The organism is Enterobacter sp. S-33 (assembly GCF_028735835.1).
In the GTDB taxonomy this organism is placed as follows: domain Bacteria; phylum Pseudomonadota; class Gammaproteobacteria; order Enterobacterales; family Enterobacteriaceae; genus Enterobacter; species Enterobacter vonholyi.
The window spans coordinates 2458972-2689657 of the sequence record NZ_CP117838.1; the positions used below are offsets into that span (position 1 = coordinate 2458972).

Consider the following 230686-nt stretch of genomic DNA (forward strand, 5'->3'; position numbering starts at 1 on the left):
GAGGACACCATTCGCATCCCTGATGCTGTCAGTAACGTTCGTGGTCTTTCTTGCGCCCTGCCCATCGCTGCCGTAGTTTTCCCAGGTACCGCCTTTGTCCAGTTTCCACCCGGACTGCCCTGGTACGTAATTGTTGGACTGGATGAAGTTGCCAATTTTAGCATTGGTGATCGTGCCATCCTGAATAAACGCTGAGCTAATAAAGACCTGACCATTAACCACTGCGAACGGTGAATACTGGGTATCACCACTGCCACTCATCAGCACGAACTGATTAGCGTTAAAGCCAACCCTAGTTACTACCGGTTTCCCGGCCTCAGCAAGCACAGCAATCGACATCCCGGCGTTGTAAATCACCCCGTTTATCCTCACACCTGTTTTGAGGGTGTATATTGCCGAAGCACCAGAGGCATCGACAACGGCTGTGAGCTTGTCTTCCAGGGAAGCGGTGACGTTGTCGATCTGCGCCTGCACCTGTGTCGACATTTCGGCCATTGCCCTATCCACCTCAGCAATAGTCGTTTTTACAACCAGGATATCGGCGCGTACCTCTCCGTATTGCGCCCATTGATGTTCAACTGTTCCGTGGTTGGCCAGCGCGTTCTGCATTGCAGCTTCAAGATTGGTATCAATATCGCTGGTCAAGCGGTCGCCGTCGGCCGAGTTAAGGAAATCGTCTGCGATTTCACCCAGATAATCATCAGCATTATCGTTAGACATTCCCCTGATCCAGTCGGTATAGCCGGACTCGTTACCCGTTCTATCAACCAACTGCGCGCGATACCAGAATTCCTGCCCGGCTTTCAGCCCGAGCTGGGTATATTCAGCAGATGGATAAGGTACGTCCGATAGCAGCAACGGATCGGAAAAGTCGCTGTTGGTCGTGTACTGGATTTCTGTTTTGAGGGTATCGCCGGTGTTTCCCGGGAACCCCCAGTTCAGACGAATACCCCAGTTGATGGCCGTAGCCATAAAGCCCACTGGCTTGGGCGGATTGCCCACTTTGCCGGTCAACGTCTTCTCTTCTGAATATCCCCACCCGGAAGAAATTTCCGCTGCGTTGATAGCTCGCACGCGCACCAGGTACCGTCCGGCGTAAATCCCCGGGACGTCGAATGACGTGGTAGAGCTGCGCGGCACGTTAACCCAGTTCCCATCATTGCGGCGCCATTGCGCCTCATAGGCGATGGCATTTTGTGCCTGATCCCAGCTCACTCGCATGGTTTCGACGCTGATATTCTGCTGAACCACCGAAAACGAGCTGATCGCGATGTTGGCTGGCGGCGACTGGTTACCAGGAGGAATGACACTCACCGGCCGCTGATCAATTACAGCACCCGTATCGATTCGGGCATATTTATCCGGATCGTGATTTGCCCCCGTGATGGTATATGTCCCGTCATTGTTATCGGTGACACTAATTACCCTGTACTGCTGCGCATAGAGTTCATCAGATTCAATTACCCATACAGCCTCAGCCTGCGGAAGTTCACTAAAGGAAGTTGTTACGGTGACCATTTCACCGGACAGGGACTGAATCGTCCGGGATTGGGTAATGCCCGACGGCAGGTTTACCATTATCCTGTCACCGGTCTTAGCACTTGGTACCCGGTCAAGTTTGAGTACACGACCATTAACCGCGGATAATCTACCGCCTAAATCTCGACCAGAGAGATTGCGATCAGAAACAGCAATTATGTAGCCCGGCTGAGGAATATTGCCGTCCAGACCAACGTCAAACGTTACAATCCTATCTTTATTGTTGGTCAGGATCCCCCAGCGCCCTTTTCTGTTAGCCTCAGACTGCCTGGTGCAACCGATGGCGGTGATCTCAAGCTGGTTGAAACCATAGCGCGCCACCAAAGCCTGCTCGAAGACGGGCTCCATTGCATCAGCATACCCATTTGCCGGATCAGACCAGGATACAAGAGCGTTTGTGTAGCGACTTTTGGTTGTGCTGCTGGAATATACGAATTTGCCGTCGACAACGTTAGCATGCGTGTAGGTAAAATCGACATCTCTGGGCATGTCCGCAAGGGCAACAATCTGGTCGTCTCCCCAGTAGGTCATGCCTCGAAAAATGGCGGCGAAGTCACGCAGGACGGTGTAAGCGTCATTTCGATCCTGAATGTATACGTTGCAGGTGTAACGAGGTTCAGTTCCGCTACCACCCTTACCATCCGGTACCGGTTGATCACAATATTGAGCGACCTGATAAAGCGTCCATTTGTCGATATTGGCTGCCGTTAGCCGATTACCAAGGCCGAAGCGGTCAGTGACCACCAGATCGTAAAATATCCACGCAGGGTTATCCGTCCATGCCCACTTAAATGCGCCCGTCCAGGTGCCGCTGTACGTTCGTGTTTCGGGGTCATAATTATCGGGCACACGAATAACACGCCCGCGGGGCTCGCAGGAAATTTGCGGAATTGAGCCATTGAACTGGCTCGAGTCAAATTCGATGTACAGAAGCGCGGTATTCGGATAACGCAGTTTCGCGTCAATCACCTCAGTGAAGCTCTGCAGCGTCATCGTGTCGCCGATCTTCGCGCTGTTTGCATCAGAGGTAATCTTACGCAGTCGGATTGTCCAGGTGCTGCCAGCCTGAGATAAATCGATACGGTGGCTGCGCTCGTAACCAGAGGTGGTTTTCCCGGTCACGCTGGTATTGAGTACCGTCTGCCATGTGCCGCCGTCAGTCTGCAGGTCAATCGCATAATTAACCGAGTAACCGACCAGATCGCCGTCGTCCTCCTGTTTGAAAAGCGAGGGCCATTTTAGACGCAGGCGAACAGCTGAAAGCTGCGTGTTGGTGAACGTGCGCGTCCACGCTGTAGAGCTGGAAACTTCGGAACCTACATTGATTTCATTTTCGGTACCCGGGATCCCTTGAATGTATTTTTGCGCCTGAGTTCCAGAACGAAACTCCCACGCCACACCGCTGAAGTTCTGTGAACCATCTGCGTTCTCAAGTGCGGTGCCATCAAGATAAATATCGCGCGCAGTAAGGCCACCAGCAAACTCCCCCTCTCCCAGCGCGAGAAGGATTTTTGCCTTGGCTACTGACTGCAGATCGTCTGGCTGTTCTGTAGGAGTTCTTGAGCTTGAACTGCCGCCCTTGCGGCCTTTAATAGCGGTTACTATAGCCATATTGCGCCCATAAAAAAAGCCACCCGGAGGTGGCTTATTGAAATGTGTTTAATCTAGTAGAATTCAACTTTCGTATTCGCTGTCATTAGTACTGGCTTCGGCACAGGATTCCCTGCGCTCTGCATTGTTACTTTACATATTTCAGGAACAAGCTTTTCGCTATAATGACAAGTATTCGTTGCTGTATAACCGTCCGAGTAAACTGATGTGTTTATAATTTTATAATCAAGAGGTTTCCTGTCTTTATCAACATAAGATATTTCGTTTTTTGAAAGGACCTTTCCAGAACCATAAAACTCAGAACGTATCAAATTAGAATTATCATCATAAAAATGCTCAGATATTTTCTTACCTAAATAATAGGTATCTTTAATTAAGCCATTCGAGTAAAGACTATATCGCAACTCATCACCATTTTCATTTTTACTCAAAATATTACATTTTTCATCGAGCTGTATAGAGAAAGACTTACCATCTCTCTGGCCAACAAGACTTCCATTGCTATTTTTTAGATTTGTTTCATGACCAGACGAAACGTTATCAAGATCTAAGCTTTCGACACAACCATTCTTAGCTAGTCTGATGGCGATTTTATAAGTGACCTTACCATTTTCTTCAACATCAGTATCTAATGATTTGACAGCTCCTTTAACTGGATTGAAATCAAACATAGTAGATAAATTATAGAGGAGAGGTATGTAATGGTTATCAGCTAAAGCCATGCCTGAAAATAAGGAAGTACAAAGGAAAAGAGTAGATATTTTTTTCATTTTTGAATCTAAGCTCAAGTTACCCCATATTAAGTAAACCCATTACAGCATGCTTACTGCTGATCTTCAACATAGATACCGGCGGAGATGATCGCTCCACCGATGCGGCGTTTGCCGTAAAGGAGCGGCACAGGATTACCCTGGGCTGTCGTATTGGTTACTCCACCAAATGCGTAGCTGGCCTTATTGTCTGCCGATTGCTTGCTGGCTAGTCCTGTTGTCTGTGGAGAAAGCATTTGAACGACACCACCAAGGGCCATCGCAGCGCCAAATTGCATTAGAGGAACGCCGACAGCACCACCGCCAAAGTATGACGCCACAGCACCTACTGCGACCAAAGCCACGCCTAAGATAGTCTGGAATACTCCACCACGTTTACTCCCGAGGATAACCGGCGCGATACGGATATCAGCACTACTCTGATCCATAGAGAGCTCATCATCGTTCAGGTTACGCTTTCCACTGAATACAGCGTAAGTAAGCCCACGCTGCTTGCTGGTATTCAAAAAACGCTCGAAGCCTGGCACGATAACGCACAATGCGCGGATGGCTTCTTTTGGTGATGCTACAGAAAGTTGGAATTCGCGGCCAAACGTAGTACCCAAAACACCATATAGGCGAACAGTACGGACGGATTCGTACATTATCCCTCCTGCATGATTAAGCTTTTATGCCTGACAATTTTCATTGTTCTCTCCATCCAGTAACCGCCATAGGGTACTCGCTGGCTAAGATGTCCATATAGATGATGCAGAATCATGTTCCCCTCCAGTAAGATTCCTGAATGGTTCCACTTGTTCGATTCCACCTGCATGATGATCAAATCGCCCGACATCGGTGAACCACTGAATTCGCGGAAACCACATTCGTACCAGCAATCCTGATAGAAATTATCCGGATAGGAGTCCTCCCACCACGGATAATCAACACGGTAATCCTTAAGTTCGACATCAAGCTCCTGCCGGAAATAGCTCATTACCAGCCCCCAACAGTCGTAGTGTCCGAGCACAAACGGGCGCCCGAGCAACGGTAATTCGCCGCGGGGAGTAATGGTCCGAAAGTCTCCTTCCGGCCAACTGACAATATGCCAGGGCAGCAACGTTGCATCGCATTGAGCCTTGTCCAGTTCGCTTGGTTGGGTCGTCGCGTCAGGGTGACTATGTACGATTCCCGTTATCATCCCCCAGTCTTCAGCAGCGGCGTAATCCTCTGGTGAAAGGTGAAACTGTTCCGTTGGTTCAGCAGCCAGATTACGGCAAGGGAAATAGCGTTCCACCCGGCTTTTCTGTGCTATCACGCCGCAGCATTCGTGGGGATATTCTTTCGCTGCATGCGCCAGGATGGCCTGAATTGTTTTCTGACGCATGTTAACTCCTGATCAAAGATGTTCCCGGAAAACCACCGAAAGGAAGTTCATTGTGTTCGCCAAACCGAAGCTTGCAGGCGGTGAGCGTGCCGTTGCATTCATCCAATGAGGGATCGCTTACCGGATTGTTGTTTTTGTCGAAGTAAAGCGTGCCGGCATAATCGCACCCATCGCCGGTGCGGTACTTGTTCCGGATGCACCATGTGCAAAGTGAATGCAGCTGTCTGGTCGGAATCATCAATCCCTGCAGATCCATCGGGCTGGTAAGAACAAACTCGATACTTTCACCTGGAAGCTCGCTATTTTTACCGTCGATATAGAAAACCCGCTTTCTCACCTGCAAAGGATCTGCTGTGGGATTTCCATCCGGGAAATTGCGCGCATCCAGGTAATGCGCAAAAGTGTCATAAATCGTAACTTTGGCCTGCAGCATATCGTCATAAGCCAGACAGAGCGCAGTGATAGAGCTGTCAATGTTGGCAACGGTGAGCGTCGGCTGGGCGCTACTGCCATCGGTTGACGCTTCCAGTCCCTCGAGCTTATATGGCCAGGCACCATACTCTTCGCCCTGCCACCAGATACTCTTCGCCTTTAACTTTGATTCGTCGCCACCAGCAGCCGCAATCTTTTCTGCAGTATGCGGGAGGTTATAAGCGTGAAAGCGCAGAACGTCGTCCAGACCAAACGCAGAACCGTCTACCTCAAGAAGACGTATTTTTTCACCCGGTTCGAGGCGTTGATAATCTTCAGTAATCATGGTGCGTATGCCTGTTTGAAGGTTGCTTTTATGGTCATCACTTTGCTGGATAGCGGCTGGGCTTTAATGGAATCAGCTTCAATCCGGTATAAACCGGTTTCGCCAACAGGAGACGTCCAGATAAAGGATTTTGTGATGTGCTTGCGGCAAAAACTCAGCGCAACGAGCATCTCTGCTTTTTTTCCCGTTAAGGTCATCGGCCATGACTGTTTTTCAGGGTTGATGCCTTCACCGGCGATCTGTTCAAATCCGTCTCCGAAGGATGCAGAGCGTGTTGCGTAAGTGAACTCCCCTTCCATTCCCGCTTGAATCTGGGTTCGCCAGGTAAATGTTTCGATCGCCACTTTTCCTCCGGGCATAAAAAAACCCGCCGAAGCGGGTTAAGTAGATACGTCAGCTCAAAGGTATCTTTTCTTTAAATCTTCAAGCCTGCTGTTTTCTTGCTCTGTAAAGCCAGAAGCATCAAACATCGCTTCTTTATTTGCACCATTTACTCTCGTTACTGTAACTGTGAAGACCGCATCAGCTGGAGCATCAACCTGACCCCATTCAGAAAACTTATTCGGAGCCAATGCCCAAGTAGCTTCTTCACCCGGTTCAAGCCCGCCAGCAATTTCGTAGTTAAAATCTTTTTCCAGCCATGGAACTGAACGTCCATCGCTGGCTATCACTCCATTGAAGTACACACGGGAAATAGCTTTATCAGTATTGTTTTTCACAACAAGGCGAATAATAGGTTGTGGCTTCCCATACTTTTCAGGTTCCAGGCTAAATCGAGATGATAGAACCTGTACTTTTTTGAGTTCTTCTTTGGCCTTCTCAGAGTTAGCTTTTTTCTGTTCAAGCTCTTTAATTTCCTGAATAGCCTGCTCTTTCTGCTTAAGTTCCCTCTCGGCAGTTACTTGCTGAGCATAAGAGATGATTTCCTCGCCAGTTTTGCCAGACAGGGGCTCGCGCATCTTCTTGCTTAGATCTTCTTTGTCACTTTCTGACGATGCTCGCATTAGATCAGCCATATTAATGTTACTGAACGCTACCACCTTTAAAGCATTATCAAATTCCTCCCGTTTATTTTCCGGAAGTGATTCTCTGACCTTGGCTATAGATGATTTCATTGCGTCATCAGTTGATGAGTCAATTTTAGGTTTATCGCACCCGGCTAATAAGAAGGAAAGAAATAACATACCTACAATTTTTTTCATGTCCCTATTCCATCAGTAAAAATTGAGATTAATCCTATCAGGAATTGGCATAACGGCAAAATCTGCGGAGGCACTTTATCTTGATTTCGTTGCATTCCAGATGAGACCTCCAGGCAGGAGCTGTTTGGCTATACCTGCACGTACTGATTGATCAATGGTCTGCTTGTAAGCCCGAGAAATCGCGTCATTGTCACCAGATGCCTGCTGCTGAGTGTTCTGGTTATGAACGGTCACGGACGTTTGAACGGTTACGCCGCCAGTTGCCGAAGATTGCAGCCCATACATCGGGGCGCGCCCAACATAACCTCCGTTTGCATACCCCTGAGCTCCACGCATAAGCGCATACAGATTGCCGACACCCAGTGCACGAGTCGCTTCTTTCGTAAACACAAACTCACCGCCGTGTACAACGCCTTTCGGTTGGTATTTACCGCCATCTCCCGTGTAGCCGCCTCCATCAAAACCGGGGACCAAACCACCACCTGAAAAACCAAAGAACGCACCGATACCGGTTCCACCAAACGCTGACTTCATTCCATTAACCAGAGCCAGTTGGGTCAGCATCTGGGCGATGCCCTTGAGGAAAGTGGAAAGGAAATCTGAGAAGTTAGATTTACCTGTTGTGAAGAAATCAGTCAGGGTGCTGGCCATGCCGGTGAATGCGTTGCTGGTAACCGTCTGCACCTGGGAGTAGACATTGGTCGCGCTGTCTTCGAAATCAGCCCAGCCCTTTTTCGCGCCGGTCAACCAGTCGCCACGCAACCTGTCCTCTGCATCATAGTAATCATTCGCCGCTTTAAGCTGCTTCTTATATCCGCCATCATCCAGCGAACCACCTGAATTTTTCCAGCCGGCGGCGAGCTGGCTCTTTGCCAGCTCTCGCTGCGCCTGGCGGTCACTCATCCCCGCGCCACCCAGTAATGCGGCCTGTTTCTCAGCCATCTGTGTGACGTATTTCTGCGAGGTATCCATGCGCTTGTTCAGCTGTTCCTGCGCGGAAATCTGATCACCCAACAGGGCTTTCTGCCGCGCTAACTGCAGCACCTGGTCTTTACTCGCGAGCAGAGATTGCTCCTGCTTTGTCAGAGAGCGAGATCGGGAGGCCTCTTCCAGCACCTGAAATTTCGCTTCCGTAGTCCAAAGGTCTTTGCGCTGTTGGCTGATAGTGTCGTTCAGCCCTTTATGCTGCTGCAGCGCGCGTAACTGTGCCTGAAGCGCCAGTAGCTCGGCCTGGGGAGCATCCATGCTGCGATCGCCAGCCGATACAGTGCCCTGTTTTCCGGGTTTCGTCTTTTTGCCAAAAGCAGCGACCCCTTCTCGATCTTTCTGAGTGGTCGCGGTTTTTACCTTGCGGGTGGTATCAAGGTATTTACTTGCACTAATGTCTGCGGCATCCCAGTCTTTTTTCAGTTGAGATACGCTGTCTCCATAAGCACCGGCCATTTGTTCGTTATAGTCCTGCCATCCCTGCAAAGTATCCGTTTTCGCCCAGTCAGGAATGAGATTAATCGCAGCCGCGATAGAGGAAGAAATGATCTGGTTCAGTTTCTGGAAAACTATCGCAACGCTGTAATAAATTGCGTTGAATTCCTTCAGTGTGTTTGATGCCAGCTCAGCTACCCACTGACCGATATTCTGCATGGCCTCAGACGCCCAGTCTTTGATATCCAGCCACAGGCGACCAAACGGTGTCAGCGAGTCATAAGCCTGCTCTCCGCGTTCTGCCATCGTATCACCAAACAGGTCCATAGCCTGTGTAACGGCCGCGGTCTGGTCCTTCTGTTTCACCAGCTCATCAATATGCTTAAGCTGCGAAACAGTCAGGAAGTTGTATTGTTCGTTTAGACTCTTAAGGGCTTTAACCGGATCCTTTTCAATATCCTGATATGCCTTGGTGATGTCCTGCGCCGAAACAATACCGGTTTGAACTGCAAGTGCCGTAGAGCCCGCCGCTTTTTCAAGCTGCTGCTGTGTGAGCGAACCCATGCTAATCAGTTCAGTCATCAAACTCTGAATGGTTTCTACAGTAGCGCCAGTAGAGGCAGCAATCGACTGAGAGGAAGCCATAACCTGGAGCGCTGAAGTGCCAGCAATGTTGCCTGTCCTGATAATGGCCTTGTTAATTTCGTCGTAGGCTGTGAAGTAGTCCGCTCCCGCTTTTGCAGCAATCAGAACAGCACCGGCCAGGCCACCAATGGCCACTCGGGCCGGAGTCACCATCGACAACATCGCTTTCAGAGCATTGCCTACACCGCCAAACGAATCGCGCAGCTGGCCGCCCTGCTGAATGGCTACCATATAAACCGGCATACCGGACGCCAATGAAGTTACGATGTCGGTCATTTGCATTGGTAGATAACGCATCGCGTTGCGGTATTGCCCAGCGCTGATCGCTCCTGACTTCCACGCATCCTCCTGCTCTTTCAGTCGGGCGATCATCGGTGCAGCACGATCGGACACGCCAAGTTGGGCTGCTTTTAGCTCTAACAGTTCTGCGCGCGTTTTTCCGATTGCTGTGACCTGCTCTTCCAGCGAATCGATAAAGGTTTTGCCCGCCGCAGCGGCACGCTGCGCTGCCTGAGCCTGCTCAATGCGAGCCCGCCCCTCTGCGGTCTCAGACTCCATGACCTGTGCCAGTTTAGCCCGTGTCGTCTCAAGCACGCTGTTGTAGCGAGTAAAGTCCTCATCTCCCACCAGCCCTTTACCGCGAAACTTCGCCAGGCTCTCCTGGATCGTGTCCAGTTCATCCAGCGCCTTGTTTACCGGGCTAATTTTATTCAGCAGGTTCTGCAGCTCCTGGCGCTGTTGCTTCAGGCTTTCGCTGTTCTTCTTCTGGTTGTCGATACCGGTGCGGAACGTACTGTTCAGGTCATCCGCTTTACCTGCCGCGGCGGACGCGGTCTCCTGAAAGCGATCCAGTGCCTGATTACCGCGCTCCAGCTCACTGGTATTTACACGCAGGGAAATCGTGGCGATATCGTTACTCATTACGCCCTCTCTTTATGCATAATTTTTAGCGCAGCACTTTCCATCACCCGGATGTCCGAAAGCGCGGTTGCCTCGTCGTCGATGTTGTGCAGACGCATTACCCAGGGCAAAACGTTATAGTCGAGCCCGGACGCACCGCCCATTCCCGTTCGCCATTGCGTGCTGACAGCCTGAAATACAAGGAATGAAGGCCAGATATCGGGCCAGACATCTACGAAATTATCGTCATAGTCATCCGGCGTAAGCCCGTAAGGCGCCAGGTCTGCCGCTGTGGGTTCAGGCGTATAGAACGCAGAGGCAACCGCTATCAGTTTTTTTCACGCTGCCCCATGAGCTCGCGGTAGTAGGTTTCCGGGATGGCCTTCATCGCCGCCGGATAGTTTTCCAGCAGCACCGACAGGTTTTCCGCGTTGAATGCATCAGGAAGTGCCCAGCCTGAAATGATTTCCATCAGAAAATCAGTGGCGGTTTTACCTTCGAGTTTTTCGAGGTCAGCCAGTTCTTTAAGTGGCTTGTGGTTGAACGTGAACGTCAGCACGCCATCCTCATCGCCAGCGCGGGGGATCGAGACATTGGCCTTGAATGTAGGTTTGGGCTGAAGGGTGAATTTGGTCGCCATCGATACCTCTTAACGAAAAAAAGCCTCCGTTATGGGAGGCATGGAATAGTGAAAGCTCTGACGGGTCAGGCGGCAGCGTCAGTCACCTTGTAGAACGTCATCGCCGGTGACTGCAGGTTCAGCACCACACTCACTGTCTCTACCTCGTTAACCGCAGTAGTTGGCGTATCGTCAAAGGACGCCGTGGCCGCCCAGTAACGGTTTTCCTTCGCCTTCGGCACGTACATGTAAGCCGCAACCGTCTCTTCGTCTTCATCCAGTTGGCGCAGCAACGGATATACCGGGAGAGTTGAGTCGTGAGCGATCGAGTAGGTCTGAGAGACTGCGGATTTATAGGTATTCAGGTTTCGCTGGCGGTCGTCGCTCAGGAACTGAATCTGTGTGGTGTTCTGATCGCCACCAGATTTCGACACCTCAGTTATTTGCGGCAGCTCGGTCCATTCAAGCACCTTGCGGATCGAACCGGTACCGCCTCCAGCGGCATATTTGTTTTTGTTGGTGGTATTGATGTTGCGAAGAGTTACGGCGCTTTCGGCAATCGCATCAATTTTTGCAATGACGTTATCAACACCGGACCAGTTGCAGTTCACATGAACAATATCACCCACCTTGAGTGCATCAGCTTCACTCACGGTGATCACCATGTTTTCGGCGTTTGTCGCCCCGGTGAAAGGAATGGCTGGGCCATAACCCGATGCCAGATAGACGTGAGCGCCATTAGGCAATGCAAAGCCCATATTGGTTACTCCTTTAGAAACGGGAAAACCGGCAAAGAGCCGGTCAGGTTTAGAAGGTTGTGAGGATTAGCTGGAGATATCAGCTCGGTAATTGAGACTAACGGGAACGGTATAAGAAACAGATCTAGTGATCCCGCGGAAAACACCAGGCGTTTGATCTATCCAGCATGTAAAACCCCTGCCTTCAATCTCCTGCCCCTCGGGGAACAATTCAGCCACGCGATCAGCCAGGGCCACAACATCGGTACGGCCTGTGCCGGCTGGGGCCACAACGTTAATCTGGTATACACCTGAATAAATGCGGCAGCGCAATCCAAGGTCTACCGTACGCGGCGTGGCGGGCATGTCATGGACAGCAAGATAGAGCCCATCAGATGGCGGTGTGAAAGGCACGTTTTCCCAGGCAACTGGGATCCCTTCAGCATCAGCCCACTCGCCGAGCCTGGCGGCCAGCGCCGCCGCGATATCGGGAATCATTTAGTCACCTCCCTTACTGCTTCCTCAAAAAATCGCTGAAACTCAGCAGCAGTAATGCGTACCATCCCTCCCGGAGCCTGGGAAGAGTGCCCCATCTCCAGTCGATACGCGTAAGGGACGTTGTTGCAGAAATAAATAGCCTTCATCCCGACTTTGAACAGCGACAGCGTGTAATTCCCTGCGGCTTTTGTCAGATTTCCGGTTTTATCTACACGACCCGTTTCATCTGTGGTCGGTGTATCAAAAGAAACCTGCCAGTTGCCTCGAAACCGTCCACCGGTATATCCCGGCGGCGCTTTGATATCCATCCCATCCACCAGTCGAGCCTTCTTCTTAAGTCGTCCGGTTTTAGTCAGGTTTGCAGGGTCCGCTTTTTGCGCGTCGTTATGGGCGTATACCGCCTGATTGTAAGAAGCTGCCGTCTGGTTGATGCCCCAGAGTTCGGGGTTGCCGACAGGTGACATCATCACCAGTTGATTAAGGACCCGAATGCCGACAGCTCGTACGACTGCTTCCTGATTCGCTTTGGCTTTGTCCACAAACGCGGTGATGGCAGCCGTGAACCCCTTGTTATCGCTCATGCTATACCCTCAACTGAGATTTGTAGCAGAGCACCAAACCGCCCGGTTTCACCGGATTAGGCTTAACCACGCGATGCCTTACGCCGTCCATGTCTATAAGATCGCCGGTTTTGATTTCCTGCTCGGCAGTGAAGACAATCCGAACATCGCCGTTTTCAATGACGGTTCCATCAATTTCGCCTAGCGCGTAATCCGTCTTCACTCCTGTGGCGGTGAACTGGATATCCTCGGAACGATGCTCCACACCACCAATGACGATTAACGAGCCCTTACGCGTGACGTTGTATGCAATGCCGTTCTGCTTGAGCATACGAGTCGTTGTCGCCTGCATTCGCTGATAGTTGATGGCCATTACGCACGCTCCGCGAAAGAATTGATGGCGTAACCGCGACCACCAGCGAGGTCGCCCAGCAGCGCCATGACAGCAGGATAGGACGGCGTGAAGACTTCTCCATCTGCGACCGCATAGGTCATAGTGACAGCACCTTCCACACGTTCAGTTTTTACAGCGGCTTCACGCACGCTGGAGAGTAAATCGCCGTCTATTGCCTCTACCGCCAGCATGCACTGCGCGGTTATAACCTGCCGTGGTACTTCATCCGGCGGGAAATCATGTTCATCCAGAACGACATTCACGCGTGGCCATGCCAGCGGCTGTCGAGGGTCTGCTTTGGAACCTACCCAATCAAGCCCTTCCAGATAGTCCATCGCCTTAATCAGTAACGGCGCGAGCTTTTCAGGCAGTTCAATCCCTCTCAGCGCGGCAAATGACGCCAGTTCATCTTCGCTGGCGTAACTGTTAACGTCAGCGGCGGTGATATCAGTATTAATCATCTGAGCATCCGTTGAATGGGGCTTACGCCCCATCAGTTAGCCTGCAGCAGGCGCGGTGAAGGTGATTTCCTCACTCGATTTAGCAATACCATCAACAGTACCAGTGACTGTGAAAGTACCAGCTGTATCAGAGGTAAGTTTGACCGTCGCCCCACCAGCAGAACCGGTCTGAGAACTGGCAGTGCTGAGCGTGCCGCCGGTTGAATTCCAGGCAACAGTTTTGCCGGAAACACCTGCGCCGTTTAGCGCGTACTTAAGGGAAATGGTGACCGCATCGGTGCTGTCAGCGGTTGCGGAGGTTTTATCCGCTGACAGCTTTACTCCCCCGCTGCGGATCCCAGTTTGATCAGCACGCCTGCCGTTGATTTGTTGCTGGTGAAGTGCTTCTTCCAGTTACCTGCAGTGCCGATTTTGGTCAGGTCCGGGTTGTCGCCTTTGGAGGTATCCCAGCTGTAACCCAGCAAATCGACATTCACCACGCCTTCAGCACGGTAGCCGATTGCCAGGTTTTCCTGATCGTTGATGTCGTATGAACGGAACCCCGGAGCCTGAGACTCAGTTACAGTCACTGCCCCGGCCACCAGCCCAAGGATCGCATCAGCGTCCATGGTATCGGTAACCAGCACCGGTTTACCCAGGGTGCCCGGCTGTCCGCCGTAAACCACTACGCCCGCTTCTTCGTAGATTTTGTTGGCGATCGCCTCATCCACGATGTCGAAGTAGGTAGCGGAGTGCATAACGAAGAGCACGACACGGTTGAACTTGTCGCCGTACTTACGCAGGCCACGTGTCAGGGTCTTCTTACCGTCGGTCTCAATGTCGGCAGTGACCACCATATCCGCGTTGGCGCCAATTGCTGCCGTCAGGGCCTTCAAGCCGTATTTCACGTAGCCTTCCAGCGTAGCGTCAGCCACATCAGTGCCGATCACTTCTGAGAACTCATCAACCGAGCGGCCGCGGCGTTTGAACGCTTCTTCAGTAGTTTCGTATGGACCGTATTTCCACGGTGCTTTGACGGATACGGCTTCACCGGCGCCAATCTTCTTACCCGTCACTTTATCGGTGGAGTTAACGTCACGCGATTCGATTGAGCCGCCCACTTTGTAGAAGGCTCGCTTGCGGAAATCGCCTTCAATCAGCTCGTTATCCAGCAGGATCGCACCGTTGGAGGACGCGTTGAAAATAGCCAGGTTGTCCTGACGGCGCTCGAGAAAAGCGGTCTGCGCCAGGTCGTCATAAATGATCAGGTCACTATTAACAGTGGTAGACATGGGTTAATCCCTTATTTTGGAAGTTTGAGGAAGGCCTGCTGGCCATGCTTGCGGATGTAGTCCGCTTTGTCGCTGGCGCTCATTTCGGAACGTTTCAGGCTGCCACCACCGTTTGGTTTATGTCCGCCCGCGCCGGTGCCTTCTGCGCGTGGGAACAGATGCGGAGCCGTCTCCTTAAGAGACTCCGCCCACTCAAGCGGGCTTAGTGGAGTTTTGCCGTCTTTACCGAACAGAACGTCGCCATTTGCATCAACTGCTACGGCCTCGCCTTCGTCGTTGAGCTGGAATGTGCCTTTGGCACGCAGAATCAGATCGTCAGATGCTTCCGGCAGCGCACCAGCTTTTGACGCTGCTGCACGGATTGCATCGCCCAGAACTCGATCCCGAAATTTGTTGGAGAACGCTTCGGCTTTGTCGGCGCGTTCATTTGCGGCTTTGATTTGCTTATCGACGTCAGCACGCAGACGCTCGGTGCGCTTATCGAGCACCTCATCGATTTTTCCGGCGGCAATAAGCTTTGCCTCTTCGTCGTCGGAAAAACGCTGGAGGATCCCGCGCACTGCATCAGGATCGATACCATCAAAGCGAGACAGGTGTTCTTTTTGCTGCTTAATAGTACCCAGCAGCTCAGAGTTTTTCGATTTCAGGCCAGTGACTTCGTTGGTCACGCGCTCATCAATCAGCTTCTGGATTTCTGGGGTGATTTCGATGCCACCGCCGCCGCTGCCCTCGCCGCCGCTTTCTGGTGCATAGAATTTCAGAAGCATGTTTCGAATTAACATATTTTCCCCTCGGGATTTTGCCGGGCCTCGCCCATAAAAAAGCCCCGGCGGATGCCAGGGCGTGGAGTAAGGTGTGATTGTTAGTTGTCTGTGCCAGAGAGCTGCTTCAGACGTTCCAAGCTGATCCATTCGCCTCTGTCAGTGAACATATCAGCCAGGTCGATTTCACCCGCGCGGAACAATCGGCCACGCTCGGCACCCAGAACCTGATCCTGCCGTTGAGCTGGCTGACGCGCGAGCCATTCCAGATACGAGGTTTTCCCCGGTACCTGGCCATCCATGCTGGCACGAGTGCCCTCGTCCATCTCGGCAATATCAATGCCGAGTTCGCGCCATGACTTGAGAATCAGGGTTTCGGTAGAACGGCAGCAGAAATGAATCTTCCCGGGTCCCTGCAGGTAAGGCACCTTATGCCCGACCGGTTTGTTCTCCAGGGTGTAACGCAGCAGGTCACGAATAATGCAGTCGTGGCTGGTTTTATTGTCCAGTGTAGACAGCCACTGTTTGCCTTTAACGATATCGCTGTTAGCGCTGGTGAAGCTGTTGCGCGCTGTGGCAGCCAGATGATTCACAGCTGTTTTAGCGATGCTGGCGGCGTTTGCCCTGCTCATCTGCAGCGCCCCGTCGCGATAGCCTTTGTTGGCGTGACCACGAACATTGCGCGCGATAGTTTCTACCGTGTCGCCAGCAAGATAACCCCTGCGGACGGCGTTCACGATACGCGCCAGCCTGTCCGATTCCAGATTCTCCGCCCACTCACTCAGCAGCCGCCCCTGAAAGGGTTGCGCCATCGCCGCGGCATACACCATATCGGCGGTGATGCCCTGCAACGGATAGTGAGACAAGACCTGTGATGACAGAAGGGAATCGAACAGGCTCAGCTGATAACTGGCTTCGTTCTTTGCCAGTGCCACCAGCTCACTCTCGAGCCCTGCCTGCATGGTGGCTACGGCCTGATGGTTAAGCTCACGCACGCTGCCCAGTAAACTCTGCAGACGGCTAACGGTGAAGCTCTCGGGAGGCAATCTGTCCAGCGCATCCAGTAGACGTGCCGACAAGTCAGCATCCGTCTCGTTAAGCAACTTCACCATCCGGTTTGCCACGCCCGTAGCGTAGCGGCTTAAACAGATGGAATGTGCGATCGACTCATCGCGCAGGCGTTCGTTGACGGTTGGCATCTCAACCTCCCATCAACGTGGGTGCCTGATTGCGAATTGCATCAATCACTTCATCCGGGCTGTCCGCCGGGTCAATGAGATCGAGCTTCTGCAGCGCTCGAATCATATCGCTGTCGCGAAGCGCACCGGACTGCCAGGCGTTAACGATCGCCGTCACCATGCCCGACTCAGCAACCTTCGCAATGAATTCCTGATTGATGGTGTAACTCGTCGTTTCGCCCTTGATGCCGAGGTATTTCGCACACCAGCCAAGCGCCAGCGTATAGGCTTCAGAAACGTTTGAAACGCAGATACCGAGCACCGATGTTGAGGATGTTTGCTCACCGCTCGCTTGGGTTGCCGTCTTCGCCGTGGCGTTCTGCTCAATCAGCCTGGCGCCAAGTTGCACCATGTAATCGCGCTTGCTGTCCATGGCCTCTTTAGCAAGCATGTTCGGCTGCGCCTGGGCATAACCAAACGAGCCCTCCTTAGGAAGCAAAAGCGGTGATCGGGAACCAATTTTAACGCCCTTCTTCTCGAGGTGATCGCGCCAGTTGGTATCAAGCCCTGTCATGTACGGCTGCACCTGACCACAGAACCACACGCTGTCCTCATAGTCAGCACTGTTACGGTAATGACCGTGGTTTATCTCCACCAGCGCAGCCAATGGTGAATCATCGATAGTGGGATCGTTGTTCTGGGCGCCGACAAACGTGAACGGGATTTCGTCCCAGAAGTCCTTTCCTTTCGGTTTCGGTTGATATTCGCTGCTGACGGTATAGGCTCCGCTGGTCGTGCCACCTGACCTGCGCCATACCCGGCAGAGGAACCGCCCTTCTTCCATCGCCAGCTCGCGGTACTGTATTTCGTCCTTGTAAGCGTAACCATCCGGTTCTTCTACGCATTCGCGCAGGACCACCAGCACCAGCTGATCGCGTCCGTTAATTCGCTTTGTTCGCCAGTTGATAATGTTCTCTGCCGGATAGCGGAGGATGATCGCCTCATCGGAGGCTTCTGCGTAATCGACATAAAGCCCCTCTCGAGCGACCTCCAGCACATTCTCGGTCACCAGCTGCGACTGCTGGTAAATACTGGTACCGGCCCCGTCAGCATTGTCCAACAGGTATTTCAGCTTTTCAGGACCATTAAACGTGGGGTCCTTGCGATACGCCATCCCAAGCATGCCGATCTTCGTATTACCGGCAATCGCATAGAACACCGCGCGGTTCAGGTAGTCCTCATTGCGCTTGCGATTGCGTGTGGATTTATCGGTTGGGTCGAGATAAGGCAGATACTTATTACCCGCCGCTTTTACGGCCTCAGCTCCTTTGCAGAAGTCCCTGTATTTCCGCCAGGCAGCAGAAGCCGCCCGGTGTTCTGGTCGAACCCAGGTGATGTCGTCATTTGCCATATCAGAAAGTGGTGTCCATGGTGATTGAATATGCCGGTTTCACGATCGGGTAATCCTTCACGATGAAGTACCCACCAGCATCATTGGGGTGATCGTTATCTGCTGATTTATCCGGTTCGCCATTGGCCGCCCAGATTTGCTGCTCGAGGCTTTCGGTATAAACCGGGCAGTTCTGGACGTTCACCAGATAGCGGCGCTCGCCGTTGGCGTTACAGAACATAGCATTCATCGAGTTGATGCGGTCTTTAACCGGCGGGTTGGCATCATCAACGATGACGCTGAAGCCGGCATCGTTAAGCTGGGCAATATCCGTCTTGCTGGCGTTCTGCGATTTGCGGGAGTCGCCTGACGCATCCGGGTAGATGTAAATCTCCCGGCTCTTCACATAACGCCCATCCTCATATCGCCAGAACTCTTCCTGGATGCGCTTAATCATCGCCGGAGTATCATAGACCTTCACGAGTTCACGAACCGCACGCGGCAGGCCATTACGCTTTACGTGAACAATCGCGGCCATTTTCCCTACGTTGAAGTCCATACCGATAAACAGCGGATCCCCATCCTGAACCTCATCAGAACAGTTGTTCAGCTTACGGTTAAAGGTGTGGTAAATGGTCCCGCTGTTGAGGTTCGTGAACTTCCCTCGCAGGTATGCCTGAATCAGTTCGTCTGGGTAAGAACTCAGCAGCGATGGGATGTAATCAGGCGGTAGATTCTTCGCATTGTCGAACGTGCTGGCCTGAATCAGTCCATACAGCGCCGCCAGTTGCGGTTTATCCCGCACAGCCTTAACGAACTGCTGGTAGACAAACTTGAAGCCTTCCGGCGTTGTCGTGACGTCAATTCCATTTCTCAGGCCGGGAATGTTGTAACGCATACGGGCGATGATTTTTCGCCACGCCTGCTGCGCTTTGGCAGCCGCCATGACGTCCAGCTCATCCACCATCGCATTACCGATTTTGAAGCCGACGATCGAGCCGGGCTTCTCCATCGAGCGGCAGATTGTGGTCCCGCGGAACCGTCGCCCCTCGTAGAAATGAACCTCTTTGTTCCCCTCGTTGATTTTGACGCTCAGCCCCCAGTCGAATGCTACCTCTTCAATCGTCGGGTAGAAGATGTCACGGATCTGCGGATATGTTGGCGCGAAATAACCCTGGTTGATTTTAGGGTGCTCCCACATCCCTTTGCAGATGCCGCCACAACCCACCCACGTCTTACCAGAACCGAACCCGGCAACATAGGCTTTGAATTTGTGCTGCATCGCGAGGAAACGCGCCTGAGGAATGTTAAGTGTCGGGCTGATCCCCATCTTCCGCCCTCGCGTCCACTACGTTGATATTGATCTGCACTGGGGTTGGTTCATCGTCCTCACCATCACCGGCCAACTCTTTACGAAGCTTTTCTACCTCCAGCTGCCGGCGCTCGATTTCAATCTGCTGCAGGCGCTGCGCAAACTCGCTATCAGCCAGGCCCAGGCGCTTCATGACAGCTTCGAACATTCGCTCGCGGCTGATTGCTGTGATTTCGACGCCATTTTTGCCGACCTTTACACCGGAGTAAGCGAGCCGAGAAGCTGCCGGGAGTTTGCGCGTATCGGGGAAATAAGGCTGGCCAATGCCGTCGCCATTGCAGCGTGGGCATTCTGGATTGGGCTCTCGGGTGTGGTCGTAACCGTAACCGCCGGAATCTTCAGGTTCACGTCTGTCACGCTCAACAGCCTCGAGTCTTTTCTCTTCAAACTCAACTGCATCCCGCCACTGGTAGTGGTAACCGAAGCCCCAGCAATAACGACACGCACCGCGGCGATACTGCGAAAGCTGGTTTGCGTCGAAGGTGGCGAGTTGCCACATCTGCGCGAGCACTTCATCGGCACTGCCTAGCGTGCGCACAATGGAAGCTCTTTGCTGCCGCGCAATGGCCTGAGCAACGTTAGGATTCGTTATGAGCTGACGACCGTAGTTTGGATCACTATAACCAGCACGTGCCGCGGCAGCGGTGGCGTTATTGTCCTTCAGGTACTCAGCGACAAATAAGCGCTGTTGAGCGGTAAGCCCATCATCATCCACCAGCTCATTAGCGCTTTTATCTTTCTGCGTACTGCGCATTTTTTTCTGCGCAGGTTTTTGCGCAGTTTGCGCATAAGGTCTTTTGATATATCGACGGGCGGTAGCGTAGTTCAGTCCCTGCGCTTCACACCATTCCTTTGGTGATACGCCGGTTGCGGCATGTTCGGACAGGAACCGTTGCTGAAGCACGCCCCAGTCCGGTTTTGCCATTGTTATATTCCTGTTGTTATAGCCATTAAAAAAACCACCCGGAGGTGGCCTTTGTGATGACAATGAAAATTTCAGGTTTATTTTGAAAGCAAGTCTTTAAGGGTCCTCGCTTGCTCATCAGTGAGCTTCAGCAATTTTGCTTCATACTCTTCAAGCCACTTAAAACCAAGTTCTAATGCGGATTGGAAAGCAATGTCCGTGGGGCCTGCCTTAATTGCCTGCACTACTTTATGAAAATTCGAGTCGTCTATTGTATGCATCATGCACTCCTGTTTCGAAAGTCGTAAATTCGCATCATGACACCTTCAGTATCAAATTCTTGTACAGGATAATTATGGTTCTGCTTAAGATGACATCAATTAAAAGCCACAAGCGGATCCCAGTGGCTTGGGTGTGATAATCAGGAATGGATTCGAACCATTGAGCCAGAAGATATAGGTCGTCTGCACCATCCTCCAACTTATAGCAGCGTCACGCTTCGTCCGGATCGGTTTTACCCGACATCTCGCGCATCTCATTAATGTGTTTCGACATTATCGCAGGCACTCAGTGAATGCCTGCTGTAATGCCTATTCCGTAAGGAGATACCGATTAGCTCATGTTAACATTGTCAGATAATGGTGCTTAATAAAACACTAAGCTTAATCGCTCTTACGACGTTTCAGTTTCATCCTACCCTCTCCAACCTCAATCTCTTCATAATCTTTAAAAATTGCGATGATTAAGGTAATCCCAATGGAAGCCGCAGCAATAATAGCGGCTATCTCAAAACCAGACATTGCCGCTATGGGCGCGGCAGCAAGAGCAGACATGCCACCAGTAAAAGGTGTCGCAGCAAGAGCTGTGGTTAATAACGCAAGGCTAACACCGCTGGCTTTAGCAATCGTTTTACCTCGCTTCACCTTCGTGGCAAGTTCGCCTTCTATAGTAATATATTGGACTTTGTTAGCTTTTGCCTTCTCAAGCTCGTCCTTGGTCCGCACAATAACTTCGGCCATTTTCTTCCCCTGATTGTTTTTTGAGGATAATAACCGTGGTAATTATCTTAATAAAGTCCTACCAAGACTTTATTTCATACCAGTCAGTTGGAAGTTAGCCTGCCACGCTTTGTTATGCGCCAGAATGTCTTTCTTCGTTCGGCGGTCCAGAACGTCGATGTCGTGATCAGCCAAGCAGATTGTTTAGCCAGTTGCAGGCGGGATCAACCACCCGGACACTTCAGCGATTCACATAGCACGCGTTCAGCATCGTCATCAGGCATATAGGTACCGTGTCGTGATGCAGTTTTTTATGAGGGACATCACTCCGGCCCGATACCCCGTCTCAATGGCCCCCAAGACGCTTGATTTACTTGGTGATCCTTGGTTAAATTTTGTTCAGGTTATGCCGTTAATAATCTTACAAATGTAAATTTTGAGGACAGTGTTAAATGGAATGGTTACTTACAATGCTAATTATATTACTTGTTATGTTTATTTTATGGGCTTCATTAACCCACGGTATTTCAGGTAGATTTATCTATGTTAATAAAAGAAAAAAAGATGTAACTCTTCATATGGCTATCTTTGGTACACCAAGAAACAAAAAAGGTGTACACAAACTCAAAACTTCATTTGTTAACACATTGAAAAAATTAAAGAAAAATGGTTACTCAAGCGTATCATTGGAGAGTCATCTAATCGATTCAAAGAGACTGGCGATGTTGCATAGGCTGGCTCAACAGAACGGATATTCCATCGTGAATGTGCGTCACTTTCCTACGCCAAGATGGCAGCGTTTTTTTATTCCTGTTTCAATGGCTTTGTTACGGTTAAAGATAGTTAATGTGAATCCACAATCTTGCTCTTTGACCATCATTTTGTAATGTTAACAATCTGCTAATAGTACAGCCACTGAGGTAGCGTTTCATTCGATGAGGTACTCGCGACAGAAAATGACTTTTTGTCGGTTAGTGCAATAAATTAAATTCACCTTAAGGAAATAGGTATGGAGAGAGAGTTAACTGAACAGGAAAAAATCCTTGCGGATATTACTGGTTGTATTGTCGGCGCAATCACTGCTGCTGAACAGTTAGAAGGCAGCAAGAAGCAGGCGGTAATAGCCCAAGGCAACGAGGCAATGGGCATCCTTCATCAAAAAGGATACTCATTCGCACAGGAAGATGTGGACTACAAAAACCCTGATCTTCCTACTTACATCGTTACTAACATTGAAACAGGAGTGGTGTTATTCAGAATGAAGTCAGTGCACGCCCCTGCTCACAGGTGGTACACATACTTCACAATTTAGTTTATGGAGGGCTGATCAAATCAGCCTTTTCCTTTTTGCTGATACCATACTTAACGATGAACTCACCCACCTTTCGGTAATCAGGCTCGCACCGCATCAACACGCAGAACAGTGTCAGCGTCCTGAGGTAGATCGGAAGCTTCCAACTGTTTTTGATTTCAACTGACAGTCTGCAAGTCGCCATTGGTTTCTACCACTGCTGATAAACGTGTGAACTGTATTCGCTTCACAACGACCGGTGCGAAGTCAGCCATTCCCCAGTCTCTGTCGCCAGCGGCACAAAGCCGTTAAGCAGCTCAGACTGACGTTGTGACATTTTGCCCATGAAGGTTTCACCTGTTTGGGTGGTTAACTTGATTTGGTAGATGTAGGTCATATCTCATGTCCACATTATGTGTTTAAATGTTGTTATTTAACGCACTCAGACCAGGAGTAGATATGAACCCTGCAATTTTCATGAAAATCTTCGGCGAAGTGGATATTTCAAAGCTTTTTCTTAATATTGACCAAAATGATGACGAGCTAGGATCGGTTTTAAGAATTCATCTTTTGTGTGAGCGTTTACTTGATGCATGGATAGCGGCTCACCTTGACAAAGAAGATTTGTTTCAAAATTCAGCAGGGGAGAAAATAAAATTCAATCCAAGCTATGGGCTGAAGTTGGGGCTAGCAAAGAAGCTTGGGATGCATCCTGGTCTTTGCACCTGCCTTCAAACTATAAATAAAATCAGAAATAGCTTCGCTCACCGTTATGATTGCGAGCCTCTTTTAGCAAAAGACATGCAAGCCATGGCTAATATACTAATAAGCATACCTCTTCCCGGAAATGTTAAGAGTGTTGATGATGTTGAATTCAAAATCATCGACATCAATGATAACGAAATAAAAAGCTACTATTTCAATGATGAAAAAACCCCAAATCGCATTCGCCTTACTATTGTATTTTCAAACATACTGGCAAGGATAATCTCAGTAGTGGGCGATAATTTTAATAAAATAAGCCCACTAGGTTTTAAATATTAACCTGCTAAATAATCGTTTTACGTCTTCTACAGTCAAATTCTAATGGAGAGTCTATGTGAGAACCTCGAGGATTTGGCTCTATTTCAGGCACTGCTCTCTGATGTAGTCCTGCAGATAGCCGACCTGCTTCGTCACTGTGACGATTCGATCTCTGAGGGTGAAATAATCCCGTTCAGCGGAGTTAGTAAGTCGGGGGCTGGAAGCATCGCCCAGGCCGCCGGTGCCGGCCGTTCCGTTCGCGGGACATCTGGCGTTGAGGTGCAGCCCACACTTACCAGTGCTAACGCAACGCTGCAGATCTTCAAGCTGAGATTTCGCATCGGCTAATTCCTTCGTGTATTTAGCATCCAGTGCCGCTGCGTCACGCTGGCGGGTCTGCAGGTCTTTGATGGTGGCGTTCGCCAGGCTGAGCTTCTCGGTGGCTTTGTCGCGCTGGTCTTTGAAGGTAATGGCGTTACAGCGGTAGTGGTTAATCGCCCAGGCCATTGAAACAAGCAGGCAGATAACGACAGCGCAGATGATTGCGGTTAATCGGCTCATTTCTGTCCCCACTCGCAAACTTCACGCTCAATCTCGCGCCGGGTGATCAATCCTTTCCACTGCTTGCCACCGGCATATGTCCAGCGCTGCAGTTCTTTGCATGCCCCCGGCACATCACCGGAGTTCAGCTTCTTAAGCAGCGTGGAGCTGGCGAAAGCACCAGAGCCAACGTTATAGGTAAAGGAGTAAAGAGCAGCGCGAGTTGGCTCAGGGATGCGAACCTTGATCAGCGGGTCGATGGCGTTTGCCACCTTGTGCAGATCTGACTTCAGTAAGGCATCACATTCTTTATCGGTGTAACGGTGGCCGCGGCGAATATCGGCACCGGTGTGACCATCACAAACAGTCCAGACACCCACTACGTCTTGATAAGCGTAATAGCGACGTCCTTCAAGACCATCCGCATTGCCCAGCATGACAGCTGCAATAGAAATTGCACCGAATCCGCCAACAATGGCACCCACCAGCTTATTTCTGAGTGTCTGGTTCATCTCGGCTCCTGCTGCGGCGGTTGTCTTCGCGGATTTTGAAATAGAGATTTGTCAGATACGTTAGTACGGCGACGATGATGCCCACCAGCACGCCGATAGCATTCCACTGCTCGGGACTGTAGGCATTCAGCATGCCGTTTAGGATGCTACCGGCTGAAGCGCCGTAAGCAGCACCGGTGGTTAGTTTGTCCATACGATACATACTCTCACCTCGCTTTGTGCGGGTGCTGTTACAAGGAATAAAAAAGGCCGCCGAACGGCAGCCTAGTGATGACTGATAGTTTCCTGAGCTTCTTTCTCGCAAGGAAGGCAATAAATTAAACAATCCTTAAGATGAGCCATTTACATAAAAATATAATTAACTGTCCACATAGTTTAAAAGTGTTATTATTTGCACTAAGTCATGACTTTTGCTTTTGTGGATAAAAAAAAGACAATCGGGCAGAAGATGGAATTATTATTGCGGAGAGGAGTGATGTCATTCTCCGCGCTTTTTTGTCTCATACGAGCTTGTAATATTTCAAGGATCGTTTTGCTAGAACACGTACTGAGGTTTAGCACCCCTTCTTAGCCCTGAGGTCCCTTACAAAACACAAGGGAAAAATAAAAAAAGCCTGCTCGGACAAGCAGGCATAAATAGCTAAGTTGGCAATAACTGAGGGAGTGGTGCCGGGTGCCTCCCGGTGGAAATGATCACAGCATTCATTTCCGCGCGCTGGTTGGACACTCTGGAGAAATGTCCTGCTGAACCGCCCCTCCGCTTAGGGGGATCCACCACAAAAACGCTTTCAGAAACATCCATTCCGCAGGATGCTTAAGAAGCATATGTGCAGTATTAAGAATCTGCCACATAATCAGATGAATATATTCATCTAAATGGTACAGGCAGAGGGCCTTCAATCACCTCAGCTTCTCCGTTGTCGCAGATGTCGTCACCCTGTGTAAGATGCCAAATGCCATTAAATGTTAGTCCCGTCTCAAGGTCTTCGGTAACGCCATTGCTGTAGTAAGCAACCTGAATCTTGCCGTTGTGCTGTATCCAGTAGAAACCTTCTTCCATTTTCCCTCCTGCGCGGTTGGGAAAATTATAAATCACCGCGGGGTTGCTTGGATTTAAAAATTCTTAAATCGCTATTAAGCAAAAAGCCCCACGGGGTTAACCGCAGGGCTTTAAACGAAGGCAATAACCCATCGTTAAAGCAAAATTACCACAGTTTCGGGAAAAGTAAATAGCTCACGATAAAATAATGCCCTATTTTGTTATCTGCTTCAGCTGCGCATCAGCCCAAGCCTCTTCGATGTCAAACCTGGTGATGAGCTGATCGTAGAATGGCTTAACAGACTTCTTCCAGGTATCGATGCTGATAACATCCGTTATCTGGCACACCGCGGCGTAAGCCTCAGTTGATGGGATTCGTTCATATCCACGGCCACTGCAGCGCTTGCAATCAGCCAGTACCGGGACGCCCTGCTGTTCAGTAAGAACCTGATTAATAGATTTCCCGCGTCCATGACAGTAATTACAGGCACAGCTAACAACCTTCTTGCCCTTACACTGAGGGCAGAGAACGCGAGCAACCTCCCTGACCTGCCTCCGTACCTCATACTCAGAAGGTCGAATATTTTCGACACCCATACTCAGCGACATCTTCACGAATTTCTTCTCTTTTGCCGGAGTGTGGGACTTCATGCTGAAAACCTCAGCGTCAATAAACCCTTCCCCATTGCAGCCATCGCACTGCTTCACACTGGCGGCGCTGCGGGAATAGTCCTCGAACGCGAAGGTGACCAGTAGGTGCATTACCAGTGGTTTAACCACTGCATCAAGCTTTCGTAATGCCGCAACCCGATCGCACTTAGTCAACGCGTACTGGGCCAGCAACTCAATCGCCCTCTCCCGGTCATTGTTGCTGATACCCATCTTCCCGAGAAAGGCGCTATAACCCAAGGCTGCCCGTTCCTGCGTCATGCCCATAGCGGCCATGATATCCGTTCCGGTTAATGAGTCTGACGCAGTAGCACGCGGAGAGTCGCTAATCATTGTCGATTTGGCGAAGTGATATTTGAGAGTATTTTCAAGATTCATGCGGTCTCCAGCTCGGTAATGGTGAGTTCTAATTTTCCGCCCTTAACGACAGGCATTTTCACAACGCGATAGTCGACAACCTGGCAGTCATCCAGCCAGAATCCCGCCTTGGTTAAAGCGTCAAAAGCTGCCTTCTGCAGGTTATCCAGATCGCGGCGCCGGCGGTCGGGCATGTGACATTCAATTCGGATTTTGAGTGGTGCGGCTGTGCGGATATTAAGCCGGGCGCTTCGAATGACCGTGGCCACCTCATAGCGATATGCTACGCCATCGGCGCTAATATGCGTGCGCCCGCGGTTGTGCCGGTAATAGCAGTTGTTGCTCGGCGGCCAGGGTAAAGTGATTTGATATGTCTTCACGTTCACCCCCACATCCGGTTTCGCCAGCGGCTGTCCGAGCGCGCTGGTGTATTTGAGGTCGGCAAGAATGCACTGACAGTCCAGGTCACGTAATCCTGGTTTAGGCTGCGTTCAACTCGCACGCCGCGCGCTTTGTAACGCTTAACCAGTTCGTCGGCCTGTTCGGTGCTGCAGTCGGTATGATGGAACCAGGTCTTCTTCATCCCCATCACCCCGCAAAGCCAAGCAGCTGCGCGGCGACATTTTCTGCCTCATCACGACTGCGGAATGAACGGGAAAGGACCCAGCGCCAGAGAACATCGAGCGCAGCTTTGTAGAGCTGCTGAAATTCGAGTTCGTCCATGCTGGCAAACGAGATGCTACGAGGATGCTTTTTGAGTGTTCCGTCAGGCAACTGAATGGCATCAAAGTGCCCTGCCTCAACAATCACCCATGAACGGTAAGCATCGAAGGATTTGCACAGGCTAATGCCATTCGTGACGCGCCGGTAAGCAACCTGCTCAAGATACTGCTCAGCAGCATCGATTAGCGCGCCCTCATTCCCGCCATAAGAAGCCAGGAATTTAGCGTAGCCGGTAATCAACTTCTTCTCGTTACTCGAGATAGCCCCGCCGGTTGGTTCCCAGTATTCGAAGCCAAGATTGAGAAGTGCGAAAAAGCGCCGGTGGAATGCCGGGTTACGTACCCGCCTGAACTCGGCAACAAGCACATCGCCGAGCCGAGTTTTGGATTGAAGGATATAGCTGGTCTCGGGCGTAGCCGGGATCAGTATTCCTGAGTGGTGTTTAATAAGTTGTAATTCTAGCGCCATGGTTCTCTCCGTGGCGCATCAGGTATAGGTTGTTCAGGCCTATGAAAGAATAATATCAGACGGTGGTGTAACTCGGTACCCCAACCGTTTTGCAAATTGCATAAATCCGTTGAGAGTGAATATTTCTTCCTCTTCGAGTAACGGTCTTAATGAAACTATTCCATTTACTCGATAAACCAGATATCTCCCTTCCGCTGGGAAGCTATAGATAACTGCTTTATCGGCCCTTCTGACCACGTCGTACCATTGATCATCTGCATTAAAGGCATCTGCACTACACACTATTTCCCCCAGAGCGACTTATTGACGCGGTAAACAGTAATCGGGAACAGCCAGGGGAACGCAAACAGCGATACTCGTTGAAACTGCTCCAGTGAAATTCACGCGATTAATAGAACCACTCGCCCGCGCTTTCCCAGGTCTCCTGCACGATATGTTCGACCTCTTTCTTGTCACCCCCGAAAACAGTCAGCCCATCATGGCTGGCACGCTTGATCGTTAGCTGACAATTATCGAACTGCTTGCTGAGCCTTTTGAGCAATTCTGACTCGAGTGCAGGTATAGCTCCATCAGGAAGTTTCTTCATGCGATCAATGGTTAACTCGATTTTCATTTTTCCCTCCGCAATGAACAACTGTATGTATATACAGTGCATTTATAAACGTATCTCACGGATTTTGCAACGATTAATGAGTGTTAGGACGACGGAGCGCTTGCAGGCTTGTAGGTATCTGTTTTATGGACGATATGGGAGGAATCTCGGATTTGGTCGTCAAAAATCAATAGTTATGTTGAATAGTTTTAAGTGGAGTTTTGTGCAGTTTCGCTACAAGATTTTGGTTTTGAGGTGAAATTAATAAAATGAAAATTCGGAAAGGCTATTATGGAGCTTGCTGTTATTGAGAAAAAAAATTAGTCAGCAAGCTCTGAAACGACATGAAGCATTACCAAAGCGTAATGTGATCCAACCGATTATCGAAATTCACTGAGATGCAGGCACTCTATCATCCTGACGTAAAGCCTCGATCCCGACTTTCTGACCATAAGAAAGTTCAAGTGTATTGCCATCGGGATCAGCGAAGAAGACATAATAACCTACCGGTTCGCCTGCCTGAGCCGGTTCTTTTCGCAAGATGCCTTCCATTCTGGCCATCGCTACCTTATTGTCGATTTCTTCAATGCTTGAACAAGCTACTCCCAAGTGACCAAAATTACCTAAAGGGGTGTCAGTCACAGCATCAACCTGAACAAGGACAAGCGCAAAAGGGCGAGTTCGGTCACTTAACCATGCGACTTTACGTGCCTCCGGAAGGTCAGGCTCTCGCCTGTGTACGACTTCCATGCCAGCATAACGGACGTAAAAATCGATACTTTTTTCCAAATCTCTAACAACAAACGCAACGTGCGTAAAACCGACATCAATCTCTTTCATTAGGCTAATCCTTTGACTATCTCCAGAATCGCCATCTTAAAAGCTCAAGTTAACTTGAGGTCAAGAGCCTTTCAATTAATGATTTTGCTGGATTTCTTGCACGTATTGTTCAATGTCGTTCAGGGTTGCAGCCTATGCTAACTAACTCCAGCAAAATGAAGATAAGGCCCGCTACACACAGAAGAAAAGATAAAGTTAAAGCCGCAATAAAAACCATTCGAAACTCCATGTAATCATTTTCACCACCAAAATCTTAGAATCAATTTTTACTTTGTCACGTGCGCATACCAGGCAATTTTTATGTTGCAGAGCCAAACATATCTCGCGGGCTTTAACCACGATTATTGAATGGTTTTTTGTGAAGCATTTTACTCTTCATGGACAATTTTAATGTTACCGGACTCTTTTTTGTAAATTTTTCAGTTAAATAGCCCTAACTGACCTTTCGCATGCTACTTTAGTAGAAAATCCTTTAAAGTGTGCAACTATGCTTACCACTCTCATCTACCGAAGCCACCTGCGAGCTGATACACCAATTCAATCCATAGTTGACATGGTTAGTGAAGCCAATTCCCGAAATGAACGTGCGGGGGTAACTGGTGTTTTACTTTTTAATGGCGTTCATTTCTTCCAGCTTCTGGAAGGAGATGAAACCGCTGTAAGGCAAATCTATAAAAAAATTTGTATGGATGCACTTCACTTTAACATTGTAGAACTCTTATCCGATTATGCCCCCTATCGACGATTTGGTCGCTCAGGCATGGAATTAATTGATATAAGACTATTTAGTAAAGAAGAGTGTCTGGACAGGGTCCTTCAACGTGGAACAACCAAACATAAATTGCTTTACAACGACAGAGCATTACGGTTTTTCCGTACATTTATAGATTCTGCTGAGACAGACAGCTATTATGAACTTCCTGATAGATACAGTTGGTTTTTTTCATCCGATCAAATAAATGTATCATCGGTTGATCCCGATATTATCGAAGACATGCATGCAGTTATAGACCCTCTGGCTGCTCAAATTCATTCTTTTGTCTTGAGTGCAAAATCAGATAAAGACGATATAAAAGCCAATAGTTTATTTTTTGATTTGGAATCGAAGAGAGACTTGTTAAAAATCGCAGGGAGTTTCATTACCTCTTCACAACGAGTATCACTAACACTCCTGCCTTTAACCTTACTGAGGGTGCCTGATGCGATTGAAATATTGCTCGATTATATCAGAGAAAGTAACTTATACCCAGAACAAGTTATAGTTGAGTTTTCAGAGAGCGAAATAATCCCTGAAATTGATGAGTTCGCGCATTCAGTGCAGATACTCAAAAGTTGCGGATTAAGCGTTGCTATTAATGACTTTGGTATGGGTAATGCAGGTTTATTGTTTCTTTCGAAATTCCAGCCTGAGAAGCTCAAAATACACCCGCAACTGATACACAATATACATAAAGAAGGTTCCAAGCAGGCTATACTCCTAAGCTTAATCCGCTGCTGTGAACTTTTGGAAATAAGAATCTGTGCTACAGGAGTCGAGCAGACAGAAGAATGGATGTGGCTCGAATCCGCTGGGATATTTTGCTTCCAGGGCAATCTTTTTTCAAAATATGATAAAAATGGATATTTGAAGATCTTCTGGCCAGAATCTAATGAATTCAGCGAATGTTAAAAAGAACTTGTAGACTTATTACTTTTTCATAGGATTAACGCAGTCATACTCGGTGGGTGTCAAGCTGGAAGCGGGTGAACTAATACATAGGGAAAAGTCAGCGGGCCCGGCGGGTGCAAAGGCAATGCTTCAGTACTCAGTAAGATGCGGTAAACCGAGCAGGCTTAGATTGTTGGCCTCATTTTCGCTCACAGGAACCAGTTCATCTCTATCCCCTCCCACCAGCATTGATCCAATTAAATTTGGCTCTAAAAGCTCAGCTGGTATCGAACGGTCAGCGATACTTGCGCAGCAAACGTGCCGCGCATATACAGTGCTGGCTTACCTTTTATCAAACGTGCTCACGCCTGCATACCCTTCCCCCTTGCGATGTTAATTCTGTCAATGCATTCCCTTAATGCTTTGACTTGCTCAGGGGTAAGTTCAGATTCATCGATTGTGGCCAGAAGAGCGTTGAGGGAGCGCTCAATATCGTTTTTAGTCAACCGTAAACAGATAACCTTAACCCAACGTGGCGAGAACTTGCTGAGGCCGATTGCTCTTGTGATACGTAGTTTCATGAGATGCCTCTTAACCGCCAGTGGTGGCGATTTCAAACTCGCTTATAACACACGTGGAGAAGACTTATGTGATTATTTCGCCATAGAAATTTCTAAGGGTCGTTTCACTTGAGGACAACCAGGCTTTCAGTAAACGCCTAAATTGGTTTTCCAGCATGTCACACAAGCGCCTCGTCATAACCCGAAGCGGCTTATCAAGTGAAGGTAGTTTTTACGGTCATGCACAGGCTGGGATGTCATTTGTGTGCCAGAAGCAGACTTTAATATAGCTCCAGAGTCCCTTATGGGAGCTATTTACATCTGTCAAGCTTTAGCAAGCGGCTTCATTCGAAAACTAATACCCATACGATTAATGGCATTCATGGTGGCAATAACAATGGTAAGTTCAACCAAATCTTTTTCACCGAATACAGAAAGCGCTGCGGAATATGCTTCATCGGAAGCATGTGTTTCACTAACACGGGTAACTTCTTCCGCCCATGAGAGGGCAGCTTGCTCTATATCCGAGAATAAATAGGTAGCTTCTCGCCAGACAGGCACCAATACAATCTTTTCGACGGACATGCCACTCTTGATAAGATCGCGAGTATGTATATCTATGCAGTGTGCACAACCATTGATCTGGGAAACTCTTAAAAAAATTAAATGGATCAGCTCGGCAGGTAAACCTGTACCAGTAGTGGCGTAATGATGGAGCGCTGCTATAGCCTTGCCACCTTTATCGGAAACTTGAAACCAGTTTGGACGCTTCATCGTTATTTCCACCTTTTTGAGTTGTTTAAAATAAAAAGATGCCTCACAGAATCGCTACGACTGAATGACAGAATTTAAATTAGTACGTCTGCTCAGACGTTGTAATCTTAACCATTGATGTCATAGATAAAAGAGACAAAAAATGAGTAAAACGGTAGGACAATTATGGGATACCTCATGCAGTAAAACTGGATAACAATTTTTAAAAGCAAACGCTGAGTGTTGATAAAATCCACGGTAGAGTCCGCTTCTCGCTCATAACAGACCATTTCCTCACTATGCCCTGCCATCTGCTTTCATCCGTTGATATTTAGCTTTCAAAAGCTCCGCCGGTGTCGGCCCTTTCGGAGCAACTGGAGCAGCCAACGCCCGACGAATAGGCGGAATCGGCTTCCCGGCTAGCACCCGCTTTTCCCACCTATCCAGAATATCACCGGCCTCACGCTCAAGCTCTTTGTGACTGAGTTGGCCATCAGTTCCGCGACGCCGCAGCTCGAGGCAAATGTGATAATAAACCGGCTTAGGCCACGGATACTGCTCACTGCTCGGATACCGGAACACAAGCTTGCGCCACTTCCAGTATTCAGCCATAACGTCAGCGGTGGTGATCCCCAGTACGCTGCGCCCTTCCCTGCACCACCTGATAAACTGGCCTGGCGAAGGCAGGAACGGACGCTCCTGACGGCGTACCAAGCGCATGCCTGCTTCAACCTGTTCCAGGGTGGTGATCCCGTTTTCTTTGAAGGCCAGCACCCACTGTCGGCGGATCTCATTCACATCCTCTTGGCTGCGATTAACCAGGCTTGCAGGGAACGCGGCCGCCAGCTGCACAAACAGGCCGTTGATAATCTGCGCTACCTGCTGTGTGTGCTCACGATCGCTGTACTGTTCGGGCATTCCATGTGCCACGCGGCGAGCCTGTTCCCGGTCAAAATTGCGAATGCTCTCGGCAAGGTTTTTCATTCCAGCACCCCGTCAATCCAGTCGGTGTTATGCAGGTCGATGCTTCCCCGGGATGGCTTTGCCGTTCCGGTTGCACGCAACCGCTTAGTGGTGAGCTGATCCCACTGCTTTCGCAGACTCGAGGGGCTCAGGATGTTGTCTTTCCAGAATTCATCCCGGTTGGCCCACTGGAACAGGTCACAGATTTCGTAATGAGTACGCTTGTCCTGGACACGCATCAACCTGATGGTGTTTGCCCATTCAGCCCAGTTTGGCTCAGATAGCGATGCGTTGACGGTGAGAAGCCTGTCGTAAATCCAGCGGGCGGCTTTGAGGTCGTCAGCGGATCCCCATGATTGACCTGCCGGGGTGTATATCCCGGCGGCAGCTTCTGGATGGCGTGAGAGAAACTTTTGAGTTTTCTGGTTTCGGGATTCGTCAGAATTCCGAGACGAGGATATTTTATTATTGTTCTTGTTATAGTCTTGGGTGTCTACCGTTTCCGGGAAGGTTTTTCCCGTTTTCGGTAACACTTTTCCCGATTTCGGGAAGACTTTTCCCGTTTTCGGTTTGTCTAAAATCCAGGCGGAAAGGTCAGTATTTATACCGACCGTTTTCATCACGCCCTGCTTCTGACTGAAGATAATTTTGCGTTCAGCGAGCGATTTGAGCGCATCAGAAACATGCGAATCACTCAGCCCTGTAAGCTCGGCGATAACCGTATTTGTAACCCGGTCCTGCTTCTTGTTCCAGCCGTAGGTAAGCCAGATCACCGCTTCAAAACACTGCCACTCCCGGCCTGACATTCTCAGACGAGGTTTGAGCTGTTGGATCTCGTTAGCGACCTTGGTATACCCGTTCGACAGGTCGGCCATACGACCTCCCGGTTGTTCGGTTCTGTGGGGGAAATTGATAATTTCAGCTGTGTTTGACATACTTAGCTCCGCAATTACACTCCGTTTTTGCACCTGAAAGTCGGTTCTGTTAGCGCAGACCGGCTTTCGCCTTTTCTGAAGTCTTCACACTGCCCCCAGCATGGTTGTGACCATCGCCAACAGCGGCGCCGTAAGGTCCGGATCGACACGGAACATTTCATAAATCCCCTCGCCTAACTCCTTCAGTTTTTCCTTCTTCGGTGCATCGAGCATCAGAGCTTGCTTCGCCTCACTCACCTCTTTCTCCAGCCTGGCCATTCGGTAGGCAAAGGAGTCGTTTTTAACGACGCGGTCGCGGTACCGAAGCGGTAATACAGACATGATCGCGGGCACCAGCTGTTCGACGTTCTTTCGGTAAGATGCGGAGTCTTCTTTGTTGTCCAGCCAGCGAAACAGCTTCACGTTCCAGACATCGGCCTGGCCTGAGAAGTCCACGCCATTAAGCTGAAGTTCTTCTGCCGCTTCTTGGATCTGAAGAGCGACAGCTATGCGCCCTTCTGCCGCTGCCCAGGCTCGGACCGCTGAGCAGATATCACGATGATTTATATCCTGCGTTGCCGGTTCACTTTGATGACACGTGAATATCAGTGGGTTAGAAGAAGCTCTGCTACTCTGTTGAAATGAAAAAGTTTGCATTGTTAAGGCTCCTGTTTAGGTAAACCATCAGTGGGATTTGGATAGAGATCTGGGCGTAGTTCGTGGGGGGTTACACCTGTCATCTTGAAGATAGGCAGAATGTGAGTGGGCGGGACGACCCCATGATCACGATTTTTCCAATGACTAACAGACATACTCGTCACGCCAAGTGCGAGACTGAGCTTTCTGGCTGATCCAGCTGCTTTAATTGCTTTATCGAGTGCGGACATATGCTTCTCCTGCTAATTGATAGCAGAAGTAAACCATAGATTTACAATCCTTGCAAATTCAAGATTTATTGCGCGTATAAACCAAATATTTACAATGACCCTATGAGAAAAGAAGAACCCAACCAAGTTTTGGTACAACGACTTTCTGAGATCACCGATCGTGGTGTCACCAAAGCAGACATGGCACGTATAGCCGGAGTCACCCCTCAGGCCGTTAACGGCTGGTTCAAAAAAGGTGTTATTAGTAAAAAGTCGGCGCTGGCTATTGCCGACGCTGTTGGCATTTCTGTCGCTTGGCTACTCGGTGAAGACGTTGGAGAGAAAGATGGGCTCAAGCCGGATGAGCAGCGCCTACTGGAGCTTTACCGTCAGTTGCCCGAAGAAGAGCAGAAAAACATGCTCCGCATCTTTGCTATTCGCCTGAAAGAGCTTGATGAGCTTTATGAACGCTACTTGAAGGGGCGGATTCGGTCACAGGATCAGTGAAGAATCTATTCAGCGGGTAATGGGCATCAGCATGTCTTAGCACAGGAAGCTTAGCAAATTATTTGACAGGATTATCAGATGGATCATATTCGAGACAATACGATTACCCTCCGATTTGATGGTAAAGACGCTGAAAATCACGAAGTTGAATTAAATATTCTAGGTGAATCTTTTCAGGGTTTTGCGAAGATTTTATCTACAGCAGGTAATTTTGCCGTAACTCAAAAGTATTACAAAAGATCCGATCTTCAAGAGGTTAAGGTGTATGCCAGAGATCCTCGCTGTAATTGTTTTTCGATAGATGCTGTTACAAGTTTCGTATCTCAACAACAATTGTTCTCTGGGTTAGCCGCCGCTATACTTCCTTTGCTCATACAGTACATTTTTTCTCGTAACGCTCAGAAAAAAGAGGAAATGAAACACTTAAAAGATTCCTTGGACAAGGCAATTGAGGCCTTGGGAAACAAAGACAAAGACACCATTCAAGGATTGCTTAATGTGATCGATAAGATGGCGACTGAGTTGCGTCCATCTGTTCGTCAAGCCGTTAGCCCTATCGGAAATACCTGCTCAACAATCAGCATAAAAGCAGGAGAAGGAATTTCTCCTCTTGTCATAAATGAAGCAGATAAAGAGATAATTGATAGGCTTGAGGATGATGAAGTTATTCCCCTCAGAGAATACCAAGTTTTGATTACCGAATTTGACGGTGTAAAAAAAACAGCGAAAATTGTTTTCCTGGGTGACGAGCAAGCCAGAAGAATTACTGCAGAAATCAGTGACCCGGCAGTGATGAAAAGAGATAATCCATACATCACAGCACTACAGGCATTTATGCATGCACCCAACGATTCTTCAGCCAGTGTTACAGTTACCGCCAAGGCAGTAGCCAGAAAAGGTGCCATAAGTAAACTATACATAATGGATATCAATTAATTGCCCTATCACCCGGCCGTCGCGCCGGGTTTTTTATATCCTCACTAATCAACTCTGTCGTCTAGCTCCATGCCGAACCTATTGTGCCCGTCCATCGAGTCGGTTTTTTTTGCCTGCACTTCGTCAGCTACCTCACAAAAACCCTAAATATAAACCGACGATTTACAATCCTCAAAACCACTGGTTGACACAGCTATAAACCAGTGATTTAATCTCTTTCACCAAGACGCACTACGAACCACCAAGGCAGGACGCCCACGAAGTAGCCGCCGACGGCATACGAATAGTCGGATGAGGTGGAGAGATTAACGCGCATCAGGTGTAAACGTTCCGCTAGCCGGCGATAAGGCAAACGAGGGTGAGAATGATTGATTTCGCACGCAAACCAGGACGGCAGCAGGCCGTAAAGCTGAACTTCTTCGAGGTGATTCTTCGCCGCCTGTGCTATCTGCTGGCGCAAAAGGGGAATCCGAATGTGTAACTCAACGAAATGCGGGTACTGCGGCAAGCCGGTTAAACCGGGGGAAGTAGTCAAAAGTACCCTTCTCTATCGCAACGGCGCACAGCTGGCGCGCAAAGAAAAAGAATACTGCTCTGAACGTTGTGCTTCGTACGACCAGATGGCACACGAGGCATAACGTAAAAGCCGCGCAAGGCGGCCCGTACGTCCGGTGCTCCCGACCAAAGTTACACCGGAAAACTACTTAAAAAACCAAAGTTCACCCAATGGGCGCTATCTCTGGCCCGGGGATCTTACATCCAAAAAAGAGGATCTCACATGGAATTTTTCTATGTAGTTAAGGCTACGCAGAAATCAGGCAAAGATGATGCAGTGATTTGGTTCACTGCTAAATCAGAAGCCCGTGCCAACCTGCAGCTCGATGTTGAGCTGGAAGATGCCGGTATTGAAACCGGCCGCGGTAAGGATTATGCCAAACCAGTTCGCACCGATTTCCCGGTGTATAACGACCTGCCGGAAGAAAGCACCGTGGATTACACCTGGTGCAAACGCTACGAACTCCAGGATGATGGACGCACCTGGCTACCAAAGGCTGGAGCTGAATCTACTGGAGCCGTGGACAACACTGGCGCACCGGAAACGACCGTTAAAGTCGAAACTACCGTTGACAATGTCCCGCTTGAAAACCGCACTCCAGCGGTCCGTTTTGCCGTCCACCTGACCAGCGACAAATACCAGTCACATATCACTAAAGAGCAGCAACTGGCTGCCAGCGAAATGTCACTGGATGAAGGCAACACCTATCTCCATAACCTGCTGCTGGCGAAAAACGGCATTCCAGAAGTTGCCGAACTCAGCCTGAACGCTGAGTGGAAACTGGTTCAGGCGATAAAGCAGGTCTTCGCGCCGGATGAAACGCACGAAGCTGAATTTATCGCTACATTCATGGCTGACTGGGCGAGAGCAGATGCCGGCGATCGCAATCAGTTAGTTGAAGAGTGGAGAAGCGGAAAGCTTGCTCTTCTCAAATCAGAAAGCACCAGCGACGCCGACGTTACAACTGGTCATGATCTCAAACCTGATAACGGTATCCAGATTGACGAGAATGATGACGAAACCACACGTTATCCAGTCGTTCGTATGCCCTTCCGCAAGCAGCTACTCGCCCAGTTCACCGCCGACGAACTGCGCCACCACTTAACCCGCGAAGAATACGAAGGTATCAGCGCGCTGGAGATGGACACTGACAACAGTTATGTCCAGAACCTGCTGCTGGCGGCAGAAAACTGCGAAGAGGTGAAGGGTTACGATACCAAAGACCTGTGGCGCTATACCGACGCCATTCGCAAGGTGTTCAGCCAGGAGAAGCGCCACGAACTCGCTTTGGTTCTCCGTTTTACCCGAATCTGGGCGGCGACTGATTATATTGACCGCGGCATTCTCGTTCGCGAATGGGCAGCCAGTAACCGCATTAGTAATGTTCATCGCACCGATTCTGGTACCAATGCCAACGGTGGCTATGTAACGGATCGCGGCGAAGGCGCGCACCACACTCTGGACACTCTCGATCTTGAAATCGCATGTGCCCTACTGCCTATGGACTTCCACCACTTCGAAATTCCTTCGAGCGTGTTACGACGTGCCAAAGAAATCGTGGCTAAGAAAGAAGAACCATGGAAATCATGGAGCGCCATCCTGCGTAATCAGCCCGGCGTACTGGCGGTGAACCGTGCGGCAATCTTCAATCTGATCCGTATCGCACCAGAGAACATCCACCACACGCCAGCGGCTCATCTTGAGTTTGTGAATAAAACCATGACAGCTGAGTTTAACTCTGCTGTGGAGTTACTGCCGTTACCAGCTCCTGCTGTTGAGACCGAAGCCCAAGTTGAACAACCGGAGGTTGCAAATCTCGGCAGCGGCATGTTCTCCATCGAAGGCCTGATGGGTGGAAATACCGCTCAAGTCATCAATACCACCTCAAATGAAGTCGTAAAAACGGAAAACACAGCGGAGACCACCAGCGATGTGCAGATGGAAGCGGCTAAGCCAGAGAAAGACGAAGATGTTGGTTCGGTACCACCGGGCGAAAGCACTGATGCAGCTAATTCGCAGACAGATTCCGTAGAAGCAGACCAGTTGCAGGAAACAACAATTGACGTTCAGGAATCGAACCCAGAAGTGGAGTTCCCTGCAGACTTCGAACCTGGCCGATACGAAGGCCTACCGAATGACGTTTATCACGCAGCGAACGGCATTAGCTCAACCCAGGTGAAAGATGCCCGCGTCAGCCTGATGTACTTCAACGCGCGCCATGTGGCTAAAACTATCCCGCGCACAGCATCCAAAGTGCTGGACATGGGGAACTTGGTGCATGCCCTTGCATTGCAGCCGGAAAACCTCGAAGAAGAGTTCAGCGTAGAGCCTGAGATCCCAGAGGGTGCTTTCACCACCACCGCAACTCTGCGCGAGTTCATCGACGCGTACAACGCCAGCCTGCCGGCACTGTTGAGCGCTGACGAGATTAAAGCGTTGCTTGAAGAACATAACGCATCCCTTCCCACTCCAGTGCCGCTTGGCGCGAGCCTGGAAGAAACGGGTCAAAGCTATATGGCTCTCCCTGTTGCGTACCAGCGTATTGAAGAAGGCCACAAGCAAACGGCAACGTCGATGAAGGCATGCATCAAAGAGTACAACGCCACCCTGCCCGTACCGGTTAAAACCAGCGGCAGCCGTGATGCGTTACTCGAGCAATTAGCGATTATCAATCCTGATTTGGTCGCACAGGAAGCGCAGAAACCGACGCCGCTGAAAGTGTCTGGCACCAAAACGGACATGATCCAGGCAGTTAAGTCGGTTAAGCCCGATGCCATCTTCGCCGACGAACTGTTGGATGCCTGGCGCAACAACCCTGGCGAAAAGATTCTGGTTACCCGCCAGCAGTTGGCCACAGCGCGGGCAATTCAGTCTGCACTCCTGGGGCACCCGACCGCCGGCATGCTGCTGACACATCCAAGCCGCGCCGTTGAAGTGAGCTACTTCGGTTTTGACGACGAGACCGGATTAGAAGTGCGTGTACGCCCCGATCTCGAGATTGAACTGGACGGCGTGCGCATCGGTGCTGACCTGAAAACCATCAGCATGTGGAATGTGAAGCAAGAAAGCCTGCGCGCCAGGCTGCATCGGGAAATCATTGACCGGGACTACCACCTCAGCGCGGCTATGTATTGCGAGACCGCGGCGCTGGACCAGTTCTTCTGGATTTTCGTCAACAAAGACGAGAACTACCACTGGATCGCCATCATTGAGGCATCCACCGAACTGCTGGAACTGGGCATGCTGGAGTACCGCAAAACGATGCGCGCCATCGCTACGGGTTTCGACACGGGCGAGTGGCCAGCGCCGATCACTACAGATTACACAGATGAACTGAATGATTTCGACCTGCGCCGCCTCGAAGCGCTGCGCGCTCAGGCTTAAGGGGGATTTATGCTTAACACTAACGTTACCGTTGCCGACCAGAACACCGTTATTAACTCCAACGTGGCTTTGTTCGATTCCCAGTATCTGAACGCCATCAGCACGTTCGCACAGATCATGGCGCAAGGAACCGCGACCGTTCCTAAACACCTTCAGGGTAATCAGGCCGACTGCATGGCTGTAGCAATGCAAGCGGCACAGTGGCAGATGAATCCCTTTGCCGTGGCGCAGAAGACGCACCTGATTAATGGTGTACTCGGTTACGAAGCGCAGCTGGTTAATGCCGTGATTTCGCGCAGCGGCGTGCTGGCCAGCCGATTTGAATATGACTGGTTCGGGCCATGGGAAAAGGTCGTTGGAAAATTCCATATCCGTAAAGGCGACAAAGGCGAGTACCGCGTCCCGGGCTGGACCCTGGCTGACGAAGCCGGGATCGGCATTATTATCCGCGCAACCCTGAAAGGTGAAGATCAGCCAAGGGAACTCGATTTGCTGCTGGCTCAGGCCCGAACCCGAAACTCTACCCTTTGGGCTGACGACCCCCGCCAGCAGCTGGCATACCTGGCCGTCAAACGCTGGGCGAGACTGTTCTGTCCGGATGTGATTCTGGGCGTTTACACCCCTGATGAGCTCGATGATCGACGAGAAGAACGAGAGGTAAACCCTGCACCGGCGCAGCACGTTAGCCTTGCAGACATTTCAGGTGACAACGTCACTACCACTCAAACGGCTCAGGAATCAGCTCAAAACATCGATGCACTTGCTGATGATTTTCGTGACCGCATCGAGGCGGCTCAGGATGTGGATAGCGCTAAAGCTCTGCGCGCAGATATTGAAACCGTGAAAGCAACGCTGGGTTCTGCCCTGTTCACTGAGCTGAAAAACAAGGCCGTGAAGCGTTATTACCTGGTTGATGCACGGAACAAAGTCGAAGCAGCCATCAATTCCTTGCCACCTTCAGATGAACCCGATGCAGCTGCGCGGTTCGCAGAGGTAGAGCGCGTTCTTGCATCGTCTAAACGCCATCTGGGCGACGAATTGCATGGTCAGTTCAGCATCACCCTGGCGGATATGAAACCGGAATACGTGGACTAACGAGATCGGGAGGGGAACCCCTCCCTTAAGGAGAAGAAATGCGGCTGATTAATCGAGGCAGTAAGCAATCCCCTTTGGCTCGCCAGGCATGTGAAATCGCACTCGCAGCCCACCAGCAAAGATACGGTGACTATGGGCGCAGCAAGATGAAAGAGACTTATACGGTGAGAGTGGAAGGCGTGAAGGTCTGGGTTGAAGTGGTCAACTGCAAGGCAAGCTACGTGGCCACAGCAATGACCGGCATGCGCCGACTGCGTTCCCTGCCCGGCCAGGCAAACTGAAACTGAAATATCAACGACTACAGACCGGCATATCTATACTCATGCCGGTTACCTGAGGTAAACCATGTCGCAGGTAATTTTTAACGAAGAATGGGTTGTTGGCGCAAGACTCACAGAAAAAACAGGCCTGACCGAACGACAGATTGAGAAGTATCGCCAGGGCTGTTGGGTGGAAGGTGTCCATTTTAAACGGGTTTCTCCTTCCGGAGAAAAAACCTTGCGTGGCACAACCTGGTACAACTATCCGAGAATTAATCAGTTAATAAGGGATGCGTAAGATGGCAGCTTTGCCTACAGGTGTCGAAATCAGAAACAATAAGATTTGTATCTGGTTTATGTACCGGGGAAAGCGTTGCCGCGAAATTCTCAAAGGTTGGATTAACACCCCGGCGAACATCAAAAAAGCCGGGAATCTCCGGGCTGTGATCGTTAGTGAGATCAACCTTGGAGAGTTTGATTACCACCAGCGCTTTCCTTCATCGTCCAGAGCAAAAAAAACCGTAACCACTGTTTCAGTTCAAACCTTTTCAGAGCTGTGTGAACTGTGGACGAGCATTAAAGAAACCGAAATTAGCGCGAATACCATGCGTAAGACGCGCTCACAACTCGGTACGTTAATGCACATCATTAACGGAGATACGCCTGTTTCAACTATACGCCACAGCGACATTCTGAAATACAGAAAGGAGCTGTTGAACGGTGAGACACTTTACTTGGCAAATCCCAGAAGTAACAAACAGGGACGCACTGTGCGTACCGTGAACAATTATATATCGCTTCTGTGCTCCCTTCTTCGGTTTGCACACAAATCTGGCTTTATCAGTGGCAAACCCTTTGAAGGGATCAAGAAACTACACAAAGGGAAAGTAAAACCGGATCCTTTAACGAAGCAGGAGTTTAGTTTGCTTGCGGAATCCGAGCGTGGCCAAAGCCTCAATATGTGGACGTTCGCAGTTTATACCGGTGTCCGTCATGGAGAGCTCGCAGCTCTTGCCTGGGAAGATATCGACTGGGAAAAAGGTACGGCTCATATACAGCGCAATCTTAATGCCTTGGGCATGTTCGGCCCACCAAAAACCGAAGCAGGTAACCGGGTTATCACCCTTTTAGAGCCGGCACTTGAAGCCTTGAAAGCACAACGCAAGCTGACGGCACTGCAGCCTAAAACCGAAATTGTCTTTAATCATCGCGAGTATGGCGCAGTGGAATATCAAAGCCTGCGATTCGTTTTCATACCCCGGATGCGCAAGGGCAAACAGAAAGCCTACTACTCTTTATCGAGTATCGGCTCCAGATTTAACGCAGCTGTAAAACGTGCTGGTATTCGCCGCCGGAATCCGTACCATACGCGGCATACTTTTGCCTGCTGGCTGTTATCTGCCGGCGCTAACCCGTCTTTCATAGCCAGCCAGATGGGGCATGAAAACGCGCAAATGGTCTATGAAGTCTACGGTGCGTGGATTGAAGAAATGAATGGCGAACAGGTGCTGATGCTTAACGATAAACTGGCACGCTGAAAAATTTTTGCCCCTATTATGCCCCTATTGGCTCCGAAGGTAGTAATAAATGCAAGAAAATCAATCAAATACAAAGAAAGAGCAATACAACCTCAACAAACTGCAAAAGCGACTGCGCCGTAACGTGGGCGAAGCCATTGCAGACTTCAACATGATTGAAGAAGGCGACCGCATCATGGTTTGCCTGTCAGGGGGTAAAGACAGCTATACCATGCTGGAGATCCTGCGTAATCTCCAGCAAAGTGCGCCAGTGAATTTTTCCCTGGTGGCGGTCAACCTTGACCAGAAACAGCCGGGTTTCCCGGAGCACATTCTGCCGGAATACCTCGAAAAGCTGGGCGTTGAGTACAAAATCGTCGAAGAGAATACCTACGGCATTGTGAAAGAGAAAATCCCGGAGGGGAAAACCACCTGCTCACTCTGCTCTCGCCTGCGCCGCGGCATTCTGTATCGTACCGCGACGGAGCTGGGCGCGACCAAAATTGCGCTGGGCCATCACCGCGACGATATCCTGCAAACGCTGTTCCTGAACATGTTCTACGGCGGCAAGATGAAAGGCATGCCGCCTAAGCTGATGAGCGATGACGGCAAGCACATTGTGATCCGCCCTCTCGCCTACTGCCGCGAAAAAGACATTGAGCGTTTTTCTCAGGCGAAAGCGTTCCCGATCATTCCATGTAACCTGTGCGGCTCTCAGCCGAACCTGCAGCGTCAGGTAATTGGCGACATGCTGCGCGACTGGGATAAGCGTTATCCGGGTCGTATCGAAACCATGTTCAGCGCGATGCAGAATGTCGTCCCTTCCCATCTCGCGGATGTGGAGCTGTTCGACTTTAAAGGCATCAACCACGAGTCAGAAGTTGTGAATGGCGGGGACCTTGCGTTCGATCGGGAAGATATTCCCATGCAGCCAGCGGGCTGGCAGCCGGAAGAAGATGACAGTCAGTTTGAAGAGCTGCGTCTGAACGTGCTTGAAGTGAAGTAAACGATTAGCGTCTCAGAAAAACCGTCTGAGACGCTTCATTCTTTATTTCAGCAGACGTACGCGACAGGTTTTACCCTTAATTTTCCCGTTTTGCAGCTGCTTCCATGCCTTAAGGGCAACCTTCTGGCGAACCGCGACATAGACATGCGCCGGATGGACCGCAATCTTACCGATATCCGCCCCGTCCAGCCCCACATCCCCGGTCAGCGCGCCTAATACGTCACCTGGACGCATCTTAGCTTTTTTACCGCCATCAATGCACAGCGTCGCCATTTCAGCCTCCAGCGGCACAAGGCTAACGCCGGCCGGTGCATTCACCCAGTTCAGCTTAATCTGCAGCATCTCAGAAAGAATATTGGCGCGCTGCGCCTCTTCAGGTGCGCAGAAGCTGATGGCCAGTCCGCTGTTTCCCGCGCGCGCGGTACGGCCAATACGGTGCACGTGTACTTCAGGATCCCATGCCAGCTCAAAGTTCACCACCAGCTCAAGCGATTTGATATCCAGACCGCGTGCAGCGACGTCGGTTGCGACAAGAACTCGGGCGCTGCCGTTAGCGAAACGAACCAGCGTCTGATCGCGATCGCGCTGTTCCAGATCGCCATGCAGCGACAATGCGCTCTGACCGGCGGCATTCAGAGCATCACAGACCGCCTGACAGTCTTTTTTGGTATTACAGAACACCACGCAGGATGCAGGCTGATGCTGGCTCAGCAATTTCTGCAGGAGCGGGATTTTACCCTGCTGAGAGGTTTCAAAGAACTGCTGCTCGATGGCGGGCAGCGCATCAACGCTGTCGATTTCAATGGTGAGTGGATTTTTCTGCACGCGACCACTGATGGCGGCGATAGCTTCGGGCCAGGTCGCAGAGAACAGCAGCGTCTGACGATCGGACGGTGCGAAACGGATCACCTCGTCAATCGCATCGCTGAAGCCCATATCCAGCATCCGATCGGCCTCATCCATGACCAGCGTTTGTAACGCATCCAGCGAGACGGTGCCTTTTTGCAGGTGATCCAGCAGGCGTCCGGGCGTGGCGACAATAATGTGCGGCGCATGCTGGAGTGAATCACGCTGGGCGCCGAACGGCTGTCCGCCACAGAGGGTTAAAATCTTGGTGTTGGGCAGGAAACGCGCCAGGCGACGCAGTTCACCCGCGACCTGGTCTGCCAGTTCGCGGGTCGGGCACAGCACCAGAGACTGGGTCTGAAAAAGCGCCGCATCGATATGCTGCAACAGGCCAAGGCCAAATGCCGCCGTTTTCCCGCTGCCCGTTTTCGCCTGTACGCGCACGTCACGGCCCTCGAGGATGGCGGGCAACGCGGCCGCCTGAACAGGCGTCATCGTGAGGTATCCCAACTCGTTGAGGTTAGCGAGTTGGGCGTCGGGCAGAACATTCAGGGTAGAAAAAGCGGTCACAATTGTCTCTCGTGGTGATCTTAGCGGTCAGATGGCGCGTATCCTCGCAGATCTCGCGGTCCGATGCGACAATTTAATCGGTTCTTCATCGGGCGGCGGGTCGGGCATTGGCTGCGGACGCGGTATGGGATCGGGCATGGGCACCGGATCGGTGGGGATGGGATCGGATTGACGTGAATGTTGCAGTAGCAGAGCGTAAAGGATGCTCATCATTCCCTCCAGAATTGGCTGTCATCCCTTTTAGGGTAGACGCTGAGAATCAGGAGGCAAAAAAAAGCCGACTATGAAGTCGGCGTCGTACGAATCAATTGTGCTATGCAGTAATTCAAAAAAGGAAGTAAGACAATATGGAGCGCAACGCCCATCGCTTGACGTTGCATTCACCTGCGGGAGTAATATTGCACCTTACGGGGTAGATGTTTATTGACTTCGCTCAATTAAAAGAGCGTTTTAATCCCGGAAAAAGAGGAAAAAAGCGTAAATTTACAGCCATTTACTACGATGCAACCACCATGCAACACCCCCAATCAAAACAACTAACATCACGCAAAAGGCCGTAAAGCCGTAGCGATAAGCGCCCCCCGGAATACCGCCCAGGTTGACGCCAAACAACCCGGTCAGAAACGTGCTCGGTAAAAACACCATCGCCATCAGGGACATCGTATAGGTTCTTCTCGCCAGAGATTCCTGCATTACCTGCGCGATTTCGTCTGCCATCACCGCCGTTCTGGCAATACAGGAATCTATTTCATCCAGCCCGCGGCCCAGCCTGTCGGCAATATCCTGCATTCTGCGTCGCTGATCGTCATTCATCCAGGCGAGCCTTTCGCTGGCAAGGCGCGCATAAACGTCGCGCTGCGGCGTCATATAGCGGCGCATCACAATCAGCTGCTTACGCAGCAAGGCCAGAAAACCGCGCGGCGGGATCTGCTGATCGAGAAGGTTATCTTCCAGGTCGATGATTTTGTCGTGCAGCTCTTCGATGAACTCGCTCGCGTGATCGGTAAGCGCGTCGCACACGTCCACCAGCCAGCTGCCGCAGTCGGTTGGCCCGGTGCCCTCTTTCAGATCGTTGACGATGTCATCCAGCGCCAGAACTTTTCGCTGCCGGGTGGACACAATCAGCCCATCGTCCATGTAGACACGCATCGCAACCAGCTGATCCGGGCGTTCATCCGTGCTGCCGTTAATGCAGCGTAGGGTGATCAGCGTCCCGTCACCCATTCGGCTCACGCGGGGCCGCAGGCTTTCACCCGCCAGCGCATCGCGCACGTTATTAGGCAGGAGTGGAGTCGAGGCCAGCCAGTCAGCGCTGTCCGTATGGGTGTAGTTCAGATGTAGCCAGCAGGGATGCGCGCTATCGATCGCATCATTATCTTCCAGCGGTCGCGCACCGCCGCGACCATCCAGCACCCACGCAAAAACTGCGTCAGGAACGTTAAGTTCAGATCCTTTAATGCTTTCCACAGCGCCTCCGCCTTTTTAGCTCTATCGTTGTCAGTCTAGCCTCCATCAGGGCTTAATCAACAACTATGTTTTCCATCGCGCTGAAATCGCTCAGGAAATGAACATGCTGGCAAGAGGCAAAAAAAAGCCTGGCACGCCAGGCTTTGAGGTTGAATCAGAGAGAGTGTTCTGGCCGGTGGAGGAAGGATGGCGAGCCGCCAGGTAATGAGGAAGAAGAGTTCTGGTCAAGTCTGAAATTGCGCGTTCTGGCCTGCAGCTCAATCACCTGATTACGCAGTACATCAGAGGAGCCGTTGAGTTCCTCTGCCATTGCCACATTACTTTGCGTGACCCGCTCCAGCTCCGATAGCGCCAGGGTAATCTGAGAAATGCCTTTCTCCTGCTCTGACGTCGACGCGGAAATTTCGTCCATTAAGCGGCTGACATTCCCCGAACCCGTTACGATTTCATGCATATTTTTCTCTGCCTGTGACACAACGCTGGCTCCCTGCGTGACGTTACTGCTGGTGACTTCAATCAGCGTTTTGATATTCTTCGCGGCCTCTGCGCTGCGGTGTGCCAGGTTTCTTACCTCTTCCGCGACCACAGAAAAACCCTTGCCATGATCGCCCGCCCTTGCCGCCTCAACGGCCGCGTTGAGCGCGAGAATATTCGTCTGGAACGCAATGCCGTCAATGAGCGAAATAATCTCCGTCATCTGCTGCGCACATTCGGTAATGGACTGCATATTGCTGGCGACCTGTCCCATCAGCTCACCGCCTTTGCGCGCCTGCAGCGTCGCCACATTTGCCTGCTCGCTCGCCAGACGCGTGTTATCGGCATTGTTTTTGGTGCTCGCGGCCATTTGCTCCATGCTGGCTGCGGTTTGCACTAATGATGCAGACTGCTGCTCGGTTTTCACCGAAAGCTGAGCGCTACGTTGCGAGAGTTGATCCGATAAGGTCATGGCGGTTTGCGATGACGCCCTGATCTCACGTACAAGCGTCGCAATATTACCGGAAAGGCTATTGATCCCGGGGATGAGTCGGCCCGCACAGTTATTGCCAAATTCAGGGATAGATACACCAAGGTTGCCTGCTGTCACCTCTTCAATACTTTTCTTCACCGTATTGATCGGCGTCACAAGATACTTCGTCATGTAGACCCAGAGCAAAAATAGTGCAACGAAATTGATGGCATTAAGCGAAATAAAGAGAGAGGGATTGCTGGAAAATAGAACAACGACACCTGCACTTACCAAAAAAAGAGATAAAAGGAACCCGATAATAAAGGTCCTGACACTAATATTTTTTAGCATGATAATACCCACGTTTTATATTTAAGTCGGCACTTAGACTTATAGCATTGGCCCAGAAGTTTTTCATCGCAAACAACGCTTGTTTTTTGTTTCGCCGCTAGCATCCTGAGATTTACCTTAAGTCAGATTAAAAGAGCGTATTAGTAAAAATGTTCTACTCAGCATGCTGCAATACTGGTTTCCAGCCATGTTAAGCGATAGTATCGCCCGCGGTGAGACGATACGATCGCACTCATATTTAAGGAGCTTTGCTACTGTTATTCGTTCTTGTTTAGCAATGCTTAATACATTAACAAAAAGAATATATTTTATATTCTTGATGAGTTTTAGAGTATTAATATGACTGGTCATTATTCACGATAAATAACTAATATGGTTTGAATGCGCATGTTCGTTGCCCGATAAAGATGTACCCGGCAGGCGAAATCGGTAACCCTCTCAGGCGTGGGATTGCATAATGCTCAATATATCGTGGGACCCTGTGTTAATCGCTATCTCTTATCTGGTGGCGTTTATTGCCTCATTTGTGGCGCTGGACAGCGCCGGAAAGATCCCTCTCTCCAGCCGAAAGGCTGCACTCTTCTGGCGGATTGCCGGTGGGGTCACGCTGGGTATTGGCATCTGGTCGATGCACTTTATCGGCATGCTGTCGATGCAAATGCCCATGATGATGAGCTACGACCTCTGGTTAACCCTTGCGTCACTGGGCGTCGCGGTGGTTGCGTCGACAACGGCGCTTAATATTGCCGTCACGGGTAAAAAACTTTCCCCTTTTCGACTGATCTTTGCCACGACGCTCCTGAGCGCTGGCGTGGTGTCTATGCACTATATCGGTATGGCGGCCCTGATGCTGGATGGCAGCATCATCTGGGATCGCAGCCTCGTAGGGTTGTCCGTGGTTATTGCGGTTGTTGCCTCAGGTACGGCGCTGTGGCTGGCTTTCCGACTGCGCGATAAACATAAAGGCGTCTTTATCGATCGAATTATCGCGGCCTTCGTTATGGCTGCCGCGATTTGTGCGATGCATTATACCGGCATGAGCGCCGCGCAATTTCAGGAAATGGCGCATGCCGTCCCCGGAGGGATCGGTGAGCTGGGTTTATCCATCTGGGTTTCAGTCACCACGCTCTGCCTGCTCGGCGTGATGTTAATCATTTCACTTATCGATTCTCACCGGCGCACCAGCCGGCTGACGGATAATCTGCAGCAGCTCAACCGTCAGCTAGAGCTGCAGGCGCGTTTTGATGCGCTCACCGGGCTCGCAAACCGCCACCAGATGGATCTCCGTATGCAGGACTGTCTGCGCAGCGCGCTGCTGAGCAAGAAGCCATTTGCGGTTATTTTCCTGAACGTCGATCACTTCAAACGCGTTAACGATACGTGGGGTCACAGCGTCGGTGATGAGCTATTGATCGCTGTCGCGCAGCGCATCACGGCAAGGCTCATGCGTGAGATGACCCTGGCAAGACTGGGAGGAGACGCCTTTATCCTGCTGGTGCCTGAATGTGATAACGACAAGCTCAGCGCCCTGCTCACCGCGCTGCTTGAAGATGTACGACGCCCTCTGTCGATATGCGGACATACGTTAAGCACGACGATCAGCGCGGGCGTCAGCCTCTATCCTCAGGATGGCGAAACGCTGCATGAGCTGAAACTCAAGGCGGATGCAGCTTTACACCGCGTCAAGGAAGATGGCCGTAACGGCTGGGCGATTTACCGGGCCGAGATGTCAACAGCGATCCCGGCGAAACCCGGCTTTCTGCAGGAACTCTCGCAGGCGCTTGAACGGGATCAGTTTGAACTATGGTATCAGCCAACCTGGCATGCGGGAGAGAAAACGATTCATGGTTTTGAAGCCCTTCTGCGCTGGCGACATCCAGAGCAAGGCGTTGTATTGCCCAATCTGTTTATCCCCTCGCTGGAACAAACAGGCTTAATTATTCCGGTAGGTAACTGGGCCATTGAAGCGGCATGCCGACAGCTTCATTTCTGGACTGAACAAGGGTTCAGCCAGTGGACGTTGTCGCTCAACCTATCCCCCGTTCAGTTCGAACAGCCGGACATTTTCCAGATCATCTCGTCGATGCTGGAAAAATATAACCTGCCTCCGTCCCGACTGATCCTGGAGGTAACGGAAAGCACCGCGCTTAAAAATCTCGACCGCAGCATTGAGTTGCTTAACGCGTTTAATCATGCGGGGATCGTCGTCTCGATTGATGATTTTGGTACGGGCTATTCCAACCTGCTGATGCTTAGCGTGCTTCCCGCAAAAGAACTCAAGATCGACAGAAGCTTTGTCACATCGATGCTGGGGAATGAAAAAAGCTACAAGCTGGTCGAGACCATAATCAGTATCGCCCGGACCATGGAGATGAATGTGGTGGCAGAAGGGATCGAGACGGAAGAACAGCAGGCGGTTCTCACCCGTCTCGGCTGCGATTACCTGCAGGGGTATCTTTTCTCCCGGCCCTTACCTGCCGAACAGGTACCGTGGCTACTGCTGCAGATAAACTCAGACAAACAGATTATCCCCATTAATAAAATTCAAACGGACCCCGCATTTATTTCACAAAAAAATCATGCCTGACGGGGTTAAGTGGAGTATGTTTCAAAGGAGTACACGCGAGTCAATTCTGGCATGATTGTCAGGCACATGTTGTCGATGAACAGGAAACGCCTATGTCGCAACCTTGTTTTGATGCGTTGAATGTAATTAAAACACCCGTGTGGCTCGTTTCACCCGTGTCGGAAAAGATCATTTTTGCGAATGTGGCCGCAAGGCAGCTCATGGGGGATAAAACCCTCGAGGACCTGCGCAAAGGGATCTATTCTGCCAGGGCGCAAACCCTCCTGACGATGTATGTACCTGAACTGAAAACAGAGCAGGAGATCGTCGAAATCTGGACGGCTAGCCGGGATGGACAGGACACGCCGTTAAGCTGTCGGCTCTCGCTCGCCCACTACGCTCCCTGGGGAGATGTGATTGTTTTCGAAGGCATCTCCCAACAAATGTTCTCAGGATTGAAGGCAAGCCGTTCCGCCACCTATCGACGGAAAAAACAGGGTTTCTATGCGCGCTTTTTTCTGACCAACAGCGCCCCGATGCTGTTAATCGATCCGGCCCGCGACGGGCAAATCGTCGATGCAAATCTGGCCGCACTCAATTTTTATGGTTACTCACATGATGACATGTGCAGTAAGCATACCTGGGAAATCAATACGCTGGGGCGAGATGTGATGCCCATTATGACTGCGATTGCCGCGCTGCCCGGTGGTCATAAGCCGCTCAATTTTATTCACCGCCTTGCCGATGGAACCACCCGCCACGTTCAGACGTATGCCGGGCCCATTGAGATTTACGGCGACAAGCTGATGCTGTGCATCATCCACGATATCACCGAGCAAAAAAGGCTGGAGCAGGAGCTGGAACATGCCGCGTTACGTGACTCCATGACGGGACTACTCAACCGGCGCCAGTTCTACGCAATTACCGATCAAAGCAACCGTAATAAACTTCCTGCGCAGCAGCAATTTAGCCTGCTGCTGGTGGATACCGACCATTTCAAAAACATTAATGACCTGTTCGGTCATCTGAAAGGCGATGAGGTGCTTATCGCCCTTTCCCGAACGCTGGAAGCCTGTAGTCGGGAGGGCGACATGGTGTTCCGCTGGGGTGGCGAAGAGTTCGTTATCCTGCTGCCGCGTACCTCTCTCGATACCGCCCTGCAGATTGCCGAGTTAATCCGTGCAGCCGTTGCACGCATCACGATTCCGGGTTTGCCGCGGTTTACCGTCAGCATTGGGGTGGCGCGGCACAATCAGGGGGAGAGTATTGACGAGCTGTTTAAGCGTGTGGACGATGCCCTGTATCGCGCTAAAAATGACGGACGCAATAAAGTCCTTGCTGCATGAAACTGGAGTATCCGGAAAAGCCCCGCTACAATGCCCACCTCGAATCAATTAGCTTCAGGTGGGTAAAAGCAGCAATGGGAAAAACTGAAATAATACTCACCTTTATTATTTTGCTCCTTATTATATTTGGCTTCTGGTTTATTTTTAGCGGTGAGATCTGGTATCTCGTAGAATTCCTTGAAAATAGCCTTTACCCGACCTTCGACGCACTGTAACGCACGTTTAATCGCTTGTTTCACCTACCGAATATGTCAGGTATCTGCTTGTCTTACTGCCGCGTAAAATATACGGCGTTATCCTCCAACAACGTTGATAACGAATCATTTATTCATTTGCTTATGTTGCCCGTGCTCTGACGGGCTTTTTTATTTCCGGCAATTCAGCCATGCCAGGCTATATCTTAATCATCTTTATTGAAAAAGGTGAGGAATGATGAGCAAGAAGATCCTGATGCTGGTTGGCGATTACGCCGAAGATTACGAAACCATGGTGCCTTTTCAGGCTTTGCAGATGATTGGCCATCAGGTTGATGCGGTCTGCCCCGACAAACCGAAAGGCGACTACATCATGACGGCAATCCATGATTTTGACGGTGCCCAGACCTACAGCGAAAAGCCCGGTCACCGCTTTACCCTCAACGCCGATTTTTCAACCGTAAAGGAGCAGGATTACGACGCGCTGCTCATCCCCGGCGGGAGAGCCCCCGAGTATCTGCGGCTAAATGAGGACGTGTTAAAGCTGGTACAGGCATTTGACGCCGCGCGTAAGCCGATTGCTGCGGTGTGCCACGGCCCGCAGCTGCTTGCTGCTGCGGGCATTCTGAAAGGACGAACCTGTAGCGCCTACCCGGCCTGCGCACCTGAGGTACGTCTCGCGGGTGGACACTACGCCACTATCGGCATCGATCAGGCCCATGTAGACGGCAACCTGGTGACGGCTCCCGCCTGGCCTGCGCATCCGCAGTGGCTGGCGAAGTTTAGTGAGTTGTTAGAATAGCCCACCTCTGCTCCCGCCAGCTCCGCATGGGCGGGAGCGATATCTCAGACGAAGCCAAAAAAATAGTATGTATGGAGCACTGGTTAGCAGGGAATTATTTATTCATTCTGGCGACGCCATTGCGCTTCTCTCTCTCGCTCCTTTCTTCGAGCTTCTTCTTTTTTACGATACAGCGGTGGATAATAAATATTTCCCCAGTCCCATTTGCCGAACCAGACATTCATCAGGGCGCTAAATACAATGATAAGGACGATATAAAATATAACAAAACCCTCATCACCACCCAGATTAAAAAGATCGCTGGCTAAGGAATGCTGAGCGTGACTGAACCAGTGCGGATGGTAATCAAGTATCATGAAAAACAGGATACCAAAAAGTAAATCGCCAACTTTGAATCTTTCAGTGAATTTACTGCGCCAGGCGGAATCATGTTTTTCATAGTAATTAAGTAAAAACTGATTATTCTCTTCCAGTGCTAAATCAAGGACTTCTCTTGAGGGTACCTTACCCGGGTATCTCTCGTAATCGCTCTGCGGGCGAAGAATATCCGGAAAGATGCTGCTGTATATGATCTCATTCAGCACTTGCCTGAAGAGACTGGCGACAAAGGGCATGAGGGTTGTGGCTATCAGCCCCAGAGCCGCCAGTGCGACGCAGAAGAAACCAAGGTGTTCGGTCCAGCTAATGGCCTGTACGGGCCAGGTCAAAATCCCCTGTCCGCTGTAAGCCAGCAGCGCCAGATCGGCGAAAAGGACAATATAGATGAAGCGTATAATCCACTGCCATTCCCAGATTTTATCCATAATACCTAAGCCTGCCGGAAAAGAGGGTTTATCTTTCTTTTCTTCCGTCATAATTTATCCCTGCGATTATATGTGAAACAGACATCTTTTCTGGAATAAAGAAACTGGCGCTAAATGCGCCAGTTCTTAATGTACTCTCATTAACGACAGTTACCGCATAATCCGGGCTCGTCAGTGCTTCTCAATATACATGGTCCGGCTATACGCCACGTCTTCTGGGTTATTAATCGGATATCCTTTCACCCAGGGCTTAATCAGGCGACCGTTGGTGTACTGATAAATTGGCGCGATAGGTGCTTTCTCCATAAGGATTTTCTCCGCCATGTTGTAGTCCGTATTACGCGCTTTCGCCGTGGTTTCCAGCGTCGCCTGGTGAATAATTTTATCGTAGGCCGGATCGTTATAACGCGAGATATTGCCGCTGTGGGTTGAGGTCAGCAGGGACAGGAAGGTCGAAGGCTCGTTGTAATCACCTACCCATGACGCGCGGATCACATCAAAATTGCCGGTGTTGCGGCTGTCGATATAGGTTTTCCACTCCTGGTTTTGCAGTTTGACATCTACACCGAGATTTTTCTTCCACATGGACGCCACCGCAATGGCGATCTTCTGGTGGTTTTCCGACGTGTTGTACAGCAGGTTCAGCTTCAGCGGACGCTGAGGACCGTAGCCTGCGGCCTGGAGCAAGGTTTTCGCCTGAGCGTTCAGCTCCTGCTGCGACATCTGCTCGAACGGTGAAGGGTCAGGGGTGAAACCCGCCGTCACGTCAGGGGTGAAATGCCAGGCCGGCTTCTCGCCGGTACCTAACACCTTCTCTGCCATAATGCGGCGATCGATAGTCATGCTCAGCGCAAGACGCACCCTGGCATCGGCCGTCGGCCCCTTTTGTGTGTTAAACGCGTAGTAATAGGTCCCAAGCTGGGGCGGCGTATACACCTGTCCCGGAATGTCCTTCAGGAGCTTCTGATACATGTTTTTCGGGAACGATTCGGTGATATCAATATCCCCGGCCAGATAGCGCTTAGTGGCGGACGATTCCTGGTTAATAGGAATAAAGGTCACTTTTTGCAGGACGGTTTTCGCGTTGTCCCAGTAATGGGTGTTCGGCACGACAACCAGTTTTTCATTCACCACGCGGTCGTTCAGGACGTAGGCGCCGTTACCTACCAGTGCGCCGGGACGCGTCCACTCCTTACCGCTTTCAACGTTCGCTTTTTGCACCGGATAGAAGGCAAAGTTCGCCGTCAGGTTGCTAAACCACGGGAGCGGTTTGTCCAGCTGGACGCGTAAGGTTCTGGCATCCACCGCCGTCACGCCCAGGGTATCTGGCGCCGCTTTGCCATCAATAATGGCCTGCGCGTTGTTGATGCCTGCCAGCGCCGCAAACCAGGCAAACGGAGACGTGGTTTTCGGGTCAACCAGACGCTGCCAGCTGTAGACAAAATCCTGCGCGGTGACGGGCGTACCGTCAGACCATTTCGCGTTATCGCGCAGGGTGAACGTCCAGATACGGTTATCGTTGCTCTGCCAGCGCGTCGCTACCCCTGGGGTCAGTTCCCCTTTCTCGTTCTGATTCACCAGCCCTTCGAAAAGATCGCGAATTACCTGAATCTCGGGTAATCCCACCGCTTTTGCCGGATCGAGCGAAGCGGGTTCGTCTTTAATATGCCTGACCAGCTCCTGTTTTTGCGCCAGTACCGTGCCCTGTGGCACATCAGCAGCGTACGAGAGTGTAGAGAGTCCGCACAGGTACAGTGCAGCACAGAGACGCGAAACAGGATGCTTCATAAGATCCCCTTTAATGAATTCAGGTAACAAGCAGATGCGTAATTATTTGTTTCGAAACAGAGAAATGCAAATACCTTCGTCCGGAATAGTGATTTGAGGCAATTCTCAGCCGTCACGGAAACTATTTGATTAACAGCGGGTTTTGCACAACACTGCCTGTAGAGACTTCTTTATCAGGATTTCGTATGGCAACCACCCGACCGCGAGCGGAGCGCGGCGCCTTTCCGCCGGGCGCCGAGCAATATGGCCGTTCATTTTTAGGCGCATCGCTGATCTGGTTCCCGGCGCCCGATGCCGATCGCAACAGCGGTTTGATCATTGCCGGCACGCACGGAGACGAGAACTCTTCCATCGTCACGCTTTCCTGCGCGCTGAGGACGCTGACGCCTTCGTTGCGACGTCACCATGTGATTCTTGCCGTCAATCCGGACGGCTGTCAGCTGGGATTGCGGGCGAATGCGAGAGGAATCGACCTGAACCGTAATTTCCCGGCGGCAAACTGGCGCGCAGGGGAAACGGTATATCGCTGGAACAGCTCCGCCGAGGAGCGGGACGTGGTGCTGCTAACGGGAGATAAGCCCGGATCGGAGCCGGAAACGCAGGCGCTGTGCCAGCTTATCCATAAAATCCACCCAGCATGGGTTGTCTCCTTCCACGATCCGCTGGCCTGTATTGAAGATCCGCGCCACTCTGAACTGGGCGAGTGGCTGGCGCAGGCTTTCGCCCTGCCGCTCGTCACCAGCGTGGGCTATGAAACCCCTGGTTCCTTTGGTAGCTGGTGCGCCGATTTGAGCCTGCCCTGCATCACCGCTGAATTCCCGCCGATTTCCTCCGACGAAGCCAGCGAAAAATACTTAAAAGCGATGGTGGAGCTTCTGCGCTGGCAGCCTCAGAGATGAAGCACGCCGCTGGTAAAATGAAGCGCCGGTGAAACGTCAACCGCCAGCCAAGTCGGACCATCCAGATCGGCGAAACGGACCTGATTGACCAGCGGCAGCGCCGCGCCGATCGCCCGGGAGGTGCAAAGCATGCACCCCAGCATAAGGGCAAACCCCTGCGCCCTGGCGTCCGCCGCCAGTGCCAGGGCTTCTGTCAGTCCGCCTGCCTTGTCGAGCTTGATATTGACCATGTCATAGCGGCCCTTAAGCTCGCTCAAATTTTCGCGGGTATGGCAGCTTTCATCCGCGCAGACGGGCAATGGATGGATAAAATTCTTCAGCGCCGCATCATCTTTTGCTGGCAGAGGCTGCTCCAGCATCGCCACGCCCAGATCGGCCAACAGCTGGCATCGCGCTGCCAGCCCTTCAGGATGCCACGACTCGTTGGCGTCAACAATCAGCGTGGCTGAGGGCACCGCAGAGCGAATGGCAACCATCCGCTCGCTGATCAGACGATCGTCGAGCTTCACTTTTAAGAGCGTGGCCCCGGCGTCATAGAGCGCTTTCGCACTGGCGGCCATCTGCTCCGGCTCACCAATCACGACCGTTTGCGCCGTCACGACGGACTCAGGCAGCACCACACCCAGCAAGGACGTCAGCGATTTTTGCTGCTGAGCGGCTTCAAGGCTCCAGAGCGCACAGTCGATAGCGTTACGCGCCGCCCCGGCGGGCAAACGCTGCTGTAACGACTCACGCGGGAGACCTTTTTGCAGGTCAGGCACAAGGGTCATGATCTGCGCCATCACCGACGCAAGGCTTTCTCCGTAGCGCGGATAAGGCGTACATTCCCCGACGCCTTTAAACCCCTCTTCTTCGATTTCAACCACGACCACGCTGGCTTTACTTCGGCTGCCGCGGGAGATCACAAACGGGGTATGCAATGGCCAGGCTTCTTCATAGACCTTAACGCTTCTCATCACTGACTCCTTGCGGCCCGGAAAGGCGAAAAATTTGGTTTGCCGTGTTATCCGCTGATGGCATACACTAGCCCCGACGTTAACTATATGTAAACAGGAAGATATCTATGTCACAACTCGTTCATTTCCAGGGCAACCCGGTTGCTGTTGCAGGTTCCATTCCGCAGGCTGGCAGCAAAGCGCAGGCTTTTACTCTGGTGGCTAAAGATCTGTCTGACGTCACACTGGCTCAGTTTGCGGGCAAACGCAAAGTACTGAACATTTTCCCAAGCATTGATACCGGTGTTTGTGCCGCATCCGTGCGTAAATTCAACCAGCTGGCGACTGAAATGGACAACACCGTGGTGCTGTGCATTTCCGCTGACCTGCCGTTTGCCCAGTCCCGTTTCTGCGGTGCCGAAGGCCTGAGCAACGTCATCACCCTCTCCACCCTGCGCAGCGCTGATTTCCTCGAGAAATATGGCGTCAGCATCGCGGAAGGCCCACTAAAAGGTCTGGCAGCACGTGCTGTACTGGTTCTGGACGAAAACGACACTGTCGTTTTCAGCGAACTGGTTAACGAAATCACCACCGAGCCAGATTACACTGCCGCGCTGGACGTGCTGAAAGCATAATAAGTCCTTAGCATTCTATACAACTTATTCTCAACCTCGCTTCGGCGGGGTTTTTTATTACTTTAAAGCTGAATCGTTAAAGCTAAAATGCTCGCAAGTCGCATTAATCATGCAATAACATGAGCAATTTGTAACATGAGCGTGATCAACAACGCATAATAATCGTTAAAATTCCCTATTTTTGGCCGCAGTGAAGCACATCACATTTCCCTTTTTGCCTAAACATTAGATTTGCTTACGAAAGAAAATAATCGTTTCAGCAAAAAGGATTAAATATGAAGATTAAATTCGCTTTTACGCTCCTCGCGGTACTGATTTCTGGCCATGCAGCGGCCAAAACCTGGGTGCTGACAAGCGCTGAAAGCAGCATAGAAAAAGGAAACTGGAAAATTTCCAGTGATGAGCTGAAAGTTAAAGATCAGACGTTCAGCATTGAGCAAAAAATCTTACACGGCGGCAAGCAGGAAGGCAGTAAAGTCATCATTATTAGCAGTAAAGATGGCCTGACGATTACCCTGAGCCCTACCCGTGGCATGAACCTTCTGCACGTGGAAGGGTTTGGCACCCGACTGGGTTGGAATTCTCCTGTTAAAGAGGTCGTGAACCCGGCTTACATCAATCTTGAAAGCCGCAACGGTCTCGGCTGGCTGGATGGTTTCAACGAGATGATGGTGCGCTGTGGCTACGAGTGGACAGGTCATCCGGTCACCGCAGATGGGCAAATTTACACCCTTCACGGCAGGGCCGGAAATACACCGGTATCGCAGGTGGAAGTTGAGGTGGCGGATACCGCTCCGCATGAGATCCGCGTTCGGGGTTTGATCAAAGAGAGCACGTTTAAAAAATCGGATCTGCAAACCATGACCGAGCTGCGCTACGTTCCCGGAACCAACCGGTTCAGCCTGCACGATGTTCTGACAAACCATGCCGATTACCCTCATGATTATCAAATCATCTATCACAGCAACTTCGGCACGCCGATCCTAGAGGAAGGCGCCCGTTTCCTTGCGCCTGCGGCGAGCGTGAGCCCGTTCAATGACTACGCCAAAGCGGGGGTTAACGACTGGCAAACCTATGCCGGGCCGACAAAAGGCTTTGATGAGATGGTCTTTAATATTAAACCGCTGGCAGACAATAACCACGAAACGCTCGCGGCGGTGGTCAATAAAGCCGGTGATAAAGGCGCGTCAATCCAGTTTGATACCCGCCAGCTGCCCGTGCTGACCTTATGGAAAAACACCGACACGCTGAAGCAGGGTTATGTCACGGGCATTGAACCGGGCACTAGTTACGCCTACCCCGTCACGATTGAACGTGAGCAGAAGCGGGTTAAGCAGCTGCAGCCCGGTGCCAGCGCGCAGTTTGACCTGACCTATACCCTGCTCCACAGCCCGCAGCAGGTGAAAGAGGTTGAAAGCAGGATTGCGTCGATTCAGGGCGAGACAAAAACAGAAATCGTTAACACGCCGATGGCGAAGGAATAAACGTAAAGTAAAAAGCCTCTTTGAAGAGGCTTTTTTGTTATTCGTCACCTTTCTTATGATTCAAACCGTACTCACGCAGCTTGTTCGCGATCGCGGTGTGCGAGACGCCAAGGCGTTTTGCCAGCTTGCGGGTGCTGGGATAGCTACGGTACAGCTGCGTCAGCACAGAGCGCTCGAAACGGCTGGTAATATCGTCCAGCGAACCTTCCATCGCCTCTTCCCCTACCGATACCGTTCCGGCGTCGTAATCCGGCAGCAGGATATCCTGCGGGCGCAGCTCATACCCTTCAAGCTGGGTCAGCGCGCGATAAACGGCGTTTTTAAGCTGACGAATGTTGCCCGGCCAGCCGTAGCGCATCAGCACCGTGCCGAGATCGGCAGACAGCTTCGGACGCGGCACACCCTGCTCGTCGGCAAAGCGGGCGACGAACAGCTCCGTTAGCGGCATGATGTCCTGCGGACAATCGCGCAGCGGCGGAATGTTCAGCGTCAGGACGTTGAGGCGGTAATAGAGATCCTCGCGGAAGATCCCCTTTTGCACCAGTTCAACCAGGTTTTTCTGGGTGGCGCAAATGACGCGCACGTCCACATGCACTTCGTGATCCTCACCGACGCGGCGGAAGGTTCCGTCGTTCAGGAAACGCAGCAGCTTAGCCTGCATACGCGGCGACATTTCGCCAATTTCGTCCAGCAGCACGGAGCCGCCGTTAGCCTGCTCGAAGAACCCTTTCTTACCTTCCGGCGCGTGACCAAACAGCTCGCTTTCAACGGCATCTTCCGGAATAGAGGCGCAGTTAAGTGCCAGATAAGGCTTAGCCGCACGCGGACTCGCCAGATGCACCGCATGAGCCAGCAGGTCTTTCCCTGTGCCGGTGTCCCCGGTAATCAGCAGCGGCGCGGTCAGGCTTGCGAGCTTGCGCGCCTGATCAACCACATGGCGCATTTTCGGGCTGACGGCAATAATCTGGCTGAACGCACCAACGTCCTGACTGGAGAGGTTTTGCAGCTGGCGACCCATGCGTAGCGTCGAGCGCAGCATGATCACCGCCCCGGTCAACACGCGAGTATTCCCTTCCCCTTTCAGATAGACCGGCGTGATCTCCATCAGGAAATTCTGCCCGTTAATCACCACATGCTCGCTAAGCGTGTTCTGCGGATTGCTGTCCAGCCAGCGCTGGAAGTTAAAGCCGGGGATCAGCTGCGCGGCGTTATGATTGCTGAGCTTCTCCTGGCTCTGCGCGAAAAGCTGGCAGCTCGCGTGGTTAACGCGCTCAACTTTGCTTTTCAAATCCAGGGAAAGGAACGGTTCAGGCATGGCCTCCAGCAGCGCGCTCAGCGCCAGGTGCTCACGTTCAGAAGGCATCCAGGGAATGGTGCGTACATCCGTAACGCCAGCGATACGGCGGATTTCCGCCATCAGGCTGCTGAATGTATTAAATTCAATTTCGGCAAAATTGAGGTAAATTCGCCCGACAGGATCGATCTCAATGCCACGTAAATCAATGCTACGTAAAACAAGAAGATCGAGTAATTCGCGGGTCAGACCGAGACGGTCTTCACAGAAGACTTCAAGACGCATGGGAAATTCACCGTTTTAAGCCAGTAACAGTAAAATGATATGTCAGAACACGGTGATCGGGAAGATGGCTGTCAACAAATATTGACAGCCAGCACGATAAGTGAACAAAACCTCACGGAGCCGGTTTTTTATTGAGCGTCTCTTTGAGCTGGCCGATCAGCTCGCGCCTGAAATCCCCCAGTCGCGGCTTATCGCCGTCAATCCAGGGCAGCGGACGGCAGACCTCCATCGCTTTAATCCCCAAACGCGCCGTCAATAATCCTGCGCCAATCCCCTGGGCGGCACGAGCAGAAAGACGCGCCGCCAGATCCTGCGACATCCAGTCCATTCCCACTTCGCGCACCAGCTCACTCGCCCCGGCAAACGCGATATTGAGCAGGACCAGCTTAAACAGCCTGAGCCGACTGTAGTAACCCAGCTCTATGCCGTAAAGGTTCGCGATACGGTTGATCAGGCGCAGATTACGCCAGGCGATAAAGGCCATATCGACCAGCGCCAGAGGGCTGACGGCAATCATCAGGGTGGATTCCGCCGCAGAACGGCTAATCTCGCGCCGCGCCTGGGCATCCAGCACCGGCTGAACCATGTGGGAATATAGCGTCACCACTTCCCGATCGTTCTGGGTCTCATGGATGGCGGCGTACCAGCGCTGAAGCGCCGGGTGCGACTGATCGATTCCGGCCTGGCTGGCCAGCTTTTCACAGAAGGCACGGCCTTTGCCGGTGCCGTGACTGTGGAGCAGATCCCGCGCTTCATCACGCTCGTGCGCGCGCTGGCGCAAACGCCAGAGCCGACGCCACTCGGTGGTAACCGACCCGATGCCCGCCCCCACAATCAGCGCGCCCGCGGCACATCCGCCGAGCGCGACCCAGTCCTGAGTTTGCCAGGCATTCATCGTCCACTGCACGCCCTGCCCAACCACGCTTACGCCAAACAGCGCCAGACCGGCGGTGACCATCCTGCGCCACAGGCTTCGTTTTGGACGCAGAGCGGCTTCCACAACCGCCTCTGCCGGACCTTCCTCAACGGCGGGCTCCTCTGTCAGGGCCGGGGAAAAGTTATCGGCCTGCGTGCCGCTGAACGTCTGCGCGGTTTTGAACGCCTCCTGAGAGTCGTGCTCAAGCGTTCCGGTAAAATCTATGCGCGGTTTTAACGGTTCCGTCATCGCAATTTATCTCCAATCAAAAACTCCAGCGCCGCATCCAGACGGATGTGTGGTAAAGGCCTGTCGACACTCATTGCCTGCGGGCGGAAGGCTTCAAACTGGAAGCCCTGGTTCTGCCAGAAGGCCTGACCCGGCAGCCGCGCAGGCACTTCGCCCGGATAGACGGTAAGCGGTTCACCGTCGCTGAGCCGGTTCCCGCGTAATGCCGGTATTTTCTCGCCGTTAAGATCAATCAGCCCGCTTTGTGTCGCCTGCACGGACGCGAGCCCAAGGCAATCCATGCCGATCCCTTCGAAGGCGGCGTTTTGCCAGGCGTCCTGCACCAGCTGCTGCAGCAGCGATACCATATTGGCATGCTGGTCGACCGTGACGTGATCGGCCTTCGTGGCCGCAAAGAGCAGTTTGTCGATCACCGGTGAGAAAAGACGACGGAACAGCGTCCGCTGCCCGTAGTGAAAACTTTGCATCAGCTGCGTCAGCGCCAGGCGCATATCGTTGAAGGCCTGCGGCCCGCTGTTGAGAGGCTGCAGGCAATCCACCAGCACAATCTGACGATCAAATCGCAAGAAGTGGTTTTTATAGAATCCCTTGACCACTTTTTCACAGTAGTAATTGTAACGCTCGCGCAGCATCCCGGCGTTAGTGTGCCTGTCGGCCTGCGCCAGCTTCGACTCACCCACCCCATCCACATCCGGCCAGGGGAAGAACTGAAGCGCAGGTGCGCCCGCTAAATCACCCGGCAGAACAAAGCGACCCGGCTGAATGAAGTGCAATCCTTCCTGTTTACACTGGTGCAAATACGCCGTCCATGCGTCGGCAATGGCCGCAAGACGGTTTTCATCTGCTGGCGCAAGCGGGTCCAGTCCTTCGCAAAGCTGTCGCCATTTGGCCGACCACCCTGCGCGCTGCCCCTGCAACAAGCCCGTCATCTGGCGGGACCAGCTGAGGTAATCCTGCGCCAGCATCGGCAGGTCGAGCAGCCATTCGCCGGGGTAATCGACGATTTCAAGGTACAACGTGGAGGTATCCTTGAAGTGGCGCATCAGGGATTCATTCGAGCGAAAACGCAGCGCAAGACGAATTTCACTGACCCCTCGCGTCGGGGTCGGCCACGCGGGCGGATCGCCATACAGCTGCGCCAGCCCTTCGTCATAGGTAAAACGAGGAATACCAAAATCGCGCTGAGGGACGCGCTTCACGCCCAGCAGACGTTCTTCCCGCACCGCGCTGAGCAACGGCAGACGCGCCCCGGCATGCAGGTTCAGGAGCTGGTTTACCATCGCGGTGATAAACGCCGTCTTACCGCTGCGGCTCAATCCTGTTACCGCCAGTCGAAGATGACGGTCAACGCCACGGTTAACCAGTGAATTAATTTCGTTTTTAAGTCGCTTCATCGCCGTCCTTCGTTGCCCGGAAGCCTTGAATGCATGGCTTCAGAATACAATAAATGGGGGCAGATCGTTGATTATCAATTCTTATTTATTGCTATTGCCGTTTTCTCTCCAGTAAGATGAACGGCAATGCTGTCAGTCCGGAGTGAGTAAGGTGTATGTCACCCACCATCTATGATATCGCGCGGGTTGCGGGCGTATCGAAATCAACCGTTTCCCGCGTTCTGAATAAACAAACGAACATTTCTCCCGAAGCGCGTGAAAAAGTGCTGAAGGCGATTGACGAATTAAATTATCAGCCCAACAAACTGGCCCGTGCCCTGACCTCTTCAGGCTTTGATGCCATCATGGTTATTTCGACCCGTTCAACCAAAACCACTGCCGGTAATCCCTTTTTCTCCGATATCCTTCATGCCATTACGGCAAAAGCGGAAGAAGAAGGATTTGACGTTATTTTACAAACCTCAAAAAGCAGCGAGGACGATCTGCTGAAATGCGTGAGTAAAATTAAACAAAAGATGATCAAAGGGATCATTATGCTGAGCTCACCGGCAAATGAATCCTTTTTCACCACGCTGGATGAGTATGGCGTACCGGTAGTGGTTATCGGCAAAGTGGAAGGTGAGTATCAAAATATCTATTCCGTCGATACAGATAATTTCCATGACAGCGCCACGCTGACCGAAACCTTTATTAAAAACGGACGCCGTAAAATTGCCTGTCTGCATGCCCCGCTTGATTATCATGTTTCGATCGATCGCCTTGCGGGCTATAAAGCCAGTCTGGAAAAGCACCATATTGCCCTTAACCCGGACTGGATCAGGGATGGCGGTTATACCCATGAGAGCGCGCTTACTGCGGCTCTGGAGCTGTTGTCTTCATCCACGCCGCCCGATGCGGTATTCGCTACCGACAGCATGAAGTTACTCAGCCTCTATCGTGCGGCGGATGAGTTGAATCTGATGATTCCAGAGCAGGTGGTGATAGCCGGATACAGTGACCCGATGCTGTCTCTCATTTTAACGCCCGCACCTGGCGGGTTTGATATCCCCACCCGAAAGCTGGGGGAAGAGAGCTGCGGTCTTCTTTTCAGGCGTATTGCAGGTCATCCCGCCCCGCAAAAAGTGCTGGTTGAGACCCATTTTATACTGGCGGCCTCGCTGCGCTAAAACCAGGGGCAGTTAGCCCCTGGAAGACACACGATCAGAAAGCGTAATTTACGCCAACGCCCGCATAGTGGAAGCGGTCGTTTTTACCCTCGTCATGGTTTTCCCATTCATAGGCGTATTCAAGCGTCATGGATAAACCGTTATTGAAGTCATAGGCGTACTGCATACCCAGGCGGTTGAAATTATGTCCTTCACGCTCGGGATCGTCCTGCCAGTCCCAGTTCGACCAGCGATCGAGTCCCAGTCGTGTGTAAGGCGTTAAGGTGGTCTGGCCTAACGAAATTGGCAGATAGGCACGAATTTCCTGGGTGGAGAATTCTCCGTTATTACGGGAACCGTCCATGTTGAACCCGCGTTCTAAATAGTAATTCACTTTAGCAGCAAAGGTGTCGTTAATGGTCCAGGTAAAGCCCGTTTCGGTTTCGACGCGGCTGTCTGAATAGCCGGTTTTTTCCAGATCGTTAGCAAACTGATACATGGCAAACCAGCCGCCAAAACGCCAGTCGTCGGTTAATTTTATATCCCAGTCAGGCTGAATTTTGTAGCGCTGCATATTAGCGCTGCCGTCTCTGGCGCCGTGTTCATCTTTAAAGTGATAGCCGTAATTACGGAAGCCTCCGGTCAGACCGAACGTAAAATCATCTGTTCCGATAAAGCGATAGCGTAATTCAAATTCAGGACGATCGAAATAGGTGCCACGGGTCATGCTGCTATAATCAACCGGCCCTTCCTGATACATCGCCAGCGAAATAGTCCAGGCATCCCAGTTCGCATTAAACCACACGGAAGGTTCATATAACCCGTCTTTATCCTCCCCCTGGCCTTCGACGTTTTCTATTTCATACATCGCGCCAATATTAAATTCCCACTTTTTAGCGCTTTCTGTTGCGTGTGCGCAGCTAACCCCTGCGCACAGCACGAGCGCAGCACTTTTTAGTAGAGTACTCATCAAATATTCCCTTTATAAATAACAAACAAAAAAACCGGAAATGGGTATTTCCGGCGAACACCTTTTTTATCTAATAGCCGCTTCGGTTTCAGCGTCGAAGAAATGGCACTTATTCATATCGAACTGGATGTCGATATTATCCCCAGCGGCATAATCATTCGCAGCGCCAGCACGAACAACCAGCTCATGACCGCCAACGGTGGCGTAGAGCATGAACTCCGCGCCGGTCAGTTCGGCTACGCTGACTTTCGCCTCGATATTTTTACCGCTGCTCTGCAGAGTGAGAATATCTTCCGGGCGGATCCCAAAGACCACGGCTTTGCGCTGATACCCTGCGGCATTCAGTGAAGCGAGCTTGTCTTCCGGGATCGCCAGACGCAGCGTTTCCGTAACGAAATAGCGGTCGTCGATAGCACCGCGAATGAAGTTCATGGCTGGCGATCCAATAAACCCTGCGACAAACATGTTTGCCGGTTCGTTGTAAACCTGCTTAGGTGCACCGACCTGCTGAATAATGCCGTCTTTTAAGATCACGATGCGGGTCGCCATCGTCATGGCTTCCGTCTGATCGTGGGTCACGTAAATCATGGTGGTGTTAAGCTTCTGATGTAGCTTGCTGATTTCAGCCCGCATCTGCACGCGAAGCTTGGCATCGAGGTTTGAGAGCGGTTCATCCATCAGGAACACGCCCGCCTCACGTACGATCGCCCTGCCTAACGCCACGCGCTGGCGCTGGCCGCCGGACAGCGCGCCGGGTTTACGCTTGAGGTATTCACGTAATCCGAGGATCTGTGCCGCCCAGTTAACGCGCTCTTCGATAACCGCAGGCGCAATTTTTTGCATCTTCAGGCCGAACGCCATGTTGTCGTAGACCGTCATATGCGGATAAAGCGCATAGTTCTGGAATACCATGGCGATATCGCGTGACTTGGCGGGCACATCGTTCATACAAACGCCGTCAATCACCAGTTCGCCAGCGGAGATCTCCTCCAGACCGGCGATCATGCGCAGCGTCGTGGATTTACCGCAGCCTGAAGGCCCGACGAAGACGATGAACTCCTTGTCTTCGATTTCGAGATTGAAATCCTTAACCACGTGGACCTGGTTATCATAGATTTTCTGAATGTTTTTCAGAGACAGTTGAGCCATTGTTAATTCCTTATCAATACGTCCGGGATGCCCAAAACTCGGTAAGGCATTTCCAGGTCAGTTCCCGCGTTGAATGAAGCTGTAGTCCCGCATGGTTCAGGCCAGAACCCACACCAACCGACAGCATGCCCGCCGCGTTGATCGCCGCTACGCCTGCAGGTGCATCTTCGATGCCCATGGCCTCTTCAGGACGCACATTCAGGCCAGCACAGGCTGCAAGGAAGATCTCCGGATCTGGCTTTGAGCGGCGAATACGGGAAGCATCGGCGCAATAATCGAAGGCCTGATAAATGCCCAGCACGTGCAGGATCCCTGGGGCATTCAGGGAAACGGAGGCGAGTCCAGTTTTGACGTTCGCTTTACGTATATCCGTCAGCACGTCACGAATACCCGGAAGCAGTGAATCTTCCGTCAGCGACGCCAGAGACTGGACATAAAGCGCGTTTTTTTTCGTCGCCAGCGCGAGGCACTGCTCATCGCTAAACATCCCCTCTTTCCCGCCATGCTTCAGGATGCGCTGAAGGGAGTCCATGCGGCTAATTCCCTTCAGCTGTTCATTAAACACTTCGTCGAAGGTGATGCCGATTTCGTCAGCCACTGCACGCCAGGCCAGAAAATGGAGGTGTGCGGTATCGGTGATAACACCGTCCAGATCGAATACAACAGCCTTAAGCGTCATGGCGCCCCTCCGTGGTAGCGGTCCCATTTACAGGTGCAAGAAAATCCTTATAAGCGCATACCTTGCGCCCCGCTACGCGTAGCGTCTTGCCCCACAGCGTCAGCGTGACAGGTGTCGTCGTTTCAATGGTTAACACCTCATTTTCATAGGTGACGTGCAGCGTTGCGTTCCGCCAGCGCAGGGGGAAAGCAAGCCTTCGCCAGTGGGCCGGCAGGCTGGGCGCAAGATGTAGTTCCCCTTCCACAATCTGCATACCGGCAAACCCCTGGATGACGCCGGACCAGATAGCGCCGGTCGCCGCGGCATGAATACCGTCATCGCAGCTGTGTGGATCGTCCCCAAGGTCAATAGCGACGCCATCACGCCAGAAGGCGTAGGCACCTTCGGTGTCACCACAGCGGGCGGTCACAATGCCGTGTATGGCCTTGCTCAGCGAAGAGTCATGGATCGTGCGGGGCTCGTAGAAAGCCAGATTGGCGGCACATTGCTGTGGGGTAAACCGCTCCGGCAAGAGGTAGGTAAGCATTACCACATCAGCCTGCTTCAGGATCTGCATGTCGTTGACTTCCGCGCGGGAGTAATCGAGCAGAATGGTCTGCTTCCCTGCTTTTGCTTTATAGCGGCTCAGGTCAATGGCTGGTTTCGCCATGAAGGTATCATCCTGCGGGATCACACCGTCTGAATTGGCCTCCGGCAGCCATAAGCGCGTCAGGAACCGTGTCGCTTTCTGCGTAAAACCGTCATCCTCGCGCCCAAACATCGCCATAAACCGGCGAGCGCAGGCAACGTTATGCCACGCCAGATAATTGGTATAGGCGTTGTTGTTCACATGCTCGGTGTATTCGTCAGGCCCAATCACATCATGAATTTCCAGGCGCCCGTCTACCTCCGTTGCGCGGCCCATCCAGAACGCAGCAGTTTCCATCAGCAGCGTCAGGCCTTCATTTCGCATAAAGGCATCATCGTGTGTCGCCTGCCAGTAAGCGACGACGGCCCAGGCAATATCCGCCACGATGTGGTGTTCAGCCAGCGCGGAGGCCACCTTCTGGCGCATGCCGGTTCGGATGTTGATAGCCGCGAACTCCGGCGTTTCCTCTTTGCCGCTCGAGGCGCTCTCCCACGGGAAAAGTGCGCCCGGCCAGCCGTTGCGGCGGGCTTTTTCCCGGGCCCCGGCCAGGTTAAGCCAGCGATAGCGCAGAAGATTGCGGGCCACCTGCGGACGGGTGAAAAGATGGAAAGGCAGCAGGAATATTTCGGTATCCCAGAAGACGTGTCCTTTATACCCCTCGCCGGTCAATCCCTTAGCGGCAATGCTGCTTCGATCATCATGGGCGGGCGTCATGGTGGTCAGATGCCAGACGGCATAGTCCAGCGCCATCTGATCGTCAGGAGCAGCAGAAGCCACTTCCACCCGGGCGTTACGCCATACGTCTTCCCATGCGCAGGATGAACTCTCCAGCAGCGAGGCATACCCCCTTGCCGCACAAACCTTGAGATCCGCCAGCGCCCTTCGCGCGAACGACTCCTGCGAAAGGGCTTTATCGCTGCGATGGGCAACCCAGACAATCTTATCCAGAGTGACAGTGTCACCTTGCAGTATCGTCAGGCAATAGTGCGCAGAGACCCGACGATTTTTGGCGGTGAAGCAGCTGTCGCTCTTCGCAGAGAGCTGACAAAACGCCGAAACAACAACTTCTGACGCCCGGTTCTGCGTTTCATACACACCCTGCATATAGTGCTGGTCGAACACCCTGACGGAAATTTCATCCAGATGCTGCCGGCCGGTATTGGTTTGTGTCGCATCAATGCCGGTTTTCATCACCACCTGTGAGGCAGCATCAAGCGGGGTGATCGCAAGCTGCATGGCCACCAGCGGCAGCTGATCCAGAGAGACAAAACGGCGACTCTCCAGTCGATAGCGTTTCCCGTCGGGCGAGCGCCAGATGACGCTGCGACGAAGTTCGCCATTAGCAAACGCCAGCTCGCGCTGCCACTCGAGAATGTCCCCCGACAGAAGGGTAAAATTCACCCCGTCCAGCTCAACCTCAATACCGGTGATATCGGGCAAATTGACCAGCTCTGTGGTCTCGTTGCGACCAGCACGATGATACAGACCCGCAAGATACATGCCTCGGGTTTGCTGGGTGTAATCCTCTTCATGCGCAGCGCGGATCCCCATGTAGCCATTACCGCAGGCCATGATGGAGGCGTATTTATTCAGACTGTGCGGACAAAAGCCCGGGTCGGTTAATACAGACACGTTTAGCATAACGTCACGCTTCCCCCTGTTTCTGCTGATTCATACAGCGCGGCGACAAGCTGCTGGATAATCAGCCCCTGCTCCGCATCAGCGATCATAACGGGCTCTCCCTGCACATGGCGCACGAAGGCATCCATACTGCGCAGGTGGCGTTGGTCGTCAGCCTCTTCGCGCTGGGTAAGAGTTTGTAAAACACCAGCTTCGTCGTTGTAGATGTGCGCCGGGAACAGCGTGGCACCCGCCTTTTCACCGCAGAATGCGACATTCATGATCGATTGCTCGCGGATATTGAGCGCAAACGACGTGTCCAGACGCAGAATGCCGCCGTTGCAAAATTCAATCGTGCCAAACAGAGCATCTTCCACGGTAAACTGCGTGGGATCCCACGTGCCAAACTGACCGCTGCTTTTACGGTTGCCCAGCCTCTGATAGCTATGCGCGGTCACCCGTTTTACCGCCGGGAACCCCAGAACATACATTGCGGCATCAAGCATATGGATGCCGATATCAATCAGCGGACCACCGCCCTGGAGCGATTTATTGGTAAAAACGCCCCACCCCGGCACACCGCAGCGACGCAGCGCCTGCGCTGACGTGAAGTAAATTTCTCCGAGCGTTCCGTTCATTACCGCATCGCGCAGCAGCTGAGTATCCAGGGCAAAACGATGGTGAAAATCATACGCCAGCACTTTTCCCGCCTTGCGCGCAGCCAGGCGCATCCGATCGGCCTCCTGCGGCGTCATAGCAGGCGGTTTTTCACACATCACATGGCAGCCTGCTTCCAGCGCTGCCATGACGTGCTCGAAATGAAACCGGTTAGGCGAACAGACGCTCACCGCATCCGGCTTAACCGCCTCGAGCAATTCTCGCGCATCCTGCCATGCCGAGGGAATACCATGACGTTCCGCAAACGCCCGAGCCTGTTCAGGGTGGCTGTCCATAACAGCCACCATCTGAACATCACTGCGCGTGGCGTAATACGAGGCGTGCACTTTATCCGCGACCTGCCCGGCGCCAATGATGGCGACGCGCAGAGGCGAAGGTGTAGAAGCACTCATCACGCTCGTCATCCTTAGCATTTACGCAGATAGGTGAGCGAATCCCGGTATGCCTGAGCCGGATCATCGGCGCGAACACGGCACTCATATACCACGTAACCCTGGTAGTTATCCGCACGCAGCTGATCGAACAGGCTGGCAAAATCGAGGCTGCCGCTGCCCGGCTGGTAACGGTGATTATCGGCGATGTGCACATGGCCAAGCAGATCGCGGTTCCGATGCAGCGCATCCGTCAGCGAGTCTTCTTCGATGTTCATATGATAGAAATCGCCGATGATCTGCACATGCTTCAGGCCGTTTTCTTCGATGTATCGACGCGCGTCTGCCAGGGTATTAATCATATGATCCTGATAGCGGTTCAGCGGCTCCAGATAGACGGTGGTTCCGGTGCGCGCTGCCACCTCATCCAGCCAGCGCAGCGAAGCACTCACCGCTTTGCGGTCGCCTTCAAGGCTGCGTGGAGAGGTCATTGGCGGCAGTCGAAAGGTAAACATCCCCCACGCGGCAGGCACGATAATGCCCTTACCGCCCACCTCAGCCAGCGCTTCCAGAATGCGTTCAATCTGCTGTAATCCGTTCAGACGGCGCTCTTCGATGAAGTCGCCGATCCAGCCATCGTATCCACCGCAGGCCGTCGTCACTGGCAGACCAGTGGCTTTGATGGCCGCTTTCACCTCGGCGAGGTTTTCCACCAGCAGCTTGCCGTCAATTTCGTAGCCATCAAACCCCATCGCTTTGATGTACTCGAATTTCTCCATGATATTGACCGGGAAAAAAGCCTGGTTCTGTGTTGCGATTTTCATGATTTGCTCTCCTTAGCTTAAAAAGTGACGCCCATTTTGATGCTCAGTTCCGGATGCTGGTCCACATATTTCATGTAGCTTTCAGCGCTGGTGGTGAAGGTCACAACCGGGTCGATCAGATCTTCACAATGGAGATAACCGTTCATCAGCAGTTCCCAGCAGGTCTCTTCGATACGCTTGCGGCTCCAGCGCGGATAGTCCGGGTTTGGTTCGCTGCAGGCGCGGGAGAAGACAATCTTCGCGTTATTGAAATGCGCCTCGCGGCCGAGGTTAAAGCCTTCAGCGAACGGTTTCGCGAAGGCTACGTAGGAGATGGTGCCGCCGTAGGCGAGCCCGCGCAGCGCGGACTGCAGCGCATCGGCAAAACCACTGGTTTCGATGATCACGTCCGCGCCCTGCTTGCCGGTCAGCTTTTTGATTTCCAGGCCGACATCGGTGCCGATTGGGTTCAGGCAGTGGTCCGCGCCGTGACGACGGGCGATCTCGCAGCGGTGTTCGATTGGATCAACGCCGATAACCACTGACGCACCGGCTTTTTTAGCCAGCTGAATCGCAATCTGCCCGATTGCTCCCAGACCGACCACGACGACAAAGTCGCCCACGCGGACGTTGGCATCACGCACGCCGCTCATGGCGAACTGCGCCGGATCGTAGCAGACGGCGTTCTTCCAGGACGCGCCCTGCGGCATTTTACGCAGCTTATAGTTGTTCACCGCGTTGACGATGACCGTTTCCTGCAACGGGCCGTAGCAGCAGACAAGATCGCCGATCTGGTAATCCGTCACGTCCGCACCGCATTCAATAATGTCGCCAACAACCATGTTACCCAGCTGGAACTTACCGAACTCAATACCGCGCGCTGCGCCCTCTTCACGCGGCGTGAACATCTGCCACTCCGCGTTGAATTCTTCATCAATAAACGGGCTGGCGGCGCGGAAATCCACCACTTCTGTACCGTGTTTTGGCGCGCCAAAACGGGCGCGAATTTTTACTTCATGGACTGCAACCGGACGATCTTCATATTCCACCAGCGCCGCCACGCGTGGCGCTGTCGCAACTAATTTTTTCATGACTGACTCCTTGTTAATATTGGCCGCCTCAGCCCTTCACGCCACCGGCGGTCAAACCACTTTTAATAAACCGTTCAGACAGGGCGTACATGATGACCACCGGAAGCGCCGTCACCAGCGATGCCGCCATCATGCGACCCCAGATATAATCTGGCGTGCTAAAGAGCGTGTTCAGCCCGACCGGCAAGGTGAAATTGCCAGAGCTGGACAGGAAAATTGACGCAAACAGGTAGTCGTTCCACGCCACCATAAAGCAGTAGACAAACACCGATACGAGTCCTGAGATCGCAAGCGGGACGGTGATGCGAAAGATGATTTGCAGGCGGTTGAGGCCGTCCATCATCGCGGCTTCTTCGATTTCGTCCGGGATGGTGTCGAAATAGCTGCGCAGCATGAACACCGCTGTCGGCAATGTCTGGGTCACCATGGTGACGATCAGCGCCAGCTCGGTGTCGTAGATCCCGAGGGCGGTGATGATTTTGAACAGCGGCACCACCAGCAAGATCCCTGAGAACATATATACGGTGTAGAAGCTTGCATTGATCGTCGTGCGTCCTTTAAAACGCAGTTTGGACAAGGCATAAGCACCCAGCGTGCCGAGAAATAGGGCAATCACCGAGGAGGTCAGCGATACCACCATGCTGTTTTTGAAGTAATCCACAAACGGGAAGATCAGCGGGTTAAAGATGTCGATGTAATGCTGCAGCGTCCACTCCTGGGGCAGAATGGTCGGATGGAGCGAGATTGCCTCTTTCGCACTCTTAAACGACGTCATTAGCATCACGAAGAACGGGAACAGCGTGATAACCAGAAACACCGCCAGCCCCAGATAAAAACCAATACGGCTCAGTACGCGTTTATTTGTTGCCATTGAGGTTTACCCTTTTTCTGGTCAGCAGAATCACCGCGAAGATGATCACGAACAGCACGACGGAGATCGCCGCAGCTTTACCCAGGTCATTGAAAGCGAATGCGGTTTTGTAGAGGTAGACGCCCAAAATATCGACCTTGGTAGTCAACAGGTAGACATCCGCAAACATGTAGAACATCCAGATAGTGCGGAGCGTCACCACCGTTGCCAGCACCGTCATAATCGCGGGCAGCGTAACGATTCGAAAACGCTGCCAGGCATTCGCGCCGTCCATTTCCGCCGCTTCATACAGGGATTTATCAATGGTCTGTAAAATCGCCAGGAATGAGATAAACGCGTACGGGAAGTAACGCCAGATGGCGAACAGCACCACCAGTACAAAACTGCTGCCGGGATTGTCGAACCACAGGGGCGCCTGGTCATACAGATGCAGCAGGTCAACGCCCAGATAGTTCACGATGCCGTAGCCGTTGTTGAACATGTATTTCCATGCAAACACCAGCGAAATGGACGGGGTGACGTAGGATAAAATCACCAGTGAACGTGCCGTTTTCCGCAGACGAAACTCCCGGTTAAAGAAGATGGCGACGGCAAGCCCCAGCCCGGTACTGCCGAGCACGACCAGCGCGGTGTACCAGAACGTCATCCACAGCGAGTGCCAGAAGGCGGCATCGCTGAGGATGCGAATGTAATTATCCAGCCCGACAAACACAGCGCTAATGCGCGGGTTAAGCGGCAGTCGTAAAAAACTGATTTCAATATTGGAAATCATTGGCCAGGCCACCAGGCCCCCCAGCAAAATCAGGCTGGGGGCCAACAGCAGCATGGCGAAAGGCATATCTGAACGACCAGAAAACAACGTCTTCATAATTTCCTTCCGCAGAGCGCTCCTATCGTTGTGAAATAAGATCAGTCAGTCGCTTCTGGCTGCTGCTTAACGTTGTATTAAGGTCCTTCTGCCCCACCGTGACGTTATGCACCATGGAACTGATAATGCCGGAGCCCGTTACATCGCCCATGCGGGTGAAGTTTTTATCCCCAACCGCGCCAAACACCTGCACGTTCGGGAACTGCGCAATCAGTTCATAAGGCAGTTGCCCAAACGCTTTAATCACATCGTTGTTTTTCCAGGCATCGGTGCCCACCACTAGCTTGTTCACCGGCAGTGCCGCGCCAGGCGACATCATGACCCAGTCCGTCGCGTTTTGAGCCTGTTCCATCCAGGTCACAAACTTCTCGGCCGCTTCGGTCTCCTCTTCAGTTTGTCCGGTGGTGATCGTCAGGGAGGTGATCATGCCGTACACCGCCGATGACTTTTCAGTCGGGACAACGAAGCCCAGGTTAGAGGGGTTTCCGTCCTTGTAGACGGCAGGCAGGATGTAGGTGGAGTAAACCGCCATAGGCGCTGAACCGTTCATGAAGGCGTCTTTGATCTCCATGACATCGTTTGAACCCGGCATGGTGGTCGCGGCCAGCGCTTTATAAAACGCCAGCGCTTTTGCCATTTCCGGGGTATCGATATCGACGTTCCCTTTGGCATCAAACACGTTTGCGCCGCCGGAAAGCGCAAACTGAGAGAACGACTGCTCGGTCATCACGCTTTCAGCCGTCGGCAGCGCGATGCCGTAATGCTTTTTAGCCGGGTCGTTAAGGCGCTGGCTGGCTTGCAGTAGCTGTTCCCAGTTATGTGGCTCCTGAATGCCCGCCGCGGCCAGCACATCTTTGTGATACCAGACGCCGGAAAGCCAGGCGCTGACCGGCACGCCCGTCCAGGCTGAACCGTCTTCCGTACGAACAACACGCAAGATGCCGTCATAGAAAGTGTTTTCGCCTACCGCGTTAATGGCTTCGCCGATAGCTTTGCGATCCAGCAGCTGTTCCTTGTCCATTACTTTTGCGTAGTCATGGCTGACCTCGATCACTTCAGGCAGCGCGCCGGTTCTCGCCAGCGTAATCACCTTGGTGTTGTAGGCATCCTCTTCCACCGGTACCTGTTTTACCGTGATGCCAGGATTCTCTTTCTCGAACTTTTCGATCAGCTTCGTGATAACCACCTGACGCTCCTGCTCGACTGATGAGTGCATAAACTCAATAGTGACAGCGGACTTTTTGTCATCCTTACAGCCTGATAACAAAGCGCACGAAACCAGTGCTGAAATCAGCACAATTCTGGGCATTTTCATTTTTAAGGTCCTTTTTAGTTTTCTTTAATCCACAACACCTGCCATGGATGTAGGGTCAGCGTTTCATCTGTAATAACTTCTCCTGAAATCAAATCCGTTCCGGATTGCATATCGGACTCTACCGTTTGAATGCCATCACTGAAATTAAACAGCGCCGTTATTTTCTCGCCACAATCCGCCACACGAACGATTTTTAAAACATGTTCTCCTGACGCACTAAAATAAGCCTGGCTGTCAGGGTGGAATGCTTTTTCCGCACGACGCAGCGCGATTAACTGGCTTAACGCACAATAGACCTGATAACGCAGACTGCTTTTATCTTCAAGCGCACTATCAATTTGTCCCGCGGTATATTTCTCGCGATTTATCGCACGGTTATATCCCAGGCGTTTAACACCTGCATAATCATTACGGGAGCCGAGAATACTCTGGATATAAACAGCTGGCACGCCGGGGAAGCTTAAGAGGACGGCATGCGCCAGAATAAACCGGGCAATGCGTTCGCTATCATGACTTTCTCGCGTACTCAAAGCATCCAGATAGGTCACATTAATTTCATACGGGCTTCGTGTGCCATCCGGGTTATTTTTCCAGTTAACCAACGCACCTTCAGCCTGAAGTTTTTCCACAAGCGAGAGGATTTCCGACTCGGGTAAAATTCCGCGTAACGGATTCAGACCAATCCCGTCATGCGAGGCCAGGAAGTTAAACCAGGTGGTTTTCGTGGAAGGCAACGTCAGCGACGCCGCCCACTGGCTCAGCGTACGGACGTCCTGAGAATGCACCGCGTGCAGCACCAGCGGCGGCAAAGAGAATTGATAAACCATCTGCGCTTCATTTTCACCGTCACCGAAGTAAGCAACGTTATCTTTATGCGGAACATTCGTCTCGGTGATAATCACCGTGCCCGGGGCGACAGCCTCGGTAATGGCGCGGAAAAGCTGGATGAGCTGATGGGTTTGCTTAAGATGGATGCAGGTTGTTCCGGGTATTTTCCACATGAAGCCCACAGCATCCAGACGAATGTATCGCGCCCCTTCAATCAGGTAATGCAGCAGCACGTCCACCATCGCAATCAGTACCTGCGGGGAGGCGAAGTTGAGATCAACCTGGTCCTCGCTGAAGGTAGTCCACAGGTATCGCACGCTGCCATCATGCAGTGTGAAAGGCGTAAGAAGCGGTAAGGCACGCGGACGCGTCACCGCGGATAAATCTGTATTAGGATCGACAGAAATAAAGAAATCGTCATACCCTGGCGTTTGCTTCAGGTAATTAGCGAACCATTTGCTTTTGGCTGACATATGGTTGCATACGAAATCAAACATTAAACTGGCTGACTGTTTTAATTCGGCAACGTCTCGCCATGTTCCGGTTTCAGGTGCAACCTCATGATAATCAATAACAGAAAATCCGTCGTCAGAAGACCATGGATAAAAAGGCAAAAGATGGACATGAGAAAAAGAACGAGAAAGCCATTTGTTATAAAAACGTGTAAAAACAGGGAGTGCTTTCTCCCCTTTCGCTGAAAACTGGTCGGCATAGGTTATCAGAACGACATCTTTTTCATCCCAGCCCATTTTACGTTTTTCTGTAATAACAGAGGCGGCCTTTCCGATATTTTCCAGCAGCACATTCAAATGGGCTTCAGAAAACGTTTCCCCGTAAACAAGATTAATGAGTTCTTTAATTTTTGGATTCATTTCATTTTCCATGGTAGCGGTCCCACGAAGTGGCAATCTACTCCCATGAAAAATATCTGTCAACGGACCGGGGAGGTGAAAAAGGTGATTGCAAAGCAGCTCAGCACAATATTGTGAGCTGCCGCAAAGAAAGAACGGGTAAAGAGGAAATGCGGTGAGCTATCGCCAGTCCCTCGCCCGTCAGGGAAAGGACTAGCGCCAGCGGGAATTATTGGGATAAGTAGCGGCGAGAAAGCCGTTTTGCCACCTTTTGCAACAGCGGTTCGAGCGCCACGGCCAGCACCATTCTGATCGGCTTGCGGGCAACGGATTTGATCGCCCAGCCCGCCACGCCTGCCGGGCCGAACCGTAACGCGGTCAGCAGGACCAGTTTACCTGCGATTTTCAGGCCGGGTTTTACCTTCTGACCGGCCTGTTGCCAGTGTTGTTTCATCTCATCTCTCTCTTAAAGCTGACGAAAACGACTTCTCAGCGTAAAGGTATCCGACGTGACATAGCGTTCCATTTCCCGTAACCGCTTCTCACCGGCGGCGAGTTGCGCATCAACCGCATTGAGAAGATCGCTGCTGGTTGGGGCCCCCTCCGCAGCCAGCTCTCCTTCCGGCATCGGGTCAAGAACAAACGACAGCACGATATAAGCTACCAGGGTGATAAATGCCAGACCAAAGAAAATCGACAGCACCGTCACCACGCGTACCAGCTTAACCGGGACGTCAAGATAATGAGCCAGCCCGGCACAGACGCCGCGCACCATGCCCTGCTGTGGAATTCGCCACAGCTTTTTGTTCAGATTCAGTCCAGACATTAACGGTCCCTCCAGTTTGGATGTTCAGCATCCAGGATGGCTTCCAGCGCCTGAATGCGTTCGCGCATTTTGTTCGCCTCATCGGAGAGCTGTACCAGACGCTGTTGTTCACTCTGGGAAAGTTCGCCCCGTGAAGAACGGTTGCTATAGTGCAGCCACAGCCAAATCGGCAAAACGAACAGCACGAAAATTGTCAGGGGAATGGCCAGAAAAAGCGCGCTCATGTGTACTCCTTGTCTTACGATGCGGCACGTTCAGGTGCCGCAGGAATTATTATTGGTTGTCTTGCTTCATTTTGGCTTTCAGTGCCGCCAGCTGCTCGCTGATTTCATCATCAGCCTTCAGGTCGGCGAACTGTTGATCCAGCGACTTCTGCTTACCGATGCCGTGGCTTTCGGCTTCGGCTTCCATCTGATCGATCCGACGTTCAAACGATTCAAAACGGGCCATCGCTTCATCCAGCTTACCGCTGTCCAGCTGACGACGCACGTCGCGGGAGGAGCTCGCAGCCTGGTGACGCAGGGTCAGCGCCTGCTGACGCGCACGGGTCTCGCTCAGCTTGTTTTCCAGCTCGCCAATCTCTTTCTTCATACGGGTGAGCGTGTCGTCCACCAGCGTCACTTCATGCTCAAGCGTCGCGACCATATCAGCCAGCTTCTGTTTTTCGATCAGCGCCGCACGGGCCAGATCTTCTTTGTCTTTGCGCAGCGCCAGTTCCGCTTTTTCCTGCCATTCGTTCAGCTGAGCGGTAGCCTGTTCAATGCGACGCGTAAGCTGTTTTTTCTCCGCCAGCGCGCGGGCGGAGGTTGAACGCACTTCAACCAGCGTGTCTTCCATCTCCTGAATCATCAGACGCACCAGCTTCTGCGGATCTTCCGCTTTCTCAAGCAGTGAGTTGATGTTGGCATTCACGATGTCGGCAAAACGAGAAAAAATACCCATAATCTAATCCTCATAGTTCTGTTATCGGGCTATGCCCTGCTGTACTGATAATACAAACATCATGCCAACTTTTTATCTTATTGATTTCACTGAGCCTGATTGATTTTTATGCAATGAAGGATTACTCTTTCCTGGTGAATATCGCTAAGGAGTGGTTAATTTCATCATGCCTGGATACAAAGACAATTTACTCGGCGAAGCAAACAGCTTTCTCGAAGTGCTGGAACAGGTCTCTCGCCTTGCGCCGCTTAACAAACCGGTGCTAATCATCGGCGAGCGCGGTACGGGTAAGGAACTCATCGCCAACCGTCTGCACTATTTATCCGGGCGCTGGGACGGCCCCTTCATTTCCCTGAACTGCGCGGCGCTGAATGAAAACCTGCTCGACACCGAGCTCTTCGGCCATGAAGCGGGTGCATTTACCGGTGCCCAGAAACGCCATCCAGGACGATTTGAGCGCGCCGACGGCGGTACGCTGTTTCTGGATGAACTGGCCACCGCGCCCATGCTGGTGCAGGAAAAACTGCTGCGCGTGATTGAGTACGGCGAGCTGGAGCGCGTCGGCGGTAGCCAGCCGCTGCAGGTGAACGTGCGCCTGGTGTGCGCCACTAACGCCAACCTGCCGGAGATGGTGGCGGAGGAGAAATTCCGCGCCGACCTGCTCGACCGCCTGGCCTTTGACGTCGTTCAGCTTCCTCCGCTGCGCGAGCGCAAAAGCGACATCATGCTGTTGGCAGACCAGTTTGCGATTCAGATGTGCCGCGAGCTCGGACTGCCGCTCTTCCCCGGCTTCAGCGATTATGCTCGGGAGACGCTGCTGGCTTACCACTGGCCGGGAAATATCCGCGAGCTAAAAAACGTCGTGGAGCGTTCCGTCTATCGCCACGGCAGCAGCGAGACCGAGCTGGACAACATCATTATCGATCCTTTTCAGCGCAGTGCGACGCCGCTGCCGGCACCAGCGTCTTCAGGCGATCTCCCCTCTCTGCCTCTCGATTTACGCCAGTTCCAGCACGACCAGGAGAAACAGCTGCTGGAGCACAGCCTTAAGACGGCGAAATATAACCAGAAACGGGCGGCTGAACTGCTGGGTCTGACCTACCATCAGTTAAGAGCGTTGCTTAAAAAGCATCAAATGCGCTGACAATATCAGCACTTACCATAGACATTTTTACGAAGCAGGCGTAAGTGCGATACACTTTGCAGATCGAACCTAAAAACCTTAAAAATTATGCGTCTGGTTTTATCGTCCTTTTTTGCACTTGGTCTGTTTAGCAGCCTGGCCTTTGCCGCGCCCGGGCAAACGCCGCAGCCTGACATTCGTGACAGCGGCTTCGTCTATTGCGTAAGCGGCCAGGTGGATACCTTCAACCCGCAAAAAGCGGGCAGCGGCCTGATTGTGGATACCCTTGCCGCGCAGCTTTACGATCGTCTGCTTGACGTCGACCCGTACACCTACCGTCTGGTGCCCGAGCTTGCGGAAAGCTGGGAAGTGCTGGATAACGGGGCAACCTACCGTTTTCACCTGCGCGATGATGTCGCGTTCCAGCGCACGCCGTGGTTTACCCCCTCGCGCAAGCTGAATGCGGATGACGTGGTCTTTACCTTCCAGCGTATCTTCAACCGCAACCACCCGTGGCATAACGTTAACGGCAGCAACTTCCCTTATTTCGACAGCCTGCAGTTTGCCGACACCGTGAAAAGCGTGCGTAAGCTGGACAACCGTACGGTTGAGTTCACGCTGACGCGCCCGGATGCCTCCTTCCTCTGGCACCTGGCGACCCACTATGCATCCGTCATGTCGGCCGAATACGCGGCTCAGCTGACGAAGAAAGATCGTCAGGAACTGCTCGATCGCCAGCCGGTCGGCACCGGTCCGTTCCAGCTGGCCGAATATCGCGCCGGACAGTATATTCGTCTGCAACGCCATGAACACTTCTGGCGCGGTACGCCGCTGATGCCGCAGGTGGTGGTCGATTTGGGTTCTGGCGGGACCGGGCGTCTGTCGAAACTGCTCACCGGGGAATGCGACGTGCTTGCCTGGCCCGCGGCCAGCCAGCTCACGATTTTGCGCGACGATCCGCGCCTGCGCCTGACGTTACGCCCGGGGATGAACATCGCGTATCTGGCCTTTAACACCGATAAGCCACCGTTGAATAACCCTGCAGTTCGACACGCTCTGGCGCTGGCGATTAACAACCAGCGCCTGATGCAGTCGATCTACTACGGCACGGCGGAAACCGCCGCCTCAATTTTACCGCGCGCCTCGTGGGCCTACGACGGTGAGGCTAAAATTACGGAATACAATCCGGCAAAAGCGCGTGAACAGCTGAAAGCGCTGGGGGCGGAAAACCTGACGCTGCAGCTTTGGGTGCCAACCAGTTCCCAGGCGTGGAACCCGAGCCCGCTCAAGACCGCCGAACTGCTGCAGGCGGATATGGCGCAGGTGGGCGTCAAAGTGATCATCGTACCGGTTGAAGGCCGTTTTCAGGAGGCGCGCCTGATGGACATGAATCATGATTTAACCCTGACCGGCTGGGCTACCGACAGTAACGACCCGGACAGCTTCTTCCGGCCGCTGCTAAGCTGTGCGGCGATAAACTCGCAGACCAACTACGCCCACTGGTGTAACCGGGAGTTTGACGCCGTGCTGCAAAAAGCGCTGTCTTCCCAACAGCTGGCCTCGCGCATCGACGCCTATGATGAAGCGCAGAAGATCCTGGCCCAGGAGCTGCCGGTGCTGCCGCTGGCCTCTTCCCTGCGTCTTCAGGCCTATCGTTATGATATTAAGGGCCTGGTGCTGAGCCCGTTCGGCAACGCCTCGTTCGCCGGCGTATCGCGTGAAAAAGACCAAGAGGTGAAAAAACCATGATTATTTTTACCTTGCGTCGTCTCCTTTTGCTGCTGGTGACGCTCTTTTTCCTGAACTTTGTTGGCTTCAGCCTGAGCTATTTCACGCCCCACGCCCCGCTCCAGGGGTCGTCGCTGTGGGATGCCTGGCTGTTCTGGTTTAACGGGCTGCTGCACTGGGATTTCGGCGTATCCAGCATTAACGGGCAGCTTATTTCCGATCAGCTGAAAGAGGTTTTCCCGGCCACGATGGAGCTGTGCATTCTGGCCTTCGGTTTTGCCCTGATGGTCGGGATCCCCGTGGGCATGCTGGCCGGGATTTATCGCAACAAATGGCAGGATAAGTTTATCAGCGCCCTCGCCCTGCTCGGCTTCTCCATCCCGGTCTTCTGGCTGGCGCTGCTGCTGACGCTTTTCTTCTCGCTGACGATGGGCTGGCTTCCGGTTTCTGGCCGTTTTGATCTGCTCTATACGGTTAAAACGGTGACGGGCTTTGCCATCATCGATGCGTGGCTGTCCGATTCCGTATGGCGCCACGAGATGATCGTCAGCGCCCTGCGCCATATGGTATTGCCGGTGCTGACGCTGGCGGTTGCGCCAACCACCGAAGTGATCCGCCTGATGCGCCTGAGCACCATCGAGGTGTTTGACCAGAACTATGTCAAAGCCGCCGCCACGCGCGGACTGTCGCGCCTGACCATACTGCGCCGCAACGTCCTGCACAACGCGCTGCCGCCGGTTATTCCGCGCCTGGGATTACAGTTTTCCACCATGCTGACGCTGGCCATGATCACCGAGATGGTCTTTAGCTGGCCAGGCCTGGGGCGATGGCTGATTAACGCCATTCGCCAGCAGGATTATGCCGCTATTTCTGCGGGTGTGATGGTGATTGGTTCGCTGGTCATTATTGTTAACGTGTTGTCCGATATTCTGGGTGCCATGGCTAACCCATTGAAGCATAAGGAATGGTATGCCTTACGATAACGTATACAGTGAAAAGCGCACGCCCGGCGTGCTGCGTACCGTGTGGCGTAAATTCTATGGTGACACCACGGCAATGATCGGCCTTTATGGCTGCGCCGGTCTGGTATTGCTGTGCGTCTTTGGCTCGTGGTTTGCGCCGTACGGCATTGACCAGCAGTTCCTCGGCTATCAGCTGCTGCCGCCGTCCTGGTCGCGCTACGGCGAAGTCTCTTTCTTCCTGGGAACGGACGATCTCGGACGTGACGTGTTGAGCCGCCTGCTGAGCGGTGCGGCCCCGACGGTGGGCGGCGCGTTTGTGGTGACGCTCGCGGCAACGATCTGCGGGCTGGCGCTCGGTATTTTTGCGGGCTCCACGCATGGCCTGCGCTCGGCGGTGCTTAACCATATTCTGGATACGCTGCTGTCAATTCCGTCCCTGCTGCTGGCGATCGTTGTTGTTGCCTTTGCCGGTCCGCACCTGTCGCATGCCATGTTCGCCGTCTGGCTGGCTATCCTGCCCCGCATCGTGCGCTCGGTTTACAGCATGGTGCATGATGAGCTGGAAAAAGAGTATGTCGTCGCCGCGCGTCTGGACGGCGCGACGACCTTCAACATTCTGTGGTTTGCCGTGCTGCCTAACATCGCCTCAGGGCTGGTCACCGAGATCACCCGCGCCCTGTCGATGGCGATCCTGGACATCGCGGCGCTCGGCTTCCTTGACCTCGGCGCGCAGCTGCCGTCGCCCGAATGGGGGGCGATGCTTGGCGACGCGCTGGAGTTAATTTACGTAGCGCCGTGGACGGTCATGCTGCCGGGTGCGGCCATTATGGTAAGCGTGCTGCTGATCAACCTGCTGGGCGACGGTATTCGCCGTGCAATTAACGCGGGGGTGCAATAATGCCGCTTCTTGATATCCGCAACCTCACCATTGAATTCAAAACCGGTGAAGGCTGGGTTAAAGCCGTCGATCGCATCAGTATCACCCTCGCGGAGGGTGAAATTCGCGGGCTGGTGGGGGAATCCGGCTCAGGAAAAAGCCTGATTGCCAAAGCTATCTGCGGCGTGGCGAAAGACAACTGGCGCGTGACCGCAGACCGTATGCGGTTTGATGATATCGATCTGCTGCGCCTCTCCCCCCGCGAGCGGCGTAAGCTGGTCGGGCACAACGTCTCGATGATTTTCCAGGAGCCGCAGTCCTGTCTCGACCCGTCCGAACGCGTGGGTAAACAGCTGATGCAGAACATTCCCGGCTGGACCTACAAAGGCCGCTGGTGGCAACGCGTTGGCTGGCGCAAGCGTCGCGCCATTGAGCTTTTACACCGCGTCGGGATCAAAGATCACAAAGATGCGATGCGCAGCTTCCCTTACGAGCTGACCGACGGCGAATGTCAGAAAGTGATGATTGCCATCGCGTTGGCCAATCAGCCGCGCCTGCTGATTGCGGATGAACCAACGAACGCGATGGAACCCACCACGCAGGCGCAAATTTTCCGCCTGCTGTCGCGCCTCAACCAGAATAACAACACCACTATTTTGCTGATCAGCCATGACCTGCAAATGCTCAGCAAATGGGCGGATAAAATTGACGTGATGTACTGCGGGCAAACGGTCGAAACCGCGCCGAGTGAAGATCTGATCACCGCGCCGCACCACCCGTATACGCAGGCGCTTATCCGCGCCATTCCGGATTTTGGCAGCGCCATGCCGCATAAAAGCCGCCTGAATACCCTGCCGGGGGCGATTCCACTGCTGGAATCTTTGCCGATAGGCTGTCGTCTGGGGCCGCGTTGCCCTTATGCTCAGCGTAAATGTATCGAGACGCCACGCCTGACCGGGGCAAAAAATCATCTTTACGCCTGTCATTTCCCGCTGAACATGGAGAAAGAGTGAAATGGTCGAAACCTTACTGGAAGTGCGTAACCTGAGTAAGACCTTTCGCTACCGCACGGGGCTGTTTCATCGTCAAACCGTCGACGCGGTGAAGCCGCTGAGCTTTACGCTGCGTGAAAAACAGACCCTGGCGATCATCGGCGAGAACGGTTCCGGGAAATCCACCCTGGCGAAAATGCTCGCCGGCATGGTTGAACCGACTGCAGGCGAAGTGTTGATTGACGATCATCCTCTTACGTTCGGCGATTACTCTTTCCGCAGCCAGCGCATCCGCATGATCTTTCAGGATCCGTCTACCTCGCTTAACCCACGCCAGCGCATTTCGCAGATCCTCGATTTTCCGCTGCGTCTGAACACCGACCTGGAGCCGGAGGCACGCCGTAAGCGCGTATTCGAAACCCTGCGTATGGTTGGGCTGTTACCGGACCACGAAAGCTACTACCCGCACATGCTGGCCCCCGGTCAGAAACAGCGTCTGGGTCTGGCGCGTGCGTTGATTTTGCGGCCAAAAGTGATCGTTGCGGATGAAGCGCTTGCCTCGCTGGATATGTCGATGCGCTCGCAGCTGATTAACCTGATGCTGGAATTGCAGGAAAAACAGGGGATCTCGTATATCTACGTTACCCAGCATCTGGGAATGATGAAGCACATCAGCGATCAGGTGATGGTCATGCACCAGGGTGAAGTGGTTGAGCGCGGCAGCACCGCGGATGTGATGGCCTCCCCGCTTCATGAGCTGACGAAACGACTGATTGCGGGTCACTTTGGTGAAGCATTGACCGCCGATGCATGGAGAAAGGACCGCTAAGCGCGACGGCAAACAAAAATCGTCCCACTAAATTAGGGATTAAATAGACTTCTTCGCTATTTAATCCTTAACTCTTTCGTCTCCATCCCTGCTCCATATTTTATGCAATATCAATCAACAGTTCTTCTCCAGAATACCGGGACATTACGGAGGAGAAGAAATGAACACCACTACCTATGTTCTAAAATATACCGAGTATCTCATCAGAAAATGCCGTTCTTTTTTAATGACGGACCTGCACTTTCATACTATCAGGCTAAAGAAAATATCCGGGCAAAGCCCTGACATTCAATCCCCTACTACGCTGAGTGAAAAAATATGCCATCGTCTGGTCTATGACCATAATAACTTCTACACCATGCTTGCCGATAAACTCGCCGTTCGGGCCTACGTTTCCTCCAGAACAACGCGCGTGAAAACGGTGCCATTAATTGGCGTTTATACCCGGGCGTCGCAGATTGATTTTTCAGTACTCCCTGACAAATTCGTCCTTAAGTGCAATCATGACAGCGGCAGCACAATAATATGTTCAAACAAAGCGCAATTTAACGTCAGGGATGCGTGTAAAAAACTGAGTCTCGCGTTAAAGAAAAATCTCTACTACACCACGCGCGAATGGCAGTACAAAAATATTACGCCCAGTATACTTTGCGAGCCGTTTGTCGATCTCTTCGATGATGCTGACAAAAACACAACGCCGGAAATGCTGAGGATCCATTGCTTTCATGGCGTTGCGCACTATGTTGAAGCGGATTTTACGGATAATAACGGCCAGGGTTTTATCAACGTTTACGACAGGCACTGGAACTTACAACCCTTCCAGATGGAATATCCGAATACACCGTTAGCGCCGGGCGAACCGGTCTTGTTCCGAGAGGCGTTGCTGGCATCCCAGGAGCTGGCGGATGGCATTGACTACTGCCGCGTTGACCTTATGCTAAAAAAAGATGAAATCTATTTCAGTGAAATAACCTTAAGCCCGAGACGCGGTAAACTCTCGATTACCCCGCAGGAATGGGATGCTAAGCTAGGAAAAATATGGCATTTATCGCCGGCAGGCACATTTGACCTGCCGCTCACGCTCACGAGTCGGGCCAGGTGAGCTTAAATATCGAGTGGTTTTGCTTCGATAAGGTATAGGTAACATCGCCACCATGCGCCAGCATGATGGCTTTTACCACCGACAAGCCCAAACCACAGCCTTCCGGGTTCAACTCTCTGGCACCATTATCGCGCTGAAAGGGCTGAAATAAGAAATCATGAAACTCCCCTGGAATACCAGGTCCCCCGTCCTGAATAAGGATATAATTGCCTTTATCAGAAACGCCATTTTTCACGATGAGTGTGCGCGAGGTTGAATAGTGTAAGGCATTATCAAACAAAACGGTCAGACACTGATTGATGCGTAATGGATCGAATACGCATTGCTGATCCCTCAGTTCTGTTTTGATGGTAAATGCCTTACGGTTGAACTCGGGCATGAAGGTATCGAGCGCATTCTGTATTTCCCCTTTAAGATCCGTTCTGGACTGGCATAACGAGTATCCCGCCCCGCCATCCGAACTGATAACCCGGAGATCTTCAATCAGACGGGTTAACCCTTCCGTCTGTTTGAGAAGGTTATTAAACAGAACCGGGTCCGGGGTAAAAACACCGTCAACCAGCCCCTGAAGCCGTCCACGTAAGATCGTGACCGGGGTTCTCAGCTCGTGCGCAATCGCAGCATTCCAGGATTTCCTCTGTATATCAAGCGTCTGTAATTTTTCCGCCATTTCATTGAAATCCGTCACCAGGTGATTGATCTCACCCAGCCGGGAGCTGGCGCAGAATGCCCGTGCGTCAAGATCGCCCTGTGAAATCTTTTTCAGGCTGGATGCTACCGCGTTTAGCGGGGTGAGTATTCGCGATGAAAGTTTGACCGTGAAAAAGAGTGCGATAATCAGACTGATCGTCGTCGCGGTCCCAATCCACACCCAGTCCCACATCGTCATCTGCTCGTCATCGCCCGCAGCAGGACCGCCCGGGAGGTGATCCAGAATAAAGGAGTAAAAAAACCAGGAGCCCAGTATGGCGATGGCAATTATCGTAAACGTCAGCAACAGCATATACGTTAAGATCTGACGACTCAGGACAGACTCTTTGTTCATTTCTTTTCCCCAAGCCGGTAACCCAAGCCTCTTATGCTCTCGGGAACGCCATAAAGGCCAGCAAGTTCCAGTTTTTTACGCAACTTGCTCATATGGCTGTCGACTGTTCTGTCGAGCGTATCACCTTCCGGCAGGCACGCGTTGAGCAACTCTTCGCGGGAACAGACCTTTCGCGGATATCGTACCAGCCAGGTGAGCAATTTAAATTCGGTCGTCGTTAATACCGGGGAGATAACCTCTTCGCCCACGGTGACTTCCACGTAGAAGTCATCCGGATAGACCGTAATAAAGGGCGTTCTGAGCGGCAGGGAACCCGCCTGCTGAAGCGCGGGTTTTGTCCTGCGCAGCACCGCCTCAACCCGTGCGACAACTTCAGAGGGGTTGAAGGGTTTGATCACGTAATCATCCGCGCCCAGTCTCAGCCCCATGAGCTTATCGACATCCTGATCGAGAGCGGAAACCATAATGACGGGCACAGAACTTTCCTGACGGAGCGTGGTAAGTACGCTCCAGCCGTCACATACGGGCAGATGAATATCCAGCAAGATGAGATCCGGTTTATGCAGGCGATTGAGGGTTATCGCCTGCTCGCCCTGCCTGGCCCTGAGCGTTTTCATTCCCGAACGCTCTAAGTAACTCATCAGTATCTCGGCGATTTCGTCTTCATCTTCAACAACAAGGATCAGCGTATTTTTGTTCATATTATCTCCGCGGGTGAAATCCCTTTAAGCACGCTATCAGATATCTTTAGCACAATAAGACACAGCCTCCGCGAAAAAGTGCCATGGTCACGAGAATTTCCCGGTTGATTTAAATGCCCGGTTATTTCTCCACACAACCTACACATTCAGTCAATAAAGACTCGACAATGTCCGTTCAAAATCGCTATTGAGGCATAAGCCTTTGTGCATTGAGCATTGCAAATTACCACTGTTTCTTAAAGACTTTATGAAGTTGGCTGAAATAATGAACATGGAACTTTCAAAATATTTCTCCCCGAAAAAACTGGGCATATACTCCCTGTTTCTGCTGCTGTCGTGGGGATTACTTTATACCTGGCTGGTGCTGGTACACAGAATGGATGAGAAAGTCGCCTCGACGCTACCCTCGTCACCCATCATCTATGGCTGTATCGCATTGTCGGTTGTCTCTCTGATAATCCAAAATAAAGCCGGTGCGTTGACTGAGCTGCTTGTCATCGCCTTCTGGCTAATAGTAATTTTTCTTTATCTCATTATTACGTTCACCGTGTTGTTAAACACAATGCCCGACATCGAGGATCTGGTCTTTTACTACGAGTGTTATTTAATCATTTTTTTTGGTGGAGCCCCGCTGTACCTCATTATGAGAATGATTTGAGCCACCGCTCCACACATCCTCCACAAACCGCCCATTTCCGCTAAACAGGCGCGCGGTAGGCTCTCCATCACACTATTTTGCACAAAAATAATTCACTAAAAAAGTCTGACACGATTTGCCCATAATGATGAACCGTAATAATAATCTTAGTCCTTCTGAGCCTGCCGGAGTGATGCACTCGCTTAAAAAACTCGCGATACGGCACCGGAAAAAACTGGTTGTCACTTTCTTCCTGGTGGTGGCCGAAAACGTAACGTTTCTACTTTACCCCGTTCTGGCAGGTATCGCGATAAATGCCATCCTCGCAGGGAAGACGCTTAACGCCGCGCTATATGGCCTGATGGTGCTTTGTATGTGGTTCATCGGCGCGGCCAGACGAAGCGTCGATACCCGCACGTTTGCACGCATTTATGCCGGCCTCGCGGTATCCGTCGTTCTGGCACAGCGCAAGTATCAGCTAAACCATTCGGCAATCGCCGCCAGGGTAACGCTCTCGCGTGAGTACGTGGATTTCTTTGAAATGCACCTTCCCCTGCTGATTACATCGCTGAGTTCACTGTTTGGCGCCGCAATCATGTTGCTGTTTATTGAATTTTGGGCCGGCGTCATGTGCTTTGCGATTGTATTTGTCCTGCTCGGATTTGTCTCCGGATATGCCCGTAAAAATGAATGGCTATTCATGCGCCTGAATAATCGTCTGGAAAAAGAAGTGGATTATGTTCATAAGGCGGGAACGGCCACTCTTCACCGACATTACTCCACGCTTGCCCGTTTACGTATCGCGTTATCTGACCGCGAGGCGTGGGGCTATTTGTGGGTCGGCGTACTTGTTGCCGCGCTTTTTACGCTGACCATCGTCTGGATGACGCGCTCAACCGGCATCACCGCCGGACATATTTATTCCGTGATGACCTACATGTGGATGTTCGCGACGAGCCTCGATGACGCACCGCAGCTTCTAGAGAAGTTTTCTCAGCTCAGGGATATCGGTAAACGCGTATCCACTGATGAAGAAATTCACGTAACTGGACGTTAATTTAATGCCTCATTTTTTTATTGAACGCCCCGTTTTCGCCTGGGTAGTGGCGCTGTTTATCGTGCTGGCAGGACTCCTGTCTATTCCCCGTTTGCCGGTTGCGCAATATCCGGCGGTGGCACCGCCGGGGATCATTATTTCCGTCAGTTACCCGGGGGCGAGCCCCGATATCATGAATACGTCGGTGGTATCGTTAATCGAGCGCGAAATCTCTGGGGTCGATAATTTGCTCTATTTCGAATCATCCAGCGACACAACCGGTTCGGCATCGATTACCGTCACGTTTAAACCGGGTACGGACATCAAGCTGGCGCAGATGGACCTGCAGAATCAGATTAAGATTGTCGAGCCTCGTCTCCCTCAGGCGGTAAGACAAAACGGTATTAACGTCGAGGCCGCTAATTCCGGGTTTCTGATGATGGTGGGGCTTAAGTCCACGACAGGTCAATTTGAGGAAGCCGACTTAAGCGACTATTTTGCCCGAAACGTCAGTGACGAGCTTCGTCGCGTGCCCGGCGTAGGGAAAGTTCAGCTGTTTGGCGGCGAAAAAGCGCTACGAATCTGGTTGGATCCGATGAAGCTCCACACCTACGGCCTTTCGGTGAGCGATGTGCTTACCGCTGTTGGCCAGCAGAATGCCCTCGTTTCGCCCGGTAAAACGGGAGATGAGCCAGCATCTGAAGGACAAGGGGTAACGTATCCCATCACGGTGAAGGGACAACTCTCCTCGGTAGAGGCGTTCAGGAATATTACTCTGAAGTCTGACGCATCCGGCGCCCGTCTGAAATTGTCCGACATTGCACGCATTGAATCTGGCCTGCAAAGCTACGCTTTCGGTATCCGCGAAAATGGGGTTCCTGCAACGGCAGCGGCTATCCAGCTCTCGCCTGGCGCCAACGCAATGAGTACGGCTTCAGGCGTACGCGCGCGCATCGACGAACTTTCCCAGGTGTTACCCGAAGGAATGGCATTTACGGTTCCCTTCGATACCGCCCCGTTTGTGAAACTTTCTATCATGAAGGTTGTTCAGACATTTGTGGAAGCGATGGTCCTCGTCTTCCTGGTTATGCTGCTTTTTCTGCACAAGATACGCTGCACCCTTATCCCGGCGATTGTTGCCCCCGTTGCACTTCTTGGCACCTTCACGGTAATGCTACTCAGCGGATACTCCATCAATATTCTGACGATGTTCGGCATGGTGCTGGCGATAGGGATTATTGTTGATGATGCCATTGTGGTTGTAGAAAACGTTGAACGACTGATGGAGGAAAAAAGCCTTTCCCCGCGTGACGCTACGCGGCAAGCCATGCAGGAAATCACCCCGGCGATTATCGGGATCACGCTGGTGCTCACTGCCGTGTTTATCCCCATGGGGTTTGCTGAAGGATCCGTCGGGATTATCTACCGACAATTTTGTATTTCCATGGCGGTCTCTATACTGCTTTCCGCGTTTCTTGCCCTGACGCTGACGCCTGCCCTGTGCGCAACGTTACTCAAGCCGCATAAGGCAGGAAAGAGCGGAGGCGGACGGTTCGCGGTCGGGTTTAACGCGCGCTTCCGCTCGCTTACCGCCTGTTACGAAGCCGGGCTGGGTGCCGTTCTGAAGCGAACCGGACGTATGCTGCTCCTGTACGTTGCGCTATGTGCTGCGCTGTTTTTGGGGATGTCTTCCTTACCGTCGTCCTTTCTGCCTGACGAAGATCAGGGCTATTTTATGTCTTCAATCCAGCTGCCTTCTGATGCCACCATGCAGCGTACCCTGAACGTGGTTAAAAAATTTGAAGGGAAAATTGCGGCCCGGCCGGATATTGAAAGCAACATTATGATCCTGGGGTTTGGATTTTCAGGTTCAGGACCGAATTCGGCTATGGCCTTCACCACGCTGAAGGACTGGAAATATCGGCAGGGTTCGACGGCCCAGGATGAAGCCGACCATATACAGGCCAGCATGGCGAACGTCTCTGATGCCGTCACGATGAGCCTGCTCCCGCCGGCCATTTCGGATATGGGCACCTCGTCGGGCTTTACCTGGTACGTGCAGGACAGAGCGGGACTGGGCTACGAGGCTTTAAAGCGAGCTGCCGACGCGCTGGTCCTGCAGGCCAATCAGCGCCCTGAACTGAGTGACGTGTATATAGACGGTCTTCCGGAAGGAACAAGCCTTGCGCTACAGGTGGACAGAGAAAAGGCAGAAGCGATGGGCCTTTCATTTGATGAAATCAACCAGACGCTCTCCGTCACCCTGGGCTCAAATTACGTCAATGACTATACGAACAACGGCCGCGTTCAGCAGGTGATTATTCAGGCCGATGCGCCCTACCGAATGCAGCCTGAGCAGATACTGAAATTATCAGTGAAAAACCGGATGGGTCAGATGGTGCCGGTATCTACATTTGCCACGCTTTCCTGGAACGTTGCGCCGCAGCAGTTGACGCGTTACCAGGGATATTCTGCTATTCGCATTACCGGCAATGCGGCGTCGGGAGAGTCCAGCGGCACCGCAATGAAGGTCATGGAAGGTTTATCCAGGAGCCTGCCTCAGGGTATGGCTGGCGAGTGGGCCGGGAGTTCGCTACAGGAGATAAAATCGGAATCTCAGCTTCCGGGCCTTATCGTCCTGTCGATACTGGTCGTATTTATGGTGCTCGCCGCGCTGTATGAGAGCTGGTCTATCCCATTCGCGGTCATGCTGGTCGTTCCACTGGGTCTTATCGGCGCGGTAGTAGCGGTGTCTGTCGCCGGTATGACGAATGACGTTTTCTTCAAGGTGGGCCTGATTACGCTCATCGGCCTGTCGGCCAAGAACGCCATTCTGATTGTCGAATTTGCCAGGCAGCTCCATCTTCAGGGGCAGCCCCTGCTGGCGGCAACCGTTCATGCCGCCAGCCAGCGCCTGCGCCCCATTCTGATGACATCGTTAGCCTTCACTCTGGGGGTTGTTCCGTTGATGCTGGCCAGCGGTGCGAGCGACAGTACGCAGCATGCCATTGGTACCGGAGTCTTTGGCGGCATGATTAGCGGTACGCTTCTCGCAATCTTCTTCGTACCGGTTTTCTTTATCGTCATCGCGCGTTTCATCAACAACATCAGGAAAGCGTGAATACCTTTGTGGGTTCACGCATCTCTTCAAACTATTGGAGAGTTAATACCATAACTGCGCTTGCTGAAAAGGTACCCGTTGGGATATCACCGATTTTCACCGAGGGATCGCGCACGGGTTCGAATGTTAATTTCTCTGTCTGAGTCCCCGTACTATAGGTTCGGGTATACGTATCCGTTGGGTTGACCAGTTCATCATTCAACGACACAGCCACCGCGAGTCCATTTGCCGATGAGGAAACCATTTCTGTCCCGTCTATATTGATGGCGGTGTATTCAAAACCAATTGTGTAGGTCGCAGAGCCATCCCCCGTACAGGTGATGTTGATATTTTTCTCGGTCCCGGGAAGCGTGCCGGGAACCGCTCCGATTTCAGTTCTGTCCACATCGCCTAATGAAATATTCAGTGTGCTTCCATCGCCAAATGCACACTGAAATGGTGAAGGTAACGGAGTTGATCCTCCCGAACCTTCAGGGCAACTTTGTGGGGTGTTATTAAAAGTAAAGTAATCGCCAAAACGATCTGCAAGCATATAGCAAATATGAATATAATGACCACCGAGTTTTAATTGCGAATGAAATGCCCAGCCGATAACCGATGTACTTAAATCAGATCCCGCATCAATATATGAATCAGCAGTAGTGATTGCCTTATTGTAATTCCCACCAGAGTCAACAACAGCAAGGACAACTCTATAAAAATCACTGCGAGGGACCTGATTCCCCATCCCTATGGTTAACTGGCATCCCGCAATGGCATAATCTTCAGCATTCAAATCCACAAGCGTATCCGGCGTAACAGGACATAGGGTGTTACCTGAACTGTTCTGATGTACTCCCAGAGCACTCCACGAGGCAAAACATGAGAGAGGCAGAAAAAGAAAAGGTAGCACCATTACGAAAATAAACACCAGCATTTCAATAACATATTTAACATTATGCATTCCAATATGTACTCACATTAATGTTGCTGTTTCTGAAAATAGTTCGGCATGTCATCTCACGCCTTCATTTAGCACCACGTCCTGTACTGGTTGTTCGACTTGAACTTCGCACTATTGAATAGTTAATACCATCACTGCGCTAGCTGAAAAGGCACCGGTTGGAATATCACTAACGCTTACCGATGGATTGCGTACTGGTTCAAACTTTAGTGACTCTGACTGCGAACCAACGCTATAAGTCCGTGTGTATGTGCCCGTTGTATTAATTAACTCATCATTGAAGGACATCGCCACTGCTAATCCATTAGCTGATGTCGTAACAAGTTCATCACCTGAAATATCAATCGCAGTATACTGAAAATTAATTGAGTAAGTAGCAGTTCCAGCCCCTGTACACGTCACGTCAATTTGTTTCTCAACAGCAGGTGTTGAGCCTGGCGCAGTACCCATTTCACTACGTGCAACATCCCCTAAAGAAACGTTTAGTGCATTTCCATTATTAAACGAACACTTAAGCATACCGGGTCCGGGTGGTAAATCCGAACTATCTGTTACGTTAGTACAACCCATGGGAGTCGAATTGAACTTGTACATTTTTTGAGTGCTAGTATTTCTTAGCGCGTAACAGATATAAGGATATGGAGAGCCCGCCCCGTAGAGAGGTCCGGTCCAGGCTAGCTGTAAATCTTTCAGCTGCACACCGGCATTTATATACTGCGGGTTGTTCACCCATCCTGTTCGAGTGCCATCGCCAATTGTAGGGGAAAAAAATCCCACGAGAGAATACTGGCCAGATTCAGGGACTGCATTCCCTTCACCAATATCAAAAGAACAAATAGGTGCAGCAGTCCAACCGTAATCAATCTTGGAACTAATATTTTCATCTCTTGATGTTGCACAAACAGTTTTTGAATAATATTGATAACCATATGCTCCCGTCCATGTTGCAAGACTGGATTGGGACCATGCCCCCATAAACAATACGATAATAAAAGATACTAACTTAGAGTAACCGCTCAATTGCCTGAAATGCATATTGTGCCCTTCAAAAAAACTCGGCCATTAACGTTGCTGTTCCTGTAAACGCATCAGCTTGCAGTTCATAAGCAGGATTTTTCTCAAGCTCTACATCGAGCTTCGGAAGAGCATTAACATCCTCAATACCAAATGGAACATTTAAATCCTGAGGCTCTCCATTATTCATAAACTTCAACCACAACCCCGTCGAGCTTGATTCCATTGCGGCCGAATCCCCCGAAACTGGGGTTGCCTTGATGGTCATCTGAATGGTATTGCTGCTCGTCGCCCCTGGGCAGTCCAGCGTGTAATTTAACGGCCGAGTTATATGTCCCGTTGCCACCTTGTTAATACTCACGTTACCAAAAGTGATATTAATCACTTCTCCGTTATTAATCGTACAGGGTTTTCGGTTAATAAGCCTGCCAGTAAAATCAATGGACATGGTATCTCCAGTTTGTGATGCGAGCACCACGTTTACATGCAAAAGAAACAACACAGACGCAAGTGAAAATAAAAGCAACTTAATACCCCTCATACGAACTCCATTATCAGTGTTGCACTGGCCGTAATAGGTGCACCACCAACCAGGCCGCTTCCGTCACCTATTTGTACCAATTCCACCTGCAGTCCTGGTTGTTGGGAAGCGTCCACCGGGAATGCAGCATCAATATCCTGCTCCACGCCATCCACCAGAAGCTTTATTCCTAATTCCTGCCCGGGATTCTTGGCATTAATACTTACGGGTAACAGTTTATGCCCCTGGTATTCCACTGTCCCTCCAGCCACCGATTTCAGGGTCATTTGAGCATCACCTACAATGTCACCAGAACAGGTCATCATGGATGACAAAGTTTTTTGATAGGATCCATCAATTTTGGAACTTCCGTTAACGGTCGTAATTTCCACATCACCAAAATCTACCGTCAGCGTCTCACCTTTGTTAAAAGTACAGGAGCCATTTGCTACCACTGTCCCAGTAATATTGATGTTTAGCTTTACAGGATCATTCGCCTTCGCAAAAAATGTAAATGCGAACAATACCGAAGCCACCATGATGTGTAGCCAAAATTTCATTGTATTGCCTCTCATGGATACGCTATTTCGAATGTGGCTGTCGCCGTAAAGGCCCCGGCAGTGATGCTGTGCGCGGCAATAGCGGCCGGCTCGGCCTGGACATATCCCTTCAGCGCGATGACATTGTTACCGCTCGTCAAACTGAATACGGGGCTTGGCTTATTCAGCGCCAGCTGCTGTGGGTCTGCGCTATTGGTTTCGATACCGATGGCGATACCCTGCGTATCACCCGCATCTGGCGTTAATAAACCCGGCAAGGCCACGCTCTCGCTCCCCTTAAAGGTGACAGTGGCACTGCTGCCCAATGTCGTATCACAGTTAACCAGCGTAATACTGAACGGTTCACCCGGCGTGCGGTTGCTGTTATAGAAAAAGGTGCTTACCAGGTTACCAAAATCAAGTTGAATATCTGATGATGCTTCAGATAGCGTGCAGGGCTCTGAAACCAGCGCACCACTGATTTTGACATTATTATCCCCGGCAAAGGCATGAGGTATGAAAATAAGAAAACCCAACAGCCATAAAAAACGCGTCATCAATCGTACTCCAGAGAAAAATTCACCACTGCCTTATAGGGCCCCAAAATCAACTGTTCAGGGGTTCTCTCAGGCGTGACGTAAAACACGAGGTCGCTACTACCCGGAGTGAGAAACTGTGGCTTACTGCGTTCCCCTAAATGAATGTCATTCTGCCTGGCATCTGTGATACGTAGACCAATGCCTCGAGCCCCGGTTACCTGCACCAGTTCAGGGTTATAGCTATCAGCAGGAGCCAAAAACGTTAAGGTGGCGATGGGTTGGATAGCATCCCAGGAGCGACTGCCGGTGCGTCTGTCCGTAATTGAGCCCTGCATTCTTACGCAATATTTGAGGTGGAGGACTACAGGTACAGATGCTCCACGGTTACCGACTTTTTTTAGCAGCGATGCAGACACAGTACTGAGTGAAATCTCCTGTGATGCTGACTGCATTTCTAGTATGCATGCCCCCTCAACCATCATTCCTCCAACAATAAAAGGAACATCCCCGCTCACACTCTTTTCACCAGCCAGCGTCGTGGAGCTTACGATCAGCAGCAGAGATAACGACATGCATACTTTTTTCATCTGTTTAGCCCGCATGCGCAGATGTAAGATTGCAACTACTGCCACTGCAGCTGAAGACCAGCTTCGGGCGTCCGCCGTAATCATTTATGTAGGTAATAACCGGGTTGTTTCCCAGATTGTGAGTATCACCTTCTAACCGGGCGCTACTTTTAGGGGCGACCAGCAACGGCTTCACGCTTTTAAGCGGCTCACCCTTCAGCGATGGGGCAACCTCAACCACGGAAATGTAATACGGAGTCGGATTATTCACCGTGTAACCTTCTCCCTGGCGCGTCAGCGTCATTTGCTCCTGCCAGGGTTTGCTGTTCTGCTCCACCGCCAGCGATGCCGGACGATAGAACAGCTTGATGCGGGTTTGCAGCGCAATCTGCAAGGTATTCGGTTTGTCCGTCTTCGGCGGGATTTCACGCAGGTTAAAGAAGAAAAGCGTTTCTTTATCCTGCGCTAACAGGTTCATTGCAGGCGTAATCTGAATTTTTATCTGGCTTTTGCTGTTAGGTTCAATACGCTGTACCGGCGGAAGTGCCACCAGTGGATCGCTTATCTTGTTACCCTGAGCATCCTCTACCCACGCTTGTGCCAGATACGGCAGCTCACGGTTTTGGTTAGTCACCCCCAGGCTCACCGATTTATCGCCACCATTAACGACCGCGCGGGTGCGATCCAGCGCAAGTGCAGCATTCGCCTGTTGCGCGATCAAGGTAGTGAATGCCAACGCAAGCAAACAACTATTACGTTTTAACGTATTGCGAATCATGACTCTTTTCTCTTCAACAAATAGGATTATTTGATGCTGTCTGCCGTAGTGCACGGCAACAGCAATTTTTGACTCTCCAGGTCCGGGGGCAGTACTGCCGGGAGGTTAATGTGACACTTTTCTGAACCATCCCAACTCACGCTCATCACCTCACCAGGCTTTATTCCCGTCAGCCAAACGATACCGTCTTCGCTGACCAGCCCGGTCTGTTCCTTATCCTTGTTAGTCACCATGGCGCCGAATGGCGGCACGCTATTATTCGTCAGGCGCAATATCGCCATAGCCTTTTGACCGGCAATAATGCCGAACTTGCGATAGCCGATCGCGCCTTCCGTCAGCGTGCCCTGCACCACTGAACGGCTGGCGTCCACATCATCACCCAGTTCATCCATATCGATATTCATGCTGTTTCGGTAATAGCTACTCACATCTCCGACCACTGCCTTACCAAAAGCATTGGTATGGGTGTTGTTCCCACCTGTTTTAACGGGCACGCCACTTACACCATCGGCGTCCACCATCATGCGCGTGCCACCTGCGACCGACATACGGTGCAGAGCCGCACCGCGCGCTGTTGCCGTCATGCCACCGCGTACTGATAATCCCATCGAACTGTACTTATTGCCCTGCTGCGTCGCTGTGGCCGTTACTTCAGCTGCATCACCATCATGCGTAAGATAGCCGCTCCCCCCTATAACCCCGTTTTGATCGGAGTTGAGGCTTATCTGGTACGAGTTATCCTTGTCGATGCGATCGCTGTAAGATAAGGAATGACTCGCCCCATCCTGGCTGATCTGATTGCCATAATTGAAATAGCCAGATTCGCCCCATGGAACAGACAGACTCATGTAAGCACCACGATCGTCGGTGTCATTATTCGTAGTGCGAAACGCAGATATACTCAGACTAAGATTTTTAAAACTAGCAATATCAAAATAGTGCGAAAGCGACACGTTATACGTTGTGCTAGAGGGATGATCCCAATAGGTTTGACGGCTGTAGTCCAAATAAATACTCATGTTCAACGGCTTTATTTGTTGGTTAAACGTCACCGTATACATTTCTTTGCCGCTGCCACCGTTGTCGTTATCGTGGTACCGCGCATCCAGGTAGTCCGTCATGCTCATAAAACCGCGCTCAGAGAAGCGATACCCGGCAAAGGTCACCTGGCTATCAGTGCTGTCAAATCGCTTGGAGTAGCTTACTTTGTACGACCCACCCTGCCGGGACTCCTGCTGCGGCAGACGAGCTCGAGATTCAGTTGCATCAATAGATATTGCCCCGAGAGCCAATAAATCTCGCCCGATCCCTATCGATATCGCGTTGTAGTCACCGGCAACCAGCGCGCCGCCATAAAGTGACCAACCGTTGTTGACCCCCCAGGAGAATTCTCCTGTACCGAATATCGGACCATCACTGTGATGATCAAAATCTGAAGGTTTCCCTGCTGCTAATTTGTATCGAACCATCCCAGGGCGAGTCAGATAGGGAATCGTCGACGTATTAATCTGATAGGTCTGTACAGAGCCATCCTGTTCAGTAATTTTGACGTCAAGCGTGCCGGACACAGCATTATTCAGATCCTGGATACGAAAAGGTCCGGCTGCCACCGTAGTTTCATTGAGCACACGCCCCTGTTGGCTGATCGTCACTTTGGCGTTTGTTTTCGCCAGCCCCGTAACCTCAGGAGCGTAGCCACGCAGGTTCGGCGGCAACATATTGTCGCTGGACACCAGGCTCACGCCGGTAAAACGGAAGCTGTCAAACATATCGGAGGTGAGGTAGTCTTCACCCAATGTCATTTTTGCCCGCATAGAGGGCACCGCCCGGTATAAGTAATAGCGGTTCCATTCAAAATTTTGCGTATTGCTTGCTACGTTCCCTGAATGTTTATCCATCTGACCTTGCCAGTCTGCGCGAAAACGCCATGCGCCAACGTTCATCCCAGTGGTTCCATTACCGCTGAGAGTCTTGCTTTCTTCAGTATTGCCACTTTCTTTCTGACGTATAGACTGGCCGTTCAAATTATAGTCAAACAGAATGCCTGCAACCCCTTCATCCCAGCGTGAAGGTGGGTCCCAGTTCTCGGCCACGTAATCAAGGTAGGCCTGAGGTAGGTTAATAAAAAGCGTATTGCTGGCCATGTCAGTCCGCATAACCATCCCCTGAAGTGAAGTCGGGTCGAGACATTCACCGTTATGCCACCAGGATAAGTTTTTACTTGCTGCCGTGGTTAGCCCAAACTGAGTAACAATGTCATTAGTCAGGCACGCTTCGCTTCCATTTTTATCATTGTCTGGAACCAAAAATGTGATTTGCTGTTCGGGCAATGAGCTTTTATTAATTTGAATTGATAATGCGTATGTGCCGGGCATAACGTAACCCGCTCGCGAGAACTGGCTTAAATCGATATGGCCACGATCCTGCACATCCAGAACGTCAGTATTAAACTGAATGGTTTTTTCTTCAGCATATGCGTATCTGGCAAATACGGTAATTAACACGCTGGCGATAATTGACCGACGAGATATCTGTATTTTATACACTAACATCACCTTAAATCAGTCAAAAATAATCAAGGTTCATGCGCACAACGGTGGCATAAAAGCCAGGATGCAGTATTTCCCCATTACCCGTTAATGTAAGGGTGTAGTCCAGGGTATTTATTTTAGCCATCGACTGATTAATATAAGATGGTTCACCCGGTTTAATACGCACCCCGTTTTCATCTTTAATACGTATGCCTACACCTTGCGTATTTCCCAGAACATGGAATGTTTCACGATCGTCATTGGGACCATTAAAAGTTATGTAAAAACGGTGATCATCTAATTGTGTTGAGCATCCCACCAGATGAATTCTGAGCAACGTGTTTCCGGCTTCACCATTCTGCATTAATTGGCCTACAGACACGGTTTTCATCACGATTATCTGTTTCGTCGATGCCATATCTATTGAGCAAGAGCTCTCATAAATACTGCCTGACACGCTAACACGCCCGAGTTCGGAAGCGTGACATACGAAAGAAAACAAAAAAAGCACACCAACAGCAAAGCACTGGCGAAGAACTACGGCTGTCAACATAGGCCCTCACAATTCCATGAATAGATGTCTACCCTTTCGGGTAGACAGTATTTACTTACTCGTAGGTCATCATGAAGTTAGCGATAGCGCCAAAGTTTCCTGGGACGACGGCGTCAGAAGCAGTTGACCCCTGTACGTAGGCCAGGAATTGCAGATCATTGTCACCATCATTCATGGCTGCGAGAGCTGATTTGGTACTCGGCTTAATCACTTTGCCACCCATATCGGCAATCACTACACCCACACCAGCTGCCTGACCGGTAACAGCAAAAGCACCGTCCAGACCATCAGTTTTATCCCCAGCCAGGCCGTTGAAAGTGATGGACGCTTTATTCGCCGTTGCGGAATCACAGTCATGAAGTTGGATATCAAAGCTTACCGGCGTAGATTTACCACCTTCAGAGAGCTGATTTTTAGAAATTGCACCCAGCTGAATTGTCTGATCGAGGCTTTTTGCATCGATAGAACATGGCGCATCAATAACAGAACCAAGGAATGTAATTTTACCGTGTCCCTGATCGGTTGACGCCGCATGAGCACCTGCGGCCATTAAGGAAGAGAGTGCCATTGCCAGCAGTATTTTTTTTGCGTTCATTACATAAATCCTGTTTTAAAATTTATATTTTCCAATTATGATGAGTATCAAGTTGAACAAATTCACATTAACAACACGTCTAGATAAACTTCACAACATTGATACTGATACCTTCAAATGACTAACGTCATCAGACGGAAATCATTCTATAAAAAAGCGTGGATTGTCTGAAGAAGATAAAGCGTACACTTTTGGAATCGTTGTTGTTGGATTGTTAAAAATAAACAATTAAAATATCATTGTTGACGTCCGTTTATATTCAGCCATAATTCCCCCCCTAAAAAAGTACCATCTTGCAGCAAACCCTCGGCCTTCAGCGTTGTCATGAATGCCTGAGCCATTTGCTGCTATCATAAGTACTGATTCTTACTGCTATCGTTAGTACTGCTTCGATACCGAAGGGTGACACAATGTCAACGAAACCAAAATCAATAAATGAGCATACAAAAACCATCGCAACAGAAGGGAGCATATCACCGGTGATTTCGCCTGATGCCCTCCCCTTACAAAGTTATATGGCATTAGATGCGATCACATTTCCAGGCGGGGCATTACGCAAAATTCATGATGCATTACTGCCGTTTTCAACACCTTATGAATCAACATCCAACCGGACCAGGATTAAGTCGCAAAAAACTACGAACACACTTTGGCTCGTGAGCAATGGTTCTGTATCCATTCACAGATCCTATGATGACCTGAAAGTATCAGTAACAGCAGGCCCCATTGTTGCAGGCCTTGGAGACTTATTTGAACCCCTTGGCCGTTACTACTTTCGAGCTTCGCGGAGTTCGAAGGTTTCATGCATGCCAAGTGAATATGCCAAATCAATTATTACCGAGCAGCAACTCTGGCAGGATGTCGCAGAAGTACTCGCCTTTACAGTTCATATGATGGTCTACCGGGACGAACATTTGGTGAGTAAAACTTCTTACTCCATAATTCGAGCCAAACTGCTTGAGTACATGAAAAAACAAGAGGTAAGTGATTTAAGTCGAACCGGTATTGTGGCCTATATTCAGGAAACGACGCACCTGTCGCGCAGTTTGATTTATAACATCATTTCGCAACTGGCTGAGGGTGGATACATCAAGACCAGAAACGGTAAACTCGTCGAAATCACAAAGCAACTCCCCAAAAGTTTCTAACAAAAGAAGGGCCACAATGGCCCTTCATGATTCAATTTACTTTATGAGCACTCTCGACTGACTGGTAGTAATCGTACCATTGCTGCTGCAACCATGTTGTTGTTGCTTGTTGAGGATACACTTTATTTATCTGCACCATATTTTTAAACACTCTTAAATCATTCCTGTGCATAAGATACTTTTTACCCCATTCAACGTAACTTATTAATAATTCAGGTTGATGCGTCTGATAGTATTTGAGTAGCATGGATGTATGCGAGTCGTATTGCCAGCGGTCCCATTGAGCCCATGGATTCAATACGTTAGATGCTGCTGTAAAATCCTGCATTTTGTTACGCTCAAATTCCGTAAGCGCCATGCCCGTACGAAACCCAGTTAGCATAAAGAGGACACCCATAACGCCAACTAATAGCAATGCTATTCCATATCGATTACTATTTTTCTTCCGTTTGCTACATTTTTCTGATGTTACCAGACGGCAAATCAGCAATAAAAGCATCCAGTGCGGTGTAGAAAGCAGTAATGGATACTCGACCATCATATGAAACGTTATCGGTAAAGCTAACCCCCACAGCGCAATTCGTGATGGCGAGTTTCTGCGTAAAAGATAGAAATAGCCCACAATTATAAAAACCATCCCTGTAATAGCCAGCACCCCACCCTCTGCCCATTCAAATAAAAATTCATTGTGGGCATTATCGACTCCGTCAAAAAGATAATCAAAATGGTGGAGTGCGAACCTCGAAAGATGAAACTCATAACCTCCATACCCCCAGCCACTCAAAGGATGCCGCTGAATCATCGATAAGGTTATAGTAATTATTCTCCACCGTTCAGCGTTCGACCCCATTTTGTCAACCGAGCCAACAAACCGTAAAAAGTGCTCAGCGAACCCTAAATTCTTTAATATATGAATGGTTAATAACGTCCCTATCACTAACATGATATAGACAATAAAGACACCTTTTACCTTTGGGCGATGACGGGCTAGCAAAATCAAGGCTAAATAAAGAATGATGCCATACATTCCAGCTCTGGATTGTAAGATCTCTAAAATTGCCGTAAAAACAACCGTTGCGAACAGAAGTAAAAAGCAAGACCGCTTTGTTTTTGCCTGAAACAATAGCCACAAGGTACACGCATAACCCGTGGCAACAAAACTCGCCAACACATTAACTTGTTGAAAGATACCGTAAGGCCGTGTACCCGGTATGAACTCCATGAAATTATCTGGTGAGGCGATCAGTAACTGCCAAAAACCAAGATACGCCTGAATCAGTGCACTTATGACAAATACGATAATCAATCGGATTTTCATCGAGAATCGGATTGGAATTTGCAGTAGCGCCAGGTAAAAAAGCACACCACCCCAGAGACCAGCAAATCTCGGCAACGCGAATATCATCACATCTTTATCACTCCACAATAATGGAAGCGACATTAAACACGCACCGATAATGAAAAAGGCTAAAGCCTCATTTGTCTTTATTTTTTTACGCAACAATATGCAATAACCAGATGCCAGAATTATAAATAACATCACTCCCCAGCAAATTATATTATGCGGTAATCTGAGCCCATCTCCGCCCATGTTAGGAACATAAACTAACAGCGCTGCAAGGAAATATACAGCCAGAATAAAAAATAGAAAAAATGATGGATTAATATATTGACGATAAAAGGGCTTCATTTAGCATGGCCAAATTTTTATTAAACTGTTTTTATATTTTACACTTGCACCCAGCACTCTTACATCTACTATATCGTCCAAAAATGGAAAATATACCTATGGATATTGTTTTGTAAAATAAAAAAATGCCAGACGCAGAGTGCTCCGCGAATTTTGTTCTGCCCCGTTCGCAAGTACCCCCTTTCAGCGCCATTTTGAGCCGGCGGTACCCGGCCAGTGCTCAATGACCTCGATTAGCTTGCGAACTGCATTTTTATAGGTTTAACGACCAGGATTATTACTAAACTCTCGGTCCAGGAAAAGCAGAAACTCCTTTCCCGAGCGCAGGTTAAGTTTTGCAGCTGCACTCGCCGTTTGATGATACACCGTTTTTTCACTTAAACCGATTCTACGCGCTATGTTTTTAATCGAGTTTCTCGAGCTGTAGTATTGAGCAAACAAGCGCTCGCCATCAGTCAGTGCAACCAGTCTTCTACACTCGTGAATACGTTCCAGCACGGTTTTCAGGCTATACCCAGTATACATTTGATTTTTCAACACCGTGAGAGGTGAATCAAGTGAAATGACATTTAAGGGAAATAGTATCTTTGAACCAATATCATCACCTCCCAGCAGAATAACTCGGCGAAAAGATACTAAATCCCTGGTATATATTTCGTATAAAATATCTATAAGTGCACTGAAAGATTCAGTATCAATCACGCAGGTATTTTCTTTTAAATCAAGCTCATCGTAAATAGAATGGAGCGCAAGCCGCAGGAAATTATTTTTCGTAAGTACAACCAATGACATAAAGCCTCTCAACACCCGACCAGCACAAAAAAACTTCGGAAACTTGTAAAAGTAAGCGATTCAAAATAAAAAAGAGCCCTTTCATTTATAAAAAATCTTTGCGCCGCGCAACATATCAGGTATAAGAATTTATTCTTTACGCTGTTTTTACCGCCAGGTTTCCTCATAGACCCGCCGAGAATATACGTACATAAACGTTAATAACAGGGCGAAATTTGTTTATAAATAGACATTATGTTATTCGCCGACTCAACATCAAAACAAATAGTTAACAAATGCAGGGCGATGTTCCGCAACACAGGCTAACTTTCGAAGAAAGTCTCGATCGTAGAAGCTGCTACGTAAATGAAGAGCTGGGTTGGCTTGAGTCTGGATCCAGGTTTCACGAACGGTCAACGAGTGAGCGATATTAATTCGATGGGATTCTATAAAGGATGGTCTGCTTTTCGTGAAACACACCAGTAATGGTCACTCTTCCCCTCTGGTTGGATGAGGCGAATCAAAGGCTCAATGATATACTGGACGGATGCTGGAAAATATCAAAGGTGCTTACAGCCTTTCTCACTCTCGCAGGCGAGGTTTCCGGCAGTGAATGTTACGACTCACTTTGCCACTGCGCGCAAAGCTACAGGGCTGGTCCGGGAAATGCCTCACCGTCCTTTCAGGAGCTTCGCGTTAGTCTGCCCGGCCAGATGCGAAACAACCTGATTGAGTTCGCCCGGCACCATCTGAGGCATATCTCTCGCGAGAAGTGCGAGAAATATCGTGACACAAGGGGCTGTGAGTGGGCTATAATTTCGAGCTAATTTCGAATGATTTTGAAATACTGCCTGTAACGCTATGAATTACAAGGCAAAATAAGCAATGAATATAAGGATTAAAGCTATGGGTTTTCTTTCCGGTAAGCGCATTCTGGTGACTGGCGTTGCCAGCAAACTGTCCATCGCATACGGCATCGCACAGGCAATGCATCGCGAAGGCGCTGAGCTGGCGTTCACCTATCAGAACGACAAGCTGAAAGGCCGTGTTGAAGAGTTTGCCGCGCAGCTGGGTTCCAGCATCGTTCTGGAATGCGACGTTGCACAAGACGAAAGCATCGACGGGATGTTTGCTGAACTGGCAAAAGCATGGCCGAAATTCGACGGTTTCGTTCACTCCATCGGCTTCGCTCCTGGCGACCAGCTGGACGGCGACTACGTAAACGCGGTTACCCGTGATGGCTTTAAAATCGCTCACGACATCAGCTCCTACAGCTTCGTTGCGATGGCAAAATCCTGCCGCGCGATGCTGAACCCGGGCGCAGCTCTGCTGACCCTGTCCTACCTTGGCGCTGAACGTGCTATCCCTAACTACAACGTTATGGGCCTGGCGAAAGCCTCTCTGGAAGCCAACGTACGCTACATGGCGAACGCAATGGGTCCTGAAGGCGTGCGCGTTAACGCCATCTCTGCAGGTCCTATCCGCACCCTGGCAGCTTCCGGTATTAAAGATTTCCGTAAAATGCTGGCTCACTGCGAAGCGGTTACCCCGATTCGTCGTACCGTTACCATTGAAGATGTGGGTAACTCTGCAGCATTCCTGTGCTCTGACCTTTCCGCGGGTATTTCCGGCGAAGTGGTTCACGTTGACGGCGGCTTCAACATCGCTGCAATGAACGAGCTGGAAATTAAATAAGCTGTGACTCTCTTCCCGCACGGGAAGAGAGGTTTCCCCCCGCCCTATCCCTTCGTTATTCCGTTCTGCTATTTGTTATCACCTAACAATATTTTTCCCTTTATCTGCCTTACGCCAGGATATTGATCGCCATTTTGAGATCAAGGAACGCACATGGAACAACGCCGTTTTTCCGGCAAAGGCCACTGGTATCACGAGACCCAGTCAAACCACGCGCAGACTGATGTTCTGCCCCTGGTGCCCGAAGCCGCTAACGTCGACGATCGTTTTTTGCTCGATTTAGCCTTGCCTGATGAGATTGTCGCCGCCTGTTCTGGCTGGCTTGCTCCTGCCAGAGCCTTATGCCACCAGCTGTTTCCGCTCTCGATTCCCGTGAACCGCCTGCATACGCTCAGCGCCTACGATCGGCTCAGTACCGCGCTAACCGTCGCACAGGCCTGCGGCGTTCAGCGGCTCTGTAACCACTATGCCGCCCTCCTCGCCCCGCTTCCCGGCCCGGACTCCTCGCGCGAAAGCAACCGACGTCTGGCGCAAATTACGCAGTATGCCCGCCAGCTTTCCAGCTCTCCTGATGTGATCGATGATAAAGCCCGCAACCAGCTTGACGAGGTGGGCCTGTCCACGTACGACATCGTGGTAATTAACCAGATTATCGGCTTTATCGGTTTTCAGGCGCGCGTGGTCGCAATTTTTCAGGCCCTGCTGGGACATCCTGTTCGCTGGTTGCCGGGACATCATATTCAGCCGCACACGCTCCCCGCGAGCCACGATGCGTGGACGCCGCTTTTACCTGTCGTTGAGCTGCGCTATGCGAATGCGCATCAGCTTGAGTCCTTGTCCCGCTGGCAGGCTGAACCCGCGCTTGAGGCGTTGACGCCGGTTCTTTGTCATGAGCCGACGCTGCTCGACCTGACCGGCGAAATCCTGTTAAACACTCGCGAAGAGATCACGATGACGTCTCCCGCACTTTCAGCGGCGCTCGAACTGCTGACACGCTCTCCGGACCGCTTCAGCGCCGCGCAGTTTACCCCGATCACGGATCAAGGGCTCACGGGCGAACAAGCCATCACGCTGCTTACCCGGAGTGCGTTTGATGGCTGGCTTAATCGTCTGAAAGTCGCGTTTGGTAAAGAGGAATAACCACACTCATTACCCAAAGACCGCTTGCTGAGACAGTGAGAATCGCGTAAAACTGTCAGCCGCTCAATGGCTACGAAAATAGAACATTATGTTTCAGGACAACCCGCTGCTAGCGCAGCTTAAACAGCAACTGCATTCCCAGACGCCGCGTGCAGAAGGGGTCGTAAAAGCCACGGAAAAGGGCTTTGGCTTCCTTGAGGTTGACGCGCAGAAAAGCTACTTCATTCCGCCTCCGCAGATGAAGAAAGTGATGCATGGCGATCGCGTCATGGCCGTCATTCATACCGAGAAGGACCGCGAGTCTGCCGAGCCGGAAGAACTGATCGAACCGTTCCTGACCCGTTTTGTGGGTAAGGTACAGAGAAAAGACGATCGTCTTTCTATCGTGCCGGATCATCCCCTGCTGAAAGAGGCTATTCCCTGCCGCGCCGCCCGTGGCGTTGAGCATGATTTTAAAGAAGGTGACTGGGCCGTAGCAGAAATGCGCCGTCATCCTCTGAAAGGCGATCGCGGTTTTTATTCTGAATTGACCCAGTTCATTACCTTTGGCGCCGACCATTTCGTGCCATGGTGGGTCACGCTGGCACGCCATAATCTTGAAAAAGAAGCGCCGAACGGCGTAGCGACCGAGATGCAGGATGAGGGTCTGACCCGTCGCGATCTCACCGCGCTGGAGTTTGTCACCATCGACAGCGCCAGCACAGAAGATATGGATGACGCGCTGTACGCTGAAGAGAGCGCCGACGGCAAACTGCATCTGACCGTTGCCATTGCCGATCCCACCGCATGGATTGCCGAGGGCAGCAAGCTGGATGACGCGGCGAAAATCCGTGCCTTCACCAACTACCTGCCGGGCTTCAATATTCCGATGCTGCCGCGCGAATTGTCAGACGATCTCTGCTCGCTGCGTCCAAATGAAGTGCGCCCGGTCCTTGCCTGCCGCATGACTATCGCCGCAGATGGCGCGATTGAAGACGATATCGAGTTCTTCGCCGCCACTATCGAGTCGAAAGCCAAGCTGGCCTACGATAACGTCTCCGACTGGCTGGAAAATACCGGTAGCTGGAAACCTGAATCAGACGCCATTGCCGGGCAGATCCTTCTGCTGCATCGCATCTGCCTGAACCGCGGCGAGTGGCGTAAAACCCACGCGCTGGTGTTCAAAGACCGCCCGGATTATCGCTTTGTTCTGGGCGAGAAAGGCGAAGTGCTGGACATCGTGGCCGAACCGCGACGCATTGCAAACCGCATCGTTGAAGAGGCGATGATTTCCGCCAACATCTGTGCCGCACGCGTGCTGCGCGACAAACTGGGCTTTGGCATTTACAACGTTCACACCGGGTTTGACCCGGCGAATACCGAAGCGCTGGCGGCCCTGCTGAAGAATCACGATGTGCACGTTGATCCGGAAGAAGTGCTGACGCTGCCGGGCTTCTGCAAGCTTCGCCGCGAACTGGACGCGCAACCGTCAGGCTTCCTGGACAGCCGCATTCGTCGCTTCCAGTCCTTCGCTGAAATCAGCACCGAGCCTGGGCCGCACTTTGGTCTTGGCCTCGAAGCTTACGCCACCTGGACATCGCCGATCCGTAAGTATGGCGATATGGTTAACCACCGTCTGCTGAAAGCAATTATCAAAGGTGAAACCATTGCCCGTCCTCAGGAGGACACCACGCAGCAAATGGCCGATCGTCGCCGTCTGAACCGCATGGCGGAACGTGACGTTGGGGACTGGCTGTACGCACGCTTCCTGCAGGATAAAGCCGGTACGGATACCCGTTTCGCCGCAGAGATCATCGATATCAGTCGCGGGGGCATGCGCGTCCGCCTGGTCGATAACGGTGCTGTCGCGTTTATTCCTGCGCCGTTCCTGCATGCGGTTCGCGACGAAATGGTCTGTAGTCAGGAAAACGGTACCGTGCAAATCAAAGGTGAAACAGTTTACAAAGTCACCGACGTGATTGACGTTAATATCGCCGAAGTCCGCATGGAAACCCGCAGTATTATCGCGCGTCCTGTCGCCTGATAACCGCTTCAATTGTCGGTCTTTTCGTTTCGGAAGGGCCGACAATTTTTATTTTTATCCCCGCCACAAAATCATTATTTTTCCTTACTATTTTCAGTATCCCTTCGCCCAAAACCGCCAGAATTATCTACAGTAAAAGAGTGTTGTTATATTCGGTTGCGTGAATTTTTATACGCTCAGTATCCTTTTTAACCTGACTCGTTTTATTATAAGAAAGCAGGGAAAAACAACAGCTTCACTTCGGTTTTGCCGCTGTTTCTCAACGGAAAAGTCGACAACAAATGAATAATTTGTGCGCTAATGAACAGCTGCGGGAGAAAACATGATGGACGATCTGGAGCAGAATTTGCTGTTTCGCTACATGGGGACCCACAGCCCGTGGTGGCGCTTGTCAGCTGACAGCAACGCTCTGCACCTTTCCACCAGCGAAAATGCCGATGTCACTCAGGTCGTGGCGCTGGACGATGAACAGGCCGATCTCATCCGTCATTTAACCGTTATTACCTCCAGCATTTCCATGTCGCTCTCCCTGTACGGAGAAGATGTCCCGGTGCATCTTGTGGGCCGCAAAATTACCCGTAACGAGTGGGCCGGAACCGCTTCCGCCTGGAACGATACGCCCTCCGTGGCGCGCGATCTGGCTCAAGGGCTCTCTTTTGCGGAACAGGTTGTCTCTGAGGCCAACTCCGTGATTGTTATTCTCGATCGGCACGGCAACATCCAGCGTTTTAACCGGCTTAGCGAAGAGTATACCGGCCTGAAAGAGCAGGAAGTGATTGGCCAGAACGTGTTTAAGCTGTTTATGAGCCGCAGCGAAGCGGCCGCTTCAAAGCGCAATATTACCGGTTTTTTTCGCAACGGCAGCTCCTACGAAGTCGAACGCTGGATCAAAACGCGTAAAGGGCAGCGGCTGTTTCTGTTCAGAAACAAATTCGTTCACAGCGGCAGCGGTAAAAATGAAATTTTCCTTATCTGTTCCGGGACCGATATTACCGAGGAGCGCCGCGCTCAGGAGCGGCTGCGCGTGCTGGCCAATACCGATACCATCACCGGCTTGCCAAACCGCAATGCGATCCACGATCTGATTTCTGACGCCATCGCCAACCGCGGCGACACACAGGTAGGCGTGGTGTATCTCGATCTGGATAACTTTAAAAAGGTCAACGACGCTTACGGGCATATGTTTGGCGATCAGCTGTTACAGGCTGTCGCCCTCGCCATTTTGAGCTGTCTGGATGAGGAACAGGTGCTGGCGCGACTGGGCGGTGATGAGTTTATCGTCATGGCCACCAATACCTCACAGGGCTCTCTGGAGGCGATGGCGTCGCGCATTTTAACCCGTCTGCGCCAGCCGTTCCGAATCGGTCTGATTGAGATTTATACCGGCTGCTCTCTGGGTATCGCCCTCGCCCCACAGCATGGTAGCGACCGGGAAAGCGTCATTCGTAACGCCGATACCGCCATGTACACCGCCAAAGAGAATGGCCGGGGCAAATTCTGCGTCTTCTCGCCCGAGATGAACCAGCGCGTATTTGAGTATCTCTGGCTGGATACCAACCTGCGTAAAGCACTGGATAACGATCAGCTTCTAATCCACTATCAGCCCAAAATAACCTGGCGTGGGGAAGTCAGAAGTCTTGAAGCACTGGTCCGCTGGCAATCACCAGAACGCGGTCTGATCCCGCCGCTGGAGTTTATCTCTTATGCCGAGGAGTCGGGGCTGATTGTGCCGCTGGGGCGCTGGGTGATGCTCGATGTGGTTCGCCAGGTGGCAAAATGGCGCGATAAGGGAATTAACCTGCGCGTGGCGGTGAACGTCTCTGCACGACAGCTGGCCGACCAGACTATCTTCAGCGACTTAAAGCAGGCGCTGAAGGATCTAAATTTTGAATACTGCCCGGTCGACGTCGAGTTGACCGAAAGCTGTCTTATCGAGAACGAAGAGCTGGCGCTCTCCGTGATCCAGCAGTTCAGCAGACTCGGGGCGCAAATTCATCTGGATGATTTTGGCACCGGCTACTCTTCTCTTTCGCAGCTCGCCCGCTTCCCTATCGACGCCATTAAACTCGATCAATCCTTTGTCAGGGACATTCATAAGCAGTCTATTTCCCAGTCACTGGTGCGCGCTATTGTCGCGGTGGCGCAGGCGTTAAATCTGCAGGTAATTGCCGAAGGTGTGGAAAATGCAAAAGAAGACGCCTTTCTGACCAAGAACGGCGTCAACGAGCGGCAGGGTTTTCTGTTTGCTAAGCCGATGCCCGCTGCCGCATTCGAGCGGTGGCTAAAACGATATCAAGCGCGAAATCAACGTTAACTGGCTTTACGCAGGCCCGCCGCGTGATGGCGGTTTTGCAGCGTGACCAGGCGCTCCATGTAGGCGATATCTTTCTGCTCCAGGCAGAAAGCAGCATCCACCCAGTCTTCCGTGATATCCATCAGTTCACTGCGGGGCAATTGCAGAACGCGGGTACGGGCGCGCAGCATCGCCCTTACGCCGTTCAGTTTTGGCCGCAACGTATCGATGAAGGTTCGGGTGGAGACATAGCTTTGTCCGGGTTCAAACAGGACATCCACCAGCCCATGCTGTTCGTACCATTCAGCCGTATGGGATTCCCCTTTGTAGATGAGTTCTTCCGCCAGCTTCATGCCCGAACGGCGTGCGACCAGGGAATATCCTCCCATACCCGGAAACAGGTTGAAGGCTATCTCCGGGAAACCTAAACGGGCATCGCGCTGAGCCAGGACGAAATGGTGCGCCAGAGCGGCCTCAAAACCACCTCCTAACGCACTGCCCTCGACCATTGCCAGAGTGATGGCTCCCGTATCAAACCCTCGTGAGGCCGCATGGACGCAATCAACGCAGGCGCGCGCGTACGCCCGCAACGCTTCCCGACGTCCGTTCTGAATGCACTCGACGAAGAACTGTAAGTCACCGCCCACATTGTACATCTCCGGAACCAGCGATCCGGTTACCCAAAAATCAACCGCAAAGCCAGACTGGCGAACCAGCCATGAAAAGTTCATGATCTCCTCAATTAACGCATGGTTAAAGCAAGGTCGCGGCTGAGCCCGCAGCATCATCCAGACGGTGTGACGCTCCGCCTCGTAATAACCCGACAGCTGCGTGAACCGTTCAGTGTCGGTAAACAGTGTACAGGTAGGCTGATTGATAACTGTCATAGTCTAATTCCTCTTATAAAAAAGCGCCTTGCGCGCAGTTTTAGACTAATCCACTCATTAAGCCTGCTGCATGAGGGGGAATAAATTTATCACTTACGTTTATGTAATTTAGTTATTGCATTTTTTCCCTTCTCTTTTGACCCTAATTTCTGCATCATTGAAAATATTAACTTTTCGCGCCTGGAGTGAGATTATGTCGACTATTGACGCACAAGCTGTAGCACAACGAATTGATACCGTGCTGGATATCCTGGTGGCAGGCGATTACCACTCTGCTATCCGTAATCTCGAGATCCTGAAGTCTGAACTTCTCGCTCAGAATGGCGCTGACAATACGCCTGAAAACGGACAGCCAAAAGCGCCGTGGGAAGTTTAACCCCACCGTCTCCGACCTCGTTTCGCTTTATTAAATGGATGCTATGAATTCCCGACAACAACTCATTTTGCAGATGGTCATCGATCAGGGACGCGTAAGCGTAGTCGATCTCGCTAAAACCACTGGCGTTTCTGAAGTCACCATCCGTCAGGATCTTAATCTGCTGGAAAAACAGAGCTACCTGCGTCGCGCGCACGGATATGCTGTCCCGCTGGACAGTGATGACGTTGAGACGCGCATGATGAACAACTACGCGCTCAAACGTGAACTGGCGGAATTTGCCGCGTCCCTGGTGAACAACGGCGAGACCGTCTTTATTGAAAACGGCAGCAGTAATGCCCTTCTGGCGCGCACGCTTGCCGATCAAAAAGACGTGACCATCATCACCGTCAGCAGCTATATCGCACATTTGCTCAAAGAGACGCGCTGCGAGGTGATACTGCTCGGCGGAATTTACCAGAAAAAAAGCGAAAGCATGGTAGGCCCGCTGACCCGTCAGTACGTCCAGCAGGTTCATTTCAGCAAGGCCTTTATTGGGATTGACGGCTGGCAGCCGGAGACAGGTTTTACCGGCCGGGATATGATGCGCTCCGACGTGGTGAATGCCGTGCTGGAAAAAGAGTGTGAAGCCATTGTGCTCACAGACAGCTCTAAATTTGGCGCCGTTCACCCTTACACGATGGGCCCCGTTTCACGCTTTAGCCGTGTGATTACCGACGAGCGGTTGAGCGACGCGCACCGTAATAAACTGGAAGACAGTGGTCTGATCGTCAATATTATTAAAACCAGCGCCTGACTCCCCTCCGCGCCCGAACTTCGGGCGCATACGCCCTTCTTTCTCTGAGATGATTCTTAACCCTGCTTTAAGAGTTTTTACCTGTTTAACCTGCATTAAAGTCGTAAAATTACTGTTAGCGATATAACAGGAAGTGACTATCACCTGCGTGATGAAGTAACGCCTGCGCGACCAGCTTTCACGGGAAAAAGAATTAAGTATTCGATTCGTCTATACTTAATGCGTACATCTTTCCGTGAATCGATAATTCAGGAGAAAGTATTATGACCTTAACCAGCAAAAAATTAGCCGCCGCTGTTCTGGCAATCACTGTAGCAATGTCCCTGAGCGCGTGCTCTAACTGGTCTAAACGCGACCGTAACACCGCTATTGGTGCCGGTGCCGGTGCTCTCGGTGGTGCAGTATTAACGGATGGTAGTACGCTGGGTACATTAGGTGGCGCTGCTGTCGGTGGTATTATCGGTCACCAGGTTGGCAAATAATAATTATCCAAGCCTTCCCCGGTAATGCGATATTTAAACGCATTTCAGGTCTGACATACGCACGTATATAACACGAGCCACGGCATTTGCCGTGGCTCATTTATTTTAGCCGCCTGCCAGTTTGACTTTCATACCTTTGGCTTCCAGCAGAGATTTAATTAAATCACGTTTATCACCCTGGATTTCAATAATGCCGTCTTTCACGGCACCGCCGCAGCCACATTTCTTTTTCAGTTCGGCTGCCAGCGCTGTCAGTTCAGCATCATCAAGGTCAATGCCGGAGATAAGACAAACCCCTTTTCCTTTTCGTCCACTGGTCTGGCGCTGGATCCGAACAATGCCGTCCCCCTTTGGACGTTCCACTTTCGCTTTCGGTTCGTCAATACGCCCGCTATCGGTTGAATAGACCAGGCGGCTGTTGGAATCGGTCATTACGCCCCCTTCTTCAGCGATGCGTTAATAGCCTTAAGCGTCTCAGCCGGGTTTGCAGACTGCGTCACCGGACGCCCAATGACCATGTAGTCAACGCCTGCAGCCAGCGCCTGCTCAGGCGTCATAATGCGGCGCTGATCGCCCACGTCGCTGCCTGCAGGACGGATACCCGGCGTGACGAGTTTAAAATCCTTGCCCAGCGCTGATTTGAAACGTACCGCTTCCTGCGCGGAGCAGACGACGCCATCCAGGCCGCAATGCTGGGTCAGACGCGCGAGGCGCTCAGCGTGCTCTGCTGGTGACAGCGTCACACCCAGGTCGCGTAAATCGTTTTCGTCCATACTGGTCAGCACGGTGACCGCAATCAGCAACGGTGCATCTTTACCGAACGGCAGGAGCGCCTCACGGGCAGCGGTCATCATTCTTGCCCCACCCGACGCGTGGACATTAACCATCCATACGCCCAGTTCTGCGGCTGCGGCAACGGCGTGCGCCGTGGTATTCGGGATATCATGGAATTTCAGATCGAGGAAAACGTCAAAGCCGCGCTGCTGCAGATCGCGAACGATTTGCGGTCCAAACAGCGTGAACATCTCTTTGCCAACTTTCAGACGGCAGTCGCGAGGGTCAATGCCGTCGACAAACGCCAGTGCAGCGTCACGCTTATTGTAATCAAGCGCAACAACAACAGGAGAATCCGTAATTACTCGGGAAGTGGAGGATGTAACAGACGTCATGACCAGCCCTTTTCGTCTATGGGCGCGCAGCGGCGCGGAACAGATAAACGGCCAGCATTCTACCTGCCGACGCCGCAAATTGACAGGATCCATTTATTTCCCTGACAGGCCAGCAAACCGCACCGTGTTGAGAAAGCGTTAAAAGCCATCAGTATGTTGTAACTAAAATAAAGGCTTTTAAAAAATTACTGCCCGTCCAGGCCACGGATTGGCTTGATAGTGGACCAGGCGCGGCAGGAAGGACAGTGCCAGTAGAGCGTATACGCGGTAAAACCACACTTCTGACAACGATAGCGTGGCTTGCTGCGCACCTGCTCGCCAACCATATCGCGCAGCACCATCAGGCTCTCTTTGGCGCGCCCTTCTTCCGCGTCGTTAAGGTGGTAATCCATCAGCTTATGGAAGACCCGCATGGTCGGATGACGCTGCAGCTGACGCGTAATGTAAACCTGCGCGGTGTCGCTTCCCTCATACTTCTCCACGACGTCTGAGAGCATCAGTTCAGCGGTGGCACCGGTGTTCTCTTCCACGCAGCGACGCAGGAATGCTACCCACTCTTCCTGCTTATCCAACTGCTGATAGCAGGTTTGCAGCATTTCCAGCGTTTCACTGACCAGCTCTTTGTCCTGGTCGATCACCCGCAGCAGGCTTTCAACGGCTTTGGCGTAGTCGCCATTCGCCATAAAAACGCGCCCCATCATGATGGAGATTCGCGCGCTGTTGCGATCCGCGGCGGCACCTTTCTTCAGTAACGCCATGGCTTTGTCCATGTCGTCATTGCCCATCTGCTGAAGCGCAAGCTCACAGTAGAAATGGGCTATCTCAACGCGCTGCTTATCTTTCCCCAGCTTCACCAGACGTTCAGCCGTATCAATGGCTTTCTGCCAGTCGCTGGTGGCCTGATAAATCTGCAGGAGCTGCTGCAGCGCGCCGATGCGGAACTCTGTTTCATCCACCAGCTGGGAGAACATATCTTCAGCACGATCGTACAACCCCGCGGCCATGTAATCCCGCCCCAGCTGTTGCACTGCAAGTAGACGTTGATCGTAGGTCAGAGAGGCGCTTTCCATCAGCGTCTGGTGAATACGAATGGCGCGGTCAACCTCACCGCGAGAGCGGAACAGGTTTCCCAGGGTGAGATGCGCTTCAACCGTCCCGGTATCCTCTTTCAGCATATCGAGGAACAGGTCTACCGCTTTGTCCTGCTGATTGCTCAGGAGGAAGTTTACCCCCGCAACGTAGTCGCGGGAGAGCCGATTGGCCTCATCCTGTTTTGTTTGTTGCGCACTTCTGCGGCCCATATACCAGCCATAGGCTGCGGCTACAGGCAAAAGCAGAAACAACAACTCCAGCATAGTCGATTATTCCTTCACGACCGGCACGCCAGAGCTTTCCGGGATGTCAGACGCAGGGGCAATGTTATTTTCAAGTCGCTTAATTTTACGTTCAGCGCGCGCAAGCGAAACACGGACTTTCAGCCAGAACAGACCGCAAACCAGCCAGCCAATGGCAAAGCCGGCAGCAAATAAGACCGCCAGCAGGCTCGAGACGCGATACTCACCCTGAGCCAGCAGATAGTTAAACGTCACCTGCTGATCGTTTTGTGCACCCAACGTGACTGAAATGACAAAAATCGCCAATACCAGTAAGAAAATGAGTAAATATTTCACATTACTTCCCGTTATGTGGTTCAAGCGAATAAAGTGTGTTCAATTTACCGCAATCAGCCTTATAAACTACCATTTTAGCGACGAGCGCGAAACGGAAAAAGTGACGCGCAGGTCATGGATCTATGGGCAAAATACGGAATATCAACCGTCAGGCGTCGGTTTGGTCCCTTTCGGCTATTTCTTCTTTCTCTTCTGGCGGTGGCGTTAGCGGGCCGCAGAATCGTTCAGTGAGCCAGGTCGCCAGCACGATCAGCAGCCATGAGATGAGCGTGGCGACGACCAGGTCGCGCGGCCAGTGCATCCCCAGCAGCAAGCGGCTTCCCATAACCCCCGTCGCCCAGACCAGTAAAATCGCAATCGTAATCGTTCGACGCCTTGGCCAAAGCAGCCCAACCCCCAGTAACGCCCAGCTGGCCGCAAACATGGTGTGACCCGAAGGAAACGCGAACCCCGTCTCTTTCTGCCAGTGTTTACGCAAGAATTTCGGGATATCCTGCTGTTCCGCAAGCTGTTCTTTTACCAGCGCGCCACGATCTTTACGCTTTAAATTGTAGAACTCATCCACCGGAACATGATGGGTTTTTTCCAGCCAGACGACAAAAGGACGCGGCTCCTGAACGCGATCCTTCACCCAGGACTTCACCCCCTGACCGACAATGATAGCGCCACCGAGGATAGCAAAGAGCATCAGTGCCGCGCGCAGGCGAAAGCGCAGGCACCACAGAAACCAGGCGCACAGGAGTACGTGGGTAATTATTCCCCACGGCTGGGTGACCGTTTCCGTTATCCAGTATAAGGTTTTCAGCCACATGGCATTATGCCCGGGCTGCCACATCCAGCCTGAAAGCCATACGGTCAGAGGCATAATCAGTAAAATGGCCGCACCTGCTGCCGTACGTCTGGCGATTGAAAGCATGTCTTCTCCTTTTTCGCTAAGCGTCACAATCATAACTGAAATTAATCCTTTGGGTGGATATGTCGGATCGTGCGTTTAACGTTCATATAGCATGGTGCCCATTAGGCGAACCTGCTGAGCTTGTGGCAAAATGAACTGATACAGAAAGCAAAACAGGGCAAAGGCACGAAACGTGTCAGCCTACTCTGGAGAATCACATGCAGCTTAAACGTGTGGCAGAAGCCAAACTGCCAACCCCATGGGGCGATTTCCTGATGGTGGGTTTTGAAGAACTGGCAACCGGACAGGATCATGTCGCGCTGGTGTATGGCGACATTTCAGGGCAGACGCCGGTGCTGTCCCGCGTCCATTCAGAGTGTCTCACCGGCGACGCGCTGTTCAGCCTGCGCTGTGATTGTGGTTTCCAGCTGGAAGCCGCCCTGTCTCATATTGCTGAAGAAGGCCGCGGCGTGCTGCTTTATCACCGTCAGGAAGGTCGTAATATTGGCCTGCTAAATAAAATTCGCGCCTACGCGCTTCAGGATCAGGGCTACGATACGGTTGAAGCAAACCATCAGCTCGGCTTTGCCGCTGACGAACGCGACTTCACCTTGTGCGCCGATATGTTCAAGCTGCTGGGTGTGGACGAAGTTCGCCTGCTGACCAATAACCCGAAAAAAGTGGAGATCCTGACCGAAGCGGGGATCAACATCGTCGAGCGTGTACCGCTGATTGTCGGCCGTAACCCGAAAAACGCCCACTACCTTGATACCAAAGCAGCCAAAATGGGCCATCTGCTGAAAGAGTGATGCTAAAAAGCCCGGCACGCGTGCCGGGCTCGTATCATCAATCCAGCATCTTACGAATCACATAATGTAAAATGCCGTCGTTCTGGTAATAGGTCAGCTCGGTTGCCGTATCTATACGGCACCGGCAATCCAGCACCTCGGTTTTCCCGTCTGCACGGGTTAACTTCACCGGCACCGTTTTACCCGGCTGCAGGCTTTGCAGACCGCTAATCTCAATCAGCTCTTCCCCGGTCAGGCCCATCGTTTTACGCGTCACGCCCTGCGGGAACTCAAGCGGCAGGATCCCCATACCGATCAGATTCGAACGGTGAATACGTTCGAACGATTCGGCGATGACCACGCGAACGCCAAGCAAACGCGGACCTTTCGCCGCCCAGTCGCGGCTGGAGCCGGAACCGTACTCTTTCCCGGCGATCACCGCCAGCGGCGTACCTTCCTGCTGATACTTGACCGCCGCATCATAAATCGACACGACTTCCGTCCCCGGCAGATGACGGGTCATGCCCCCTTCCACGCCCGGTACCATTTCGTTACGAATGCGGATGTTGGCAAAGGTCCCGCGCATCATCACCTCATGGTTGCCGCGACGCGATCCGTAGGAGTTAAAATCGCGACGCTCGACGCCCCGGCTCTGCAGGTAACGGCCCGCCGGGCTATCGGCTTTGATACTCCCCGCCGGAGAGATATGGTCCGTCGTGACGGAATCTCCCAGCATCGCCAGGATGCGCGCGCCGTGGATATCCTTAAGCGGTGCCGGCTCGGCGAGCATCTCATCAAAGAACGGCGACAGACGAATATAGGTCGAGTCATCCTGCCAGCCATAGGTATCCGAACCTGCAACGTTGATGGCTTTCCATTCCGGCGTGCCTTCAAAGACTTCCGCGTATTCTTTACGGAACATCTCGGTAGAAACCTTCTCAACGGCCAGCGCGATTTCACGCGATGATGGCCAAATATCTTTCAGGTAGACAGGGTCATTCTTGCGATCGTGACCAATCGGATCGGTCGCCAGGTTGATATTCATGTTCCCTGCCAGGGCATATGCCACAACCAGCGGCGGCGAGGCGAGCCAGTTGGTTTTCACCAGCGGGTGAATACGCCCTTCAAAGTTTCGGTTACCGGACAGGACCGCGCCTACCGTCAGGTCACCCTGCTTGATCGCCGTTTCAATGGGTTCAGGCAGCGGGCCGGAGTTACCAATACAGGTCGTACAGCCGTAGCCCACGAGGTTAAAGCCCAGTTCGTCAAGGTACGGCGTCAGTTTGGCCTGCGCCAGGTAATCCGATACCACTTTGGAACCCGGTGCCAGCGAGGCCTTGACCCATGGCTGAGGTTTTAGCCCAAGCTCTACCGCCTTTTTAGCCAACAAACCAGCCGCCATTAACACGCTTGGGTTCGAAGTGTTGGTGCAGGAGGTAATGGCTGCAATAACTACCGCGCCATCCGGGAGCTGATACTGATGTCCGTTCAGAACATAGTCTACGGGGCGATGGTCTTTCTGCGCCACGTTCACCTCCAGCGCATTGCTGGCGGCAAAGGCTTTTGGCACGTCACTCAGCGCAACCCGATCCTGCGGACGTTTCGGCCCGGCGAGGCTCGCCTCGACGCTTCCCATATCGAGTTCTAGCGTACTGGTGAAGACCGGTTCATCACCCGGGTTTCGCCACATGCCCTGCGCTTTGGTATAAGCCTCCACCAGCGCGACCTGCTCTTCGCTGCGCCCGCTAAGGCGCATGTATTCCAGCGTGACATCATCAATGGGGAAAAAGCCACAGGTTGCACCGTATTCCGGCGCCATATTGGCAATGGTGGCACGGTCGGCCAGCGGCAGCGAATCCAGACCATCACCGTAGAATTCTACAAACTTGCCCACCACACCATGCTGACGCAGCATCTGAGTGACGGTGAGCACCAGATCGGTGGCAGTAATGCCTTCAGACAGCTTACCGGTAAGCTTGAAGCCCACCACGTCAGGAATAAGCATGGACACCGGCTGGCCGAGCATGGCCGCTTCTGCTTCGATACCGCCGACGCCCCAGCCCAACACGCCCAGACCGTTAATCATAGTGGTATGGGAGTCCGTGCCCACCAGCGTGTCCGGATAGGCGACCCACTCTTTATCCTGCAACTCACTCCAGACGGCTTTCCCCAGATATTCAAGGTTAACCTGGTGACAAATACCGGTACCCGGCGGGACCACGCTAAACCGGCTGAACGCCTGCTGTCCCCACTTCAGGAATACATACCGCTCGTGGTTACGTTCCATCTCGAGACGCACGTTCTCGCCAAAGGCGTCATCATCGCCAAAGCGGTCAACGGTTACGGAGTGGTCAATGACAAGGTCAACAGGGGAAAGCGGATTCACTTTTGCCGTATCCCCGCCGAGACGCTTAACGGCCTCGCGCATCGCGGCTAAATCAACGACGGCAGGGACACCGGTAAAGTCCTGCATCAGCACCCTGGCCGGGCGATAGGCGATTTCTCTGTCGGCATGGGCATTTTCAAGCCACCCTGCCAGCGCCTTGATATCATCGAGGGTGACAGAGTCACCGTCCTGCCAGCGCAAAAGATTTTCCAGTAAAACTTTCAATGACTTGGGTAAACGCGAAATGTCCCCAAGCGTTCTGGCAGCCAGCGGCAGGCTGTAGTAATGCCAGGTTTTATTTTCTGCCTGTAATGTGTCCTTACTGGCTTCGCGTAGGGTTAACGACATAAGCTCCTCCTTAATCACAGAGATGCCCCGACAATCATCAGGGCCGTAATTAAAGATAACACAAAGATGTCGTAACGTTTTGATAACAACCCAAATTGATAAATTTAGGATTGGTCCCGAACGGGAAAACAAAAAACCCCGCCGTAGCGAGGTTTTACAATTTAGTGGAGGGCCAACCAGATGAGCTGACTCCAGAACAGAATCGACACGGTAAAAACGCCGATCCATGACCAGTATTTGTGAGACGTCATGTTATTCATCATAGGGACACCAGGCATTATTTATAAAAAGTTCCGAGGTTTGTCCTCAGTGCTATATTGCTGATGTGTATTTATTAAAGAGTACAAAAGTGCAGAGTCGATATTCAGACTATTTGCATCATTACGCAATAAACTAAATTATTGTTTTTTGGGTTCGTCTTCTGCGAACACATCAATAAACGCTTGCTGCTGCGGCGTCAGTTTCCAGGACGCGGGTACAACAGTCGCAGGCGCTTTACGCCCTCTGTGGCCGTTGTCACGATGCTGACACATCTGTTTTACCGTTTCTGTACGTACCGTCACTGCCATATTCAACCCCAATATTTCCAGGCCAGGAGAGCAACCACCACCCAAAACAGGGTAGAGACGAGAAAGACCGCCAGCCAGGCTTTACGCTTGAGCGCAGGATCCCTTTGCGGTTCTTCACTTCCTGAAGGCATTGCTAACCTCATACAATCGACATCGCTTATCATTTAGGACCAAACAATTGGTACAATTAATCATCTGTTGAGATAAATCCTAAAGAAACTTTAGCCGAAAAGCCAGTGAATTTACGCACCGGAAGGTATGAAATATTCATTCTTTTGACCAGAAATAAATAATTGAAAAGAAAAATTTGCGAAGGCGTAAATTAGTTTCTACTTTTGTCGCCAATTCACGACATTATAACCTTACTGATTAAATGGATAATGACATTATATGACAGGGGATACGTAGATGATGATAATTCTAATTTAGCTTTGAGGCGTTATTTCGGTATCTTTCCCTTAGGGAAAGATACCGGGTGTGATTATTTTTCGGGGAGTTTGATGTCTTTAAACATCTCTTCAATATCTTCATTTGAACGTAATGCAACGGCGGTATCAACAACGTCACGCGTTAAATGAGGGGCAAAGCGCTGAATAAAATCATACATATAGCTGCGCAGGAAGGTGCTACGACGGAAGCCAATCTTAGTGGTGCTATGACTGAAAACATCGTGCGCATCAAGACGCACCAGGTCAGGGTCTGACACCGGGTCCACCGCCATGCTGGCAATAACACCCACTCCCAGACCAAGCCGCACGTAGGTCTTAATCACGTCGGCATCCGTCGCGGTAAAGACAATTCGCGGCGTTAACCCTGCCCGGTTAAAGGCCGTATCAAGCTCGGAGCGTCCGGTAAAGCCAAACGTATACGTCACCAGGGGATATTGGGCCAGCTCTTCGATAGTGACCGACCCTTTACCTGCCAGGGGGTGATCGGGGGTCACCACGATAGAACGGTTCCAGTGGTAGCACGGGAGCATCACCAGATCGTCATAGAGGTGAAGCGCTTCGGTGGCGATGGCGAAGTCTGCATTCCCCTTGGAAACGGCTTCAGCGATTTGCGTTGGCGACCCCTGGTGCATATGCAAAGAGACGCGAGGATAACGCTCTATAAAGCCTTTGATGACGCCGGGTAACGCATAGCGCGCCTGAGTATGCGTCGTGGCAATATACAGCGAGCCTTTATCAGGCCAGGTATGCTCCCCCGCCACAGACTTGATCGCATCGACTTTAGAGAGAACTTCCCGCGCAATGCGGATGATTTCCTGCCCCGCAGGCGTCACCTGGGTAAGATGCTTACCGCTGCGGGCAAATATCTGGATACCTAGTTCATCCTCCAGCATACGAACTTGTTTGCTGATGCCCGGTTGCGAGGTATACAACCCCTCGGCGGTAGAAGAGACGTTAAGGTTATGATTCACCACCTCAACGATATAACGAAGCTGCTGTAATTTCATGCCAGACCATCCGATTTAGCGCATGCGGTCAATCGCTTAAGACGATTTAATAATAAGAAACAGGTTAACTATAACCACTATATCATTTATAGCCTGACTGTATAGTACGGAACAAAAAATAATAACAAGGCAATAAAAAAGGGCCGGAAATCCGGCCCTTTCACAGGTAAGTTACGGTTAGGGAAGATTATTTCTTGCCTTCAACCCATTTGCCATCGACAAAGAAGGCTGACCATCCGGTCGCTTTACCCTCTTTCTCTGCCGCAACATACTGCTGCTTGGTTTTACGGCTAAACCGCACCACGGTTTTGTTGCCTTCCGGATCCTGCTGTGGCGCGTCGGCCAGATAACGCAGTTTCTCAGGCAGACGATCGCGGAAGCGATGCAGCTCTTCCACCAGCGGCGCGCGCGTTTCACGCGATTTCGGGAAGGTGTTGGCGGCGAGGAAGACACCCGCAGCGCCGTCACGCAGCACGAAGTACGCGTCGGATTTCTCACACGGCAGCTCTGGCAGCGGAACCGGATCTTCCTTCGGCGGAGCCACTTCGCCGTTTCGCAGAATTTTACGCGTGTTTTTACAGTCGTCGTTGGTGCACGCCATGTACTTACCGAAACGCCCCATTTTCAGATGCATTTCAGAACCGCACTTCTCGCATTCCACAATCGGGCCGTCATAGCCCTTAATGCGGAACTCGCCCTCTTCAATCTCGTATCCGTCACACGTTGGGTTATTACCGCAGACGTGCAGCTTACGTTTTGGATCGATCAGGTAGCTGTCCATCGCCGTGCCGCATTTCTGACAGCGACGCTTGGCGCGCAGCGCGTTGGTTTCCGCATCGTCACCTTCCAGCACGTTGAGCACTTCGTTCTCAGGCACCAGGTTGATGGTGGTTTTGCAGCGCTCTTTTGGCGACAGCGCGTAGCCGGAGCAGCCAAGGAATACGCCCGTCGTGGCAGTACGGATCCCCATCTTGCGACCACAGGTTGGACAGTCGATGCTGGTCAGAACCATCTGGTTAGGCAGCATGCCGCCCTCTTCAGGGTCTTTCTCCGCCTTTTCAAGCTGGTCGGTAAAGTCGCTGAAGAAGCTGTCGAGTACCTTTTTCCATTCCGCCTGGTGGCTGGCAACCTGGTCGAGGCTGTCTTCCATTTGCGCGGTGAAATCGTAATTCATCAGCTCGCGGAAGTTTGCTTCCAGACGGTCGGTGACGATCTCACCCATTTTTTCCGCATAGAAACGGCGGTTTTCAACGCGCACGTAGCCACGATCCTGAATCGTCGAGATGATGGACGCGTAGGTCGAAGGACGACCAATACCGCGTTTTTCCAGCTCTTTCACCAGGGATGCTTCACTGAAGCGCGCAGGCGGCTTGGTGAAGTGCTGAGCAGGCACGAGGTCAACCAGCGAGAGTGCATCCCCTTTGTTCACTGCCGGCAGCGTTCGGTCTTCATCGCCTTTACGCAGCGCAGGCATCACTTTCGTCCAGCCGTCAAAACGCAGGATACGACCGCGAGCTTTAAGACGGAATTCACCCGCGCCGACGGTCAGCGTGGTAGAGTCGTACTGCGCTGGCGTCATCTGACACGCCACGAACTGGCGCCAGATCAGCTGATACAGCTTCTGCGCGTCGGCTTCCATATCTTTCAGCGATTCCGCTAACACCGAGACGTCAGAAGGACGAATCGCTTCGTGCGCTTCCTGAGAGTTCTCTTTGCTGGCAAACTGGTTAGCGCTTTCCGGCAGGTATTTCTTACCGAAGTTGTCGCTGATGTAGCCACGCACCATATTGACGGCGTCCTGGCTCAGGTTGGTTGAGTCGGTACGCATGTAGGTGATGTAGCCCGCTTCATACAGACGCTGGGCCATCATCATGGTCTTCTTCACACCGTAGCCCAGACGCGTGCTTGCAGCCTGTTGCAGGGTGGAGGTGATAAACGGCGCACCAGGCTTACTGCTGGTCGGTTTGTCTTCACGTTCCAGCACCTGATAGCGTGCCTTTTCAAGCAGCGCCACGGCGGCCATGGTCTGGTCGCGGTTTTCTGGACGGAAAGGCTTATCGTTCTGATGGCTGACCTGCAGCGGCAGAGCGTCACCGCCCGGCGTGGTCACATTGGCGTCAACTTCCCAGAACTCTTCCGGGACGAAGGCTTTAATCTCGCGCTCACGCTCAACGACCAGACGCACGGCGACGGATTGCACACGCCCTGCGGACAGGCCACGGGCAATCTTCTTCCACAGCAGTGGAGAAACCATGTAGCCCACAACGCGGTCCATAAAGCGACGTGCCTGCTGGGCGTTTACACGGTCAATATTCAGTTCGCCCGGCTTCTCAAACGCCTGACGAATCGCATTCTTCGTAATTTCGTTAAACACTACACGGCTGTAGCGTTTGTCATCACCACCAATCACTTCCCGCAGGTGCCACGCAATGGCTTCCCCTTCGCGGTCAAGGTCGGTTGCGAGATAGATGTGGTCTGCTTTTTCAGCAAGCTGCTTCAGCTCGTTAACGACTTTTTCTTTCCCTGGAAGCACTTCATATTGTGCATCCCAGTTATGCCATGGGTTAACACCCATGCGGTTGACAAGCGCGCTACGTTCATCCTTTTTAGGCTTTTTAGCCCCTTTGGTGGAGGTAGAGTCTGCGCTCTTTTTGCTGGCTGAGCCACTGGTCGGCAAATCGCGGATATGACCCACGCTGGACTTAACCACGTAGTCATTACCCAGATACTTATTGATCGTTTTGGCTTTTGCCGGGGACTCAACGATGACGAGAGCTTTACCCATATTCACCTTTACCTAATTTAATTCTTCCAGGAATACGCCGCACGTTGATTTCCCTTCCGCTGACGACGAGCCAATGATATTGCGACTGCGTCAGGAGATATCAACCCCTTTGTCTTACCGGGCGTTAAAGAAAAGACGCCCAGGTGATTGAGTTCTCGGGTATTTTTCTCACATCTCGTGTAATTCGTGACGAATTCCCGGTTGAATGTCAAGCAATTCTGTTGCCAGAATGACGAAAGCGCACACTCTACCTGATAAAATTCGTTACGCAACTTTATTAGCATGCAAAAGCAAATCCCGCCAGCCAGGCCCCTGCAGCTTATCCCCTCACATTACAGGGAAAATTTGCCCCCAAAGCGCCCCCGGCGTAGACTATTGTCACTGTTTAAGGAGTGGATTATGCAGAATACGACCCAACCTATTGACCGAGCCTCTCTGCTTATCGAAGCAAACAAGCTTATCCGGGACCATGAAGATACGCTGGCGGGTATTGAAGCCACCGGCGTAGAACAGCGTAATGGGGTGCTGGTTTTCAGCGGCGAATACTTCCTTGACGAACAGGGGTTGCCGACCCCGAAAAGCACCGCCGTGTTTAACATGTTTAAATATCTGGCGCATACGCTTTCAGAGAAATATCACCTGGTCGATTAACGCAAAACGCGAGGCATGTGCCTCGCGTTTTTGTTTACAACAGCGGTTTTTGTCCGCGCTGTAGCCAGCGCAGCAGCAGGCGGTCAGCACTTTCTGCCGCACTGTTGGTAAAGCGGTCCATCAGTCGTTTGCGCTGTGTAAAGCGCACGCCAACCAGTTCCCGGCCTTCCATCAGGTTGAGCAGAAGATCGTCGCTGGTTCCGACTTCATCCACCAGCCCTTTCTCCTGCGCCTGAACGCCGTACCAGTGCTCGCCCGTCGCGACCTGCTCAATGTCCAGCGTCGGGCGCATACGGTGCACAAAATCTTTAAAGAGATGATGCGTTTCGTTGAGATCCTCACGGAATTTTTGGCGCCCTTCCTCCGTATTTTCCCCCAGCAGCGTCAGGGTACGTTTGTACTGACCCGCGGTGTGAAGTTCAATATCAATCTCTTTATTTTTCAGAAAGCGGTTAAAGTTCGGGATCTGCGCTACCACGCCGATCGAGCCGATAATGGAGAACGGCGCGGCCACAATTTTGTCCGCCACGCAGGCCATCATGTAGCCACCGCTCGCTGCCACTTTATCTACGGCCACGGTCAGCGGGATCTGTTTTTCACGCAGGCGCTGCAGCTGTGAGGCGGCCAGTCCGTAACCGTGAACCACCCCGCCCGGGCTTTCAAGACGCACGACAACCTGATCCTGCGGTGTCGCCACGGCCAGAACGGCAGTCACCTCCTCCCGCAGAGAAGAAACCTCATGCGCATCCATACTGCCTTTAAAATCGAGCACATAGACCCGTGGCGTGGCCTTATCCTGCGGCGCATTGAGTTTTGCTTTTGCTTTTGCCGCTTTAGCTTCCTGTTTATGCTTTTTCTTCTGCGCTTTCAGCCAGAGTTTCTGTTGATGACTATCAAGCAGCGCCAGAGACATATCATCCTGCATCTCTTTATACTGCTCGCTCAGGCGGGTGATGCGTAACTCCCCACGCTGACGCTTGCGCTGCGTCAGGTTGACAATCAGAACGGCAACCACCGCAATGGCAATCACCACCGTCGCGATTTTGGCCAAAAACAACCCATATTGAGAAAGTAATTCCACGCGTTCCACCTTGATTTAACCACGAATCTTTCACGGCAGTGTACAACAGCCCTGCCCATGCGTCTCGCTCGTGACATTACCTCTGCGAGCCGCCTTCAGGAATCCCCGAACTGGAGTTTAAATATTTGCAAATTGTTAATTTTACAGTAATGCGTCCTGTAGACTGATTGAATTATCAGGCGAATTCGGGCATAAAGCCGAAAAGTCATCATAAAGGCGCCATTGCGTCACCGGTCGCCTGAGGAGTTACCGTGCATTATCAACCGCAAAAAAATCTGCTGCAAAACCGGATTATTCTTGTCACCGGTGCCAGCGACGGGATTGGTCGCGAGGCGGCCCTGACATACGCCGAATATGGCGCTAACGTCATTCTGATTGGGCGCAACGAAGAAAAACTGAAAAGCGTCGCTCAGGAGATTGAGTCGGTATCTGGTACGCCAGCCCCGTGGTATACCCTCGATTTACTGACCTGCACGCCCGCAGTGTGCCAGGAATTAGCCCAGCGCATTAGCGCTCACTATCCGAGACTCGACGGCGTACTTCATAACGCCGGCTTGTTAGGTGAAGTGCGTCCGATGGATGAACAGGATCCTGATATCTGGCAGCAGGTGATGCAGGTCAACGTCAACGGCACGTTTTTCCTTACGCAGGCATTGCTTCCTTTATTACTCAAATCCGAGTCAGGGTCTCTGGTCTTTACCTCTTCCAGCGTTGGTCGTGAAGGACGCGCAAACTGGGGAGCCTATGCCGTCTCAAAATTCGCGACCGAAGGCATGATGCAGGTACTGGCGGAGGAGTATCAAAGCCGCCATCTGCGCGTAAACTGCATTAACCCGGGCGGTACGCGCACCAAAATGCGCGCCAGCGCGTTCCCGAGCGAAGATCCGCAGAAGCTGAAAACCCCGGCAGACATTATGCCGCTCTATCTCTGGCTGATGGGCGACGACAGCCGCCGCAAAACCGGGATGACCTTCGACGCCCAGCCGGGCCGTAAACCAGGAATTTCGCAATGAGTGAAGAACGTCATCAGCAGCGCCAGCAGCGTCTGAAAGAACAGGTCGATGCGCGCGTCGCGGCAGCACAGGACGAGCGAGGGATCGTCATCGTCTTTACCGGCAACGGCAAAGGCAAAACCACCGCCGCGTTTGGCACCGCTACCCGCGCCGTCGGCCACGGGCAGAAGGTCGGCGTTATCCAGTTTATTAAAGGTGAGTGGCCTAACGGCGAGCGTAATCTGCTTGAGCCCCACGGGGTTGAGTTTCAGGTGATGGCGACCGGATTTACGTGGGACACCCAGAATCGTGAAACCGACACCGCCGCCTGTCTGGCCGTCTGGGAGCACGCTAAAAGAATGCTGGCCGATCCTTCACTCAATATGGTTCTGCTGGATGAGATCACCTATATGGTCGCCTACGATTATTTGCCGCTGGAAGACGTGCTTAATGCACTGAAAGACCGTCCCGCCCATCAGACGGTCATCATCACGGGCCGCGGGTGTCATCGGGATATTCTGGAGCTGGCAGATACCGTCAGCGAGCTGCGTCCGGTTAAACATGCGTTTGATGCGGGCATCAAAGCGCAAATTGGGATTGATTACTAAAGAAAAAAGCCCGGTGACTTCACCGGGCTTTTACGTTAACCGTTGTTATTACGGCTGCCGGAGCGGCGGCTGCTGCTCACCTGGCTGTGACGCTTCACCGCACGGCGAATCTGGTTCGCCTTCATGCGGCGACGATCTTTTTCCACCGCCACTTTAGAGGTGGTTTCCGGCGTCAGGCCGACCAGCTCGCGCAGGTAGTTGGTTTGGGTCAGATCCAGTTCGGTATAACCCCCACGCGGCAAACCTTTCGGCAGCAGGATGTCGCCGTAGCGGACGCGGATCAGGCGGCTAACCTGCACGCCTACCGCTTCCCAAAGACGACGCACTTCGCGGTTGCGGCCTTCGGTCAGGGTCACGTTGTACCACTGGTTAATGCCTTCCCCACCGGTAAACTTGATGGTTTTGAACGCCGCAGGACCGTCTTCCAGCTGAACGCCACGCGAGAGATCGCGCAGTTTATTCTCATCAACCTGGCCGAACACGCGCACCGCGTATTCACGTTCCACTTCACGGCTTGGGTGCATCAGACGGTTTGCCAGTTCACCATCGGTGGTAAACAGCAGCAGACCGCAGGTATTCACGTCCAGACGACCAACGGCAATCCAGCGAGCGCCACGCAGTTTAGGCAGACGGTCAAACACCGTCGGGCGACCTTCCGGGTCATTGCGGGTACACAGCTCGCCTTCCGGCTTGTAGTAAGCCAGCACGCGGCAGATTTGTTCAGCGGACTCTTTCACGGAGATAAGATGACCGTCGATACGGATCTTCAGCCCCGGTACGATTTCTACGCGGTCACCCAGCGTGGCGATTTTACCGTCCACACTCACGCGGCCCGCTTCAATAATGGCTTCGATTTCACGGCGTGAGCCGTGGCCGGCGCGCGCCAGCACTTTCTGTAACTTCTCGCTCATTGAGCTTCCTCAGGTGTCGCCTTCACAGGCGTCGAATCAGGTCAAAAGAGGGCTGAGCCCTGCTTTGATGGCCGCGTAGTATATCTGCTTATACCATTACAAGAAAGGCTTTACGTCACCCACGCCTTCTCGAATCACTTCCGGCGCATCTTCGGTTAAGTCGATCACGGTGGTCGGCTGCTGGCCGAGATAGCCGCCGTGAATAATTAGCTCGACCACCTTTTCCAGACGATCTTTGATCTCTTCCGGATCGGACTCGGTAAACTCGCTGCCGGGCAGCATCAGCGAGGTAGACAGCATCGGTTCGCCGAGGGTTTCCAGCAGCGCCTGCGCTATCGGGTTCGACGGCACGCGCATACCGATAGTCTTACGCTTTTCCTGCAGCAGGCGGCGCGGCACCTCTTTCGTCCCTTTCAGGATGAAGGTGTAGTTGCCCGGCGTATTGTTCTTGATCAGGCGAAACGCCACGTTATCGACGTAAGCATAGGTCGACAGCTCAGAAAGATCGCGGCACATCAGGGTAAAGTTATGGCCGTCCGGCAGCTGGCGAATACGGCAAATACGCTCCATTGCCCCTTTGTCTTCAATTTTGCAGCCCAGCGCGTAGCCTGAATCGGTCGGGTAGACAATCACGCCGCCTTTGCGGACGATCTCCACCGCCTGGTTAATCAAACGTGGCTGCGGGTTATCCGGATGGATATAGAAAAACTGACTCATACTTCCCTCTCTTCAATTTGCTGCGGCTGTTCCCAGAGCTGCCAGACCGGCTCAACGCCAGCGGGCAGCCAGAGCTTGCGCCCCAGTTCAATCCACGCGCAGGGCTGATGGAAATCAGAGCCCTGTGACCCAAGCAGGCCGAACTGGCGGGCATAGGTCGCGAGCTGGGCGCGCTCGTTGGGCGCCTGCTGACACTGGGCGACTTCCATCGCCTCGCCACCGCATTCGGCAAAGTGTGCCAGCAGCCTTTTCAGCCATTTAGCAGAAAGATTATACCGGCCCGGATGGGCCAGCACGGCCTTACCGCCAGAATGATGAATCACATCAATAGCTTGTTTTATTGTACACCACTGTGGCGGAACGTATCCGGTTTTCCCGCGCGCCAGATATTTTTTAAAGACATCCGCCATCGTCGTGGCTTTACCCGCCTCTACCAGAAAACGGGCGAAATGACCGCGCGTGACCGCCCCGCCGTTCGCCAGCTTTTGGGCACCTTCCAGCGCGCCCGGAATATGCGCCTTTTCCAGACGCTCGCCGATCATCTCTGCGCGCTGGTTGCGGCGCGTTTTTTGTTCTTGCAAAAAGGCAGTAAGTGCCGGATGGTCTATATCGATGTTCAGGCCAACGATATGAATCTCATGGTTTTCCCAGACCGTCGAGATTTCGACGCCGGACACCAGATTGAGCGCCAGCCCGCTGCGGGCGATCTCGGCGCGCGCCGCCGGTATTGCATCCGTCGTATCGTGATCGGTTATCGCCAGCGTACCGACGCGCATTTCAACGGCACGATGAACCAGGGCTTCGGGTGTCAGCAGGCCATCAGAGGCCTGAGTATGGCTGTGTAAATCATAAATAATAGCGTAGGTGGTATCGCTCAAAGCACTTCCCATAACAGGTTGGAGACATCCGAAAACGCCATGATACCGACTTATATCGAAATTCTGAAATCAAGGGTTGACAACACGCCATCGAACTAGTTAACTAGTACGCAAGTTCACACGAGAAAGGTATCTGAAAATGACAGCGCATTTCACTCTGCACGGTTGGTGGCGTACTTCCTGATCTTCGGGCGGTGTCACGCGTCTGCGAAATGCAAACAGATACCCAGCCCGCTTCCAAGCGGGCTTTTTTTTGAACAGAAAATGAGAACAATATAATGCAAACAGCCAAACCTCATCTCGAACTGCTGACCTGCGAGGCGGCCTACCGCCACAACCCGACCGCGCTGTTTCATCAGGTGTGCGGGGCACGCCCGGCAACGCTGCTGCTGGAATCTGCGGACATCGACAGCAAGGACGATCTCAAGAGCCTGCTGCTGGTCGACAGCGCGTTGCGTATTACCGCTTTAGGTGACACCGTCACAATTAAGGCTTTATCAGACAATGGCGCCTCGCTGCTGCCGCTGCTGGATGCCGCCCTTCCTTCAGGCATTGAAAATGAACGTCATCCAGAAATGCGTATTCTGCATTTCCCGCCGGTTAGCCAGCTGCTGGATGAAGACGCGCGCCTCTGCTCCCTGTCCGTCTTTGATGCCTTCCGCCTGCTGCAGAACCTGGTCACCGTTCCGCACGATGAGCGTGAAGCGATGTTCTTTGGCGGGCTGTTTGCCTATGATCTGGTCGCCGGCTTTGAAGATTTACCGGAAACCGAGCAGGGCAATCGCTGCCCGGACTATTGTTTCTATCTGGCCGAAACCCTGCTGGTGATCGACCATCAGAAACAATACACCCGCATTCAGGCCAGCCTGTTCACGCCTTCGACCGCTGAGAAAAACCGTCTTGAGCATCGCATCGCGCAGCTTCAGCAGCAGATGACGGAAGCGCCTCCTGCGCTTCCGGTGCAGCGAGTGGAAAAAATGACCTGCGATGTGAACCAGACCGACGATCAGTACGGCGCCGTGGTTCGCCAGATGCAAAAAGCGATTCGCGCCGGGGAAATTTTCCAGGTTGTACCGTCCCGTCGCTTCTCACTGCCCTGCCCGTCTCCGCTGGCGGCCTACGACGTGCTGAAGAAAAGCAATCCAAGCCCGTACATGTTTTTCATGCAGGACAACGACTTCACGCTGTTCGGCGCCTCGCCGGAAAGCTCGCTGAAGTACGACGCCACCAGCCGCCAGATTGAAATTTACCCGATCGCCGGAACCCGTCCGCGCGGACGACGCGCCGATGGCTCGCTGGATCGCGATCTCGACAGCCGCATCGAGCTGGAAATGCGCACCGACCACAAAGAGCTCTCCGAGCATCTTATGCTGGTTGACCTGGCGCGTAACGACCTGGCACGCATTTGCACCCCGGGCAGCCGCTACGTGGCGGATCTGACCAAAGTTGACCGCTATTCGTTCGTGATGCACCTGGTCTCTCGCGTGGTCGGTGAGCTGCGCCACGACCTCGACGTGCTGCACGCCTACCGCGCCTGCATGAATATGGGCACCCTGAGCGGCGCGCCGAAAGTGCGCGCCATGCAGCTGATTGCCGCCGCCGAAGGGCGTCGTCGCGGCAGCTACGGCGGCGCGGTGGGTTACTTCACCGCCCACGGCGACCTCGATACCTGCATCGTGATCCGCTCCGCCTATGTAGAAGACGGCATTGCCACCGTCCAGGCGGGAGCCGGGATTGTTCTTGATTCCGTTCCGCAGTCTGAAGCTGACGAAACGCGCAGTAAAGCCCGAGCGGTCCTTCGCGCCATTGCTACCGCACACCATGCACAGGAGATTTTCTGATGGCTGACATTCTGCTGCTCGATAATATCGATTCCTTTACCTACAACCTGGCAGATCAGCTGCGTGCGAATGGCCATAACGTCGTTATCTATCGCAACCACGTGCCGGCCCAGACCTTGATTGACCGTCTGGCAACCATGCAAAACCCGGTGCTGATGCTCTCTCCTGGGCCTGGCGCACCGAGCGAAGCGGGCTGTATGCCGGAGCTGCTGACCCGTATGCGCGGCAAGCTGCCGATTATCGGCATCTGCCTCGGCCATCAGGCGATTGTTGAAGCCTACGGCGGCTACGTTGGCCAGGCGGGAGAGATCCTGCACGGTAAAGCGTCCAGCATTGAACATGACGGCCAGGCAATGTTTGCCGGGCTGCCGAATCCGCTCCCGGTCGCGCGCTACCACTCGCTGGTCGGCAGCAACATTCCCGCCGGGCTGACGATCAACGCCTCGTTTGAAGGGATGGTGATGGCGGTGCGTCACGACGCGGATCGCGTCTGCGGGATGCAGTTCCATCCGGAATCCATCCTGACCTCTCACGGTGCTCGCCTGCTGGAACAGACGCTCGACTGGGCGTTACAGAAGCTGGAGCAGACCAACACCCTGCAGCCGATTCTGGAAAAACTGTACCAGGCGCAGACCCTGAGCCAGCAGGAGAGCCACCAGCTCTTCTCCGCCGTGGTTCGCGGTGAGCTGAAGCCGGAACAGCTGGCGGCCGCGCTGGTGAGCATGAAGGTCCGCGGCGAAAGCCCGCAGGAGATCGCCGGTGCCGCTACGGCCCTGCTGGAAAATGCCGCCCCGTTCCCGCGCCCGGACTATCAGTTTGCCGATATCGTCGGTACCGGCGGTGATGGCAGCAACAGTATCAATATTTCAACCGCCAGCGCCTTCGTAGCGGCAGCGTGTGGTTTAAAGGTCGCGAAGCACGGTAACCGCAGCGTGTCCAGCCGGTCAGGTTCTTCCGATCTGCTCGCCGCATTCGGCATTAATCTCGATATGAACGCCGAACGTTCCCGTGAAGCGCTGGATGACCTGGGCGTCTGCTTCCTGTTTGCGCCGAAGTATCACACCGGTTTCCGCCACGCGATGCCGGTTCGTCAGCAGCTTAAAACCCGCACGCTGTTTAACGTGCTCGGCCCGCTGATCAACCCGGCGCACCCGCCGCTGGCGCTGATCGGTGTCTACAGCCCGGAGCTGGTCCTGCCGATTGCCGAGACGCTGCGCGTGCTGGGTTACCAGCGTGCCGCCGTGGTGCACAGCGGCGGAATGGACGAAGTGTCACTGCATGCGCCGACGCTGGTGGCCGAACTGCGCGACGGTGAAATCCTGAGCTACCAGCTCGAAGCCGATGACTTTGGTTTAACTCCGTATCACCAGGAAGCGCTGGCAGGCGGTACCCCGGAAGAAAACCGTGACATTCTGACGCGCTTATTACAAGGTAAGGGAGAGGTCGCTCATGAGGCCGCCGTTGCCGCCAACGTCGCCATGCTGATGCGTTTGCACGGTGAGGAAGACCTGAAGGCCAACGTTCAAAAAGTTCTGGATGTACTGCGCTCCGGTGCAGCTTACGATCGCGTTACCGCACTTGCGGCAAGAGGGTAAAGAATGCAGACCGTTTTAGCGAAAATCGTTGCCGATAAGGCCATCTGGGTGGAAGCCCGCAAGCAACAGCAGCCGCTTGCCAGTTTTCAGAACGACGTCGTCCCTAGCAGCCGTCGTTTCTATGACGCCCTGCAGGGTGCGCGCACCGCGTTTATTCTGGAGTGCAAAAAAGCGTCCCCGTCCAAAGGCGTTATCCGTGACGATTTCGACCCGGCGCGCATTGCCGGTATTTATAAGCATCATGCCTCAGCCATCTCCGTGCTGACGGATGAGAAATATTTTCAGGGCAGCTTCGATTTTCTGCCGATCGTCAGCGGCATCGCGCCGCAGCCGATCCTGTGCAAAGACTTTATTATCGACCCTTATCAGATTTGGCTGGCGCGCTTTTACCAGGCCGACGCCTGCCTGCTGATGCTCTCGGTGCTTGACGACGAGCAGTACCGCCAGCTCTCTGCCGTGGCGCACAGCCTGAAAATGGGCGTGCTGACCGAAGTGAGCAACGAAGAGGAGCTGGAGCGCGCGATTGCGCTGGAAGCCAAAGTGGTCGGCATCAATAACCGCGATCTGCGCGATCTGTCAATCGACCTGAACCGCACGCGCCAGCTGGCGCCGCGTCTGGGCGCTGGTGTCACGGTGATCAGCGAATCCGGCATTAACAGCTACGCCCAGGTGCGCGAGCTGAGCCACTTCGCCAACGGTTTCCTGATTGGCTCCGCCATGATGGAACATGACGATCTCAATGCGGCAGTGCGTCGCGTGCTGCTGGGTGAAAACAAAGTCTGCGGCTTAACCCGCGAACAGGACGCCCAGGCCGCGTATGAAGCCGGAGCGATTTATGGCGGGCTGATTTTTGTGGATTCCTCTCCTCGCGCGGTTAGCGAAGAGCAGGCGCGTAAGATCATCGCCGCGGCACCGCTCAGCTATGTTGGCGTGTTCCGCAATGCGGATATCGCAGAGATGGTTGTAAAAGCCGACGCGTTATCCCTGAGCGCGGTGCAGCTGCACGGCGATGAGGATCAGGCCTATATCGATGCCCTGCGCGCCGCGCTGGCGCCGCAGGTACAGATCTGGAAAGCGCAAAGCGTTGGCGATACGTTGCCCCCGCGTAACCTGAACCACGTGGATAAATACGTCCTCGATAACGGCCAGGGCGGAAGCGGCCAGCGTTTTGACTGGTCTCTGCTGAACGGCGAAAAGCTGGACAACGTCCTGCTGGCGGGCGGATTAAGCCCGGACAACTGTGTAGAAGCCGCGAAAACCGGCTGCGCAGGCCTCGATTTCAATTCAGGCGTAGAGTCCCAACCGGGTATCAAAGATGCCAGCAAGCTGGCCTCGGTTTTTAAAACTCTGCGTGCATATTAAGGAAGAGAAGATGACGACATTACTTAACCCGTATTTTGGTGAGTTCGGCGGGATGTACGTCCCGCAAATCCTGATGCCCGCGCTGCGCCAGCTGGAAGAAGCGTTTGTCAGCGCGCAAAAGGATCCGGCGTTTCAGGCTGAATTTACCGACCTGCTGAAAAATTACGCCGGTCGTCCGACCGCGCTGACCAAATGCCGCAATCTGACGGAAGGTACGAAAACCACGCTGTATCTTAAGCGTGAAGACCTGCTGCACGGCGGCGCGCATAAAACTAACCAGGTGCTGGGCCAGGCGCTGCTTGCGAAGCGTATGGGCAAAACCGAAATCATCGCCGAAACCGGCGCAGGCCAGCACGGCGTGGCCTCGGCGCTCGCCAGCGCCCTGCTCGGCCTGAAATGCCGCATCTATATGGGGGCGAAAGACGTTGAGCGTCAGTCTCCGAACGTCTTCCGTATGCGCCTGATGGGTGCGGAAGTGATCCCGGTGCACAGCGGCTCCGCGACGCTGAAGGATGCCTGTAACGAAGCGCTGCGCGACTGGTCCGGCAGCTATGAAACCGCGCACTATATGCTCGGAACCGCGGCGGGCCCGCACCCGTTCCCGACCATCGTGCGCGAATTCCAGCGCATGATCGGGGAAGAGACCAAAGCGCAGATCCTTGAAAAAGAGGGTCGCCTGCCGGATGCGGTGATCGCCTGCGTCGGCGGCGGGTCAAACGCCATCGGCATGTTCGCAGACTTTATCGACGACACCAGCGTGGGTCTGATTGGCGTTGAGCCTGCCGGTCACGGCATTGAATCAGGTGAACACGGCGCGCCGCTGAAGCATGGCCGCGTGGGGATCTACTTCGGCATGAAATCCCCGATGATGCAGACCGATGAGGGCCAGATTGAAGAGTCTTACTCTATCTCTGCCGGCCTCGACTTCCCTTCCGTCGGGCCGCAGCACGCCTATCTGAACAGTACGGGTCGCGCGGACTATGTCTCCATTACCGATGACGAAGCGCTGGAAGCGTTCAAAACGCTGTGCCGCAGCGAAGGGATCATCCCGGCGCTGGAGTCTTCACACGCTCTGGCCCATGCGCTGAAAATGATGAAAGACAATCCGGAAAAAGAGCAGCTGCTGGTGGTAAACCTTTCCGGACGCGGTGACAAAGACATCTTCACCGTTCACGATATTCTGAAAGCACGAGGGGAAATCTGATGGAACGCTACGATAACGTATTTGCAGAACTGAAATCCCGCCAGGAAGGCGCGTTCGTTCCCTTCGTCACCCTGGGCGACCCGGGCCCGGAACAGTCGCTGAAGATTATCGACACCCTGATTGAGGCCGGTGCCGACGCGCTGGAGCTGGGGATCCCGTTCTCTGACCCGCTGGCGGATGGCCCAACCATTCAGAATGCGACGCTGCGCGCGTTTGCCTCTGGTGTGACGCCAACCCAGTGCTTTGAGATGCTGGCGGCAATTCGCCAGAAGCATCCGACCATTCCCATTGGCCTGCTTATGTACGCCAACCTGGTGTTCAACCGCGGTATCGATGAGTTTTACGCCGAGTGCGCACGCGTAGGCGTCGACTCCGTTCTGGTCGCCGACGTGCCGGTCGAGGAGTCCGCGCCGTTCCGCCAGGCTGCGATGCGTCACAACGTCGCCCCGATTTTCATCTGCCCGCCGAACGCGGATGACATACTGCTGCGCCAGATAGCCTCTTACGGGCGCGGTTACACCTACCTGCTCTCCCGCGCAGGCGTGACCGGTGCCGAGAATAAAGCCGCCCTGCCGCTGCATCATCTTGTGGAAAAGCTGGCCGAGTACCATGCCGCGCCGCCGCTGCAGGGGTTCGGGATCTCTTCTCCGGATCAGGTCACCGCGGCGATTGACGCGAAGGCTGCGGGTGCCATCTCTGGCTCTGCAATTGTGAAGATCATCGAGAAGAACGTGGATAAACCCGAGCAGATGCTGGCCGAGCTGAAAGCGTTTGTGACTGCCATGAAGGCGGCGACGCGTAAAGCCTGACCCCTCCACCGTCTGGCACCCCTGCCAGACGGTTACCCTTTCTTCCCCGCCTTCAACAAAGTATTACGTCAAAATTGATCCTTTCGATATTTTCGGTGTGAATGGCTTTTCAAACTGTTATGTAAGCGTATGATCTGGACTCTTTTTTATCTTTAATCCTTCTGAGTTCAGAGGCTTATTCATGTCATGGCAATCCTTCAAACAGGCTTACCTGGTTAAGTTCTGGTCACCCGTTCCGGCTGTTATCGCGGCTGGCATTCTCTCTACCTACTATTTCGGCATTACCGGCACCTTCTGGGCCGTGACCGGCGAGTTCACCCGCTGGGGTGGTCAATTGCTGCAGCTCGCTGGCGTGCATACCGAAGAGTGGGGTTACTTTAAACTCATCCATCTGGACGGCACGCCGCTTACCCGCATCGACGGGATGATGATCATCGGCATGTTCGGCGGCTGCTTCGCGGCGGCGCTGTGGGCAAACAACGTTAAGTTGCGTATGCCCAAAAGCCGGATCCGCATTCTTCAGGCAGTTGTCGGCGGTATCATTGCCGGGTTTGGCGCCCGTCTGGCGATGGGCTGTAACCTGGCCGCTTTCTTTACGGGGATTCCTCAGTTTTCGCTTCACGCCTGGTTCTTTGCCGTCGCCACGGCCATCGGCTCTTACTTTGGCGCAAAATTTACCCTGCTGCCGCTGTTTCGCATTCCAGTGAAAATGACCAAAGTCAGCGCAGCGTCTCCGTTAACCCAGAAGCCCTCTCAGGCACGCCGCCGTTTCCGTCTCGGAATGCTGGTCTTTTTCGCTATGGTGGCATGGGCGCTGTGTACGGCTCTGAACCAGCCCAAACTCGGTCTGGCGATGCTGTTCGGCGTGGGTTTTGGTCTGCTCATTGAACGCGCGCAGATCTGCTTCACCTCCGCGTTTCGCGATATGTGGATCACCGGCCGCACGATGATGGCGAAGGCGATTATCGCCGGGATGGCGGTCAGCGCCATCGGCATCTTCAGCTATGTTCAACTGGGCGTCGAACCGAAAATCATGTGGGCCGGTCCTAACGCGGTCATTGGCGGCCTGCTGTTCGGCTTCGGGATCGTGCTGGCCGGCGGGTGTGAAACCGGCTGGATGTATCGCGCCGTTGAAGGTCAGGTGCACTACTGGTGGGTGGGTCTTGGGAATGTGATTGGCTCGACGATCCTGGCGTACTTCTGGGACGATTTGTCCCCGGCGCTTGCCACAAGTTGGGACAAGGTCAACCTGCTGAGCACCTTTGGGCCTCTCGGCGGCCTGCTGGTCACCTACGCCCTGCTGCTGGTCGCTTTTTTACTGGTCGTCGCACAGGAGAAACGTTTCTTCCGCCGTGCGAGCGTTAAAACAGAAACGCAGGAGAATGCAGCATGAAAGAAATCGTGCCTGATTATCGTCTGGATATGGTTGGCGAGCCCTGTCCATATCCGGCGGTGGCTACGCTTGAAGCGCTACCGCAGCTAAAGAAAGGGGAAATTCTGGAGGTGGTGAGCGACTGCCCGCAGTCCATCAACAACATACCGCTGGATGCAAAAAACCACGGTTATACGGTGCTGGATATCCAGCAGGATGGCCCAACCATTCGCTATCTGATTCAAAAATGATCGCTAAGGGTCTCGCCAGAGGCCTTTATCGTATTGAATTATAAGACATCTTGATCCACGGCAAAAACGCTATTTTTGACTTAAGTAAAATCTCATTTCCCTTTAGAAGGAGGTTTTCACGATTTGATGTATTTACGAGCTTTACTGGTTTTCGCCTTATTGATTCCCTTCCATGCGCTGTCCCTGAATTTCTCTTCCACCTTCCTGCGCCTTGATTGTCCGCAAAGAGGACTTGTCGAGGTTATTCTGCACGTCTATGACCATACCCAGGAACGATGGCACGGTCATTTTGAAACCGGTGCGGGACATAAACGTGCGGGTGATACCGAAATTATCCCGTTTGCAAACGGCGATATTCTCTTCCATTCCCTGTCCAGCGACGCTTTCAGCTATTTATACGATGGGGAAACGATCCTGAGGCACTGCGTAAAGCTTGATGAGCGGCCGGTTTATCCGTCGTTTTGAAGTGAGCAAAGCAAACTGGCCACAGGGTGGCCAGTTTGAAGGGGGATTAGAAACGATAACCCGCGGAGAACATAAACACCCACGGATCCAGGCGAGTATTGATGCTTTGCTGCTGACCGCCCGCCTTGAAGCGTACGTCCGTATCAATATCCATATACCAGACGGAGGCGTTAATTAACCAGTCGCGGTTAATCAGGTAATCCAGACCGACCTGCCCTGCCATGCCCCACGAATCTTTCAGGCTGAGGTCAGTCAGACCGGCCTCTTTACCGGTATCGTTAAACTTCTCGTCAAAGAAGGTGGTGTAGTTCACACCGGCGCCAATATAAGGGCGCACCTTGCTGCTTGAGTCGCCAAAGTACCATTGCGCCATCAGCGTTGGCGGTAAATGGTGAACCGTGGCGATATCACCGGTTGCGCCCAGACCCACGCGATGACGGAACGGCGTTGCAGCAAGAAGCTCAACACCAACGTTTTCCGTCGCCATATAGGTGAACGTTAACCCTAACTGGGTGTTATTACTGACGTTAAAACCGCCCATACCCAGCACGTTATCCGATCCTTCAGTTGGGCGAACCGTAGCCGAACCGGCACGAATAAAGAATTCGCCTGCTTCATGCGCGTACGCGCCGCCAGAGAGACTGCTTAATACAAGGGCTGCCACCGCTAATTTTTTCATATCCGCTCCATCGTTGTGGTTTTAATCGCGGATGAGAATATACTCACAAAAGGGTAATAAGTGATCTGCCACAGATCACATTAAAACCAGTAACTTAACATTCATTGATCTGGGTTAATTTTTTGTGGCGCGTTCAAAAGCGATAAGTTGTTTCCATGTCAATTTTTGGCATTTCACGGTTACAAAATTTTCCCTTTTCCCCCTCTTGCTCTTCCTCTGGCGGCTGGATAATTTATCGCTCTCACAAATTGATTTGATGCGTTCTTCTTTTGCAGGTGTGCCATGAGTGATATCAACCCGTGCATGACGTGCGGAGCCTGTTGTGCGTATTTTCGAGTCTCTTTCTACTGGGCCGAAGCCAGCGATGGCGGCGGTACCGTTCCGGTTCATCTTACCGAGCCGTTAACCCCCTTTCTGCGCTGCATGAGCGGCACGAACCAAAAGCAGGCTCGCTGTGTGGCGCTACAGGGTGAGCCTGGGGTCTCTACCCGATGTTCCATCTATGAGGATCGCCCCAGCCCGTGCCGGGAATTTGCCATGTCGGGGGAAGATGGCCAGGTCAACGAAGCCTGCAATCGCGCACGCGCACGCGTGGGATTACCGCCGCTTTACAAAGATATGCTTTTCCATACAAGCCTTGATGCTGCCACAGCAGGTGCATCCGGTGTACAATTGCCGGCTAATTAACACCTGCAATACTCAAGGAGAGTGCATGTCTATCACGGCGAAGTCTGTCTACCGTGACACGGGAAACTTTTTCCGCAATCAGTTCATAACCTTTTTACTGATCGCGTTGCTTTGCGCCTTTATCACGGTGGTGCTGGGTCATGCGTTTTCACCTAGTGAAGAACAGATTGCCAGCCTGAGCCAGGGCGACCATCTTGCGGGTAGCGTTGGGCTGTTTGAACTGGTGCAAAACATGACGCCGGAACAGCAGCAAATCCTGCTGCGCGCCTCTGCCGCGTCCACCTTCTCGGGCCTGATTGGTAATGCAGTTCTGGCGGGCGGCGTTTTGCTGATGATTCAGCTTGTATCGGCGGGTCACCGGGTCAGCGCCTTACGGGCGATTGGTGCCAGCGCGCCGGTCTTACCTAAGCTGTTTATCCTGATCTTTTTGACCACCCTGCTGGTGCAGATGGGGATAATGCTGGTCGTGGTGCCGGGCGTACTGCTGGCTATCGTGCTCTCGTTTGCCCCGGTGATGGTCGTGCAGGATAAGATGGGTATTTTTACCGCGATGCGCAGCAGCATCCGACTGGCATGGGCTAATATGCGTCTGGTGGCTCCCGCCGTGATCGGCTGGCTGCTCGCCAAAACGCTCCTGCTGTTGTTTGCACCGAATTTTGCGGTATTAACGCCGAACGTTGGCGCGGTAGTGGCGAATACGCTGAGCAACCTGATTTCAGCGGTACTGCTGGTCTATCTGTTCCGCCTGTATATGTTAATTCGTCAGTAATCCAGAGGCGGGAGGCATCGCAGCCTCCCGCCCCGCTCAGAAGATGGAATCACAGAATGAAGCAGTTTCTTGATTTTTTACCGCTCGTGGTCTTTTTTGCTTTTTATAAGCTGTACGATATTTATGCCGCGACCACTGCGCTGATCGTTGCAACGGCAGTTGTTCTGATCTACAGCTGGGTTCGCTATCGTAAAGTCGAAAAAATGGCGCTGGTCACCTTCGTGCTGGTCGCCGTATTCGGCGGACTGACTCTGTTCTTCCATAACGATGAATTTATCAAGTGGAAAGTGACCGTGATTTACGCCCTGTTTGCGGGCGCATTATTAATCAGCCAGTGGGTGATGAAAAAACCGCTGATCCAACGCATGCTGGGCAAAGAGCTGACGCTGCCTCAGGAAGTCTGGTCCCGTCTGAATATCGCGTGGGCGGTCTTCTTTATTCTCTGCGGTCTCGCTAACATCTATATTGCTTTCTGGCTGCCGCAGAATATTTGGGTCAACTTTAAGGTCTTCGGCCTGACCGCACTGACCCTTATCTTCACGCTGTTAAGCGGCGTATACATTTATCGGCACATGCCGCAGGACGACAAGCACTGATTAACGACTGACCAGAACGTCAGAGACAGGCGTTCTGGTCTATTCTCTCCGCTGTAAAATCATAGTAGCATCCCGCCTGAAGTCTTCCGTTACGAGTTAAAACAATGACAACAACTAACGCCCCGCAGGGCGAACTGGTTTTACGCACACTGGCAATGCCCGCTGACACCAATGCCAATGGCGATATTTTTGGCGGCTGGCTGATGTCGCAGATGGATATGGGCGGCGCAATTCTGGCAAAAGAGATCGCCCACGGGCGCGTGGTGACTGTGCGAGTGGACGGCATGACCTTCCTGCGCCCGGTTGCGGTAGGTGATGTGGTTTGCTGCTATGCGCGCTGCATCAAACGCGGCAATACCTCTATTTCAATTAACATCGAAGTGTGGGTTAAGAAAGTCTCTTCTGAGCCGATTGGGCAGCGTTATAAGGCCACTGAGGCCCTGTTTATTTATGTCGCAGTGGACAGCGAGGGTAAACCTCGTCAACTTCCGCAGGCCTGATCGACAGGCAAAAAAAAGCCTCCTTTCGGAGGCTTTTTTATTCCATCTGCGCCCCGCCGTTCAGGCGGAAAACGATATTCACAATCAATCCGCTGCCCGGCTTGCCTGGCTCATAACGCCATCTGCGCATTGCAGATTTCACTTCGCGCTCAAACATATTAGAAGGCTGAGCGGACAAGATTTCCACGTTATCCACTCGGCCATCCGCAGTCACGTCAAATTTCACCCTCACGCGGCCTTCAATACGCAAAGCCTGAGCTCGCGCCGGATACTGAGGCTGGTTGCGGCTTACGGCACGCGGGCCCGCTGGCGTACTAACCGTTGGCTTTGATGTCGTTGCCGTATTGTTCATCACCGGACGTGAAGGCGCTGCATTTTCAACCGGCTGGGTCGCACGCGGTTCAACCGGACGTTCCTCACGTTTCGGACGCTCCTCGACCTTCTTCACCGGCTTTGGCTTCGGCTTAGGTTTTGGCTTCGGTTCAGGCTTGTGGATCACCACCGGGGCTTCCTTCGGTGGCTCCGGAACGGGCTCGGGTTCTGGCTCAGGTTCAGCCACCGGCTGTGGTGGTGGAGGGGCAACCTGCGGCGGTTCAAGATCCGCTGGCGAGACCATCGTTACCGAAATCGGCTGCGCGGGCGCGGGCATTTCAATAACCTGATGAACCGAGGTATACAGCAAACCCGCCACAACGGCACCGTGAATCACGACGGAAAGCAGCGTCGACCAGGGAAAGCGGCGAGGTAAATCAAGGGTCATCGAAGTCATATTCATCAACGTTAAAAAACCGAACCATGATTTTAAATGCAAATAGCAATCATATTCAATAAGACACTATGCTCTGGCGCAACTTTAGCGCCTGAGAGGCCAAAAAAGACGCAGTCAGATCAGGGTATTAACATTGTTTTTATTTTACATTGCAGTCGTTTGCCCTTTCACATAACGTAACTGACACTTTTACCGGTTAAGGAGCTTCGCCGTGTTTTACGTAATTTACTCTGAAGATGTTGCTGATTCGCTCGAAAAACGCCAGTCTGTGCGCCCTGCGCATCTGGCACGTTTGCAGCTGCTCCAGGATGAAGGCCGATTACTGACCGCTGGCCCCATGCCCGCAGTAGACAGCAACGATCCGGGTGCTGCCGGTTTCTCCGGCTCCACGGTCATTGCTGAGTTTGAATCCCAGGAAGCCGCTCAGGCCTGGGCTGACGCAGACCCGTACGTTGCAGCGGGCGTGTATGCAAAAGTGACGGTGAGGCCGTATAAGAAAGTGTTTTAAATCAATCGTGTAAATGTAGGGCAGCAAACTAACGTTGCATTGCCCTACTACCTTTTTGAATGAAAAAAGATATAATCCATTCATCTCTTTTACTTAGAAAAGTTTGTTATGGATTATATCTTATTAGTATTATTATTGGCCGTTTGTTTTGCTAATGCTACATTTATCAGAATCAAATCGATTGCGGTGGTTATTGCATTACTGATATTTGCTTTCTGGTTTATATCAAATATGTTTACCGGAAATGGTGTAAATGATGCAGTTTATTATCATCTGAGAAGTAATGTTCACGGGACGTCTATTGATGATATATTGCCTAAAGTTTTTGCAGCCAGCATATTTATTTTGATTTCTATAGCGATAATATTTGCGTCATTCAAATTTCGAAAAAAATTGCCACGTCGCAATGCCACATTCTATAATGTTTTATTTATTTCATCCCTTTTATTTTTCGTTTTTCAATCTAATGCAACCCAAAATATATACAACTCGCTTCAGAACTTATCCTATGGGAATGGTGTAAAAGTGGCCAGGCAGTATAACAGCGTTGATTACGAAATGAATAAAAAGTACAACTATGTTTTTATTTATGCTGAGAGCCTTGAACGTTCACTGAGAAACATTGATGGCATCAATTATATACCACAAATAAGTAAACTTGCAGATCAATATCTTGAATTCACTGACATACGTCAAATTCCGGGTATGGGGTGGACAATGGCAGGTATGGTCAATACCCAATGTGCTATTCCATTAGTCCTCCCTCAAGGTAATTCAGCGAATAATATGTCACATTTCTTGGGTGGGGCTGATTGCATTGCAACACATTTGAAAAAAAGTGGATACACTACGGAATTTATACGTGGGAGTGATAAAGAATTTGCTGGAGGGGATAAGTTCTTTTCTCAGCATGGCTGGATTTATCAACATGATAAACAATATTTGCTTAATCATCACGTAGTAAATCAAAATGACATTAGCGGATGGGGTGTTCATGATGATTCGCTCATTGACCATGTATATAATGAATTTGAAAAGTTATCGACCTCAAAAGATAATTTTCTCCTCTCATTCTTAACCGTCAATACTCATCCGCCAGCAGGTACCTATTTATCTGCTTGTGATGGACATATTAATGCTGCCATCACTAACCCTATGTTTAAATCAGCAAGTTGTTCTGATTATCTTATTGGTACATTTATTAAAAAAATCATCGACTCAGACCATTTTGACAATACAATCATTGTTCTTGTTTCAGATCATTTGATGATGGCTAACGCTGCTAGTAAAGAGCTTGACAGCATTCAGGACAAGCGTAGGAACAATTTTATTATTATAAAAAAAGGAATTAAACCCACTAAAATCGCCAAACCAGGAACATTGCTGGATGTCTGGCCGACTATACTTGATATCTCTTCGGCTGATAAACCTGATTTTGGATTTGGTCACAGTTTACTTCGGAATGAAAAAAGCCAGATTTTACAATCATGGGAAAAATCTAAAAACATTAGTGATTATCTAGGGTTTTCGTCTTCACTATGGAATTACCCTTCCCTAAATGATAAATTCTCATTTAAAGATGGCAAATTGACAATTGGCCAACAAGAATACAAATGGCCTCTCTTCGGAACCGCTGATAAGAATAAAAACATCAAGAGCATTTATTTTGAAGCCTTTGCCTTAAACGCGCAAAGAATTACTGCCGAAGATAATATTCTTTTTTATATAAATAATTGTTCAGTAACATCGAAAAGTAAACAAGGCTTATGTGGTTATGAACTAACACATAATAGTACGACACAGTACCAAATAAATGAAAAAGGTATTTTCAATAGAAGAGAGCTTAACGCTGTATCTCCTTTATTTTCTCAGGAACTTATCGGCATTTCGTCTGGGCCACTTAATGTCCAGACAGGCATTAATGATAATATTCAAGAGCAAACCATGCCATATGGGATTAATTTTTACAAACTTGAAGGAGAAAATAAAAAAATAAAACTCTTGGCCAATTTTAACACATGCAATAACGTTCCAGTTGATGTGAATGCAGTAAAAAACTTGATTGGTAAAGATAGTTCGACTCTCATCATTGCTTCAAATGAGTCTGTTTTTTGTATCCCTTATGAAACCAGACCATCAGTTAATGAATTATTGCGCGCGAATGCGGCTACTGACCTGGCCCCCAGACAGCAAATAATAGGAACCTATACTAAAAGCGATACTAAGTTCATTTTAGGGAGCCCTGATATCCCATTAGATGTGTTTATAAACAAAACAAATTATAAACTCAACGAGTTATGTACCATTTTCAAAGACTGTAGCTAATTTTTATAATCTGTTGAAAGGCTCCTTCAGGAGCCTTTCAAACCATCAATGCAGCGACGCTAACCTCGCCGCAAATCCGACAAATAGCAGCCCTATCAGCCCGTTCCCCAGCTTTGCCAGTTTCTTTTTTGTTTTCAGATAACGTGTGACAAACGCGCCGGAGAAGATCAGGAAGCTCATGTACATAAAGCTTATCAACTCCAGCGTCGTCGCAAGGATCAGGAAAGAAGTGCCGGTACTCTTCGCATTCACGTCAATGAACTGAACGAAGAACGATACGTAGAACAGAATCGCTTTGGGGTTGGTCAGGCTTAACACCAGGGAACGTTTCATGATCATACTGGCAGGTTCGGGGCCGCTCTCATGCGCGTTTTTTTGACGGTTTACCACCGACCAGAGCATTTTGCCCCCCAGCCAGAGCAGATAGAAAGCCCCGAGATAGCGCACGATATTAAACAGTACCGGCGTGGTCTGGATTAATGCCGCGACGCCCGCCCAGGCGAGAAACATCAGCACCGCATCGCCAATAAATACGCCCGTAGCGGCGAGATACCCTTTTTTAACACCGTGACCGATCCCGGTTTTTAGCACGAACAGGGTATTCGGTCCTGGCACCAGAACGATAAAAAATGCGCCAACAACATACGTCCAGAAATTCAGTACGCCAAACTCCGCAAACACTTCTCCCTCCTTTTGCTAAACACAACAGGAACAACGCTGCAAATACGCTATCCCCAAAAGATCAGACGCAATAAAATCAGCGGGCACCAGTTACGGTGCCCTCATGGTTCTCAGATATCCTGGACTGCGAACAGCAACGCATTGCGGTGCCGCGTCAATCCACATTTTCTGATGGCGTGAATACGCATATTGCGGCGGGATTGTGCTTCCAGCCAACGAGCCTTGCGACGACTCACCTGTCGCAACATGCGCCAGCGCCCTACTTCTGTTCTACTGCGCTTCATGTCTACAACTCTTAAACTAACTGAGCCGCCATTATAAACCCAACCCGGCAGCAAACCAGCGCTTTTACCTGGCGTTTTTATTTGCCAGATGAATCCTGATGCGTACACTCATAACAATACGCTTTCAAAAGGATTTTTTTACCTATGACAACCTTCTACACCGTGGTGAGTTGGCTGGTCATTCTAGGATACTGGCTGTTAATCGCGGGTGTGACGTTACGCATCCTGATGAAGCGCAGAGCCGTACCCTCTGCCATGGCCTGGCTTCTGATCATTTACATCCTCCCGCTGGTGGGAATTATTGCCTATCTCTCTTTTGGTGAGCTTCATCTGGGTAAACGCCGTGCCGAGCGCGCCCGTGCCATGTGGCCCTCCACCGCGAAGTGGCTGAACGATCTTAAAGCCTGCAAACATATTTTTGCCGAGGAGAACAGCAGCGTCGCCTCCTCATTGTTTAAGCTGTGCGAGCGCCGCCAGGGGATTGGCGGCGTTAAGGGCAACCAACTGCAGCTGCTGACCTCCTCCGACGACGTCATGCAGGCGTTAATCCGCGATATTCAGCTGGCTCGTCATAATATCGAGATGGTTTTTTATATCTGGCAGCCCGGCGGGATGGCTGACCAGGTCGCTGAATCGCTGATGGCCGCCGCACGGCGCGGCATTCATTGCCGCCTGATGCTTGACTCCGCGGGTAGCGTGGCATTTTTCCGCAGCCCCTGGGCAGGCATGATGCGTAATGCCGGGATCGAAGTGGTCGAAGCGCTGAAGGTAAATCTCCTTCGCGTGTTTCTGCGCCGGATGGATCTCCGCCAGCATCGCAAAATGATCATGATCGATAACTATATTGCCTACACCGGCAGCATGAACATGGTCGACCCGCGCTTCTTCAAACAGGACTCAGGAGTAGGTCAATGGGTTGATTTGATGGCGCGAATGGAGGGGCCGATTGCCACCTCGATGGGTATCGTTTATTCCTGCGACTGGGAGATTGAAACCGGCAAGCGTATCCTGCCGCCGCCGCCGGACGGCAATATTATGCCGTTTGAGGAGGCCAGCGGTCATACCATTCATACCATTGCTTCCGGGCCGGGCTTCCCGGAGGACTTGATCCATCAGGCGCTGCTGACGGCAACCTACTCGGCGCGTGAATATCTGATCATGACGACGCCCTACTTTGTCCCCAGCGACGACCTCCTGCACGCCATCTGTACAGCCGCGCAGCGCGGTGTCGATGTGAGCATCATTTTGCCGCGCAAAAATGACTCTCTCCTGGTGGGCTGGGCCAGCCGGGCATTCTTTAGCGAACTGCTGGCCGCCGGGGTGAAAATTTACCAGTTTGAAGGCGGATTGCTCCACACCAAGAGCGTGCTCGTCGACGGTGAGCTGAGCCTGGTGGGCACGGTCAACCTGGATATGCGCAGCCTGTGGCTCAACTTTGAAATCACGCTGGTCATTGATGATGCCGGCTTTGGCGGCGATCTCGCGGCGGTGCAGGATGATTATATCTCCCGCTCGCGTCTGCTGGATGCCAGACTGTGGGTAAAACGTCCGCTGTGGCAGAGAATTGCCGAACGACTGTTTTACTTCTTTAGTCCGTTGCTGTAAAACGTGCCCAACGATGTTAAACAGGTAGTCATCATGGAAATGGATCTGAACAATCGCCTGACCGAAGACGAAACGCTCGAGCAGGCCTATGACATTTTTCTCGAACTGGCGGTTGATAACCTCGATCCCGCAGACGTGATCCTTTTTAATCTGCAGTTCGAAGAGCGCGGCGGTGCCGAGCTGTTTGACCCTTCAGAAGACTGGGCTGAGCATGTGGATTTCGACCTGAACCCTGACTTTTTTGCCGAAGTTGTAATTGGGCTGGCAGATGAAGACGGTGGTGAAATTAACGATATTTTCGCTCGCGTCCTGCTGTGTCGAGAGAAAGACCATAAGCTGTGCCATATACTCTGGCGCGAATAATAAAAAAGGCTGCGATTGCAGCCTTTTTTATTTACTCCGGCAATTTATTGCCACAGCGATGACAAAACCGCGCGTCGTGATCATGTTCACCCTGCTGGCAATGAGGACACTTGCGCTGCTGCTTGCGGCTCTGAAACGCGCTGCTCATGTGTGTGGTAATAAGTCCAGTCGGAATGGCAATCACCGAATAGCCAATCAAAATCAGCACTGACGCCACAATGCGGCCCAGCGGCGTGTGGGGAGTAATATCACCATAACCCACGGTCGTGACGGTCACAATCGCCCAGTAGACGGAGGCATTGAGCGTCGTAAAGCCATATTTGGGACCTTCTATTAAATACATCAGCGCGCCAAAAACAATCATGACGATGGCGATAAACGAGTAGAACAGAATGAGCTGATGCCGTGCGCTGACGATTGCACTCCAGAACACGCGTAATGAGGGCATAAAACGCAGTAATTTCAGAATACGTAATACGCGAATAACGCGCATCGCTCGCCAGGCAAAGACATAGCTCAGGCTGATTTCCGGCCACAGCCACATGACGTAGAGCGGCAGAATGGTGGCTAAATCAATAAATCCCCAGAAGCTGAAAACATATCGGGCCGGGTTGGGCCAGGCTATTACCCGGAGGATATATTCAGCGGTAAAAACCAGGGTAATCGCCAGCTCAAGCCAGACAAAGATGTCCCATTCGTCAAACGTCAGGTGATATTGCGTCCCGGCACCCGATTCAATAAAGATGACGACCACGCTGAGAAGCGCAAATAAACCGCAAAGACCTTCGAAGCGACGTCCGGATACCGTTTCAGGATCGAATAAAAAATGATAAAGCCGCCGACGGGCTGACGTTAATAAACGCGACACAGTTACCTCGCAAAAATAAGGGCTGACATCATGTCAGCCCTTGCGATTATAACGGGTCTACTTTCAGGCAGGAAACCGCATGTCGGAAACTGCCTTCCAGAACTGGACGCGTTTTCGCACATTCCGGCCCGGCCATTGGGCAGCGCGTGCGGAAGACGCAGCCCGACGGCGGGTTAATCGGTGAGGGCAATTCACCTTCCAGCAGCTGGATGGTCTTATTCTTTTCCAGATCCGGATCGGGGATCGGTACCGCCGACATCAGCGCTTTGGTGTAAGGGTGCAGCGGATTGTGGTACACCTCGTCATAGGTACCCAGCTCCACGGCGTGACCCAGATACATCACCAGCACGCGGTCTGAAATGTGTTTCACTACGGCCAGGTCATGCGCGATGAAGATCAGCGACAGCCCCATTTCACGCTGCAGCTTCTGCAGCAGGTTAACCACCTGTGCCTGAATGGACACGTCCAGCGCGGAAACCGGCTCGTCGCAGATAATCAGCTTCGGCTCGAGGATCAGCGCACGGGCGATACCAATACGCTGGCACTGGCCGCCGGAGAATTCGTGCGGGTAGCGGTTGATGAGGTTAGGCAACAGGCCGACTTTCATCATCATCGCCTTAACGCGATCGCGCACTTCCTGACGAGACATCTTCGGATGATAGGTCCGCAGCGGCTCGGCAATAATCTCGCCGATGGTCATACGCGGGTTAAGGGATGCCAGCGGATCCTGGAAAATCATCTGGATATCGCTGCGCACCTCGCGCCACTCGTCGGGTTTCATGCCCAGCAGATCTTTACCCAGCCAGGCCACTTTGCCGTCGGTCGCTTTTACCAGACCGATAATGGCGCGCGCAAAGGTCGATTTACCGCAGCCGGACTCTCCGACCACGCCCAGAGTTTCCCCTTCGTACAGGCGCAGCGTAACGCCATCCACCGCTTTCAGGGTCTTCGACGGCTGCCAGAACCACTGTTTTCCGTCTTTAATGTCGAAATGCACCTTAAGGTCAGCAATTTCAAGCAGCACGTTGCGTTTTTCATCTAATGCGTTCATACCAGCTCCTCCTGCGGCTTAAAGCAGGCGCGCAGACGGCCTGGTGCAAACTCTTCCAGCGGCGGAGCGCTGTTGCAGATTTCCATCGCGTGCGGGCAGCGCGGCTGGAACGGACAGCCTTTCGGCAGGCGCAGCAGGTTTGGCGGGTTGCCAGGAATGGTGAGCAGGGATTCCCCTTCCGCATCAAGACGCGGCACCGCGTTCAGCAGGCCAATGGAGTACGGGTGAGCTGGCTGATAGAAGACATCGCGCGCTTTGCCATATTCCATCGTTCGCCCGGCGTACATTACCAGCACTTTGTCACAGATGCCCGCCACCACGCCCAGGTCGTGGGTAATCATGATAATCGCCGTGTTGAACTCACGCTTCAGCTCGTTCAACAGGGTCATGATTTGCGCCTGAACGGTAACGTCCAGCGCGGTAGTAGGTTCGTCGGCAATCAGCAGCTTAGGCCGGCAGAGCAGCGCCATCGCAATCATCACGCGCTGACGCATACCGCCAGAGAACTCGTGCGGGAACATGCGCATGCGCTTGCGTGCCTCCGGCATTTTCACCGCATCGAGCATTTTGACCGACTCTTCAAAGGCTTCGGCTTTGCCCAGACCTTTGTGTAGCATCAGGACTTCCATCAGCTGCTCACCAACGCGCATGTACGGGTTCAGCGAAGTCATCGGATCCTGGAAAATCATCGAGATCTGTTCGGCGCGCAGCTTGTTCAGCTCGTGCTCCGGCAGGTTAAGGATTTCACGACCGTTGAATTTCGCGGAGCCCCCAATCACGCCGTTAGCAGCCAGCAGGCCCATTAACGCAAAGGCGGTCTGAGATTTCCCGGATCCGGATTCACCGACGATGCCGAGCGTTTCACCCGCGCGCAGGTTGAAGTTGAGATCGTTCACGGCGGTGACATCCCCGTCCGGAGTCTTAAAGGTGACGCGAAGATCTTTTACGTCCAGCAGAAGGTCGCTCCGCTGCTGCGCCTGTGGCGCGGTTGCCGTTTCAATAATTGTCATGACGGCGCTCCTTAACGGTCTTTCGGGTCGAGGGCATCACGCAGGCCATCGCCGATAAAGTTAAAACAAAACAGGGTAACGACCAGGAAACCCGCCGGATAAAGCAGCAGCCACGGAGACACTTCCATTGAGTTTGCGCCATCGCTGAGCAGCGCGCCCCAGCTGCTCAGCGGCTCTTGTGTACCGAGACCCAGGAAGCTCAGGAAAGATTCAAACAGGATCATGCTTGGCACCAGCAGTGAGGCATAGACCACCACCACGCCCAGCACGTTAGGAACGATATGGCGAACCACGATATTCCCGGTAGAGACACCGCCGACCTGCGCGGCTTCGATAAACTCTTTGCGTTTGAGGCTCAGCGTCTGGCCGCGAACAATACGCGCCATATCCAGCCATGACACCATCCCGATGGCCACGAAGATCAGCAGGATATTCTGACCAAAGAAGGTCACCAGCAGGATGACGAAGAACATAAACGGGAAGGAGTTCAGGATTTCAAGCAGACGCATCATCACCGAGTCCACTTTGCCGCCAAGGTAGCCGGACAGAGAGCCGTAGAGCGTCCCCACGATCACCGCCACCAGAGCGGCAGCAATACCGACCATAAGAGAGATACGACCACCAATAGCGACACGCACCAGCAGATCGCGTCCGGATGAATCCGTGCCAAAATAGTGGCCTGATTCCATATCCGGCGCGCTGGACATCATGCCCCAGTCGGTGTCGAAATAGGTAAATTGCGACAGCATCGGCGCCAGGGTCACAAACAGCGCGATGATCACCAGAACCACCAGACTCGCAACCGCCGCGCGGTTGTGCATAAAGCGACGGCGCGCGTCCTGCCAGAGGCTACGACCTTCCACTTCCAGTTTTTCACTGAAGTTTTCCAGCGCCTCGCTGTTTTTCTTACTCAACATCATGGCGTGCTCCAGTTAGTAACGGATTTTCGGGTCGATGACGGCGTACAGGACATCAACGATAGCGTTAAAGAGAATGGTCAGCGCACCGACGAGAATAGTCAGGCTCAGTACCAGCGAATAGTCGCGGTTAAGCGCGCCGTTAACAAACAGCTGGCCGATGCCCGGCAGGCCGTAAATTGTTTCGATAACCATCGAGCCGGTAATGATCCCGACGAACGCCGGTCCCATGTAGGAGAGCACGGGCAACAGTGCCGGCTTAAGCGCGTGGCGGAAGATAATCCGACGCATCGGCAGCCCTTTAGCACGCGCGGTACGAATGAAGTTCGAGTGCAGCACTTCGATCATTGAACCACGGGTGATACGCGCGATACTGGCGATGTACGCCAGAGATAATGCCACCATCGGCAAAATCATGAACTTCAATGCCCCGCCGTTCCAGCCGCCGCCAGGCAGCCACTTCAGCGTAATGGCAAATATCATCACCAGTAATGGCGCAACAACGAAGCTGGGTATGACTACCCCGGTCATCGCCACCCCCATTACGGCATAATCCCATTTGGTATTTTGTCTGAGCGCGGCGATAACGCCTGCGGTGACCCCGAAAACGATCGCCAGAATGAATGCCGCAGCACCCAATTTCGCCGAAACCGGGAAGCTGGAGGCCACCAGGTCGTTAACGGAATAGTCTTTATATTTAAATGACGGTCCAAAATCACCGTGGGCCAGCTGCTTCAGGTAATTGAAGTACTGGGTAGAGATAGGATCGTTTAAGTGGTATTTCGCTTCGATATTCGCCATGACTTCTGGCGGCAGCGTACGCTCACCGGTAAATGGACTTCCCGGCGCGAGGCGCATCATGAAGAAGGAAATCGTGATAAGAATAAATAGCGTTGGAATCGCTTCAAGACAGCGACGTAGGATAAATTTCAACATTGCCCGTACCTTCTGGCGTGTGCCTATATAGTGTGACGTTGGTTAGACACCGTGGGGCGAGCGAGCCCGCCCCACTCATTGCCATTAATGCTTGATAATATACAAGTTTTTAACGTAGATATTATCCATCGGGTCTTTACCGGTATACCCACCTACCCACGGTTTCACCAGACGGGCGTTAACATAGTAGTAAACCGGAACGATCGCGGAATCTTTATCCAGCTGCTGCTCGGCTTTAGAGTACAGTTCAGTACGCTGTGCTTCGTCAGTGGCTTTCAGCGTGTCGCCAATCAGCTTGTCGAATGCCGGGCTCTTATAGTGCGCGGTATTGTTTGAGCTGTCACTCAGCATGGTGTTCAGGAAGGAGGTCGGTTCGTTATAGTCCGCACACCAGCCAGCACGCGCCACGTCAAAGGTACCCTGATGACGGCTGTCGAGGAAGGTCTTCCACTCCTGGTTCTCCAGCTTCACGTTCGCGCCCAGGTTCTTTTTCCAGATCGAGGCGACGGCGATAGCCAGTTTTTTGTGCAGATCGGAGGTGTTGTACAACAGGCTGAAGGTCAGCGGCTTATCTGCGGTGTAGCCCGCTTCGGCCAGCAGTTTCTTCGCTTCTGCGTTACGCTGTTCCTGAGTCTGTTTGAACCAGTCTGGCTCGGTCAGTTTTGCGCCATCGGTGTATGGAGGGGTATAGCTGTACGCCGGCAGATCGCCCTGGTTTTTCACTTTGTTGACGATGATATCGCGATCCAGTGCCAGCTTCAGCGCGGTACGAACACGTACGTCGGTAAACGGTGCTTTCTGGTTGTTGATTTCATAGTAATAGGTGCACAGGTACGGATCGACGTGAACTTCTTTAGGGATCTCTTTCTTCAGTTTCTGGAACAGCTCAATCGGCATGTTGTTATAGGTCATGTCGATTTCACCGCTGCGATAGCGGTTAACGTCAGTCACTTCGGACGAAATTGGCAGGTAGGTCACCTGATTAATAACGGTTTTAGCGTTGTCCCAGTACTGCGGGTTACGCTCAAGCACCATACGCTCGTTGACCACCCAGTCTTTCAGCTTATAGGCACCGTTGGTCACGATATTGGCAGGCTGGGTCCATTTCTCACCAAATTTTTCCACGGCAGATTTTGGTACCGGGGAGACGGACGGGTGAACCAGCAGCTTATAGAAGTACGGAACAGGTTCGCTCAACGTCACTTCGAAGGTATTGGCATCGATCGCTTTAACGCCCAGATCGGTGATCGGTTTTTTGCCCGCGATGATGTCATCAATATTGGCGATGTGGCCATATTGCAGGTAGCTCGCATACGGAGAGGCGGTTGTAGGATTCGCCAGACGCTGCCAGCTATAAACGAAATCTTCAGCCGTGACCGGCGTACCGTCGGACCATTTCGCATCCTTGCGCAGATGGAAGGTCCAGACTTTGAAATCTTTGTTTTCCCATTTTTCTGCGACACCCGGTGCCGGGTGGCCGTCTACGTCTGTCACCAGCAGGCCTTCGAACAGGTCGCGGTTAACGTTAGACTCAGGAACACCTTCAATTTTGTGCGGGTCAAGGGACTGAACTTCCGCACCGTTGTTACGCACCAGCGTCTGTTTCTCAGCCAGTTGAACACCTGCAGGAACGTCCGCAGCCATTGCAGCGTTGCCCGCGATTAGCGCAGTTAAAATCCCCGCCGCTACCAGATTTTTTTTTGTGATGATGGACATTGTGTTGGTACTCCACTCATTATAATGACTGGCCTTCGCCAGCTGTGTAATCCCCTGTTGGGGCCTGTACAGCGCAGGAGTTTTTTTTGCTGCTGTCAGGTTCTTCTTTTACTGCTTGCTATCACCGACTTTTTTATTACTGACCGCTCGTATGGCCGTCTTGCGTCGATTCTTTACAGGCCTCCCCTGTTTGAGGCCTGGGCTGGATATCTGAGATGAGAACCATATGAAAATAATTCTCATCTGCTTGTTTTATGCTGCAAAATATTAGGCCGGAAAGTATCAAATGGCGTAAACGTGCGCCAATACATTTTGCAAATTTGTTAAGCAATTCTCTTTTACGGTGAGTGCCGTATCGTTGAGGGCAGCCTTGCCGGACATCAAACATCACTAAAAAAACATGACATTCAATAGGATAGAGAAAATCTTCTCTACAAGCGCGTCGCTGCGCTATCATCGAGTGATTTTGTACAAAAATTTAACAACTGGTTATTATTTAGCACATTCATCTAGGGGAATGTTGAAATTACTAATATCATTTCGGTTATCTCTCAGCAAGCCCCAGAGTATCATGTGAGTAAAATAACAGAGCGATCGAAGATTTTCTGTGCAGGCGGGTTTTAGGGGGATTAATAACTTATTGAAATACAAGTAATGAACATTATTAGTAGAATTTATTATGATATGTGAGCATTTCAACTTTAGTTATAGGATTTACTGATAATGACGTAAAAAAACGGAGCCGTTGCTCCGTTCTTTCATACGAAATATCAGTGCAGCAAACCGGGGAAAATGCTTTTAATTCCCGTCACGATAAATTCAATCCCTAACGCCATCAACAGCAGGCCCATGATACGCGTTATGACGTTAATTCCCGTCTGCCCCAACAGGCGTACAAGCCAGGGCGCCATGCGGAACACTCCCCAACAGCAGAGCGCAAAAATAGCAATTGCGACGGAAAAACCGATCAGGTGCATCAGGCTATGGTATCGCGTCCCCCAGACAATGGTTGAACTGATGGCACCAGGACCGGCCATCAGCGGTAAGGCCAGTGGCACCACGCCAATACTTTCGCGGATGGCGGTTTCTGACTTCTCCTGCTTGTTCTGTTTATCCTCGCCGAGCTTACCGCTGATCATGGACATAGCGATGGTCACGACCAGGATCCCACCCGCAATGCGGAAAGAATCAATTGAAATCCCGAACAGCTGAAGAATCGTGTCTCCGAGAAAAAGGGAGGTCAACAATATGATAGCGACCGACAGGTTAGCGGTAAGGTTGGTCTTGTTCCTGGCCGCCGCCGTCTGGTAACTCGTCATACTAATGAAGACTGGAATGATCCCCACCGGGTTGACCAGGGCAAACAAACCAATAAAAAATTTAAAATACGTTGGAAAATCAAAGAGCGTTTGGATCACGTTTTGCTCCGCTTATACACATGCCCGGGACTGACAATTTGTCGTGAGAAATCGCGCTGAAGATACCCTTTTTATCAGCATACTTCACTTGAAATCTGTACCAAAACGTTATCATTTCAGGATGTTAAACAGATGTATAATCAATGATAGTGCTGCTTCCAATACTTACTTAATTATTTAACACTGGAAAAATCTCAAAGAAATAACCCTGCTGAAAGGTATCAGCTTGGGGAAAAATTGACACAGATCATGATTTCAGTACTCAGAAGTGAGTAATCTTGGTTACACCCCCAGGGAGGTCACCTGACAAAAAGGGATGATGCTAAGGTAAGGCTCTTTTAGTAAATTAGTGTGCTGACGCAGAAAGTAACTCTTTGTTTTACTTTGTGTTACGCAAGTCGTATCGGCTCTGTCTATACTGTGTGACGTATCGAGCGCTGGTTTACTAAAAGAGTTTAAACATTATCAGGAGAGCATTATGGCTGTTACTAATATCGCTGAACTGAACGCCCTCGTCGAGCGCGTTAAAAAAGCCCAGCGTGAATATGCCAATTTCACCCAAGAACAGGTTGATAAAATCTTCCGCGCGGCCGCACTGGCTGCTGCAGATGCTCGAATCCCTCTCGCTAAAATGGCCGTTGCCGAATCCGGCATGGGTATCGTGGAAGATAAAGTGATTAAAAACCACTTCGCTTCCGAGTATATCTACAACGCCTATAAAGATGAGAAAACCTGTGGCGTGCTGTCCGAAGACGACACCTTCGGTACCATCACCATCGCTGAACCTATCGGCATCATCTGCGGTATCGTTCCGACCACTAACCCAACGTCTACTGCTATCTTCAAATCACTGATTAGCCTGAAGACCCGTAACGCAATCATCTTCTCTCCACATCCACGTGCGAAAGATGCGACTAACAAAGCTGCGGATATCGTCCTTCAGGCGGCGATCGCTGCTGGTGCACCAAAAGATCTGATTGGCTGGATCGACCAACCTTCCGTTGAGCTCTCCAATGCGCTGATGCATCACCCGGACATTAACCTGATCCTGGCGACCGGTGGTCCTGGCATGGTTAAAGCCGCATACAGCTCCGGTAAACCAGCGATCGGTGTTGGCGCCGGTAACACACCTGTTGTTATCGACGAAACCGCTGACATCAAACGTGCCGTTGCGTCTGTACTGATGTCTAAAACCTTCGATAACGGCGTTATCTGTGCATCTGAACAGTCTGTTGTTGTCGTAGACTCTGTTTACGACGCCGTTCGTGAACGTTTCGCCAGCCACGGCGGCTACCTGCTGCAGGGCAAAGAGCTGAAAGCAGTTCAGGACATTATCCTGAAAAATGGCGCGCTGAACGCCGCTATCGTGGGTCAGCCAGCGTACAAAATCGCTGAACTTGCAGGCTTTACCGTCCCGGCTACAACCAAAATCCTGATCGGTGAAGTGAAAGTTGTCGACGAGAGCGAGCCGTTTGCACACGAAAAACTGTCTCCTACGCTTGCCATGTACCGTGCGAAAGATTTCGAAGACGCGGTAGAGAAAGCTGAGAAGCTGGTTGCCATGGGCGGTATCGGTCACACGTCTTGCCTGTACACCGACCAGGATAACCAGCCAGAACGCGTCGCTCACTTCGGTCAGATGATGAAAACTGCGCGTATCCTGATCAACACCCCTGCTTCCCAGGGTGGTATCGGTGACCTTTACAACTTCAAACTCGCACCTTCCCTGACTCTGGGTTGTGGTTCCTGGGGTGGTAACTCCATCTCTGAAAACGTTGGTCCAAAACACCTGATCAACAAGAAAACCGTTGCTAAGCGAGCTGAAAACATGTTGTGGCACAAACTTCCGAAATCTATCTACTTCCGCCGTGGCTCACTGCCAATCGCGCTGGATGAAGTGATTACTGATGGCCACAAACGTGCGCTCATCGTGACTGACCGTTTCCTGTTCAACAACGGCTACGCTGACCAGATTACCTCTGTGCTGAAAGCGGCTGGCGTTGAAACTGAAGTGTTCTTTGAAGTTGAAGCGGACCCTACCCTGAGCGTTGTACGTAAAGGTGCTGAGCTGGCTAACTCCTTCAAACCAGATGTGATTATCGCACTGGGCGGTGGTTCCCCAATGGATGCCGCGAAAATCATGTGGGTCATGTACGAGCACCCTGAAACCCACTTCGAAGAACTGGCGCTGCGCTTTATGGATATCCGTAAACGTATCTACAAGTTCCCGAAAATGGGCGTAAAAGCCAAAATGATCGCGGTAACCACTACTTCCGGTACCGGTTCAGAAGTTACACCATTTGCGGTAGTAACAGACGATGCGACAGGTCAGAAATACCCACTGGCTGACTACGCGCTGACCCCAGACATGGCTATCGTTGATGCAAACCTGGTCATGGAAATGCCTAAGTCACTGTGTGCGTTCGGTGGTCTGGATGCGGTAACTCACGCCCTGGAAGCCTACGTTTCTGTCCTAGCATCTGAGTTCTCTGACGGTCAGGCTCTGCAGGCTCTGAAACTGCTGAAAGAAAACCTGCCAGCGTCCTACAATGAAGGGTCTAAAAACCCGGTAGCACGTGAACGCGTTCACAGCGCAGCAACCATCGCCGGTATCGCGTTTGCCAACGCCTTCCTGGGTGTTTGCCACTCAATGGCGCACAAACTGGGCTCACAGTTCCACATTCCTCACGGTCTGGCGAACGCCCTGTTGATCAGCAACGTTATCCGTTATAACGCTAACGACAACCCAACTAAACAGACTGCTTTCAGCCAGTACGACCGTCCACAAGCACGTCGTCGCTATGCTGAAATCGCTGACCACCTTGGTCTGAGCGCACCGGGCGACCGTACTGCTGCGAAGATTGAGAAACTGCTGGCATGGCTGGAAAGCCTGAAAGCTGAGCTGGGTATTCCTAAATCTATCCGTGAAGCAGGCGTTCAGGAAGCTGACTTCCTCGCTCATGTAGATAAGCTGTCTGAAGATGCCTTCGATGACCAGTGTACTGGTGCTAACCCGCGCTACCCACTGATCTCCGAGCTGAAACAGATTCTGCTGGATACCTACTATGGTCGTGAGTTCAAAGAAGGTGATGTTGCCGCTGTGAAAACAGAAGTTCCTGTCATCAAAGCTGACAAGAAAGCGAAGAAAAGCGCTTAATTGACAGCAGCAGATGAAAAACCCGCCTTATTGGCGGGTTTTTTTATGTCTGAATAACAAGACTGACATTATTTTCTGTTGTCGTGCTGAATCGCCGTCAGCGAGCCTACAGACAACGCTTCTTTATAATGCTTACGGCAGACCGAAACATAGCGTTCATTACCGCCTATCACCACCTGCTCACCATCTGCATAAGGTTTACCGGCCTGGTCAAGACGAAGCACCATACTGGCTTTACGACCGCAGAAGCAGATTGTTTTCAATTCAACAAGTTTATCCGACCAGGCAAGCAAATACTGACTCCCGGCAAAGAGTTCACCGCGAAAATCCGTGCGCAGGCCGTAACAAAGAACGGGGATATCAAGCTCATCGACCACTTCTGACAGGGCATATACCTGTTCACGCGTCAGAAACTGGCTCTCATCGACCAGGACACAGTGAATCGGCTGTGCAGCATGTTCTGCATGAATGTCTTCAAACAGATCGGTTTTCGGGTTAAAAAGCCTCGCAGGCGACGAGAGTCCTATTCTTGAGCTCACCTTACCTGCACCAAAGCGATCGTCAATTTCAGCCGTATAAACAACGGTACGCATCCCGCGCTCCTGGTAATTGTACGAGGATTGCAGCAACGCGGTGGATTTCCCGGCATTCATTGCCGAATAGTAGAAATAAAGTTGTGCCATTGGCCGTAAAACCCTAATCAATGTGTAATATTCCCGATGAGTCATTGTACCATATTTTGTCTGGTCATCAGCGATGTAGCACACAGGGGAAGCGTTTCAGCGCGGAGTTTACAACCTTCTTTTCATGAAAATAACCCGTTAAAACATGTAGTAAACGCCCTCTCCTCGGCCAATATGTTATATGTTCAGCAAAACATAACACTGCTTTTTATAGTGGAATCCCCGTTCATTAAAATTCACTATTTATTAACTATTTCAGTCTTAACATCACGGAGGGGAACTAATACAAAAGGCTGATATTTCTCCGCCGCAACTATAATTCCTGCGGGAAATGTCACAAAAAAAAGACACAATCGACCGGGTTAAGCAGCTTCCGGTGATAACAACCGAGACTGCCGGGTGGTGAAATTTAAGTTAGCGTAATTAATAATAGCGCCTTTATTTAGTATTTTTTGAATTCCTTACATTCCTGGCTATTGCACAACTGAATTTATGGCTCTATTATTAGGTCAACAAACCACCCCCCATTATAAGTTTGAGATTACTACAATGAGCGAAGCACTTAAAATTCTGAACAACATCCGTACTCTTCGTGCGCAGGCAAGAGAATGCACCCTCGAAACGCTTGAAGAAATGCTGGAAAAATTAGAAGTTGTAGTTAATGAACGTCGTGAAGAAGAAAGCGCTGCTGCGGCTGAAATCGAAGAACGTACTCGTAAACTGCAGCAATATCGTGAAATGCTGATTGCTGATGGTATCGATCCAAATGAATTGCTGAACAGCATGGCTGCCGCTAAAACCGGTACTAAAGCCAAGCGTGCGGCACGTCCTGCTAAATATAGCTACGTTGACGAGAACGGCGAAACTAAAACCTGGACTGGCCAGGGTCGTACTCCTGCTGTAATCAAGAAAGCGATGGATGAGCAGGGTAAACAGCTGGACGACTTCCTGATCAAGGATTAATCGAGCCATATTCAGAAAAATCCCGCATATTGCGGGATTTTTTTTAACCTAAATTTGTCGCATACATCCTCTTACACTCTGTCATAAAGCATTATTTAGCAATTTCATCGACTGTACTTTCAGACAGGTTTTTGGGAGTGTTATGGGCATAAAAAAACCGGTGGGCAATGCCTCACCGGTTTCGAACATTTACAACCGTGGCTTATTTCTTAATACCTACGCTCTCTTTGAGCCAGGTTTTAAATTCCTCACCAAGGGTGTTGTGGCGGATACCATATTCAACAAATGCCTGCATATAACCGAGCTTATTACCGCAGTCATGGCTCTTACCTTTCATATGGTAGGCCTCAACGGTCTCTTTCTCGATCAGCATATCGATGGCATCCGTCAGCTGGATCTCATCACCCGCGCCTGGAGGCGTTTTAGCCAGCAGAGGCCAGATTTCAGCACTCAGGACATAGCGACCTACAACGGCAAGGTTTGAAGGCGCTACGTCGGCTTTAGGCTTCTCTACGACACCAACCATTGGCACACTTTCGCCCGGCTCAAGGTTAACGCCTTTGCAGTCAACCACACCGTATGCCGTTACGTCTTCAACAGGCTCAACCATAATCTGGCTACTGCCGGTTTCGTCGAAACGTTTGATCATTTCAGCCAGGTTATCCTGAGAAAGATCGGATTCGTATTCGTCCAGAATTACGTCGGGCAGAATTACCGCTACAGGCTCATCACCTACAACAGGATGCGCACACATAACAGCGTGGCCCAGACCTTTAGCCAGGCCCTGACGAACCTGCATAATGGTGACGTGTGGAGGGCAAATAGATTGAACTTCTTCTAACAGCTGACGCTTAACACGCTTTTCCAGCATGGCTTCAAGTTCAAAGCTTGTATCGAAATGGTTTTCGATAGAGTTTTTAGATGAATGCGTAACCAGCACAATTTCAGTGATGCCGGCTGCGATACATTCATTAACGACATACTGGATTAATGGCTTATCAACCAGAGGCAGCATCTCTTTAGGAATCGCCTTAGTTGCTGGTAACATCCTGGTCCCCAATCCCGCTACCGGGATAACGGCCTTTCTGACTTTCGAATTTAGGGCAGCCATTCAAATTCTCCTGAGCTGTTCAAGTTTTGAACTTTTATGCAATAAATAACGCGTTGAGTATATCAGCCTCGCCCCGCAGTCCGGGTCTGAAAAGAACGCGTTGCCGATCAATTAGGACAAATACGCATGAATCTGGGCAGCGATAGTAGCACTCCCCGTAAAACACAGGTAAAGCAATCTTAAAATTAAGATCCAATTGCTTATTCCGTGGACAACATTAAGCGTAGCCGTCCCCCGGCGCCCCAAATTTGGCACTGCCAGGAGGAACAGCGGTGGCTAATTTGATTAAGATAAGCCGTTCCCAATGTCCCAAGCGGCACGCCGTTACTCACCTGAATATGATGTTCACCGGTATTCAGTGAAGCGTTGAGACCTGCTGAGACGAGGATCAGATTTTTTAAACCGCTGTGGTAATAGCCGACCAGCAGCGGGAACTGTCCGGGTAAATTGGCCTGACGAAAAAGCTGGTTTACTTGTTTGAGTAAACTGCCTAACTCCGGTAGCCGTTGTCCCTGATGCGATAACTGTTCCTGCAACAAACCATTAAATAGCGCGCGAAGAAGTAACGCGGCTAATACACCGTTATCCCCTGCCCGGGTGACATCCAGAGAATAAAACGCAAGGTCGGTATCAGATAAAGGTGCGATATCCAGCACCAGTCCGGGCTGGTCAGCCGCCACCAGCTGGCGATAATTTACGCGACAGTGTGAAATAGTTTGCTGCACGGGCGGCTGGAGCTCTTGCAATAGTTTCGCCGCAGCAGGCGGATTACTCACCAGGGCATCCCAGTCCTGGAAAAGACGTTCCTCTTCCTCTACCCGGGAATTAAACATATTGGGATAAAGGCACGCCAGGACCGTTTCACGCAGCCGGTTCAGATCCTTGACTGGTTTAAGCAGAATATCCTGGACGCCAAGACGTAATGCTTTGGCAATATCCGCCATATTCTCTGTGGCCGAGATCACCAGAATCGGCGTCTGGTTACCTTCGTTACGCAGATGTTCAACCAGCTTCAGTCCATTCATGCGCGGCATCGCTATGTCGCAAATCATCAAATCGGGCGTAATGCCGATCATTTTTTCCAGGGCGTCGATGCCATCTTCTGCCAGTGACGTCATTGCGCCCAGCGAGGATAACCACGAATCCAGTAGCGATCGGAAAACGGGCTCGTCTTCAACAATCAAAATGTGTTTTCCGGCCAATGGCTGCGTCATGGTTCCTCCCCTGGCTGACAGTAACTAAATAGTGGCATGCGATCGGCACTATCGCCTGTCAGATTTTGCTGAAGTAGTCAAAAAAAGGTGCTTAACGTGCGGTCTGCACAAAAGGCAACAATTCGTCCATTTTCTTTTCGACGGCTAACGAGCCCGCTGCGATGGCGGCCTCAGCCCGATGGAAATCAAGAGTAGAGATTTGCGGACAGTACGGCTGAATAAGGATATCCGGAGGGTCGCCTGCCATACGGTTACGTTTAAGGCGATTCTCGAGTACCTGTATTGACGTGGTCATGATTTCTATCGCCGTCGGCGCGGTAACCGAGCGTCGCGCGGCCATACGCCCGATTCTGCCGCGCAGGCGCTCGTGCCAGGCAAGTTTCTCGCCCTCAGCATCTTCGCTCTGCAGATTGACCGGCATGAGATCCTGTTGCATCAGGTGGGCATCGTGCTGCAGATCGACGGCAATTACGATATCCGCCCCCATTGCACGGGTCAGAGAGATGGGAACCGGGTTAACGACGCCACCATCGACAAGCCAGTAACCGTTGTGTGGGACAGGCGCCATGAGTCCCGGCATACTGCAGGAGGCGCGCACGGCAAGATGGATATCCCCTTCGGTTAGCCAGAGTTCGCGTCCTGTACTGAGGTTCGTCGCGACGGCGCCAAAAGGCATCTGACAATCAGTGAAGTCTTCGAGAGGCATAACCTGGCGGAACTGGTTAAAAACGCGTTCGCCGCGCAACAGTCCACCACGCTGCCAGGAGAGGTCCATCAGACGCAGCACGTCCCAGTAGCTGAAGGAACGCACCCAGGTCTCGAGTTCCGTAAGCTTTCCGCACGCGTAAGCGGATCCGACAAGCGACCCGATAGAACACCCTGCGACAATATCTACGTCAATGCCCATCTTGTTTAAGGCATTAATCACGCCGATGTGTGACCATCCCCGGGCTGCACCTGAGCCCAGCGCCAGTCCAATTTTAACCTTTCTCATTAGCCCTGTTTTACTTCCCCTGGATTCCTGACATAGCGTCAACGCAACAGCTCAGTTAACATAGTGCTACCCGAAGCGTTTTACGCCTTTATTTTTTGTTCCAGGAAGAGAATCGTGTCTCAACTCTGCCCTTGTGGTAGCGCTCTGGAGTATAGCCTATGTTGCCAGCGATATCTGTCTGGCGATCAGGTTGCACCAGACCCGTCACACCTCATGCGTTCACGTTACACTGCTTTTGTGATCAAAGACGCAGACTACCTGATTAAAACCTGGCATCCCTCCTGCCACGCTGCCGAATTCAGAAAGGACATCGAAGCCGGCTTCGCGAACACGCAGTGGCTCGGCCTCACCGTCTATGAATCCTCTCCAGGCAGTCATGTTGATGAAGGTTACGTCAGCTTTGTAGCCCGTTTTAACGAGAATAATAAACCGGGGGCCATTATCGAACGTTCCCGGTTCTTAAAGGAAAGCGGGCAGTGGTATTATATTGACGGAACGCGCCCACAGTTTGGTCGTAACGATCCCTGCCCGTGTGGTTCAGGTAAAAAATTTAAAAAGTGTTGCGGGCAGTAATGCCTGACAACCCAGACTTCGCAAATACAAACAGGATTTCCCGGCGATGCAATCATTACAACGTAAAGTTCTGCGCACCATCTGTCCCGATCAAAAAGGGCTGATCGCACGAATTACCAACATTTGCTATAAACATGAACTGAATATCGTGCAGAACAACGAGTTCGTTGACCACCGTACCGGCCGCTTCTTTATGCGTACCGAACTGGAAGGTATTTTCAACGACACCACTCTGCTGGCCGATCTGGACAGCGCGCTTCCGGAGGGTTCCGTGCGCGAACTGACCCCAGCCGGTCGACGCCGCATCGTGATCCTGGTGACCAAAGAAGCACACTGTCTTGGCGACCTGCTGATGAAAGCAAACTACGGCGGTCTGGACGTCGAAATTGCTGCCGTTATTGGCAACCACGAGACGCTGCGCACGCTGGTCGAACGCTTTGATATTCCGTTCGAGCTGGTCAGCCACGAAGGCCATACGCGTGAAGAACACGACGATTTGATGGCCCAGGCCATTGAAGCGCATAACCCGGACTACGTGGTGCTGGCGAAATACATGCGCGTATTAACGCCATCTTTCGTGGCGCGTTTCCCGAACAAGATCATCAATATTCACCACTCGTTCCTGCCGGCCTTTATTGGTGCGCGTCCATACCACCAGGCGTACGAGCGTGGCGTGAAGATTATTGGCGCGACAGCCCACTACGTGAATGACAACCTGGACGAAGGTCCCATCATCATGCAGGACGTGATTCATGTGGATCACACTTACACCGCTGAGGACATGATGCGTGCAGGGCGTGACGTTGAGAAGAATGTGTTAAGCCGCGCGCTGTATCAGGTGCTGGCACAGCGTGTCTTCGTTTACGGCAACAGAACCATCATTCTTTAATCTTTCGGAAAATGAATTGATTAGCTTTGCGCCTTTACGGATAAAAAGCAGGCAAACAGCTTCATTTCCCTAAAGGAATGCTTTACAGGGGCGTCTCATTTGATATGATGCGCCCCGCTTCCAGCAGGAAGCAGGCCAGTAAAAAAGCATTACCCCGTGGTGGGGTTCCCGAGCGGCCAAAGGGAGCAGACTGTAAATCTGCCGTCATCGACTTCGAAGGTTCGAATCCTTCCCCCACCACCATCTCTCAGCACGACCTCAAAATTTGAATTACCCCTGGTGGGGTTCCCGAGCGGCCAAAGGGAGCAGACTGTAAATCTGCCGTCATCGACTTCGAAGGTTCGAATCCTTCCCCCACCACCATCACTTCCAAACGACACTTAACATTCTGCTCGCACCGTGCATCATGTATTTCCGCAAGGGGAAGGATGAGAAGCTTCGACTAAGGTTCGATTCGAGCGCAGCGAGAAAGCGTTGCCGCAGGCAACGACCCGAAGGGCGAGGCGCAACGCGCCGAGTAATCCTTCCCCTACCACCATCACTTCCAGCAACATCCCAAGTCATATTAAAACCAAACACTCAACCGAATCCGCCTCTGTAGGCCGGGTAAGGCGCAGCCGCCACCCGGCAACAGATGGCTACATCGGCGGCAAACGACGCCTGACCGGTGAACTTTTCACAATCGACGTATTACACTGGGCATGTTCCGCCAGCCCATCCAGCAGCGCATCAAGCTGTTCGATTGACCGCACCACCAGCCTGATGACAAAGCAGTCCTCCCCGGTCACCTTGTCGCTCTCAATACACTCCGGCATCGCCTGAATGTACTTATCCACCTTATGCAACAACCCCGGCAAAGGCCGCACGCGCACCAGCGCCTGCAGCGTATACCCCAGCGCCGCCAGGTTCACCCGTGCACCATAACCCTCAATCACACCGCGCTCTTCCAGCCTTTTAAGACGTTCTGCCGTGCTGGGAGACGTCAGACCGATGCGGCCGCTGAGCACCTTCAACGACATGCGCGCATCCTCAACCAGGCAGGCTAAAATTTGCCGGTCGATATCATCGATAAGGTATTCCATCGCTTTCACCTAATTTTAAAAAGCCATTACTGCATTTCACCTTATCTCATCCCTGTAAAACCCGACAGCGATTTTCGACAATAACGTCACTAATCAGGAGGTGGATGATGCGTGATTTACATACAGGCGTCTGGCAAATGAGCCTGGCGATGTTAATTTCCGGCTCTATCGGTGCGTTTGTTTTGCTGAGCGGTCTGCCGGTAATGGAAGTAGTGTTCTGGCGCTGCCTTATCGGGGCAATAGCGCTTTTTATTTTTATCCGGGTAAGTCAAAAGCCCTTTAGCCCTCTCACCCACACCACGCTGATGCTGGCTATTCTCGGCGGCGTAGCGCTCGTGGTGAACTGGCTGCTGCTCTTCGCGGCCTATGAACGGATCTCGATTGGTCTTTCGACCGTGGTCTATAACACCCAGCCGTTTATGCTGGTCCTGATGGGGATGTTTTTAGGCGAGCGCGTCAGCCTGGTGAAATGGGGCTGGCTGTTCCTCGCCTTTGGCGGCGTGGTGATCCTGCTCTCCAGCGAGCTGACCGGCGCGCATGGCGGTGAATGGCTCGCCGGAATCGGCCTGGCAATGGCCGCGGCCTTCTTCTACGCGCTGACGGCAATCATTGCACGCAAGCTGAAAACAATCGCGCCGCAGCATATTGCCTTTATCCAGGTGCTGACGGGCGTCGTGATGCTTTTGCCGTTTGCCAGCATGCCGTCATTTACCGGTGATTTTCCCTGGCCTACCCTGCTGACGCTGGGCACCGTCCATACCGGCATTATGTACCAGCTTCTCTATAGCGCGATTCAGAAGCTGCCTACCCCGATTACCGGTTCCCTGTCGTTTATCTATCCGGTGGTGGCAATTGTTGTCGATAATCTGGTGTTCGGACACTCGCTTAACCTGACGCAGCTGGCGGGCGGCGCGCTGATCCTGTTTGCTGCCGCAGGCAACAACCTGGGCTGGGGCGAAAAAAAACCCCGCGAGTGCGGGGTTGGCATCAAAACGGCGAATTAGCGACGGGCGCGCACAATCTGGTATTTGCGCGTCAGGTACTCTACCGGCGCGCTCCAGATGTGGACCAGGCGGGAGAACGGGAACAGCACAAACAGCGTCATTCCCAGCACCAGGTGAACGCGGAAGATAAACGCCACGCCGTCCAGGTGCTCAGACGCTCCGCCGTGGAAGGTCACCACGGACTGCGCCCAGCCGACCAGCTTCATCATTTCGCTGCCGTCCATATGCTGTGCCGAGAACGGAATGGTCAGCAGGCCCAGCGCGCACTGCACCATCAGCAGGGAGAGGATCAGAATATCCGCGGCGGTCGTGGTCGCACGCACGCGCGGGCTGAACAGGCGACGTTTCAGCAGCAGCAGGCCACCGACTAAGGTCATCACCCCGCAGGCACCGCCGGCGATCATCGCCATCTTCTGCTTCACCTCAATCGGTAGCCACGCTTCATACATCCAGTGCGGCGTCAGCATCCCCAGGAAGTGACCGGCAAAAATGCCCAGAATACCGATGTGGAACAGGTTAGAGCCCACATGCATCCCTTTACGATCCAGCATCTGGCTGGAGGCCGCACGCCAGGTGTACTGGCCGTAGTCGTAGCGCAGCCAGCTTCCCACCAGGAACACGGTGCCCGCGATATACGGGTAAATGTCAAAGAAGAACATATTCAGGAAGTGCATTAGTGCCGTCCTCCGTTAGAGATATTCAAATATTGCGGGGCAACCGCGCCGGCAAAACGACGCTGGTGGGCAGAGATTTCAGACTCGCCGCAGTTCTGGTCAGCAAAGAATTTCACCTGCTCTTCTTCCCAGACCGCATCCAGCGCTTGTGGAGTATCGTCCCGGGCTTCATCCGCGATTTTCTCCGCCACTTTTTCGCTGTCGACCGAGGCGTTGGCCAGCTTCACCAGCAGATCGAACAGCACCGCATAGCGGCTCTCGCGCTGCTGAAGGCGCGCGCCGAGCAGCGCCAGGATCGGCGCGATGTCCTGCAGACCACCCAGCGCCTCCTCTTTCGGCAGCTGCGCCAGATACTCCAGATAGAGCGGCAGATGGTCCGGCAGCTCGCGGCTGTCGAGCTGCAGGCCGTGCTGTTCGTACTGGGCCATCAGGTCCACCATCGCCTGACCGCGGTCGCGGGATTCACCGTGAACGTGTTCAAACAGCAGCAACGAGGTTGCGCGCCCCCGATCAAACAGCTGGCTGTAGTCCGCCTGGGCATCCAGAAGGTCGCGCGCCAGCAGATCGCGGAGGAAAACGCCAAGCCGCTGGGCATCGTCTTTATCCAGGTTTTCAGATGACGCGAGCGCGTCAAAAAGCTCCTGCTGATGCTGCGCAAGCGCAGCATCCGGGTACTCGAGCAGACGCGAAACAATGACAAGTTCAATCATGAGTGCGGCTCCGTTTTACTGGTCACATCCATGGCGTCGATGCGGCGGCTGTTGAACAGGTTGAATTTACTGTCTGACCCGTGGCAACCGTCGCCAAAGGTAAAGCCACAGCCATTTTTTTCCGGGAAGGCTTCGCGGGCCAGCTCTCGGTGGCTGCTCGGCACCACGAACCGGTCTTCGTAGTTGGCAATCGCCAGATAGCGGTACATCTCCTGCGCCTGCGCTTCGGTCAGGCCGACCTCTTCCAGCGCGCGGGTATCGATTACGCCATCAACGGTTTCGGCACGCTTGAAGTGGCGCATCGCCAGCATACGCTTCAGCGCCAGCAGTACCGGCTGGGTATCACCGGCGGTCAGCAGGTTTGCCAGGTACTGCACCGGGATACGCAGGCTTTCCACGTCCGGAAGAATGCCGTTACTGCCCAGTTCACCCGCGTCAGCCGCAGACTGAATCGGCGACAGCGGCGGCACGTACCAGACCATCGGCAGGGTGCGGTATTCCGGATGCAGCGGCAGGGCCAGCTTCCAGTCCATCGCCATTTTGTACACCGGAGACTGCTGCGCGGCGTCAATCACGCTCTGCGGAATGCCGTCCTTCAGGGCCTGCTCAATCACCTTCGGATCGTTCGGATCGAGGAACACGTCCAGCTGACGCTGATACAGATCTTTCTCGTTCTCGGTGCTCGCGGCGTTTTCAATCGCGTCCGCGTCGTACAGCAGCACGCCGAGGTAGCGAATACGGCCTACGCAGCTTTCGGAACAGACGGTTGGCATCCCGGCTTCAATACGCGGGTAGCAGAAGATGCACTTCTCTGACTTGCCGCTCTTCCAGTTGAAGTAGATCTTTTTGTACGGGCAACCGGTTATGCACATACGCCAGCCGCGGCACTTGTCCTGGTCGATCAGCACGATACCGTCTTCTTCACGCTTGTAGATCGCGCCGCTCGGGCAGGTCGCCACGCACGCCGGGTTGAGGCAGTGCTCGCACAGGCGCGGCAGATACATCATGAAGGTGTTTTCGAACTGGCCGTACATCGCCTTCTGCATATTCTCGAAGTTCTGGTCTTTGGCGCGTTTCTCGAACTCGCCGCCCAGAATCTCTTCCCAGTTTGGACCGCTGGTGATCTTGTCCATGCGCTGACCGGTGATCAGCGAGCGAGGACGGGCAATCGGCTGGTGTTTGCTTTCCGGCGCGTTGTGCAGGTTCTGGTAGTCGTAATCAAACGGCTCGTAGTAATCGTCGATGCCCGGCAGGTGCGGGTTGGCGAAGATTTTTCCCAGAAGCCAAGCGCGGTTGCCCATGCGCGGCTGCAGCTTGCCGTTGATTTTACGGATCCAGCCGCCCTTCCACTTCTCCTGGTTTTCCCAGTCGGTCGGGAAGCCGGTGCCCGGCTTGCTTTCCACGTTGTTGAACCAGGCGTATTCCATACCTTCGCGGCTGGTCCAGACGTTTTTACAGGTGACCGAGCAGGTATGGCAGCCGATGCATTTATCCAGATTCAGCACCATGCCGACTTGTGAACGAATTTTCATTTTACGCTCTCCTGTACCTGGTCATTACCTTCGCCGTCTAACCAGTTAATGTTCTTCATCTTACGTACCACCACGAACTCATCGCGGTTCGATCCTACGGTGCCGTAGTAGTTAAAGCCGTAGGCCAGCTGTGCATAACCACCGATCATGTGGGTCGGCTTAGGCGTAATGCGGGTCACGGAGTTGTGGATCCCGCCGCGCTGCTCGGTAATTTCTGACCCCGGCAGGTTAACGATACGTTCCTGCGCGTGGTACATCATGGTCATCCCGGCCGGTACGCGCTGGCTCACCACCGCACGCGCCGTCAGGGCACCGTTGCTGTTGAACACTTCGATCCAGTCGTTATCTTCAATACCCAGGTCTTTGGCGTCCGTTTCGCTCATCCAGACAATCGGACCGCCGCGCGACAGGGTCAGCATCAGCAGGTTGTCGCTGTAGGTGGAGTGGATACCCCACTTCTGGTGCGGCGTCAGGAAGTTCAGCGCCTTCTCAGGGTTACCGTTCGATTTCGCGCCCATCACCGCTTTCACGGAGCGGGTGTCGATTGGCGGACGGTAAACCAGCAGGCTTTCACCGAAGTCGCGCATCCACTGGTGATCCTGATACAGCGACTGACGACCGGAAAGCGTGCGCCATGGGATCAGCTCGTGAACGTTGGTGTAGCCCGCGTTGTAGGACACATGCTCATCTTCCAGACCAGACCAGGTCGGGCTGGAGATAATCTTGCGCGGCTGGGCCTGAATATCGCGGAAGCGGATTTTCTCTTCCTCTTTATTTGTCGCCAGATGCGTATGGTCGCGACCGGTGAACTCGCTCAGTGCCGCCCAGGCCTTCACGGCAACGTGGCCGTTGGTTTCCGGGGCCAGGGTCAGGATCATCTCCGCCGCATCAATTGCCGTATTGAGCATTGGCTGGCCTTTCGCCGGACCGTCCGCTTTGGTGTAGTTGAGCTTGCGCAGCAGGTCCATTTCGCTCTGGGTGTTCCAGGCGATCCCTTTCCCGCCGTTACCGATTTTCTCCATCAGCGGGCCGATAGAGGTAAAGCGCTCGTAAGTTGCCGGGTAGTCGCGTTCAACCGGAATAATGTGCGGTGCGGTCACCCCCGGGATCAGGTCGCATTCGCCTTTTTTCCAGTCCTTCACGTCCAGCGGCTGCGCCAGTTCGGCGGCAGAGTCGTGCTGGATTGGCAGCGTCACCACGTCGGTCTCTTTGCCCAGGTGCCCCACGCAGACTTCGGAGAATTTCTTCGCGATGTCTTTGTAGATCTCCCAGTCGCTTTTCGATTCCCACGCCGGGTCAACGGCGGCAGACAGCGGATGAATAAACGGATGCATATCCGAGGTATTCATGTCGTCTTTTTCGTACCAGGTCGCGGTTGGCAGCACGATGTCGGAGTACAGGCAGGTGCTGGACAGACGGAAGTCGAGGGTTACCACTAGATCCAGCTTGCCGTCGAGACCGTTGTCTTTCCACTCCACCTCTTCCGGCTTCACGCCGCCCTGCTTGCCGAGATCTTTCCCCTGGATACCGTTTTCAGTACCGAGCAGGTACTTCAGCATGTACTCGTGGCCTTTACCGGACGAGCCCAGCAGGTTGGAGCGCCAGATGAACAGGTTGCGCGGGTGGTTTTTACCGTTTTCCGGCTGTTCCGCCGCGAAGCGGATTGAGCCATCCTTCAGCGATTGCACGGTGTAATCCACCGGTGACATACCCGCCTGCTTCGCCTCTTGTGCAATGCGCAGCGGGTTAGTGCCCAGCTGCGGTGCCGACGGCAGCCAGCCCATGCGCTCGGCGCGCACGTTGAAGTCAATAAGGTGGCCGCTGTAGCGGGATTTATCCGCCATCGGCGACAGCAGCTCCTGCGCGGTGACCGTCTCGTAGCGCCACTGGCTGGAGTGGTTATAGAAGTAAGAGGTGCTGTTCATGTGGCGTGCAGGACGCTGCCAGTCAAGTGCAAACGCCAGAGGCTGCCAGCCGGTCTGCGGACGCAGTTTCTCCTGGCCAACGTAGTGCGCCCAGCCGCCGCCGCTCTGACCGACGCAGCCGCAGAAGATCAGCATGTTGATCAGTCCACGGTAGTTCATATCGAGGTGATACCAGTGGTTCAGACCCGCACCGACGATGATCATTGAACGGCCGTGCGTTTTGTCCGCGTTTTCTGCGAACTCGCGTGCGATACGGGTAATGTGCGCGCGAGGAACTCCGGTAATCTGTTCCGCCCAGGCCGGGGTGTAGGCCTTCACGTCGTCATAGCCGGTTGCGCAGTTTTCATCGCCCAGGCCGCGCTCCAGACCGTAGTTCGCCATGGTCAGGTCATAGACGGTGGTGACCAGCGCGGTAGAGCCGTCGGCAAGCTGCAGGCGCTTCACCGGCAGCTTGTGCATCAGTACGTTTTTCAGTTCAACCTTGTTGAAGTGCTCGGAACCTTCGCCGCCGAAGTACGGGAACCCGACCTCGGCGATCTCGTCCTGGCTACCCAGCATGCTGAGGCGCAGCTCAGTCTCTTCGCCGGTGGTGCCGTTACGTTGCTCAAGGTTCCACTTGCCCTTCTCGCCCCAGCGGAAGCCGATAGAGCCGTTTGGCGCCACCAGCTCGCCGTTGCTGTTATAGGCAACGGTTTTCCACTCTGGGTTATTTTCCTGACCCAGCGCGTCCACCAGATCGGCAGCACGCAGCGTACGCCCTGCGGCATAGTAGCCGTCACGCTCTTCCAGCATGACCAGCATTGGCATGTCGGTGTAGCGGCGGACGTAGTCGGTGAAGTACTGGCTTGGCTTATCAAGATGGAACTCGCGCAGCATGACGTGGCCCATCGCCATCGCCATCGCGGCATCGGTACCCTGTTTCGGTGCCAGCCACAGATCGCAGAGCTTGGCGATTTCCGCGTAGTCAGGGGTTACCGCCACGGTTTTAGTGCCTTTGTAACGGACTTCAGTAAAGAAGTGCGCGTCCGGCGTACGGGTCTGAGGCACGTTTGAGCCCCAGGCGATGATGTAGCTGGAGTTGTACCAGTCGGCGGACTCCGGCACGTCGGTCTGTTCGCCCCAGGTCTGCGGAGACGCTGGCGGCAGGTCGCAGTACCAGTCGTAGAAGCTCAGGCAGGTACCGCCGATAAGTGACAGATAGCGCGCGCCGGAAGCGTAAGAGACCATCGACATCGCCGGGATTGGCGAGAAGCCCGCCACGCGGTCAGGACCGTAGGTTTTCACGGTGTAGACGTTGGAGGCGGCAATTAGCTCGTTCACTTCTTTCCATGAGGAACGCACAAAGCCGCCGCGGCCGCGAGCCTGCTTGAAGCTTTTCGCTTTATCCGCGTCTTCAATGATGGAGGCCCAGGCATCAACCGGATCGCTGTGCTGCGCTTTCGCTTCACGCCACATTTTCATCAGACGCTTGCGCATCAGCGGATATTTCAGACGGTTAGCGCTGTAGAGATACCAGGAGTAGCTGGCGCCACGCGGGCAGCCACGCGGTTCATGGTTTGGCATATCCGGGCGGGTGCGCGGGTAGTCGGTCTGCTGCATTTCCCAGGTCACCAGACCATTTTTAACGAAAATCTTCCAGCTGCATGAGCCAGTACAGTTCACGCCGTGGGTCGAACGGACGACTTTGTCATGCTGCCAGCGCTGACGGTAACCGTCTTCCCAGTCCCGGTTGGTATCCAGAACCTGGCCGTGCCCATCGGCAAAAGTTTCACCCTTCTGTTTGAAGTAGCGAAACCGGTCCAAAAATTTGCTCATCGGGTATCTCCTGTATGGAGCCTGTGGCTCTCTAAATCGACATTGCTGATTTGCAGCGAAGGTAACGCCCTGAAAGAGGGGGAGAATTGATAACGATCAAGACGAGGAGGGACTTTCAGGCGAGGGGTTACACCGAATACCACCAAAGCGGTATCTCCAAAAAATCCATATCAATATGAAAAATAAGGTTAATTTTATTTCATCGTACAAAAAGCCAGTCGAAATTTAACATCTCAGGTATTAAGGGGTAGACCCACCTGCATAGCGATGGCGATCGCAGTGCCCCCGCAGGCGTCTGTCGAAAAAGTCGTGAGTATGTTGTAACTATTACTCAGGATAAAAAAACGCGGCCTGAAGGCCGCGTAAACGGATAATCACACTTACTTATTTTTTTTGGTATTACGGCCATATACCAGCCACGTAATCACGACGCAGGCGATATAGAAGACGAGGAAAACTTTCATGGCGCCAGCCGGAGAGCCGGTCAGATCCAGAGAGATACCGAACGCTTTCGGGATAAAGAAGCCGCCAATCGCGCCGATGGCTGAGATAAAGCCCAGCGCCGCAGCCGTATCCGTCGCCGCTTCGCGCATTGCCTGCTCTTCGCTCCCGCCCTGCACTTTCACGCGATCCATCGTCAGCTTACGGAAGATCACGGAGATCATCTGGAAGGTGGACGCACTCCCCAGCCCCGCCGTCAGGAACAGCACCATAAACACGCCGAAGAAGGCGATGAAGTTACCGCCCTGCCCGTCGGCCGGCAGCGTGAGGAACAGCAGCGTGCAGAACACCGCCATCACGATGAAGTTAACCAGCGTCACGCGGGTACCGCCCAGACGGTCAGACACCATGCCGCCCAGCGAGCGAGCAAGGGCGCCAATAAATGGGCCGAAGAAGGCGAATTGCAGGATCTGCACGTCCGGGAACTGCGTTTTCGACAGCATCGCGAAGCCCGCCGAGAAGCCGATAAACGAACCGAAGGTCGCCAGATACAGCAGCGCCATCACCCAGAGGTGTCCACGCTTCAGCACCGGCAGCTGTTCGCTCAGCGACGCCTTCGACGCGGACAGGTCGTTCATAAAGAACCAGGCTGCGAGGGTGAAGACCACCAGGAAAGGTACCCAGATCCAGGCGGCGTTCTGCAGATAGAGGGAAGAACCATCCGCCTGCTCAACGCCACCGCCGCCAAAGGCCGCAAAAATAGAAACAGAGATCGCCAGCGGGGCAATCAGCTGCATCACGCTCACGCCCATATTGCCCAGACCGCCGTTAATACCCAGCGCGCCGCCCTGCTTCGCTTTCGGGAAGAAGAAGCTGATGTTTGCCATGCTGGAGGCGAAGTTCGCACCCGCAAAACCGCACAGCAGGGAGATAATCACGAATACGCTGAACGGCGTAGAGGTATCCTGCACCGCGAAGCCGAGCCAGACGCAGGGGACGATCATGATGCCCGTACTGAATGCCGTCCAGCGACGGCCGCCAAAGACCGGCACCATAAACGCGTAAGGCACACGCAGCAGCGCGCCTGACAGCGACGGCAGCGCGGTCAGCATAAACAGCTGATCGGTCGTAAACGTAAAACCCACTTTCGGCAGGTTTACCGCCACCGCGCTAAACAACATCCATACGCAAAACGCCAATAACAAACACGGCACGGAAATCCAAAGATTCCGGCTTGCTACACGATGGCCGCGCTGTTGCCAGAACGCCGGATCCTCTGGACGCCAGTCTGTAATAACGGCACCATTTTCCCTTTCGGGAGCGGATGAGTGACTCATAGACACCTCTGATTCTCGAATGATGCTGCAAACATTAGGGTTTTAGGGCGGCGGTAAGTTGATATAAATCAAAGGAAAAGTGGGAGGATTTGCGGCGCAAAATAAGGTCTCACCCTTAGTGAGTAGGCTAATTCGGTAAAAAAGACGTGGTTTTTCACGGCACTGACGGTTCCTGGCTACTCCCACCTCCTTGCCCCTACTCCGTTGGCAATTTAGGGGTAATCCTTTATTGGTATGGGTATACTCCAGGGTATGCACCAGAATAGCGCCATTCCTGCAAGCAGGCCACGTCAGGAGCACGCCACCTCTATGTTAAAAAGATGTTTATCTCCGCTGACGCTCGTGAATCAGCTAGCCCTGATTGTTTTGCTGTCCACCGCCATCGGCGTGACCGGCATGGCGATCTCCGGCTGGCTGGTACAGGGAGTACAGGGTAATGCGCATGCCATCAACGAGGCAGGCTCGCTACGCATGCAGAGTTATCGCCTGCTGGCGTCGGTCCCCCTGACGCAGGACGATCGGCCTCTGATTGATGAAATGGAGCGCACGGTCTTCAGCCCCGAGCTGGAAAACGCCGCCATCCGCGCCGGTCAGCAGTCCCAGCTTAACGCCCTTCAGGGTTACTGGCACACCCAGCTGCAGCCCGGGCTGAAACAGGCTCGCACCACGGAAACCGTTGCGCAGGACGTTGCGGGGTTCGTCTCACGTATTGATGCGCTGGTCTCCGCTTTTGACCAGACGACCGAATTACGCATCGACCGGGTGGTGATGGTGCACCGCGCAATGGCGCTGTTTATGGGGCTGCTGCTGATCTTCACCATCGTCTGGCTCCGCGCGCGGCTGCTGAACCCGTGGAAACAGCTGCTGGCGATGGCCCGCGCGGTGACCGCACGCGATTTTACCCAGCGCACGCACATCAGCGGGCGCAACGAGATGGCCATGCTTGGCCAGGCGCTCAACACCATGTCGGCAGAGCTCTCCGAGAGCTACGCGGTACTGGAACAGCGCGTTCAGGAAAAAACGGCGGGACTGGAGCAGAAAAACGAGATCCTCTCCTTCCTGTGGCAAGCCAACCGCCGTCTGCACATGCAGGTGCCGCTATGCGAGCGCCTCTCTCCGGTGCTGAACGGCCTGCAAAATCTGACCCTGCTGCACGACCTTGAGCTGCGCGTCTACGACGTGGAAGACGAAGATAACCATCAGGAATTTACCTGCCAGTCGGATATGTCGTGCGATGACAAAGGCTGCCATCTTTGCCCTCGTGGCCTGCCGCCGCTGACGTCCGGCGGCACCACCCTGAAGTGGCGCCTGACCGACAGCCACACTCAGTACGGTATTCTGCTGGCAACGCTGCCAGCCGGGCGTCACCTGAGCCACGACCAGCAGCAGCTGGTCGATACGCTGGTCGAACAACTAACGGCCACGCTGGCGCTCGACAGGCATCAGGAAAAGCAACAGCAGCTTATCGTCATGGAGGAGCGCGCAACCATCGCCCGCGAGCTTCACGACTCTATCGCCCAGTCGCTCTCCTGTATGAAAATGCAGGTGAGCTGCCTGCAGATGCAGGATGCAGAGATGCCGGAAAGCAATAAGCAGCTGCTTAGCCAGATCCGCAACGAGCTGAACACCTCCTGGGTACAGCTTCGCGAGCTGCTGACCACCTTCCGCCTGCAGCTGACCGAGCCGGGCCTGCGCCCGGCGCTGGAAGCCAGCTGTCACGAATTTAGCGCCCGGCTGGGGTTCCCGGTGAAGCTTGACTACCAGCTGCCGCCGCGGTTTGTCCCCTCCCATCAGGCCATACATTTACTGCAGATCGCCCGTGAAGCGCTGAGCAACGTGCTCAAGCACTCCGGCGCGACGGCGGTAACGGTCACCGTCAGCCAGCACAACAACCAGGTGAAGCTTACGGTTCACGACAACGGCCGCGGCGTGCCGGAAAATGCCGAACGCACAAACCACTATGGTTTAATTATTATGCGAGACCGCGCCCAAAGCCTGCGCGGTGATTGCCAGGTTCGCCGGAGAGAGACGGGCGGCACGGAAGTTGTCGTCACCTTTATTCCCGAGAAACCGCTTACAACTGCTCAAGGAGAAACCCATGACTAATCAGGAACCGGCATCCATCCTGTTGATCGACGACCATCCGATGCTGCGTACTGGCGTGAAACAGCTGGTCAGCATGGCGCCCGATATCACGGTGGTTGGCGAAGCCAGCAACGGCGAACAGGGCATTGAGCTTGCCGAATCCCTCGATCCCGATCTGATCCTGCTCGATCTGAATATGCCGGGCATGAACGGTCTGGAGACCCTCGACAAGCTGCGGGAAAAATCGCTTTCCGGGCGCATCGTCGTCTTTAGCGTCTCGAACCATGAAGAGGATGTGGTCACGGCGCTGAAGCGCGGGGCGGATGGTTATCTGCTCAAAGACATGGAGCCGGAAGACTTGCTTAAGGCGCTGCAGCAGGCTGCGGCAGGCGAGATGGTTCTCAGCGAAGCCTTAACGCCGGTGCTGGCCGCCAGCCTGCGCGCCAACCGCGCCACCTCTGACCGCGACGTCAGCCAGCTAACGCCGCGCGAGCGCGACATTCTCAAGCTCATTGCCCAGGGGCTGCCGAACAAAATGATCGCCCGGCGCCTGGACATCACGGAAAGTACGGTCAAAGTGCACGTGAAGCATATGCTGAAGAAAATGAAGCTTAAATCCCGCGTCGAAGCCGCGGTGTGGGTGCATCAGGAACGCATTTTTTAAGGGCTACTCATCCGGCAGCAGCTTCCAGCGCGGATCGTCGTCAGGCAATGCGACCAGCGGCTGCACCACAGCAAGCGCGATCTCATTGGACGAGACGCGCTGGCCTTTCTCATCTTCCACCACCGCCGACAGGTGCCAGCGGTTTGTCGCCCCTTCGCTGTCATCCCAGGCAGGCATAATCACGCTCCAGCCGTCTGTGCTGTTGCTTTTCGCCGGTGACGTCAGGCTCAATGCCTGCGTATCCCCCTGCCAGTGGATCTGACGAATGCCGTGCGTGCTGCGGACCTGGAGCTTCAGCATGACGTTCTCGCCCCCTTTCAGATCCCACGGAGGCGTTGCCAGCCACACGGACAGCGTTTTGCGCTGACGGAACTCCATCACCGGCAGGCTATTGCGCTCCGGCGAGTCGTAGCGGCTTCCGCGCAGGGATCGCGTGGCGGCGACTTCACCGGCGGAAAGCTGTTTCACCAGCGGCACGCCAAAGCGATAGTTGAGCTTCAGCCCGAGGTTATTCTGGCTCTCGCCGCTTTCGCCCTGCTTGTGCCCGGCAGTCAACGTGACCAGCGGGACGGGGGTGTAGTTAAGCCCCAGATTCACCGCTACCGGATTGTGGTAGCCAGTTCCGCTGTTGAAGAGATCGACGTTATCGCCAAAGTATTGCTCGAAGCTGACGCTGGTGTTCAGGTGATGGAACCACGGCAGCCAGGCTTTAGCGGTGACGTCATAGCCGCGCGCCATGCGCTGCTCCTGGACATCAGAGCGATCGCGCCAGCCGGCAATGGGCTGATAATAGTTGGCTGACAGGCGCAGATTTTCCCCCCACGCTTCCGCGCCCAGCCCTGCACGCTGCAGGTTTTCATCCAGCAGGTTATCGTAAAAGGTGTTGTAACCCAGCAGCCATTTCCCGGCGACCCAGCGCTGGCCGATTCCAGCGTTACTCACCAGGCCATCCGTCTGCTGGGTCAGGCCAAGCTGGCTCCAGCTCAGATAACGGTTATTATCGTTCCACGGGATAAACCAGTTCCCGCTGCTGCCGTTAAATTTGCCGTCGTTATCCACCAGTAAGTTCACGCTGGCGTTCCCCCAGGGCGAAAGCCAGGACTCAATCTGCTGGTTCACTTCGCCGCTTACCGCGTCGCGCACCTGGCCAAACGCGAACTGACGCGCCTGCTCGCCGGTCGTCAGTCCATTGTCGGTCATGCTGGCTTCACCAAAGGCTTTCGCCATTTCGGCCAGATGCTTCTCCCCCTCGCCGGTTGGCGCCGCCATTCCGAGGTCGGGCAGGTTATCCCCGTCGTTATCAAAGGGATTTTGTGCCTGCTGGATAAAGGAATTCGGCGCACCGTGAACGGCTCCGACCGTAAGAAGGGGGAGTAAAAACAGCAAACGAATGCGGGACGATACAGCCATCAACGTCGTCAATAAGAACCTGTGTTTATGAATAAACTCTTATTATGTTAACGCGATAAGCCCTGAAATGCAGTCCTGGCGGACATTTCAGGATTATCCTGAAACAGCCCTTTCAGCTCCGGCACGCAGGAACCACAGTTCGTACCACAGCGCAGCTTCGCCCCCAGCGCGTTGACGGAATCACACCCTCCGACGATCGCCTCCCGTATCGTATTCTCCCCGACGCTGAAACAGCTGCAGATGATGCGTCCCGGATCCGCATCCTTCCCGACGCTCTGTCCGTTCAGCAAGGCGTGGCGTTCTGCGAGAAGCACGGGTGGGGCTTGAAAAGCGGCTTCAATCACCGTATGCGCCAGCGCCGGTAACGCGGTGCCCTCCCAGAAGCCCAGCATCAGCTGGCCTTCATGCCAGGCCAGCACGCTGCTGCGTTCGCCGGTTTGGGCAACCTGCAGCTGCCAGCCCCGGACGCCGGCGTATTCCATTACCCACGACAGCAAAGGTTTATCGCACGCCACCGTCAGACGTGAGGCTTTGCGCCACCAGTAAACCGAAGAAGGCATTTCCGGCCATTCCCGGGCATAGAGTTCCCCCTGCCAGGCAGGCTGCCACGGCAGAATTCTGACCGCGGTTTGTTTACTCTCCGGCTGGCCCGAAACCGGATCGCAGCGCCCTTCCACCAGGGCATTCACCTTTCCCTGGCGGGCAAACTCAGCGTTCCAGTGCATCGGGGCAAACGCCTCGCCTTCCCGTATCCCGTCATTGATTCGTACTCTGACGACCATCACGGCGCGCGGCGAGCTAATTCGCGCCAGCTGGCCGTCGCACAGGGAAAACCGAACGGCGTCTGCGGGGCAAACCTCAACAAACGGTTCGGCGATATGCTGCATCAGTCTGGCTACGTATCCCGTTCGGGTCATGGTATGCCACTGATCGCGGATGCGCCCCGAGTTAAGAATCAGCGGGTACAACGCGCTGACCGTCGCACCGTGCGACAGAGGGTTAACGGGAACAATGTTTCGGCGCGGGAAATCCCCCATCGGCCACTGATAAGGCTCAAGCTGATCCCACTCCTCACGGGTTAGCGCAGCCAGGTCATGAAGATTCAATGCCCGCGCGCCGTCATTTTCAAAGGCCGTCAGCGCCGCATGTTCGCAAAAAATCTCGTGCGGATGTTGCCAGGCAAAGGCCTCGCCGTAGCCCAGCCGCTTCGCCATCTGCGCGACGATCCACCAGTCCGGCTTCGCCTCGCCCGGCGCAGGCAGAAACGCGCGCTGGCGTGAAATGCGCCGCTCGGAATTGGTCACCGTCCCGTCCTTTTCTCCCCAGCCCAAAGCCGGAAAACGGATATGGGCGAACCGGCTGGTGTCGGTATCGTTCATCACTTCAGAGACCATCACCAGCGGGCAGCTCGCCAGCGCCTGACACACCGCGTGGCTGTCCGGCAGCGACACGGCAGGGTTGGTGCCCATAATCCACACCGCCTTCACCTCACCGCGGGCAATGGCGTCAAACAGCTCCACCGCCATCAGGCCCGGCGTCTGCGCCAGCCGTTCCGTTCCCCAGAAACGCGCCACCCGCGAAAGATCGTCCGGCTCAAAGTTCATGTGCGCCGCCAGCTGGTTCGCCAGTCCGCCCACCTCCCTTCCTCCCATCGCGTTTGGCTGTCCGGTCAGCGAAAACGGGCCGCAGCCCGGACGGTTGAATTTCCCGCTGGCAAGATGAACGTTAATAATAGCGTTACACTTGTCGCTGCCGCTGGCGGACTGGTTGATACCCATGGTGTAGAGCGTAATTGCGCGAGGCGCGGTGATAAACCAGTCGTAAAAGGTACCAATGTCTTCTGACGGAAGATCGCAAAACGCCGCCACGCGGGCAATCGGCCACGCCTCGGTCCCCTGAATCAGATTGAGCAATCCTACAAACAGACCGGCGTCGCTGCCGGGGGCGAGCGCCAGATGCAGGTCAGCAATATCACAGGTGGCGGTTCTGCGCGGATCGACTACCACCACCTTCATCTGCGGGTTGTTGCGCTTCGCCTGCACCAGCCGCTGATAGAGCACCGGATGCGTCCAGGCCGCGTTTGAACCCACCAGCACCACCAGCTCGCTGTTTTCGACGTCCTCGTAGCTGCACGGCACCACGTCTTCGCCGAAGGCGCGCTTGTAGCCCACCACCGCCGAAGACATGCAGAGCCGGGAGTTGGTATCGATATTTGCCGCACCGATAAACCCTTTCATCAGCTTGTTGGCGGCGTAGTAGTCCTCGGTAAGCAATTGTCCGGAGGCGTAAAACGCCACCGCCTGCGGTCCCCATGTGTCGATAATCTCCCGCAGACGCTCCCCTGCCGCGTCCAGCGCCTGCGCCCAGTCCACCTCAAGTCCATCAACAACGGGGCGCAGCAATCGCCCCTGTAACCCCGTCGTTTCCGCCAGGGCCGATCCTTTCACGCACAGGCGCCCCAGGTTCGCAGGATGGGTTTCATCTCCCCGAACGCTGACCGCTTCACCTTCCACGCTGGCAACTACGCCGCAGCCGACCCCGCAGTAGGGGCACGTTGTCCGGGTTTCCGTCATGAAGCCTCCGCACGCATTACCAGGGCGTCGCTGCCAACCCATACCTTGCCGTTTTCAATTTTCACCGGCCAGGCGCGCACCGTGGGTTCGCCGTTCTCTACCTGACAGCCGTCGCGCAGGCGAATGCGCTGCTTATACAGCGGTGAAATCACCACCGGCTCGCCCGCCGCATCGCCAAGAATGCCGCGTGAAAGCACGTTCGCATTACCGCCCGGTTCCCGATCGTCGAGGGCGTAAACGGTTTTGCCAAAACGGAAGAGCGCAATCGGCTTACGTCCAAGCCGCGCGCCGATGCCCGCCTGCTCGGGGATATCGTCGATGCCGCAAATTTCCTGCCAGCGCTTGCTTTCATCCGGCGCGGTGTCGTTCACCGTCGTGCGGAACAGCGCCAGCCGGTTGGGATCGCTAAGCGTTGTTTGCCATTCGCACTGATAGGTTTCCACCACCCGGGCCATCTCCTGCTCCAGCTCGTGGGCGATACTCAGGCTATCGTTGAGGATCACCTCCCGCAGGTAGTCGAGACCGCCTTCCAGGTTATCCATCCAGGTGCTGGTGCGCTGCAGGCGATCCGCCGTGCGGATGTAGAACATCAGGAAGCGGTCGACGGTGCGGATTAACGTTTCGTCATCCAGATCGCTGGCAAAGAGATCCGCATGGCGCGGCTTCATCCCGCCGTTGCCGCACAGATAGAGGTTCCAGCCTTTATCGGTAGCAATGACCCCCACATCTTTGCTCTGCGCCTCCGCGCACTCGCGGGTGCAGCCGGAGACCGCCATTTTGATTTTGTGCGGCGCGCGCAGCCCCTTGTAGCGGTGCTCAAGCCTGACCGCGAGGCCGGTGGAGTCCTGCACCCCGTAGCGGCACCAGGTTGAACCGACGCAGGATTTCACCGTGCGCAGGGATTTCCCGTAAGCGTGCCCGGTTTCAAACCCGGCCTCCACCAGCGCCTGCCAGATCGCCGGCAGCTGTTCCAGAGTGGCGCCGAAAAGGTCGATACGCTGTCCGCCGGTAATTTTGCTGTACAGGCTGTAGCGTTTCGCAATCTGCCCGATGGCGATCAGCCCGTCGGCGGTCACTTCTCCCGCCGGCATGCGCGGCACGATGGAGTAGGTACCGTCCTTCTGGATATTGGCGAAGTAGCGGTCGTTGGTGTCCTGCAGCGGCAGGAGTGCCGGTTTCAGCAGATACTCGTTCCAGCACGAGGCAAGCACCGACCCCACCAGCGGCTTACAAATTTCGCATCCGTGTCCCTGTCCGTAGCGGCTGATAAGCTGGTCAAAGGTGCGAATATGGTTGACGCGCACGAGGTGGTAAATCTCCTGGCGCGAGTACGAGAAGTGCTCGCAGATGTCCTTTTTCACCTCCACGCCCTGCTCCGCCAGCTGGAACTCCATCACCTGCTTCACCAGCGCGCTACATCCCCCGCAGCCGGACGCCGCTTTGGTGCACTGCTTAACGGCGCCGATATCCGTCGCGCCCGAGCTCACCGCCCGGCAGATATCGCCCTTGCTGACGTTATGACACGAACAGATTTGCGCGCTTTCCGGCAGCGCCGCCACGCCGAGCGCTTTCGGCGCGCTGCCTGACGACGCGGGTAATATCAGCGTTTCCGGCTCTTTTGGCAGGGCTATCCCGTTAAGCATCATCTGCACCAGCGTGGCGTATTCGCTGGCGTCACCCACCAGCACGCCACCGAGCAGCGTTTTGCCGTCGTGGCTGACCACGATTTTCTTGTAGATTTGCTGCGGACCGTGCGTCCACTGATAGCTCAGCGCCCCCGGCGTGCGCCCGTGAGCGTCGCCGAACGAGGCGACGTCCACGCCGAGCAGCTTGAGCTTAGTGCTCATATCCGCGCCGGCGAAGGTTTTATCCTCACCCGCCAGCGCGGCGGCGGCCACCCGCGCCATCTGATAGCCGGGCGCGACCAGACCGAAGATTTTCCCTTCCCACAGCGCGCATTCTCCAATGGCCAGCACGTCCGGATCGGAGGTCTGGCAACCGTCGTCAATGCAAATCCCGCCGCGTTCGCCGATAGCCAGCCCGCTGCTGCGCGCCAGCGCGTCCTGGGGACGAATGCCGGCAGAAAAGACCACCATGTCCGTTTCAAGCTGTTCGCCATCGGCAAAGCGCAGCACCAGCCCGCCGTCCGCCATGGCGATCTCCGTTGTCGCTTTACTGGTGTGAACGCCGACGCCCAGCGCCTCAATTTTCTTGCGCAGCATCATCGCGCCGTCGTTGTCGAGCTGGACCGCCATCAGGTTAGGCGCAAATTCCACCACGTGGGTTTCCAGCCCGAGCTGCTTCAGGGCATTCGCCGCCTCCAGCCCCAGCAGGCCGCCGCCAATCACCACGCCGCGGCGCGAGCCCGCCGCGTGCGCCGCAATGTTGTCCAGGTCGTCAAGGGTGCGGTAGACAAAACAGCCCGGCAAATCGTTGCCCGGCACGGGCGGCACGAACGGGTATGATCCGGTCGCCAGTACCAGCTTGTCCCAGTGGGTTTCGTGCCCGCTGGCGGTACGCACCACGCGCGCGTCGCGATCGATAGCGACGACCTGCTGCGACAGGCGAAGCTCAATGCCGTTGTCGGCAAAGAAATCCCCCTCCACCAGCGAAAGCGACGCCGCGCTGCGGCCGCCAAAATATTCCGACAGATGCACGCGGTCATAGGCGGCATAGCGCTCCTCGCCAAAGACAACGATCTGATACTGCTGATGCAGATTGCGGTTAACGCAGTCTTCGAGGAAATGATGGCCGACCATACCGTGCCCAACCACCACCAGAGTAGGTTTTGTCATAGCGTTCTGTCCTGCAACCTGCGGTTGCGTAGTGAAACGATCGAACAGCCAGTCCGCTTGCGCGGGCGCAGCCGTTGCCAGTAAATCGGTAAATGTCGCCGCGCTGCGGCAGTCCCCCATCAGCAGCACGCCAGCCAGCGCCCCCTGATGGATCAGTAAACGACGATAGTGACGGGTCAACGGATCCCATGCGCTCCAGACCACGTCGACCTCCTGCTCTGCCGCGCGACCGAGGCTGAACAGCTCCACACCGGTCACCTTGAGGCGTACGCCGCTGTCAGTCAGGACAAACGGCGCGGTGACGTCCCCGGCCAGCCGCGCGGCAAGAATATCCGCCTGCGCCAGACAGGGGGCGACCAGGCCAAACGTCTGGCCGTCGATTTCGCAGCACTCGCCAATGGCGTAGACGTCCGGCTCGGAGGTTTGCATCTGGTGATCCACCACGATGCCGCGCGCGCAGCGTATGCCGCTGGCCTGCGCCAGCGCGACGCTGGGCTGCACGCCCGTCGCCAGCACCACGCGCGCGGCGGCGATACTGCGTCCGTTTATCAGCGTCACGCTATTTCCGTTCACCGCTGCGATGCCAGAGACGAGCTCACAGCGCACGCCCCGCGCCGCCAGCGCCTCTTCCAGCAGCATTCCCGCCTGCCGATCCAGCTGCTGCTCCATCAGCCACGGACCGCGATGAACAAGCGTGACCTCGTCACCTGAACGCGCCAGCGCTGCCGCCGCCTCAACCCCGAGCACGCCGCCGCCCAGCACCACCGCCGGACCGACGATCGCCTGAATGGCCCGGGTATCTTCCAGGGTACGGAACGTGAACACATGCGGCGCATCGCAGCCGGGGATTGGCGGAATAAAGGGCGTTGATCCGGTGGCAAATACCAGCGCATCCCAGTCCAGCGTGCGGGCGGCGGTTTGCACTTCCCGCGTGTCCACGTTTACGGCGATCGCCTTTTCGCCCCGCAGCACCGTCACGCCGCGCGCCTGGTACCAGTCGTCATCCTGAAGACAGATGTCTGCAGCCTGCTTTTCACCGCCCAGCACCGGCGAAAGCTGGATGCGGTTATAGGCATGTTCCGGCTCGTCACCGATGACGGTGATAGCGAAACGACCGGCAGCACCCCCGGTGAGCGAGGCAATCAGCCGCGTGGCCGCCATGCCATTTCCGATAATGACCAGTCGCATCAAAGCCCCCTCGCTACGCCGCTTTTGGCTGCTTTTCATAGAGGAAATGAAGGATCTGCTGGCGCATGTGGTGATAGCGGCTGTCGTCCGCCAGCTGCACCCGGTTGCGCGGGCGCGGCAGATCGACGCGCAGGATCTCCCCGACGGTCGCCGCCGGGCCGTTGGTCATCATCAGCACGCGATCGGAGAGCAGCACCGCCTCGTCCACGTCGTGGGTAATGAGCACGATGGTGGTGTTCAGCGCCTGCTGGATCTGCATCACCGAGTCCTGCAGATGGGCGCGCGTCAGCGCATCCAGCGCGCCGAAGGGTTCATCCATCAGCAGGACTTTCGGCTTCATCGCCAGCGCGCGGGCAATCCCGACGCGCTGCTTCATGCCGCCGGAGATCTCCCCCGGGCGCTTGTGCAGGGCGTGCCCCATCTGCACGCGGTCGAGATTGTGTTCAATCCACTCCCTGCGCTCCGCCTTGCTCATGCTGTGGCGAAACACGTGATCTACCGCCAGGGCCACGTTGTCGAAGCAGGTAAGCCACGGCAGCAGCGAGTGGTTCTGGAACACCACCGCGCGCTCCGGCCCAGGCCCGGCGATTTCGCGGTTGTCACAAATCAGCCCGCCTTCCGTCGGCAGGGTAATACCGGCGATGAGGTTCAGCAGCGTCGATTTGCCGCAGCCGGAGTGCCCAATCAGGCTCACGGTTTCGCCCTCGTGGATATCAAAAGAGACGTTCTGCAGCGCCAGAAACTCGCCGCTAGCGGTGGAAAAACGCTGGCTCACGGCCTGGACCTGAATTAATGGTTTCATGTTTGCTCCTTATTTTTCCTGCCAGCTAAAGCGCCGGGCGATCAGCATCAGCCCCTGCTCCAGCAGCAGCCCGACCACGCCAATGATGACGATGGCGATGAGAATGTTTTCGACGTTGAGGTTGTTCCACTCGTTCCAGATCCAGAAGCCAATCCCCAGCCCTCCGGTCAGCATCTCGGCGGCGACAATCACCAGCCAGGCGATGCCGATGGAGAGGCGCACCCCGGTCAGCACCGCGGGCAGCACCGCCGGGAAGAGAATGCGGCGCAGGATGGTCCACTCGGAAAGCTGCAGCACACGGGCAACGTTGAGGTAGTCCTGCGGAATGCGGCGCACGCCTTCGGCGGTGTTGATCACCATCGGCCAGATAGAGCAGATAAAAATGGTCCAGCTCGACGCGGGCTCCGCTTTCTGGAACAGCAGCAGGCCGATGGGCAGCCAGGCCAGCGGGCTAACCGGGCGTAACAGCGCGATCAGCGGGCCGAACATGCGCGAAAAAAAGGTGAAGCGGCCAATCAGGAAGCCGAGCGGGATCCCGGCGAACGCGGCCAGGCCAAAGCCCACCGCCACGCGCTGTAATGAGGCGAGTACGTTCCAGCCAATGCCCATATCGTTAGGCCCGTCGCGATAAAACGGATCGGCAAAAAGAGTAATGGCGGAATCGAGCGTGCTGAGCGGCGTCGGGAAACCTTTGCTGTTAATCGCCGCCAGCTGCCACAGCACGACCAGCAGTCCCAGACCGAGTAACGCCGGAATGATGCGTTGAATGATCGCGTTAATCCGACGCGCAAACGTCGGCGTACGGCGGCGAACCTGCACCGGAGGGAGGACAATCACCTCCCCACTCTCTGGCGTATCTGGTGATTTCGTCTTTTGCAGATGCTGCATAATCAGGCCCCTTTACGATGAATGGCGAAACGGCTGGCGTATCCTTCCGGGTCGGTACCGTTCCAGACGGTGCCGTCCATCAATGTGCTGCTGCGTAATGGTGAAGTCGGTGTGGTGATGCCCCCCACCGCCGTGGCGGCATCCTGCCAGACAGCGGTCTGGTTAATGCGCTGTGCAATACCCGCGTAGTCCGGCGCGGATTTGAGCAAGCCCCAGCGGCGGAACTGGGTTAAGAACCACATACCGTCGGAGAGATATGGGTAGCTGACGGCCCCCTCGTTGAAGAAACGGATCGGGTGCGCGTCCTGCCAGCGCTGGCCCAGGCCGTTGTCGTACTCGCCGAGCATTCGCCCGGTGAGAAACTGTTCCTTGCAGTTGAGCCACGCCCGGCGGGAGAGGATCCGCGCGGTCTCGCGCTTGTTTTCCCGGGAGGATTCGATCCAGCGTGCGGCCTCCAGCACCGCGCTGACCAGCGCCCGCGCGGTGTGCGGGTTTTTCTCCACCCAGTCGCGACGCGTGCCGAGGATTTTTTCCGGATGGTCGGCCCAGACAGACTGTGACGTCGCGGCGGTAAAGCCGATGCGGTCGTTAATCGCCCGCGCGTTCCACGGCTCGCCGACGCAAAAGCCGACCATGTTGCCAATGCGCATGTTCATCACCATCTGCGGCGGCGGCACCACCACCGTGCGCACGTCGTCAAAGGGGTTAATGCCCGCGCTGGCCAGCCAGTAGTAGAGCCACATGGCGTGCGTCCCGGTCGGGAAGGTGTGCGCGAAGGTGTAGGTGCCGGGCGCCTGCTGACCAATTAGCTTTTTCAGCCCGTCAAGGTCTCGAACGCCCTTCTCCGCCAGATCGCTGGAAAGCGTAATCGCCTGGCCGTTCTGATTAAGCGTCATCAGGTTTGCCATCTGCTGTGGCTTGCCGGCAATGCCCAGCTCCAGGCCGTACAGCAGGCCGTAGAGAATGTGCGCGGCATCAAGCTCGCCCGCCACCAGCTTGTCGCGCACCGCCGCCCAGCTCGCCTCTTTGGTGGGCACGATGGTAATGCCGTATTTTTTATCAAAGCCTTTCAGCGCCGCGATAACCACGGGCGCGCAGTCTGTCAGCGGGATAAACCCGATGCGCACTGTTTCCTGCTCCGGTTTATCCGAGCCTGCCGCCCATGCGGCCTGCATGATACCCGGTAACAGCATTGCACCACTCGCCAGCATGCTGGCCTGCAAAAAACGCCGTCTCGACAAATCCGCCATGACCACTCCTGAATAAAAACCAAAAAAAAGCGCCCACGATGCCGAAGCACCAGTGGACGCCTTTATCCCGAAGACGAATGCACCGCCGTTGGCGCATCGTCAAAAATGGTTAATCTGATAATGCAAAGCGAATGCCAGGTTTTAACACGCGGTTTTCGCGGGGTATCCCGCTTTACCCTCAGGTTCACGCACCTCAATCAGGCACAAAATGCCCGCTGACCGTGCAGCTACTCCTTTGGTATTACCTGCCACAAATTCTTCACCATGAGCAGCGCGCGGGCGATATCCACCATCCTTTGGTTCTTATCCATCGCCATTTTGCGCAGCGCCGTCCAGGCCTGTTCCTCACTCATATTCTGGTGGGTCATCAAAACGCTTTTCGCTTTATCTATGACTTTGCGCTCTTCAAGCGTATCGCGCAGCGACGCAAGCTGGCGCGAGAGCTGTTCTATCTCGCGCGCCTGCTGGCGCACCAGGGTGAGCAACGGTTTTTCCGGGTACTGTATCAGCGGATCGTCCTGCTCATCGGCGGGAGGCACGTACTCATCGTTACGGTAAATACGCTCGTCCACCGCCGTCATCAGATCGGCGATGAGCGTCTCCTCCAGCGCGCGCAGATGCTCAAGGCGCGCGGTTTGCAGAGCAAACCAGGCCAGAGCGGTATGGCCGTTATCGGCGGCGGGCTGGCGGGTGCAGGCCACCCTTCGTAGCTGCTCCGTTTCACGATCGGGCTGGCAGTTTAAGGCAAAGGTGGCCTGTACCTCAGCGTGGCTGTGCGAGAGAAAGATTTCAAAGCAGGCCTGCTGCCCGTCGATGCGGTCAACCAGCCTCTGGCGAGTCACATCATCGAAAAAACCCTGCGTGAAGCCAATCGCCCCCAGCGCCCGCTCCTGTCCCGCCAGCTCTTTCCCCTGCATCAGGCTATACAGGGCGACAAAACGCCCGGCTATTTGCGGATCGTCAATGCTGTCATTAAGCTGCGGTACGATACTGAGCAGATGGCGAAGCATGCGGGAGTAGTGTTCCATCGCCTGCGGTGCCGTTACCGTTTGCTGAATAACTCCTTCGCGCAGCGCAGGAAGCATATCCAGGCTCAGGAGCGCGCCGCCGATGCGTTCACAGACCGTACTTCCCGGGATCGGCGACTGTTTTTCAAGAATCACATAAAGTGCAGCGAGGTTTTCATCCACCAGCGCCCGGCTGGCTTTGCATTCGGGGGCGTAAAGCTTACCCTGTGAGCAGAGCCAGACGTTGGACGCCCCACGCTCGCACTGTAACATGTGCACCAGTTGGCTAATGCCGTGCACAAGCTCGCCAAGCTGTGCCAGCTTGCTTAGGTGCTCCCGGCGCATCATCTTTGCGCGCTCGAGCCATTCGGCAGCGCCTGGCGAAATGCCAGCCATTAATGTCATGCTTTCTCTCCGGAACAGCGAAACTCGGGAAAGCTAAGCAATATTCGTGCCTTTATAAGAACAGGAGTCAACATGCAAAAGATTGTGATCGTCGCCAACGGTGCGGCCTACGGCAGCGAATCCCTTTTTAACAGCCTGCGCCTGGCGATTGCGCTGCGTGAAAAAGAGAGTGACCTCGCGTTACGACTCTTTTTAATGTCGGACGCGGTCACCGCGGGGCTGAAGGGACAAAAACCGGCCGAGGGCTATAACATTCAGCAGATGCTGGAGATCCTGACCGCGCAAAACGTGCCGGTGAAGCTGTGCAAGACCTGTACCGACGGCCGCGGTATTACCGGTCTGCCGCTGGTTGATGGCGTAGAGATTGGTACGCTGGTTGAGCTGGCCGAGTGGACGCTGACCGCGGATAAAGTATTAGCTTTTTAATAATAAACCCGTAAAAATATTATTTTCTTATGGACGCGGTTTCAGCATCAAGTTTACCTGCGGGGTTGCCGATAGGCATGGAAACAACACAGCAGGTATTTCACTTATGTTCAGATCGATTCGTGCACGCATCATCGCGACGACGGCAGGCTGTCTGGTCGTCGCACTTCTCCTTAATACCGTTATTAACTTCCAGGTCACGCGCCAGGATAACCAGCAGTCCCAGCGCGATATTCTGACCAGCACCAGCGCCAGCCATAACATGGCGATTGCCGACTGGGTAAAAAGCAAGATGGCGGTGATCGCCTCAGCGCAGACCGTTGCGCTGAGTGACGATCCGGTTCCGGTGTTTAAACAGCTTGCGCAGGCGGGTGGCTTCACCAATGTCTATGTTGGCTACGCCAGCAAAACGGCGAAATTCTCTGAACCGGCGGGTGTCCCGGCGGACTATGACCCGACTATTCGCCCGTGGTATCAGCAGGTCGTCAGCACGGACGGCCCGGTCGTCACCGCGCCCTACGTTGACGCGGGAACCGGCAAACTGGTGGTAACCTTCGCCGTGCCGGTAAAAGAGAATGGTACGCTGAAAGCGGTGGTGGCGGGCGATGTGGCGATGGACAGCGTGGTGGCTAACGTGCGCGGGATCCATCCAACCCCGGCCAGCAGCGGGTTGCTTCTGAACAGTGACGGCAGCGTGATTGCCGCTAACGATCCGGCGCTCACGCTTAAACCATTCGCTGAGACGATCAAAGGCATTGATTTTGCTGCGCTGAAAAGCGGTAACCTCGTCGACGGAACGCTGAACGACGCTGAAAAAACCTTCGTGGCGACAGCCGTGCCGGGCACAAACTGGCTGTTAGTCGTCGCGCTCGACAACGGTGATGCCACCTCCGGCATGCGTTCCCTGCTTAAAGCCTCGGCGATTTCGCTGGTGATCCTGGCACTGCTAAGCGCGGCCATTGTGCATTTCCTGATTGCCCGCCTGCTCAAGCGTTTGTCAGACATTCGCGACGCGATGCACAACATTGCTAACGGGACTAACGATCTGTCCCAGCGCCTGCCGGACAACGGCGAGGACGAGGTTGCGCAGATTGCGCAGGCCTTTAACGCCTTCAGCGATAAGCTGTCGGTGGTGATGGTGCAGCTCCGTGATGCCAGCGAGTCGGTGAAAAACGCCGCGCAGGAGATTGCGGCGGGTAACCAGGATCTTTCCGGACGTACCGAGCAGGCCGCATCCAGCCTGCGCGAGACGGCCAGCGCCGTGGAGCAGATCACCGCCTCCGTGACCCAGTCGAACGAATCGGCGGCAGAAGCGAATGACCAGGCGAGCAAGGCCTCCGCGGCCGCGGCGCGCGGCGGCGAGGTGGTATCCCAGGCGATCCGCACCATGCAGTCCATCGAAGTCGCGTCGGCTAAAATTGGCGATATCACCAGCGTGATTGACGGCATCGCGTTCCAGACCAACATTCTGGCGCTGAACGCCTCCGTCGAGGCGGCCCGTGCCGGCGAGCAGGGGCGCGGGTTTGCCGTGGTGGCGGGCGAAGTGCGTAATCTGGCGAGCCGCAGCGCCCAGGCGGCGAAAGAGATCAAATCCCTGATTGACTCCACCACCGACAGCGTGGCGACCGGCTCCCGCTACGTGCATCTGGCCGGGGAAAGCATGGATGAGATCCGCTCCAGCATCGGCAGCGTCTCCGGCATTATGCGCGAAATTTCCATCGCCACCAGCGAGCAGATGAAAGGGATTCATGAGATCAACCACGCGGTGACCCATCTCGACAGAATGGTTCAGCAGAACGCCGAGCTGGTCGTGCAATCCGCCGCCGCTGCGGGTGCCCTGCAGAGCCAGGCGGGCGACCTTGCTGAAACAGCCGGTCATTTCCGCATTTAATTTTCTGGCGGCGCGCGTTTAGCGGGTAAAACGCGCGCCAGCTGAAATTTTGAGGAATTTTGTCATTTTTGTTTAATCGTTATGCCATTTTTTGATCAAAATCAGCATCTCACCCCCTCCCCTTTGGTGTTATGCCATGAGTGAATTGTGAACAACATCACGCTCGGATATGGCTGCAGGGAGAGCGTTGTTTAAGACTACGGGGTAAAAAATGGCACTGGTAAAAACAAGTTTGAAGCTGTTTGGCGGGGATACGGTGGTGGTGCGTTGCTCAGAACGCTGTCGTATTCATTTGATGAGTTCGAAAGCACAAAAACAGTCCCAGGCGGATATTCTCACCGTACAGGATGATAAGGCCTGGCTTACAGTGCCCTACACCGGCACATGGGATGTGCTGATTGACAGCCACAGTCAGTCTCTGGAGCATTCCATCAGCTACGTGGCAGCATAATATTAAACGCCCGGCAAGCCGGGCGTAATATCAGGCAAAACCCGGTCGCAGCGTGCCGTTGAGCGGGTTCCCTTCCAGCAACGCCTTCACCTTCACCACCAGTTCATTCAGACAATCGTCCTGCATGCCGAGGCGGGTCAACTCCTGATCGAGGGAGAAGAGATACTGCGCGTTGGTACCCAGCGGTCCGCTGGCGGCGGCAATTAACGGAGCAATCACCTGCGTGCGGGTATCCGCTTCATACAGCGGATGGCGGGGGTCCATGATAAACACCAGCGCATTGACGGTGCGTCCGTCGTCCAGTTCCAGCTTGCACCAGCTTGGCATGTAGCAGCCGGTGATCATCTCGCGCTTCCAGAGCAGCGTAAGCTCCTCTTCCAGCGTGGCATCCGGCAGGCGATACGCCACGCCAGTGGTGCGCCCGCCCTCTTTCAGTGCAAGCATGCGCCCGGGCTGGCACGCGCTGCCGCGTCCGGCCGTCAGACGCAGGCAAAATGCGCGGTGCCAGCCAGGCAGCGTTCCCGTTGCCGATTCGACAAATTCCAGAGCCGGGTTCCACATCAGGGAGCCGTAGCCAAAAATCCATACCGGGCCATCATCCGGGCGGCAGGCAAGCGTGGCAGCGAGCGACGCCGCACGTTGTTCAGCTGACCAGAGAAGCGATTCCTCAATAGCACCAAATGCCGTCTTACAATCTGCCTTCATTAAGAAATCACGCGTTAACACTTTCCACCTCCGCCACTGCATGCTTCCTTGCGACATCTGTAATTCGCCTTCCCGGCCTTAGGTGCTGGTCATTTTGCCAGCAGTGGAATAACGATAAGCAATTAGCGGACCAGTTGCAATACAACGGCAGTTCAACCGCCTGAAAAGTCAAAATGAAGGCAGCGAATTATTTCAGGGCTATTTCTTTTTATGCCATTTACCGTCGTCTCCTTTTTCATATTCATGTTTTACGGCGGCCCAGGCGACTTTGTGGGCCGTCTCTTCACGGCTGGCATCATCCCGGCGATCTTCCTTGTCTTTGTATTGATCCCAGGCGCTGTTAAACGCCTCTTTATAGATATCCTGCGCGTGAGCGGGCAGCACGTTTTGCACGTTATCGGGTAATTCGCGTTTCGTTTTATATGGCATCACTCACCTCTCTTTTGCTTAAAGAGATAAGTGTGGACAACGATATAGCATGGTGCCACCCGGACTTAATTTATGCATTGATTAAAAGTCTAATTTATTGTTATTTAAAATCTATTTTAGAGATAAAGTAAATTATATGGGTCAGGCGCAAATTTCAAAGAAAAGGGTAAAATTAAGTAAAAAATAAAGGGTATTTAACAGAGATCTGTTAGTTTAATGCCCTTAAAAATCTATCTATAATTACAAGCACCTGCATTGATGGAGAAGCACATGACAGCAACACACGAGGCGGTAAAGACCCGCCACAAGGAGACGTCACTCATTTTCCCGGTTCTGGCACTGGCTGTGCTGCTCTTCTGGGGAAGCAGTCAGTCACTGCCAGTGGTGGTTGGTATCAATATTCTTGCCCTGGTCGGCATCTTAACCAGCGCATTTAGCGTCGTTCGCCATGCGGACGTCCTGGCCCACCGTCTGGGCGAGCCGTATGGTTCTTTAATTCTCAGCCTTTCCGTTGTTATTCTCGAAGTTAGCCTGATTTCCGCGCTCATGGCGACCGGCGATGCAGCGCCGACGCTGATGCGCGATACGCTTTACTCGATCATTATGATTGTGACGGGTGGTCTGGTGGGCTTCTCTCTGCTGTTGGGTGGGCGTAAATTCGCGACCCAGTATATGAACCTGTTTGGCATCAAACAGTATCTGATTGCCCTCTTCCCGCTTGCCATTATCGTGCTGGTCTTCCCGATGGCGCTGCCGGGTGCAAACTTCTCCACCGGTCAGGCGCTGCTGGTCGCGCTGATTTCCGCCGCCATGTACGGCGTGTTCCTGTTGATTCAGACCAAAACGCACCAGAGCCTGTTTGTGTATGAGCATGAAGACGACGGCGACGACGATGATCCGCACCACGGTAAGCCGTCGGCCCACAGCAGCGCGTGGCATACGGTTTGGCTGATCGTACATCTGATTGCGGTGATTGCCGTTACCAAGATGAACGCTAACCCGCTGGAGACGCTGTTAACCGAGCTGAACGCGCCGGTGGCGTTTACCGGCTTCCTGGTGGCGCTGCTGATCCTTTCTCCTGAAGGGCTGGGCGCGCTGAAAGCGGTGTTGAATAATCAGGTGCAGCGCGCAATGAACCTGTTCTTCGGCTCCGTGCTGGCGACGATCTCACTTACCGTACCGGTGGTGACGCTGATTGCCTTTATGACCGGTAACGAGCTGCAGTTTGCGCTGGGTGCGCCGGAGATGATCGTGATGGTAGCATCATTGCTGCTGTGCCAGATTTCGTTCTCCACCGGGCGCACCAACGTGCTGAACGGAGCGGCGCATATGGCGTTGTTTGTTGCGTATCTGATGACGATATTTGCGTAAGAGTGGGACGGTGCGGGCTGATGCCCCCACCCCTCTCCGCCAGGGAGAGGGAGGCATAAAAAACCCGCCGAAGCGGGTTTTTTTTATTATTTGCTGGTGTCCAGCTCGTCGAAGCTCTTCACCAGATCGTCAATCGCTTTGACCTGTTTCAGGAACGGCTCAAGCTTATCCAGCGGCAGCGCGGATGGACCGTCGCATTTTGCGTTATCAGGATCCGGGTGCGCTTCAATGAACAGGCCAGCCAGACCGGTTGCCATACCGGCGCGCGCCAGTTCGGTCACCTGAGCACGGCGGCCGCCGGACGCGGCGCCAAACGGGTCGCGGCACTGCAGGGCATGGGTCACGTCGAAAATCACCGGAGACTGGTTAGAGACGTTCTTCATTACGCTGAAGCCCAGCATATCCACGACCAGGTTGTCGTAACCGAAGTTTGCACCACGGTCGCACAGGATGACCTGATCGTTACCACCTTCGATAAACTTATCGACGATGTTACCCATCTGACCCGGGCTGACGAACTGTGGTTTTTTCACGTTGATCACGGCACCGGTTTTCGCCATCGCGGCCACCAGGTCGGTCTGGCGAGCCAGGAATGCCGGGAGCTGAATCACGTCCACCACGTCTGCCACCGGCTGCGCCTGAGAGGCTTCATGCACGTCGGTGATCACTTTCACGCCAAACGTCTGCTTCAGCTCCTGGAAAATCTTCATCCCCTCTTCCAGGCCCGGGCCACGGTAAGAGTTGATGGAGGAGCGGTTGGCTTTGTCAAAAGAGGCTTTAAACACGTACGGGATGCCCAGCTTCTGAGTCACGGTAACGTAGTGTTCGCAGATACGCATGGCGAGATCGCGGGATTCCAGCACGTTCATGCCGCCAAACAGTACGAACGGCAGATCGTTTGCTACCTTGATATCACCAATGCTAACCACTTTTTGTTTCATAGGATCGCCTTATTCAGGTGTGAATCGGAATTAAGATTAATGCAGTGTAATTTGTTTGTGCGAGATCGCGTTGATCTGCGCACGAATCATTTCGCTAATAGGGTCTTCCGGGCACTGCTCGACGAAATAGCTCAGATCGTTCAGCGCCACGTGCTCGCAGTCGAGCTGGGCATAAATCAGCCCTCGGTCGCGGATTTCGTACGGATCTTCCGGGTTGAACTGCAGCAGTACTTCACTGGCGCGCAACGCCAGCTCCATCTGACGCTCTTCCATTAACGCGGACTTTAGCGTGTCCAGCAGCTTACGAATGACCTCTGCGTTATCCGCCTCGTCGAGATCTTCGTTGAAGAGTTCAGCCACCGGGCTAATATTGCCTTTCAGCCATACGTCCAGCGTATGTTCATCCAGCGTGTCGCCGTTGAAAGGATTAATGAGCCACATTTCGCCGTCCAGCCACTCAGCACGCAGGATCATCTGCGTCGGGAAAATGACCGGGACCAGCGGAATATCCAGACGGTGCGCGACCCACAGCAAAATAGAGCCCAGCGCCACGGCGCTGCCCTGACGATTTTTTAAGACCTGGTCCAGCCATAATGCGTCAGACAGGCGATACACGCCCCGCGTGTCGCAGAAACCCCATTCGCCGTAGAAAAGCTCCAGCAGCTTCTCTAATTGCCAGTCTTGCGGGCGAGCCTGATTAATCTCTTCACGCGCCAGGCTGACCAGATTCTCCAGCTCATCGTAGACAAACTGCGACGTAAAATCGTCGCGAATCATCTCTGAAATCAGGATCATGCCATCGCAAAGCGGCACTTTATTAAATTCGAAATCGGCTAAGGACCTCATGACTTACCCCAGTAACGGTATTCTTGTGGTGGCGAGTTTAATGATGATGTACAGCACCACCAGACCCAGCAGAAAGGCGATAAACCCGACCTGCTGGCTGCGCGGACGACGACGCCCAAGCGCGATAAAACCCAAAACGATGTAGATGATAACGCCAAACAGCTTTTCAGTCAGCCATGCGCCTTTATCAGTAAATGGCAGATAGCCGGTCTTCCACATAAGCCCGGCACCGGAGAGGAGCAACACCGTGTCAATACAGTGTGGCGCGATACGCACCCAGCGGGCATCCATCAGCGGATTGTTGCTGTAGCGCCACCAGTAACGGACGATGAAAAAGGTGATGGTCAGCGCAACGGAAATCAAGTGGACGGTAATAAGTACGGTAAACAGGCTCATAACCACTGCCCCAGCGTCAGGCGCTCGTTGCCGCCGTAGTCGCGGCAGGTTTCAACAGCGGCGTAGCCTGCTTGCATAAACAGCGCTCGCACGGCTTCCCCCTGCGTCCAGCCATGCTCCACGAGCAGCCAGCCACCGGGAAGTAAATGTTGTCGTGACGTTGTCACAATGTGATCAAGATCGGCTAATCCCGCGTTGGCAGCAACCAGCGCCGTGAGCGGTTCAAAGCGAACATCTCCCTGCGCAAGGTGCGGATCATGTTCGTCGATGTAGGGAGGATTGCTGACAATCATCGCAAATGAACGATTCTCAAGCGCGGCAAACCAGCTGCTTTGCAGCACCGTCACGTTACTGAGCCCGAGACGTTCCACGTTACGCTGCGCCAGCGCGACCGCATCAGGCATCACGTCCACCGCCGTAACGGTGCAGTCCGGCCGCTCGCTGGCGAGCGCCAGCGCGATGGCCCCGGTGCCTGTACCGAGATCGAGAATGCTGCAGGCCTCCGCAGGTAAACGCGCCAGCGCCTGCTCAACCAGACACTCGGTGTCCGGACGCGGGATCAGCGTTGCCGCCGAAACGTACAGCGGTAACGACCAGAACTCGCGCTCGCCGACAAGATGCGCCACCGGCTCGCCGGTTTTACGGCGGGCAAGCAGCGCGGCGAGCTGTGCTTCCTGTTCCGCGGTCAGTTCAGTTTCGCCGAAGGCCAGCAGGTACGTGCGGGCTTTACCCGTCACATGCTCAAGCAAAATTTCGGCATCGCGTTTAGGGCTTTCACTTTCGGAAAGCTCACCGGCAGCCTCACGTAACCAGCGCTGAAAATCCATTATTCCTGCTCGGACAGTGCCGCCAGCTGGTCGGCCTGGTATTCCTGCACGATAGGCTCAATCAGCATGTCCAGCTTGCCTTCCATCACCTCGTCCAGACGGTACAGCGTCAGGTTGATGCGGTGGTCGGTTACGCGCCCCTGCGGGAAGTTGTAGGTGCGGTTTCGGTCGCTGCGATCGCCGCTGCCCAGCAGGTTACGACGCGTGGATGCTTCCGCCTGCTGGCGTTTCGCCATTTCGGCCGCGTGGATACGCGCGCCCAGCACCGACAACGCTTTGGCTTTGTTTTTATGCTGGGAACGCTCGTCCTGACATTCGACAACTATACCGGTTGGCAGGTGGGTAATACGAATGGCGGAATCGGTGGTGTTAACGTGCTGACCGCCCGCGCCAGAGGAGCGGAAAGTATCAATACGCAGGTCCGCCGGATTGATGTCCGGCAGTTCCGCTTCCGGCAGCTCCGGCATCACCGCCACCGTACAGGCGGAGGTGTGAATGCGGCCCTGAGATTCGGTGGCCGGTACGCGCTGCACGCGGTGACCGCCGGATTCAAACTTGAGACGTCCATACACGCCGTCGCCGCTGATCTTGGCGATAACCTCTTTATAGCCACCGTGTTCGCCTTCGTTGGCGCTCATGATCTCCACGCGCCAGCGACGCGACTCGGCGTAGCGGCTGTACATGCGGAACAGATCCCCGGCAAACAGCGCCGCTTCGTCACCGCCGGTACCGGCGCGAACTTCCACAAAGGCGTTACGCTCATCGTCCGGATCTTTCGGCAGGAGAAGTACCTGAAGCTGCTGCTCCATCTCTTCAGAACGCGCTTTCGCATCCTGCAGCTCTTCCTGCGCCATCTCGCGCATTTCAGGATCGTCGAGCATCATCTGCGCGGTTTCGATATCTTCCTGAACCTGTCGCCAGTCGGTAAAGCATTTAGAAACATCACTTAACTGCGCGTATTCACGTGAAAGCGCGCGAAAACGTTCCTGGTCCGCAATGGTCCCGGCATCCCCGAGCAGCGCCTGTACTTCTTCATGGCGCTCGTGCAGAGCTTCCAGTTTAGCGACGATAGAAGGCTTCATAGGCGTAAGTGCACCTTGTCTTAGAAAATGGGTATAGGGCGCTATTCCAGCCCGAGGCTGTTGCGCAGAATAGTCAGGCGTTCATCATCCCCGTCACGGGCGGCCTGCTGAAGAGATTTGGTTGGTGCATGGATAAGGCGGTTGGTCAGTTTCCACGCCAGATCCTGCATAATTGCGTGCGCGTCACCGCCCTGTTCAAGGGCCGCTAACGCTTTGGCAGTCAGGTCGTCACGCACCTGCTCCGCCTGTCCGCGATACTCGCGGATGGTCTCGCTGACGCTTTGCGCGCGCAGCCAGGCCATAAACTCACTGGTTTCCTGCTCAACGATGGTTTCCGCCTGAACCGCCGCCGCTTTACGCTGGGCAAGGTTGTGCGAAATGATGCTTTGCAGGTCATCCACGCTGTAGAGGTAGGCGTTAGGCAGCTTGCCCACTTCCGGTTCAACATCGCGCGGGACGGCGATATCCACCAGCAGCATTGGCTGATTGCGACGGGACTTCAGCGCACGCTCCACCATCCCTTTTCCGATAATCGGCAGCGGGCTGGCGGTAGAGCTGATGATAATGTCCGCCTCTTTCAGGCGTTCATCGATGTCGCTCAGGGCAACCACCTCTGCCCCCACTTCATCCGCCAGCACCTGCGCGCGTTCGCGGGTGCGGTTAGCGATGATCATCTTTTTCACTTTATGCTCGCGCAGATGGCGCGCCACAAGTTCGATGGTTTCGCCCGCGCCCACCAGCATCACGGTGACGGTAGAAAGGGATTCAAAGATTTGGCGCGCAAGGGTGCAGGCCGCGAAAGCAACGGAAACCGCACTGGCACCAATGTCGGTTTCGGTTCGCACACGCTTCGCCACGGAGAACGACTTCTGGAACATGCGCTCCAGTTCGCTGGCCTTCAGATGCCCTTTTTGTGAATCGGCAAACGCTTTTTTCACCTGACCGAGAATTTGCGGCTCGCCCAGCACCAGCGAATCCAGACCGCTGGCCACGCGCATCAGATGGCTGACGGCATCGTTATCCTGATGCCAGTACAGGCTGTTGCGCAGCTCGTCTTCGTTGAGATTGTGGTAGTCGCATAGCCAGCGGATCAGCGCTTCGTGCAGGTTGTCCTGCTCTTCCACGCTTAAATAGAGCTCGGTACGGTTGCACGTCGAGAGCACCACGCCACCCTGCACCATCGGCTGTGCAAGCAGGCTGTCCAGCGCCAGGTCAAGCGTATCCGGCGAAAACGTTACGCGTTCTCGCAGCGAAACCGGGGCTGTTTTGTGGTTGATACCGAGTGCTAATAGGGTCATGTTGAGCGGGAGTAGTACCAGCGTTAATAAGGTTAGCAGAACGCATCATACAGGATGCGCGAGATCAATAAAAGAGACAGCCCCCTTTCGGAGTAATAGGTTACACAGCGCTTTGAGATAATTTGAACGTAGACGGTAGCCCCCTTCGACGCTAGCATTAACATTCATAACTGCAACGTATCTCAAGGATTTGTCCTGATTATGACCCGACTGATTCGCCTGCTGCCGCTGGCAGCACTGGTTCTGACCGCCTGTACCGTCACCCAACCAAAAGGCCCGGGCAAAAGCCCTGACTCGCCTCAGTGGCGTCAGCACCAGCAGGACGTCCGTAATTTGAACCAGTACCAAACCCGCGGTGCCTTCGCTTATCTTTCTGACGAGCAAAAGGTTTATGCCCGCTTCTTCTGGCAGCAGACGGGGCAGGACAACTACCGCCTTCTGCTGCTGAACCCGCTGGGCAGCACCGAGCTGGAGCTTATCGCCAAACCTGGCGAAGCGCAGATCACCGATAACAAAGGCCAGCACTATACCGCGACCGATGCCGAAGAGATGATTGGCAAGCTGACCGGGATGCCTATCCCGCTCAACAGCCTGCGCCAGTGGATCCTGGGCCTGCCGGGTGACGCCACCGACTACACCCTGGACGACCAGTACCGTCTGAGCCAGGTGAACTACACCCAGAACGGCAAAACCTGGAAAGTGGTGTACAGCGCCTATGACAGTAAGAGTAAACCGTCGCTGCCATCGAATATGGAACTGACTCAGGGAAGCCAGCGCATCAAGCTGAAAATGGACAACTGGATCGTTAAATGATGACCCAATGGCCCTCTCCGGCAAAGCTAAACCTGTTTTTATACATTACCGGCCAGCGCGCTGATGGCTATCACACGCTGCAGACGCTGTTTCAGTTTATTGACTATGGCGACACGATCTCCATTGAACAGCGCCAGGACGGGCAGATTTGCCTCCTGACCCCGGTCGAGGGCGTAGCGCATGAGGACAACCTGATTGTGCGCGCAGCGCGTCTGCTGATGAAAGCCGCAGCGGAATCGGGTCGCCTGCCTGCGGGAAGCGGCGCGGATATTCGTATCGAGAAACGTCTGCCGATGGGCGGCGGTCTGGGCGGTGGCTCATCCAACGCCGCCACCGTGCTGGTTGCGCTGAACCATCTCTGGGGCTGCGGGCTGTCGAAGGATGAACTGGCAGCACTGGGCTTGACGCTGGGGGCTGATGTCCCGGTATTTGTGCGCGGTCATGCGGCTTTTGCCGAAGGCGTGGGGGAAATCCTCTCCCCTGTAGAACCGCCGGAAAAATGGTACCTGGTTGCCCATCCTGGCGTAAGCATTCCGACCCCGGTCATCTTTAAAGATCCTGACCTGAAAAGGAATACCCCGGTTCGGTCAATAGAAACGTTATTAAATTGTGAATTCAGCAACGATTGCGAGGATATCGCAAGAAAACGTTTTCGCGAGGTTGATGCGGTGCTTTCCTGGCTGTTAGAATACGCGCCGTCGCGCCTGACTGGTACAGGAGCCTGTGTCTTTGCTGAATTTGACACCGAATCCGCCGCTCGTCAGGTGCTTGAGCAAGCGCCGGTTTGGCTGCATGGTTTTGTAGCACGTGGGATGAACACCTCCCCCCTACAGCAGGCCATTCTGGCGCAGACTGAGTTTCGGTGACAACGTCACCCTGTTCCAGACGTTGCATCACGCTCTTTAATACACCGCCTGGATAGCCTTTGCCTGGCCCGCACAGTTTACGGCGAACGCTATCCACCACTGGACGCATGCCTGAGGTTCTTCTCGTGCCTGATATGAAGCTTTTTGCTGGTAACGCCACCCCGGAACTAGCACAACGTATTGCCAACCGCCTGTACACTTCCCTCGGCGACGCCGCCGTAGGTCGCTTTAGCGACGGCGAAGTCAGCGTACAAATTAACGAAAATGTACGCGGTGGTGATATTTTCATCATCCAGTCCACCTGTGCTCCAACGAACGACAACCTGATGGAACTGGTTGTTATGGTCGACGCTCTGCGTCGCGCTTCCGCAGGCCGTATCACTGCTGTAATCCCTTACTTCGGCTATGCACGTCAGGACCGTCGCGTCCGTTCCGCGCGTGTGCCAATTACCGCTAAAGTTGTCGCTGACTTCCTGTCAAGCGTCGGCGTTGACCGCGTACTGACCGTTGACCTGCACGCTGAGCAGATCCAGGGCTTCTTCGACGTCCCGGTTGATAACGTATTCGGCAGCCCAATCCTGCTGGAAGACATGCTGCAGCTGAACCTGGATAACCCAATCGTGGTTTCTCCGGACATCGGCGGCGTGGTACGTGCCCGTGCTATCGCTAAGCTGCTGAATGATACCGACATGGCGATCATCGACAAACGTCGTCCGCGCGCTAACGTTTCTCAGGTGATGCACATCATCGGTGACGTGGCTGGCCGCGACTGCGTGCTGGTCGACGACATGATCGATACCGGCGGTACGCTGTGTAAAGCAGCTGAAGCGCTGAAAGAGCGTGGTGCCAAGCGCGTGTTCGCGTACGCGACTCACCCGATCTTCTCCGGTAATGCGGTAAACAACCTGCGCAACTCCGTCATTGACGAAGTTGTAGTATGCGATACCATCCCACTGAGCGACGAGATCAAGGCACTGCCAAACGTGCGTACCCTGACCCTGTCCGGGATGCTGGCCGAAGCGATTCGTCGTATCAGCAACGAAGAATCCATCTCTGCAATGTTCGAACACTAATCGAACACGGCCGAAAAACCCGCTGCGGCGGGTTTTTTTGTCTCCGGGTTTTATTTGTATGATTAATGCCTCCTTCACCTGCCATTCATATGACAGATGATGCGCATACGGATGATAGATAATTGTGAAAAACGTAGCCTCCTCACATGTTCTGCCCTTTCGCGCCCTCATCGACGCCTGCTGGAAAGAGAAGTACACCTCGTCACGCTTTGTCCGTGACCTGATTGCCGGGATCACCGTCGGCATTATCGCCATCCCGCTGGCGATGGCGCTGGCAATTGGCAGCGGCGTTGCGCCGCAGTACGGTCTGTACACCTCGGCCGTTGCCGGGATCGTCATTGCCCTGACGGGCGGCTCGCGCTTCAGCGTCTCCGGCCCGACTGCCGCCTTTGTGGTGATCCTCTACCCGGTTTCGCAGCAGTTTGGTCTGGCAGGCCTGCTGGTCGCCACCCTGATGTCCGGCGTCTTTTTGATTCTGTTTGGCCTGGCTCGCTTTGGTCGCCTGATAGAGTACATTCCCCTTTCCGTGACGCTGGGGTTTACCTCGGGGATTGGTATCACCATCGGAACCATGCAGATTAAGGATTTCCTCGGCCTGCAGATGCCCCACGTACCGGAGCACTACCTGCAAAAAGTGGGGGCGCTGTTTATGGCGCTGCCGACTGCTAACCTGGGCGACGCCGCCATCGGGATTGTGACGCTGGGCACGCTGATCGTCTGGCCTCGTCTGGGGATCCGTCTGCCGGGTCACCTGCCCGCGCTGCTGCTGGGCTGCGTGGTGATGGCCATCGTCAATATGTCCGGTGGTCACGTCGCGACTATCGGCTCGCAGTTCCACTATGTTCTGGCGGACGGTTCACAGGGTAGCGGCATTCCGCAACTGCTACCGCAGCTGGTGCTGCCGTGGGACATGCCCGGCTCCAGCTTTACCCTAAGCTGGGATTCCCTGCGCGCCCTGCTTCCCGCCGCGTTCTCGATGGCGATGCTGGGAGCGATTGAATCCCTGCTCTGCGCCGTCGTTCTGGACGGCATGACCGGCACCAAGCACAAAGCTAACAGCGAACTGGTCGGTCAGGGTTTGGGGAACCTCGTCGCGCCGTTCTTTGGCGGTATTACCGCAACGGCGGCCATCGCCCGCTCTGCGGCCAACGTGCGCGCGGGTGCAACGTCACCTGTTTCGGCGGTTATCCACTCCGTGCTGGTGATCCTTGCCCTGCTGATCCTCGCCCCGCTGCTCTCCTGGCTACCGCTGTCCGCCATGGCCGCCCTGCTGCTGATGGTGGCATGGAACATGAGCGAGGCGCATAAGGTCGTGAACCTGCTGCGCCGCGCGCCGAAAGACGACATCATCGTGATGCTGATCTGCATGTCGCTGACCGTGCTGTTCGATATGGTTATTGCCATCAGCGTCGGGATCGTGCTTGCTTCCCTGCTGTTTATGCGCCGTATCGCGCAGATGACGCGCCTTTCCCCGGTTAACGTCGAGGTGCCTGACGACGTGCTGGTGCTGCGCGTGATTGGCCCGCTGTTCTTCGCCGCAGCGGAAGGTCTGTTCAGCGATCTTGAGTCCCGCATCGCGGGCAAACGGGTTGTGGTGCTGAAATGGGATGCCGTACCGGTGCTGGATGCCGGCGGTCTGGATGCCTTCCAGCGCTTTGTGACACGTCTGCCGGAAGGCTGCGAGCTGCGGGTGAGTAATCTGGAGTTCCAGCCCCTGCGCACCATGGCCCGTGCGGGTGTCCAGCCTATCCCTGGCCGACTCTCCTTCTATCCTAACCGTGAAGCCGCGCTAGCGGATATGTGAGTTATCTGATGCAGAGAAACGTCTCTGCATCATCACTCCGATCGCCTGCTGGAGCCATGCAAGCACGGCAGGCGTCATCCAGGTTCCTTTCATCAGGTGCGGCTCCTGCTGCATGGCGGCGCGAAACTTTTGCTGAGTTTCCGGGCTGGTGCCCGCGTAAGACTGGAACAATGCCAGCCAGTTTTCAGCCAGCTTTTGCGCCTCCTCCGAGGCAGGATCGATATTTTCCCGCTGCGCCTGATGCAGTTTCGCCACCAGCGGCGGCCACTCCATCATACGGTCAAAATAGTGCTTCCGGGTAAAGGCCATCTCCTCGGCAGAAAGATATTTCTCCCAGATAATCAGCTTCGACTCGGCAAACGCCCGCGTAATGTAATCGGTCATCTCCGGCGTGATGCCGGTCTGCGCCTGCATCTGCGGTTCAACGCTGTGCATCTCGTTCAGCCGGGTGAGAAACTCCGGCTTGCCCGCCGTGTCTTGCTCCAGGCGTTCCATCCAGCGCGTCGCCAGATCCATCGCCCGCGCGTCCGTAGCGGGTATGCGCTGCTCCAGCAGCGTGTTGGCCTCTGCAACCAGCCCTGACCAGATAGCCGCCAGCGCATCCTTCTGCACCGCAAACGGCAGCTGCTGTAACTCTTCTTTGCTAAACCAGCGATCGTACATATTCATTAACTCCAGAGTCTGTAGCCAGGATTCCAGATCAGGCGTCGCATCGTCGAGAAGCCCGGCTCGCAGCTCCACCAGCCGGTCGCGCAGCGTATGTATGCTGCGCAGCTGTTTATCCAGCAGCGTGATTTGCGCATCGAGTAACTCAGTTAACGACAGCGACTCCTGCTCCAGGAAATCCCTGATTTCAGCAAGTTCCAGCCCCGCTTTTGCCAGCGCCTGGATCATGTGCAGACGCTGGACATCCGCCAGGTTGTAAAGCCGGTAACCTGCCGCGCTTCTGGCAGAAGGCAGCAACAACCCTGTTTGCTCATAGTGGTGCAATGTCCGCACGGTGATCCCGGCACGTTTCGCCAGCTCACCCACCTGAATCAACATAACTGCTCCTTTTTCTTTGCCAGTGGCGCCACTCTGGAGCCTTACGTTACGTGAGGGTCAACCCCTGATGCAAAAAAAAACGACTCCCTCGGGAGCCGTTTCGGTGTTCTTTATCGCAGCACTAGCTGTGCTTATGCTGGTCGCGACGACAGCGTTTGTCGTAGTGGCGCACCCACCAGTATTTATCGCACACTTCCTCATGTCCGCTCATGCGCGCCCCGGCGAGCCACAATACCGCACCGAGGAAGATGCTCAGTATCGCGCCATGGGCGAAGTATTGCGGGAGATCAAGCTGCGGCAACTGGTTCAAAATGGAATAACCCACGCCGCCTACCATCACGAACAGCCCCAACCCCATCAGCACGTTACCGAGTAACGAAGCGTTTTTGCGTTTCATGTGTCACCTCCGGAACTTTGGGTTGTCAGGGGAAAAGCCCCTAATCCTTGTGTGTAAAGTATAGACAACGCCCCTTTTATGAGTTGCGTGAATGATCACAATTACAGATAACTCCCAAACAAAAGTTTACAAATAAGACTTTGAACAGCTTGAAATTCTAATGGTTCAAACAAGTAATTATTCGTATTTCGCTGCGACGATCGCAGAATTTTGTCAAGCGGCGCGCCAGACAGTAAACTACGCGCCAGATCTGGAACCCATTAGGAATTGAATCGTGACGATTAAACTGATTGTCGGCCTCGCCAACCCGGGCGCAGAATATGCGGCTACCCGCCATAATGCCGGTGCATGGTACGTCGATCTGCTGGCCGAGCGGTTACGTGCTCCCCTGCGTGAAGAACCTAAATTCTTCGGGTATACCTCACGTATCAACCTTGCAGGCGCGGACGTTCGCCTGTTGGTACCCACCACGTTTATGAACCTGAGCGGTAAAGCCGTGGCGGCGATGGCAACGTTTTATCGCATCAATCCGGATGAAATTCTGGTCGCCCACGATGAGCTGGATCTCCCCCCTGGCGTGGCGAAATTCAAGCTTGGCGGCGGCCACGGCGGTCACAACGGTCTTAAAGACATCATCAGCAAGCTGGGCAATAACCCGAATTTCCACCGTTTGCGCGTGGGAATCGGCCATCCGGGCGATAAAAACAAAGTTGTCGGTTTCGTGCTCGGTAAGCCCCCGGTTTCCGAACAGAAACTGATTGACGAGGCGGTAGACGAAGCGGCGCGCTGCACTGAAATCTGGCTGAAAGACGGCTTAACCAAAGCGACAAACCGCTTGCACGCTTTTAAAGCGCAATAATCCGCCCGATACGGCTTTTTTACCGCGCGTCATGCGGGTTACGTGTATAATAGGCGTAGTTATTTACTTTTCATCAATCGGTTATGACTAACGGATTGATTATCAAGATATTAAGGTGATTTAGAAATGGGATTCAAATGCGGTATCGTCGGTCTGCCAAACGTGGGCAAATCCACCCTGTTTAACGCGCTTACCAAAGCGGGTATCGAAGCGGCGAACTTCCCGTTCTGTACCATCGAACCGAACACCGGCGTTGTGCCAATGCCGGACCCGCGTCTGGACCAGCTCGCGGAAATCGTGAAGCCGCAGCGCATTCTGCCAACCACCATGGAATTCGTGGACATCGCGGGCCTGGTAAAAGGCGCATCCAAAGGTGAAGGCCTGGGTAACCAGTTCCTGACCAACATTCGTGAAACCGAAGCGATCGGCCACGTTGTGCGCTGCTTCGAGAACGACAACATCATCCACGTAAACAACAAAGTGGATCCGGCTGACGACATCGACGTTATCAACACCGAGCTGGCGCTCTCTGACCTCGACACCTGCGAACGCGCGATTCACCGCGTGCAGAAGAAAGCCAAAGGCGGCGACAAGGACGCGAAAGCGGAACTGGCTGCGCTGGAAAAATGTCTGCCACAGCTGGAAAACGCCGGCATGCTGCGCGCGCTGAAAAACCTGACTGACGAAGACAAAGCGGCGATCAAATACCTGAGCTTCCTGACCCTGAAGCCAACCATGTACATCGCCAACGTTAACGAAGACGGTTTCGAGAACAACCCTTACCTCGACAAAGTGCGTGAAATCGCCGCGGCGGAAGGTTCTGTGGTTGTTGCCGTGTGCGCTGCCGTTGAATCCGACATCGCCGAGCTGGACGATGCCGACCGTGAAGAGTTCATGGCCGAGCTGGGTCTGGAAGAGCCGGGCCTGAACCGCGTGATCCGCGCAGGCTATGAGCTGCTGAACCTGCAGACCTACTTCACCGCTGGCGTGAAGGAAGTGCGTGCCTGGACCATCCCTGTGGGTGCGACTGCGCCTCAGGCGGCCGGTAAAATCCATACCGACTTCGAGAAAGGCTTTATTCGTGCGCAGACTATCGCGTTTGAAGACTTTATCACCTACAAGGGTGAGCAAGGCGCGAAAGAAGCAGGCAAGATGCGTGCAGAAGGGAAAGATTACATCGTTAAAGATGGCGATGTGATGAACTTCTTGTTTAACGTTTGAGTTGTTTTGAATGAAAAAAATCCACGCTTTGGCGTGGATTTTTTTTCATAAATTACCGATTTTACGCCTTCTTGCGCAGATAGAACTCAAGGTATTTTTTAGGTCTATCCTGAAACGCACGCTCTTTGCCGTAGTTATAAGCATCGTTGAAATATTTATATGCTTCATCGAATTGATTCAACTCGTAACAGACCATGCCGAGGTCGATTGATGGTGCGGTGTCTATATCCGATCCACGTGTGCGCAAAGTCGTCTCTCCCCATTTCTTCGCCTCATCGTAATCCTCAAGATCAAAGTAAGCGCTGTACATGCACGCAGCGATCCAGTTAGCAAATTCCGATTCAAACTTTGGCTCAGGAAGAGCTTGCCAGGCTTTTTGGTATTGCTCTAAAGCTTCGGCGTATTTTTGGTTGTCGTGAAACTCGTTTCCTTTTTCTACAAGAGATGTAACTCTTTTTTCATCGAATTTATAGCATACGTTTTTCATATATTTATTCATTATCATTCGAAAAGAGACCGCCTTGCCTATATAAAAGGGATATAAGCAATAAATGCCTTCAGAAGCATGGAGGTCTCTAAAAGAGTAAGTTTTTATTGTTACTAACCAAAAAAGAAATATTTAAAAGCTTCTGCCTCAACATCCTTAAGCTTGCTTTTTAGCATTAAATCGATATCTTCCAGAAAGTCCTCTCTGAAATTAAAATCATCATCTGTAGCATCACCATCATATTTACTTTGTTCTATCTCAATGGCAGAACAAAAAGCATCCAAAAAGTCGGCTAACGAATTGGAAATAATGAAATTTCTTTTTTGAATACTACCATAAACAGGAGATGTAATATTTTGGGTATCACAAAAAAGAACATCTCCATTTCTTTCAGCAAAGATTATATATTCATCGCGCCAGGCCGTGTCATTTTGAACTCGCCAGCCTGATAACATTTCATTAAGCTCTTGGGGCTCAACAATCTGTATAAAGAAAGTACCATCAAATGTTGGGTGGTCATTTAAAATCAAATGGCTATAAAAAAAACGAATTTCGCCATTTAAACTCACTGGAAAAGAAGTTTCATTTTCATCGTCTGTATAGTCTATCTCTCCCATATTTAAATCATTCATTTTGAATTTGCTAACAAAGTCTTGGACTGCATTTTTTATGTTCATATTTCCCCCTATAATTGCTTACATCGTTGTCTGGATTTTAGTGTTCTTTCTCTATCAATTAAGCGCCCGCGCGTCGAGTTTTTAGTATTCCCTCTATGTCCTTGATCACCATGGACATGCTCATTGAACTTGTCGGGATGGTTATGATTTTTCAAGAAAACAATATTCCTCGGATCACCTTGCCATTTAGAACCAAGTGTACCATTGCCTTCTACCGAGTTGATATGATGCCCAGTATAGCCTGCCCGTGACATCACGGAGGTAAGACTCTTGTTCGGAGTCTTCAATATTAAATCTCTCTCTTGCGCTGTCCAATTCCTGGTGCCAGCCCCACCATCCTGCAATAAGGCTTTTTCTTGTACCCATGCCCTAGAGATAGCAGAGCTTCTAGCTCCGTTTTGAGCAGAAAGAGAATCGTGTGGGCGGTAGCGAATCAGATCTTCAGGAGTTAACCCCCACGGATCCACCCACCCCAGCGCATTCGGCGCATACTGGTAAAGGTTTATCCCCCCCGCCAGCCCTATCGGGTCCTGCTGCGTAAACCTTCCGCAGTCCGAGTCGTAATACCGGAACAGATTGTAGTGCAGCCCTGTCTCACGGTCCAGGTATTGCCCCTGCATGCGCAGGTTCTGAGAATATCCTGATACCTGCGACTCGCTTTCCCGCAGCAGCTTGCCCCAGGCGCTGTTCACCCCTTCCCAGCGCACCTGCCCTTCGATATCCGTCATCCGCTCCGGCGTGCCGTTCGGCTGGCAGTGGAACCAGAAGATCTCCGGAGCATTAACGCCATCAATACGCGCCAGCGGATCGTAGCTGTCCTGATCGCTGTAGACGTAGGTCAGCGGCACATCCCCGTGCACCTCCTGCAGCAGACGGAACCCTTCCCAGACAAACCGGGTGGTGACCGGCTTGCCGGTTGGCTGTCCGCCCAGCATCTGGCGGCGCGTTTTGCTGATGCGTCGCCCGAGCGGATCGTAGCGGAAGCTGACCTGCGTCTGCGGCTTGTTGCGATCCCGCGGCTGGCTGATGACTTCCGTCAGGCGATGTTCACCGTCGTAGCGGTAGTACCAGCGGGTCTGGCCGTTATCTTTTTCCACGGTGCGGCCGTGGATATCATAACGCCAGCGAATGCCGTTCAGCTGCGTCAGGCGGTTGTGCGTGACCTTCTCAGCAGACCCTTCCAGCGGGTTACCGGCTGCATCCCAGCGCCACTGCTCCTGTCCGGGCAGCGTGCCGTCCTGAACGAGCAGGCGCCCGGCGCTGTCGTACTGCCAGCGGTACCAGCTGAACGGGTTATCGTCCCGCTCTTCGCGCACCAGGTTATTGCGGTAGTCGTAATCCCAGCGGCGGGACCAGCGGCGCGGCGACGGACGCTGGGCATTGCCGGTAAAGACGTCCCGGCGATGCAGTCGGCCAAGACGATCGTATTCGCTGCGGGTGGTCAGCAGCCCCTGGGTGCGGCTGGTCTCCCGGTGGAGTTCGTCGCGGGTAAAATCAGAGACCGGCAGCTTATTGAGCGCAATGCTGAGCAGATGCCCGCTGCCGTAGTAGAACTGCTTCAGCTCGCGGCCATCGGGCAGCGTGACGGAGGTGCGGTTGCCCAGCGCGTCATACTCCCACGCCAGCTCGCCGTGCTCGCCCGCTTCGCGCGTCACGCGACCGAGCGCGTCATACACAAAGGCAAGCTCCTGCTCTGCCTCGGTGGTCCACGCATCGGCTGAAAGTGCAGGATGCAGCCCAATCCGGCTTAATAGCCCGGACGGCGTGTAATGGTAGCGGGTCTGCCCCTCCGGCGTGGTGCGGGCGACCAGCTGGCCGCTCGCGCTCCAGGCGAAGACGTGGGTGATGGCCTCCGGATGACCGGCAGCAAAGGTGCGCGCAATCGTGCGCCCGCAGGCATCATAGCGATACTGCGAGGCCACGCCATCGAGCCCCACCTCTTCCAGCAGCAGCGAGTCTGGCCCCCAGCGGAACTGATACGCTTCGCCGTTCTCGTTTTCCAGGGCAATCAGACGCCCGCGGCTGTCCCAGCGGCGTCGCACTTCTTCACCCTGCGTATTACGGGTGGCGGTTAAGCGCCCCGCCTCGTCGTATCTGAACTCGCTCTCTTTCCCGTCGGCGCCCGCATGCTTCACCGGCAGGCCACGTTCGTTCCATTTGAGCGATTCCATCCAGCCTTCCGGGCGATCGAGCTGCACCGGACGCCCTGCGGCGTCGTAGCGGTAGCGCGTCTCTTCACCGTCGGCGCCAGTCTCAGCCACCAGCCAGCCCAGCGGATGATAGCGATAGCGGGTAATACGCCCGGAACAGTCCGTCGAACGGACAACCTGCCCGGCCTCGTTGTACTCCTGGTAACGGCTGTTGCCAGCGGCATCGACCTCTTCAACGACCTGACCGAACTCGTCCCGGCGCAGCTGCGTCGTCTGCCCCATCGGGTCTACTACGCGCTTGAGCCCGTGATGTTCGTCGTACCAGAACCGGGTGGCGCTGCCGTCGGCTTCAATAATGGCCGCAGGAAGCGCGCGGTGCTCCAGCCAGGTGGTGGTGCGGGTGTTGCCGTCGGCATCGGTCTCCTGCACCCGGTTGCCCATCTCGTCGTAGACAAAGGTGACGGCGTTGCCGAGCGGATCGATGCGACGCGTGAGAAGCTCGTTTTCGTCCCACTCGTAGCGCCAGTTTTCACCGCGCTCGTCAACGTAGCGGACAATAAGATTCTGCGCGTTCCAGTAGTGACGGCGCGTCTGACCATCGTAGTGCTCGACGGTCGTCAGCCCGGCGGCTAAATCGTAGCTAAAGCGGCACCCGTCGCCGGTGCTGGTACGGTTTTCCACCACGCGCCAGTGGTCGAATTTTTGCCACCGGTATTCGCTCTCCAGACCGCCCGGCATCCGGTGCCAGACCATCAGGCCGTGGTCGTTGTAGCGGTATTCACGCGTCACCACGCCTGAGGCATCCGTCGCGCTCGCCAGCTGGCCGCGCGCGTCGTAGCCCCACTGCATCAGCGGCCAAGTCTGGTTGCCGTCGAAATGGCTGGCTGCGGTCACGCGCTGCGGGAAACGTTCATCGTCATAGCGCAGGGTGACGTCGATTGCCCGCGGCTCGTCGTGAATACCAGTCAGCCTGCCGTGCTCGTCCCACTCCGTCAGCAGCGCGTTGCCGTATTCGTCGCTGAGGGAGGCCAGACGCAGGATGGAGGGGTTCGCCCGGGTTGGTTTATACAGACGCCACACCGCGCCGTCATCGTCGGCAATCGCCACGTCGCCGCTCTCGTTGCGGCGGATAATAATGCCTTCGCTGATGCTGTAAAATGCCCGGTCGACCGGCGGCAGCTCGAAGCTCAGCTCGCGCCCGGTTTCGTCGAACCAGGTCGCGTTGTCTTCTTCCAGCGCCAGGTAGCTGTCAAAAGTGGTTGCCCAGCCCAGACCAAACAGCCCTTCGCGGGTGGTCAGGCTGTTGTAGCTGCGCTGCCAGCGAAGCGGAAAGCGCCCCGGCAGCGAGAAATCGAGCTCGTCGTCGTCATTCAGCACCTTCACGCCGGTAGCGGCGTGAACCGGGTGCGAGGAGCCGAACACGGCGTTGACCGCCATATCGGCCAGCATCCCGCCGCCGGCCGCCGCCAGCGCGCAGGGCATGTTTTTCAGGATCTTGCCCGGACGCCCGCGCAGCAGGGAGAGCGCAATCATCCCCAGCGCCAGACCCGGCGTTTTACCGCTTTTGATATCGCGAACCGTGAGCGTATCCCCGCCGATGATTACGTTCGGGGAAACATCGTCGGACACGGTACCTTCGCAGGTGGTGCGATCTTTCGCACGCACCGCGGGCTGCCCGTTGATGAAGACGCTTTTAGAGCCTTCCGCCAGATACTGCGGCCCGGAGTGCTTTTCGCATGCCACCTTGTCTTCTTCCAGCGGCGAGGTTCCGGCAGCGGCAGAGGCCACGCTCGGCTGCCACATTTCGCTGCCAAACTGTCCGGCGGCAGAAAGCAGCATGCCCGCGTAATCGGCAAAGCTGCCCGGCGACTGCGGCTCAGGTGAAGGAGTATCTGCGGGCGTCAGCGTGCCTGCCGCGCGTGCGGCGGGGATTGCGTTGGTGAGAACGTTACTGGAACCGGTCGTGATTTTACCCGCAGGCGACGGCGGGAAAAGCGCATTACCTAACCCCTCAGCGGCGTTGCTGATATCGTCGGTGATCCCCGCGACGTTCGCCAGCACGCCGCCAATGATGCCGCTTAACAGACAGCTGGATCCAATTGCTGCCACGCCTGCAGCTGCTGCCCCGGCCCCCAGCAATGGCGCCGCTACGGTTGCTGCTGCGCCTACCGCCGCGCCGATCACCGCATAGGCGGCACCTTCCGCCACAATGCTGGTGATGTCAGCAAAAATGCTGGAGTGAATAATCTCGTCGCCCTTGCGGGCCGCGTTGTTATCGCTCATGCCTTACACATTCCGGTTGTCGTTTAGCGTCAGACTCTGCTTAAGCGCGCTCCAGCGCACCTCGTCCTCTTCGGTAAAGGCTCTGAGTGCCGAGAGGGTAAAAATCATCAATACCGGTTTGCCCGGCGTCTGAACGGCCAGCTGTTTTTGCCACAGGCGCTGCCCGTTACGGTCAAAGGTGGTCTCAACTTCCAGCCCGTTAATGTTGCCGTCAGGCCCGGCCTTTACGTTCCTAAATTCGCTCTGGGCGATCTCACCCATCTGAGGTCGCAGTACATCCCACTGGCGGTGAAACTCTTGTTCATAGTCGCTGCCATCGGGGATCACGCCGCGGCTGACCACCACGGACAGCCCGCTTTCGTCATCGCGAATAATGTTCATGCTGTTATCCTGCCAGGCAGCAGGAAAAAGGGAAAACGAACCTTCCTGGAGGGTGTATTTCATAAGTGAACTCGGGATGATTGATATTGAGAGAAACAAGAAGGCCAATCCATGCTGGCCTTTTGGCTGGCTGTATAGTTATTTAAGCCACTGGCCTGACTGCTCGACTAAAATATGGTTGCCTTTGCTGACAACCAGATTCACGGGGGCGTACGTCACGGTATAAGCGACCTCGCCATTCTTGTACGTTGAGCCGATTATTTTACCTGCGGAGTCGCGTAACGTTTTTCCCTTTAAGGAGATCGTACTGTTATCGCTTTTTCGCACGCCGAGATAGACCATCTCGTCACATTCGCTCTCAAAATGACCGCACCTGTTTATCAAAGAAATAGCGAACTTTTCGGTATCCAGTTTTCTGGTTTCAGCGTGATGAACCGAAGCGGCTTTACGTAACGTATAGCGCTGTGGAGCATAATCATTTCCTTTTTGAGGAGGCGTTACCAGACGCCATTCCATTTCACTCCACTTTATTTCCAGAACAGCCCGTCCGCCTGCGCCGCCAAACGATGAGTTAAACGCTACGCTGGCACGATTGCCAGCGATGGTACCGCTAAGATTACGCTCATCATTTTTCGGGCAATCTATGCGGTTGCCTCTCCGGGATATATAGCAATAAGACCCGGTGATGCGGTTGCCTGATTCAGCTAACCGCAGGGTTAACGTCGAGTCGTCGCCAGCTCCGCCTGCCCAAACCCCGTCAAACGCAGGTCTCGACTGGCTGTTCGTTGCAAACTGCATCGTATTGAACCTGGCGGCCCATTGCTGGATATCAGCATTAATACCCGGGCTATTATCAGAGGATTGGTAATGGATTACGTCCGACTCCGGAACCACCCAGGCCGCGAAGATTTTGCCGCCAGGATTGATAACCAGCGCTGAGGCATTCTCCTGGTAGAGATCCTTTAGCCAGCCCTCAACAAACAATCCTCCACCTGTGGTGGTATGGGGTTCGCCGAAGACGTCAAAGTTATCAATAAAGGTCTGGTAATGATTTCCCAGCAGCGTCCTGAGATTGTCTGTCACTTCACTGTCGTTAAGGATGCGACCTACCGTATCGAGCTTATTGTATTGCGATAATTCAAGTGCCGATGACGTTTCAACGACGCCTGTCCATAAAGCCGTGAACAATGCGACTGCCAGATATTTTTTGGTCATAAATTATTCTTGAGAATCATTGTTGTAATTCATCGTTATTTTTATAACGTTGCCACCTTTTATCTCAAAAGAGAGCAATTCTTTATCCAATTCGTAGGTAATCCACTGCTCCCCGGCATCATTTTCGACCTGACCGGTACCGTATGCGCTGTTCAGTTCCTTTCTCGTTGAACCCACATGGACACCGCGCGGCGTTGCGAATTCTACGGCAGTCAGCGTAATCTGCGACACGATATAATCATCAACGCTTCGTTCAGCTTTATCCCACCAGAGATTGGAACTGAATATTTCTAACCCAGCTCTTTGATGCTGGAAGAATTTATATTGGACTCCATCAAAAGGAACCTCACCGGTAAAACTGCCTTCCACCGGCACGCCAATTTTACGGGCAATATCAGGCGTCCATCTGTCGCCCAAGGCGACAGGCAGGTCTTTGATCTGTACTGAAAAATCCTGTTTAGTCAGAATGGATGGCTTACCTTGAGCGAAAACCACATTGCTGCCAGGACAGCTAAACATCAGGACCGAACAAAGAAATATTGGCGTATGTTTTTTCACGTTAATCGTCATTTATTAAATGTGTATGGCCATTATCACCCTGAAGAAACCGTCAGGACATGAGTGCAGTATTTCTTAGTCGGCGCTAATGACGACTGACCCCAGACAGTGAGGATTTTTCACGGTGAAGCTGAAGCTCACTTTTTGTCCATTCATATCTTTTCGGGCTGTATAGCTGGTCACTTCGTTCTCCGAACGGCCGCGCGGATAATCAGTTAACCTCAGCTGCGGATAGCGCTTTTTAACGGTATCAAGCGTTATGCATTGACCTGAGGAAGGTGAAAAATTCAGTAAAGGCGCCATGCCGTCGTTTTGTTTGCTTAAACGTAACCCAATTGCGGTTATGTTCGTTCCATCAGCGAGTTTGATATCGTCGGCATTGTAGAAATTGATATATTCATTTTGCCTGGTCATCTTAAACGATAACGGCGCGTTACTAAGGGTTGTAACGGATAACGTCTTAAGCGATGCACTCATCCCGGAAATAAACATCCAAAGATCCTTTTTCTGTGCATCTCCTCCAGCCATTCCCGTCGTTAGTAACGCGATAAGCACCGCACCTGCTTTACTCATCTTTGGCCGTAAATTTCGCCTGCACCGCCGCATCAATATCCCCTTTATGCCCCGATCCCGGTGCCGTGGTGCCCGGTTTTGTACCAGAGGTATTCAGATGCAGCTTACCGCCAGTGGTGATATACCCATCCCCTTCCACGAAGAAGTTAAATTCTTTACCGATCAGGTTAATCTTGCCGTTAGCATTCAGCTCAATGGCACTCTCACCGGAGACCAGCCGCAGCTTCGTCCCGGAAGCAATGACGTACTGCTCCACCGCCGCATCCAGCTTGCCTTTCCCCGTCAGGATCTCGGTTCCACCTTTCACGGCCTGGGTTTGGTTCGCTTCCACGCGGTGCAGTTCATTTTTCTTCACGTAATGGCTGCGCGCCCCGCCGACGCTGTGCGTTTCATCGTTTTTAACGCTGGTGTCCATGTTGCGCTCGGCCTGGATCCACACCTGCTCTGCGCCCGCTTTATCCTCAAAGCGCAGGGCGTTGGCATTGTCGACGGAACCGTCTTTCGTGCGGCTCATAAAGCCCATCTGCGTCGCCGCAGCCGGCAGCGCCCACGGCGGCATGCTAGCGTCGTTGTACACGCGCCCGGTAATAATCGGACGGTCCGGATCGCCGTTGATGAAGTCCACCACCACCTCGTCGCCGACGCGCGGGATTTGTACCCCACCGTAGCCCTGGCCTGCCCACGCGCTCGACACGCGCACCCAGCAGGAGCTGGTGTCATCGCCCTTCGCCAGGCGGTCCCAGTGGAACTTCACCTTCACGCGGCCGTATTTGTCCGTCCAGATACTCTCGCCCTTTGGCCCCACCACTTTCGCGGTCTGCGGACCGTAGGTGCGCGGCCACGCCGTGGTCTGCGCCGGACGGTACACCACCGCCGACGGGATGACCGTGAAATCGGTACGGTGAATGGTCTCCCCCTCGCCGCTGGCGTAGCGGTTCTCTTCGAGGTGGTAACCCGCCGCCGTGACCAGATACTCACCGTTGTCGCTGAAGAACGGCGCGTTGGTTAACGTGAAGGTGTGCCCTGGCGCAATCCCCGCCGCCGTGGCGGTGGCCTGAATCTGCTGATGCTCCACCTGCCAGCGCTCCTGACGGATACGGGCATAGAACTCCCCGTGCCCTTTGTCCACAAAGCGCCCCGGCCAGTCGTACACGTCGATGCTGCCCGGCGTCGGCGATGCCGGGTTCTGCTGGGCCTGAAACAGCCACGCGTTCGGCTTGCGGAAGTCATAGTCGTCGAGGCTGTAAATCCCCGGCGTCACGCTGTCCTCCAGCGCCCACTGGCTGATGCCCTCTTCATCCGTACTGCCGCCTGACGGCGTCTGGTGGTAAGGAATGACCTCATAGCCGCTGAACGGCTGATGCTGCGTGGCGGCATCGGTCAGCACCAGGGAGTGTTTGTCCGCCTCATGGCGGAAGTGATAGGCAATCCCCTCCAGCTCCATCAGGCGGCTGATGAAGTCCAGGCTCGACTCCTGATACTGCACGCAGTAGTCCCACACCCGGTAGCTGCCGGTGAGTTTATCCTCAACGTTGACCTGATGCTCACCCAGCAGGGTTTTCACAATCTGCGGCACCGTCTGGCCCTGGAAAATACGCAGGTTACGGTCGCGCTTCATCGGCCACAGGTCCGGCTCCACCGTCAGCTGGTACACCGCATAGCGGGTGCCCGTCAGCTCAACGGCGCTGACCGCCACGCGGGTAATTTTGCCGTTAACATAGCGGGACGTCAGCAGGTTCTGCGTCGGGATGGTCACCGTGACCGGCTGGCCCAGCAGCTTGCTGCGGTCGATGCGCGCGTCCGTGCCGAGCACGGTCAGCGTCAGCGCGAACGACTCGGACATCGCCTCGCGGCCCGTCAGTTTCCAGAACAGAAGCCCCTCCACCGGGAGCTGAACGGTAATTCGGTTGAGCATAATCTTTATTCCATCTAGCTTATGCGATTCAGAAAAGAGGTTCGCATCTGTGACTGAGCGTAATTCTACGGATTCACCAGCCAGGTGCCCGGCCTGGTGATATCCAGCGTCTGGCCACGCGTTCTTCCGTTGCCCTGCAGTTCAATCTTCGCCTCTCCGGCCGGCAGCTTGAGCGACGCATAACCGTTGGTCGCTGGACGGAGCGCTTTTTGCTCGCCGTTCACTTTCAGCGTTTCGCCATCGAGGATGCGGATATAGACCAACGCAATCGGGCTCTCGACAGGCGGTGGCGTCTGCTGTGCCGTCGCCTGCTCGCTCACCTTCGCCGTTTCCGGCTTCACGTCTGGCGCGTTTGCGACGGTTTCGGTTGGACGCGTCTCGCCCGGTGTCTGTGCAGCCTGCTCAGGGGCATCGTTACCGCCGCTGAACAGCATCGCCCCGGCGATAACCCCTACCAGCACGCCTGCGGCAACCATGCCCGGGATCTTGTAGCGGCGCCAGTCGAGCAGCGAAGCTGGTTTCTCGTCTTCAACCGGAACCAGCATCGTGCCGGGCTTTTTCGCCGTCAGCACGTCGTTGATCCCGGCGACCGGCATCTCTATCAGCGCGGCGAACTCGTCGATTGACTGCGGACGATCCTCCATGTGCAGCGCCAGCGCACGGTCGATGGCCTGCAGCAGCGGAATGGAATAGCCCTGCGGCATGATTTCCACCAGCGGTTTGCAGGTATCCTGAATAGAGCGCACCACGCTGACCGGCGGCGGAGAACCCACAATCAGCGTACGCAGCACCGCGCCAAGGGCGTAAATGTCCGTCCACGGGCCCTGCTCGCTTTCGTTGTCGTCGGTGTACTGTTCAATCGGCGCAAAGCCCGGGCGCAGCATGGTTTCCGTTTCGTCGGAGAGATTACCGATGGTGCGGCGCGCGGAGCCGAAATCAAGCAGCACCGGCAGGCCGTTATCCTGGATCTGAATGTTATCCAGAGAGATGTCGCGGTGCAGGTAGCCTTCGTTGTGGATAGTCTTGATCGCGCCAAACAGCATCGGCAGCGTGCGGCGGATCCAGGCTTCGTTAATCAGCTCCGGCTTTTGTTCGCGCAGGCGCGAAAGCGTGGTGCCGCTGTAAAACAGCGTCCCCATGTAGGCCGTGTCGTTTTGCACCCAGAAGCGCAGGACGTGCAGCAGGTTCGGGTGGTTAAAGCGCGCCAGCAGACGGGCTTCCTGAATGAAGCTGTTCAGGCCTGCGGAAAACGCTTTGCCAAAACGCTCGCTGCGCAGCACCAGGGTCATGTCGTCGCCGCGCACGGCGAGCGAGGAAGGCATAAATTCTTTGATAGCGATAGTGCGTTCGAGCTGGTGATCCCACGCGCGATAGACGATGCCAAAACCCCCGCCGCCGATCACCTCTTTGATTTCAAACTCGTTGAAGCGGTACCCGACCGGGAGCGCGTTTGGGACAGTCCGATTGTTATCATTATCCGTCATCTTTTACAGTTCTCTTGATGATTATTACGCGGCAAACTGACAGTGAAACTCGCCCTGCTCGCAGGTGACGTGCAGACGTCGGTACTGCTCGTCGCTGCGGCTGGCGGTAAGTAAGATCTGGCTCATCTGAGGCAGCAGAGTGTTGGTCAGAATAGCGTCCACCATGCGTCCCCCGGACTCCACCTCGGTACAGCGCTGAACGATCTGTTCCACCACGCTGTCGTCAAACTCAGAAATTATGCTGTGATTCTCTTCCAGACGACGCTGAATGCGCTTGAGCTGCAGGCGAACAATCTGCCCCAGCATCTCGTCGCTGAGCGGGTAGTAAGGCACTACCAGCAGGCGGCCCAGCAGCGCCGGAGGGAAGACCTCCAGCAGCGGCTGGCGCAGCGCGCCGCTTAACGCCTCAGGCTCCGGCATCAGGTCCGGATCGGCGCACATGGCGCTAATCAGCTCGGTGCCGACGTTGGACGTCAGAATAATAATGGTATTGCGGAAATCGATGTGGCGTCCCTCGCCGTCCTCCATCCAGCCTTTATCAAACACCTGGAAAAAGATCTCGTGGACGTCCGGGTGCGCTTTTTCAATTTCGTCCAGCAGCACCACGCTGTAAGGACGGCGGCGCACGGCCTCGGTCAACACGCCGCCTTCACCATACCCTACGTACCCCGGAGGCGCACCTTTTAAGGTGGAAACGGTGTGCGCTTCCTGGAACTCACTCATGTTGATGGTGATGACGTTCTGCTCGCCGCCGTAAAGGGATTCGGCGAGCGCAAGCGCGGTTTCAGTTTTACCGACCCCGGACGGTCCGCAGAGCATAAAAACTCCCACCGGCTTGTTGGGATCGTCCAGCTTCGCCCGCGAGGTTTTCACGCGGCGGGCAATGAGATCCAGACCGTGACGCTGGCCGATAACGCGCTGGTTGAGCGTGTCTGCCAGGTTAAGCACCGCGTCGATCTCGTTTTTCACCATCCGGCCCAGCGGGATCCCGGTCCAGTCGGAGACCACCGCGGCGACCACGTTTTCATCTACAGCCGCAAACAGCAGCGGTTCATCGCCCTGAAGGGCGTTCAGCGCCTGCTGCTGCTCCGCCAGCTGGCTGCGCAGATCGGCGCTATCTTCATCACCCGCCGCGAACAGCGCCGCGCGCAGGCGAATAATTTCCTGCACCAGGCTGCGTTCTTCTTCCCAGCGCAGGGCCAGGGCTTCGCGTTTTGTTTCATACGCGTCGCGTTCTGCGCGTAACGTCGTCACGCGCTCGGCGTCACCGGCCCCCACGCGCGCTTCGCGTTCAGCAATCTCAATTTCCACGTCCAGCGCGGCAAGGTGGCGCAGGCAGTCTTCGAGCTGCGCAGGTGGCGCGCTCTGGCTGACCGCGACGCGGGCGCAGGCGGTGTCGAGCAGCGCAACGGCTTTGTCCGGCAGCTGACGCGCCGGAATGTAGCGATGCGACAGCTTCACCGCCGCGCTGACCGCCTCGTCGAGCAGCAGGACCTGATGGTGCGTCTCCAGCGGCGACACGGTGCTGCGCAGCATCAGAATAGCTTTCGCTTCATCCGGCTCGTGCACCTGCACCGTCTGGAAACGACGGGTCAGCGCCGGGTCTTTCTCAATGTACTTTTTATATTCTGCCCAGGTAGTGGCCCCGATGGTGCGCAGCTGACCGCGCGCCAGGGCTGGCTTCAGCAGGTTCGCCGCATCGCCGGTCCCCTGCTGGCCGCCTGCGCCAATCAGGGTGTGGATCTCATCGATAAACAGAATAATCGGCGTGGCGCTGGACTGGACTTCGTTAATGAGCGCCTGCAGACGGGCTTCAAACTCGCCTTTCATGCCTGCGCCCGCCTGCAGCATGCCGATATCCAGCAGCCACAGCTGAATATTTTGCAGCGGCTCCGGGACGTCGCCGTCGGCGATGCGCAGCGCCAGCCCTTCAACAACGGCGGTTTTGCCGACCCCTGCTTCCCCGGTCAGCAGCGGGTTGTTCTGACGGCGACGCATCAGGATATCCACCATCTGGCGGATCTCCTCATCGCGCCCGACAACAGGGTCAATCTTCCCTTCCCGGGCGCGGGCGGTCAGGTCCTGGCCGTACTGGGCTAGCGTCCCCTGTGCAGCCGGTACCGCACCCGCCGGTGCGTCGACGGCGGCAGCAGCCTGCTGCGTCTCTTTGCTGTTGGCGCAGATGGTATCGAACTGCTCAATCAGCACCTCGACGTTAAGGCGGGTAAACTGCGCCGAAATGCTTTTCAGCACGTTGGCCAGGTTCCAGGTTTTCAGCATGCCGATCAGCAAATGGCCGCCGCGAATGCGGCTGACGCCAAACTTCAGCGAGCCGAAGACCCAGGCGCGCTCCACGGCGCTGTCGATATGCTCGGAGAGATCGGAAACTGAACTGGCGCCACGCGGAAGGACATCCAGCGCGGCCACGATATCGCGCGTCAGCTGCTGTTCATCAAGGGCAAAGTGGCGGATGACCTGCTGCAGATCGCCATCCTGCTGCTGCATCAGCTGATGCAGCCAGTGCACCAGCTCAACGTACGGGTTACCGCGCAGCTTGCAGAACGCAGTGGCGCTTTCCAGAGAGGTAAATAACAGCGTATCCAGTTTGCCGAAAAGCACGGCACGGCTAATTTCTGACATGTTAGTTTCCATTAACAATGATTCGGTATACGGAAGGATTACCGCTCTGCGCGATACACCAGATCGCCACGCGGGACAGGCTGCGGCTGAATGCCCAGCCAGGTGTTATAGCCTAATCGCCCATTGCTGCCGAGCGTGGTGCCCTGCACCGCGTCTTCACGCAGGATCACCCGCGTTTCCCATGCAAACTCCACCCCGGCGTACTGACGCACCCAGTCGCGCAGCTCGGTCACCCACGCTTCACCCGGCAAAAAGCGGTTGTACTCCTCCGCGCTCAGCGGGCCAATCTCGATGCGAAACTTATGCTGCACGTCGCGGACGGCGACGCCGAGAAAGGCCGATTCACCCATGCGCGGCATGCGGCGTCCTGCTCCCAGCTGCGCCTGCTCGCGCGTGGAGAGGGGCATCCACTGCGGCACGTTGCTCACCAGCTTAACCGGCGCTTTAAAATAGCTGCGCAGGATCTTCTCCAGCCCCTCGGGATCCCGCCCGTGGCGGGTCAGGTGCCCGGCGTGGGTAAAGCGCGCGTGCGAGCTCAGGCTGCCTTTGTTCATCTGCCCCGGCTGGCCCATGCCAATCAGCGACGCCAGATAGCCCTCAAAGCGCTTGTTATCAGCACGATCCAGGGAGACGGTAGGCTGCGCATCCGCCCAGGCGCGGTAAAACAGCAGCGCAAGACGGTGATGGAACAGATCGGCAAACGCGCTGAGGCTGGTGTCCTGATGATGATAAATACGCTCGCGGGCGTACTCGGTCATATGGACCGGGAGCGGGCCGTTCGGGCCAAACAGGCCGAAGCTGAGGATAGACACCTCGTGCAGCCCGCTCTCTTCCCGCTGACGTACGTGGGCCAGCGTCGACGGCGCAAAGCTCATCGACGGCTGCTGGCCGATGCGCAGCGGTTCAAATTTCGGCAGCGGCGCGCGTCCCAGCGGGTAGCGCTCGCCGCCCTGGGCATCAATGCGCCTTAACAGCTGAAACAGATCGTAGCGCCAGGGCGTCTCACGGACGCCCTGCCAGAACGCGTCCGGCAGCCTGGTCAGGCGATGCACGCGCAGCGGTGCAGTGGCAGCGTCACTCATATCAGCGCCCTTTTACCCATGCGCGGCGCCCAGTAGCCAATCTCGCCGCGCTGCTGACTTTTCAGGGTGAACTCCGTAAAGCTGTTGATAGAGACCAGACGGGCAAAGAGGCGCTCCATCACGCTGCCGAAGAGCCACGGACTGGCCCCGGAAAAGGCTCGCTCATCCACCGTCAGGGTAATGCCGATCCCGCGGGCGAACACGACCGGGCCGGGTTCAGGCACGCGGCGGTGAACCGGCTCCAGCACGCAGTGGCGAACGCCCTCCACCTGACGCGCAACGGGCGTTTCGGCCAGGTTGGCATAAAGCCCTAACAGCTGGCGCAGCGCGGCCGCCCCCTCTTCGTTTTCGCTGTCCATCAGGCTGAGGTAGTTCATCTGCAGCTGGCTGATAAGCCGCCAGGTGCTGAACCCTTCCGCCAGCGCCGGACGCGGCGGCGTCGGCCCTTTACGCAGGGTGAGGGATTTCACCGGCATGGAGTCCGCCACAATGAACTGCCCTAGCTCCTGCTGCAGCATTAGCGGCAGGTCGCGGCTGGTGCAGAGCACCTCGGCAGAGATATAGCGCAGGTTCTCCTGCCAGGGGGCATGCTGTTCATCCACCAGTGAAACAAACACCTCCGAGCCGATATAGCCGGTACGGGTGCCGTAGCGCAGGGCGTGCTCGGACAGCACGCGCTGCTCGCGTCGCAGCGAAAAATAGGCCCCGTAGTTGCCCGCATCGCCGCTCCAGGTGCTCCAGAACGGACGAAACGTCTGGTCATCACGCTGACCGTCCGCGCTGCCATAAATTTTTTTGACCGCGTAAATTTCATAATCCAGCGGACGAATGTTATCGACCACCAGATGGTATTCATGCTGACCGTCATTCAGCTTCTGACGCGCCGCGACCTTTGGAAACAGGTTGATGACCGGCGTACAGTGCAGCGCCAGATGGCTGGCATCGACCACGCGCTCCAGCTGTTCATCCGACTTATCCAGCAGAATGAAGATGTCGAAGGCTTTTTCGCCTTCACAGCGCTGGATCAGCGTGCT

The 230686-nt window shown here is 53.5% G+C and carries 224 protein-coding genes, 2 tRNA genes, 1 other RNA gene, 2 pseudogenes and 1 other annotated feature (2 of these 230 running past the window's edge); of the genes and pseudogenes, 81 read left to right on the forward strand and 148 right to left on the reverse strand.

Annotated features, from left to right (window positions below; all coding sequences use genetic code 11):
* From PUP35_RS11605 to PUP35_RS11715, 24 genes are all read right to left on the reverse strand, one after another.
* Positions 1-3150, reverse strand: the 5' portion of a protein-coding gene (locus PUP35_RS11605; RefSeq protein ID WP_274239549.1) for a host specificity protein J. It extends 36 nt beyond the left edge of the window; only the first 3150 of its 3186 coding nucleotides appear in the window; the start codon lies at positions 3148-3150; its stop codon lies off the left edge, out of view.
* A gap of 53 nt (positions 3151-3203) precedes the next feature.
* Entirely contained in the window at positions 3204-3938 is a 735-nt protein-coding gene (locus tag PUP35_RS11610; protein WP_274239551.1) for a YnfC family lipoprotein, read from the reverse strand.
* A gap of 35 nt (positions 3939-3973) precedes the next feature.
* Entirely contained in the window at positions 3974-4564 is a 591-nt protein-coding gene (locus PUP35_RS11615) for a tail assembly protein (RefSeq protein WP_274239552.1), read from the reverse strand.
* Positions 4564-5286, reverse strand: a complete 723-nt coding sequence (locus PUP35_RS11620) for a C40 family peptidase (protein ID WP_274239555.1) — start codon at positions 5284-5286, stop codon at positions 4564-4566. The genes PUP35_RS11615 and PUP35_RS11620 overlap by 1 nt, the downstream gene beginning before the upstream one ends.
* Position 5287: 1 nt before the next feature.
* A complete protein-coding gene (locus tag PUP35_RS11625) occupies positions 5288-6043 on the reverse strand; it encodes a phage minor tail protein L (RefSeq protein WP_274239557.1) in 756 nt (251 codons plus the stop codon).
* On the reverse strand, positions 6040-6387 hold the full coding sequence (locus PUP35_RS11630) for a phage tail protein (RefSeq protein WP_274239559.1): 348 nt from the start codon (positions 6385-6387) through the stop codon (positions 6040-6042). The genes PUP35_RS11625 and PUP35_RS11630 overlap by 4 nt, the downstream gene beginning before the upstream one ends.
* Before the next feature lie 54 nt (positions 6388-6441).
* Positions 6442-7245 carry a DUF6694 family lipoprotein gene (locus PUP35_RS11635; protein WP_274239561.1) on the reverse strand — a complete coding sequence of 268 codons (804 nt, stop codon included), beginning with the start codon at positions 7243-7245 and terminating at the stop codon, positions 6442-6444.
* A gap of 75 nt (positions 7246-7320) precedes the next feature.
* On the reverse strand, positions 7321-10233 hold the full coding sequence (locus PUP35_RS11640; RefSeq protein ID WP_274239563.1) for a phage tail tape measure protein: 2913 nt from the start codon (positions 10231-10233) through the stop codon (positions 7321-7323).
* Positions 10233-10544: a DUF1799 domain-containing protein gene (locus PUP35_RS11645; RefSeq protein WP_274243259.1), complete on the reverse strand. Its 312-nt coding sequence runs from the start codon at positions 10542-10544 to the stop codon at positions 10233-10235. The genes PUP35_RS11640 and PUP35_RS11645 overlap by 1 nt, the downstream gene beginning before the upstream one ends.
* Positions 10541-10852: a phage tail assembly chaperone gene (locus PUP35_RS11650; RefSeq protein ID WP_023344275.1), complete on the reverse strand. Its 312-nt coding sequence runs from the start codon at positions 10850-10852 to the stop codon at positions 10541-10543. Before PUP35_RS11650 ends, PUP35_RS11645 begins: the two co-directional genes overlap by 4 nt.
* Positions 10853-10917: 65 nt before the next feature.
* A complete protein-coding gene (locus PUP35_RS11655) occupies positions 10918-11589 on the reverse strand; it encodes a phage tail protein (protein WP_101744536.1) in 672 nt (223 codons plus the stop codon).
* A gap of 66 nt (positions 11590-11655) precedes the next feature.
* Positions 11656-12066 (reverse strand): DUF4128 domain-containing protein, encoded by a 411-nt coding sequence (locus PUP35_RS11660; RefSeq protein WP_274239571.1) that lies wholly within the window; start codon positions 12064-12066, stop codon positions 11656-11658.
* Positions 12063-12647 (reverse strand): hypothetical protein, encoded by a 585-nt coding sequence (locus PUP35_RS11665; protein ID WP_274239572.1) that lies wholly within the window; start codon positions 12645-12647, stop codon positions 12063-12065. The genes PUP35_RS11660 and PUP35_RS11665 overlap by 4 nt, the downstream gene beginning before the upstream one ends.
* 1 nt (position 12648) lies before the next feature.
* Entirely contained in the window at positions 12649-12999 is a 351-nt protein-coding gene (locus PUP35_RS11670; protein ID WP_274239574.1) for a hypothetical protein, read from the reverse strand.
* Complete coding sequence (locus PUP35_RS11675) at positions 12999-13481, reverse strand: DnaT-like ssDNA-binding protein (protein ID WP_274239576.1); 483 nt, start codon at positions 13479-13481, stop codon at positions 12999-13001. The genes PUP35_RS11670 and PUP35_RS11675 overlap by 1 nt, the downstream gene beginning before the upstream one ends.
* A gap of 36 nt (positions 13482-13517) precedes the next feature.
* Positions 13518-13874 carry an Ig-like domain-containing protein gene (locus PUP35_RS22000; protein WP_443112694.1) on the reverse strand — a complete coding sequence of 119 codons (357 nt, stop codon included), beginning with the start codon at positions 13872-13874 and terminating at the stop codon, positions 13518-13520.
* Positions 13799-14752, reverse strand: a complete 954-nt coding sequence (locus PUP35_RS11680; protein ID WP_274239578.1) for a major capsid protein — start codon at positions 14750-14752, stop codon at positions 13799-13801. Before PUP35_RS11680 ends, PUP35_RS22000 begins: the two co-directional genes overlap by 76 nt.
* Before the next feature lie 11 nt (positions 14753-14763).
* Positions 14764-15534 carry a hypothetical protein gene (locus PUP35_RS11685; protein WP_127731143.1) on the reverse strand — a complete coding sequence of 257 codons (771 nt, stop codon included), beginning with the start codon at positions 15532-15534 and terminating at the stop codon, positions 14764-14766.
* Positions 15535-15614: 80 nt separating this feature from the next.
* The gene (locus PUP35_RS11690) at positions 15615-16712 is read right to left on the reverse strand and encodes a hypothetical protein (RefSeq protein ID WP_274239580.1); all 1098 of its coding nucleotides are present in this window, start codon (positions 16710-16712) and stop codon (positions 15615-15617) included.
* 1 nt (position 16713) lies between these two features.
* Positions 16714-18102: a DUF4055 domain-containing protein gene (locus PUP35_RS11695; RefSeq protein ID WP_274239583.1), complete on the reverse strand. Its 1389-nt coding sequence runs from the start codon at positions 18100-18102 to the stop codon at positions 16714-16716.
* A 1-nt stretch (position 18103) separates the two neighbouring features.
* Positions 18104-19411, reverse strand: a complete 1308-nt coding sequence (locus PUP35_RS11700; protein ID WP_274239585.1) for a terminase large subunit domain-containing protein — start codon at positions 19409-19411, stop codon at positions 18104-18106.
* Positions 19389-20378, reverse strand: coding sequence for a terminase small subunit (locus PUP35_RS11705; protein WP_274239587.1), 990 nt, complete (start codon positions 20376-20378; stop codon positions 19389-19391). The genes PUP35_RS11700 and PUP35_RS11705 overlap by 23 nt, the downstream gene beginning before the upstream one ends.
* 77 nt (positions 20379-20455) lie before the next feature.
* Positions 20456-20641: a hypothetical protein gene (locus tag PUP35_RS11710; protein ID WP_274239589.1), complete on the reverse strand. Its 186-nt coding sequence runs from the start codon at positions 20639-20641 to the stop codon at positions 20456-20458.
* 378 nt (positions 20642-21019) lie between these two features.
* A complete protein-coding gene (locus PUP35_RS11715) occupies positions 21020-21376 on the reverse strand; it encodes a hypothetical protein (RefSeq protein WP_103142814.1) in 357 nt (118 codons plus the stop codon).
* A gap of 431 nt (positions 21377-21807) precedes the next feature.
* Here PUP35_RS11715 and PUP35_RS11720 point away from each other — a divergent pair, with 431 nt between their 5' ends.
* Positions 21808-22242, forward strand: coding sequence for a hypothetical protein (locus PUP35_RS11720; protein ID WP_274239592.1), 435 nt, complete (start codon positions 21808-21810; stop codon positions 22240-22242).
* Between the two features lie 122 nt (positions 22243-22364).
* Positions 22365-22667, forward strand: a complete 303-nt coding sequence (locus PUP35_RS11725) for a hypothetical protein (RefSeq protein ID WP_103142813.1) — start codon at positions 22365-22367, stop codon at positions 22665-22667.
* Positions 22668-22825: 158 nt separating this feature from the next.
* Here PUP35_RS11725 and PUP35_RS11730 read toward each other — a convergent pair.
* A pseudogene (locus PUP35_RS11730) lies at positions 22826-23043 on the reverse strand (hypothetical protein).
* A gap of 62 nt (positions 23044-23105) precedes the next feature.
* On the opposite strand from PUP35_RS11730, the gene PUP35_RS11735 reads away from it, so the two are divergent.
* Positions 23106-23690 (forward strand): hypothetical protein, encoded by a 585-nt coding sequence (locus tag PUP35_RS11735; protein WP_274239595.1) that lies wholly within the window; start codon positions 23106-23108, stop codon positions 23688-23690.
* Positions 23691-23768: 78 nt separating this feature from the next.
* Here the strand turns inward: PUP35_RS11735 and PUP35_RS11740 are convergent, their stop codons facing one another.
* The 11 genes from PUP35_RS11740 to PUP35_RS11790 all read right to left on the reverse strand — a co-directional run bounded on the left by PUP35_RS11740 (position 23769) and on the right by PUP35_RS11790 (position 29409).
* Positions 23769-24230 (reverse strand): lysis protein, encoded by a 462-nt coding sequence (locus PUP35_RS11740; RefSeq protein ID WP_274239596.1) that lies wholly within the window; start codon positions 24228-24230, stop codon positions 23769-23771.
* On the reverse strand, positions 24227-24721 hold the full coding sequence (locus tag PUP35_RS11745) for a lysozyme (RefSeq protein WP_274239598.1): 495 nt from the start codon (positions 24719-24721) through the stop codon (positions 24227-24229). Before PUP35_RS11745 ends, PUP35_RS11740 begins: the two co-directional genes overlap by 4 nt.
* Positions 24699-24923, reverse strand: a complete 225-nt coding sequence (locus PUP35_RS11750; RefSeq protein WP_103948522.1) for a class II holin family protein — start codon at positions 24921-24923, stop codon at positions 24699-24701. Before PUP35_RS11750 ends, PUP35_RS11745 begins: the two co-directional genes overlap by 23 nt.
* A 666-nt stretch (positions 24924-25589) precedes the next feature.
* Positions 25590-25781: a hypothetical protein gene (locus PUP35_RS11755; RefSeq protein ID WP_136431254.1), complete on the reverse strand. Its 192-nt coding sequence runs from the start codon at positions 25779-25781 to the stop codon at positions 25590-25592.
* A gap of 192 nt (positions 25782-25973) precedes the next feature.
* Positions 25974-26807, reverse strand: coding sequence for an antitermination protein (locus PUP35_RS11760; protein ID WP_274239604.1), 834 nt, complete (start codon positions 26805-26807; stop codon positions 25974-25976).
* Entirely contained in the window at positions 26804-27166 is a 363-nt protein-coding gene (gene rusA, locus PUP35_RS11765; protein WP_274239605.1) for a crossover junction endodeoxyribonuclease RusA, read from the reverse strand. Before rusA ends, PUP35_RS11760 begins: the two co-directional genes overlap by 4 nt.
* Before the next feature lie 2 nt (positions 27167-27168).
* The gene (locus PUP35_RS11770) at positions 27169-27375 is read right to left on the reverse strand and encodes a hypothetical protein (protein ID WP_274239608.1); all 207 of its coding nucleotides are present in this window, start codon (positions 27373-27375) and stop codon (positions 27169-27171) included.
* Complete coding sequence (locus PUP35_RS11775; RefSeq protein ID WP_274239610.1) at positions 27375-27977, reverse strand: DUF1367 family protein; 603 nt, start codon at positions 27975-27977, stop codon at positions 27375-27377. The genes PUP35_RS11770 and PUP35_RS11775 overlap by 1 nt, the downstream gene beginning before the upstream one ends.
* A gap of 39 nt (positions 27978-28016) precedes the next feature.
* Positions 28017-28259 carry a hypothetical protein gene (locus PUP35_RS22005; RefSeq protein ID WP_224065701.1) on the reverse strand — a complete coding sequence of 81 codons (243 nt, stop codon included), beginning with the start codon at positions 28257-28259 and terminating at the stop codon, positions 28017-28019.
* A gap of 106 nt (positions 28260-28365) precedes the next feature.
* On the reverse strand, positions 28366-28590 hold the full coding sequence (locus PUP35_RS11785) for a DinI family protein (protein WP_274239616.1): 225 nt from the start codon (positions 28588-28590) through the stop codon (positions 28366-28368).
* 369 nt (positions 28591-28959) lie between these two features.
* Positions 28960-29409: a VOC family protein gene (locus PUP35_RS11790; protein WP_274239618.1), complete on the reverse strand. Its 450-nt coding sequence runs from the start codon at positions 29407-29409 to the stop codon at positions 28960-28962.
* Positions 29410-29896: 487 nt separating this feature from the next.
* Between PUP35_RS11790 and PUP35_RS11795 the strand changes: the two genes are divergently transcribed.
* On the forward strand, positions 29897-31078 hold the full coding sequence (locus tag PUP35_RS11795; RefSeq protein WP_274239620.1) for a diguanylate phosphodiesterase: 1182 nt from the start codon (positions 29897-29899) through the stop codon (positions 31076-31078).
* Positions 31079-31419: 341 nt separating this feature from the next.
* Here the strand turns inward: PUP35_RS11795 and PUP35_RS11800 are convergent, their stop codons facing one another.
* The 6 genes from PUP35_RS11800 to PUP35_RS11825 all read right to left on the reverse strand — a co-directional run bounded on the left by PUP35_RS11800 (position 31420) and on the right by PUP35_RS11825 (position 35134).
* Positions 31420-31638: a hypothetical protein gene (locus PUP35_RS11800; protein WP_014832178.1), complete on the reverse strand. Its 219-nt coding sequence runs from the start codon at positions 31636-31638 to the stop codon at positions 31420-31422.
* Positions 31639-31941: 303 nt separating this feature from the next.
* Positions 31942-32391, reverse strand: a complete 450-nt coding sequence (locus PUP35_RS11805; RefSeq protein WP_014832179.1) for a carboxymuconolactone decarboxylase family protein — start codon at positions 32389-32391, stop codon at positions 31942-31944.
* Positions 32392-32667: 276 nt separating this feature from the next.
* The gene (locus PUP35_RS11810; RefSeq protein WP_274239635.1) at positions 32668-33354 is read right to left on the reverse strand and encodes a replication protein P; all 687 of its coding nucleotides are present in this window, start codon (positions 33352-33354) and stop codon (positions 32668-32670) included.
* Complete coding sequence (locus tag PUP35_RS11815) at positions 33351-34268, reverse strand: replication protein (RefSeq protein WP_274239637.1); 918 nt, start codon at positions 34266-34268, stop codon at positions 33351-33353. Before PUP35_RS11815 ends, PUP35_RS11810 begins: the two co-directional genes overlap by 4 nt.
* 84 nt (positions 34269-34352) lie before the next feature.
* Complete coding sequence (locus PUP35_RS11820; RefSeq protein WP_274239639.1) at positions 34353-34904, reverse strand: toxin YdaT family protein; 552 nt, start codon at positions 34902-34904, stop codon at positions 34353-34355.
* A gap of 2 nt (positions 34905-34906) precedes the next feature.
* The gene (locus PUP35_RS11825) at positions 34907-35134 is read right to left on the reverse strand and encodes a transcriptional regulator (RefSeq protein ID WP_096150114.1); all 228 of its coding nucleotides are present in this window, start codon (positions 35132-35134) and stop codon (positions 34907-34909) included.
* Between the two features lie 102 nt (positions 35135-35236).
* On the opposite strand from PUP35_RS11825, the gene PUP35_RS11830 reads away from it, so the two are divergent.
* The 10 genes and pseudogenes from PUP35_RS11830 to ttcA all read left to right on the forward strand — a co-directional run bounded on the left by PUP35_RS11830 (position 35237) and on the right by ttcA (position 44374).
* On the forward strand, positions 35237-35620 hold the full coding sequence (locus PUP35_RS11830) for a helix-turn-helix domain-containing protein (protein ID WP_032642421.1): 384 nt from the start codon (positions 35237-35239) through the stop codon (positions 35618-35620).
* A 78-nt stretch (positions 35621-35698) separates the two neighbouring features.
* Positions 35699-36556: a DUF7946 domain-containing protein gene (locus PUP35_RS11835; RefSeq protein WP_129344576.1), complete on the forward strand. Its 858-nt coding sequence runs from the start codon at positions 35699-35701 to the stop codon at positions 36554-36556.
* Between the two features lie 337 nt (positions 36557-36893).
* Positions 36894-37037: pseudogene (locus PUP35_RS11840) on the forward strand (hypothetical protein); the annotation flags it as partial.
* Positions 37030-37194, forward strand: coding sequence for a YdaE family protein (locus PUP35_RS11845; RefSeq protein ID WP_274239642.1), 165 nt, complete (start codon positions 37030-37032; stop codon positions 37192-37194). The pseudogene PUP35_RS11840 and the gene PUP35_RS11845, both read left to right, overlap by 8 nt.
* Positions 37195-37334: 140 nt before the next feature.
* A complete protein-coding gene (locus tag PUP35_RS11850; protein WP_274239643.1) occupies positions 37335-40496 on the forward strand; it encodes a RecE family exodeoxyribonuclease in 3162 nt (1053 codons plus the stop codon).
* A 9-nt stretch (positions 40497-40505) separates the two neighbouring features.
* Positions 40506-41591 (forward strand): RecT family recombinase, encoded by a 1086-nt coding sequence (locus PUP35_RS11855; RefSeq protein WP_274239644.1) that lies wholly within the window; start codon positions 40506-40508, stop codon positions 41589-41591.
* A gap of 38 nt (positions 41592-41629) precedes the next feature.
* Positions 41630-41872 (forward strand): DUF4060 family protein, encoded by a 243-nt coding sequence (locus PUP35_RS11860; RefSeq protein WP_020882485.1) that lies wholly within the window; start codon positions 41630-41632, stop codon positions 41870-41872.
* A gap of 64 nt (positions 41873-41936) precedes the next feature.
* Complete coding sequence (xisR, locus tag PUP35_RS11865) at positions 41937-42149, forward strand: excisionase family protein (protein ID WP_014884030.1); 213 nt, start codon at positions 41937-41939, stop codon at positions 42147-42149.
* A gap of 1 nt (position 42150) precedes the next feature.
* Positions 42151-43389 carry a site-specific integrase gene (locus PUP35_RS11870; RefSeq protein ID WP_274239653.1) on the forward strand — a complete coding sequence of 413 codons (1239 nt, stop codon included), beginning with the start codon at positions 42151-42153 and terminating at the stop codon, positions 43387-43389.
* A 49-nt stretch (positions 43390-43438) separates the two neighbouring features.
* Positions 43439-44374, forward strand: coding sequence for a tRNA 2-thiocytidine(32) synthetase TtcA (gene ttcA, locus PUP35_RS11875; RefSeq protein WP_274239655.1), 936 nt, complete (start codon positions 43439-43441; stop codon positions 44372-44374).
* A gap of 42 nt (positions 44375-44416) precedes the next feature.
* On the opposite strand, the gene dbpA is transcribed toward ttcA, so the two are convergent.
* The 4 genes from dbpA to PUP35_RS11895 form a co-directional block, all read right to left on the reverse strand.
* Complete coding sequence (gene dbpA, locus PUP35_RS11880; RefSeq protein WP_274239656.1) at positions 44417-45790, reverse strand: ATP-dependent RNA helicase DbpA; 1374 nt, start codon at positions 45788-45790, stop codon at positions 44417-44419.
* A 27-nt stretch (positions 45791-45817) separates the two neighbouring features.
* Positions 45818-46000, reverse strand: a complete 183-nt coding sequence (ynaL, locus tag PUP35_RS11885; RefSeq protein ID WP_115875320.1) for a proline-rich small protein YnaL — start codon at positions 45998-46000, stop codon at positions 45818-45820.
* A gap of 273 nt (positions 46001-46273) precedes the next feature.
* A complete protein-coding gene (gene zntB / locus PUP35_RS11890; RefSeq protein WP_111965070.1) occupies positions 46274-47257 on the reverse strand; it encodes a zinc transporter ZntB in 984 nt (327 codons plus the stop codon).
* Positions 47258-47411: 154 nt separating this feature from the next.
* Positions 47412-48554, reverse strand: a complete 1143-nt coding sequence (locus tag PUP35_RS11895; RefSeq protein ID WP_127731206.1) for a methyl-accepting chemotaxis protein — start codon at positions 48552-48554, stop codon at positions 47412-47414.
* A gap of 457 nt (positions 48555-49011) precedes the next feature.
* On the opposite strand from PUP35_RS11895, the gene PUP35_RS11900 reads away from it, so the two are divergent.
* From PUP35_RS11900 to PUP35_RS11915, 4 genes are all read left to right on the forward strand, one after another.
* On the forward strand, positions 49012-51141 hold the full coding sequence (locus PUP35_RS11900; protein ID WP_274239661.1) for a putative bifunctional diguanylate cyclase/phosphodiesterase: 2130 nt from the start codon (positions 49012-49014) through the stop codon (positions 51139-51141).
* Between the two features lie 92 nt (positions 51142-51233).
* Positions 51234-52466 carry a sensor domain-containing diguanylate cyclase gene (locus tag PUP35_RS11905; RefSeq protein WP_136194955.1) on the forward strand — a complete coding sequence of 411 codons (1233 nt, stop codon included), beginning with the start codon at positions 51234-51236 and terminating at the stop codon, positions 52464-52466.
* A 74-nt stretch (positions 52467-52540) separates the two neighbouring features.
* Positions 52541-52681: an Ecr family regulatory small membrane protein gene (locus PUP35_RS11910; RefSeq protein ID WP_143345725.1), complete on the forward strand. Its 141-nt coding sequence runs from the start codon at positions 52541-52543 to the stop codon at positions 52679-52681.
* A 217-nt stretch (positions 52682-52898) separates the two neighbouring features.
* Positions 52899-53462: a DJ-1/PfpI family protein gene (locus PUP35_RS11915; protein ID WP_127732791.1), complete on the forward strand. Its 564-nt coding sequence runs from the start codon at positions 52899-52901 to the stop codon at positions 53460-53462.
* Positions 53463-53560: 98 nt separating this feature from the next.
* Here PUP35_RS11915 and PUP35_RS11920 read toward each other — a convergent pair whose 3' ends face one another.
* Both PUP35_RS11920 and PUP35_RS11925 read right to left on the reverse strand, forming a co-directional pair.
* On the reverse strand, positions 53561-54316 hold the full coding sequence (locus tag PUP35_RS11920; protein ID WP_271368028.1) for a hypothetical protein: 756 nt from the start codon (positions 54314-54316) through the stop codon (positions 53561-53563).
* A gap of 120 nt (positions 54317-54436) precedes the next feature.
* Complete coding sequence (locus tag PUP35_RS11925) at positions 54437-56053, reverse strand: peptide ABC transporter substrate-binding protein (RefSeq protein WP_115875332.1); 1617 nt, start codon at positions 56051-56053, stop codon at positions 54437-54439.
* A gap of 185 nt (positions 56054-56238) precedes the next feature.
* Between PUP35_RS11925 and mpaA the strand changes: the two genes are divergently transcribed.
* A complete protein-coding gene (gene mpaA, locus PUP35_RS11930) occupies positions 56239-56952 on the forward strand; it encodes a murein tripeptide amidase MpaA (RefSeq protein ID WP_111965078.1) in 714 nt (237 codons plus the stop codon).
* Here mpaA and ycjG read toward each other — a convergent pair.
* Complete coding sequence (gene ycjG, locus PUP35_RS11935) at positions 56943-57908, reverse strand: L-Ala-D/L-Glu epimerase (protein WP_274239667.1); 966 nt, start codon at positions 57906-57908, stop codon at positions 56943-56945. The two genes, mpaA and ycjG, sit on opposite strands and share 10 nt — an antisense overlap.
* Before the next feature lie 107 nt (positions 57909-58015).
* Between ycjG and tpx the strand changes: the two genes are divergently transcribed.
* Complete coding sequence (gene tpx, locus PUP35_RS11940; RefSeq protein WP_023335907.1) at positions 58016-58522, forward strand: thiol peroxidase; 507 nt, start codon at positions 58016-58018, stop codon at positions 58520-58522.
* 275 nt (positions 58523-58797) lie between these two features.
* Positions 58798-60006, forward strand: a complete 1209-nt coding sequence (locus PUP35_RS11945; RefSeq protein WP_274239671.1) for an aldose 1-epimerase family protein — start codon at positions 58798-58800, stop codon at positions 60004-60006.
* 37 nt (positions 60007-60043) lie between these two features.
* On the opposite strand, the gene tyrR is transcribed toward PUP35_RS11945, so the two are convergent.
* From tyrR to PUP35_RS11960, 3 genes are all read right to left on the reverse strand, one after another.
* Complete coding sequence (gene tyrR / locus PUP35_RS11950; RefSeq protein ID WP_023312028.1) at positions 60044-61585, reverse strand: transcriptional regulator TyrR; 1542 nt, start codon at positions 61583-61585, stop codon at positions 60044-60046.
* Between the two features lie 112 nt (positions 61586-61697).
* Entirely contained in the window at positions 61698-62750 is a 1053-nt protein-coding gene (locus PUP35_RS11955) for a YcjF family protein (RefSeq protein WP_127731218.1), read from the reverse strand.
* The gene (locus PUP35_RS11960; protein WP_143345195.1) at positions 62747-64144 is read right to left on the reverse strand and encodes a YcjX family protein; all 1398 of its coding nucleotides are present in this window, start codon (positions 64142-64144) and stop codon (positions 62747-62749) included. The genes PUP35_RS11955 and PUP35_RS11960 overlap by 4 nt, the downstream gene beginning before the upstream one ends.
* 155 nt (positions 64145-64299) lie before the next feature.
* On the opposite strand from PUP35_RS11960, the gene PUP35_RS11965 reads away from it, so the two are divergent.
* Entirely contained in the window at positions 64300-65310 is a 1011-nt protein-coding gene (locus PUP35_RS11965; protein ID WP_274239677.1) for a LacI family DNA-binding transcriptional regulator, read from the forward strand.
* Positions 65311-65344: 34 nt separating this feature from the next.
* On the opposite strand, the gene PUP35_RS11970 is transcribed toward PUP35_RS11965, so the two are convergent.
* From PUP35_RS11970 to pspA, 15 genes are all read right to left on the reverse strand, one after another.
* A complete protein-coding gene (locus PUP35_RS11970) occupies positions 65345-66259 on the reverse strand; it encodes an OmpG family monomeric porin (protein WP_274239679.1) in 915 nt (304 codons plus the stop codon).
* Between the two features lie 66 nt (positions 66260-66325).
* On the reverse strand, positions 66326-67408 hold the full coding sequence (locus PUP35_RS11975) for an ABC transporter ATP-binding protein (protein WP_127731226.1): 1083 nt from the start codon (positions 67406-67408) through the stop codon (positions 66326-66328).
* 13 nt (positions 67409-67421) lie between these two features.
* Positions 67422-68087: a beta-phosphoglucomutase gene (pgmB, locus tag PUP35_RS11980; protein WP_274239682.1), complete on the reverse strand. Its 666-nt coding sequence runs from the start codon at positions 68085-68087 to the stop codon at positions 67422-67424.
* Positions 68077-70356: a glycoside hydrolase family 65 protein gene (locus tag PUP35_RS11985; RefSeq protein WP_274239684.1), complete on the reverse strand. Its 2280-nt coding sequence runs from the start codon at positions 70354-70356 to the stop codon at positions 68077-68079. Before PUP35_RS11985 ends, pgmB begins: the two co-directional genes overlap by 11 nt.
* Positions 70350-71408: a Gfo/Idh/MocA family protein gene (locus PUP35_RS11990; protein WP_274239687.1), complete on the reverse strand. Its 1059-nt coding sequence runs from the start codon at positions 71406-71408 to the stop codon at positions 70350-70352. Before PUP35_RS11990 ends, PUP35_RS11985 begins: the two co-directional genes overlap by 7 nt.
* A gap of 11 nt (positions 71409-71419) precedes the next feature.
* Positions 71420-72208 (reverse strand): sugar phosphate isomerase/epimerase family protein, encoded by a 789-nt coding sequence (locus tag PUP35_RS11995; RefSeq protein ID WP_115875351.1) that lies wholly within the window; start codon positions 72206-72208, stop codon positions 71420-71422.
* A 17-nt stretch (positions 72209-72225) separates the two neighbouring features.
* Entirely contained in the window at positions 72226-73278 is a 1053-nt protein-coding gene (locus tag PUP35_RS12000) for a zinc-dependent alcohol dehydrogenase (RefSeq protein WP_274239691.1), read from the reverse strand.
* 28 nt (positions 73279-73306) lie between these two features.
* On the reverse strand, positions 73307-74149 hold the full coding sequence (locus PUP35_RS12005) for a carbohydrate ABC transporter permease (protein ID WP_271368047.1): 843 nt from the start codon (positions 74147-74149) through the stop codon (positions 73307-73309).
* The gene (locus tag PUP35_RS12010; RefSeq protein WP_274239695.1) at positions 74136-75017 is read right to left on the reverse strand and encodes a carbohydrate ABC transporter permease; all 882 of its coding nucleotides are present in this window, start codon (positions 75015-75017) and stop codon (positions 74136-74138) included. The genes PUP35_RS12005 and PUP35_RS12010 overlap by 14 nt, the downstream gene beginning before the upstream one ends.
* Before the next feature lie 22 nt (positions 75018-75039).
* The gene (locus PUP35_RS12015; protein ID WP_274239698.1) at positions 75040-76332 is read right to left on the reverse strand and encodes an ABC transporter substrate-binding protein; all 1293 of its coding nucleotides are present in this window, start codon (positions 76330-76332) and stop codon (positions 75040-75042) included.
* Between the two features lie 14 nt (positions 76333-76346).
* Positions 76347-78044, reverse strand: coding sequence for a sugar phosphorylase (locus PUP35_RS12020; RefSeq protein ID WP_274239701.1), 1698 nt, complete (start codon positions 78042-78044; stop codon positions 76347-76349).
* A 196-nt stretch (positions 78045-78240) separates the two neighbouring features.
* Positions 78241-78465, reverse strand: coding sequence for a phage shock protein PspD (gene pspD / locus PUP35_RS12025; RefSeq protein WP_111965095.1), 225 nt, complete (start codon positions 78463-78465; stop codon positions 78241-78243).
* Positions 78466-78477: 12 nt separating this feature from the next.
* Positions 78478-78837, reverse strand: coding sequence for an envelope stress response membrane protein PspC (gene pspC / locus PUP35_RS12030; protein ID WP_008501237.1), 360 nt, complete (start codon positions 78835-78837; stop codon positions 78478-78480).
* Complete coding sequence (gene pspB, locus PUP35_RS12035; protein ID WP_023312045.1) at positions 78837-79061, reverse strand: envelope stress response membrane protein PspB; 225 nt, start codon at positions 79059-79061, stop codon at positions 78837-78839. Before pspB ends, pspC begins: the two co-directional genes overlap by 1 nt.
* A gap of 49 nt (positions 79062-79110) precedes the next feature.
* Positions 79111-79779, reverse strand: a complete 669-nt coding sequence (gene pspA, locus PUP35_RS12040; protein ID WP_023617933.1) for a phage shock protein PspA — start codon at positions 79777-79779, stop codon at positions 79111-79113.
* Between the two features lie 166 nt (positions 79780-79945).
* Here pspA and pspF point away from each other — a divergent pair, with 166 nt between their 5' ends.
* From pspF to PUP35_RS12075, 7 genes are all read left to right on the forward strand, one after another.
* Positions 79946-80923, forward strand: a complete 978-nt coding sequence (gene pspF / locus PUP35_RS12045; RefSeq protein ID WP_271368056.1) for a phage shock protein operon transcriptional activator — start codon at positions 79946-79948, stop codon at positions 80921-80923.
* Between the two features lie 87 nt (positions 80924-81010).
* Complete coding sequence (sapA, locus tag PUP35_RS12050) at positions 81011-82651, forward strand: ABC transporter substrate-binding protein SapA (protein ID WP_115875366.1); 1641 nt, start codon at positions 81011-81013, stop codon at positions 82649-82651.
* Positions 82648-83613 carry a putrescine export ABC transporter permease SapB gene (gene sapB / locus PUP35_RS12055; protein ID WP_069719064.1) on the forward strand — a complete coding sequence of 322 codons (966 nt, stop codon included), beginning with the start codon at positions 82648-82650 and terminating at the stop codon, positions 83611-83613. The genes sapA and sapB overlap by 4 nt, the downstream gene beginning before the upstream one ends.
* Positions 83600-84490: a putrescine export ABC transporter permease SapC gene (sapC, locus tag PUP35_RS12060; protein ID WP_025913072.1), complete on the forward strand. Its 891-nt coding sequence runs from the start codon at positions 83600-83602 to the stop codon at positions 84488-84490. Before sapB ends, sapC begins: the two co-directional genes overlap by 14 nt.
* Positions 84490-85482: a putrescine export ABC transporter ATP-binding protein SapD gene (gene sapD / locus PUP35_RS12065; protein ID WP_248174393.1), complete on the forward strand. Its 993-nt coding sequence runs from the start codon at positions 84490-84492 to the stop codon at positions 85480-85482. The genes sapC and sapD overlap by 1 nt, the downstream gene beginning before the upstream one ends.
* Before the next feature lies 1 nt (position 85483).
* Positions 85484-86290, forward strand: a complete 807-nt coding sequence (sapF, locus tag PUP35_RS12070) for a putrescine export ABC transporter ATP-binding protein SapF (protein WP_115875370.1) — start codon at positions 85484-85486, stop codon at positions 86288-86290.
* Between the two features lie 160 nt (positions 86291-86450).
* Positions 86451-87392 (forward strand): ATP-grasp fold amidoligase family protein, encoded by a 942-nt coding sequence (locus PUP35_RS12075; RefSeq protein WP_274239718.1) that lies wholly within the window; start codon positions 86451-86453, stop codon positions 87390-87392.
* Here the strand turns inward: PUP35_RS12075 and PUP35_RS12080 are convergent.
* Together PUP35_RS12080 and PUP35_RS12085 are read right to left on the reverse strand one after the other, a co-directional pair.
* Positions 87373-88437 carry an ATP-binding protein gene (locus PUP35_RS12080; RefSeq protein WP_133294564.1) on the reverse strand — a complete coding sequence of 355 codons (1065 nt, stop codon included), beginning with the start codon at positions 88435-88437 and terminating at the stop codon, positions 87373-87375. The genes PUP35_RS12075 and PUP35_RS12080 overlap by 20 nt on opposite strands.
* Entirely contained in the window at positions 88434-89138 is a 705-nt protein-coding gene (locus tag PUP35_RS12085) for a response regulator (protein ID WP_133294565.1), read from the reverse strand. Before PUP35_RS12085 ends, PUP35_RS12080 begins: the two co-directional genes overlap by 4 nt.
* A gap of 271 nt (positions 89139-89409) precedes the next feature.
* On the opposite strand from PUP35_RS12085, the gene crrC reads away from it, so the two are divergent.
* The 3 genes from crrC to PUP35_RS12100 all read left to right on the forward strand — a co-directional run bounded on the left by crrC (position 89410) and on the right by PUP35_RS12100 (position 93932).
* Positions 89410-89796, forward strand: a complete 387-nt coding sequence (gene crrC, locus PUP35_RS12090) for a colistin resistant protein CrrC (RefSeq protein WP_164850628.1) — start codon at positions 89410-89412, stop codon at positions 89794-89796.
* A gap of 124 nt (positions 89797-89920) precedes the next feature.
* On the forward strand, positions 89921-90832 hold the full coding sequence (locus PUP35_RS12095; RefSeq protein WP_164850629.1) for an ABC transporter six-transmembrane domain-containing protein: 912 nt from the start codon (positions 89921-89923) through the stop codon (positions 90830-90832).
* Positions 90833-90836: 4 nt separating this feature from the next.
* Positions 90837-93932 (forward strand): multidrug efflux RND transporter permease subunit, encoded by a 3096-nt coding sequence (locus tag PUP35_RS12100; protein WP_274239726.1) that lies wholly within the window; start codon positions 90837-90839, stop codon positions 93930-93932.
* A 31-nt stretch (positions 93933-93963) separates the two neighbouring features.
* Here the strand turns inward: PUP35_RS12100 and PUP35_RS12105 are convergent, their stop codons facing one another.
* From PUP35_RS12105 to PUP35_RS12150, 10 genes are all read right to left on the reverse strand, one after another.
* On the reverse strand, positions 93964-94875 hold the full coding sequence (locus PUP35_RS12105) for a fimbrial protein (protein WP_274239728.1): 912 nt from the start codon (positions 94873-94875) through the stop codon (positions 93964-93966).
* Between the two features lie 111 nt (positions 94876-94986).
* On the reverse strand, positions 94987-95910 hold the full coding sequence (locus PUP35_RS12110) for a fimbrial protein (protein ID WP_274239730.1): 924 nt from the start codon (positions 95908-95910) through the stop codon (positions 94987-94989).
* Positions 95911-95920: 10 nt separating this feature from the next.
* The gene (locus PUP35_RS12115) at positions 95921-96337 is read right to left on the reverse strand and encodes a fimbrial protein (protein ID WP_274239731.1); all 417 of its coding nucleotides are present in this window, start codon (positions 96335-96337) and stop codon (positions 95921-95923) included.
* Between the two features lie 89 nt (positions 96338-96426).
* Positions 96427-96969 (reverse strand): fimbrial protein, encoded by a 543-nt coding sequence (locus tag PUP35_RS12120; RefSeq protein WP_274239734.1) that lies wholly within the window; start codon positions 96967-96969, stop codon positions 96427-96429.
* A gap of 11 nt (positions 96970-96980) precedes the next feature.
* Complete coding sequence (locus PUP35_RS12125) at positions 96981-97505, reverse strand: fimbrial protein (RefSeq protein ID WP_271368073.1); 525 nt, start codon at positions 97503-97505, stop codon at positions 96981-96983.
* Entirely contained in the window at positions 97505-98074 is a 570-nt protein-coding gene (locus PUP35_RS12130) for a fimbrial protein (RefSeq protein ID WP_274239738.1), read from the reverse strand. The genes PUP35_RS12125 and PUP35_RS12130 overlap by 1 nt, the downstream gene beginning before the upstream one ends.
* A gap of 4 nt (positions 98075-98078) precedes the next feature.
* Positions 98079-98831, reverse strand: a complete 753-nt coding sequence (locus PUP35_RS12135; RefSeq protein ID WP_271368232.1) for a fimbria/pilus periplasmic chaperone — start codon at positions 98829-98831, stop codon at positions 98079-98081.
* A gap of 26 nt (positions 98832-98857) precedes the next feature.
* The gene (locus PUP35_RS12140; protein WP_407719096.1) at positions 98858-101383 is read right to left on the reverse strand and encodes an outer membrane usher protein; all 2526 of its coding nucleotides are present in this window, start codon (positions 101381-101383) and stop codon (positions 98858-98860) included.
* 13 nt (positions 101384-101396) lie between these two features.
* Positions 101397-101915, reverse strand: a complete 519-nt coding sequence (locus PUP35_RS12145) for a fimbrial protein (RefSeq protein ID WP_274239744.1) — start codon at positions 101913-101915, stop codon at positions 101397-101399.
* A 55-nt stretch (positions 101916-101970) separates the two neighbouring features.
* A complete protein-coding gene (locus tag PUP35_RS12150) occupies positions 101971-102510 on the reverse strand; it encodes a fimbrial protein (protein WP_274239745.1) in 540 nt (179 codons plus the stop codon).
* Between the two features lie 410 nt (positions 102511-102920).
* Between PUP35_RS12150 and PUP35_RS12155 the strand changes: the two genes are divergently transcribed.
* Positions 102921-103658 carry a helix-turn-helix domain-containing protein gene (locus PUP35_RS12155; protein ID WP_274239746.1) on the forward strand — a complete coding sequence of 246 codons (738 nt, stop codon included), beginning with the start codon at positions 102921-102923 and terminating at the stop codon, positions 103656-103658.
* 31 nt (positions 103659-103689) lie between these two features.
* Here the strand turns inward: PUP35_RS12155 and PUP35_RS12160 are convergent, their stop codons facing one another.
* Entirely contained in the window at positions 103690-105348 is a 1659-nt protein-coding gene (locus PUP35_RS12160) for a PglL family O-oligosaccharyltransferase (protein ID WP_274239748.1), read from the reverse strand.
* Positions 105349-105609: 261 nt separating this feature from the next.
* A complete protein-coding gene (locus PUP35_RS12165; RefSeq protein ID WP_127731285.1) occupies positions 105610-106140 on the reverse strand; it encodes a helix-turn-helix transcriptional regulator in 531 nt (176 codons plus the stop codon).
* Positions 106141-107025: 885 nt separating this feature from the next.
* On the opposite strand from PUP35_RS12165, the gene fabI reads away from it, so the two are divergent.
* The 4 genes from fabI to pdeR all read left to right on the forward strand — a co-directional run bounded on the left by fabI (position 107026) and on the right by pdeR (position 113291).
* Positions 107026-107814: an enoyl-ACP reductase FabI gene (gene fabI, locus PUP35_RS12170; protein ID WP_003856831.1), complete on the forward strand. Its 789-nt coding sequence runs from the start codon at positions 107026-107028 to the stop codon at positions 107812-107814.
* A gap of 153 nt (positions 107815-107967) precedes the next feature.
* Positions 107968-108954 (forward strand): CMD domain-containing protein, encoded by a 987-nt coding sequence (locus tag PUP35_RS12175; protein ID WP_274239770.1) that lies wholly within the window; start codon positions 107968-107970, stop codon positions 108952-108954.
* Between the two features lie 88 nt (positions 108955-109042).
* The gene (locus PUP35_RS12180; protein WP_274239772.1) at positions 109043-110977 is read left to right on the forward strand and encodes an exoribonuclease II; all 1935 of its coding nucleotides are present in this window, start codon (positions 109043-109045) and stop codon (positions 110975-110977) included.
* Between the two features lie 322 nt (positions 110978-111299).
* Entirely contained in the window at positions 111300-113291 is a 1992-nt protein-coding gene (gene pdeR / locus PUP35_RS12185) for a cyclic di-GMP phosphodiesterase (RefSeq protein ID WP_115875422.1), read from the forward strand.
* On the opposite strand, the gene PUP35_RS12190 is transcribed toward pdeR, so the two are convergent.
* On the reverse strand, positions 113288-114157 hold the full coding sequence (locus tag PUP35_RS12190; RefSeq protein ID WP_274239774.1) for a crotonase/enoyl-CoA hydratase family protein: 870 nt from the start codon (positions 114155-114157) through the stop codon (positions 113288-113290). The two genes, pdeR and PUP35_RS12190, sit on opposite strands and share 4 nt — an antisense overlap.
* 193 nt (positions 114158-114350) lie before the next feature.
* Between PUP35_RS12190 and PUP35_RS12195 the strand changes: the two genes are divergently transcribed.
* The 3 genes from PUP35_RS12195 to osmB all read left to right on the forward strand — a co-directional run bounded on the left by PUP35_RS12195 (position 114351) and on the right by osmB (position 115811).
* Positions 114351-114533, forward strand: a complete 183-nt coding sequence (locus tag PUP35_RS12195; RefSeq protein ID WP_111965955.1) for a YciZ family protein — start codon at positions 114351-114353, stop codon at positions 114531-114533.
* 43 nt (positions 114534-114576) lie between these two features.
* The gene (gene yciT / locus PUP35_RS12200; protein ID WP_115875425.1) at positions 114577-115329 is read left to right on the forward strand and encodes a DNA-binding transcriptional regulator YciT; all 753 of its coding nucleotides are present in this window, start codon (positions 114577-114579) and stop codon (positions 115327-115329) included.
* Positions 115330-115592: 263 nt separating this feature from the next.
* Positions 115593-115811, forward strand: coding sequence for an osmotically-inducible lipoprotein OsmB (osmB, locus tag PUP35_RS12205; RefSeq protein ID WP_008501216.1), 219 nt, complete (start codon positions 115593-115595; stop codon positions 115809-115811).
* Between the two features lie 105 nt (positions 115812-115916).
* On the opposite strand, the gene yciH is transcribed toward osmB, so the two are convergent.
* The 5 genes from yciH to pgpB form a co-directional block, all read right to left on the reverse strand.
* A complete protein-coding gene (gene yciH / locus PUP35_RS12210) occupies positions 115917-116243 on the reverse strand; it encodes a stress response translation initiation inhibitor YciH (protein ID WP_115875427.1) in 327 nt (108 codons plus the stop codon).
* Positions 116243-116980 (reverse strand): orotidine-5'-phosphate decarboxylase, encoded by a 738-nt coding sequence (gene pyrF / locus PUP35_RS12215; protein WP_023335943.1) that lies wholly within the window; start codon positions 116978-116980, stop codon positions 116243-116245. The genes yciH and pyrF overlap by 1 nt, the downstream gene beginning before the upstream one ends.
* Positions 116981-117165: 185 nt before the next feature.
* Positions 117166-118335: a lipopolysaccharide assembly protein LapB gene (lapB, locus tag PUP35_RS12220; protein WP_115875429.1), complete on the reverse strand. Its 1170-nt coding sequence runs from the start codon at positions 118333-118335 to the stop codon at positions 117166-117168.
* Positions 118336-118341: 6 nt separating this feature from the next.
* Positions 118342-118650 carry a LapA family protein gene (locus PUP35_RS12225; RefSeq protein WP_023312067.1) on the reverse strand — a complete coding sequence of 103 codons (309 nt, stop codon included), beginning with the start codon at positions 118648-118650 and terminating at the stop codon, positions 118342-118344.
* A 148-nt stretch (positions 118651-118798) separates the two neighbouring features.
* Positions 118799-119566 (reverse strand): phosphatidylglycerophosphatase B, encoded by a 768-nt coding sequence (gene pgpB / locus PUP35_RS12230; protein ID WP_115876076.1) that lies wholly within the window; start codon positions 119564-119566, stop codon positions 118799-118801.
* A 197-nt stretch (positions 119567-119763) separates the two neighbouring features.
* On the opposite strand from pgpB, the gene ribA reads away from it, so the two are divergent.
* Positions 119764-120354 carry a GTP cyclohydrolase II gene (ribA, locus tag PUP35_RS12235; protein WP_008501210.1) on the forward strand — a complete coding sequence of 197 codons (591 nt, stop codon included), beginning with the start codon at positions 119764-119766 and terminating at the stop codon, positions 120352-120354.
* Between the two features lie 37 nt (positions 120355-120391).
* On the opposite strand, the gene acnA is transcribed toward ribA, so the two are convergent.
* The 6 genes from acnA to topA form a co-directional block, all read right to left on the reverse strand.
* Positions 120392-123067, reverse strand: coding sequence for an aconitate hydratase AcnA (gene acnA, locus PUP35_RS12240; RefSeq protein WP_274239787.1), 2676 nt, complete (start codon positions 123065-123067; stop codon positions 120392-120394).
* 161 nt (positions 123068-123228) lie between these two features.
* Positions 123229-123327, reverse strand: a complete 99-nt coding sequence (gene ymiC, locus PUP35_RS12245; protein ID WP_032623144.1) for a small membrane protein YmiC — start codon at positions 123325-123327, stop codon at positions 123229-123231.
* Between the two features lie 138 nt (positions 123328-123465).
* Positions 123466-123636, reverse strand: a complete 171-nt coding sequence (locus tag PUP35_RS12250; RefSeq protein ID WP_032656727.1) for a hypothetical protein — start codon at positions 123634-123636, stop codon at positions 123466-123468.
* 2 nt (positions 123637-123638) lie between these two features.
* Positions 123639-123779 (reverse strand): YmiA family putative membrane protein, encoded by a 141-nt coding sequence (locus PUP35_RS12255; RefSeq protein ID WP_213327741.1) that lies wholly within the window; start codon positions 123777-123779, stop codon positions 123639-123641.
* 338 nt (positions 123780-124117) lie between these two features.
* A complete protein-coding gene (cysB, locus tag PUP35_RS12260; protein WP_008502814.1) occupies positions 124118-125092 on the reverse strand; it encodes an HTH-type transcriptional regulator CysB in 975 nt (324 codons plus the stop codon).
* 187 nt (positions 125093-125279) lie between these two features.
* Positions 125280-127877, reverse strand: a complete 2598-nt coding sequence (gene topA, locus PUP35_RS12265; protein WP_274239793.1) for a type I DNA topoisomerase — start codon at positions 127875-127877, stop codon at positions 125280-125282.
* 399 nt (positions 127878-128276) lie between these two features.
* On the opposite strand from topA, the gene PUP35_RS12270 reads away from it, so the two are divergent.
* Positions 128277-128528, forward strand: a complete 252-nt coding sequence (locus PUP35_RS12270; protein ID WP_003856804.1) for a YciN family protein — start codon at positions 128277-128279, stop codon at positions 128526-128528.
* 34 nt (positions 128529-128562) lie between these two features.
* Here the strand turns inward: PUP35_RS12270 and sohB are convergent, their stop codons facing one another.
* Complete coding sequence (gene sohB, locus PUP35_RS12275) at positions 128563-129609, reverse strand: protease SohB (RefSeq protein ID WP_274239795.1); 1047 nt, start codon at positions 129607-129609, stop codon at positions 128563-128565.
* A 251-nt stretch (positions 129610-129860) separates the two neighbouring features.
* Between sohB and PUP35_RS12280 the strand changes: the two genes are divergently transcribed.
* Positions 129861-130622 carry a YciK family oxidoreductase gene (locus PUP35_RS12280; protein ID WP_127731299.1) on the forward strand — a complete coding sequence of 254 codons (762 nt, stop codon included), beginning with the start codon at positions 129861-129863 and terminating at the stop codon, positions 130620-130622.
* Positions 130619-131209 carry a cob(I)yrinic acid a,c-diamide adenosyltransferase gene (cobO, locus tag PUP35_RS12285; protein WP_045908891.1) on the forward strand — a complete coding sequence of 197 codons (591 nt, stop codon included), beginning with the start codon at positions 130619-130621 and terminating at the stop codon, positions 131207-131209. Before PUP35_RS12280 ends, cobO begins: the two co-directional genes overlap by 4 nt.
* Positions 131210-131244: 35 nt before the next feature.
* Here cobO and rluB read toward each other — a convergent pair whose 3' ends face one another.
* The 3 genes from rluB to rnm form a co-directional block, all read right to left on the reverse strand.
* Positions 131245-132120: a 23S rRNA pseudouridine(2605) synthase RluB gene (rluB, locus tag PUP35_RS12290; RefSeq protein ID WP_023312076.1), complete on the reverse strand. Its 876-nt coding sequence runs from the start codon at positions 132118-132120 to the stop codon at positions 131245-131247.
* A gap of 96 nt (positions 132121-132216) precedes the next feature.
* On the reverse strand, positions 132217-132837 hold the full coding sequence (locus tag PUP35_RS12295) for an L-threonylcarbamoyladenylate synthase (protein WP_143345211.1): 621 nt from the start codon (positions 132835-132837) through the stop codon (positions 132217-132219).
* Complete coding sequence (gene rnm / locus PUP35_RS12300) at positions 132834-133715, reverse strand: RNase RNM (protein ID WP_115875441.1); 882 nt, start codon at positions 133713-133715, stop codon at positions 132834-132836. Before rnm ends, PUP35_RS12295 begins: the two co-directional genes overlap by 4 nt.
* A gap of 139 nt (positions 133716-133854) precedes the next feature.
* Here rnm and trpL point away from each other — a divergent pair, with 139 nt between their 5' ends.
* From trpL to PUP35_RS12340, 9 genes are all read left to right on the forward strand, one after another.
* Positions 133855-133899: a trp operon leader peptide gene (gene trpL, locus PUP35_RS22010; RefSeq protein WP_106993556.1), complete on the forward strand. Its 45-nt coding sequence runs from the start codon at positions 133855-133857 to the stop codon at positions 133897-133899.
* Positions 133876-133970: a sequence feature (Trp leader region), on the forward strand. Its footprint overlaps the gene before it by 24 nt.
* A gap of 23 nt (positions 133971-133993) precedes the next feature.
* Complete coding sequence (locus PUP35_RS12305) at positions 133994-135556, forward strand: anthranilate synthase component 1 (RefSeq protein WP_044596563.1); 1563 nt, start codon at positions 133994-133996, stop codon at positions 135554-135556.
* The gene (gene trpD / locus PUP35_RS12310; RefSeq protein ID WP_111965943.1) at positions 135556-137151 is read left to right on the forward strand and encodes a bifunctional anthranilate synthase glutamate amidotransferase component TrpG/anthranilate phosphoribosyltransferase TrpD; all 1596 of its coding nucleotides are present in this window, start codon (positions 135556-135558) and stop codon (positions 137149-137151) included. Before PUP35_RS12305 ends, trpD begins: the two co-directional genes overlap by 1 nt.
* 3 nt (positions 137152-137154) lie before the next feature.
* Entirely contained in the window at positions 137155-138513 is a 1359-nt protein-coding gene (trpCF, locus tag PUP35_RS12315; RefSeq protein ID WP_274239810.1) for a bifunctional indole-3-glycerol-phosphate synthase TrpC/phosphoribosylanthranilate isomerase TrpF, read from the forward strand.
* Between the two features lie 10 nt (positions 138514-138523).
* Complete coding sequence (gene trpB / locus PUP35_RS12320) at positions 138524-139717, forward strand: tryptophan synthase subunit beta (protein ID WP_024907111.1); 1194 nt, start codon at positions 138524-138526, stop codon at positions 139715-139717.
* Positions 139717-140526: a tryptophan synthase subunit alpha gene (trpA, locus tag PUP35_RS12325; RefSeq protein ID WP_274239812.1), complete on the forward strand. Its 810-nt coding sequence runs from the start codon at positions 139717-139719 to the stop codon at positions 140524-140526. The genes trpB and trpA overlap by 1 nt, the downstream gene beginning before the upstream one ends.
* A gap of 181 nt (positions 140527-140707) precedes the next feature.
* On the forward strand, positions 140708-141919 hold the full coding sequence (gene yedE / locus PUP35_RS12330; RefSeq protein ID WP_274239814.1) for a selenium metabolism membrane protein YedE/FdhT: 1212 nt from the start codon (positions 140708-140710) through the stop codon (positions 141917-141919).
* The gene (yedF, locus tag PUP35_RS12335; protein ID WP_003856774.1) at positions 141916-142149 is read left to right on the forward strand and encodes a sulfurtransferase-like selenium metabolism protein YedF; all 234 of its coding nucleotides are present in this window, start codon (positions 141916-141918) and stop codon (positions 142147-142149) included. Before yedE ends, yedF begins: the two co-directional genes overlap by 4 nt.
* A 126-nt stretch (positions 142150-142275) precedes the next feature.
* The gene (locus tag PUP35_RS12340) at positions 142276-142614 is read left to right on the forward strand and encodes a hypothetical protein (protein ID WP_274239821.1); all 339 of its coding nucleotides are present in this window, start codon (positions 142276-142278) and stop codon (positions 142612-142614) included.
* Positions 142615-142660: 46 nt separating this feature from the next.
* Here the strand turns inward: PUP35_RS12340 and ompW are convergent, their stop codons facing one another.
* Together ompW and PUP35_RS12350 are read right to left on the reverse strand one after the other, a co-directional pair.
* Positions 142661-143293 carry an outer membrane protein OmpW gene (gene ompW / locus PUP35_RS12345; RefSeq protein WP_136194982.1) on the reverse strand — a complete coding sequence of 211 codons (633 nt, stop codon included), beginning with the start codon at positions 143291-143293 and terminating at the stop codon, positions 142661-142663.
* A gap of 114 nt (positions 143294-143407) precedes the next feature.
* Complete coding sequence (locus PUP35_RS12350) at positions 143408-143683, reverse strand: hypothetical protein (RefSeq protein ID WP_274243371.1); 276 nt, start codon at positions 143681-143683, stop codon at positions 143408-143410.
* Here PUP35_RS12350 and PUP35_RS12355 point away from each other — a divergent pair.
* The 4 genes from PUP35_RS12355 (at position 143576) to yciA (ending at position 145845) form a co-directional block, all read left to right on the forward strand.
* On the forward strand, positions 143576-143980 hold the full coding sequence (locus PUP35_RS12355; protein WP_021240310.1) for a YkgJ family cysteine cluster protein: 405 nt from the start codon (positions 143576-143578) through the stop codon (positions 143978-143980). The genes PUP35_RS12350 and PUP35_RS12355 overlap by 108 nt on opposite strands.
* Positions 143981-144005: 25 nt before the next feature.
* On the forward strand, positions 144006-144749 hold the full coding sequence (locus PUP35_RS12360; protein WP_033145752.1) for a YciC family protein: 744 nt from the start codon (positions 144006-144008) through the stop codon (positions 144747-144749).
* A gap of 56 nt (positions 144750-144805) precedes the next feature.
* Positions 144806-145345 (forward strand): septation protein A, encoded by a 540-nt coding sequence (locus tag PUP35_RS12365; RefSeq protein ID WP_025756566.1) that lies wholly within the window; start codon positions 144806-144808, stop codon positions 145343-145345.
* A 104-nt stretch (positions 145346-145449) separates the two neighbouring features.
* Positions 145450-145845: an acyl-CoA thioester hydrolase YciA gene (gene yciA / locus PUP35_RS12370; RefSeq protein WP_133294585.1), complete on the forward strand. Its 396-nt coding sequence runs from the start codon at positions 145450-145452 to the stop codon at positions 145843-145845.
* Between the two features lie 37 nt (positions 145846-145882).
* Here the strand turns inward: yciA and tonB are convergent, their stop codons facing one another.
* On the reverse strand, positions 145883-146605 hold the full coding sequence (gene tonB / locus PUP35_RS12375; protein ID WP_274243268.1) for a TonB system transport protein TonB: 723 nt from the start codon (positions 146603-146605) through the stop codon (positions 145883-145885).
* 220 nt (positions 146606-146825) lie between these two features.
* On the opposite strand from tonB, the gene PUP35_RS12380 reads away from it, so the two are divergent.
* Both PUP35_RS12380 and PUP35_RS12385 read left to right on the forward strand, forming a co-directional pair.
* A complete protein-coding gene (locus PUP35_RS12380; RefSeq protein ID WP_008502794.1) occupies positions 146826-147122 on the forward strand; it encodes a YciI family protein in 297 nt (98 codons plus the stop codon).
* 108 nt (positions 147123-147230) lie between these two features.
* Positions 147231-149447, forward strand: a complete 2217-nt coding sequence (locus PUP35_RS12385) for a phosphoglycerol transferase I (RefSeq protein ID WP_271368161.1) — start codon at positions 147231-147233, stop codon at positions 149445-149447.
* 45 nt (positions 149448-149492) lie between these two features.
* Here the strand turns inward: PUP35_RS12385 and leuE are convergent, their stop codons facing one another.
* Together leuE and PUP35_RS12395 are read right to left on the reverse strand one after the other, a co-directional pair.
* Positions 149493-150128, reverse strand: coding sequence for a leucine efflux protein LeuE (gene leuE, locus PUP35_RS12390; protein WP_045404924.1), 636 nt, complete (start codon positions 150126-150128; stop codon positions 149493-149495).
* Positions 150129-150238: 110 nt separating this feature from the next.
* On the reverse strand, positions 150239-150412 hold the full coding sequence (locus PUP35_RS12395; protein WP_086379783.1) for a YciY family protein: 174 nt from the start codon (positions 150410-150412) through the stop codon (positions 150239-150241).
* 144 nt (positions 150413-150556) lie between these two features.
* Between PUP35_RS12395 and cls the strand changes: the two genes are divergently transcribed.
* Both cls and PUP35_RS12405 read left to right on the forward strand, forming a co-directional pair.
* Entirely contained in the window at positions 150557-152017 is a 1461-nt protein-coding gene (gene cls, locus PUP35_RS12400) for a cardiolipin synthase (protein ID WP_008502791.1), read from the forward strand.
* A 33-nt stretch (positions 152018-152050) separates the two neighbouring features.
* Positions 152051-152380: an HI1450 family dsDNA-mimic protein gene (locus tag PUP35_RS12405; protein ID WP_006810881.1), complete on the forward strand. Its 330-nt coding sequence runs from the start codon at positions 152051-152053 to the stop codon at positions 152378-152380.
* Between the two features lie 31 nt (positions 152381-152411).
* Here the strand turns inward: PUP35_RS12405 and PUP35_RS12410 are convergent, their stop codons facing one another.
* From PUP35_RS12410 to PUP35_RS12440, 7 genes are all read right to left on the reverse strand, one after another.
* Entirely contained in the window at positions 152412-153248 is an 837-nt protein-coding gene (locus PUP35_RS12410) for an ion transporter (protein WP_274239838.1), read from the reverse strand.
* 46 nt (positions 153249-153294) lie between these two features.
* Entirely contained in the window at positions 153295-154299 is a 1005-nt protein-coding gene (oppF, locus tag PUP35_RS12415) for a murein tripeptide/oligopeptide ABC transporter ATP-binding protein OppF (protein ID WP_045404928.1), read from the reverse strand.
* Positions 154296-155309 (reverse strand): ABC transporter ATP-binding protein, encoded by a 1014-nt coding sequence (locus PUP35_RS12420; protein ID WP_045404931.1) that lies wholly within the window; start codon positions 155307-155309, stop codon positions 154296-154298. The genes oppF and PUP35_RS12420 overlap by 4 nt, the downstream gene beginning before the upstream one ends.
* A gap of 11 nt (positions 155310-155320) precedes the next feature.
* Positions 155321-156229, reverse strand: a complete 909-nt coding sequence (oppC, locus tag PUP35_RS12425; RefSeq protein ID WP_008502787.1) for an oligopeptide ABC transporter permease OppC — start codon at positions 156227-156229, stop codon at positions 155321-155323.
* Between the two features lie 12 nt (positions 156230-156241).
* Positions 156242-157162: an oligopeptide ABC transporter permease OppB gene (gene oppB, locus PUP35_RS12430; RefSeq protein WP_008502786.1), complete on the reverse strand. Its 921-nt coding sequence runs from the start codon at positions 157160-157162 to the stop codon at positions 156242-156244.
* A gap of 84 nt (positions 157163-157246) precedes the next feature.
* Positions 157247-158878: an oligopeptide ABC transporter substrate-binding protein OppA gene (oppA, locus tag PUP35_RS12435; RefSeq protein WP_111965934.1), complete on the reverse strand. Its 1632-nt coding sequence runs from the start codon at positions 158876-158878 to the stop codon at positions 157247-157249.
* 770 nt (positions 158879-159648) lie between these two features.
* Positions 159649-160296: a YchE family NAAT transporter gene (locus tag PUP35_RS12440; RefSeq protein WP_008502784.1), complete on the reverse strand. Its 648-nt coding sequence runs from the start codon at positions 160294-160296 to the stop codon at positions 159649-159651.
* Positions 160297-160774: 478 nt separating this feature from the next.
* Between PUP35_RS12440 and adhE the strand changes: the two genes are divergently transcribed.
* Positions 160775-163453: a bifunctional acetaldehyde-CoA/alcohol dehydrogenase gene (gene adhE / locus PUP35_RS12445; RefSeq protein ID WP_059446810.1), complete on the forward strand. Its 2679-nt coding sequence runs from the start codon at positions 160775-160777 to the stop codon at positions 163451-163453.
* Between the two features lie 68 nt (positions 163454-163521).
* On the opposite strand, the gene tdk is transcribed toward adhE, so the two are convergent.
* Entirely contained in the window at positions 163522-164136 is a 615-nt protein-coding gene (gene tdk, locus PUP35_RS12450; protein ID WP_111965933.1) for a thymidine kinase, read from the reverse strand.
* Between the two features lie 549 nt (positions 164137-164685).
* Here tdk and hns point away from each other — a divergent pair.
* Positions 164686-165099 (forward strand): histone-like nucleoid-structuring protein H-NS, encoded by a 414-nt coding sequence (gene hns, locus PUP35_RS12455; protein WP_008502781.1) that lies wholly within the window; start codon positions 164686-164688, stop codon positions 165097-165099.
* A gap of 202 nt (positions 165100-165301) precedes the next feature.
* Here hns and galU read toward each other — a convergent pair whose 3' ends face one another.
* From galU to rssA, 3 genes are all read right to left on the reverse strand, one after another.
* Entirely contained in the window at positions 165302-166210 is a 909-nt protein-coding gene (gene galU / locus PUP35_RS12460; protein WP_008502780.1) for a UTP--glucose-1-phosphate uridylyltransferase GalU, read from the reverse strand.
* Between the two features lie 200 nt (positions 166211-166410).
* The gene (rssB, locus tag PUP35_RS12465) at positions 166411-167424 is read right to left on the reverse strand and encodes a two-component system response regulator RssB (RefSeq protein ID WP_127731313.1); all 1014 of its coding nucleotides are present in this window, start codon (positions 167422-167424) and stop codon (positions 166411-166413) included.
* A 91-nt stretch (positions 167425-167515) separates the two neighbouring features.
* Positions 167516-168418 carry a patatin-like phospholipase RssA gene (rssA, locus tag PUP35_RS12470; RefSeq protein ID WP_274239850.1) on the reverse strand — a complete coding sequence of 301 codons (903 nt, stop codon included), beginning with the start codon at positions 168416-168418 and terminating at the stop codon, positions 167516-167518.
* 114 nt (positions 168419-168532) lie between these two features.
* On the opposite strand from rssA, the gene PUP35_RS12475 reads away from it, so the two are divergent.
* The 5 genes from PUP35_RS12475 to PUP35_RS12495 all read left to right on the forward strand — a co-directional run bounded on the left by PUP35_RS12475 (position 168533) and on the right by PUP35_RS12495 (position 170418).
* Positions 168533-168991, forward strand: coding sequence for a YchJ family protein (locus PUP35_RS12475; protein ID WP_127731315.1), 459 nt, complete (start codon positions 168533-168535; stop codon positions 168989-168991).
* A 46-nt stretch (positions 168992-169037) separates the two neighbouring features.
* Positions 169038-169880 carry a formyltetrahydrofolate deformylase gene (purU, locus tag PUP35_RS12480; RefSeq protein WP_023312104.1) on the forward strand — a complete coding sequence of 281 codons (843 nt, stop codon included), beginning with the start codon at positions 169038-169040 and terminating at the stop codon, positions 169878-169880.
* Between the two features lie 158 nt (positions 169881-170038).
* Positions 170039-170123: transfer RNA gene (locus PUP35_RS12485), tRNA-Tyr, on the forward strand.
* Between the two features lie 35 nt (positions 170124-170158).
* A tRNA-Tyr gene (locus PUP35_RS12490) sits at positions 170159-170243 on the forward strand.
* A 44-nt stretch (positions 170244-170287) separates the two neighbouring features.
* Positions 170288-170418, forward strand: a non-coding RNA gene (locus PUP35_RS12495) — RtT sRNA.
* A 100-nt stretch (positions 170419-170518) separates the two neighbouring features.
* Here the strand turns inward: PUP35_RS12495 and PUP35_RS12500 are convergent.
* Positions 170519-170962 (reverse strand): Lrp/AsnC family transcriptional regulator, encoded by a 444-nt coding sequence (locus tag PUP35_RS12500; protein ID WP_127731317.1) that lies wholly within the window; start codon positions 170960-170962, stop codon positions 170519-170521.
* Between the two features lie 107 nt (positions 170963-171069).
* On the opposite strand from PUP35_RS12500, the gene PUP35_RS12505 reads away from it, so the two are divergent.
* Entirely contained in the window at positions 171070-171966 is an 897-nt protein-coding gene (locus PUP35_RS12505; RefSeq protein WP_274243271.1) for a DMT family transporter, read from the forward strand.
* Here PUP35_RS12505 and narI read toward each other — a convergent pair.
* The 5 genes from narI to PUP35_RS12530 all read right to left on the reverse strand — a co-directional run bounded on the left by narI (position 171963) and on the right by PUP35_RS12530 (position 180400).
* Positions 171963-172640: a respiratory nitrate reductase subunit gamma gene (narI, locus tag PUP35_RS12510; RefSeq protein ID WP_115875462.1), complete on the reverse strand. Its 678-nt coding sequence runs from the start codon at positions 172638-172640 to the stop codon at positions 171963-171965. The two genes, PUP35_RS12505 and narI, sit on opposite strands and share 4 nt — an antisense overlap.
* Positions 172640-173350 (reverse strand): nitrate reductase molybdenum cofactor assembly chaperone, encoded by a 711-nt coding sequence (gene narJ / locus PUP35_RS12515; RefSeq protein WP_047741766.1) that lies wholly within the window; start codon positions 173348-173350, stop codon positions 172640-172642. Before narJ ends, narI begins: the two co-directional genes overlap by 1 nt.
* Positions 173347-174882, reverse strand: a complete 1536-nt coding sequence (gene narH / locus PUP35_RS12520) for a nitrate reductase subunit beta (protein WP_274239859.1) — start codon at positions 174880-174882, stop codon at positions 173347-173349. Before narH ends, narJ begins: the two co-directional genes overlap by 4 nt.
* Positions 174879-178622 carry a nitrate reductase subunit alpha gene (locus tag PUP35_RS12525; RefSeq protein ID WP_127731319.1) on the reverse strand — a complete coding sequence of 1248 codons (3744 nt, stop codon included), beginning with the start codon at positions 178620-178622 and terminating at the stop codon, positions 174879-174881. Before PUP35_RS12525 ends, narH begins: the two co-directional genes overlap by 4 nt.
* Positions 178623-179002: 380 nt before the next feature.
* The gene (locus PUP35_RS12530) at positions 179003-180400 is read right to left on the reverse strand and encodes a NarK family nitrate/nitrite MFS transporter (RefSeq protein WP_274239865.1); all 1398 of its coding nucleotides are present in this window, start codon (positions 180398-180400) and stop codon (positions 179003-179005) included.
* Between the two features lie 309 nt (positions 180401-180709).
* Here PUP35_RS12530 and narX point away from each other — a divergent pair, with 309 nt between their 5' ends.
* Positions 180710-182506 carry a nitrate/nitrite two-component system sensor histidine kinase NarX gene (gene narX / locus PUP35_RS12535; protein ID WP_274239867.1) on the forward strand — a complete coding sequence of 599 codons (1797 nt, stop codon included), beginning with the start codon at positions 180710-180712 and terminating at the stop codon, positions 182504-182506.
* A complete protein-coding gene (gene narL / locus PUP35_RS12540) occupies positions 182499-183149 on the forward strand; it encodes a two-component system response regulator NarL (protein WP_008499531.1) in 651 nt (216 codons plus the stop codon). The genes narX and narL overlap by 8 nt, the downstream gene beginning before the upstream one ends.
* Before the next feature lie 3 nt (positions 183150-183152).
* Here narL and PUP35_RS12545 read toward each other — a convergent pair whose 3' ends face one another.
* The 7 genes from PUP35_RS12545 to nasR form a co-directional block, all read right to left on the reverse strand.
* On the reverse strand, positions 183153-184559 hold the full coding sequence (locus tag PUP35_RS12545; RefSeq protein WP_274239871.1) for a YchO/YchP family invasin: 1407 nt from the start codon (positions 184557-184559) through the stop codon (positions 183153-183155).
* Between the two features lie 47 nt (positions 184560-184606).
* Positions 184607-187132: a nitrate reductase gene (locus tag PUP35_RS12550; protein ID WP_274239873.1), complete on the reverse strand. Its 2526-nt coding sequence runs from the start codon at positions 187130-187132 to the stop codon at positions 184607-184609.
* On the reverse strand, positions 187129-191115 hold the full coding sequence (gene nirB / locus PUP35_RS12555) for a nitrite reductase large subunit NirB (RefSeq protein WP_274239875.1): 3987 nt from the start codon (positions 191113-191115) through the stop codon (positions 187129-187131). Before nirB ends, PUP35_RS12550 begins: the two co-directional genes overlap by 4 nt.
* 13 nt (positions 191116-191128) lie before the next feature.
* Positions 191129-191917: an ABC transporter ATP-binding protein gene (locus PUP35_RS12560; RefSeq protein WP_033145769.1), complete on the reverse strand. Its 789-nt coding sequence runs from the start codon at positions 191915-191917 to the stop codon at positions 191129-191131.
* Positions 191918-191926: 9 nt separating this feature from the next.
* Positions 191927-192805 (reverse strand): nitrate ABC transporter permease, encoded by an 879-nt coding sequence (ntrB, locus tag PUP35_RS12565; RefSeq protein WP_271368184.1) that lies wholly within the window; start codon positions 192803-192805, stop codon positions 191927-191929.
* Between the two features lie 2 nt (positions 192806-192807).
* Positions 192808-194055 (reverse strand): CmpA/NrtA family ABC transporter substrate-binding protein, encoded by a 1248-nt coding sequence (locus tag PUP35_RS12570; RefSeq protein WP_274239881.1) that lies wholly within the window; start codon positions 194053-194055, stop codon positions 192808-192810.
* 227 nt (positions 194056-194282) lie between these two features.
* Positions 194283-195467, reverse strand: coding sequence for a nitrate regulatory protein NasR (nasR, locus tag PUP35_RS12575; protein WP_274239883.1), 1185 nt, complete (start codon positions 195465-195467; stop codon positions 194283-194285).
* 72 nt (positions 195468-195539) lie between these two features.
* Here nasR and PUP35_RS12580 point away from each other — a divergent pair, with 72 nt between their 5' ends.
* From PUP35_RS12580 to PUP35_RS12590, 3 genes are all read left to right on the forward strand, one after another.
* Positions 195540-195893 carry a DsrE/DsrF/TusD sulfur relay family protein gene (locus PUP35_RS12580; protein WP_163353902.1) on the forward strand — a complete coding sequence of 118 codons (354 nt, stop codon included), beginning with the start codon at positions 195540-195542 and terminating at the stop codon, positions 195891-195893.
* A 106-nt stretch (positions 195894-195999) separates the two neighbouring features.
* A complete protein-coding gene (locus tag PUP35_RS12585) occupies positions 196000-197784 on the forward strand; it encodes a methyl-accepting chemotaxis protein (protein WP_274239887.1) in 1785 nt (594 codons plus the stop codon).
* Between the two features lie 211 nt (positions 197785-197995).
* The gene (locus tag PUP35_RS12590; protein WP_111965917.1) at positions 197996-198235 is read left to right on the forward strand and encodes a DUF1883 domain-containing protein; all 240 of its coding nucleotides are present in this window, start codon (positions 197996-197998) and stop codon (positions 198233-198235) included.
* Between the two features lie 30 nt (positions 198236-198265).
* Here the strand turns inward: PUP35_RS12590 and PUP35_RS12595 are convergent, their stop codons facing one another.
* Together PUP35_RS12595 and chaB are read right to left on the reverse strand one after the other, a co-directional pair.
* Entirely contained in the window at positions 198266-198961 is a 696-nt protein-coding gene (locus PUP35_RS12595; protein WP_061097960.1) for a gamma-glutamylcyclotransferase, read from the reverse strand.
* A gap of 177 nt (positions 198962-199138) precedes the next feature.
* Complete coding sequence (gene chaB / locus PUP35_RS12600; protein ID WP_274239892.1) at positions 199139-199369, reverse strand: putative cation transport regulator ChaB; 231 nt, start codon at positions 199367-199369, stop codon at positions 199139-199141.
* Between the two features lie 270 nt (positions 199370-199639).
* On the opposite strand from chaB, the gene chaA reads away from it, so the two are divergent.
* Positions 199640-200740, forward strand: coding sequence for a sodium-potassium/proton antiporter ChaA (gene chaA / locus PUP35_RS12605; RefSeq protein WP_039024239.1), 1101 nt, complete (start codon positions 199640-199642; stop codon positions 200738-200740).
* An 86-nt stretch (positions 200741-200826) separates the two neighbouring features.
* On the opposite strand, the gene kdsA is transcribed toward chaA, so the two are convergent.
* Genes kdsA through hemA form a run of 6 tightly spaced genes read right to left on the reverse strand, consistent with a single transcriptional unit; the run spans position 200827 to position 206130 of the window.
* Positions 200827-201681 carry a 3-deoxy-8-phosphooctulonate synthase gene (gene kdsA / locus PUP35_RS12610; protein ID WP_115875490.1) on the reverse strand — a complete coding sequence of 285 codons (855 nt, stop codon included), beginning with the start codon at positions 201679-201681 and terminating at the stop codon, positions 200827-200829.
* 36 nt (positions 201682-201717) lie between these two features.
* The gene (gene sirB1 / locus PUP35_RS12615) at positions 201718-202527 is read right to left on the reverse strand and encodes an invasion regulator SirB1 (protein ID WP_024907069.1); all 810 of its coding nucleotides are present in this window, start codon (positions 202525-202527) and stop codon (positions 201718-201720) included.
* A 3-nt stretch (positions 202528-202530) separates the two neighbouring features.
* The gene (gene sirB2 / locus PUP35_RS12620) at positions 202531-202923 is read right to left on the reverse strand and encodes an invasion regulator SirB2 (RefSeq protein WP_111965916.1); all 393 of its coding nucleotides are present in this window, start codon (positions 202921-202923) and stop codon (positions 202531-202533) included.
* Positions 202920-203750 carry a peptide chain release factor N(5)-glutamine methyltransferase gene (prmC, locus tag PUP35_RS12625; protein WP_271368195.1) on the reverse strand — a complete coding sequence of 277 codons (831 nt, stop codon included), beginning with the start codon at positions 203748-203750 and terminating at the stop codon, positions 202920-202922. The genes sirB2 and prmC overlap by 4 nt, the downstream gene beginning before the upstream one ends.
* The gene (gene prfA, locus PUP35_RS12630) at positions 203750-204832 is read right to left on the reverse strand and encodes a peptide chain release factor 1 (RefSeq protein ID WP_021240360.1); all 1083 of its coding nucleotides are present in this window, start codon (positions 204830-204832) and stop codon (positions 203750-203752) included. The genes prmC and prfA overlap by 1 nt, the downstream gene beginning before the upstream one ends.
* Positions 204833-204873: 41 nt before the next feature.
* On the reverse strand, positions 204874-206130 hold the full coding sequence (hemA, locus tag PUP35_RS12635; RefSeq protein ID WP_024907067.1) for a glutamyl-tRNA reductase: 1257 nt from the start codon (positions 206128-206130) through the stop codon (positions 204874-204876).
* A gap of 201 nt (positions 206131-206331) precedes the next feature.
* Between hemA and lolB the strand changes: the two genes are divergently transcribed.
* From lolB to dauA, 4 genes are all read left to right on the forward strand, one after another.
* On the forward strand, positions 206332-206943 hold the full coding sequence (gene lolB / locus PUP35_RS12640; RefSeq protein ID WP_047651182.1) for a lipoprotein insertase outer membrane protein LolB: 612 nt from the start codon (positions 206332-206334) through the stop codon (positions 206941-206943).
* Positions 206940-207809, forward strand: a complete 870-nt coding sequence (gene ispE, locus PUP35_RS12645; RefSeq protein ID WP_274239904.1) for a 4-(cytidine 5'-diphospho)-2-C-methyl-D-erythritol kinase — start codon at positions 206940-206942, stop codon at positions 207807-207809. Before lolB ends, ispE begins: the two co-directional genes overlap by 4 nt.
* A gap of 125 nt (positions 207810-207934) precedes the next feature.
* Positions 207935-208882 (forward strand): ribose-phosphate diphosphokinase, encoded by a 948-nt coding sequence (gene prs, locus PUP35_RS12650; RefSeq protein WP_003856663.1) that lies wholly within the window; start codon positions 207935-207937, stop codon positions 208880-208882.
* Positions 208883-209006: 124 nt separating this feature from the next.
* Positions 209007-210686 carry a C4-dicarboxylic acid transporter DauA gene (dauA, locus tag PUP35_RS12655; protein WP_274239906.1) on the forward strand — a complete coding sequence of 560 codons (1680 nt, stop codon included), beginning with the start codon at positions 209007-209009 and terminating at the stop codon, positions 210684-210686.
* Here the strand turns inward: dauA and PUP35_RS12660 are convergent.
* Both PUP35_RS12660 and ychH read right to left on the reverse strand, forming a co-directional pair.
* Positions 210672-211730, reverse strand: coding sequence for a MerR family transcriptional regulator (locus PUP35_RS12660; RefSeq protein ID WP_115875495.1), 1059 nt, complete (start codon positions 211728-211730; stop codon positions 210672-210674). The genes dauA and PUP35_RS12660 overlap by 15 nt on opposite strands.
* 121 nt (positions 211731-211851) lie before the next feature.
* A complete protein-coding gene (gene ychH, locus PUP35_RS12665) occupies positions 211852-212127 on the reverse strand; it encodes a stress-induced protein YchH (RefSeq protein WP_111965910.1) in 276 nt (91 codons plus the stop codon).
* A gap of 274 nt (positions 212128-212401) precedes the next feature.
* On the opposite strand from ychH, the gene pth reads away from it, so the two are divergent.
* Both pth and ychF read left to right on the forward strand, forming a co-directional pair.
* The gene (gene pth, locus PUP35_RS12670; RefSeq protein WP_023336005.1) at positions 212402-212986 is read left to right on the forward strand and encodes an aminoacyl-tRNA hydrolase; all 585 of its coding nucleotides are present in this window, start codon (positions 212402-212404) and stop codon (positions 212984-212986) included.
* Between the two features lie 126 nt (positions 212987-213112).
* On the forward strand, positions 213113-214207 hold the full coding sequence (ychF, locus tag PUP35_RS12675; RefSeq protein WP_003856650.1) for a redox-regulated ATPase YchF: 1095 nt from the start codon (positions 213113-213115) through the stop codon (positions 214205-214207).
* A gap of 61 nt (positions 214208-214268) precedes the next feature.
* Here the strand turns inward: ychF and PUP35_RS12680 are convergent, their stop codons facing one another.
* The 12 genes from PUP35_RS12680 to tssF all read right to left on the reverse strand — a co-directional run.
* Positions 214269-214694, reverse strand: a complete 426-nt coding sequence (locus PUP35_RS12680; protein ID WP_045405000.1) for a tetratricopeptide repeat protein — start codon at positions 214692-214694, stop codon at positions 214269-214271.
* Between the two features lie 113 nt (positions 214695-214807).
* Positions 214808-215371 carry a hypothetical protein gene (locus PUP35_RS12685; protein WP_274239912.1) on the reverse strand — a complete coding sequence of 188 codons (564 nt, stop codon included), beginning with the start codon at positions 215369-215371 and terminating at the stop codon, positions 214808-214810.
* 8 nt (positions 215372-215379) lie between these two features.
* A complete protein-coding gene (locus PUP35_RS12690) occupies positions 215380-219804 on the reverse strand; it encodes an RHS repeat-associated core domain-containing protein (protein ID WP_274239914.1) in 4425 nt (1474 codons plus the stop codon).
* Positions 219805-219807: 3 nt separating this feature from the next.
* Complete coding sequence (locus tag PUP35_RS12695) at positions 219808-220248, reverse strand: DcrB-related protein (protein ID WP_111964743.1); 441 nt, start codon at positions 220246-220248, stop codon at positions 219808-219810.
* Between the two features lie 75 nt (positions 220249-220323).
* Positions 220324-221400: a hypothetical protein gene (locus tag PUP35_RS12700; RefSeq protein WP_274239917.1), complete on the reverse strand. Its 1077-nt coding sequence runs from the start codon at positions 221398-221400 to the stop codon at positions 220324-220326.
* A 3-nt stretch (positions 221401-221403) separates the two neighbouring features.
* Entirely contained in the window at positions 221404-221958 is a 555-nt protein-coding gene (locus PUP35_RS12705) for a hypothetical protein (protein ID WP_274239918.1), read from the reverse strand.
* A gap of 75 nt (positions 221959-222033) precedes the next feature.
* Positions 222034-222531 carry a hypothetical protein gene (locus tag PUP35_RS12710; RefSeq protein WP_232057348.1) on the reverse strand — a complete coding sequence of 166 codons (498 nt, stop codon included), beginning with the start codon at positions 222529-222531 and terminating at the stop codon, positions 222034-222036.
* Positions 222524-224446 (reverse strand): type VI secretion system Vgr family protein, encoded by a 1923-nt coding sequence (locus PUP35_RS12715; RefSeq protein WP_274239921.1) that lies wholly within the window; start codon positions 224444-224446, stop codon positions 222524-222526. Before PUP35_RS12715 ends, PUP35_RS12710 begins: the two co-directional genes overlap by 8 nt.
* A gap of 65 nt (positions 224447-224511) precedes the next feature.
* Positions 224512-225930, reverse strand: coding sequence for a serine/threonine protein kinase (locus PUP35_RS12720; RefSeq protein ID WP_274239922.1), 1419 nt, complete (start codon positions 225928-225930; stop codon positions 224512-224514).
* A gap of 24 nt (positions 225931-225954) precedes the next feature.
* Positions 225955-228570 (reverse strand): type VI secretion system ATPase TssH, encoded by a 2616-nt coding sequence (tssH, locus tag PUP35_RS12725; protein ID WP_115875512.1) that lies wholly within the window; start codon positions 228568-228570, stop codon positions 225955-225957.
* A gap of 38 nt (positions 228571-228608) precedes the next feature.
* Positions 228609-229652, reverse strand: a complete 1044-nt coding sequence (tssG, locus tag PUP35_RS12730) for a type VI secretion system baseplate subunit TssG (protein WP_274239924.1) — start codon at positions 229650-229652, stop codon at positions 228609-228611.
* Positions 229649-230686, reverse strand: partial view of a type VI secretion system baseplate subunit TssF gene (gene tssF / locus PUP35_RS12735; protein WP_274239926.1) — the 3' portion only. It continues 834 nt past the right edge of the window; the window shows 1038 of its 1872 coding nt (coding positions 835-1872); the start codon falls outside the window, past its right edge; it ends in the stop codon at positions 229649-229651. Before tssF ends, tssG begins: the two co-directional genes overlap by 4 nt.

Coding starts and splice junctions, on each gene's coding strand:
- PUP35_RS11615 (WP_274239552.1), bottom strand. CDS start 4,564: ATGTACGAATCCGTCCGTACTGTTCGCCTATATGGTGTTTTGGGTACT.
- PUP35_RS11620 (WP_274239555.1), bottom strand. CDS start 5,286: ATGCGTCAGAAAACAATTCAGGCCATCCTGGCGCATGCAGCGAAAGAA.
- PUP35_RS11625 (WP_274239557.1), bottom strand. CDS start 6,043: ATGATTACTGAAGATTATCAACGCCTCGAACCGGGTGAAAAAATACGT.
- PUP35_RS11635 (WP_274239561.1), bottom strand. CDS start 7,245: ATGAAAAAAATTGTAGGTATGTTATTTCTTTCCTTCTTATTAGCCGGG.
- PUP35_RS11640 (WP_274239563.1), bottom strand. CDS start 10,233: ATGAGTAACGATATCGCCACGATTTCCCTGCGTGTAAATACCAGTGAG.
- PUP35_RS11650 (WP_023344275.1), bottom strand. CDS start 10,852: ATGGCGACCAAATTCACCCTTCAGCCCAAACCTACATTCAAGGCCAAT.
- PUP35_RS11655 (WP_101744536.1), bottom strand. CDS start 11,589: ATGGGCTTTGCATTGCCTAATGGCGCTCACGTCTATCTGGCATCGGGT.
- PUP35_RS11660 (WP_274239571.1), bottom strand. CDS start 12,066: ATGATTCCCGATATCGCGGCGGCGCTGGCCGCCAGGCTCGGCGAGTGG.
- PUP35_RS11665 (WP_274239572.1), bottom strand. CDS start 12,647: ATGAGCGATAACAAGGGGTTCACGGCTGCCATCACCGCGTTTGTGGAC.
- PUP35_RS11670 (WP_274239574.1), bottom strand. CDS start 12,999: ATGGCCATCAACTATCAGCGAATGCAGGCGACAACGACTCGTATGCTC.
- PUP35_RS11675 (WP_274239576.1), bottom strand. CDS start 13,481: ATGATTAATACTGATATCACCGCCGCTGACGTTAACAGTTACGCCAGC.
- PUP35_RS11680 (WP_274239578.1), bottom strand. CDS start 14,752: ATGTCTACCACTGTTAATAGTGACCTGATCATTTATGACGACCTGGCG.
- PUP35_RS11685 (WP_127731143.1), bottom strand. CDS start 15,534: ATGTTAATTCGAAACATGCTTCTGAAATTCTATGCACCAGAAAGCGGC.
- PUP35_RS11690 (WP_274239580.1), bottom strand. CDS start 16,712: ATGCCAACCGTCAACGAACGCCTGCGCGATGAGTCGATCGCACATTCC.
- PUP35_RS11695 (WP_274239583.1), bottom strand. CDS start 18,102: ATGGCAAATGACGACATCACCTGGGTTCGACCAGAACACCGGGCGGCT.
- PUP35_RS11700 (WP_274239585.1), bottom strand. CDS start 19,411: ATGGGGATCAGCCCGACACTTAACATTCCTCAGGCGCGTTTCCTCGCG.
- PUP35_RS11705 (WP_274239587.1), bottom strand. CDS start 20,378: ATGGCAAAACCGGACTGGGGCGTGCTTCAGCAACGGTTCCTGTCCGAA.
- PUP35_RS11710 (WP_274239589.1), bottom strand. CDS start 20,641: ATGATGCATACAATAGACGACTCGAATTTTCATAAAGTAGTGCAGGCA.
- PUP35_RS11715 (WP_103142814.1), bottom strand. CDS start 21,376: ATGGCCGAAGTTATTGTGCGGACCAAGGACGAGCTTGAGAAGGCAAAA.
- PUP35_RS11720 (WP_274239592.1), top strand. CDS start 21,808: ATGGAATGGTTACTTACAATGCTAATTATATTACTTGTTATGTTTATT.
- PUP35_RS11725 (WP_103142813.1), top strand. CDS start 22,365: ATGGAGAGAGAGTTAACTGAACAGGAAAAAATCCTTGCGGATATTACT.
- PUP35_RS11735 (WP_274239595.1), top strand. CDS start 23,106: ATGAACCCTGCAATTTTCATGAAAATCTTCGGCGAAGTGGATATTTCA.
- PUP35_RS11740 (WP_274239596.1), bottom strand. CDS start 24,230: ATGAGCCGATTAACCGCAATCATCTGCGCTGTCGTTATCTGCCTGCTT.
- PUP35_RS11745 (WP_274239598.1), bottom strand. CDS start 24,721: ATGAACCAGACACTCAGAAATAAGCTGGTGGGTGCCATTGTTGGCGGA.
- PUP35_RS11750 (WP_103948522.1), bottom strand. CDS start 24,923: ATGTATCGTATGGACAAACTAACCACCGGTGCTGCTTACGGCGCTTCA.
- PUP35_RS11755 (WP_136431254.1), bottom strand. CDS start 25,781: ATGGAAGAAGGTTTCTACTGGATACAGCACAACGGCAAGATTCAGGTT.
- PUP35_RS11760 (WP_274239604.1), bottom strand. CDS start 26,807: ATGAATCTTGAAAATACTCTCAAATATCACTTCGCCAAATCGACAATG.
- PUP35_RS11770 (WP_274239608.1), bottom strand. CDS start 27,375: ATGGGGATGAAGAAGACCTGGTTCCATCATACCGACTGCAGCACCGAA.
- PUP35_RS11775 (WP_274239610.1), bottom strand. CDS start 27,977: ATGGCGCTAGAATTACAACTTATTAAACACCACTCAGGAATACTGATC.
- PUP35_RS11785 (WP_274239616.1), bottom strand. CDS start 28,590: ATGAAAATCGAGTTAACCATTGATCGCATGAAGAAACTTCCTGATGGA.
- PUP35_RS11790 (WP_274239618.1), bottom strand. CDS start 29,409: ATGAAAGAGATTGATGTCGGTTTTACGCACGTTGCGTTTGTTGTTAGA.
- PUP35_RS11795 (WP_274239620.1), top strand. CDS start 29,897: ATGCTTACCACTCTCATCTACCGAAGCCACCTGCGAGCTGATACACCA.
- PUP35_RS11800 (WP_014832178.1), bottom strand. CDS start 31,638: ATGAAACTACGTATCACAAGAGCAATCGGCCTCAGCAAGTTCTCGCCA.
- PUP35_RS11805 (WP_014832179.1), bottom strand. CDS start 32,391: ATGAAGCGTCCAAACTGGTTTCAAGTTTCCGATAAAGGTGGCAAGGCT.
- PUP35_RS11810 (WP_274239635.1), bottom strand. CDS start 33,354: ATGAAAAACCTTGCCGAGAGCATTCGCAATTTTGACCGGGAACAGGCT.
- PUP35_RS11815 (WP_274239637.1), bottom strand. CDS start 34,268: ATGTCAAACACAGCTGAAATTATCAATTTCCCCCACAGAACCGAACAA.
- PUP35_RS11820 (WP_274239639.1), bottom strand. CDS start 34,904: ATGCAAACTTTTTCATTTCAACAGAGTAGCAGAGCTTCTTCTAACCCA.
- PUP35_RS11825 (WP_096150114.1), bottom strand. CDS start 35,134: ATGTCCGCACTCGATAAAGCAATTAAAGCAGCTGGATCAGCCAGAAAG.
- PUP35_RS11830 (WP_032642421.1), top strand. CDS start 35,237: ATGAGAAAAGAAGAACCCAACCAAGTTTTGGTACAACGACTTTCTGAG.
- PUP35_RS11835 (WP_129344576.1), top strand. CDS start 35,699: ATGGATCATATTCGAGACAATACGATTACCCTCCGATTTGATGGTAAA.
- PUP35_RS11845 (WP_274239642.1), top strand. CDS start 37,030: ATGTGTAACTCAACGAAATGCGGGTACTGCGGCAAGCCGGTTAAACCG.
- PUP35_RS11850 (WP_274239643.1), top strand. CDS start 37,335: ATGGAATTTTTCTATGTAGTTAAGGCTACGCAGAAATCAGGCAAAGAT.
- PUP35_RS11855 (WP_274239644.1), top strand. CDS start 40,506: ATGCTTAACACTAACGTTACCGTTGCCGACCAGAACACCGTTATTAAC.
- PUP35_RS11860 (WP_020882485.1), top strand. CDS start 41,630: ATGCGGCTGATTAATCGAGGCAGTAAGCAATCCCCTTTGGCTCGCCAG.
- xisR (WP_014884030.1), top strand. CDS start 41,937: ATGTCGCAGGTAATTTTTAACGAAGAATGGGTTGTTGGCGCAAGACTC.
- PUP35_RS11870 (WP_274239653.1), top strand. CDS start 42,151: ATGGCAGCTTTGCCTACAGGTGTCGAAATCAGAAACAATAAGATTTGT.
- ttcA (WP_274239655.1), top strand. CDS start 43,439: ATGCAAGAAAATCAATCAAATACAAAGAAAGAGCAATACAACCTCAAC.
- ynaL (WP_115875320.1), bottom strand. CDS start 46,000: ATGAGCATCCTTTACGCTCTGCTACTGCAACATTCACGTCAATCCGAT.
- PUP35_RS11895 (WP_127731206.1), bottom strand. CDS start 48,554: ATGCTAAAAAATATTAGTGTCAGGACCTTTATTATCGGGTTCCTTTTA.
- PUP35_RS11900 (WP_274239661.1), top strand. CDS start 49,012: ATGCTCAATATATCGTGGGACCCTGTGTTAATCGCTATCTCTTATCTG.
- PUP35_RS11905 (WP_136194955.1), top strand. CDS start 51,234: ATGTCGCAACCTTGTTTTGATGCGTTGAATGTAATTAAAACACCCGTG.
- PUP35_RS11910 (WP_143345725.1), top strand. CDS start 52,541: ATGGGAAAAACTGAAATAATACTCACCTTTATTATTTTGCTCCTTATT.
- PUP35_RS11915 (WP_127732791.1), top strand. CDS start 52,899: ATGAGCAAGAAGATCCTGATGCTGGTTGGCGATTACGCCGAAGATTAC.
- PUP35_RS11920 (WP_271368028.1), bottom strand. CDS start 54,316: ATGACGGAAGAAAAGAAAGATAAACCCTCTTTTCCGGCAGGCTTAGGT.
- PUP35_RS11925 (WP_115875332.1), bottom strand. CDS start 56,053: ATGAAGCATCCTGTTTCGCGTCTCTGTGCTGCACTGTACCTGTGCGGA.
- mpaA (WP_111965078.1), top strand. CDS start 56,239: ATGGCAACCACCCGACCGCGAGCGGAGCGCGGCGCCTTTCCGCCGGGC.
- ycjG (WP_274239667.1), bottom strand. CDS start 57,908: ATGAGAAGCGTTAAGGTCTATGAAGAAGCCTGGCCATTGCATACCCCG.
- tpx (WP_023335907.1), top strand. CDS start 58,016: ATGTCACAACTCGTTCATTTCCAGGGCAACCCGGTTGCTGTTGCAGGT.
- PUP35_RS11945 (WP_274239671.1), top strand. CDS start 58,798: ATGAAGATTAAATTCGCTTTTACGCTCCTCGCGGTACTGATTTCTGGC.
- tyrR (WP_023312028.1), bottom strand. CDS start 61,585: ATGCGTCTTGAAGTCTTCTGTGAAGACCGTCTCGGTCTGACCCGCGAA.
- PUP35_RS11955 (WP_127731218.1), bottom strand. CDS start 62,750: ATGACGGAACCGTTAAAACCGCGCATAGATTTTACCGGAACGCTTGAG.
- PUP35_RS11960 (WP_143345195.1), bottom strand. CDS start 64,144: ATGAAGCGACTTAAAAACGAAATTAATTCACTGGTTAACCGTGGCGTT.
- PUP35_RS11965 (WP_274239677.1), top strand. CDS start 64,300: ATGTCACCCACCATCTATGATATCGCGCGGGTTGCGGGCGTATCGAAA.
- PUP35_RS11970 (WP_274239679.1), bottom strand. CDS start 66,259: ATGAGTACTCTACTAAAAAGTGCTGCGCTCGTGCTGTGCGCAGGGGTT.
- PUP35_RS11975 (WP_127731226.1), bottom strand. CDS start 67,408: ATGGCTCAACTGTCTCTGAAAAACATTCAGAAAATCTATGATAACCAG.
- pgmB (WP_274239682.1), bottom strand. CDS start 68,087: ATGACGCTTAAGGCTGTTGTATTCGATCTGGACGGTGTTATCACCGAT.
- PUP35_RS11985 (WP_274239684.1), bottom strand. CDS start 70,356: ATGCTAAACGTGTCTGTATTAACCGACCCGGGCTTTTGTCCGCACAGT.
- PUP35_RS11995 (WP_115875351.1), bottom strand. CDS start 72,208: ATGAAAATCGCAACACAGAACCAGGCTTTTTTCCCGGTCAATATCATG.
- PUP35_RS12000 (WP_274239691.1), bottom strand. CDS start 73,278: ATGAAAAAATTAGTTGCGACAGCGCCACGCGTGGCGGCGCTGGTGGAA.
- PUP35_RS12005 (WP_271368047.1), bottom strand. CDS start 74,149: ATGGCAACAAATAAACGCGTACTGAGCCGTATTGGTTTTTATCTGGGG.
- PUP35_RS12010 (WP_274239695.1), bottom strand. CDS start 75,017: ATGAAGACGTTGTTTTCTGGTCGTTCAGATATGCCTTTCGCCATGCTG.
- PUP35_RS12015 (WP_274239698.1), bottom strand. CDS start 76,332: ATGAAAATGCCCAGAATTGTGCTGATTTCAGCACTGGTTTCGTGCGCT.
- PUP35_RS12020 (WP_274239701.1), bottom strand. CDS start 78,044: ATGGAAAATGAAATGAATCCAAAAATTAAAGAACTCATTAATCTTGTT.
- pspD (WP_111965095.1), bottom strand. CDS start 78,465: ATGAAACAACACTGGCAACAGGCCGGTCAGAAGGTAAAACCCGGCCTG.
- pspC (WP_008501237.1), bottom strand. CDS start 78,837: ATGTCTGGACTGAATCTGAACAAAAAGCTGTGGCGAATTCCACAGCAG.
- pspB (WP_023312045.1), bottom strand. CDS start 79,061: ATGAGCGCGCTTTTTCTGGCCATTCCCCTGACAATTTTCGTGCTGTTC.
- pspA (WP_023617933.1), bottom strand. CDS start 79,779: ATGGGTATTTTTTCTCGTTTTGCCGACATCGTGAATGCCAACATCAAC.
- pspF (WP_271368056.1), top strand. CDS start 79,946: ATGCCTGGATACAAAGACAATTTACTCGGCGAAGCAAACAGCTTTCTC.
- sapA (WP_115875366.1), top strand. CDS start 81,011: ATGCGTCTGGTTTTATCGTCCTTTTTTGCACTTGGTCTGTTTAGCAGC.
- sapB (WP_069719064.1), top strand. CDS start 82,648: ATGATTATTTTTACCTTGCGTCGTCTCCTTTTGCTGCTGGTGACGCTC.
- sapC (WP_025913072.1), top strand. CDS start 83,600: ATGCCTTACGATAACGTATACAGTGAAAAGCGCACGCCCGGCGTGCTG.
- sapD (WP_248174393.1), top strand. CDS start 84,490: ATGCCGCTTCTTGATATCCGCAACCTCACCATTGAATTCAAAACCGGT.
- sapF (WP_115875370.1), top strand. CDS start 85,484: ATGGTCGAAACCTTACTGGAAGTGCGTAACCTGAGTAAGACCTTTCGC.
- PUP35_RS12075 (WP_274239718.1), top strand. CDS start 86,451: ATGAACACCACTACCTATGTTCTAAAATATACCGAGTATCTCATCAGA.
- PUP35_RS12080 (WP_133294564.1), bottom strand. CDS start 88,437: ATGAACAAAGAGTCTGTCCTGAGTCGTCAGATCTTAACGTATATGCTG.
- PUP35_RS12085 (WP_133294565.1), bottom strand. CDS start 89,138: ATGAACAAAAATACGCTGATCCTTGTTGTTGAAGATGAAGACGAAATC.
- crrC (WP_164850628.1), top strand. CDS start 89,410: ATGGAACTTTCAAAATATTTCTCCCCGAAAAAACTGGGCATATACTCC.
- PUP35_RS12095 (WP_164850629.1), top strand. CDS start 89,921: ATGATGAACCGTAATAATAATCTTAGTCCTTCTGAGCCTGCCGGAGTG.
- PUP35_RS12100 (WP_274239726.1), top strand. CDS start 90,837: ATGCCTCATTTTTTTATTGAACGCCCCGTTTTCGCCTGGGTAGTGGCG.
- PUP35_RS12105 (WP_274239728.1), bottom strand. CDS start 94,875: ATGCATAATGTTAAATATGTTATTGAAATGCTGGTGTTTATTTTCGTA.
- PUP35_RS12110 (WP_274239730.1), bottom strand. CDS start 95,910: ATGCATTTCAGGCAATTGAGCGGTTACTCTAAGTTAGTATCTTTTATT.
- PUP35_RS12115 (WP_274239731.1), bottom strand. CDS start 96,337: ATGTCCATTGATTTTACTGGCAGGCTTATTAACCGAAAACCCTGTACG.
- PUP35_RS12120 (WP_274239734.1), bottom strand. CDS start 96,969: ATGAAATTTTGGCTACACATCATGGTGGCTTCGGTATTGTTCGCATTT.
- PUP35_RS12125 (WP_271368073.1), bottom strand. CDS start 97,505: ATGACGCGTTTTTTATGGCTGTTGGGTTTTCTTATTTTCATACCTCAT.
- PUP35_RS12130 (WP_274239738.1), bottom strand. CDS start 98,074: ATGAAAAAAGTATGCATGTCGTTATCTCTGCTGCTGATCGTAAGCTCC.
- PUP35_RS12135 (WP_271368232.1), bottom strand. CDS start 98,831: ATGATTCGCAATACGTTAAAACGTAATAGTTGTTTGCTTGCGTTGGCA.
- PUP35_RS12140 (WP_407719096.1), bottom strand. CDS start 101,383: ATGTTAGTGTATAAAATACAGATATCTCGTCGGTCAATTATCGCCAGC.
- PUP35_RS12145 (WP_274239744.1), bottom strand. CDS start 101,915: ATGTTGACAGCCGTAGTTCTTCGCCAGTGCTTTGCTGTTGGTGTGCTT.
- PUP35_RS12150 (WP_274239745.1), bottom strand. CDS start 102,510: ATGAACGCAAAAAAAATACTGCTGGCAATGGCACTCTCTTCCTTAATG.
- PUP35_RS12155 (WP_274239746.1), top strand. CDS start 102,921: ATGTCAACGAAACCAAAATCAATAAATGAGCATACAAAAACCATCGCA.
- PUP35_RS12160 (WP_274239748.1), bottom strand. CDS start 105,348: ATGAAGCCCTTTTATCGTCAATATATTAATCCATCATTTTTTCTATTT.
- PUP35_RS12165 (WP_127731285.1), bottom strand. CDS start 106,140: ATGTCATTGGTTGTACTTACGAAAAATAATTTCCTGCGGCTTGCGCTC.
- fabI (WP_003856831.1), top strand. CDS start 107,026: ATGGGTTTTCTTTCCGGTAAGCGCATTCTGGTGACTGGCGTTGCCAGC.
- PUP35_RS12175 (WP_274239770.1), top strand. CDS start 107,968: ATGGAACAACGCCGTTTTTCCGGCAAAGGCCACTGGTATCACGAGACC.
- PUP35_RS12180 (WP_274239772.1), top strand. CDS start 109,043: ATGTTTCAGGACAACCCGCTGCTAGCGCAGCTTAAACAGCAACTGCAT.
- pdeR (WP_115875422.1), top strand. CDS start 111,300: ATGATGGACGATCTGGAGCAGAATTTGCTGTTTCGCTACATGGGGACC.
- PUP35_RS12190 (WP_274239774.1), bottom strand. CDS start 114,157: ATGACAGTTATCAATCAGCCTACCTGTACACTGTTTACCGACACTGAA.
- PUP35_RS12195 (WP_111965955.1), top strand. CDS start 114,351: ATGTCGACTATTGACGCACAAGCTGTAGCACAACGAATTGATACCGTG.
- yciT (WP_115875425.1), top strand. CDS start 114,577: ATGAATTCCCGACAACAACTCATTTTGCAGATGGTCATCGATCAGGGA.
- osmB (WP_008501216.1), top strand. CDS start 115,593: ATGACCTTAACCAGCAAAAAATTAGCCGCCGCTGTTCTGGCAATCACT.
- yciH (WP_115875427.1), bottom strand. CDS start 116,243: ATGACCGATTCCAACAGCCGCCTGGTCTATTCAACCGATAGCGGGCGT.
- pyrF (WP_023335943.1), bottom strand. CDS start 116,980: ATGACGTCTGTTACATCCTCCACTTCCCGAGTAATTACGGATTCTCCT.
- lapB (WP_115875429.1), bottom strand. CDS start 118,335: ATGCTGGAGTTGTTGTTTCTGCTTTTGCCTGTAGCCGCAGCCTATGGC.
- pgpB (WP_115876076.1), bottom strand. CDS start 119,566: ATGCTTTCAATCGCCAGACGTACGGCAGCAGGTGCGGCCATTTTACTG.
- ribA (WP_008501210.1), top strand. CDS start 119,764: ATGCAGCTTAAACGTGTGGCAGAAGCCAAACTGCCAACCCCATGGGGC.
- acnA (WP_274239787.1), bottom strand. CDS start 123,067: ATGTCGTTAACCCTACGCGAAGCCAGTAAGGACACATTACAGGCAGAA.
- ymiC (WP_032623144.1), bottom strand. CDS start 123,327: ATGAATAACATGACGTCTCACAAATACTGGTCATGGATCGGCGTTTTT.
- PUP35_RS12250 (WP_032656727.1), bottom strand. CDS start 123,636: ATGGCAGTGACGGTACGTACAGAAACGGTAAAACAGATGTGTCAGCAT.
- PUP35_RS12255 (WP_213327741.1), bottom strand. CDS start 123,779: ATGAGGTTAGCAATGCCTTCAGGAAGTGAAGAACCGCAAAGGGATCCT.
- cysB (WP_008502814.1), bottom strand. CDS start 125,092: ATGAAATTACAGCAGCTTCGTTATATCGTTGAGGTGGTGAATCATAAC.
- topA (WP_274239793.1), bottom strand. CDS start 127,877: ATGGGTAAAGCTCTCGTCATCGTTGAGTCCCCGGCAAAAGCCAAAACG.
- PUP35_RS12270 (WP_003856804.1), top strand. CDS start 128,277: ATGCAGAATACGACCCAACCTATTGACCGAGCCTCTCTGCTTATCGAA.
- cobO (WP_045908891.1), top strand. CDS start 130,619: ATGAGTGAAGAACGTCATCAGCAGCGCCAGCAGCGTCTGAAAGAACAG.
- rluB (WP_023312076.1), bottom strand. CDS start 132,120: ATGAGCGAGAAGTTACAGAAAGTGCTGGCGCGCGCCGGCCACGGCTCA.
- PUP35_RS12295 (WP_143345211.1), bottom strand. CDS start 132,837: ATGAGTCAGTTTTTCTATATCCATCCGGATAACCCGCAGCCACGTTTG.
- PUP35_RS12305 (WP_044596563.1), top strand. CDS start 133,994: ATGCAAACAGCCAAACCTCATCTCGAACTGCTGACCTGCGAGGCGGCC.
- trpD (WP_111965943.1), top strand. CDS start 135,556: ATGGCTGACATTCTGCTGCTCGATAATATCGATTCCTTTACCTACAAC.
- trpCF (WP_274239810.1), top strand. CDS start 137,155: ATGCAGACCGTTTTAGCGAAAATCGTTGCCGATAAGGCCATCTGGGTG.
- trpB (WP_024907111.1), top strand. CDS start 138,524: ATGACGACATTACTTAACCCGTATTTTGGTGAGTTCGGCGGGATGTAC.
- trpA (WP_274239812.1), top strand. CDS start 139,717: ATGGAACGCTACGATAACGTATTTGCAGAACTGAAATCCCGCCAGGAA.
- yedE (WP_274239814.1), top strand. CDS start 140,708: ATGTCATGGCAATCCTTCAAACAGGCTTACCTGGTTAAGTTCTGGTCA.
- yedF (WP_003856774.1), top strand. CDS start 141,916: ATGAAAGAAATCGTGCCTGATTATCGTCTGGATATGGTTGGCGAGCCC.
- PUP35_RS12340 (WP_274239821.1), top strand. CDS start 142,276: ATGTATTTACGAGCTTTACTGGTTTTCGCCTTATTGATTCCCTTCCAT.
- ompW (WP_136194982.1), bottom strand. CDS start 143,293: ATGAAAAAATTAGCGGTGGCAGCCCTTGTATTAAGCAGTCTCTCTGGC.
- PUP35_RS12355 (WP_021240310.1), top strand. CDS start 143,576: ATGAGTGATATCAACCCGTGCATGACGTGCGGAGCCTGTTGTGCGTAT.
- PUP35_RS12350 (WP_274243371.1), bottom strand. CDS start 143,683: ATGAACCGGAACGGTACCGCCGCCATCGCTGGCTTCGGCCCAGTAGAA.
- PUP35_RS12360 (WP_033145752.1), top strand. CDS start 144,006: ATGTCTATCACGGCGAAGTCTGTCTACCGTGACACGGGAAACTTTTTC.
- PUP35_RS12365 (WP_025756566.1), top strand. CDS start 144,806: ATGAAGCAGTTTCTTGATTTTTTACCGCTCGTGGTCTTTTTTGCTTTT.
- yciA (WP_133294585.1), top strand. CDS start 145,450: ATGACAACAACTAACGCCCCGCAGGGCGAACTGGTTTTACGCACACTG.
- tonB (WP_274243268.1), bottom strand. CDS start 146,605: ATGACCCTTGATTTACCTCGCCGCTTTCCCTGGTCGACGCTGCTTTCC.
- PUP35_RS12385 (WP_271368161.1), top strand. CDS start 147,231: ATGGATTATATCTTATTAGTATTATTATTGGCCGTTTGTTTTGCTAAT.
- PUP35_RS12395 (WP_086379783.1), bottom strand. CDS start 150,412: ATGAAGCGCAGTAGAACAGAAGTAGGGCGCTGGCGCATGTTGCGACAG.
- cls (WP_008502791.1), top strand. CDS start 150,557: ATGACAACCTTCTACACCGTGGTGAGTTGGCTGGTCATTCTAGGATAC.
- PUP35_RS12405 (WP_006810881.1), top strand. CDS start 152,051: ATGGAAATGGATCTGAACAATCGCCTGACCGAAGACGAAACGCTCGAG.
- oppF (WP_045404928.1), bottom strand. CDS start 154,299: ATGAACGCATTAGATGAAAAACGCAACGTGCTGCTTGAAATTGCTGAC.
- PUP35_RS12420 (WP_045404931.1), bottom strand. CDS start 155,309: ATGACAATTATTGAAACGGCAACCGCGCCACAGGCGCAGCAGCGGAGC.
- oppC (WP_008502787.1), bottom strand. CDS start 156,229: ATGATGTTGAGTAAGAAAAACAGCGAGGCGCTGGAAAACTTCAGTGAA.
- oppB (WP_008502786.1), bottom strand. CDS start 157,162: ATGTTGAAATTTATCCTACGTCGCTGTCTTGAAGCGATTCCAACGCTA.
- oppA (WP_111965934.1), bottom strand. CDS start 158,878: ATGTCCATCATCACAAAAAAAAATCTGGTAGCGGCGGGGATTTTAACT.
- adhE (WP_059446810.1), top strand. CDS start 160,775: ATGGCTGTTACTAATATCGCTGAACTGAACGCCCTCGTCGAGCGCGTT.
- tdk (WP_111965933.1), bottom strand. CDS start 164,136: ATGGCACAACTTTATTTCTACTATTCGGCAATGAATGCCGGGAAATCC.
- hns (WP_008502781.1), top strand. CDS start 164,686: ATGAGCGAAGCACTTAAAATTCTGAACAACATCCGTACTCTTCGTGCG.
- galU (WP_008502780.1), bottom strand. CDS start 166,210: ATGGCTGCCCTAAATTCGAAAGTCAGAAAGGCCGTTATCCCGGTAGCG.
- rssB (WP_127731313.1), bottom strand. CDS start 167,424: ATGACGCAGCCATTGGCCGGAAAACACATTTTGATTGTTGAAGACGAG.
- rssA (WP_274239850.1), bottom strand. CDS start 168,418: ATGAGAAAGGTTAAAATTGGACTGGCGCTGGGCTCAGGTGCAGCCCGG.
- purU (WP_023312104.1), top strand. CDS start 169,038: ATGCAATCATTACAACGTAAAGTTCTGCGCACCATCTGTCCCGATCAA.
- PUP35_RS12500 (WP_127731317.1), bottom strand. CDS start 170,962: ATGGAATACCTTATCGATGATATCGACCGGCAAATTTTAGCCTGCCTG.
- PUP35_RS12505 (WP_274243271.1), top strand. CDS start 171,070: ATGCGTGATTTACATACAGGCGTCTGGCAAATGAGCCTGGCGATGTTA.
- narI (WP_115875462.1), bottom strand. CDS start 172,640: ATGCACTTCCTGAATATGTTCTTCTTTGACATTTACCCGTATATCGCG.
- narJ (WP_047741766.1), bottom strand. CDS start 173,350: ATGATTGAACTTGTCATTGTTTCGCGTCTGCTCGAGTACCCGGATGCT.
- narH (WP_274239859.1), bottom strand. CDS start 174,882: ATGAAAATTCGTTCACAAGTCGGCATGGTGCTGAATCTGGATAAATGC.
- PUP35_RS12525 (WP_127731319.1), bottom strand. CDS start 178,622: ATGAGCAAATTTTTGGACCGGTTTCGCTACTTCAAACAGAAGGGTGAA.
- PUP35_RS12530 (WP_274239865.1), bottom strand. CDS start 180,400: ATGAGTCACTCATCCGCTCCCGAAAGGGAAAATGGTGCCGTTATTACA.
- narX (WP_274239867.1), top strand. CDS start 180,710: ATGTTAAAAAGATGTTTATCTCCGCTGACGCTCGTGAATCAGCTAGCC.
- narL (WP_008499531.1), top strand. CDS start 182,499: ATGACTAATCAGGAACCGGCATCCATCCTGTTGATCGACGACCATCCG.
- PUP35_RS12545 (WP_274239871.1), bottom strand. CDS start 184,559: ATGGCTGTATCGTCCCGCATTCGTTTGCTGTTTTTACTCCCCCTTCTT.
- PUP35_RS12550 (WP_274239873.1), bottom strand. CDS start 187,132: ATGACGGAAACCCGGACAACGTGCCCCTACTGCGGGGTCGGCTGCGGC.
- nirB (WP_274239875.1), bottom strand. CDS start 191,115: ATGCGACTGGTCATTATCGGAAATGGCATGGCGGCCACGCGGCTGATT.
- PUP35_RS12560 (WP_033145769.1), bottom strand. CDS start 191,917: ATGAAACCATTAATTCAGGTCCAGGCCGTGAGCCAGCGTTTTTCCACC.
- ntrB (WP_271368184.1), bottom strand. CDS start 192,805: ATGCAGCATCTGCAAAAGACGAAATCACCAGATACGCCAGAGAGTGGG.
- PUP35_RS12570 (WP_274239881.1), bottom strand. CDS start 194,055: ATGGCGGATTTGTCGAGACGGCGTTTTTTGCAGGCCAGCATGCTGGCG.
- nasR (WP_274239883.1), bottom strand. CDS start 195,467: ATGACATTAATGGCTGGCATTTCGCCAGGCGCTGCCGAATGGCTCGAG.
- PUP35_RS12580 (WP_163353902.1), top strand. CDS start 195,540: ATGCAAAAGATTGTGATCGTCGCCAACGGTGCGGCCTACGGCAGCGAA.
- PUP35_RS12585 (WP_274239887.1), top strand. CDS start 196,000: ATGTTCAGATCGATTCGTGCACGCATCATCGCGACGACGGCAGGCTGT.
- PUP35_RS12590 (WP_111965917.1), top strand. CDS start 197,996: ATGGCACTGGTAAAAACAAGTTTGAAGCTGTTTGGCGGGGATACGGTG.
- chaB (WP_274239892.1), bottom strand. CDS start 199,369: ATGCCATATAAAACGAAACGCGAATTACCCGATAACGTGCAAAACGTG.
- chaA (WP_039024239.1), top strand. CDS start 199,640: ATGACAGCAACACACGAGGCGGTAAAGACCCGCCACAAGGAGACGTCA.
- kdsA (WP_115875490.1), bottom strand. CDS start 201,681: ATGAAACAAAAAGTGGTTAGCATTGGTGATATCAAGGTAGCAAACGAT.
- sirB1 (WP_024907069.1), bottom strand. CDS start 202,527: ATGAGGTCCTTAGCCGATTTCGAATTTAATAAAGTGCCGCTTTGCGAT.
- sirB2 (WP_111965916.1), bottom strand. CDS start 202,923: ATGAGCCTGTTTACCGTACTTATTACCGTCCACTTGATTTCCGTTGCG.
- prmC (WP_271368195.1), bottom strand. CDS start 203,750: ATGGATTTTCAGCGCTGGTTACGTGAGGCTGCCGGTGAGCTTTCCGAA.
- prfA (WP_021240360.1), bottom strand. CDS start 204,832: ATGAAGCCTTCTATCGTCGCTAAACTGGAAGCTCTGCACGAGCGCCAT.
- hemA (WP_024907067.1), bottom strand. CDS start 206,130: ATGACCCTATTAGCACTCGGTATCAACCACAAAACAGCCCCGGTTTCG.
- lolB (WP_047651182.1), top strand. CDS start 206,332: ATGACCCGACTGATTCGCCTGCTGCCGCTGGCAGCACTGGTTCTGACC.
- ispE (WP_274239904.1), top strand. CDS start 206,940: ATGATGACCCAATGGCCCTCTCCGGCAAAGCTAAACCTGTTTTTATAC.
- PUP35_RS12660 (WP_115875495.1), bottom strand. CDS start 211,730: ATGTTGATTCAGGTGGGTGAGCTGGCGAAACGTGCCGGGATCACCGTG.
- ychH (WP_111965910.1), bottom strand. CDS start 212,127: ATGAAACGCAAAAACGCTTCGTTACTCGGTAACGTGCTGATGGGGTTG.
- ychF (WP_003856650.1), top strand. CDS start 213,113: ATGGGATTCAAATGCGGTATCGTCGGTCTGCCAAACGTGGGCAAATCC.
- PUP35_RS12680 (WP_045405000.1), bottom strand. CDS start 214,694: ATGAAAAACGTATGCTATAAATTCGATGAAAAAAGAGTTACATCTCTT.
- PUP35_RS12685 (WP_274239912.1), bottom strand. CDS start 215,371: ATGAACATAAAAAATGCAGTCCAAGACTTTGTTAGCAAATTCAAAATG.
- PUP35_RS12690 (WP_274239914.1), bottom strand. CDS start 219,804: ATGAGCGATAACAACGCGGCCCGCAAGGGCGACGAGATTATTCACTCC.
- PUP35_RS12695 (WP_111964743.1), bottom strand. CDS start 220,248: ATGAAATACACCCTCCAGGAAGGTTCGTTTTCCCTTTTTCCTGCTGCC.
- PUP35_RS12700 (WP_274239917.1), bottom strand. CDS start 221,400: ATGACCAAAAAATATCTGGCAGTCGCATTGTTCACGGCTTTATGGACA.
- PUP35_RS12710 (WP_232057348.1), bottom strand. CDS start 222,531: ATGAGTAAAGCAGGTGCGGTGCTTATCGCGTTACTAACGACGGGAATG.
- PUP35_RS12715 (WP_274239921.1), bottom strand. CDS start 224,446: ATGCTCAACCGAATTACCGTTCAGCTCCCGGTGGAGGGGCTTCTGTTC.
- PUP35_RS12720 (WP_274239922.1), bottom strand. CDS start 225,930: ATGACGGATAATGATAACAATCGGACTGTCCCAAACGCGCTCCCGGTC.
- tssH (WP_115875512.1), bottom strand. CDS start 228,570: ATGTCAGAAATTAGCCGTGCCGTGCTTTTCGGCAAACTGGATACGCTG.
- tssG (WP_274239924.1), bottom strand. CDS start 229,652: ATGAGTGACGCTGCCACTGCACCGCTGCGCGTGCATCGCCTGACCAGG.